The organism is Qipengyuania gaetbuli (assembly GCF_009827315.1).
Classification (GTDB): Bacteria; Pseudomonadota; Alphaproteobacteria; order Sphingomonadales; family Sphingomonadaceae; genus Qipengyuania; species Qipengyuania gaetbuli.
This window is the reverse complement of record NZ_WTYF01000004.1, coordinates 336,403-563,169: the sequence shown is the minus strand read 5'-3', so window position 1 is coordinate 563,169 and position 226,767 is coordinate 336,403. Positions and strand designations below refer to the sequence as shown.

Here is a 226,767-nt window from a genome sequence, read left to right as displayed (position 1 = left end):
TTCACCGTGTATGGTCCGTGGGGCCGCCCGGACATGGCGCTGTTCAAGTTCACCAAGGCGATGCTGAACGGCGATCCGATCGACGTGTACAATCACGGCGAGATGATGCGCGATTTCACTTATGTGGAAGACCTCGTGGAAGCGATCCGCCGCCTGATCGACACTCCGCCGGTGCGCCCCGAAAGCCGGGAAGACATCGCGGAAGGCGACAGCCTTTCCCCCGTCGCTCCGTGGCGGGTCGTCAACATCGGCAATTCGCAGCCGGTCCAGCTAGGCGATATGATCGCTTCGGTCGAGGACGCACTGGGTATCGAGGCGAAGCGGAATCTCATGCCGATGCAGCCGGGCGATGTCCCTGCGACATGGGCCGATGCGGAGCTCCTGAAATCGCTCACCGGCTATGTACCGCAAACCGATATCAGGGAAGGCGTCCGCCGCTTCACCGACTGGTATCGCGATTACTACCGGGTCTAGGCGATGACGGACCGGTCGGACTGGGAAGGGCGCGTCGGGCGCAGCTGGGCCGATGAATGGCGCCGGACCGACCGCAGCTTCGGCGTTCTGACGGACAGGCTGGTCGAGGTTGCTGACCGGGAGGCGTTCAGCCTTGCGCTTGATATCGGCTGCGGGGCCGGGGAAACCTCGCTCCGTCTTGCCGATGCCCGCCGAGAAGCGCGCGTGCTCGGCATCGATATCAGCGAAGACCTGCTGGCCATGGCGCGCGAGCGGGTCGGCGATCGTGCCAATGTCGAATTCCGGTTTGCAGATGCCTCGAAGTGGGCGGCGCGCGGGCAGGATCGGCCCGATCTCGTCCTGTCGCGCCACGGTGTGATGTTCTTCGGCCAGCCGAAAGCAGCCTTCGCGCAAATCCGGTCGCAGGCCGAAGAGGGATGCCGATTGGCCTTTTCGTGCTTCCGGGCACAATCCGAGAACGAATGGGCGATGAAACTCGCAGGCGTGGCGTCGGCAGAAGCATCGCCGCCTTCCGACCCCCGTGCGCCCGGTCCCTTCGCCTTTGGCGATGCGGAATACGTGGAGCAGCTTCTTTCGTCCGCGGGCTGGCGCGACGTGGATTTGGAAGCGGTCGATTATCCCATGATTGCGGGCGAGGGGGTCGATGCGGTCGAGGATGCGCTGTCCTACTTCCTCCGCATCGGCCCTGCCGCGGGAGCGATTGCAGCCCTTGATGGTGAACAGCGCGCTGCCGCGATCGAGCGCCTGCGCGAATTGCTGGCCGCGAATTTCGACGGTGAACGGGTGGCGCTTCCCGCCTCCAGCTGGATCGTGACCGCCCGCGCCTGAACTGATCGCAGGCTCTGCACAGTCTGAACGGGCATTCGCGCTTGTCGGCTGCGCGCCGATTGCCTAACTGCGCTCCCATGACGTCGACCAACGAAATCCGCCGCTCTTTCCTCGATTATTTCGCTGCCAACGGGCATGCGGAGATCCAGAGCGCGCCGCTCGTCCCCTTCAGCGATCCCACGCTGATGTTCGTGAACGCAGGGATGGTGCCGTTCAAGAACGCCTTCACGGGCCTCGAAACGCCGCCTGCTCCCCGTGCGACCACTGCGCAGAAGTGCGTGCGTGCCGGCGGCAAGCACAACGATCTCGACAATGTCGGCTACACGGCGCGGCACCACACCTTCTTCGAGATGCTCGGCAATTTCTCGTTCGGCGATTACTTCAAGGAACAGGCGATCGATCACGCCTGGACCCTGCTGACCAAGGAATGGGGGCTGGACAAGGACCGGCTGCTGGTCACCGTCTACCACACCGACGACGAAGCCTTCGACCTGTGGAAGAAGCGCACCGGCTTTGCCGACGACCGCATCATCCGCATCCCGACCAAGGACAATTTCTGGGCCATGGGCTCGGACGGTCCGTGCGGGCCGTGTTCGGAAATCTTCTATGATCACGGCGATAACATCTGGGGCGGCCCTCCCGGATCGCCGGAAGAGGACGGTGATCGTTTCGTCGAGATCTGGAACCTCGTTTTCATGCAGTTCACGCAGGAAAATGACGAAATCGTCGGCGACCTGCCCAAGCCCAGCATCGATACCGGCATGGGGATCGAGCGCGTGGCCGCCGTCATGCAGGGCGTGCACGACAATTACGAAACCGACACATTCAAGGCGCTGATCGGCGCGAGTGAAGCGCTCACCGGCGTGAAGGCTGAAGGCGACCAGCAGGCCAGCCACCGCGTGATCGCGGACCACCTGCGCTCCACCAGCTTCCTGCTGGCCGACGGCGTCCTGCCGTCCAACGAAGGGCGCGGCTATGTCCTGCGCCGTATCATGCGCCGCGCCATGCGCCACGCCCACCTGCTCGGCGCGAGCCAGCCACTGATGCACCGCCTCGTGCCCGAACTGGTGAGCGAGATGGGCGCGGCCTATCCCGAACTCGTCCGCGGTCAGGCGCTGATCCAGGAAGTGCTGGAGCGCGAGGAAACGCAGTTCCGCCGTACGCTCGACAAGGGGCTAAAGCTGCTCGACGAGGCGACGGGCGATATGGGCGAGGGTGGCACGCTCGACGGCGAGACTGCCTTCAAGCTCTACGACACCTATGGCTTCCCCTACGACCTCACCGAAGACGCGCTGCGCAATCGCGGTATCGGCGTCGACAAGGCCGGCTTCGATGCCGCCATGGCGAAGCAGAAGGCGGCTGCCCGTGCTGCCTGGAAGGGTTCGGGCGAAGCCGCGAGCGAGGAAGTCTGGTTCGACATCGCCGAGCGCGAAGGCTCGACGGAATTCACCGGCTACAGCTCCGACACGGGCGAGGCCGCGGTGGTCGCGCTGGTCAAGGATGGGCAGGAAGTCGCCAGCGCTGCTGCGGGCGATGAGCTGATCGTCCTCACCAACCAGACGCCGTTCTATGGCGAAAGCGGTGGCCAGACCGGCGATGCCGGCCGCATCTGGACGCCCGAAGGCCTCGAGATCACTGTCAGCACGACCAACAAGCCGCTCGGCCGCCTGCACGCGCATGTCGCGAAGGTGGAAAAGGGCAGCGTAAAGGTCGGCGATGCGGTGCATCTGGAAATCGATGCCGATCGCCGTGACCGCATTCGCGCGAACCATTCGGCGACGCACCTTGTCCATGCAGCGCTGCGCAACCGGCTCGGCGACCATGTGACGCAGAAGGGTTCGCTCGTGTCCGACGACCGTTTCCGCTTCGACTTCTCGCATCCCAAGCCGCTTGCGGACGAGGACATTGCGGCGATCGAGGCCGAGGTGAACGCTGAAATCCGCGCCAACGAAAGCGTCGGCACGCGCCTCATGTCGCCCGACGATGCGGTGGCGGCGGGCGCGCTCGCGCTGTTCGGCGAGAAATATGGCGACGAGGTTCGCGTCCTGTCGATGGGCCGCAAGGCCGACGGCGGCAAGAACTACTCGGTAGAACTGTGCGGCGGCACCCATGTTGAGGCAACGGGCGATATCGGCCTTTTCAAGATCGTGTCGGAAAGCGCGGTCAGTTCCGGCGTGCGCCGTATCGAGGCGCTGACCGGAGAAGCTGCGCGTCAGTGGCTGCTCGCCCGCGACGAGGCCGTGCGCGTCATTGCCGGTGCGCTCAAGACCTCGCCGGACGAGGCGGCCGCGCGCGTGTCGGCACTGGTAGAGGAGCGCAAGCGCCTCGAAAAGGAACTCGCCGAAGCCAAGCGCGCTCTCGCGCTGGGCGGCGGCAGTAGCGGCGATGCAGGGCCGGCCGACGAAGAGATCGGCGGCGTTGCATTTTCCGGCCAGGTGATCGAGGGCCTCAATCCCAAGGACCTGCGCCCGCTCCTCGACGAGGCGAAGAAGCGCCTCGGCTCGGGCGTCGCTGCAATCTGCGCTGTCAACGAGGGCAAGGGCGCCTTCGCGGTTGCCGTGACCGACGACCTCACCTCTCGCTTCAGTGCGGTCGATTTCGTTCGCGTTGGAGTCGAGGCGCTCGGCGGTAAGGGCGGTGGTGGCCGTCCGGACATGGCGCAGGGCGGTGGTCCGGACGGTTCGAAGGCCGAGGACGCGATTGCCGCGGTGCGAGAGGTGCTGGCCAAAGAAAACGCCTGACGGTTACCCCCAGGCGTTTTCTATCTCAGTCGGTTCAGGCGGCGGGCGTCTTCTTGGTGATGCCGCTGGAGCCCTGCTCGATATCATAGCCTTCCGTGTCCCCCGGTTTGCCGCGAAGCTGGTCGGGCGCCTGGTCCTTGAGGGGATCGGCCACGTTCTGCGGCTTGAATTTCTCGCTGTTCGGCGTGGGCTGGGTCGGGTCGGGGTTGCTCACAAGAATTATCTCCTTTCCCGATTAACGCACGGAAAAGGCAAAGGTTCTTGGAAAGTCAGCCTTCCGCCGTGCTCGACCTCAGCTTCGGCTTGTAGGTCAGCGCCCCATCCTCCTCGATCCGCGCGCGGAATTCGTCGCGCTTCTCGTGGATGGAAGCTATCACCGGCCCCATGGCGACGCCGATGTCTACAAGCACCGCCTCGGAAAGCTGCAGCGTCGCCTCCAGCGTTTCGGGCACGGCATGGCTGGCACCTGCACGGTAAAGCTCCGATGCATGGGCGATGTCTCGGGCACGCGCGACGATCAGCAGGTCCGGGTGCTCTGCACGAAGTTTCGCCACTAGGCGCTGGGCCAGCACAGGCTCGTCCATGGTGAGGACGACCGCCAGCGCATTGTCGACGCCCAACCTCCTGAGCGCATCCCCTCGGGCGGCATCGCCGAAGGTCGCCCGATAGCCCTTGCGCTTGGCGTTCTCGATCATATCGGCATCGGAATCGATCGCGACATAGGGCTTGTCATGTGCGTCAAGCATCTGGGCGATCAGGCGGCCGACGCGGCCTGCGCCCACGATAATGACGCGCGGTTCACCCTCGTCTTCGGGCGGCAGTTCGGGGGCGGGTTCGATACGGCGGGCAACCATGCGACCGAGTCTTGCCAGCAGGGGCGTGATGGTGAGGCCGATTGCCGTCACGATCTGCCAGAACTGCGCCGTGCCGGGCTGGATGAGCAGCGCGCTGCTCGCCGCCGCCAGCACGATCAGCGTCGTTTCCGAAGGACTTGCCATCAGGATGCCGGTTTCCGCGGCCGTGCTGCGCCGCGCACCCATCAGGCGAAGGAGGACGCCGGTCAGCAGCGCCTTGAATACAAGCACGCCTACGACCGCGACGGCGATGATGCCGAGGTTTTCCCAGATGGTCCTGAGGTCGATGCTCATGCCCACGGTGATGAGGAAGATACCCAGCGCGAGGCCCTTGAACGGCTCCATGATTGTTTCGACCTCGCCGTGGTATTCCGTCTCGGCGATCAGCAGGCCCGCAATCAGCGCGCCCACGATGGGCGACAGGCCCACGGCTGCGGTGGCAAGGCTCGATCCGATCACCACCAGCAGGGCGGCGGCGAGGAAGAGTTCGGGGCTCTTGGTCCGGGCAGCCTGCGCGAACAGGCGGGGCAGGAGGATGCGGCCCGCGATCATCATGACCCCGATGACCAGCGCGCCCTGCCACAGGGTCTGCAGCAGGCCTTCCCAGCCGTCCGCCTGCGCATTGGGCGCCATTGCGCCAAGGACGAAGATGATCGGCACGATCATGATGTCCTCGAACAGCAGCATCGACAGCGCCGCGCGGCCCACAGGGCTGGAGCTGCCGGAAATCGGTAGGACGATGGCGGTGGACGAGAATGCCAGGGCAAAGCCCAGCGCCAATGCGCCGGTCCAGTACTGGCCCATCATCGCCAGTACTGCCGCAATGCAGATGCCGCCGATCATCAGTTCCATCGCGCCGAGGCCGAAGACCAGCTTGCGCAATTGCCACAAGCGCTTGAACGACAGCTCGAGGCCTATGGCGAACAGTAGCAGGATGATCCCGAACTCGGCAAATGGCTCCAGCGCCTCCGGATCGGATATCGTGAAATGTTCGAGCAATGGTCGCTCGTAGACCAATTGACCGAGCCCATAGGGGCCGACAAGAATCCCGATCAGGATAAAGCCGATAACGGGCGTGATGCGGAAGCGGGTAAAGACCGGAATGACCAGCCCGGCAGCGCCGAGGATCACCAGTGCGTCGGAAATTGCGGGAGAAGCCAGTTCGCCGGATGCCATGGGGGTGTCTTATGGGCTGAAACCCGCTCTGTCATCCGGTTAAGGCGAGATGGATCGAAGCTGTCGTCAGGCAGTTCATGATTTGCTCACATGAGAGACGTAGATTTCCTCCAACCAGGTCGCATCGTGAAGAAATACCCCTTCAGAACGTCCCTATCGAGGACCGGCGCCGCGATGAGCCTCGCGCTCATGCTGGCTGCGTGCGGCGGTGGAGGAGGAGGGCCGCCCGTCTCGGCTCCGAGGCCTGCGCCGACGCCCGCGCCGACACCAACACCGACTCCAACTCCAACTCCAACCCCCACGCCGACGCCCACTCCGCCACCTGGCGGGTTTGTCACCGCAGAATACGAGCGGTCGGACGGTCCCGCGTTCCACGGAGCGATTACCGCGTGGGAAGCCGGAGCCACTGGCACGGGCTCGGTTATCGCGGTGATCGACACGGGCATCGACAGCGACAGCCCGGAATTTGCAGGACGCATACACCCCGCATCGCAAGATGTTGCCGGTGACCGCGGTATCGAGGCCGAGGACGATCACGGTACCAATGTCAGCCTCGTTGCAGCAGCCGCACGCAACAACCAAGGCATCGTGGGTATCGCCTTCCAGGCCGATGTCCTTGCACTGCGTGCCGACTCGCCGGGGACCTGCGCCACCGACACTCCGGATGATCCTTCGCTCGGCTGCAGTTTTGCGAACCGCGATATCGCGCGCGGGATCGACGTGGCCGTGAATGCCGGTGCGACCGTGATCAACCTCTCGCTTGGGGGAGGGGCGCCCGGGCAGGCGGTGCTCGATGCGGTGGCCCGTGCATCGGCAGCGGGCGTCGTGATCATTGTCGCCTCCGGCAATTCGGGCGACGGGAGCGACCCCGATTTCGACAGGTTCCAGCCGCTGCCCTTTGCCTCCGCCATTCGCGATGCTGGCGGGAACAACGTCATCATCGTCGGCTCGGTCGATGAGAGCGGGGCGTTTTCTACCTTCGCCAATCCCGCGGGCGCGCAAGCGGACTTCTTTCTGACGGCACGCGGCGAACGCATCTGCTGCGTTTACGAGGATGGCCGGATATTCGTCGGCACGGATACTGACGGCGATTACGTGGTGCTCTTCTCCGGTACGAGCTTCGCAGCACCCCAGGTTTCTGGCGCGGTAGCGCTGCTCAAGCAGGCCTTCCCGAACCTGACGGGGGCGGAGATCGTCGAACTTTTGCTCGATAGTGCAAGGGACGGGGGTGATCTCGGCACCGATACGACCTTCGGACGCGGCATCCTCGACATTGCGCGGGCTTTCCAGCCAGCAGGCGCACTGTCCATTGCCGGAACACGGCTGGCGGTCGCCAGCGGCCAGCCGGTTGCTCTCGGCTCGCCCGCCATGGGCGATGCACTGTCCGGAAATGGCGGGGTGACCACTGTCGCGACGGACAAATACGACCGCGCCTACTCCGTCGACCTCGGTCGCGGGATGCGTGACGGGTTCGAGGACGGCGACCGGCTTAGGGCAGCGCTCGCACCCGGTGGCCGACTCGTGTCGGCCGGCAACGAGCGGCTCGCAATGGGCTTTACGGTTGCGGACCGGTCCGCCGGGAACAGCGGGTTGGAGCCGGTTGCCGAGCTGCTCCTCAGCAGGAACGAGGCTGAGGCGGCACGGGTTCTGGCCGGACGCATTGCAGCGCGCATCTCGCCGAAGCTGCAACTGGGGTTTGCCATCAGGGAAGGCAGCGACGGCCTTGCTGCACAGCTTGAGGGCAGCGATGCTCCGGCGTTCCTGGTTGCGGGGTCGGGTTCTGCCTCTCCGCTACAGGCGCGCGATATGCGCACGATTGCAGCGCGCTATGAAATCGACCCCAGCACCGGCCTCAGCTTTGCCATGGAGAGCGGCGATGTGTCGGTATCCTCCGAAGGCCCGCTGCCGGAACCCGCGCGCGTGCTGTTCGATCGCAACCGCTATGTCCGTGTAGGTGGACAGCTGGACCGCTCCTTCGGCAATTTGCGCGGATCGATGGCGCTGGACTGGATCCGCGAGGACAGCACGGTCCTTGGCGGCTGGTTCGGTGGGACGCTGGGCGGCGAGGGGGCTGAAACGGTCCTGCTGACCGGCACGCTGGGCTACGATATCGCACCGCAGTGGACGCTTGCCGGCACACTGCGCCGCGGTTGGACCATGGTCGATACGGCCGGGCTTATCGGCGCGAACTCGCGTCTTGCGACCGGCAGCTGGTCGATCAATCTCGACCGGCAGGGCGTCTTCAGTGCGCAAGACCGCCTCGCTTTCCGCCTCTCGCAACCGCTGAGAGTTGAGAACGGCGGCCTCAACCTGCGCCTTCCGGTGGGGTACGATTACGCCACCGAAAGCGCCGTGTTCGGCGACCGCCTGCTGTCGCTCACGCCTTCATCGCGCGAGATAGTGGGCGAAGCGCGCTGGAGCGGCCCGATGGGCTGGGGCTGGGGCGGAGCGTCGCTGTTCTACCGCAAGGACCCGTTCCACCGCGCAGACGCGAGGCCCGATTACGGGGCTGCCATCAGCTACCGCGCCACGTTCTGAGGCGTCAGCCGCCGCCCGGATGCTTTGGACCGAGCGGTTCGCGGCGCGGGCGGGGTTTGCCAGGGTGCTTGCCGTCCTCGTCCCACTCGATGCGATAGAGATCGAACCGGCGGTCGGCGAGGTTGCGCACCGTGCCTTCCGCGCGTGCCCATGACAGGTCGGCGAGGTTGATGTCGCTGATCGTCAGCGTTTCCACATTCTCGCTGGCTTCTGCCGCGATGCCGTCGCGGGCGAAGGGGAAGTCGCATGGCGTCAGGATGCAGCTCTGCGCGTACTGGATGTCCATATTGGCGACGTTGGGCAGATTGCCGACATTGCCCGACAGCACGACAAAGCACTGGTTCTCGATCGCACGCGCCTGGCCGCAATAGCGTACGCGCAGATAGCCCTGCCGGCTGTCTGTGCAGAAGGGCACGAAGATGATCCGCGCGCCTTCGTCGGCGAGGCGTCGGCTGAGTTCCGGGAATTCGCTGTCATAGCAAATCTGCACGCCGATCGGGCCGCAGTCCGTCTGGATGACCTCGACCTTGTCGCCGCCCTTGATGTTCCACCAGTACCGCTCGTTCGGGGTGGGGTGGATCTTCTCCTGCGCATGGACCGAACCGTCGCGCAGGCAGACGTAAGCGACATTGTGGATGTCGCCGTCTTCCATGCGGGTGGGGTGGCTGCCGGCGATGATGTTGATGTTGTAGCGCATCGCCATGTCGGAGATGTCGCTGCGCAGGCGCGGGGTGTATTCCGACAGGCGCTCGATAGCCTCTACTGGCGACAATTCCTTCTCCTCGAAGCTCAGCAGCATAAGCGTGAACAGTTCGGGAAAGACGATGAAGTCCGCTTCGTAATCGCTTGCAACATCGATGAAATATTCGATGGCCCGCATGAATTCGGCGTAGTCCGCCACCGCGCGAGCCTGCAGCTGGCAGGTGGCCACGCGCACGGCTTCCACGCCGCGGGGCAGGCGTTTCTTCACCGGCTGGTCGCGTTCCACGTAAGGATTGCGCCAGACCATCATGACCGCATTGGCCATGCTCGCCTTGTCTTCGGGCAGATAGCCTTCGATGATACGCTCGGGCTCGAAACCATTGGCGAGTTGGAAGCGCAGGACCGGGTCGTGCAGTTTCCCCTCGACCACCTTGTCGAGGTAATCCTGCGGGCCTTCGACTCTGCGGCGATAGCGGCGGTAATTCGGCATCCGCCCGGCAAAGACGATGCCGGTCAGGTCCTTCTCTTCCGCCAGCGCGCGGCGCTCTTCATAGAGGCGGCGCCCGATGCGCACGCCGCGCACCTTGGGATCGACGCACATCTCGTAGCCGTAGAGCCAGTCGCCCGTCGGGTCGTGGCGACTGCCGTAGCCGTTGCCAGTAATCTCGTCCCAGTCATGGTCCTGGAATGCGAGCGCCTCTGCTACCTGCATGGTGGCGCAATAGCCCACCACCTCGTCGTCGAGCAGGGCAACGAAACAGCCTTCGCGGAAATTGTTGATCTGGCCACGGATTTCGCCGTGCGTATAGGCGGGCATGTCCTCGTAGACCCGTCGGACAAGGTCGGCGATGCCGCGAATGTCCTTGATCTTGGCGTTACGCACCTCGAGCCGGCGCTGGCCGAATTTCTCGGAGGACTTGCGACGTACAGGCGGGCGTTTTTTCCTGACCGGAGTGCTGTTTGGCATCAATTTTCCGCGTTGAAGAGCTGTTCGACCGATCCGCCATTGCCAGCAAGAATGGCAGCGACGCGGCGGCGTCCATGGTAATAAGGCAAGGCGGGATGATCGGTTCCATCGCGCTCGAGCGCTGCGGCCTGCTCGTCGGACAGAGTGCTTTCGCCCGCGACGTAGTCGGAATACCCTTCCACCTTCCAGGTCGGGAAGGTCTGGGATTTCAGGATCCCGAACCGGCGCCGGATCAGGCCATGCGTGAATTCGTGCGCGAGGACGCTGCCGAGAGAGCGCTTCGCTCCCAGCGCAGGGATGGTCCCCTCTACGGGATCGGTCGCGTTGACTACCACGGCATCGGTCAGAGGTCGCGTGATGGCGAGCGCGCCGGACGAAGTGGTGGCAAGCCAATGCCAGCGCCATCCGCCGTCGGTGACGAAGATCGGCCGCTGTTCGTTCGCGGAAGCGAGCGGCGTGCTCGCCATTCTTTCCTTGACCGTGGAGACGCTGTGCCGGACCATGGCCGGATCGAGCGCGCGCTCCGAACGGATTGTGCCAATCTCGGTTTCTGTAGAGTAGGGAAAGGCCAGCAACTGCGGTGCGAGCAGTGGCGAGGCCAGTAGGAGGAGTGCGGCGCCGCTCAGCAACGACGCCGCACTCTTAAGGCCGGGGCGCTTCTTCAGGCCCAGTTGGCCATTTCCTTCTCGAGGTTCTCGACGATCGCCTCGAAGAACTGCTCGGTGGTCATCCAGCTCTGGTCCGGACCGATCAGCAGCGCGAGGTCCTTGGTCATCTTGCCGCTTTCGACGGTCCTGATGCAGACTTCCTCCAGCGTTTCGGCAAAGCGAACCACGTCGGGCGTATTGTCGAACTTGCCGCGGTACATGAGACCGCGGGTCCACGCGAAGATGCTGGCGATGGGGTTGGTCGAGGTCGCCTTGCCCTGCTGGTGCTGGCGATAGTGACGGGTAACGGTGCCGTGCGCGGCCTCCGCTTCCACGGTCTTGCCGTCCGGCGTCATCAGGACCGAGGTCATCAGGCCGAGCGAACCGAAGCCCTGCGCTACGATGTCCGACTGCACGTCGCCGTCGTAGTTCTTGCAGGCCCAGACGAACTTTCCGCTCCACTTGAGTGCCGCGGCGACCATGTCGTCGATCAGGCGGTGCTCGTAGAAGATGCCGTGCTTGTCGAATTCGGCCTTGAACTCGGCGTCGAAGACTTCCTGGAACAGGTCCTTGAAGCGGCCATCGTACTTCTTGAGGATGGTGTTCTTGGTCGACAGGTACACCGGCCACTTGCGATCAAGACCGTAAGCGAAGCTGGCGCGGGCAAAATCACGGATGCTGTCGTCGAGGTTGTACATCGCCATGGCGACGCCGGGGCTTTGGAACTCGAACACGTCGAGATCGATGTTCTCGCCGTTCTCGCCCTCGAAGACGAGGCGCAGCTTGCCGGCACCCGGGATCAGCGTGTCGGTGGCGCGGTACTGGTCACCGAAAGCATGGCGGCCGACGACGATGGGATCGGTCCAGCCGGGCACGAGGCGCGGCACGTTGTCGATCACGATAGGTTCGCGGAAGACCACGCCGCCAAGGATGTTGCGGATGGTGCCGTTGGGCGAACGCCACATGCTCTTGAGGTTGAATTCCTCGACGCGGGCTTCGTCCGGAGTGATCGTGGCGCACTTTACGCCGACGCCGTGTTCCTTGATCGCATTGGCCGCATCGACCGTGATCTGGTCGTCGGTCTCGTCGCGCTTCTCTATCGAGAGGTCGTAATACTTCAGGTCGATGTCGAGATACGGAAGGATGAGCCGCTCGCGGATCCACTTCCAGATGATCTTCGTCATTTCGTCGCCGTCGAGTTCGACGACCGGGTTGGCTACCTTGATCTTGGCCATGGGTTTCCTGTCAGTTCGAATGGATTTGCGGGCGCTTTAGCAGAGGTGGACGCAAGGGCAAGCTCACTGCTCGCAGCGACGTCGCCCGGCATCCGGTGCAGATGCATGCGAGCCGGATGCACGTGACCCCCCACTCAAGGAATACGGATAGGTATATGCCCAGAATGCAAGCAGTTGCCAATAAGCCTACCGGGCGTTACCAGACAGCCGCTTCCGAAATTGGCGGCAGCAAGTTATATGCTGGACGACACGGCGCGAATTCGGCTGCCGGACCGATTTCCTGCAAGACATATACTTATGAACGAGAACTCGACCATTACGTATTCGGCGCCAACCTCTTCGCCAACCACCGCGGAGCGCAGGGGCATTCACCCGCGCACGCGTATCTTGCAGAAATACCAACTGATCGTGGTCGATTTCGGTGCGATGATCGCGAGCATCATTGCCGCGCTCTGGCTGAACGGTTTGAGCGTCGAGCATCCGACCTTCAATGTGGCGGCAGGCTCCATCCCGGTCCTCTGGATTTGTGCGGCCTATTTCAGTGCCTACAGCAACTCTGCGCTGGTGAGCTATACCAGGTCGGTTTCCGGGTTTGCCCGAGGCCTCATCGCAGCCGTCAGCATCTGCCTTCTATTCCTGTTCGCGGTCAAGGCGACGAACCAGATCTCGCGCCTGAGCCTTTCGATGGGTCTATTCGGAGGAGCGATCATCGCCACGCTGTTCCGCGTCTACCTAGTCCGCAGAAATCGCAGGCGTACCGGAACGTTCGTCGATCGAGTGATCGTTTTCGAAGATGATGTGGCAATTCACCAGTCGAAGAATTTCAGCCATGTACCCGTGACCCACATCGACATCGAGCAGGCCCTCACGAATCCTGCTCAGCTAGAAGCGATCAGCCAGATGGTGGTCGGCATGGACCGTGTTGTAGTTTCGTGTTCGCGCGAGCGAAGGAACGAGTGGAGCAAGTTGCTGCGAGGGCTGGATGTGCAGGGCGAGATATTCGATCGGGCTCTCAACGAGATCGGGATCGTGGGCACCGCTGACCTGGAGGGCAAGCGAACCTTCGTGGTAACACCCAATGCCCTCAATCTGCGCCAGCAGCTGGTGAAGCGTCTGTTCGATATCGTCGTGGCCAGCGTGGCGATTTTCCTCCTGTCGCCCATCCTGTTGGCTGCCGCTATCGCAATCTTGATCGAGGATGGCCGCCCGGTACTGTTCCTTCAGAGGCGAACTGGGCAGGGCAACCGATCATTCAATATCTTCAAGTTCCGCTCGATGTCGCATGCCCTTAGGGACGATGCTGCGACCATGGTCACCAGCCGGAACGATCCCCGCGTGACCCGGGTCGGCAATTTCATCCGCAAGACTTCGATCGATGAACTGCCGCAGCTCTTCAATGTGCTGTTAGGCCATATGAGCGTGGTTGGCCCGCGGCCCCACGCTATCGTCGGTCGCGTGCAGGAACGGCTCTACTGGGATATCGATCCGCGGTATTGGGAGCGTCACAAGATCAAGCCCGGCATGACCGGATTGGCACAGGTACGGGGATTTCGGGGGGCAACACACGAGGAACGGCACCTGACCGACCGAGTGGCGGCCGACCTCGAGTACCTGGCCGATTGGTCGATCCTCAAGGATATCAGGATACTGTTCGCGACGCTTCGTGTCGTGGTGCACGATTCCGCCTATTGAGCGGTGTCGGACCTATTCTTCGATGAAGCGTTGGTCAGGAGCCTGGCCGGGTTCCCGACTGCTACCTGAGCTGCCGGAACGTCGCGCAGTACGACAGCATTTGCGCCGACCGACGCCCCCTGTCCGATAGTGATGCCACCGATGAGCGCTGCACCTGCGCCGATGTAGGCGAAATCCTCGATGACAGGCGTTTCCGGCTCTGTCATCGACCGGTTCCCCAGGGTTACATTCTGCAGCATCGTCACGTTCCGGCCGATCCTGCAGTTCGTCCCGATCACGATGCCGAAGGGATGGGGGACGTAAAAGCCTCCGTCGATTGTGGCGCTGATGGCGATTTCGGACGAGAAAGCCATCTCGAGCATGAAAATGAGGATGCGCGCCAGCGGCTTCCCGATCAGAGGAACGCGTCGAAGCAGTCTTGCGAACCGGTGCCAGAAGACGAAATGGAAACCTGGTCTGAGCAGCAATTGCCTGACGAAGAATCCTGGGCCTGGCTGCGCACCGCACCGTTTGGCCCAGAAGGCGATGTCCATCCCGACGCTTCGGCGGAAGCCATCCTGCCCGGCGTTCTTGTCAGCCTCGGTCATTTCCTTATGCCTTCCCGCGCCACAAGGCGATCGCCTCTCGATATGCGCTCAGGTAATTTTCGACCAGCCTGTTCACGCTGAAAGTCTCGAGTATCCCGGTATCAACATTCTGGCGGGGAGGGCGCTGCGAAATCGCGGCAGACAGGATTTCGGCAAGGGCATCCGCATCCTGGCGCGGGTAGACCTGCGCTCCGGGATACATGGCCGCAACTTCCGGTGATCCGCCGGCATCGCTCACGACGGCAGGCAGTCGATGCGCCATCGCTTCGATAAGCGTACGCGGCATGGGTTCGGGCCAGATCGAGGGGATTACCATCATGTCGATCGAATCCAGAAAGGGATCGACCGGGACGAAGCCGAGCCATTCGATGGGTAAGTCCGAATAGGTACTCTTGAGACCACGAATGTATTCTTGGTCACCATTGCCGGCGATCGACAACTTCCAATCGCTCCTGCCCAGCGAGCGCAGAGCCCGCAGGAGCACTTCGATGCCCTTTTCCGGCTTGATCGCTCCTGCGAAGCCCAGATGGTAGGCTGGGTCCCCGGGTGCTGGGCTGGCGACCGGACGGTTATCGAGGATTCCGGGAACCGCGTTGTAGATCACCCGCGATGGCACGTCGCGGAAGACGCCGAGTTCGCGGTGCCGTTCCACCATGTACGAGCTATTGCCAACCACGAGGTCAACCTCGCTTGCACTCGCAACCTTGCGAGACGTCAGAATCCGGCAGGACAGGCAACGGGATGGACAATCTCTCAGGTCTTTGAACACGCTAGACCTGGAGCACATGATCCCGAAATCCCGAAGGGTATGGACGACCGGCAAGCCCTGACTCTTCGCCAGCGGGATCACCTGCGACCCGAAACCGGTCAGGTTATTCGTATGCACAACATCTGGAGATATTCTTTGAAAAATATCTGCAATCGTTGACTGGTTTACGAATTTCATTCCGTCATGAACGTGCCAGCGTAGTCGAGAGCCGCTACCCCGGCGGATGCCGTCATACGGCCAATAAATATTGCCATGAGCAAGCCGATGAATTTTTACGTCGTCCTTTACCTCGGAAATGTCATCGCCGTCGGTCAGGCATATTACAGTAATATTACATCCAGCCTCAGTAAGTCCCTTGGCAAGGACCTCGACACTTCTTTCTGCGCCACCAACGGTGGAGGGCGGATATAAGCTGTTGAGTAATACAATTTTCATTATTAAATGCGACCTGCGTCGTGCGATTTGCTCTATGCGAACGGGTCTTCCGCATCCAATGCGAAAAATCCGGGATCGTTTTGCCTCCAAATCGGGTTTGGTCAACTCCCGGTGCGGTTGACAAAATGCAGGTGTTTTGTAGACCTTTTGGTGAAGGCGGCACGGAGCGTGTCGTGAAAACAGGAGAATAAAAAATGAAGAAGGTGTTTCTCGCTGCTGCAGTAGCCTCGATGGCTTTCGGTGGCGCTGCTTCGGCTGCTGAGCCGCTCCGTGCCTCGCAGGCGGTTCCGGCTGCTGCCAAGGTTTCGGCCGAAGCTCCGGTGAGCCGCGCTTCGAAGCGTAGCGAACAGAAGTCGGAAATCGGCGGTTCGGCCGTGCTTATCGCCGTTCTGGCCGCTGCCGCTGTGATCGCCGGCATCGTTGTTGCCACCGACGGCGACGACAGCAACGGCTAAGAACTCGATCTGGGGCCAGCCGCTTCGGCGCCCTCGATCCAAGTTTATTAAGGGGCCATCGCCTTCGGGCGGTGGCCTCTTTTTGTTGTCTTCTAGTGAACGTCGGTGCCTTTCGATTTCACGGCGAATCTCGGCCGGAATGATCTTGGCCGGCAGCCGGAAATCTTCCCGGCTATCTAAATCTGCAGGTTTCCGAGGTCGGTTTTTGGTAAGTTGAGCGGTCAATCTAACGCTATATTTAAACGGTTTATCGCAAGTGCGAAAAAACCTAGTGAATGTTGCACTTCGGCCACTCTTTCGATGAGTGTCCCAATTAAATATAGGCCAACCCACTTCGAAGGGGGTCAGCCTTAAAATGCCAAGAAAACGTTCACGCAGGGCCACGATGCAACCGATGCATCTTGGGCTGAGCGGTTTGCTTTTTATCGGTTTCCTGTCCTTCGCCACTATTCTGGGTGGCGGCGGTGTTCCCTCCGTTGGCACGGAAGGGCTCGTCATCCTCGTCGCTCTGGCAGCGCTCGCCTTCCTGACCGTCAAGGCTGACGGTCTGGACGGCAGGCTACCGGCCACTGCCTGGATTGCTGTGGCGGCCCTGCCGTTCCTGATTGCGCTTCAGCTGATCCCGCTGCCAGCGGCGGTATGGACCGCACTGCCTATGCGCGGGTCGCTCGCATCGGCCCTTCAAAGCCTCGAAGGCGATCTCCCCTCCTGGCCGCTATCGATCGACCCTGCTTCCACTTGGTGGAGCTTGGTCAGCCTGGCGCCCCCGATTGCCGCATTCGTGATGGCGTACACCTTGCGGCGTGACCTGGTGCCGGCGGTGCTGCTGGCAATCGCATTGCTGGCGGTGGCCTCCGGATTGCTTGAAGCGTCGCAGGCGCTGGTGGGCGATGTATTCTTTATCCATCCAAGGTCGATAGATGCAGGACCAAGCGGGTTGTTCGCCAACCAGAACTCCCAGGCTACTTTCCTCGTCATCGGAATAGTCGCGCTGATAACGCTGGCCCTCATGGACAAGCGCGTGCGGAAATGGCGACCTGCGTTCGTAGCTGCCGGGCTGTTCCTCGTAGTTTGCGTCCTCATGACGGGTTCGCGCGCGGGCACTACTCTGCTGATCGTGCCTGCGTTGCTCATTGTTGCCGTCGCGTTCGCCCGTTCTTCCAACAAGAAAACCTGGGCAATCGGCTCGGCACTCGGCGCGGCGTCGGTTCCCCTGCTGGCGTTCGGATTGCTCCAGATCGAGCAGGTGAGGAAGCTTGCCGACCGGTTCTCGGACCTCAGCAGTGGCCGTGCGGAAGATATCTGGCCGGATTCACTTTACCTCGCCCAGGAAGCCTGGCCTTGGGGAATGGGTGTCGGCACTTTCCGCCACTCTTTCGAACTTGTCGAGCGTCTGGAAGTGGTGGACCAGACGACTGCGAACAGGGCTCACCAGGACTGGCTCGAATTCGTAATCGAAGCCGGATTGCCTGGCGCAATCCTGCTGGCAGCGGCAATCGCGGCGATAGTGTGGTCGGTGTGGAAGAAGCGCAAACGCCTTGGCCAGGCCGAGGTATTCTCAATCGTCGTCCTTATTGTCATTGCCCTACATTCGACTGTCGATTATCCACTCCGGGCTATAAGTCTTGCTGTGTTGGCCTCAACTGCTATGGCCTGGATACTTTCGGACGGGACGCACCTTGAAAAACGGAAATAAAAACCCTTTCGGCCGGGCAGGCCTCTTTTTGTGTTTGGCGAGCCTCGCTCTGGCAGGGTGTCAGACGACGCCTTCCCAGTCGCTCGCACGCGACGCTGCTGCCTATGACCTGATTTCCCAGGACGACGAGGTCGTGACCTATCGCGTCGGCCCATTTGACCGTCTCACGATCACCGTCTTCAACGAGCCCACCCTTTCGTTCGCCGACATTCCGGTCGATGCCGAAGGGCGGTTCGATTATCCACTTATCGGCACGGTCGATGCCGCAGGCCTGACGACCGAACAACTGACCGGCGAAATCAAGCAGCGGCTCGATGCGACCTATTATCGCGATGCGCGCGTCACTGTCTTCGTGACCAATTCGGCCAGCCGCTTCGTGGTGGTTGAAGGTAGCGTCGAGGAACCTGGCCGTTACGAACTGACCAATGGCCGGGCATCGCTGGTCGAGGTGATCGCGCTCGCGAAGAGCCCGACCCGCACTGCGAAGCTCGACCAGGTCATGGTTTTCCGCAACGAGAACGGAGAGCGCTATGGCGCCGTGTTCAATCTCGCGGACATCCGCAACGGCAAGGCCGATGATCCGATCCTGCGCGGTGGCGACGTTGTCGTTGTCGGCTTCTCTTTCCTGAAAGGCGCGTTCCGCGACTTCCTCACTACGGCACCGTTCTTCAATGTATTCACTCGCTTCTAGCTCCGCCATGGATCCGAGCCAGGAGGTCGTGATCCTCCCGCCGGGCGATCACGCCTATGGCGCCCCCGCTGCACGGACGCTCGATTTCAGGCGCCTGGTGGGCAGTCTGTGGCAGTATCGTCTCCTGATCGCAGGGATTGTGGCGGCGTTCCTCCTGTTGGGGATTGCCGTCACCTTCCTGATGACGCCCAAATACACGGCGTCCGCCACGATCCAGATCGATCAGGAAGAACAGCGCATCCTTGATGCCGAAGACCAGGCCGCGTCCGCCGCCTACCAGGATGCGGACCGTTTCCTTCAGACCAATGTGGACGTGCTCCGCAGCCGTCGCATGGCGGAACGCGTGGCTGAGGAAATGGGCCTTTTCGACAACGATGATTTTCTCGAACTGATGAATGTCGATCCGCCCGGCGAAGATGAAGCCAATCCCGAACTTGCCCGGCGTGACGAGGTGCTCGAAACGATCGAGGACAATCTCGGGATCAGCCTGCCGCAGGATTCGCGCGTTGTACGAGTGAGCTTCACCAGCCCCGATCCTGCGTTTTCCGCGCAGTTCGCCAATACCTTCGTAGCGAGCTACCTGCGCTACAACATCGAGCGTCGCCTCGATAAGACCGCCTACGCTCGCGATTTCCTTTCGCGCCAGCTCGAAGAAGCACGTGAGCGACTTCAGAACGCCGAGCGCGAAGCCAATGACTACGCGCGCAACACCGGCCTTGTTCGGCTACCGTCGACGACACCTGGTGGCGCCGACACTACGATCACCACGATCGACCTTGGTCGCTACAATGATGCGCTGGCGCAGGCCCGCACGGACCGGATTGCAGCGGAAAGTCGCTGGAATAGCGTGGCCAAGGCACCCGATTATGCAATCGCAGAGGCGTTGCAGAACAATGCAATGCAGGATCTCATCGCTGAACGCGCGCGGGTCCAGTCGCTGCTCGAGGCGGAACTCGCGGTCAAACAGCCGACCCATCCCACCGTTATTCCCCTGCAAAAGCAGCTCGACGAATACGATGCCCAGATCTCGCGTCTGGCTGCCGGCGTCCGCGCTTCTATTCGCGACGCCTATCGTATCGCTGCCCAGCGGGAATCCGAGCTTCAGGGCCGCGTGAATTCGCTCAAGGGCGACACCCAGGCCGAACGTGATCGCAGTGTGCAGCTCAACACGCTCACCCGTGAAGTCGAGACCAGCCGCGAGCTTTACGACGGTTTCCTCCAGCGCTTCCGCACGCTGAGTGCAGAAGCGAACATCACCAGCAACAATGTCCAGCAGATCGACATTGCCCAGCAGCCCATGGAACCGTCGTCGCCGAATCTGCTGCTGAACCTGCTGCTCTCCCTTATTGCGGGTGTGGGTGTTGCCGGCCTCGTCATTTTCCTGCGCGAGCAGATGGATGATCGCCTCCGCACGGCCGACGAACTGGAACAGAAGCTCGGCCTCAAGCTGCTCGGTATCACGCCGGCGCTGAAGGACGGGGAATCCCCGATCGAGGCGCTCGAGGACCGCAAGGCACCGCTGACGGAAAGCTTCTACTCGCTACGCACCGCGCTGCAGTTTGCCGTGCCGTCCGGCCTGCCTCCGCGTATGCTCGTAACCTCGACGAGGCAGGGCGAGGGCAAATCGTCCACTGCTTTCGGTATCGCGAAGACGATGGCAGATGGCGGAAAGCGCGTTCTGCTGATCGACTGCGACCTGCGTCGTCCTTCGGTTCACCGGGCAATCGGGACGGACAACGACACCGGCCTCGTCACTGTGCTTACGACCGATGCGCCGCTTTCGAGCGTGGTTCGCAAGACCGATATCGAGACCTTCGGCGCTGTTACCAGCGGTCCGCTTCCCATGAATCCGAGCGACCTCCTCGCTTCGCACGCCTTCGTCAATCTGCTGGCAACGATCGAAGACCAGTACGACCTCGTCGTCCTGGATGCGCCGCCGGTAATGGGGCTTGCCGATGCTCCGATCCTGTCGGCCATTCCAAACACTGCAACCGTGTTCGTGGTCGAGGCGGAAGACAGCCATCGCGGCGCCGCTCGCAATGCCCTGCGTCGCCTGAGCAGCGCCGGAGCCAATGTAGTCGGGGGCGTCTTCACGCAGTTCGATTTCGCAAAGGCGAAACGTCTCGGCCTGGGTGGCGGCACAGACTACTCGTACAGCTATTATGAGTATGGCAGCTAATCCAACCCTGAAGCTCGTCGGCAAGGCCAGCTTGCTCGCAGGCCTTGCCGCAGCTGCCGCTCTCACGGTTGCGGCCATGACCGACCGTGGGGGGATTTCGGTTACCCAGCAGTGGCCCTTCGCCATAGCGAACGCACGTGGCGAGGTTGCCTCCGCAATCGAGGATGGCGATGGCGTGGCCGCTCTCGAGGCGGCCGAGCGTCTTGTTCTCAACGCCCCGCTGCGGCGCTCCAACGTATCTCTCCTAGCCACCGCGCACCAGCTTGCGGGCAATGCCCAGGCGTCGGCCGATATCTTCAGGATTGCGAGTTCGCTCGGATGGCGCGATCTGCTGGCACAGGGGAACGCGGTCCAGCTGGCGCTTGCGAACGGCGAATACGATATCGCCGCAAGCCGGATGGAAGCGCTGGTCCGGGCAGAGCCCGGGAGCGCCGTCACCCGCCAATTGGTGGTCGTTATTGCTGATGTTCCGGAATCCCGTGCAGCGCTAGGCGCAGCCATGGCAGCCGGTGATGGCTGGGGCGACAATCTCATCATCGGGCTACACGAGCTTCCAGTGGAAGAGATCGCTGCGCGCCTGCCGATCCTGCGTGCAGCAAGTTCCAACGGTTTTCAGCCGACCGAATTATTCGCCCGGCGTGAAACCGACCGGATCTATGCCGACAATCCTGTCCTTGGTTGGGAAGTCTGGACCGCGCTGGCCGGACCGGGAGCGGTCGCTGAGACGGGGCTGTGGGATTCGGACTTTTCGACGATCAAGGAAAGCTCCTTTGGCGGCCGCGCCCCTTTTGAATGGCGGCGGGAGCGTCGTACCACGCAGACCCTCGGTATCGCAGAGCAAGACGGCCAAGTCAGGCTCGCTGTGACAGGTCGCAATTTCGCTGCCGAGAACCTTGCCAATCAGCACGTCCGGCTTGCCCCGGGTCGATATCTGTTAGGGTGGGACAGCAGTGCGGCGGTTTCCGGACGTCCCGACCTGCTGCTTTCGGCCGATTGCGCACTACCTACGCGCCCGATGGAACTCGGTCCTGCCATTTTCGAAGAAGGCTCATTCTACCGACTGCTTGTCGTGGGGCCGGAATGCATGCTCGCCCAGATACGAGTGTTCGCTCCAACCGGTGGCTCCGACAGCCGCTGGATTGCGAATCCGCGCGTGCTTCCGATAGATTGATGGCGAAGTGAATCAAGCACCGTACCATAGCACGTCGAATACTCTGCCGCTGATCGATCAGGTGGATGCTTCGGTCTCCAGCAAGGTGGGCTTCATCAGCATCGCCTTGGCGACCTTTTCCTTCTGGTTCGCCTGGGGGATCGGACCGGAATCCTTCACGGTTTCTGCGACCCAGATATTCATCGTCATCGCCTTTGGCGCCTGCGTGTTCCAGTGGATGGTCTTCGGCGACGCCATCCCGCATGTGACCCGCCAAGCGCTGCACCCGATCCTGTGGGTCAGCACGGCGATGATCCTCGTTGGCATGGCATCCATGGTCGTCGCGCCGGACCCGGTTCTCACCATCAGGTTCCTCAGCCGCTGGGTTTTCGGAGTTCTTTACCTAGTCTCGTTCGTGCAGTTCGTCACGCTGGACGCAGAGCGTCTGCGGAAGGTCGTTCGGGCATTTCTCTACGGCGGGGTCGCGACTGTGCCCGCACTCGTGATCGGTTATTTCTACCGTCCGCTGGGCGAGTTGGTTTTCTGGGATCTTTGGTCCTATCGAAGCAACGGCTTTCTCGAGCACCCGAACCAGCTGGCGATGGTTGCTCTCGTTGCTCTTGTCCTCGCGCAATTGCCCGGACTTTTGAACCGCAAACTGTGGCTCTTCGTGATGGCGGCGCTGGTATTCGTGCTGGTGACGGCAGGATCGAAAACGAACATCGCCCTTGCAATTCTCATCCTCCCGGTGATGTTCTTCTGGCTGCCGGCGCGTGAAGGCCGGGCGGTCGAGGCGCTTGGCGGCGCTATTGCGGGGCTCATTGCGGCCGTCACAGGGCTCGCTGCAATCGTCTTCGGCCTGAAGACCTACAACAACTACTTCTACCGCAAGCTTGAAGAGTTCATCACCAATCCGGACCGCGCCGACAGTACGCAATCGCGCGGCGGGATGTGGCAGGACTCCATCAATTGCATGCTGGAAAAACCGGTTTTCGGGATCGGGGGCGGGAATGCCAATGCGTGCATCAACTACACGCACGCGCACAATGTCTTCATCAACTACCTGCTGGAAACCGGGATCGTCGGCCTGCTACTGATCGTGGCTTTCTTCCTGCTCGTGATCTACTCGGTAATTCGTGTTTCCAAGAAGCTCGCGTATGGAATTCACGCGAGTGCCTATAACAGGCAGCTCTTCAGATCGGCCGGGCTCGTGCTGGTCGCAATCGTCCTGTTCATCATCAGCAATTCCTCAAGCGACTCGCTCGGGGGATCGACCATGCCGGTCCTGTGGATGCTTGCCGGCGTCGGATTGGCGATGAGCACCGTCATCGAGAGGAAAGGGGCGCGGCCGCGTGCGGCGCCAAGCTATGGCTATGCAGCCACGCCCTCTGCGGTCACGCTTGGTAAACCTCGAGCGATCCCTGCACCTGGGGCGGGCTTCGGAAAGCCGCTGTCCGGTAACACCTGACCTTTGCTCCGCTGGCGACCCTGACGGGGGCTGACGCGGGCGGCATTGCGAGAGACACCCGGTCGAGCCATATCCGGGATTGCTCATCTGCAACGACCGCTCCCGGGTCGACGATGCCGCCAACCATCCTATCGCCGCGATCGTCCGAAATATGCGTCCCGATCATGAGGCCCATTGAGGTCCCGACGTTCCTCACGCCGCCGCCGCTCGTCTCGCGGAATTGCCCTGCGAGATCGAGACCGATGCTGTCGTCATGCAGCGTGTAGGCATTGTCGGACTGCGAGGTGTTGTAGCCCGAGACGCGGTCTCCGTTGCGGATTGCCCGGCAGTTTACTGTGACCATGTGGGTCGCCGCACCGGCGAGGGCGTTTCCGGCCGAGAAGCCATCGCGCGTGTTGTTGCTGGTGTCGCAATCCGAAAACAGCGCCAGCCCATAAAGGGTTCTTCACGCGAACCCCGCCGCCGCCGGAGGGAACCGACCATGCACCACCATTGTAGCGGAACGTGCAGCCCTCGACGACCAGCGCCTTCATTCCCGCTGGCAATCCGCTTATCTCGTAGGCGAGGGCAGCGCCCGTATTCCCGCGGATGGCATCGAACCCGGATAGGGCGTCATTTCCCCCGAGATAGATGCTGACCGGTGATGCGAAGGACCAGACCGCCGTGCTCGGTCGAAGGAAATATGTATTGGCGGTCGTGACCGGCGCGCCGTCGTGACGATAGATATCGGCCTTGCCGTCCTGATAGGCCCAGCTTCCGGGAATGCGATTGCAGATCGCTGCACTCGCGACGCGGATGTATTCCGGGTGAAAGCCGTCCCGGTCTAGGCGCGACCGGTCCAGCACGCGATCGACGCTGCTTGTCGAGACCACGTGCGTGTTTGCGTATTGCGCATCGACAGGAGCGTTGCCCGTCTCGTCCCAGCTGCCTGTGACGACCCGTCCGCCGTGCGCGATAAAGGCGATATCGACAGTGGGCGAGGTGCTGGCGAAGCCCGGGCATGCCCCGCGCGAATAGGCACCGGCCTCGATCATGATCTTTGCCGGCAATCCGGCCTCGTTGGTAGTCCGGATTGCCTTGTTGATCGATCGGAAGGGCGCAGCCTTCTGTCCCGTTCCCGAGCTGTCGTTCCCGCTGGGAGAGACGTGCAGTACAGTGCCCGGCGAAGCGCGCGCATCGCTGAAGCGGTCGAATATCTCCGCAGCGGTTTCGTCGATCGCGGCGACATTATGCGCGCTGCCGAAAGCGATCGAACCAGCGGGTTGCCATTGCGCGACCTGCCATCCGGCCAGCCATTCCCCAGGCAGGCGCATGGGTTCGGAATGCAGGCCGGTAGGGGTGCCCAGCCGCGAGAGTGAGGCGGGATTGGCCCCGCCAATTGCTCCACTTGTCCTGATGGTCAGGCCTCCGCAATCAGATCGGTTGCGGTGGTCCCGGTCGCGCGGACGAAGGTTGCCCTGACTGCAATATAGCTCGCGTCGGGGAGGTTCCGGTAGGTGACATCCTGGTCACCATCGAGCCCCCTAAGGGTGACATCCCCGCCGGTCCCGACATAGATGCCCTTCGGAACGACCGGCAATGCGTCGTCGTCGCTGGGCGCGATAGGGAAAGGCGAGCGCGACGGGTGCCCGACGCTGTCGCGAAAGTCTTCGAATCTGTCCATTTGGCTGCTCCTTTTGCAGGGAGCTGAGCCAATAATCAGACGAAGTGGCTGTAGGAAAACGAAATAATGAGAAGCGCCTAGGCCTAGCCGTGATCGGCAAAGGCGCGCGATACGGTGTTCTTGAAGTTCTGCCGGAATGCCTCGATCGAGAAGCGTTCCGCATTCGCGCGGCAATCCTCTGCCGATATCGAAGAGCCATCCGCCACGAAGGTGTCGATGGCAGCCAGCAGCGATTCCAGCGTCTGGTCCTCGTACAGCACGCCGCTGGCGCCGGGCGAACCCAGCGGAACGACAGTCTCGGCTGTGCCACCCTTGCCAAGCGCGATCACCGGTGTCCCGCAGGCCTGTGCCTCGACCGGCGCGATGCCGAAATCTTCCAGGGCGGCGAAGACAAACGCGCGCGCTTTCTGCATCAGCCGCTGCAGCTCGGCGAAAGAGACGTGCCCGCGGACTTCGACATTGGGTCCGGCCAAGGCGCGCACGCGGTCGAGCTCGGGGCCGCCGCCAACCACGACGAGTTTCAGATCGGGGCGGCGATTGAAGGCTTCGACCACCATCGGGGCGCGCTTGTAGGGGACGAGGCGCGAGGCAAAGAGGAAGAAGTCTTCCTTCGGCTCTTCGCTAGGCACGAAGTCCGCGACATTGACGGGCGGATAAACGACTTCGGCTTCGCGCCGGTAGATTTTCCAGATCCGGCGGCGAATGAAATCGGAGTTGGCAACGAACTGGTCGACGAGATTGGGCGTGCGCGCATCCCATTTGCGGAACCGGTGCATCATCGAATGCGCGATCGCGCGCTTCACGCCGCCGAAGGTGCCCGAGATGTTGTCGATATACTCGTGGGTTAGGTCCCAGGCATAGCGGGCCGGGCTGTGGACATAGGCCACGTGAAGCTGGTTCGGGCCGGTTATGACTCCCTTCGCCAGTGCCGCACTGGACGAAACCACGAGATCGTAGGAGGACAGGTCGAACCGCTCGATCGCCTGAGTGCAAGGCAGGATGAGGCTGCGGTAATATTTGCTGACCCCAGGCAGCCGGTTGAGGCTGCTCGCATGGATAGTTTTGTCGCCGAGAATCTCGGTCCGTTGGGCGTCGGTGAGGAAATCGAACAGGCTGAAGATGTCCGCCTGCGGGTAAAGCAGGTTGAATTGCTCCACGACGCGCTCGGCGCCAGATATGACCGGGAACCAGTCATGGACGATCGCTACCTTGCCATCGTAGTCGGGGGACAATTCATTTACTCCAGATCTTCATGCCGGGCACGGCAGTGCTCGTCAGGTCGAGCCAATTAAATAAGACGGCAGGCTGAACGTACGATGCGAGCCTACCTGCAGTTATTGTGAATTGCCGTAGGTACGCTCGATCAATTGGTCCAGTTGATCTGCGGAACTATCCCAGTCGTATCTAGCCACGTTGCGATATCCGCGCTCCACCAGGTCCGCGTGCAGGTTCGCGTCGGAAGTGAGCGCGTTCATCGCCTGCGCGAGTTCGGACGCATCCTGCGGATCAAAGTAGAGCGCTGCATCTGCGCAAACTTCGGGGAGGGCAGACGCTCGCGCTGCGATGACGGGCACGCCGAGATGCATGGCTTCGATTGCCGGAATGCCGAAACCTTCGAGAAGTGACGGCATCACGAAGGCGCTCGCTCCCAGGAAGACCGCCTTGAGTTCGGCATCGCTTATCCGCGGGAGGCGATGCACATTGGGATTGCTCACCATCGACATTTCGGCCTGAAATATCTTCGGATTGCTGCCGCCGACGATGACGAGGTCGAAGGGCGGGTTTTCCAGGCCGGCGTAGGCTGCCAGGGCGGTGCCGAAATTCTTGTTGGGATTGGCGCTCCCTACACACAAGACATAGGGACGCCCATCGATGCCGTATCGCGCGCAGGTCCCAGGATCGGCCTCTACATCGTCGAGGTGACCGGCAGCGTTCGGAATAACCGTGATGCTGTCGACCGGGATATCGAAGGCCTTGGCGATCTCCTTGGCGGACCAGTGCGATACGGTGCAGATAGTGGCGCGCTTGACCAATTGCCCTTGCAGCGCGGTGTACCAATAGCGAAATTTGCGCGAATACCCTTTGGGCCCGAGCTGGTAATTGACGTCGTGCATCATGACGATCTGGCGCTTCACCCCGACAGGCGCGGTGCTGCAGAGATTGAGCAGCAGATCGTCAGTGCCGACCTGTCCGCGCAAGATGAGCTGTTCCCAGAAATGCCCGCCCGCTGCGGGAAGCGGCGAGGGGATCACTTCGACGGGCAAGGCATAATCGGAAAGCGGCTCGACCGGAGCGAGAGCGCGCATGGCCGGTCGGCGTTCCAGTACTCTGCGCCCCAGTTCGTAGGCGACGCGCTGCACACCGGTCATGCCTTGCCCGGTGAAACGGGCATTGAGATAGATCACTTGGAAAACTCTTGGTGAATGCTTGCGAAATCGTGGCGGACCTCTAGGCGGACAGGGGGCTTCGATCAAGGAACGCGGTTGTAATGTGGCGAGTGGGCGGAAGTATTGCGAGCATTCGCCTGACGGCGATCGCACTGCGCTTCGCGCTGACGATCTTCATCACGGCCAATCTCGGTCTTGAAGCGATGGGACAGTTCGGGCTCGTGCTCGGGCTCGGGGCACTGGCACCTGCGCTGTTCGGCTTCGGACTGAACTTCCACATGGCCCGCGCGATCGTGGGTTCCGAGGAAGAACGGCAGGTTGCGATCATCCGCAGCCGTATCGGCTTCACTCTGGCCGTCCTGCTTTTGGCAAGCATCGCAGGGCTGCCGTTTGCGATTTCAGAGGCAGGGATGCCTCTTGTCCTCGTCCTGTTGATCGCCGCGATCCTGTGGGGCGAGGCGCTGGGAATGGACATTTACATCGCGCTGACCGCGCTGCGCTTCAATGTGCTGGCAAACTTCAGTCTCGCGATGCGGAGCGCGTTCTGGATTCCGGTCGCTGTCGGTCTTGCCGGATTCTCGCCCGAATATGCCAACCTGCAAACCATTCTCGCCTGCTGGATTGCCGGGCAGGTCGCTAACATCGTAATCGTCTGGGCAGTACTTGGCAGCCGTCTGCAAAGCTCCGGCTCCAAGGGAGATGGCTGGTCGCGCGCGACCATCAAGGACGGCCTGCGCATCTGGCCGAGTGACCTCGCACTGGTCCTGATCGCCTTCGGAGACCGGTTCATCCTCTCGGGCACAGTGGACGAGCGCCAGTTGGGGATATTCGTGTTCTTCTGGAGCTTCGCCAATGTTGCCCAAACCCTTGTCCAAGCGGCGATCATCACTCCGTCATTACCGAAACTTATCCAGCTTCATCGGGAAGACGTCGTTGGCTGGAAGAACCAGATCCGGCAGCTGGCAGTAATCGTGATGCTCTCGGGGGCCGTCCTTGGCGCTGGTATCTATGCTTTTATCTTCCTGGTCCATTCATACTTCCCCCAGGCAAATTTCCCTTGGGCGCCGGTATTCGGCGCGACGATTATCGTTGCTACTATCGTACGGTTCGTCGGCGACTTCCTTTCGACCGTCCTCAATAGTGCAGGTGCAGCCAATGCCTATTCGCTGCTGAATGTGGGATTTGCAGTGGCCCTCATGGCTGCATTGATCCCTGCCTCGATGTGGGGCGGAATTCATGGCGCAGCGCTTGCCTTGTTGGCAGTGGCGGGGGTGTTCAATCTGTTGAAACTAAAAGCTGTCAGGGCAGTCTACCAGACTGCCATCGGTGGCAACAGGTAGACGTCACAGTTCGCTTTTCACGCCGGCGTATGTGTCGGCAATCCCGCGATCGAGAGGAATGGACGCCGTCCAGCCGAGTTCGTCCAGCCGCGACGTGTCGAGCCGCTTTCGAGGCGTGCCATCCGGCATGGTCGGATCGAAGCGCAATTGCCCGCGGAAGCCCACGATGGTGCAGACGAGATTTGCCAGTTCAGCAATCGAAAGTTCGTGTCCCGACCCGATATTGACCGGCTCCGCCCCGGAATAATGCCTGAGCAGGTAGACGCAGGCATCGGCCAAATCGTCTACGTGCAGGAATTCGCGTTTCGGTTTGCCTGACCCCAGAACTTCGAGGAAATCTGCTTCCGAAGTCTTGGCCTTGTGGGCCTTCCCTATCAGGGCGGGCAGAACATGGCTCGTCTGCGGATCGTAATTGTCGCCGGGGCCGTAAAGGTTGGTGGGCATCGCATTGATGAAATCGCAGCCGTATTCGCGGCGATAGCCCTGGCACAGTTTAACCCCGGCGATCTTTGCCAGCGCATACCATTGGTTGGTCGGTTCGAGCGGCCCTGAAAGCAAACTCTCTTCCGAAATCGGCTGCTCCGCTTCCCTCGGGTAGATGCATGACGATCCGAGATAGAGCAGCTTTTCGGTTGCAGCCTCGCGCGCAGCCTGGACCGTGTTGGCCGCGATCATCAGGTTGTCGTAGAGAAACTGGGCGGGATATGCGGAGTTTGCCAGGATACCTCCGACCTTGCCGGCAGCGACGATCACGACCTCAGGCCTGGATTCGTAGAAGAAGTCCCGCACCTGTGCCTGTTCACGCAAGTCTACCGAACGGTCAGCGACAACGACTTCGCAATTTTCGCCTTCGAGCCGACGGACGATCGCAGAACCCACCATCCCGAGATGGCCTGAGACGTAAACCCGCTTGCCTTCCAGTGGATAGGGCAGGCTATTCATTAGCCATTGCGGCCCGCAGCGCACCCAGGTCCGCCTCGACCATCTCGCGAGCGAGCTCGCGGGCCGTAGTCTTCGCTTTCCAGTCCAGAACGCGTTCGGCCTTGCTGGCATCGCCGATCAGCACATCGACCTCTGTCGGGCGGAAATATCGCGGATCGATTTCGACCAGCACCCTCCCGTCGAATTGTGCGATCCCTTTCTCAGCGAGACCCGTGCCGACGAATTCGATCGGAATGCCTGCATCCTCGAAGGCCCAGCGGACGAAATCGCGCACTTGCGTCGTTACGCCCGTCGCCAGGACATAATCATCCGGCTTATCCTGCTGCAGGATGCGCCACATTCCCTCTACATATTCGCGAGCATGGCCCCAGTCGCGCCGGGCATTGAGATTGCCGAGAAACAGCTTGTCCTGCTTGCCAAGCGCGATGGCCGCTGCTGCGCGCGTGATCTTGCGCGTGACGAAGGTTTCCCCGCGCAGCGGGCTTTCGTGATTGAAAGCAATGCCGTTCGATGCGTGAATGCCATAGGCTTCGCGGTAATTGACCGTGATCCAGTAGGCATAAAGTTTCGCAACGGCATAGGGGCTGCGCGGACGGAACGGTGTGCTTTCGTCTTGCGGCTTTTCCGAGGCCAGGCCGTAGAGTTCGCTGGTCGACGCCTGGAAGAACCGGCTTTTCTTCTCGAGCCCTAGGATGCGGATAGCCTCAAGCATGCGCAGCGTTCCCATCGCATCCGCGTTCGAGGAATATTCCGGCGTTTCGAAGCTGACCAGGACGTGGCTTTGCGCCGCGAGGTTGTAGATTTCGTCCGGCTGGACTTCCTGCATGATGCGGATGAGGTTCGTCGCATCGGTCATATCGCCGTAATGCAGGATCAGCTTGGGATCGGGCGCATGCGGGTCCTGGTAGATATCCTCGATGCGCCCGGTGTTGAAGGAGGACGAGCGCCGCTTGACGCCGTGCACCTCGTAGCCCGTGGCCAACAGGAGGCGGGCGAGATAAGCGCCATCCTGACCGGTAACACCGGTTATCAGAGCGCGTTTCGCCAAGCTGGGACCCTTTCGGTTTTCGCGATCCCGTTCCTCGGGCTTCCGCGATTACATATACGAGTGCCATGTGAAACGATTGCCTTCAAGGCAACCTTGCAGCGGCGGAATGTTGGAAATTTCCCCGAAATGGGTGGAATTCCCGCCGTGCGGGTTCCTCAGGGGCCCTATCGGGCGAGGTCAGTCATTTCCGGGAAGGAGTTCGATGGTGGGCGTACCAAGGTTCGAACTTGGGACCCCTACGATGTCAACATAGTGCTCTACCACTGAGCTATACGCCCACGCTATCGAACGAGCCGTTTTGGACGGCAGCGCGCCCATTAGCGAGGCCGCTCGGGCCGCGCAAGGGGCAAATCGGTGCAAATTACAAAAGCTGTGCGCTGACCTGTCCGCCAAGCACCCGTTCGACCTCGAAAACCAGGTCGCGAAGGTGGAACGGCTTTGAGAGAACCTTTGCGTGCGGCTGCTCGGCGCTTGCCTTGAGCGTAACGGCTGCGAAGCCGGTGATGAACATGACCTTCGTTGCAGGGCTGATCTCGTTGCAGCGCTGGGCGAGTTCGATCCCGTCCATTTCCGGCATGACTATGTCGGAGAGGAGGAGGTCGTAATCGCCCTTCTCGAGCAGCGGAACGGCCTTGGTGCCACGGTCGACAGAGTCGACGATGTACCCGGCATTGTCGAGCGCGCGCTCGAGGTAGGTGCGCATGGCATCGTCATCCTCGGCGAGCAGGATTCGCTTGTGGTTCGGCTCACTCATGCTGCGCTTCCTAACCCAAATCGCTTAACAAATCTTGTGCCGCATGAGCCGGTGTCCCTCAATGACGCAGCCGGTTTTGACTTGCCTAAGACAACGCGCCATTCCTGACGTTATGACGTCGAGCAACACGGGGCAGCCAGAAAGCGATTCGAACCGCCCGGTCGAACCGTTTACCCTGACGGTGGGCGAAGAGTTCCCGGTGCCGATCCTGTTGGCGGCTCCTCATGGTGGTCGTGCTTACCCGGACGGATTGCGGTACACTCTCCGCGATCCCGACTGCATAATCCGGCTTGAAGACAGGTTTGCCGACGAACTTGCGCGCCAGGTTGCGGAACTGACGGGGGCTGCGTTGCTCGTCGCACACACGCCTCGCGCGATTATCGATCTCAACCGCGCTCCCGACGATGTCGACTGGTCGATGATCATGGGAGTCAAACCACGCAAGAATGTGCATTCGCTCGCCAATCGCCGTGCACGCAGCGGGCTCGGCCTTGTTCCTCGCAGGCTGCCCGGGCTCGGGGAAATCTGGAAACAACCGCTCGAGCGAAGCGAACTCGATCACAGGATCGAGACGGTTCACCGGCCATACCATGCGGCGCTTGGCCGCACTCTGGAGAGGTTGCGGGACAGGTGGGGCGCGGCCGTACTCGTCGACCTTCATTCGATGCCGCCCCTGCCGCGCAGGCTGCATGGCGGTGCCCAGCCCGAATTCGTGATCGGGGACCGGTTCGGCACCAGCTGCGACGGCGCGCTGTCTGCGAGGGCGCTCAACTATTTCGCGTCGGCGGGGAGGGCGGCAACCCACAACCGGCCTTACTCCGGGGGATATGTCCTCGACCGCCATGGCGCGCCCCGGCGCGGAATTCATGCCTTGCAGCTCGAAGTCTGCCGGTCGACCTACCTCGATGCGCGTCTCGATCGGCCGAGCGCCAGGCTGCCTCGCGTGGCCCGCATTATCGCAGGGGTGGTCAATGCGCTTGCGGGAGAGGTTGCGGGCCTGAGTCCCGGAGACAGCTTCCGCCAGGCTGCCGAGTAGGCCGGCCAAACTACTTGTTCTTGTCGAGCAGCGGCCTGAAGTGGGTCCGCCAATCGACGCGGCCATCGCGGGTCACAACCGCAATTGCGGGCAACTCGGCCTCGATCAGTTCCACACGTTCGTCCCATCCGTCGTGCGAGCGGTTGCGGAAAATCCACCCGCCATGGCGCGGCCCCCAGCGGCGCATGAAGCCGGCGGCAGCAGCCGGGTCGTAACCTGCATTGACGAGTAGCCAGGGCATGAGGCGATCAGCATCGCGTTCCGTCATGCGCACTCTTCCGCCGCCATTGCCCCTCTCGGTAAGGTAAGGAATGTGGCCGAGGAGGTTGTGCGCCATTTCGTGCGCCAGCAATGCGGCGAACTCGGGTTCCGAATAGGATAGGCCGGGAAAATTCTCGCCGACAAGCACGCGCCCGCCGTCTGCACTGGCTCCGTCCTTCCCGCTCAGAAGCTCGAAGCGGCTGGCGCAAACGGTCTGCGAAGCGAGGGGCAAATTGATCACGCGGCCATCGGGTTTGCGCCATTCCAGGGTGACGGTCCCGTCCTTTGCGGATTTCTCGATCTGATCGGCGATCGCGCTGGCGCGCACCCAATCCTTGCGCTCGCCGGCCTCGATCTGTGCGATGTCGTTCCCGTCGATCGCCAGAAGTGTGTCGTTCTGCCCGATCCCTGCAAGAGCAGCAGGCGATCCGTCAGCAACCGACTGGACGCCGATGTCCCCGGCAAGCCCGAAAGTCGCGCGCACGGCATCGGGGCGCGAGTATGCCCTGGCGTCATGGACCAGCAGGCCGACGCTCGGCTTCACGGCATCGCAATAAGCGGCATTTGCCGCTGCCAGCCGGTAACCGGTGCGGAACAGCACATCTTCCTTCGACTGGAACACTTCCAGCGGGCTCTGCGCGGGTGAGGGGGCGAAGGCAGGCTCTGCAGATACTGCAGGCGCACAGGCACCAAGCCCGAACGAAAGGTGGCCGAGAACCACGAGGGTCACCGGCCACGCTATTTTCCGTTTCAGGTCGGGAAGCAACTTCCTGCCCTGTCGCCGGCTCAGGCGTTGGCGAGCGGCGTAGGCTTCCAGCCCTGCTCGGCCTGGCGTGCGAAGATGACGCGCATGTTGTCGAGCGAGAACATGTGTGCGTGCAGGAGCATCATCAGGCCGCTCTTGTTGAATTCCTCGAGCTTGTCGCCCGGAAGCTCCTGGAGCTTTTCTTGGTTGACCATCTTGAAGCCGCGATAAACGAACGGCTGGTCGTTGTTTTCGACCTGAATCGACACTTCGCCGTCCATGAGGAGGTCAGCGTCCTTGATCTGCTGCAGGAAGGCCTGCGTGCGCTGGGCAGCCGCTTCGAAGTTCTGGCAGAAATCGAGGATCTGCTTGGTCGCATCGGTCGATTCGCCATTTTCGAACAGCGGACGGCCTTCTTCGAATTCGCCGACAGCTTCGCTGGTCGGGTCGAAGCACAGCGAAAGCTGGTCGTTGTCCTTGGTGATGCGAGCCAGCATGAACGGATAGCGACGGATGTAGGCCGGGATGTAAACCGGATCCTTCACCTTGCCCTCTGCGTCGACGAAGGTGTTCACGCCTTCATTCAGGCCCATCAGGGCGAGCGGAAGCGGGTTGTCGCCGGTCGAAAATACGATCGGGAAGTGGCGTTGCGCCTGGACGAATTCATCGACGGTCAGCGGAATGGCGTGCGCCTTCGAAAGCCACGGAGCCGAGTCCAGCGTGCGCGACTTGTAATTCGCATGATCGCGGCTGTTCAGCGGCATGAGATCGTTGAAGAAAAGGGGCAGTTGAGGCTGCTGCGGCGCGCTCGCCATGGAAATTCTCCGAAAACAGGTTGATGATTTTGGGTATGGAACACAGGCCGCAACGGCCTGCATGCGCCCTCGGCGAGGGGCTTAGGCGGTCCCGCCTTCTTTCGCAAGCGGTACGAGTTTGCCGGGGTTGAGCAATCCGGACGGGTCCAGCGCCTGCTTGACCGCGCGCATGACCGACAGCGCGGCCGGGTCGCCCAGTCTGCCCAGCTCGTCGCGCTTCATCTGCCCGATGCCGTGCTCTGCGCTGATGGAACCGTCCCAGTCCGTGACAAGATCGTGAACGAAGGCACTGATCTTCTTACCTTCGACCGCTTCCCATTCGCCGCGAACGGCGCTGGCTGGTGCAAGGACATGAAAATGGACATTGCCGTCCCCGAGATGTCCGAAGGCGACAGCCCTTGTCCCCGGAAACTTCTGCTCGACAGCGGGCGAAGCGTGCTCGACGAAATCGGCCATCCGAGCCACGGGAACCGAGATGTCGTGTTGCATGGCAGGCCCGATCGCGCGCTCTGCCGGGGCGATGGAATCGCGGATAAGCCAGAAGGCCTCTGCCTGCGTTTCGTTTGCCGCGATCGTCGCATCGTCGATCAGGCCGCGTTCCATGGCATCGGCCAGAACATCTTCGGCGAGTTCGCGCAGCTGAGCTTCTTCGCCCGGTCTGCCCACCAGTTCGAACAGCGCGTTCCAGGAATGGGTGCCAGCCAGCGGCGCACGTGCATCGGGAAGGTGATCAAGGACAGCGCGCAGGCTATGGTCCGGCAGAACCTCGAAGCCTTCCAGCGTGTCACCAGTCGCTGCCTCGACATGGAGCAGGAGCTGCCTTGCATGCTGCAACGTAGGCAGGCCGACCCATGCGACGATCCTGCCCCCGGTTTGAGGGAGGAGCCGGAGGGTCGCGCCCGTAACGATGCCTAGCGTCCCTTCCGATCCGATCAGCAGCTGCTTGAGCTCGAAGCCGCGATTGTCCTTCTTGAGTGGGGTCAGCGTGTCGAGGATGGTGCCATCCGCAAGGACTGCCTCGAGACCAAGCACCTGGTTGCGCATCGTGCCGTGGCGCAGCACCTGCGTACCGCCTGCATTGGTGGAAATCAGCCCCCCGATGGTGGCCGAGCCTTTGCCTCCAAGCGTGAGCGGGAAGCGCAGTCCGTGTTTCTCCGCTTCCTCGTGGAGGGTCTGCAGGACGACACCGGCATCGCAGGTAATCTGGCCCTCTGAAGGATCGAAATGTCTGAACCGGTTCATCCGGCGAAGCGAGAGGACGACTGCATTCCCGCTCTCGTCAGGCGTAGCGCCGCCCGACATTCCGCTGTTGCCCCCTTGCGGGACGATCGGCACCCGGTGGCGGACACAAAGCTGCACGAATTCGGACACCTGGATCGTGCTGTCGGGCGAAGCGAGGCCGATCGCTCTACCGGTATAGCGACCGCGCCAGTCGGTCAGCCAGGGGCCCACCAGTTCGGGATCCCGGGTAAAGCCGCGCGGACCAAGCAATGCGGCCGCTTCCTCGACGAAGGCTTCGTATCTGTCGCTCATCGATGCGCCCATGCCACAAGCGGCGGGGAAAAAGCCACCACTTGCCTTCTGCGGCAATGGAATTAAGCCGATATTCAATTGGCGAGGGGCAGGGCGTGACCACACGCCGGAAATTCCGCTCGCGTGGTCACGAGGATTATCGACGCCCCGATGCCCAATCTCTTCACCCTGATTGCGCCCTTGGCGCTTGCCCTGTCGAATGGCGGGGACCGGGTCGTGGAGAATACGGGTGAGGCGCCGATTTGCGGCGGTCAGGCATGGTCGCAATCGCGGACTGCAGACCGCAGCATCAGTCCGCTGCCACTTTCGAGCGCTGCACCGGGCTGGTCGCCTCTGCTTGAAGCACCGCGCCCGGCAGGCGCCAACCAGGTCCGTATCGAGGGCAGGGTGATCCTGCGTATTTCACCGGCACCGGCCCCCATGCGCCAGAGCCTGATGGCCGAAACGACCCCAGCGTCGCGTCCACGTCTGGTTGAGCGCCCTTTCGCCAAGTGCGTCGAGGCAAAGCGCATAGGCGGCGTTGCCGAGCGCGGCGACCGGCTGATGCTGTTCCTGCGCGACCGCCGGACGCTGTCCGCCCAGCTGGAAAAGGGCTGTAGCCCGCGTGAATTCTACCAGGGTTTCTACATGGAACCGTCGGATGACGGCATGCTGTGCGTCGACCGGGATCGCCTGATGAGCCGGTCGGGCGCAAAATGTCAGGTCTCGCGTCTGCGCGAAATGGTCATCCAGACGGGCGACTGAGCGGGGTTTTCCTTGACTGGGAGACCTAAAACGGCGAAGGGCGGCGCCGAGAGAGGCTGCCTTTGGCGGCCCCTTTTGCCTATCCAAATCTCTGGGGCATTCACAAGCGCATGAACTTTGCCGATCTCGGCCTTTCACCCGACCTGCTCGCTGCGGTAGCCGACGCAGGCTATACCGAGCCGACGCCGATCCAGGCGCAGGCCATTCCGCCCGTGCTGATGATGAAGGACATCATCGGTATCGCGCAGACGGGAACCGGCAAGACCGCCAGCTTCGTGCTGCCAATGATCGACATCATGGCAAGCGGCCGCCGCCGCGCGCTGATGCCGCGTTCGCTGATCCTTGCGCCGACGCGCGAGCTGGCCGCGCAGGTCGCCGAGAATTTCGAGAAATACGGCAAGAACCACGATCTGAAGCTCGCGCTGCTGATCGGGGGCGTACAGATGGGTGACCAGGTCAAGGCACTGAACGAGGGCGTCGATGTCCTCATCGCGACCCCCGGCCGCCTGATGGACCTGTTCGAGCGCGGCAAGATCCTGCTCAACGGCTGCGAACTGCTGGTCATCGACGAAGCCGACCGCATGCTGGACATGGGCTTCATCCCCGACATCGAGTTCATTTGCGACAAGCTGCCGGAAAACCGCCAGACGATGCTCTTCTCGGCAACGATGCCGCCGCCGATCGAGAAGCTGGCGAAGAAGTTCCTCAAGTCCCCGAAGCGCATCGAAGTCAGCCGTGCTGCAACCACCAACAAGGACATCACTGCCTTCAAGGTGCCGGTGAAGTCCCGCCAGAAGCGCGAAACCCTGCGCTGGCTTTTGCGCCACGACCATGTCGAAACCGCGATCATTTTCGCCAATCGCAAGACCACGGTTCGCGAACTCAACAAGAGCCTGCAGAGCCATGGCTTTGCCAGCAGCGAAATCCATGGCGACATGGACCAGTCCAGCCGCCTGAAGGAACTGGACCGCTTCAAGAAGGGCGAGGTGAATATCCTCGTCGCCAGCGACGTTGCTGCGCGCGGCCTCGACATCAAGGGCGTGAGCCACGTCTTCAACTTCGACACGCCCTGGCACCCGGACGACTATGTCCACCGCATCGGTCGCACGGGCCGTGCAGGGGCAAAGGGGCGCGCCTTTACCTTCGTCGCTGAAGAAGACGGAGAAGCGATTGCCAATGTCGAGAAGCTGACGGGCAAGGAAATTCCCGTTTTCGGCAAGAAGGACGTCCGCGTCGAACTGGTCGAGCCTTCGAAAGAGGAAGACCGGCCGGGCCGCGAAGAGCGCAAGGCGCGAGAGGATCGTCCGGAACGGTCGGAACGCGCCGAACGGTCGGAACGCGCCGAGCGGTCGGAACGTCCCGCGCGCCCTAAGCCCGAGCGTAAGGCGGAAGGCAAGCCCGCCAAGGCCCGCAAGCCGCGTCGTGATGATGCGCGGGAAGACGACGGTGGCAAGCCCGGCGAATGGAATGGCCCGGTCCCCGGCTTCCTCGAGGTTTCTGCCGGTTGACTTAACGTCTCCCTAACTACAATCTTGTAGCAGGGATGGCGTGATGGAAATCTTTTACGAACCCTTGCGATCGACGCTGAATCTCCTGCTCTTGGCGGGGTTCTTCTTCGGCAGCCTCGCTCTCCTTGTGAAGCGCACCGGCCTGCTCGATGCGATGGTCCGCACGCGCAAGGAATTCACGACCAATCTCAGCCTCGCGCTGATCAATCTGGTCCTGCTTGCACCGCTTCTCGCCCTGCCGAGCGGTGCGATCCGCGAAGCTCTTGGAATGGGCGCACTATTCGCGCCTTTCTGGGAATCCCTGCCAGCCCCGCTCACGGTCCTTGCCGCGTTCCTGCTGTATGATTTCGTCGTCTATTGGCGCCACCGTTTCGAGCATTCGCCGCTGCTCTGGCGCATTCATGCAACGCACCATGCTGATACGGCGCTGTCGTGGCTGTCCGTCCAGCGCAAGCACCCGCTTAGCAAGCTGCTGAGCGTTTGCGTCGACATTTCGCTCCTGCTTCTTCTTGGTCTCCCGGAATGGTCGATCGGTCTTGCAGGTCTCGTCATCGCGTTCTGGGGCTTCTTCGTGCATTGCGATGTGCCGTGGACGCTGGGCATTTTCGGCAGGGTCTTGCTGTCGCCGGCAGCCCATCGCCTGCATCACATCCGTGACGAGGAACTGATGGGCACCAATTACGGCAACACGCTCACCCTCTGGGACAAGATGTTCGGATCCTATTGCGACCCGACGCCCTATCTCAATTGTGAGACCGGCATTGCGGAAGGTACGCGGAACTTGGGCGGGGAATTGCTACGCCCGTTCGAAAAGCGCTACTGGACGCGCCGCAAGGACCCGGCAGCAGAGGAAACCGAAGCCGCCGCCTAATCGGAAACCGGCTTCACGAAGCTGTCGAGTACGCGCTTTTCGCCTGCTTTCTCGAACTCGATCGTCAGCTTGTTGCCTTCCTGGTCGGTCACGAGGCCATAGCCGAACTTGTCGTGGAACACGCGCACACCGATCGCGATATCGGTACGCGGCTTGGCGGCGAAACTGGCCGCGCTTCGCCCGGGTTCGGCAAGCCGCTTGGGCGTCGTGTCATATCCCGTGGAAATCGCCCGCTGCCATCCGGGCCCCCGCGCCGTAGAGCGTTCGGGACGGCTGGACGATACGTGGGCGAAGGGGTCCTCATGCTCCGACCAGTTTGCGCGCCATAGCGAGGCGCCGCCGCTCATCGTGGTTTCGCTCTCGATATGCTCCTGCGGCAGTTCCTCGATGAACCTGCTCGGGATGGAACTGGTCCACTGACCATAAATGCGCCGGTTGGCCGCGTGATAGATCGTGCAGCGTCGCTTCGCACGGGTGATCGCGACATATGCGAGGCGGCGTTCCTCCTCGAGACTGGCGAGCCCACCTTCGTCGATAGCCCGCTGGCTGGGGAAGACGCCTTCTTCCCAGCCGGGCAGGAATACATGGTCGAATTCCAGCCCCTTGGCCGCGTGCATGGTCATGATGGTGACTTTCTCGCCATCGTCTGCCCGGTCATTGTCCATCACCAGCCCGACGTGCTCGAGGAAATCAGTCAGCGACTCGTAGTCTTCCATTGCGCGGGCGAGTTCGGTCAGGTTTTCGAGCCTGCCGGCACTTTCGGCGTTGGGGTCCTTCTGGAGCATTTCCTCGTAACCGCTTTCGGTCACTACGCGGCGCAAGAGTTCGGACGGCGTTACCCGCTCTGCCTCTTCGCGCCAGTGTACGAATTGGCCCAGGAGACCGACGAGAGTATTGCGGGCACGCGGCGGCAGCTCGTCGCTATCGGCAAGGTCCAACGACGCTGCCGCCAGTGGAGCCTGTATCCGCCGCGCATGTCGTCGCATCGCGTCGAGTGTCTTGGCGCCTAGGCCGCGCTTTGGCTGGTTGTAGATCCGCTCGAACGCGAGATCGTCTGCTGGCTGGGCGATGACGCGCAGGTAGGCGAGCATGTCGCGGATTTCCGCGCGCTCGTAGAAGCGGAAACCGCCGACGATCCGGTAGTTGACGCCGATCTGGATGAAGCGGTCTTCGAATTCGCGGGTCTGGTACTGGGCGCGCACAAGGATGGCGACCTCGTCCAGCGGTGCGCCTTCGGATTCTAGCCGTTCGATCGCTTCGCCGACACGCCGCGCTTCTTCGGGGCCATCCCATACGCCGACCACGCGCACTTTCTCGCCCGCAGGAAGCTCGGTCCAGAGCGTCTTGCCGAGCCTTTCGCTGTTGGCGTCGATCAGGCCCGATGCGGCGGCAAGGATTTGCGGGGTGGAGCGGTAGTTCTGTTCCAGCTTTACTACGGCGGCGCCCGGAAAATCTTTTTCGAAGCGCAGGATGTTCGCCACCTCGGCACCGCGCCAGGAATAGATCGACTGGTCGTCGTCTCCGACAACGCAAATATTTTTGCGTTCCTGCGCGAGCAGGCGGAGCCACAGGTACTGGACTTGGTTCGTGTCCTGATACTCGTCCACGAGGATGTATTTGAACCGCTGCTGGTATTGCGCCAGCACGTCGCGGTGCTGGCGGAAGATGTTGAGCATGTGCAGCAGCAAATCGCCGAAATCGCAGGCGTTCAGGGACTTAAGCCGTTCCTGATAAAGCTTGTAGAACTGCGCCCCGCGACCATTGGCATAGGCTTCGTTCTCGACCGCATCGAGATCGCCGGGGTTGAGGCCGCGGTTCTTCCACCGGTCGATAAGGCCGGCCAGCTGGCGGGCGGGCCAGCGCTTTTCGTCCAGTTCCTGTTCCTGGACGAGTTGCTTGAGGAGGCGCAGCTGGTCGTCCGTGTCGAGGATGGTGTAATTGCTTTCCAGTCCCGCCAGTTCGGCGTGGCGGCGAAGCATCTTGGCACCGATTGAATGGAACGTGCCGAGCCACGGCATCCCTTCCACCGCGTCTCCGATATGCCGCCCGACACGGTCCCGCATTTCGCGCGCAGCCTTGTTGGTGAAGGTGACGCAGAGGATTTCGCTGGGCCATGCACGCCGCGTTGCGATGAGATGAGCCAATCTTGCGGTGAGCGCCGCGGTCTTTCCTGTCCCGGCACCGGCCAGCATCAGCACAGGGCCTTCCGTCGTCAGCACGGCTTCGCGCTGCGGTGCATTCAACATGGCCGCATAGGGCGGAATTCCGGGGTTTTCTTCGCTTTTGGGAGGGACAGGCAAATCCGGCATGGTCATGGAACGGCTAGGGAACGAATAGCGGCAACACAAGCCTGCAAAGCCGGCTTCCGGAACATTCGCGGCCTGTTTCGCGTAGTCTGTGCAATGAGAAAATAGGAGAAGTGCTTTGAATAAGCTGATTTTCGCCGGAGCCGCCGCGCTTGCGCTCGCCGCTTCGCCTTCGGTCGCCCAGGATGTCGCAGTCGATGCAGAGGGCAATGTCTATGTCATGACCGATACCCAGCAGGTCATGTACGATGGCTGGCCCGAAGTCCGCCGCGTCGCCTACGACGCATGGCCCTATGGCGTGCAGGAATACTACTGGACGCTTACGCCCGAGCAGAACGCCGGCTGGTGGGTGCTCAACGATAGCCAGCGGGTGCGTATCTACGAGATGACCCCCGAACAGCGCGCGCAGGCATGGACCGCCGTTGCCGCGCAGATGAGCAATGCCAGCGACACGGCTGTCGCCGCGCGGACTTCTGCTTCGGCTGCGACCACTGGTCCGCGTTTCGTGCGCAGCGAAGTGATCCAGACAACGCCGGCCAGCGATCGTGCTGCCGATGGCGAGCTGCCGATCTGTGCCGACAAGGCGCAGGACAATTGCATCAACGCCTGGGAAGCCGGCAAGCGCGGTCCGGGTGTAAGCCGCCCGCTCGAATATTGGCCGGGCCGCCCGGCTAGCGAGATCGACGAGCCGCTCCCGGCCACCCGTCCGGAAAGCTGACACCATAACGATTGCTCCGGCCGGTTAACCGGCGGAGACGCTTGGAAGGGGCGGGGCCGCACATGCGGTTCCGTCCTTTTCTTTTGAGTGGTTCAGGCTTCCAGACGGAGGAGGGTAAGCTTGGCCTTGCCCACGACGCGCTCCGCCTCGATGGCGAGGGTGCGGATCTCGATATCCTCGCTCTTGTGCGTTTCGAGGGCGATCCAGCTTGCCGGACCGATCCATCCCAGCCGCAGCATCCGGTCGAGTGCGACCTGGCCTGCTCCCGTGTCGTAAGGCGGGTCGAGAAGGATGAGATCATGCGCCGCCTTTGCAGGGACCAGGCTCATCACCGAGCCTTGCTGGACGGTGGTACGGCTGCGTGCGCCAAGCGCCTCGATATTCGTACGGATGGCCTTTACCGCCTCGGCTTCCTGCTCCACGAACAGGCAATGTGCGGCACCGCGCGAAAGTGCCTCGATACCGAGCGCGCCCGATCCGGCGAACAGGTCGAGCACCGACAGGCCCTCGATGGTTCCGAGCCTGCTCGCAAGCATGTTAAACAGCGTCTCGCGGGTGCGGTCCGCAGTCGGGCGGGTCAGGTCACCCTTGGGTGCCACCAGCTTGCGTCCGCGCCATTCGCCGGCGATGACTCTCATTTGCCGCCCTTGCTGAGCTGGCGAGCGAAACGTTCTACGTCGGCCGGTCGGAATTCGACGGCCTGGCCACGCGGCAGGTCCGCCAGTTCGAACGGGCCATAGGAAATTCGCAATAGGCGGTTCACCTTGAGGCCGAGGTGCTCGAGCACGCGGCGGACTTCGCGGTTCTTGCCTTCGGTCAGCGTCATTTCGATCCAACGGTTCTTGCCCGAGCCCCGTTCGAGATCGGCCTCGATCCGGCCGTAGCGCACGCCGTCGATCTCCACGCCTTCGATCAGCTCGTCCAGCATCGCCTGCGTGACGTCGCCGAAGGCCCGGGCGCGATAGGTGCGCGGAACGCCCGAAGACGGCAGTTCCATCGCCCGCTTCAGCTCGCCGTCATTGGTGAGCAGCAGAAGCCCCTCGGTGTTGAAGTCGAGGCGGCCGACCGGCATCACGCGCCCGGCATTGCGGGGCAGCGCATTGCGCAGGGCGGCGTAAATCGTCGGGCGCCCCTTGGGGTCGCGTTCCGCCGTGATCAGGCCGGAAGGCTTGTGGAAGGCGAAGAGGCGCGTTTCCTCTGCCTGTTCGACCGGCTTGCCGTCGACGGTCACGCCGCGGAGCGAGCCGAGCTTCACGGCCGGCGTGTCGAGCACCTTGCCATCGAGCGCCACGCGCGCGTCGGCTATCATGCGCTCCACCTCGCGGCGGCTGGCCACACCCGCACGCGCGAGCAGCTTGGCGATGCGGTCGCCATCTTCAGGAAGTCGGTTGTCGGACATAGCCGCGCGGTTAGGCGCTCAGTTGGCGGCGCGCAAGGCTTCCTCGACCGTCTCGTGGTAGCGACGGATGCCGCTTTCCATCGTGCCGAGGGTCAATTCGGGCACCACGCCGGTCGCAAGACCCTGCTGGCCGAGTTCGGCGGCACGGAAATCCTCGCTCGCGAAGACGCCGCCATCGAGCAGTGCCCAGCTGCGTTCCCAATGGTCGCGCGCCTTGTCGGTGCTGGGATGTTCGGGGATCAGCATGAAGTCTTCGACCAGCGTAAGCTCGTGCGACTGCGGCATCATCACCATGAGATTGATGTAGTCGGGACTGGGAATGATGAGCGCGCCCGGCAACATCTGGTAGGCGAAAGTCACCACCCGGCGAAGCTGGGCCATGTCGGTTAGGTCGACCCCGTCCATCTCCTCCAGCCGTCCGACCGCGCTGCGGGCGTGGGGTCCGACCATGTCGCCCGATGTCACGCCGTCCTTGAAGAACGGGCCGATGGTCTGCGCGTGCAGGCGGGTGACGTGATAGCTTTCGAGGAAGGCATCCATGATGAGCTTCCAGTTGCCCTTCACCTCGTGGGTCTTGCGCCGGAAGAGCACATGCTCCCCCATGCCGAGCGCATCGAAATCCTCGCCCAGCTTGCGAGCATAAGAGAAATCCGCCGTTTCTTCCTTGGGGCAGAACCAGATCAGGCCGCCGGTTTCCAGCGAGGGGAGCTCGACCAGCCCCATCGAGCCCTTGTCGAGATCGGGGAAAGTGTCCGGGCGGGGCAGGGCGAGCAGGCGTCCGTCCACGCTGTAGGTCCAGGCGTGATATGGGCAGACGAGCTTCTTCGTGCATTGCACCTCATTGCCTTCGACCAGCCGCGTCCCGCGGTGCCGGCAGACGTTGAGGAAGACATGGGCGGTCCCTTGCGCATCGCGCGTGATCAGCAGCGCGCGGCCGGTCGCATCGTGAGGCACTGCCATCCCGGCATCGGGAACGAGCGCGCTGGGGCAGATGATTTGCGGCAAGCGATCGAAAATCGCGGCCTTCTCGCGCTGCCAGTAACCGGGGTCGGTATAGACGTGCGCCGGAACCGTGGTCTGGCCGATCGTATCGCGTTTCACATCGTTCGCGATATCCTCCGCCAGTCCCAGCATTCCCTCGGTCGGTCGACGACCTGTCGCCACTGTGGTCGGAACGCCCATCTGTTCTGTTCCTTTCTCTCTCCGGGCGCTAGTGTCGCAAAAAATAGCGCATTTAGGAAGGACGCTAGGGAATGGCCGAAGCGGTCGCGGACGCGAAGAAAAAGAAGATTTCCGCTTGGCGTGCCTTGGGGCTGGCGCTCTCGAACAGGAAAACGGGTTTCATGGTGCTGTTCGGCTTTGCCAGCGGCCTGCCCTTTGCCCTGTTCCTGGGCACCTTGTTCGCCTGGCTTACGGAAGCCGAAGTGGACCTCGAGACGATGGGCGTCTTCTCGCTTATCGGGCTTGCCTATGCCTTCCAGTTCCTCTGGTCGCCGATGATCGACAAGGTGAATATTCCCGTCCTGCGCAGGCTTGGTCGGCGCAAGCAATGGATCGTACCGGCACAGGTGCTGCTAGGGACGATCCTCGTCACCATGGCGCTGCTCGAACCCAAGACCCAGCTCGGATGGTTCAGCCTCCTTGCCGGTATCGGCGCATTTGCCAGCGCTACGCAGGACATCGCAATCAATGCCTGGCGTATCGATGTCGCCGACGAGGAAGCCACGATCGATATCCTCTCCACCGTCTACCAGATGGGCTACAGGCTATCATCGCTCGTCGGCGGGGCTTTCGGACTGATCATCGCCGCGCGCATCGGCTGGCCCGAAACCTACATGATGATGGGCGCAATCCTGCTGGCGGTCGGGTTTGTCGGCCTGTGGGCCCCGAACGCGGCCGAGGAAGCGGAAGACGTCGCTTCCGAAAGCGAGTTGCAGGTTCGCGCGCTGCGCAAGGCCGGCGAACTGTCGCCTGCCGTGCGCGGCCGGGCGCTGGCGCTCGTCGGACTGCTCTGGGCAGTCGCCATCGGCGCGGTGCTGGCCTTCATGATCATGTCGATGACCTATGCGCCGGAGGACCGGCCGAACCCCACGGAATTCACGCTGACTTACGGTCCGTGGATCATCGTGGCGACGATTATTCTCCCTGCGCTCATCGCCGGCTGGCTGGCATCGCAGAAGCGGCAGGGCAGGCATTTGCTGACCGAAGACGAGGACCCTGCGGCGGGCGGGGCCTATGCAATGGACCATCTCTATCGCGCGCTGGTGCTGCCTTTGGTGGAGTTCGTTGGCCGGATGGGCTGGTCGCTCGTGTTGATCCTCGCCGTGGTGCTTACCTATCGCATCTGCGACGCGATCTGGGGCACCTTCGCTTATCCGTTCTATCTCGGCGAACTCGAGTACACGAATGACGACGTCGCCTTCGCCTCGAAGTTCTTCGGCGTTGGTGCGATCATTCTCGGCCTTGCTTTGGGTGGCTTCATGCTGACAACGATAGGGCGCATGGCGACGCTGCTGATCGGCGGTGTCCTAGCCGCACTGACCAACCTGCTTTACGCCGACATGGCGGTGGGCGGTGCAAACATGCAGGCCTTCAGCGATGCGATCGGCTTCACTTACATGATCATGCAGATCCCCGAGATCGGCGATGCGGAGCTTGCCAAGCTGACCATCACCATCGGGTTCGAGAACCTTGCCATCGGTATCGCCGGGGCAGCCTATATCGCCTGGCTGTCCTCGATCGTCTCGAAGCAGTTCAGCGCGGTGCAATACGCGCTGCTGTCCTCGCTGACGCTGCTGGTGGGCACGCTTGGCCGCGGCGCGCTGGGCGAGATGATCGAGAACCAGGGCTATTACGACGTCTTCATCCTGACGACGTGGATAGGCCTCGCGGCAGCCGTGCTGGTATGCTTCGAATGGTACCGCGAGAGCCGCGGCAAGGCGGCTGCGGGTATCGTCGCGCCAGAAGTGGGGGAACGATTCCCGGCTGAGTGATCAGTCGGGCAATTCGTCGTTGAGGCGCAGGACCTCGCCAGCGAGGTAGAGCGAGCCTGCAATGAGCACGGGATGGCCGTCTGCCGGCAGGGCGGAGAGCGCATCCACGACATCGTCGGCCCTCTTCGCGTCCATGCCGAAAGCCTCGACACCGTGCGCCGCGTGCCCCGGGATCGGGACCACCGCAAGCGAGCGGATCCGGTCGCCCAGGGCATCTAGCAGTGAGCGCGGGTCCTTGTTGTCCAGCATGCCCAAAACGAGATGGAGCGGGCCGGAGAACGCATCCGCAATAGCAAGTCCGGCGCTGGAGTTGTGGCCGCCATCCAGCCAGACGTCCCGATCAGCTACGAGCGCGGTCAGCGGACCTGCACCCAGGCGCTGCATCCGTGCAGGCCATCTGGCCGTCTCGATGCCGGTCCTGATCGCTTCTTCACTGATCGCCAGCCTCGCTTGCGCGCGCAACATGCCATTGGCGAGGGCTGCGTTCCGTTCCTGATGCGCGCCGCCAAGGCCGGGTTCGGGATAGCCGGATGCATCGGGCGTGATGCTCCCCTTGCCGAAGGAGCGAACCATGTGGAGCGGCGCGCCGACGCTCTCGGCCACATCCCTGATTACCTGTTCGGCTTCCGGGAGATGGCTATCCTCCAGCGTGACCATCGGAACGCCGGGTTTGGCAATTCCTGCCTTCTCGAAGGCGATACGGGCGATCGGCAAGGTCGGAACGCCGTCCTCGGGCGCGAGAAGGAAGCGTTCGTGATCGACGCCCAGCGCAGCGATGCCGCAGGCGGCGAGAACGTCCGGTTCGAGCACATTTGTCGCATCGAAGCGTCCGCCGAGGCCGACTTCGACCACGCAGGCATCCGCCGCAACGCGTGCGAATTCCAGGAAGGCGGCTGCGATGGTGACTTCGAAGAAGCTGGGGTTGAGGTCTTCGCCCACATCCAGAACCTCCGCCAGCAGATCGGCGAGCCGCTCGTCCGAAATCAGCGTGCCCGCCACGCGGATGCGCTCGTTGTAGCGCACGAGATGCGGGCTGGTGGTGACGTGGACCCTGTACCCTTCCGCCTCCAGCATGGCGCGCAGGAAGGCGCAGGTCGAACCCTTGCCGTTGGTCCCGGCGACATGGAACACCGGCGGCAGCCTGCGGTGCGGATTACCAAGCCGGTCGAGCAGCGCGCGGATCGTGTCGAGGCCGAGGCGCCCGTCGGGCACGCTCAACAGTCCCAGCCGGTCGAGCTGGGCCTGGACCGCAGGGCTTTCGGAGCGGGCGAAATCCCGCATGGAAGGGGTCAGGCTGCCTCAGCCGAAGGGGCGAGGTAGTCGATCAGTGTCGCCAGCGTATCGCGCAGGTCGTGGCGGTGGACGACCATGTCGACCATGCCATGCTTGTGCAGGTACTCGGCGCGCTGGAAACCGTCGGGCAGCTGCTCGCGAATAGTGTCCTGGATCACGCGCTGGCCGGCAAAGCCGATCAGCGCGCCCGGTTCTGCCAAGTGCACATCGCCGAGCATGGCATAGCTTGCCGTCACGCCGCCCGTGGTCGGGTCGGTAAGGACGACTATGTAGGGCAGCCCCGCTTCCTTGAGGCGGCGGGTCATCACGGTCGCCTTGGGCATCTGCATCAGGCTGAGAATGCCCTCCTGCATGCGCGCACCGCCAGCAGCGGTCACGACGATGTAAGGGCAATGCCGCGTCAGCGCGCGTTCGGCGCCTTGGCAGAAGGCAGTACCCACGGCCATCCCCATCGATCCGCCCATGAAGCCGAAGTCCTGCACACCGACGACCGCGGGCTTGCCCTCGATCGCACCCGAACCGACAAGGAAGGCGTCCTTGTGCGGGCTCTTCCCGCGGGCCTTCTTCAGGCGGTCGGTATATTTCGACGTATCGCGGAACTTGAGCGGATCTTCCTTCACGTCAGGAATCGGCAGCGCCTCGAACCCTTCGTCGAGGATCTGTGCCAGCCGCTCATCAGCGCCTATGCGGCCATGGTGGTCGCAGCGCGGGCAGACGAAGGCGTTTTCCTGATATTCCTGCGCAAACACCATCTGCTGGCAGCTCGGGCATTTGACCCAGAGATCCTTGTCGGTGCTGCGCTTGGACAGCGAGGTGAGCGAATTGCGGACGCGCGTGAACCAGTTCATGCGCTGGCCCTTGCCGCCGAATGGACCGCCTTGGCAAGCCCTGCGGTGAGTTCGCGCAGCTTTGCCGGTGCCTGCGCCCCGTGTTCCGCGACGAGCTCGACCAGCGCGGAACCCACGACCACCCCGTCTGCCACGCGCGCGATCTCGCCGGCCTGTTCGGGCGTGCGGACGCCGAAACCGACGGCCACGGGGATGTCGGTCGACTGCTTGATTCGGCTCACATTGGCCTCGATCGATTCGATTGCGGCCTGCTGCATGCCGGTGATGCCGGCCACGGCGACATAGTAGAGGAAGCCCGAAGACCCTTCGAGGACCTGCGGCAGGCGCTTTGCATCGGTTGTCGGCGTTGCGAGGCGAATGGGGGAGATGCCCGCATCGCGAAGGTACGGACCCAAAGCATCGTCCTCTTCGGGCGGGATGTCGACACAGATCACGCCGTCGATACCCGCTTCTTTTGCTGCCTTGGCGAACCAGTCCGAACCGCGCCGGATCATCGGGTTCGCATAACCCATGAGCACGAGCGGAACCTCAGGATGCCGGTCGCGGAACTTGCGTGCGATCCACAGCACGTCGGCTGTGCTCGTTCCCGCATTGAGCGAGCGGATGTTCGCTGCCTGGATGGCCGGACCGTCTGCCATCGGATCAGTAAACGGCATGCCGAGTTCGATCACGTCCGCGCCGCCCTCGACCAGAGCGTCGAGATTGGCCGCAGTGTCGCCGTCGCCTGCCGTGATGAAGCAGACGAGAGCGGGATGGGGCTTGTTGAAGGCGTTGGCGAGGCGGGTCATTTTGCCTGCTCTCGCAAGTAGGAGGCGGTCATTCCCATACCGAAGATAATTGCGGCCGCGACTGCCAGACCGGGGTCAAATCCCTTTCCGCTGTAGAGATTGTAAGCGGAGGTCAGTGCCGCGAAGACGACTCCCGAGATTACACCCGCGTATATCGCTGGCTTCCTTGCCGTAGTCACATTTCCACTCCCAGCCGCTCGGCGACGGTGAATATGTCCTTGTCTCCCCGACCGCAGAGGTTGGCGAGGATCACGCTGTCCTTCGGCATTTCCTTCGCGCGCTTGGCGACCGCCGCGATGGCGTGGCTGGGTTCGAGCGCGGGAATGATGCCTTCCGTGCGGCAGAGCAGCTGGAACGCGTCGAGCGCCTCATCGTCGGTTATGGCGGTGTATTCCACGCGGCCCATGTCCTTGAGCCACGCATGTTCCGGCCCGATGCCCGGATAATCCAGCCCTGCGCTGATCGAGTGGCCTTCGGTAATCTGGCCGTCATCGTCCTGCAGTAGGTAGGTCTTGTTGCCGTGAAGCACGCCGGGAAAGCCGCCGAGCAGGCTGGCCGCGTGCTGGTCGCCGTCGAGGCCGTAGCCCGCCGCTTCCACGCCCAGCATCTTCACGTCCGGATCGTCGAGGAATGGGTGGAACAGGCCAAGCGCATTCGAACCGCCGCCGATCGCTGCCACCAGAAGGTCGGGCAGGCGGCCGATGCGGTCGAGCATCTGCGCGCGTGCTTCCTTGCCGATCACGCTCTGGAAGTCGCGGACGAGCTCGGGATAGGGGTGCGGGCCGGCGGCGGTCCCGATGATGTAGAAGGTGTCGTGGACGTTCGCGACCCAGTCGCGCAGCCCTTCGTTCATCGCATCCTTCAGCGTCCCCCGGCCGCTGGTGACGGGCACGACTTCTGCGCCCAGCAGCTTCATGCGGAAGACGTTGGGCGACTGCCGCCGCACGTCCTCTGCGCCCATGTAGACCACGCAGGGCAGGCCGAAGCGCGCGCAGACCGTGGCTGTCGCTACGCCGTGCTGGCCGGCGCCGGTTTCCGCGATGATGCGCGTCTTGCCCATGCGGATCGCGAGCAGGATCTGCCCGATGCAATTGTTGATCTTGTGCGCGCCCGTGTGGTTCAGCTCGTCGCGCTTGAACCAGACCTGCGCGCCGCCGAGCGCCTCTGTCAGCCGCTCTGCGAAATAGAGCGGGGAAGGGCGGCCCACGTAATGTTCGAGCAAATCGTCGAATTGGCGCTGGAATTCCGGATCGGCCTGCGCCGCCCGGTATTCGCGTTCGAGATCGAGGACGAGCGGCATCAGCGTTTCGGCGACATAGCGGCCGCCATAATCGCCGAAATGGCCGCGCTCGTCCGGCATGTTGCGGAAGGTATTTGCCTGGCTAACCATGCGGCCTCCATGACGATGCAAAAGGGCTATGTCGAGAGAGGGTTTGGTTTGCCCTCGACAAGCGCGTCTGGCTTCGCCATGCGCCGCCCCCATGGACACGACCAAGCCCGTTGAAATCACGCTGCCCGAAGACTGCACCGACATGCGCGAAGTGCGCGCAGGGGTAGACAGCACGGACCGCGAACTGATGGCCCTGCTCGACCGGCGGTTCGGCTACATGCGTGCAGCTGCGCGCATCAAGCAGGACCGTAATGTCGTGCGGGACGAGGCGCGCAAGGCGGAAGTGATCGCCAACGCCCGCCTTGATGCGGAAAAGCGCGACCTTCCCGCCGGAAAGATCGCGCAGATATGGGAAGAGCTGGTCGAAACCTCGATTGCCTACGAACTCGAGGAATGGGACCGCCTGCGCAGCTGAAGCCCAGGCCGCCTCCTCAGCGCTTGGCGTCGCGGATACCGTCCTGGGTCGCGCGGCGTTCGGCTTCCCATTCGGCTTCGGTCAGGCAGACTTTTTCCGAGAAGCGCGTGCCCATGTTGCCGACGTTCTTGCAGATCTTCTTCTGCTTCTTCTTCTCGGCCTTTGCGGCATCCTGCTTGGCTTCGGTCGTCGCGTGATCGCCGTGGTGCGAGTGATCCTGCGCGGCCAGCGGGGCCGAAAGCGCGAGGACGGAAAGTGCAGTCAGGGCGATACGCATGGGGAAGTCCTTAAAATACAGGGGATTCGTGTGGGGATAGCGATGGCGCCGGTTTTCCCGCAAACGTTCAGTCTTTCTTCGAACGGCGTTCCAGGCTCGACAAAACGCCGCGCAGCGTGCGCACCTCTAGGTGGTTCCAGCCCGGCTTGGTCAGCACGCCGCGAAGCGTGCGCCGCGTGGCGTCGGCGCGCGTCGCTGGGAGGAAGTAGCCCTTGGGCTCCAGCATGCCTTCGAGATGGCCGATCAGTCCTTCGAGCTCGTCCTGCGGGGCGGGGGGCAGGAGGTCTTCCTGCGTCGGCTGCACGAGGTTTTCGTGTTTCGACCACTCGTAGGCGCACAGGATCACCGCCTGCGCGAGATTGAGCGAGCCGAAGTCCGGATTGATCGGCACCGTCAGGATAGCGCGGGCAAGGGCCACGTCCTCGGTTGCCAGCCCAGAGCGTTCGGGGCCGAACAGGATCGCGCTGCGCCCAACTGCCCCGGCCATTTCGCGGGCAGCCTCTTCGGGGGTGTAGACCGGCTTCGTCACGCCGCGCTTGCGGACCGTCGTCGCATAGACATGCCCGCAATCGGCCACGGCTTCGGCCGTCGAGGCGAACACTTCCGCCATGTCGAGCACCACATCTGCGCCAGCTGCTGCCGGGCCTGCCGAAGGGTTGGGCCAGCCGTCGCGCGGTTCTACGAGGCGTAGTTCCACCAACCCGAAATTCAGCATGGCGCGGGCCGCCTTGCCGATATTCTCGCCCAGTTGCGGCCGAACGAGGACGATTACCGGCTTGTGCTGGTCAGCCTCGCTCATTGGCGGCGGCTTCCTGCACGGTGCTGGCGAATTCCTCGAAATCGCGGGCTTCGTTGAAATCGCGATAGACCGAGGCGAAACGGATATAGGCAACGCTGTCGAGCTGGCGCAGGCCGTCCATCACCATTTCGCCGATGCGCTGCGATGCAACTTCGGCCTCTCCGGCAGTTTCCACCTGGCGCTGGATGCCCGACACAAGCCGGTCGATCCGGTCCGCGGAAACGTCGCGCTTGCGGCAGGCGAGCGAAATGGACTGTTCCAGTTTGCTCCGGTCGAAAGCTTCGCGCCGGTCGCCGGATTTGACCACCGTGACTTCGCGCAGCTGGACGCGTTCGAACGTCGTGAAGCGTGCGCCGCAGCTCGAACACTGGCGGCGGCGCCGGATCGAGGTGGAATCCTCGGTCGGACGACTATCCTTTACCTGGCTGTCGTCATTGGCACAAAATGGACAGCGCATTTACGGCCTTAGTCGTTTGTAGAGAGCTATGCCGGCTCCGGCCACGAGGCCGATGGGCCAGGTCACCACGGGAAGGATTCCGCCGGCTACCGCGCCGATGGCCGCGCCGACGAGGACCGGCTTGGTCGACGGATGGTCGAGCCCCTGCTTGGCCATGCTCTTCACCTCTTCCGTGGCGTCGGGGATGAGGTCGTGATCCTGGTGTCCGGGTTCGCGGTCTTCCATCGGATGTCTCCTTAGCGCCCCGGATAGACCGGGAAGGCGGCGCAGAGTTCGGCGACCTTGCCGCGAACCTGCTCTTCCACCTGACCGTCACCTTCGGGGCCATTGCGGGAGAGGCCTTCTACCACTTCGCAGATGAGCTTGCCTACCTGCTCGAACTCGGCCGGCCCGAAGCCGCGCGTGGTGCCCGCAGGCGTGCCGAGGCGGATGCCGCTGGTCACGAAGGGGCTGCGCGTGTCGTAGGGGATGCCGTTCTTGTTGCAGGTCAGCCATGCCCGGTCGAGCCCGGCTTCGGCCGCCTTGCCCGTCACGTCCTTGGCGGTGAGGTCGACCAACATCGAATGGTTGTCCGTGCCGCCGGACACGACGCGCAGGCCGTTTGCCTCGATGCTCTTGGCCAGCGCGCGGGCGTTTTCGACCACGCGGTGCGCGTAATCCTTGAAGTCCGGACGAAGCGCTTCGCCGAATGCTACCGCCTTGGCCGCGACGACGTGCATGAGCGGGCCGCCCTGCATGCCGGGAAAGACAGCCATGTTGATCGGCTTGGTCAGTTCATCGTGATCCCACAGGATCACGCCTGAGCGCGGACCGCGCAGCGACTTGTGGGTCGTCGTGGTGACAACATGGGCATGCGGGAAGGGCGAGGGGTGGGCACCGCCAGCCACGAGGCCGGAGATGTGGCTCATGTCGACCATGAGATAGGCGCCGACCTCGTCAGCGACCTTGCGGAACGCGGCCCAGTCCCAGACGCGTGAATAGGCAGTGCCGCCCGCGATGATCAGCTTGGGCTTGTGCTCCTTCGCCGTGGCCATGACCTCGTCCATGTCGATCAGTTCGTCGTCCTTGCGAACGCCGTAGCTGACCGGGTTGAACCACTTGCCGCTCATGTTGACGGGCGAGCCATGGGTGAGGTGTCCGCCGGAATTGAGGTCGAGGCCCATGAAAGTGTCGCCCGGCTGCAGCAGCGCAAGGAACACGGCCTGGTTCATCTGGCTGCCCGAATTGGGCTGCACATTGGCAAACTCGCATCCAAACAATTGCTTGGCGCGCTCAATTGCCAGCGTTTCGACCACGTCGGCATAGTCGCAGCCGCCGTAATAGCGCTTGCCCGGATAGCCTTCGGCATACTTGTTGGTGAAGACCGAACCGGTCGCCTCCAGCACTGCGGAGGACGCGATGTTCTCGGACGCGATCAGCTCGATCTTGTCCTGCTGGCGCTTGAGTTCCTTGCGGATAGCCTCGTGGATTTCCGGATCGGCTTGGGCCAGCGTGTCGTGCCAGAAACGGTCCATCGGGTCGCGCGAGGTATCTTTTGCCTGGGTAGCCATGTCAGAATTCCGGGTTGGAGAGCTTGTCGACGCGGCGCTGGTGGCGGCCGCCTGCGAAGTCGGTTTCGAGGAAAGCGGTAAGGCACGCCTTGGCCATGTCGCTGCCGGTCAGACGCGCGCCCATGGCGATGCAATTGGCGTCGTTGTGCTCGCGGGCAAGGCTTGCCGAAAGCGGTTCCGAGACGAGGGCACAGCGGACGGCGGGATTGCGGTTGACCGAGATCGAGATGCCGATACCCGACCCGCACAGCGCCACGCCGCGCTCGGCGGTCCCGTCAGCCACCACGCCGGCGAGGCGATAGCCGAAATCGGGGTAATCGACGCTTTCGGTGGTGTCAGGACCGAGGTCGGCGACCTCGTGACCCTGTTCGATAAGCCAGTCGCGCAGTTCGGCCTTCAGGTCGATGGCGGCATGGTCGGAAGCAATGGCGATACGCATGGGGCGGCCATACGCACTTACGGAATGGCAATCCACCGTCTTGTGCCGTCATCCACGGCTGATCCTGCCCCTTGTCAGGCGAGGCGTTCCAGCGTGTCCCTGATTTGCTGGATCGAATAGGGCTTGGTGATCGTCGGTACGTCCATGAATTCGTCCGGATGGGCGCTTTCGCCGTAGCCGGTGGCGAAAATGAAGCGGATGCCGCGGCCCTTTAGCGCCTCGGCGAAACCGTAGCTCTTTTCCCCGCGCACGTTTACGTCGAGTATCGCGCAATCGAACGTACTGCCGGCCAAGTGGTCTTCCGCTTCGTCCAGCGCCGTGGCGAGAGAAACCTGTGCGCCTTCATCGAGCAACATGTCTTCGAGGCCGAAAGCGATGATCGGTTCGTCTTCCAGTATCAAAAGCCGGGCACCGTCGAGTTTCACAGTTTCGTCTCCAAGCGGCAATGCAGGCCGTCTTCGTGGTAGGTGAGGTCGGCGCAGTCGCCGCGATTGCCGAAGGCGCGGGAGATGAGTCGGGACCCGAAGCCGCGCCGGGTCGGGGCATCGATGGCAGGCCCGCCGCTTTCGCGCCAGTCGAAGATCAGGCGTGATCCGTCTTCCTCTGAGCGGCGGTCCCAGGTGATGTTGATGCAGCCCTTGTCGTCCGACAGAGCTCCGTACTTAAGGGCGTTGGTGGCCAGTTCATGGACTACCATGGCCAGGGCGACTGCAGATTGCGGGTCGAGCGTGACCTTGGGTCCGGTCAGCGAATACCGTTCCGACTGGGTTCCGGCGGTGGCCTCCAGCGAACGGCGGACGATCTTCTCGACGTCGGCTTTCTTCCAGTTGAACTCGGTGAGCAGATTGTGCGCGCTGGCGAGCGCAGCAAGGCGCGCGGCGAAGACATCGAGGCCATGGTCGCCCTGGTCCGTCTTGAACGACTGCTGGGCGAGGCCCTGCACGATGGCGAGCGTATTCTTCACGCGGTGATTGAGTTCGTTGATCAGCAGTTTCTGCCGCTCTTCCGCCTCCACCTCTTCGCTGACGTCGTATCCCTGGATCAGGATGCCAGTCACCTCGCCCGATTTTTCGCTGATGGGCTGGAAGATGAATTCGAGGTGTGATTCCTCCGCCTTGCCCGTTTCCGGGTCGACGAGGGTCACCAGTTCTCGATTGCCGAAATAGGGTTTGCCGGTGGCGCGGACCTCGTCGAGGATGCGCAGGAAGCCCTGTTCCACGACTTCGGGCAGGGCTTCTGCGATAGTGCGCCCGATCAGCTTGCGACCGCCGAGAAGGCGACGGTATGCAGCGTTTGCGAGCACGAAATTATGTTCGGGGCCTGACAGGACCGCGACAAATCCCGGGGCCTGCTCCAGCAGCATCCGCGCGCGTTCCAGCTCTTCCGAAGCGGTCCGGTAGCGCTCCTCGACCTTCTTCGCCCGTTCGACGACGCCGGCCTCGTCGATGGTCCGGCGCAGGGTCTCCAGTTCGGTAATGTTGACCGTATGCTGGAGAATGTATCGGACCTGTCCGTCGTCACCTTTTAGCGGCGTGTGGGTCGCGCTCCAGAAATGCGTGTCGAAACTGCCGTCGGGATTGGCGATATCGTAGCGGATATGCGCGATTTCGTCGGGTTCTCCGGTCCGGAGTACGCGTTCGAGGGATTCCGACAACTGGCGGTAGCTTTCGCCTTCGCTCGGGAATGCCTCGAATATGTTGCGACCCTCGATCGAATCCCGATCCCGCATGGTGACGCGCAGGTAGGCGTCGTTCATCCAGGCGATTTCGAGGTCGCGGTTCAACAGGACATAGGGGTTGGGCGAGCTGGCGAGGAGCTCCCGGAAGTCGATTTCTGATACGTGTTGCGGTATGCGCTTACCCCCGAAGGCGTTCCGGATCGTGCGTCCGGCGTATCGACCTCTTACCGCACGCAATCGTCACGGAAGCGCGTGGTTCCCGCAAAAACGGGAATGTTTTCGAGTGATTGGTCCAGGGGCGCCGACAGTCGGGGCTTATCAGTGAGATAGCCCCGACCGGACTGGAAATTACTGGTCGAGGAAGCTGCGCATCTTGCGGCTGCGGCTCGGGTGCTTGAGCTTGCGCAGTGCCTTCGCTTCGATCTGGCGGATACGCTCGCGCGTCACCGAGAACTGCTGGCCCACTTCCTCCAGCGTGTGATCGGTGTTCATGCCGATGCCGAAGCGCATGCGCAGCACGCGTTCTTCACGCGGCGTAAGCGAGGCAAGGACGCGGGTGACCGTTTCCTTGAGGTTCGCCTGGATTGCCGCGTCCACCGGGATGATCGCGTTCTTGTCCTCGATGAAATCGCCGAGGTGCGAATCTTCCTCGTCGCCGATCGGCGTTTCGAGGCTGATCGGTTCCTTGGCGATCTTCATCACCTTGCGCACCTTTTCGAGCGGCATGGAGAGCTTCTCCGCCATCTCTTCGGGCGTCGGTTCGCGGCCCTGGTCGTGCAGGAACTGGCGCGAACAGCGGACCAGCTTGTTGATCGTCTCGATCATGTGGACCGGGATACGGATCGTGCGGGCCTGGTCGGCGATCGAGCGGGTGATCGCCTGCCTGATCCACCACGTCGCATAGGTGCTGAACTTGTAGCCGCGGCGGTATTCGAACTTGTCGACCGCCTTCATCAGGCCGATGTTCCCTTCCTGGATCAGGTCGAGGAACTGCAGGCCGCGGTTGGTATACTTCTTCGCGATCGAGATCACGAGGCGCAGGTTCGCCTCGACCATTTCCTTCTTGGCGATACGCGCTTCACGCTCGCCCTTCTGGACCATGTTTACGATGCGGCGGAATTCGGGCAGCGCCATGCCGGTCTGGCTGGCGATGTCGGTGATCTCGGCGCGGATGCGGTCGATCGCGTCGGCTTCCTTCTCGGCGAAGGCGGCCCACTTCTTGTCCTTCTTGACCTTCTCTTCCATCCACGTGTCGTCGAGCTCGTTGCCGATATAGGCATCGAGGAAGTCCGAACGCTTGACCTTGTGGCGTTCCGCAAGGCGCAGCATCTGGCCGCCGAGGGCGGTCAGGCGGCGGTTGAAGGCATAGAGATTGTCGACCAGGAATTCGATCTTGGTCGCGTGGAACTGGACGCTCTCCACCTCGGCGGTGAGCTGTTCCGACAGCGCTTCGTACTTCTTTTCCTTGGCGGGCGGGAAATTTTCTCCGCGGCCCATGACCTCGACGCGTTCTGCCTGCAGCTTCTCGAACTTGCCGAAGAGATCGGTGATGCGTGCGAAACGCTCGATGGCATCCGGCTTCAGCGCGGCTTCCATCTGGGCGAGGGACATGGTGTTGTCTTCCTCGTCGTCGTCGTCGCGGCGCTTGGACGAACCTTCGCCGTCTTCGTCGTCATCGTCGCCGCTTTCGTCCTCGTCGTCATCCTCGTCGTCATCGCGGATGGTCGGGCCGGCGGTTTCTTCCGAGATCTCGCCGTCGTCGTCGTCGTCTTCGGCGTCGTCGTTCAGCTTGTCGGCCGGCGGTTCCTTGGACAGCATGGCGTCGAGATCGAGGATCTCGCGCAGCTGCATTTCCTCGTTGTTGAGGGCTTCGGACCACTGGATAATGGCGTGGAAGGTGATCGGGCTCTGGCACAGGCCCATGATCATCATATCGCGGCCCGCCTCGATACGCTTGGCAATCGCGATTTCGCCTTCGCGGCTGAGCAGTTCCACCGCGCCCATTTCGCGCAGGTACATGCGCACCGGATCGTCGGTGCGTTCGCCCGCGGCCAGCTTCTTCGGGCCGGCCGGCTTCTTGGCCGCTTCCTTCTCTTCACCGGAAGAGGGGGCAGGCGCGATTTCCTCAACCTCGTCGTCCTGTTCGGCATCTTCGTCGTTCTCGACGATCTGCACGCCCATTTCGGACAGCGCCGACTGGATGTCCTCGATCTGGTCGGAACTCATTTCGCCCTGCGGCAGCGCGTCGTTGAGTTCGTCGTAAGTGACGTAACCCTTTTTCTTCGCTTTCGAGAGCAGCTTCTTCACCGAAGCTTCGTTGAGGTCGATCAGCGGAGCGTCATCCTTGTCGCCCGACTTGGTCTTGGTGGCCATAAAGAGCAATCAGTCCGTACTATCGCCACTTGCAGGCCCGGTATCCTGCGCGGCTTCTGAATCTTTCGTAGCCGCCGAAGCGGCCTTGCGGCTTGCCATTTGCCCGAGTCGCGCCTCGAATTCCAGCTTTCGCTTCAACAGGCGCTGCTGCTCGGCGAAAGCCCCTTCGGGATCGCTCTCGAATCGTGCGGTCGCGGCAGCGAGCGCGGCTTCGAGTGCCGGCCTTTCGACCAGCAGTGACACGGCTTCGGCCAAGTCCTCGCGCGCATCACCTGGGTCGGTGCCTTCATCGAGAAAGGCGAATAATCGGGTTTCCGGTGGGGCAGGTAGGCCGTCTGGTAGCGATATGGGCGATCCGGCCAGCGAATCAAGCGTTTCGGCAGCGGCGAGCAGCGAATCTATCGCCGGTCCGACATTTCGGTCACTTTGGGCAACGCGGGCGAGGGCGGCCTCATGCCGCGCGATTTCGCCGGGATGCCGCAGCAGTCCGTGGATGACGGCGCTTGCCAGCCGGTCGCGCGAGCCACCTTCGATGGCCCGCTTGAGGCGCTGTTCCGCCTCGCGCGAAAGCTGGGGAGAAACGGCCGGGAACCCGCCCTTCTTCCATTCGCCGTGCGGCTTGAATTCGCGCTGGGGGCGCGGCGGGAAGGCGAAATCCGAAAAGCGCTGGGTCAACTCTCGCTTGTAGAGCGCCCTGATGTCGGGGTGCTGGATCGCCTCGACATGGTGCATCAGTCTTGCCTTCAGTCCGGCCTTTTCCTCGGGAGAGGTAAGCGGTGCGGCGGCTTTCTCAAATTCCCAGAGGGTGTCGAGCAGGCTGGCAGGCGCGGCAAGCAGTTCCTCGATCGCACCGACGCCGCGTTCCCGGATGAGGTCGTCGGGATCCATGCCTGCGGGCAGGCGCACGATGGACAGCGAGTGGCCGGGGCGCAGCATCGGGAGTGACCTTTCGATGGCGCGCATGGCGGCCCGCTGCCCGGCATTGTCGCCGTCGAAGCACAGAATGGGACGTTCGACCTGTCGCCAAAGCAGCTCGATCTGGTTTTCGGTCAGCGCGGTCCCGAGCGGTGCCACGGCTTCGCGGATGCCGGCATTGGCAAGTGCGATTGCGTCCATGTAGCCTTCGACGACGATCATGCGGCCCGATTGCCGCGCGGCCGGAGCGGCACGGTGGAGATTGTAGAGAGTGCGCCCCTTGTCGAAGAGCGGGGTGTCGGGCGAGTTCAGGTATTTCGGCGCGTTGGGATTGCTGTCGCCATCGAGGATGCGTCCGCCGAACGCGATAACGCGGCCGCGGGCATCGTGGATGGGGAGCATCAGGCGCCCGCGGAACCTGTCGTAAGACTCCTTGTCCTCGACCGTGATGCGCATCCCGGCCTCGATCAGCATCGGCTCTTCGAAGCGCGACAGGGCGGATTTCAGCGCCTGCCGGTCTTCCGGCGCATAGCCGAAGCCGAATTCGCGAACCGTGGCCTCCGAGAAGCCGCGACGCGAGAGGTATGAACATGCACGCGCACCGTCCGCGCCCCTGAGGTTGCCTTCGAACCATTCCTGCGCGGCAGCGGTCACGTCATGCAGGCTGGCGCGCTTTTCCGCGCGGCGGGCGGCCTGCGGGTCGGGGGCGGGCACTTCCATCCCGGCCTCGGCCGCCAGTTCCTTCACCGCATCCATGAACGGCATGCCGCGCTGGTCGGTCAGCCAGCGGATCGCATCGCCATGCGCTTCGCAGCCGAAGCAGTGGTAGAAGCCCTTCTCGTCATTGACGTAGAAGCTTGGCGTCTTCTCGTTGTGAAACGGGCAACAGGCCCTGAACTCGCGCCCCGCCTTGGTCAGCCGGACGGTGCGCCCGATTACTGCGGACAGGGTCGTCCGCATGCGCAATTCGTCCAGCCATTGGGGAGAGAGGGCCATGGCCTCTCCCTATCGGGTGAAGGGGCGGACCGCTAGTTGGCCTGCTTCGCGCTTGCCGCTTTTTTCTCGGCCGGGAAGGGGCCGCGCGCGACTGCCTGGTTACCTTCCACTTCCAGCAGGTAGGCATCGGCAGGACCGTCGGGCGCCAGCGTCGACTGCCACCAGAAGGTCAGCGTCGTGCCGGGCTTCCAGCCACTCCCGTCGACCACGCGCCAGATCAGCTGGCCGTCGTCGCTGGTGATCGAGATCGCATCCTCGCTGCCGAGCGTCGCCTGCGCCTGCGCCTTGGCATAGCCGACCGCTGCGTTGAAGCCGTGGGCCTTGGCCGTGGTGCGGAACAGGGTCGGCGGGCTTTCGACGACTTCAGGACCTTCGCTGGGAGCGGCTTCCGGCTCGTCTGAGGTCGCTTCGGCCAGCGTCACGCTGTGGACGTAGGTGTAGACGGTCCCTTCCGGCATCTTGCCCGGAATGCATTCCGTCGTGCCTTCGGGACAGGCGACGAAGCTGACCATCGTGCCGATCTGGCGATTTCCGGCACTCAGCACCGTTTCCACCTCCGGACCCTGCGGCCCAACGATTTTCGCGCCGAGCAGCGAGAGATCGAGATCGGCGCCAACGAGCGTGCGCGGCTGCGCAGGCGTCGGCGTGGGAGAAGGGGCCGGTTCCGGTTCGCTCGTCCCGCAGGCCGCCAGCGCGAATGGCGCGGCGAGGAGCGCGAGGCGTTTCACGAAAGCGCTTCCTTCACGAGGCCACTGGCCTTGGTCATGTCGAGCGTCGCGCCGTGGCGGGCCTTCAGCTCGCCCATCACGCGGCCCATGTCCTTCATGCCGTCGGCGCCGAGGTCGGCCTTGATCTGCGCAATCGCGGCGCGGGTTTCGTCCTCGCTCAGCTGCCTGGGCAGGAATTCCTCGATCACGGCCAGTTCGGCCTTTTCCTTGTCGGCCAGTTCCTGGCGGCCGCCGCCTTCGTACATCGCTATCGATTCGCGGCGCTGCTTGGCCATCTTCATCAGCACGTCGGTGACGAGGTCGTCGTCCTCCGGCTTCTTGTCCGAAGTGCGCAGCTCGATATCGCGATCCTTGATCTTCGCCCCGATCAGGCGCAGCGCGGCGGTGCGGTCCTTGTCCTTGGCCTTCATGGCGGTGACGGTTTCGGACTGGATCTTCTCGCGGAGCATGAGGCCTCTTCGCTCTAAATGTGTGGATGGTTCGGGCCCCATGTAAGGCAAGCTGCCACAAAGCCAAGTCTTGTGCTTGACGGGACTCGCTGACGTCCCTAGCGGCTGGGACTTAGCACACATCGCCGGAAACCCCTGACTCGGAGAGCCCAATGGCCCTGTCCGCATTCTCGCACGCGCAACCCAAAGGCGCGACGGGAGTCCTCGTCCTCGCGGACGGTACCTGTATCTGGGGCAAAGGCTTCGGTTCCACCGGTTCTGCGGTGGGCGAAGTCTGCTTCAACACCGCCATGACCGGCTACCAGGAGGTGATGACCGATCCCTCCTACGACAGCCAGATCGTCACTTTCACCTTCCCGCATATCGGAAATGTCGGTGCGAACGAGGAAGATCACGAGAGCCGCGGGCTCGGCGCGGTCGGCTGCATCGTGCGGCAGGAAGTGACCCCGCATTCGAATTTCCGCGCCCAGAACGAATTCGTCGACTGGATGCGCGAACACGGCAAGATCGGCCTGTCGGGTGTCGACACCCGCGCGCTGACCCGCCGCATCCGCCTGCTGGGCGCTCCCAATGCGGTCATCGCGCATAACCCGCGCGGCCAGTTCGACATGAAGGCGCTGAAGCAGCAGGCAGCCGAATGGTCGGGTCTCGAAGGGCTGGACCTCGTACCTGCCGTGACGCGCGCCGAACAGGAAGACTGGCGCGGCGGCCACTGGCAGCTGGGCTTCGGTTATACCGAGAGCAGTGCAGAGAGGCCCCATGTCGTGGCGATCGACTATGGCGCGAAAGACAATATCTTCCGCAACCTCGTGAAGGCCGGCGCGAAGGTGACCGTGGTCCCTGCGCGCACCACGCTGGAACAGGTGCTGTCGCTGAATCCCGACGGCGTGTTTCTGTCCAACGGCCCGGGCGATCCGGCGGCGACCGGCCAGTATGCCGTGCCGGTGATCAAGGGGCTGCTCGACGCGGATATCCCGCTGTTCGGCATCTGCCTCGGCCACCAGATGCTCGGCCTTGCCGCCGGAGCGAAGACCGCCAAGATGTTCCAGGGCCACCGCGGCGCCAACCACCCCGTCCAGCGTGTCGGGAGCGAGTGGGGAACAAGCGAAGGCCTCGTCGAGATCACCAGCATGAACCACGGGTTCGCGGTCGATGCCGATACGTTGCCCGACACGGTGGAGCAGACGCACGTCTCGCTGTTCGACGGCACCAATTGCGGAATCTCGATCAAGGGCAAGAAGGCCTTCGGCGTGCAATACCACCCCGAGGCAAGCCCCGGCCCGCAGGACAGTTTCTACCTCTTTGAAAAATTCGTGGGAATGCTCGCGTAATGCCCAAAAGAACCGACATCTCCTCGATCCTCGTCATTGGCGCCGGTCCGATCATTATCGGGCAGGCGTGCGAGTTCGATTATTCCGGCACGCAGGCGATCAAGGCGCTGAAGGAAGAGGGCTACCGGGTCATCCTGGTGAACTCCAACCCCGCCACGATCATGACCGACCCGGAAATGGCCGACGCCACCTATGTCGAGCCAATTACCCCGGAAATCGTCGCCAAGATTATCGAGAAGGAACGCCCCGACGCGGTGCTGCCGACGATGGGCGGGCAGACGGCCCTGAACTGCGCGCTCGACCTTGCGAACATGGGCGTGCTCGATAAGTACGGCGTCCAGATGATCGGCGCCAATGCCGACGCGATCGACAAGGCCGAGAACCGCCAGCGTTTCCGCGAAGCGATGGACAAGATCGGCCTCGAAAGCGCGCGCAGCGGAGTCGCGAACACGGTGGACCAGGCCTATGCGGTGCTGGAGCGCACCGGCTTGCCCGCAATCATCCGTCCCAGCTTCACGCTTGGCGGCACAGGCGGCGGTATCGCCTACAACAAGGCCGAGTTCGAGCGCATCGTGCGCGAAGGCCTCGACGCATCGCCGACCACCGAAGTCCTGATCGAGGAATCGCTCCTCGGCTGGAAGGAATTCGAGATGGAGGTGGTGCGCGACCGCAAGGACAACGCGATCATCATCTGCTCGATCGAGAACGTCGATCCGATGGGCGTCCACACGGGCGATTCCATCACTGTCGCGCCGGCGCTGACGCTGACCGACAAGGAGTACCAGATCATGCGCACCGCCAGCATCGAGGTGCTGCGCGAAATCGGCGTGGAAACAGGCGGTTCGAACGTACAGTTCGCAGTCAATCCGAAGGATGGCCGCCTGATCGTGATCGAGATGAACCCGCGCGTCTCGCGCTCGTCCGCGCTCGCATCGAAGGCCACCGGCTTCCCGATCGCTCGCGTCGCGGCGAAGCTGGCCGTGGGCTACACGCTCGACGAAATCCAGAACGAGATTACCGGTGCTACGCCGGCCAGTTTCGAGCCGACCATCGACTACGTGGTGACCAAGATCCCGCGCTTCGCCTTCGAAAAGTTCAAGGGTTCGAAGAACGAACTGTCCACCGCGATGAAGTCGGTGGGCGAGGTCATGGCCATCGGCCGGTGCTTCCAGGAAAGCATGCAGAAAGCTCTTCGCGGCCTTGAAACGGGCCTCGACGGGTTCAACCGTGTGCAGGAGCTCGAAGGCGTCAGCCGCGAGACGATCACCGCGGCGCTCAGCCAGCGTACGCCTGACCGCATCCTCAAGATCGCGCAGGCCTTTCGCGAGGATTTCACGGTCGAGGAAGTCGCCCAGGTCACCGGTTTCGACCCGTGGTTCCTACGCCAGATCGAAGCCATCATCTACGAAGAGAAGATGCTCGGCCACAACGGCCTGCCGCGCGATGCGGCGGAAATGCGCCGCCTGAAAGCCATGGGCTTTTCCGACAAGCGCCTCGCCACGCTGGCGGTCCGCTCGGTCGGTGTAGCGGGCGGTCTTGCCGAAACGCAGGCCAAGCGTTCGGGCCTGCTGCACGACGCGCTGCGCGCCATGGCCGGCGCGACCAGTGAACAGGAAGTGCGCAAGCTGCGCCACAAGCTGGGCGTCTATCCGGTCTTCAAGCGCATCGACAGCTGCGCCGCCGAGTTCGAGGCGATCACGCCCTACATGTATTCGACCTACGAAGCGCCCAGCTTCGGCGAGCCCGAGGACGAGGCTGATCCGTCCGACCGCAAGAAGATCGTCATCCTCGGCGGCGGCCCGAACCGCATCGGGCAGGGCATCGAGTTCGACTATTGCTGCGTCCACGCCTGCTTCGCGCTGGCCGAGGCCGGCTACGAAACGATCATGATCAACTGCAACCCGGAGACGGTTTCGACGGACTACGACACTTCGGACCGACTCTATTTCGAGCCGCTGACCGAAGAAGATGTGCTGGAAATCCTGCGCGTCGAAATGTCGAAGGGCGACCTGGTCGGCGTCATCGTCCAGTTCGGCGGGCAGACCCCGCTCAAGCTTGCAGCTGCGCTGGAGCGCGAAGGCATCCCGATCCTCGGCACTTCGCCCGATGCGATCGACCTTGCCGAAGACCGCGAACGCTTTGCCAAGCTGGTTAACAAGCTCGACCTCAAGCAGCCGGAAAACGGCATCGCCAAAAGCCGTGACGAGGCAGCAGCCGTTGCTGCGCGGATCGGCTATCCGGTGCTGCTGCGCCCTAGCTACGTGTTGGGCGGGCGTGCGATGGAGATCGTCGACAGCCTGGCGCAGCTCGACGACTACATCAACACCGCGGTGAACGTGTCGGGCGACAGCCCGGTGCTGGTCGACCAGTACCTGCGCGACGCGGTCGAGTGCGACGTCGACGTCATCTCCGATGGCGAGGAAGTCCGCATCGCCGGTGTCATGCAACACATCGAGGAAGCCGGCGTCCACTCGGGCGACAGCGCCTGCACCCTGCCGCCCTACAGCCTGCCGCAGGACATCATCGACGAGATGGAACGCCAGGCGACCGAGCTTGCCCGTGCGCTCGACGTGCGCGGCCTGATGAACGTGCAGTTCGCGGTGAAGGAGGGTGAGGTCTACCTGATCGAGGTCAACCCGCGTGCCAGCCGCACCGTGCCCTTCGTGGCCAAGGCCATCGGGCGACCCGTCGCCAAGATCGCAGCGCGCGTCATGGCGGGTGAAAAGCTCTCGCACTTCGAGCCGTTCAACCTGAAGCCGAACCACATGGCGGTGAAGGAAGCCGTGTTCCCGTTCAGTCGCTTCCCCGGCTCTGACCCCGTGCTTTCGCCCGAAATGAAGAGCACCGGCGAAGTCATGGGTATCGACCGCGATTTCCCCGCCGCTTTCCTCAAGTCGCAGCTGGGTGCGGGAATGAAGCTGCCGCAGGGCGGTACGCTGTTCGTGTCGGTCAAGGACAGCGACAAGGAAGTGATCCTGCCTGCAGTCGAAACACTGCTGGCCAAGGGCTTCCGCGTCATCGCCACCGGCGGCACGCAGCGCTTCCTGTCAGGCAAGGGCTTGGCGGTCGAACTGGTCAACAAGGTTGCCGAAGGTCGCCCGCACATCGTCGATGCCATCATCGACGGCGAAGTGCACCTGATCTTCAACACGACCGAGGGCTGGCAGTCGCTGCTTGACAGCCAGTCGATCCGTGTGGCCGCCCTCGAAAAGAAGCTGCCGTACTACACGACTGCTGCCGCCAGCCTCGCTGCCGCACGCGCGATTGCCGAGGTTTCTACCGAGCAGCTTGAAGTGCGTTCATTGCAAGACTATTATAGCTGACCAGAACACACGGCGTATCTCCCACACATCCGAGCGACCGAGGCTCCGCTAACCTTGCGGACCGGGCTCGAATTGTCCCGGGAGATTGCGCGAGCAGGAAGGAATTGGGGTTCGATGGACAAGGTGCCGATGCTGGCCGAGGGCTATGAAAAGCTCACTGCCGACCTGAAGGTGCTGCGGGCGGAGCGTCCGAAGATCGTCGATGCGATCGAGGAAGCACGCGCGCATGGCGACCTTTCGGAAAACGCCGAATACCACGCCGCCAAAGAACGCCAGGGCCAGGTAGAGGCCATGATCGGCGATCTGGAAGACAAGATCAGCCGTGCGCAGATCATCGATCCGACCACGCTTTCGGGCGACAAGGTTGTCTTCGGTGCGACAGTCACGCTGCTCGACGAAAACGACAAGCCGGTGAAGTACCAGATCGTCGGCCAGACCGAAGCGGACGCTTCGAAGGGCCGGATTTCCTATACTTCGCCGATCGCCCGCGCGCTCATTGGCAAGCAGGTCGATGACGAGGTCGAAGTGACCGTCCCTTCGGGCGACAAGTTCTACCTCGTCGAGAAGATCGAATTCATCTGATCGTGGCGCGGGGCCATCGGTCTGCGCGTCAGTCGACGGTCTTTTCCATCGCCCAGTTGTGGATCGGCACGCCGTCGATTTCGAACTCGCGCTTTTCGGTGGCGATGTAACCGGCTTCCTCGAACGAGGGGCGGGCGAGGTCGCTCGCCTCGGTATAAAGCCGCTTGATCCCGTGGTGCCGCGCATAGAGCGAGGCTGTCGCCAGCAGGTTTAGCGCCAGCCCCTTGCGCGTGTGCGCGGGGTGGTTGTAGAGGTGGTCGAGATGGCCGTCCGGCTCGAGCAGAGCATAGGCGACCGGCTCGTCGTCTTCGCCGGCAGCGACGAAGATGGTGGCGCCATTGGCGACCCGTTCACGGTAGAGCGCGGCGCCCGGGTGCTGGGCGAGCCACGCTTCTACCTGGTCATTCGAATAGGCTTCCGGCCCGATCCCGCGGATCGCCGCCCGGCATACGTCCGCCAGCTCCTCGGCATCGGAATCCTGATAGGGGCGGATCGAGTAGGCCAAGGCCGTTGTCAGGCTTCGGGATCGAGCAGCTTGTGCAGGTGGACGATGACGTATTTCATTTCCGCATCGTCGACCGTGCGCTGGGCATTGCCGCGCCAGGCGCTTTCGGCATCGTCATAGCTGGAATAGACGCCGGCGACGTGGATGCTTTCCGGGTCGGCAAAGGTCATGCTGCGCGGGTCGGTCACGCGGCCGCCCATCACCAGATAGAGCGTCTGCTTGCTCTCTTTTTCTTCCATGGTCCGTTCTTTTTTCCGAATTGGGGAGGAGATTTGCCCTGCCCATAGCGAAAGCGGCGCGACAGGCAAACCCGTCGCGCCGCTCTAGAGCCTAGCTATTACGTATGAGTTAGCGGCTGATGCGCGCCTTCAGGTCTCGCACCGTTCGCGAGGACTTGCGGCTTGCCTTGCGGCTGCCCGAGGCGATGGCATCGCCGATGGTGTCGAGGCGATAACCGGCATCGCGCTTCAGGCGGCGGGCCTGCGTGCCTGCCGCGTCGGAATAATCCTCGATCTTGTCGCCGGCACCTTCCATCATCGAAAGGCCATAGGCGATCGCGGCTTCGGTGGCGTAGGCTGCCAGTGAGCCGCCGCGGCGCCCCAGCGCGCGCCCCCGACGCGTCATGGCGCCGATAGCGAGGCCGACTGCGACGGCACCTGCAACGGTGGCGATCGGGTGCTTCTTAGCAAAGTCGACCGCGCTGTCCGCGACATCCTTGGCCTGATCGGCGAAGGAGCGCTCGCTATTTCGACGTTCACCTGCAGCGATGCGGGCGCGGAGCTGTTCGCGCTTTTCGGCATCGCTGAGCTGGCTATCGGCGCTGATGGGAGTGACGTTGTTGGTGGCCTTGTCTGCCATGGGGTTTCTCCGAAATCTGGTGTGCATCGAACCAACGGTTCAGCCGGCGGGGCCGTTCCGTCTATTCGTCGTCTTCGAGGGACTCTTCGTCCTCTTCTTCCTCGCCAAGCCCGAGCAAGGACAGCAGCGGGTTGCGCGCGAACCATACGATGACGGCAGCAAGCAGGGCGGCGAGGGCGCCCTTGTTGTTTTCAGCGACATCGACCGCTTCTTCGTAGACGTCGATCGCCCCTTCGCGGACGCGGTCGAAGGCGCGTTCTCCCAGCGACTTCTGGTTGAAGCCGACCTTCAGGTTCTCGATATCGGCTTCCACCAGCGCGCGGGCGGAATTACGCAGGTGGCGGTCGGCCAGCATTCGGGACTTGCGATCACTCATCGCTGCCATCCGAAAATGCATCGCGGATTTCGTCGATGCGGGTCTTCAGCAGGCTGAGGAACAGCAGCCCCAGCCCGATCAGTGCGGCGGTCACGATCGCGGTGGCAATCCAGGGCCCGACCAACGGTACAAGCGCGATTACTAGACCCACCGTCATGGCGATCAGTGCGAGGTGCAAAACGCCAAAGGCGCCAAGCCCGAAAGCAATGGCGCCCTTGAAACGGTTTGCGGCAAAGGCCGCACGGCTTTTCTGGTAGGCCATTTCGGCCTCGGCATAGGTCCTGCCGTCTTCCAGCAGGGCCATGATGTCATCCGTCAGCGACGGACCGTGCGGTTCCTGGTCGTCGTCCTCGGGCTCGTAACTGTCGGGCAGGTCGACCGGCCCGTTGTACGGCGCTTCATCGCGCTCTTGTTCTTCCAGCATCGAGCCCCCTGTTGTCACTGATCAGCGACGGAAGAGGCGAGAAAGCATGAAACCGGCGGCGGCTGCAATACCGATGGCCAGTCCCGGGCTCTTGCGGACGAATTCGCGGCCGTCCTCGACGAGGTCGTCGACGCTCTTGTCGTCGAGCTTGCCGGCGTAGTCGTCGAGCGACTTGGAGGCGGTGCGGGCGTATTCGCCGTACTTCGAGCCAAGCTTCTCATCGACCTGGTAGGCATTGTCGCTGATCGTGCGGCTGAGAGCGCGCAGACCTTCGCTGGTCTTCACCTTGCCTTCGGTGGCGAGTTCCTTGCCCTTGACGCGGGCTTCGGTGCCGTAGGTCTTGGCTTCGGCGACCCAGTCTTCGCCCTTGCCCTTGGCCTGGCCGCGGTAGGCGGCGGCTCGTTCCTTGCCTTCGGCGCGAAGTGCGGCGGCACCGGCCTTGGCTTCTTCGAGAGCGGCGTTGAACCGGCTCTTGGCTTCGGCGCGATGCGCGGTGCCGGTGTTGGTGTCGTTGTTATCGGTGGCGGTGTTGGTCACGGGCGCCTTCTCCTTTGCTGCACCCTTCTTGGCTACCGTTTTCACGGGCTTCTTCCGGGTGGTTGATTTCTGCGGTGCGGTAGTGGTTCGCTTCTTCGAACCGGTCGTCTTCTTGTCTGCGGCCATCAGCCTGTCCTTCCCGTCAAATACCTATTCATTCCGGGCATCAGGCAAGACCCGGCTTTCCTTTTTGCAACGCGGCTTGCACCGACATGTTCCGGCGCATAGAGCGCTGCCCGCAGACCCAATCTAGTGGTGTCCTACGCTATTACAACACCCTGCCGAGGAGTTCGTTCCAAATGACCGCGATCATCGACATCCACGCCCGCGAAATTCTCGACAGCCGTGGCAATCCGACTGTCGAAGTCGATGTGCTCCTCGAAGACGGCAGCTTCGGCCGCGCAGCAGTGCCTTCGGGCGCCTCGACGGGCGCGCACGAGGCGGTCGAACTGCGCGATGGCGACAAGTCCCGCTATCTCGGCAAGGGCGTGCTGAAGGCCGTCGATGCGACCAATGGCGAAATCCGCGACCTGCTGATCGGCAATTTCGATGCCGAGGACCAGCGCGACATCGACCTCGCCATGATCGCGCTCGACGATACGGCGAACAAGGGCCGCCTCGGCGCCAACGCGATCCTTGGTACCAGCATGGCGGTTGCCAAGGCGTCGGCAAATGCCCGCGGCCTGCCGCTCTATTCCTACATCGGCGGCGTTTCGGCCCATGTCCTGCCGGTGCCGATGATGAACATCATCAATGGCGGTGAGCATGCAGACAACCCGATCGACATCCAGGAATTCATGGTCATGCCGGTGGGTGCGGACAGCCTTGCCGAGGCCGTGCGCTGGGGTGCCGAGATTTTCCACACGCTGAAGAAGAACCTGTCGCAGAAGGGGCTCGCGACGGCAGTCGGCGACGAGGGCGGTTTCGCGCCCGATCTCGCCAGCACGCGCGATGCGCTAGACTTCATCATGGGTTCGATCGAGCAGGCAGGCTTCACGCCCGGTGACGATGTCGTGCTGGCGCTGGACTGCGCCTCGACCGAATTCTTCAAGGACGGCAAGTACTTGATCTCGGGTGAAAACCTGTCGCTTTCGGGCGAAGAGATGGCCGCCTATCTCGCCAAGCTGTGTGCCGACTATCCGATCCGTTCGATCGAAGACGGCATGGGTGAAGACGATTTCGTGGGCTGGAAGGCGCTGACCGACCTGATCGGCGACAAGGTCCAGCTGGTCGGCGACGATCTCTTCGTCACCAACCCCCGCCGGCTTGTCGATGGCATCGAGCAGGGCCTTGCGAATTCGCTGCTGGTGAAGGTCAACCAGATCGGCACGCTGACCGAGACACTCGATGCCGTGAGCATTGCGAACCGTGCCGGCTACACGGCGGTCATGTCGCACCGTTCGGGCGAGACCGAAGACGCGACCATCGCGGATCTCGCCGTTGCGACCAATTGCGGGCAGATCAAGACCGGCTCTCTCGCGCGTTCGGATCGGCTCGCCAAGTACAACCAGCTCATCCGTATCGAGGAAGAACTGGGCGACAGTGCAGTCTATGCAGGGCGCGGCTGCTTCGGCTGACCGGATCGTTGCGGCGCGCTGGCGCTGCGCAAGTCCTCTATCGCGTGATCGACGCGCCTCGCCGCCTGCTGGCAGCCGAGTGCGTCGAGCCGCACCAGGCAATCTTCCAGTCGCGCTATAACATCGGCGATCTTGTCTTGGCGTTCGGCGCGGCTCATTCTGTCCGCAACCGATAACGCGCTGCGATTGCCATGTTCTTTTCCGGTGGCTAGCTTTCTCTACCTAGGGGAGAGGAAGGAATTGCATGGCAGAATTCCCGGTCCATCCGGATGAGGTGACGGCGCCATGGCTGTCCGCGATGCTCGGTTCGGAGATAACCCGTGTATCGTGGAAGCACATCGGCACCGGACAGGTTGGCGACAGCGCCCGCTTCACGCTGGAGGGCCCCGAAGTCGATGCTTCGGTCCCGGCAACACTGGCGGGCAAATTCCCCGCGGCCGATGCCACGAGCCGCGAAACCGCCGCGATGTTCGGGCTCTATCGCAAGGAAGTATTGTTCTACTGCGACGTCGCGCCGCAGTTGGATGTCCGCGTGCCGCAAGTGCACTTTGCCGCCACATGCGAGGAAGGCCATCGGTTCTGCCTGATTTTCGAGGATCTCGGTCCGGCGCGGCAAGGAGACCAGATCGCCGGTTGCACGCTTGACGATGCGCGCGCGGCAATCCGGCAGGCCGCTGCAATCCACGCACCCAGCTGGGGCAAGACTTCGATAATCGAGGCCGAATGGATTGTCCCTTCTCCAGCCGTCGCCGAGCGCGTGGCGCTGATGTACCCGCATGCACAGGCCATCTTCCGCGAGCGGTACAAGGACACCCTGGAGCCCGAGTTCATGACTGTGTGCGAGGAGTTCGCCGAGGATTACGGCTCGCAGATACACCAGCAGCATCGGCACCAGTGCCTGATCCACGGCGACTTCCGCCTCGACAACATGCTGTTCGACATTCGGGGCGGAGCGGAACCTGTCGCCATTCTCGACTGGCAGACCGTGGCACCGGGGATGGCCATGACGGACATCGGCTATTTTCTCGGCTGCGGGATCGGCGAGCTCGGGCTCGCGCATGAGGATGAATTGCTCGATCTCTATCTTGCGGAAATGGAGAGGCGCGGGGTGTCGCTGACCCGCGCAGGCATCCACGCCGATTACCGCAGGGGTATCCTGCACGGCCTTTCGACCGCCGTTTTCAGCGCCGCTTTCGTCGAGCGGACCGACCGCGGGGACGCAAATTTCCTGTCGATGGCTCGCGGGGCCTGTGCGCTGGCCCTCAAGCATGACAGTATCGGCGCCATGAAGGAGGCACACTGATGGTCCTTTCACGCGGAGACGAATATCCGGTTCACCAGACACCGGAGCCGATCGCCTATTCCGGCACAGACCGGAATTTCTACGACCGCTATTTCTTCAACGGCTATGCGCCCGACGGCAGCGGCTTCTTCGCCTGCGCCTTCGGCATCTATCCGCACCTCGATATCGTGGATGCACATTTCAGCTTTATCCGCGGCGACACGCAGTATTGTGTTCACGCCAGTGCCGAAATGAAGATGGAACGGATGGCGCTGCGCTGCGGACCCATCTCGATCGAGGTGATCGAGCCACTCCATGCGCTGAAGGTCACGGTCGAGGAAACCGACGGCATCTCCGCGGAGTTCACCTTCACCGGCCGCGCCTTCCCGATCGAGGAGCCGCGCTTCATCTGCCGCCTCGGCCCGCGTGCCTTCATGGACTACACGCGCATGACCCAAAACGGTCATTGCCGGGGCTGGATATCTCTCGATGGAGAAAATCACGCGATTGCCGAGGGTACTGCCGGAACGCGCGACCGCAGCTGGGGCATCCGTCCGGTTGGCCAGCGTGACCCGCAGCCTATCCCCGGGCACGACCTGTCAGGGTTCTTCTGGCAATGGACGCCGATCAATTTCGGTGACGGCAGCCTGTTCTTCCACGTCAACAACGACGAGATGGGCGACGCCTGGAACACGCGCGCTGCCTGGGCGCCCGACGGGGCCGATGCGCAGGACATTGCGGAGGGGCACGGCAGCATGCGCACGCGCCTTACGGCGGGTACACGGTGGCCATCAGGCGGGACCCTGTCGCTCGCGCTGAAGGGTGCGCCGGAGCAGGTCAGCTTCGAACCGCTGGTCCGGTTCCAGATGCGCGGCCTCGGCTACACTCATCCGGTATGGGGACACGGCATGCATCACGGGCCGCTGCGCGTGGAGCGGGAGGATATCGACCTCGCTGCCCTCGATCCGCTTTCGCCGGAAAACCTCCACGTCCAGATACCGGTACGCGTGACCGGCAATGATGGGCGTGAGGGGATCGGTGTATTCGAACAACTGATCCTGGGGCCTTTCGCGCCCTTGGGTCTAGGTGGCTTCCTCGACGGGGCGGACTAGGCTCCGAAGCGGGACTGGAGGTCTAGCAGGGCGAGCGCAGCCTTTGCCGCTTCGCCGCCCTTGTCCTTCTGCTCCGGATCGGCGCGGACGATAGCCTGTTCCTCGTTCTCGACAGTCAGGATGCCATTTCCGATGGCGATCCCGTCCATGGTCAGCGCCATGATGCCGCGCGCGCTTTCGCCGGCGACGATCTCGAAGTGATAGGTTTCGCCGCGAATGACGACGCCGATGGCAACGAAGCCGTCGTAGCGGCCGCTTTCCGCAGCCATGGCAATTGCACCGGGAACTTCGAGAGCGCCGGGCACGGTCAGTACATCGACGCTATGGCCTTCGGCTTCCAGTGCGGCGCGGGCGCCGGCAACCAGCATGTCGTTGAAGTGGTCGTAGAAGCGCGCTTCGACGATGAGGAAGTTTGCCATGGTGGTTACTCCGGAATGGGAAGGTGATCGACGATGTTGAGGCCGTAGCCTTCGATCGCGACGACATTGGGCTGTGAATTGCTGAGCAGGATCATGTCCTCGACGCCCAAGTCGGCAAGGATCTGCGAACCGATACCCACGTTACGCTGGGCCTCGCTCTCGCCGTAGCCGGTGGCCGGGCGGCCGGTGATGATGACGATCACGCCCGAACCATGTTCACCCACCGCCTGCATTGCGCGCTGGAGCGTGCGCTTGCGCGGGCCGGGCTTGCCCAGCACATCGTCGAAGATGGAAATCGGATGGACGCGGGTGAGTGTGGGTTTGCCTTCCTTCACTTCGCCCTTCTGCAGGACATAGCTTTCACTGCCGTCGACCTTGTTGCGATAGGTCATCATCCGCCAGGTCCCACCATAGTCGGACTCGAAGCTGTCTTCAGTGATCCGCTCGACCAGGTGGTCGTGCCGCATACGGTATTCGATCAGGTCGCGGATGGTGCCGATCTTCATGTCGTGCTTGCGCGCGAAAACCACGAGGTCGTCGAGGCGCGACATCGTCCCGTCCTCGTTCATGATCTCGCAGATGACGCCCGAGGGATTGAGGCCCGCAAGGCGCGAGATATCGACTGCTGCCTCGGTATGGCCGGCGCGGACCAGCACGCCGCCGTCGCGCGCGGCGAGGGGGAAGACGTGTCCCGGGGTGACTATGTCCTCGGGTCCCTTGGTGCTGTCGATGGCGACCGACACCGTGCGCGAACGGTCAGCGGCGCTGATGCCAGTGGTGACGCCTTCCTTGGCCTCGATCGATGTGGTGAAGGCCGTCTGCATGCTCTCGCGGTTGTCGCGGCTCATTGGCTGGAGGCCAAGCGCATCGACCCGCTTGCGGTCGAGTGCGAGGCAGATCAGGCCCCGGCCGTGGGTGGCCATGAAGTTGATGGCGTTGGGGGTTGCCATCTGGGCAGGAATGATGAGGTCGCCTTCGTTTTCGCGATCCTCGTCATCGACCAGGATGAACATCCGGCCGTTGCGGGCCTCGTCGATGATCTCTTCGGCGCCGACGATCACCGGCGTCTCGTCATTCGCTTCGAGGAAAGCCTCTAACTTGCCGAGCGTGTCGGCGGTGGGGTTCCAGCTCTCCTCTGCGCAGTCGCGCAGGGTATTGGCGTGGAGCCCGGCAGCGCGAGCAAGCCCGGCGCGGGTCATGAGACCTTGCGAGACGAGCGTGCGAACTTTTTCGATTGTGTTCATACTTGCCCCGCTATCACATCACAATGTGATAACCAAGCGGGATATCACATCACCGCATGGCGCAAGTTCCCCGGCAAGGGGTATCATCCTCAAATTGTGGGGAAATGGTGGACGCACTAGGGCTCGAACCTAGGACCCGCTGATTAAGAGTCAGCTGCTCTACCAACTGAGCTATGCGTCCACTCTCGCGATCTTGCCGCGTTCCGACCCGGTGGTGCGGGTGGCCCCCGACTCGGGGGAGGCGCTCATATAGCGGGTGCTTCGCGGATTAAAAGGCCTAAAACGCACTCACGACAAAAGGCCGCGGCGGGGGGCGTTCCGGTTCCACCGATTGACCATCATCAGCACGCCGATGCACATCATGTTGGTCATCATCGAACTGCCGCCATGGCTCACGAAAGGCAGCGGAATCCCGACCACGGGCGCGAAGCCCATCACCATCATGAGATTGATGGCGACGAAGAAGAAGATCGTGGCGGTCATGCCCGCGGCAAGCAATTTGCCCATTCTGTCGCTACTGTCCCGGGCAACCTTGAAACCCCAGCCGAGAATGAGCGCAAAGCAGCCGATCACGAAAAGGCCGCCCATGAGGCCCCATTCTTCGGCCATGGTGGCGAATACGAAATCGGTATGCGGTTCGGGCAGGTAATTGAGGTGGCTTTGCGACCCTTCGTTGAAGCCCTTTCCGGTGAGGCCGCCCGAACCGATGGCGATCTTGGATTGGGTGATCTGGTACCCTTCACCCAGCGGGTCGCTTTCCGGATCGAGGAAGGTCCTCACGCGGTCCTGCTGATAGGGCTTCAGCGCGAAGTAGAACGCGAACGGGATGGCGGCCAGGCCCGCAGCACCCGCCATCAGGAACCAGCGCAGCGGCAGCCCGGCGAAAAACATCACGAGTCCGCCACCAAAACCGATAGCGAGCGAGGTCCCTAGGTCGGGCTGCAGGAGCACGAAGGCCATGGGGAACATGATAAGCGCGCCTGCCGGTATCAACGCGCGCCACGTCGGGACCATGCCCACCGGGAGGGTGTCGTAGAAGCGGGCGAGTGCCACGACCACGGCCGGCTTCATGAGCTCCGATGGCTGGATGCGGATCGGTCCGACCTCGAGCCAGCGCTGGCTTCCCCCCCCGAGCGTACCCATGATCTCAACCGCCATCAGTAGCAGCAGGATCACGATATAGGCGGGGTAGGCGAAGAAGGTGACGAGGTCCTTTGAGAACCGCGAGATCACGATTGCCATGGTCAGGAAGATGGCAAAGCGGATCAGGTGCGATTCCGCATAACGCGAAAAGTCGCCTGCTGCTGCCGAGGTCAGCACCAGCGCGCCGAAGGCGATGAGGCCGACCAGCGGGAACAGCATCATCCACGGCTGACGCGCGACGGGGGCGGGGACGATACTCGTCATTGTGCCGGGCCCGTTGCGGGCGCAGCCGCTGGTGCCGCCGCAGGACTGGGCGACGGTGAGGGCACCACGCTTGGCGGCGGGCTCCGTTCGCTTTCAGACGTGTCCACACGGGGCTGGACGGATTCGTTGGCGATCGTTTCGGGCTGGCGCGCTGCGACGCGGGCCTCGGCCTCGACCTGGTCGAAGATTTCCTCGTCACGGGCGGGGACCGGCTCGACCGCCTCGCCCGCAGCCATGGCATAGGCGCGGTATTTCGCATCGAGACGCTGCTGCGCCGTGCCACCCCACTGGCTTTCCAGCGCGCGCAGGGCGTCCATGCCCTTCGCCGGATCGAACAGGAAGGTCATCACGTCGCGGGCGATCGGGTAGGCGGCACCCGAACCGCCGCCGTGCTCGATCACGACAGCGCCGGCGTATTTCGGCTTGTCGAAGGGAGCGAAGAAAATGAAAAGGCCGTGGTCGCGGTACTTCCAGGGGCCGCTCTTGCCGTCCGACAGGTTGAGGCCGACGACCTGCGCAGTACCCGTCTTGCCGGCCATGAGGATGTCATCGAAGGGCAGGCGACCGCGCCCTGCGGTGCCGGGGCCGTTGACCACGTCGCTCATCGCCTGGCGCACGTATTTCACGTGCTCGTCAGGAAAATCGACCTGCCCGAAGCCCTTGACCGGCGTGGTCGAGACGAGCCTCGGTTCAACATGGCGACCCGTGGCGATGCGCGCGCTCATTACCGCCAGCTGCAACGGGTTCGACAGCATGTACCCCTGGCCGATGGTGGCGTTCACGGTATCGAAGGCTGCCCATTCGCGCCCGTATTTCTTCATTTTCCAGGCAGGGTCCGGCACGGTGCCATAGAACTGGCTGGTCACGGGTAGCTCGAATTCCTGCCCCATGCCGCAGCGCTTCGCCATTGCGGCGATCGGGTCCATGCCGATGCGCTGGGCGAAGTGGTAATAATAGACGTCGCAGGACTGGTAGATGCCCTTGGCCATGTTGACCGTGCCGTGGCCGCCACGCTTCCAGCAGCGGAACACGCGATTGCCGACCCTGAGGCCGCCGCCGCAGAACACGGTCTCGTCCGGGTCGAGGCCTTCCTTGAGGAACGCCATCGAGACCATCGGCTTGACGGTTGAACCGGGGGGATAGAGCCCCTTCAGCACCTTGTTACGCAGTGGCACGCGTTCATCATCGCGCAGCATCGAATATTCGACGCGGCCGATGCCGGCGGAAAAACTGTTCGGATCGAAGCTGGGCATGGAGGCCATGCAGAGCAGGTCGCCCGTCTCGCAATCCATCACGACGACGGAGCCGCTTTCAAGCCCGATCCGGCGCGCGGCATAGTCCTGCAGCGGGCCGTCGATCGTCAGGCGGATGGGATCGCCCTGTACGTCCTCGCGCGTCTCGAGATCGCGCACGATGCGGCCCGATGCGGTGACTTCTACGCGGCGGGCGCCGGGCTGGCCGCGCAACTCCTGTTCGAACTGCTTTTCCATCCCGTCCTTGCCGATCTTGTAGCCGGGCGTGATCAGGATGGGGTCGGGGTTTTCCTCGTATTCCTCGGCCGAGGCGGGGCCGACATAGCCGATGAGGTGCCCGACGCTGGGGCCGGTAGGATAGAAGCGGGAGAAGCCTCGCTGCGGGACCACGCCCGGCAGGTCCGGCAGGCGCACGCTGATCGCGGCGAACTGGTCGTAGTCGAGACCGGTCGCGACCTCCACTGGCTGGAAGCCGCGCGCATCGTCGATCCGCTTGGTGATGTCGGCGACGGTGGTCGCTTCGAGGTCGAGGATATCGGCCAGCGCATCGATGGTCTTCTGCGCATCCTTCATCCGGTCGGGGATGACGTCCACGCGGAAGTCGGCACGGTTGGATGCGAGCGGCGCGCCATTGCGGTCGAGGATCCAGCCGCGCCGCGGCGGGATGAGCGAGAGGTTGACCCGGTTGCTTTCCGATTCCAGCACCCAGCGCTCGTTCTCGGCAATGGCGATATAGGCCATACGGCCGGCCAGAATGGTGCCGAGCCCGCCCATTCCGGCTGCGACGACAAAGGTGCGCCGGTCAAAGGCATTGTCGAGCGTGGTCTGGCTGACGAGGTCTTTCGGACGCCCTGAAATCCCGCGTCGCTTCGAAAACAGGCCCATCAGACGCGCTTCCAGCGCCGCAGCCGCAGGCGGTCGAGCCGGGCGATGAAGCGGGCGATGATCGGGAAGACGAGGATCGAGAACACGAGCTGCGGCACCAGGGCAACGAAGGACGGCAGGGTCGGCGTGGCACCCGAAAGCATCCACCCGCCCAGGATATAGGCGGCGACCAATATACCTGCCGTGAACCAGTCCTGCCAGAATGCGCGCCAGGGCAGCCGCATCTCGACGAATTCGATCGCGAGCAGCGTGGCCGACCAGAACAGGATCGCGAACCCGAAGGGCTGGCCGCTGAACAGGTCGTCGAACAGGCCGAGCGGGAAACCGGCCCAGACGGGCAGGAGCCCCGGCCTTACCAGACGCCAGCCCAGCAGCATGAGGAACCCGAGCGGCGGGACCATCGGCAATGCTGCGGCAATCGGGAATATTGGCAGGAGCGATCCCAGCAGGATCGACAGCCAGGGTACTATGTTGGCGACCAGCGGCGAATGCGAACGGTTGATGCGGCTGCCGTAAGCGTCGCTGCGGGCGCGCGGTTCCATCCGCTCCATCAGTCGCCGAGCTCCTCTTCGATGGGAGTGGTCGCTCCCTTTGCGCCATCGGGCTCGAAGATCGGTTCGATGGCTACGAAGTCGGTCGCCGCGGGATCCGAAACGATGCGGGCAAGGCCGCCATCGTCGGTCAGCTCGGTGACGATCGCGACGGCGATGCCGGGCGGATAGTAACCGCCTGCGCCGGAGGTCACGAACATGTCGCCCGGCTTCAGGGGATTGATGCCGAGGTTGATAAGCTTGATCCGCAGCAGGCTGTCGCCGCGCCCTTCGGCAAAGGCTACGACTTCATCGCCGGCACGGCGCACGGGCAGCACGCTTTCGCTGTCGGTCAGCAGCAGGACGCGAGAGGAATCACGCCCGGTCTCAAGGATGCGCCCGACCACGCCGCGCGGGGAGCGCACAGGCATGCCCACGCGCACACCGTCACGCTCGCCGGCCCCGAGATATGCGAAGCGTCGCGTGCTGGCCGACGTCGAGCCGATCAGACGCGCCACGGCAACGGGCTTGCGCTCCTGGTCCTGCAGGTCGAGCAGGCCTTTGAGGCGCACGTTTTCCTGCCTGACCGCTTCCGCTTCCTTCAGCCGGATGCGGGCAAGCTCCATCTCGCGCTTTAGTTCGGTGTTCTTGGAGCCTGCACGGTAATAGCCGCGGATCGAATCCCACAGCGACTTGCTGCTGGTACGGACGGTGGCGACGGTTTCCGTTGCAGGAGTGGCGGCGTCCTGTGCCGCACTGCGTGGGCCGCCGAAGAAGGTGGGCTGGAAGAACGACAGCGCAAGCAGCACCGCACCGATAAGCGCGCCGACCCCGGCGATGATGTAGCCGGTAAAAAGATTGTATTGCGCCCGCCGCGAATAGCCCGAGCGCCGTGTCCCGCCCGGCGCCATATCCTAAGCCTTCCTCAAGCGGTCATCAGCACGCCGCGGTAGATCGGGTCTTCCATGGCGCGGCCGGTGCCGATTGCGACGCAGGAGAGCGGGTCTTCGGCGATGGTCACCGGCAGGCCGGTTTCGTCACGAAGATATTCGTCGAGCCCCTGGATCAGTGCGCCGCCACCGGTCAGCACGATCCCTTGGTCGACGATGTCGGCAGCCAGTTCGGGCGCGGTGTTTTCCAGCGCGATACGCACGCCTTCGACGATGGCGCCGATCGGTTCGCTCAGGGCTTCGGCGATGTGGCCCTGGTTGATCGTGATTTCCTTCGGCACGCCGTTGACGAGGTCGCGGCCCTTGATGGTGATCTGTTCGCCGATACCGTCTTCCGGAGCGCGGGCGATGCCGTAGTCCTTCTTGATGCGCTCGGCCGTCGCGTCACCGATCAGCAAATTGTGGTGTCGTCGCACGTAGCTGACGATGGCTTCGTCCATCTTGTCGCCGCCGGTGCGGACCGAGGTGGTGTAGGCCAGGCCGCGGAGCGACAGGACGGCGACTTCGGTGGTGCCGCCGCCGATGTCCACGACCATGCTGCCGACCGGCTCGGTAACGGGCATGTCGGCGCCGATTGCGGCAGCCATGGGCTCGAGGATCAGGTAGACCTGCGAGGCACCGGCATTCGATGCCGCGTCGCGGATCGCGCGGCGTTCGACCGAGGTGGAGCCCGAAGGAACGCAGATGGTGATTTCCGGATAGCGCATCAGGCTCTTGCGGCCGTTCACCTTCCGGATGAAGTGCTTGATCATTTCCTCGGCCACGTCGAGGTCGGCGATCACGCCGTCACGCAGCGGGCGGATGGCCTCGATAGAGTCGGGCGTCTTGCCCATCATCATCTTCGCATCGTCGCCAACGGCCTTCACGCGCTTCATGCCGTTGATCGTCTCGAGTGCGACCACGCTCGGCTCGTTCAGGACGATGCCCTGATCCTGGACATAGACCAGCGTATTGGCGGTCCCGAGGTCGATCGCCATGTTCTGCACGCCGAATTTGAAGATGTTGTTCCAGAAGCCCATTTTGACGCGATTTTCCGTTAGAATTTGACGAGGCGAGGGGCGGTCAAAGCCGCTCGCACCTGTTCCGGGGGGAAATGGTGCGCGCTCCTTAGCGAGATTATGCGACGAATGCCAAAAATTTCAGTGGTCCGGACGGGGATTACCCACACGTGCCGTCTCGGATTTCCGGCGATTCGTCGTTAGAGTCGTTTTTCCATGCCGACTATCCGCCGCCTGCCCGACAATCTGGTCAACCGCATCGCTGCCGGCGAGGTGGTGGAGCGGCCGTCTTCTGCGCTCAAGGAACTGGTCGAGAACGCCATCGATGCGGGCGCGACGCGCATCGCGGTCAAGCTGGTGGAAGGCGGCCTCACCAGCCTCGAAGTGACGGACGACGGGTGCGGAATGACGCCCGATGAAATGGCGCTCGCCCTCGAACGTCATGCTACATCGAAGCTGCCGGACGAGGCGATCGAGCAGGTGTCGACCCTCGGCTTCAGGGGAGAGGCCTTGCCGAGCATCGCCAGCGTCGCGCGCTTCACGCTCGAGAGCCGGCCGCAGGGCGCCGAACAGGGCTGGAAACGCGTGGTCGACCACGGCGAACTGGTCGCAGAAGGACCGGCTGCCCTTCCGCCGGGCACGCGCGTCAGGGTCGAAAACCTGTTCGCGAAGATACCCGCCCGCAGGAAATTCCTGCGTACACCGCGCAGCGAATATGCAGCGTGCCTCGACGTGGTGAAGCGGCTCGCCATGGCTCGGCCCGATGTGGCGATCACGCTCGATCACGGCGAGCGGCGCATTCTCGGCCTGCAAGGCGGGGAAGGGCTGGCCAACCGCGTTGCGCAGGTCGTTGCGCGCGAGCTGAAGGACAATGGGGTCGCGATCGATCTGGACCGCGGGACGATGCGGCTGACCGGAATTGCCGGCCTGCCGACCTACAATCGCGGCATTGCCGATCACCAGTACCTGTTCGTGAATGGCCGTCCGGTGAAGGACCGCCTGCTGACCGGCGCTGTGCGCGGTGCCTATGCCGATATGCTGGCGCGCGATCGCCATGCGGTGCTGGCGCTGTTCCTCGACATGCCGGCGGAAGAGGTCGACGTGAACGTGCACCCGGCCAAGACGGAGGTTCGTTTCCGCGATGCGCAGGGCGTCCGCGGGTTCATCGTTTCGGGACTGCGGCAGGCGCTAGCCACGGGTGACAAGCGCAGCGCGCAGACGCCCGATGCCGCCGCCATGGCACGCTGGCAGGCCGAGCCGGTCCGGCCGGAGCCTTCGCCTGCACTCCGGTCGATCTTCGAAGGGCGCGACTGGTCCGCGCCGCAGCAGCGCGTGTCCGAACCATCGGCCAAGTGGCGCGCGGCGGATGCGGACACGACGGCCGCTCCGCTCGGGCGTGCGGAAGAGGCCGCACCGGTTGCTGAGGAAGCGCGCGAGTACCCGCTCGGCATCGCGCGCGGGCAGGTCGCCAACACCTATATCGTGGCCGAGGCGCAGGACGGGTTGGTGCTGGTGGACCAGCACGCGGCGCACGAACGCCTGGTCCTTGAACGACTGAAAGCGGCGGGGGCGGAGGAGGCCGTCAAGCGCAGCCAGGCCCTGCTCATCCCCGAAGTGGTCGAGATGGAGGAAACCTCCTGCGACCGGCTCGAGGAAGCGGCGGACACGCTGGCTCAGCACGGGCTGGTGATCGAACGCTTTGGCCCCTCGGCCATGCTGGTGCGGAGCCTTCCGCACGCGATCGCGCGGACCGATCCGGAAAAGCTGCTGCGCGACATCGACGACGATCTGGCCTTGAACGGCGAGGCGCTGTTACTCGGCGAAAAGCTCGATCTCGTGCTCGCCACCATGGCCTGCCACGGCTCGGTCAGGGCCGGACGCACCCTCCGCGTGGACGAGATGAATGCGTTGCTGCGCGAGATGGAACGCACACCGCGTTCGGGCCAATGCAACCATGGGCGGCCCACGTGGGTTAAGCTCTCGATGGAAGACGTCGAAAAGCTTTTCGGGAGACATTGATGCGCTGGATTGCCCTTGGAATGGTGGCCCTGCTTGCTGCCTGCGGACCCTCGCCGCGAGAGAAGGCCGAGGCCGACAAGAAGGCCGTTGCCGAAGTGAAGGCGAACCAGGAACCGCCGCCCGAAATTCTCGTGCCGGAGCCGATTACCTTCGCCGACGTCGAGAAGGCCGACCTCTTCGGAGCTGGGTGCAATTTCCTCCCGCGTTCGCTCGACAAGGGCGGGATCGCTCTCGTTATCGCGCAGGCGGACGAGGCCTATTTCAAGCGGGACGGGGAAATCGTCCGTCTGGCATCGGACGCTGGCAGCAAGGAACTGCCTTATCTCGCCCACGCCAAATACGACGGGCTGACGCATTCCATCTCGCTCGAACTGGACGAGGAAGCGGGCAAGCAGTCGGGAGACGAGACGATCGATTATCCCTCGACGCTGTCCATCCGCGACGCACAGGGACGCCCGGTCTTCACCGAGAACGGCACCACCCAGTGCGGCGCCTGACCTAGTCGGTGCCGCCCGGGTCGCGGGTGGCAATCAGGCCGTTCGAGACCATTTCCAGAACGAGTTCGTCATGCTGGTTGTAGGTCCGGATGTGGCTCTTGAAGATGCCCATTTCCGGCCGCGAGGCGCTGCGGCGCTTCTCGATGACTTCTGTCTCGCAGCGCAGCGTGTCGCCCGGATAGACCGGCTTCTTCCAGCGCAGCTGGTCGACGCCCGGTGAGCCGAGGCCGGCCGAACGTTCGGATTTCATGTTCTCGACCATCATCGCCATGGTCATGCTGCAGGTATGCCAGCCACTGGCCGAAAGCCGCCCGAAATGGGTGGCGGCTGCCGCATCGTCGTCGAGGTGGAAGGGCTGGGGATCGTACTTCCCCGCAAACTCCATCACCTCTTCGCGCGTGACCTCGTAATGCCCGAAGCTGCGGGCATCTCCGACTGCGATGTCTTCGTAATACTTCATCGCCGCGTGCTGTGGATCAGACGACGGGGCGAAGCAACATCCAAAGCGCCATGGCGATCATGGCGAGGTTCTCCGTCAGCGAAACGAAGCCCAGAGGTACGTTGCTGCTGCCGCCCACGCATGCGCATTTGATGTCCCGCTTTTGGATGTAGACCGCGTGGAAAACGCTCACGGCCCCGATCGTACCGATGGTCAGGGCGACAGGGATCGACAGCCAGTTAAGTGCATGGGCCGCCATCAATGCGCCGGCACCGAACTCGAGGAACGGGTAGGCGTAGGAATAGGGCACCCACCGTCGCGCTAGCAGGTCGTAGCCCAAGAACATGGAGGAGAATTTCTCCACGTCCTGCAGCTTCAGCATGGCGAGAATGACCATGGCAAAGGCCACGAACCATTCGGCCGCGCGGACGGTGAAGGGGGTCGTGTAGACGAACTGGCTCACCGCCAGGGCGAGGGCGCCTGCGGCCGCAAATACTGCGAGGACCGGAATGTAACTGGTTGTTCCGGCTTCCGGCAGGGCCTTGCCGAAATGGGCGCGAAGGTCGGTGTAGCCGCCGATACGCTTGCCATCGATGAAGGTCTGAGGCGTGGTCGCCACCCCGTACTTCGCCTTGAATGCATCCGTTTCCACGCGGGTGGTGAGGTGGTGATCAACCACCTCATACCCCTGCTTTTCCAGCAGCCACCTGGACTTGATACCATAGGGACAGACATGCTTGTCCATCACCATGCGATAGAGTTCGGCCTTCTTGCTCATGGCCGCGAGATATACCCCAGGGGGGTATAATTCAAGTCACGCTCTGAATTTTGGCAGGCCGCTGCTTGCATCGACTTCGGGGATGATCCGGTAGCGCGCAAGGATGAGGCTGAAGAGGCCGAAAAGCATGAGGCCGAGCGCAGTCAAATTGAATACGAAACCCTGGCCCGCCAGGCTCGCGACCGCATCGCCGAGCGTCTTGATCTGTTCGGTCCCCGCGGAGGTGAAACCCGCCTTGATCAGTGACCAGCCGATAACGACGTAAACCACGGCGCGGGCAAAAAAGCCTCCCGCACCGATCTGGCGCGTATAGCTCGGCGCACCGCCTGCGATGCGGTGCATGAAATCGCCGGTCCAGCCCTTCTTCGCCTGGTGGAAGGCGGCGACGAGCAAGGCCACGCCCAGCAGGCCGAGCACGATACCACCGAACTCGAAGGAGATGACGCCGGACGCTGCTTCCTGCGCGCCGTCGCCTGAGCCGCCGGTCCCGCTGGTGGCGAACTTGAAGGCGGAATAGGCAAGGGCGAGGTGGGCCACGCCGCTACCGGCATGGCCGATGCGCTTGCCCCATCCCTTGGTGTCGGACCCGTTGTTCTCGATATCGAACAGGAGCGAGCAGAACCGGAAGGCCGCATAGGCGATCAGGCCGACGACCATGACCCAGAGCACCAGCGTGCCTGCAGGAAATTCCTGGATGGCGCGGAAGATGCCGTTGGTGCCTTCCGCAATCTTCCCGGCGCTGGTGAGCGCTATAAGTCCGAGAACGAAATAGAGGATCGCGCGGCTGAAAAAGCCTACGCGCACCAGCCAGCTGAACTTCTCGGACTTGTCGACCATGCACTTGCTCCTGTTTGCATGGCCTAACGGTAGCAGGGCGCAAGCGTTCCTAGTCGGCAGCCTTCAGCGCGGGGGCGACCGGCGTCAGGTCACCATCCATTGCGCTATCCTGAGGCAAGCCGAGCAGGGCGCGAAGGAGCGGGTTTACCGACACGTTCTGGAAGGTGGGGAGCTTCATTCCCTGCCGAAAAGACGGGCCGTTGGCGATGAACAGTGCAGCCATTTCCGGTGCGTGATTGTCGTAGCCGTGATTGCCGCCGACCCGCTCGCCATCGCGGCGCTGGGGGAAAATCTGCCACCCGGTTTCGGCAAGGCAGAGATAGGCGGGAATGCGCTCAGAGGCGCCGTATTGCAGGCGCGCAGGAATTTCGCCCTTGCGCCAGCACTCCATGTGCTCGTGGTCCCTGAGCAAGGCGTTTTCCAGCACTGCTTCCTTGCCCGGGATGGCATTGAAGGTGGCATAGGGGCCGGTCTCGACGAGGATGTAAACCTCGCGCGCGATCAGCGGGTCGAGTTCGACCGTGCGGCTGTTGCGCGTTTCCGCCATGCCATGATCGGACACGATGACGAGATTGGCGCTCTGGCCGAGCGAGCGCAGGCCAGCGACGAGAGCGGTGATATCCTCGTCGACATTGGCAATGGCTTCATTGACGATTTCGCCATCGGGACCGCCGGCATGGCCTGCCGTGTCGACCTCGTCGAAATAGAGGAACAGGAGTTCGGGGCGGATATCCGCAGGGCGACGCAGCCAGTCGATGATCGTGTTCACGCGCTGTGTCGGGGACACGTTCTGGTCGAACGCGGTCCAGTCCTGGGGGCGAACGCCGCCTTCGATCCGTCCGTATCCGCCGGGGATCGGCGTGCCGCCCCACGCCACGGCTGAACCGGGCCAGAACATGGCAGCCGTGCGGATGCCGGCGTTTTCGGCAGTCACCCAAACCGGCTCGCGCCCGTTCCAGTAAAACGGATCGGTCGTCGCCATGGTGAACTTCTCATCCGCGCGGCTCGGGTCGGTGAAGCCATTGGCGACGATGCCGTTGCGATCAGGGACGAAGCCGGTGACGGTCGTCCAGTGGTTGGGGAACGTCTTGCTCGGGAAGGACGGGCGCATGGCGGCCGTAACGCCGCCTGCTGCCAGCGCGGACAGGGTCGGTGTCAGTCCGCGGTCGAGATAGTCGGGCCGGAACCCGTCAATGGAGACGAGGATGGTAACCGGCTCGCGAATCTCTGCCTGCGCGGCGGGCGCGCTCTGCACTTCGCCTGCAACTGGTGCGCAAGCGGAAAGAACACCTGCCGCGGCAAGGGCGAGTAGTTTCGCAAACCCGTTATTCATCCCGCAATCCCGTTCGTCAGACGTTGAACTTGAACAGCATCACATCGCCGTCCTTGACGAGGTATTCCTTGCCTTCCTGGCGCAGCTTGCCCGCTTCCTTGGCGCCGTTTTCACCGCCGAGGGCCACGTAGTCTTCATAGGCGATGGTTTCGGCGCGGATGAAGCCGCGTTCGAAATCGGTGTGGATCTCGCCAGCAGCCTGCGGGGCCTTGGCGCCATCGGGGAAGGTCCAGGCGCGCGCTTCCTTGGGGCCTGCGGTGAAGAATGTCTTGAGACCAAGCAGCTTGTAACCTGCGCGGATCACGCGGCTGAGGCCGCTTTCCTCAAGGCCGAGTTCGGCAAGGTATTCGGCGCGGTCTTCGGCCGGCATTGCGACCAGCTCGCTTTCGATGGCGGCGGAAACGACGACCGCTTCCGCGCCTTCGGCCTTGGCCTTTTCGAAGACGAGGTCGGACAGGGCATTGCCGGTCGCCGCGTCTTCTTCGGCTACGTTGCAGACATAGAGTACCGGCTTCGCGGTCAGCAGCTGCGCCTGTTCGAGCACGCGCGCTTCCTCGATATCCTTCGGTTCGGTCAGGCGGGCGGGCTTGCCGTCGCGCAGCAGGGCGAGCGCCTGCCCCAGCACGCTGACGATGAGCTTGGCTTCCTTGTCTCCCGCGGTGGCGCGCTTTTCCGCATTGGGCACGCGCTTTTCGAGGCTTTCGAGGTCGGAAAGCATGAGTTCCGTCTCGACCACTTCGGCATCGGCAATGGGGTCGACCTTGTTGGCGACGTGCTGGATGTCGTCATCCTCGAAGCAGCGAAGGACGTGGACGATCGCGTCCACCTCGCGAATGTTGCCGAGGAACTGGTTGCCGAGGCCTTCGCCCTTGCTCGCGCCCTTCACCAAGCCGGCGATATCGACGAAGGCGAGCTGGGTCGGAATGATCTTTGCCGAACCCGCAATGGCCGCGATCTTGTCGAGCCGTTCATCCGGCACGGCAACCTGGCCGACGTTCGGCTCGATCGTGCAGAAAGGATAGTTCGCGGCTTGTGCGGCCTGCGTCTCGGTCAGTGCATTGAAAAGGGTGGACTTGCCGACATTGGGCAGGCCGACGATCCCGCAACGGAAACCCATCGAAAACTCCGGAAATAGTGATATGCCGTGGCCCTTAGACGGGCAGGGCAATCATTGCCAGCTTCACGAACGCTTTAACCTTGTCTGGTAGGCATCGGGCATGATCAGGAAGACTTCACTTCTCGCGGGCGTCGCGCTCGCCCTTTCGCTGGCGGCCTGTTCGCCCGACCCTGAATCGAGTTTCGCACGGGGCCAGGAGGCGTTTGCAGAGCATGATTTCCGTGCAGCGCGCGTGGCGCTGATCGCGGGACTGCGCGAAAAGCCGGGAAATCTGGAAATGCGGGCCCTTCTGGCTCGCACGCAGATCGCGCTGGGTGACGGGGAGGGCGCCGCCGCCACGCTGGAGCGCCTTCCTGCAGGCGAGAAGGGGGCGCCCGAATTCGCCACCCTGATGGGCGAGGCAGAAGTGCTACGCGGACGCTATGCCGAAGCGACAGCTGCCGTGGAGGGTATCGAAACCGCCGGTGCGGACTGCGTGCGTGCGCTCGCCCTGCTGGCACAAGGCAAGGTTGAGGATGCAGCCAAGGCGTTTGCCGTAGGCGAAGGTCGCGATCCCGCTGATCCGCGCCTGCTGGCCTCGTCGGCCCGTTTCGAGCTCGCCCGGGGCGATATCGAACGTGCGCGAATGCTTGCGGACCGAGCTGCCCAAGTCGACGCCGCATCCATCGAGGCGCGGCTTGCCCAGGCGCTGGTCGCGCGCGTTCGCGACCGCTTGCCGGCGTCGCTCGCCTATTACGATGCGGCGCTGAAAGAGCATCCGGCGAACTTCGAGGCGCGTCTCGGCAAGGCCGACCTGCTCTTGGTCATGGAGAAATACGACGACGCCCGCCCGCTCGTCTCCGGCCTCTTCGAGGAAGCGCCGGAGAACCGCGACATCGCGCTTCTGCGCGCCAAGCTGGCTGCGCGGGACGGAGAATGGAAGCAAGTGCGCGACATTCTGCAGGCCTTTGAGGCCGATATGCGCGACATTCCGCAGATGCGCCTCGTTTATGGCGAGGCCTTGCTGGAGCTCGGCAACGGGGCGCAGGCCCTTACGTTGCTGCAACCCATGCTCCGCGCCAATCCCGGCGCCCGCGACCTTCGCGCGCTGATCGCCCGGACCCAGCTTGCAGTCGGCGACGCGCAAGGTGCGCTCGACACGATCGAGTTGCTGGCGATGCGCCCCGATGCACAGCCGGAAGAGCTGGCGGTGGCCGCCAAGGCTGCAAAGGCGGCCGGAAGCAACAAGGCAACGGAATTCGAGAAGCGTTCGCGCCAGGCGACACCCGAATGGGTCGGCGGCGAACTTGCCAAGGCCGACCGCGCTCTACGCAACCGTCAGTGGGAAAGCGCCGAGCGCAGTTATGAGGCGATCATGGCCAAGGGCGCGTCCAAGAACGCGCTGGTGTTGAACAATCTTGCCTATGCGAAGTCTCATCTCGGCAAGAAGGACGAGGCGCTCAAGATGGCCTTGCAGGCGGTCGAACTCGACCCGCAGAATGCCTCGATCCTCGACACGGCGGGTTGGCTGCTGGTGCAGAACGGTTCGCGCGACCGCGGTGTCGCCATGCTGGAAAAAGCTGCGAAGCTCGATCCCGACAATGCCGCGATCGCCAATCGCCTCGCGCGGGCCAAGAAATCCTGAGCAAAGGCGCCCAGGGCGTCAGACAGAAAAGCGGCGCACAATCGATTGATTGCGCGCCGCCCAGCCCCCCTGAAGGGTAAATCTGATCAGGCGTAAGCCGGTTCTTCCATCGGACGCGCCGAGCGGCGGCGACGGGTGCCGGCGAAGATCATCAGCGCAGCAAGGCCGAAGAGGATCATCATGTTCGGCTCCGGAACATCGCTGCCCGAGCTGGTGCTGGTGATCTGGCGGCCCGAGGCCGAACCGATATCGCCGGCGCCGGTGATCGACTGGTAACGCACGAAGAAGTCATCGAGGGTCAGGCTGCTGAGCGCGCTGCCGAAGTTCAGCGAAAGCGTGCCGGTGCCGGTGTCGCCGTTGAAGACGCCGCCGCTGCCGCCGCCCGAGCAGGACTGCGAATTGCTGCCCTGAAAACAGACATCGACCGAACCGACCTGGTTCGGATAGGTGCCGCCGACGATGGCATTATCGTACGTGCCGGTGCTCGACGCGCTGGAGATCGCCGGGTCGGTGTCGAAGGCGAAGCCCGAAACGCGCGAGGTAACGCCCGAGTCGGTCGTGTTTGTCAGCGAATATGCGAAGTTGTAGACGTTGCCGACAATCGAGCTGAGCGTAAGCGTCAGCTTCGCGCCGAGACCGTCGACCGTCACATTGCCGTCGACGAAGCCGTCGAAGTCGATCGTGTAGCTGTCGCCGACATTGCTGTCATCGAGCAGGATCGGTTCGGCAACAGCCGGGGTGGCTGCAAGCAGGCCAAGGCCTGCGGCGACCGAAACGAATGCGTGACGCATATTCATGATACCTGCCCCTAAAAGGTGAATAGCCATTTATCCAAGTTCGTTCGCCATTACACGTTTCGGGGCCCAAGCGAATGCCGGAATCGAAACTGTCTCAACTAGGCACAGGATTTACCGCGAGCCTTATTCCCGGTCTTGCTGGCGCAGTGCGATCTCGCTCATGAAGCGGGCATCGTCCCCGCGGGCAAGCCATTCCGCCTCTGCCGAGATCGCGCCCAGCATGTCGGCCAAGTCGTCCATTTCCGCCTTGGCGTAATTCCCGAGCACGTGGCCGGTCACCCGTTCCTTGCTGCCGGGATGGCCGATGCCGATGCGCACGCGGCGAAATTCGGGGCCGAGGTGCTGGTTGATCGAGCGCAGGCCATTGTGGCCTGCCAATCCGCCGCCGCGCCGCACCTTGATCTTGAACGGAGCAAGGTCGAGTTCGTCATGGAAGACGGTCAGGTCCTCGACTCCCAGCTTGTAGAAGCGCAGCGCTTCGCCGACCGCGCGGCCGCTCTCGTTCATGAAGGTCGCTGGCTTCAGCAGGAGCACCTTCTCGTTGCCGATGCGGCCTTCCTGCACCCAGCCGGAGAACTTCTTCTGCACAGGCCCGAAGCCGTGCATGTCGGCAATGACGTCACACGCCATGAAACCGACATTGTGCCGGTGCATCGCATATTGCGGTCCGGGATTTCCGAGGCCTGTCCAGATCTGCATGGCGGCAGGCCATAAAGCCTGCGTCGCCAAGGGCAAGGTGTCGCGTCAGTCGTGGACTGCGCGCACCAGCGGACCGAGCACCGGCGAGCCCCCCAGCCACTCGAGCTGCGTTTTCGCGCAAACCTCGTTGATGGCCGCCTGCGGGATGCTGCCGCCACTTACCGGAACGCGGACCGGGCGGGTGCCTGAGGGCATCGCGAGGATTCGGGCCATGGCATGCGGGATGTCCATCGGATCGGCGCTGCGACCCGAGCCGTCCTCCTCGCCCATCCGCGCAACGACCTGCGGATAGCCCGAGGTGTGGCGTTCTCCCGCCCGTGCCTTCAGTTCGCCCGAATAGACGTTGCGGTTGACCCAGACCTTTGTCGGATAGCCGCCGGGTTCGATCACCGTGACCTCGATATTGTGCGGCACCAGCTCGTAGGCGAGCTGTTCGAACATCGCCTCCACCGCGAACTTGGTGGCGGAGTAATGGCCGGAGAAGGGCACCATCACCCGGCCGAGCTGGCTGGATATCGCGAAGATATGGCCGCTCTTCTTGGCCCTCATCCCGGGCAGCACGGCGCGGGTTAGGCGATGATAGCCGAAGACGTTGGTATCGAAAGCCAGCATGGTCGCTTCCATGTCCTGCACTTCGACCGGGCCGGTGATGCCCACGCCCGCATTGTTTACAAGGACGTCCATCGGTCCGCCGGCAATCTCTTCAGCCTTGGCGACGGCATCGCGCACCATGTCATCGTCCAGCACGTCGAGTTCGAGGACGTGCAGGTCGAGGTTCTTCTCGGCCGCCAGCTTTTCAAGTTCTGCGCCTTCAGGGCGGGGCAGGTTGCGCATGGTGGCAAACACCTTTGCGCCGAGTTCGGCGAAATGGATCGCGCTCAGCTTGCCGAAGCCGCTCGAACAGCCGGTGATGAGGATGGCCTTGCCCGACAGGTCTGGCGGGCTTGGGAGTGTCTCGCCCTTCGCCTTGGTGGCAGCGGCAGCAAATGCGCCCGTTGCGGCGGCTCCGGCGAGCAGGGTGCGGCGGTCGATGGCAGGCATGTGCGTCTCCTCTCTGGCAGGAGGTCGATAGCGCATGAAGCCGGAATCGAAAACGCCGACCTCTTTCGAGGCCGGCGCTTCGTGTTTCGCTGGAAAAGCGTCAGGAGGGGCTTATTCGCCACCTTCTGCTGCTTCTTCCTCTTCGCCTGCGTCATCGCCGGCATCCTGCTCGGTGGCCGGAACGTCGGCAGCGGCGGCTTCTTCGCCTTCGCTTTCGCTACGCTTGAGCGCCGAGGGAGCGACCAGCGTCGCGATGGTGAAGTCGCGGTCGGTGATGGCGCTTTCGGCGCCGGCCGGCAGGGTGACTTCGCTGATGTGGATCGAATCGCCGACATCCTTGCCGGTGACGTCGATTTCGATTTCGCTCGGGATCTTGTCCGCGTCGCAGATCAGGTCCAGCTCGTGACGGACGATGTTCAGAACACCGCCCTTCTTCAGGCCGGGGCTCTTCTCTTCGTTGGCGAAAACAACCGGAACGTTGACTTCGACCTTCGCGCCCTTTGTCAGGCGGAGGAAGTCGACGTGCTCGGGACGGTCATTGACCGGGTGAAGCGACACGTCCTTGGGAAGGGTCTTCAGCTTCTTGCCGCCCAGTTCGATCTCGACGATCGAGTTCATGAAGTGGCCGGTGTTGAGCTGGCGCACCAGTTCCTTGGCCTCGACGTGGATCAGGGTGGGTTCTTCCTTGCCGCCGTAGATTACGGCGGGGACCCGGCCTTCGCGGCGCAGTTGACGGGAGGCTCCCTTGCCAGCCCGTTCGCGCGCCTCGGCCGGAAGGGTCAGAGCATCGCTCATGTCGCTTACCTTTCGAATGCGTTTGAGTAGTTCGGTCCGCCACGCCTCCAGGGATGACCATGACGCCGAAGGGCGCGCGTATAGCGGCATCGGGCGCAAAAGCAAGCGCGAAGGGTTACTGGATGCGGCGCACCGAATATCCGCGCGCTTCGAGCAGGGCGGGCATCCCGTCCGGGCCGAGCAGGTGGCCGGCCCCCACGGCTATGAGCGGCCTGGGCGCTGCCGTGAGCAAGTTTTCGATCTGCGCGGCCCAGGTCCGGTTTCGCTCGACCAGCAGGACTTCGCGCAGTTCCGGATCGGCGAGCATGCCTTCGCCGGTAATTTCCTCCAGCCTGTCCAGGTCGCCCCTCGACCAGATCAACGCAAGGTCGGGACGCTCGGATGGGGCACGGTCAACTTCCTCGAGAACCGATACCAGCAAGTCGCGCTGGTCTTCCTCGGGTAGGCCGTCGAAGATGGCCAGCTGCGGTCCGGCGCCTTCGAGTTCGAATATCTCGCGGCTCGCGAAATCGCCCAGCAGGACCTTGTCGGCCCCGTATTCGGCGGGATGGATGCGCCCGAACTGTGCCAGCGCAAGCGCCGCTGCCCAGGTTTCCAGCCCGTCGAGCGCGTTTGCAGCCATGTCGTTGCGCTTGAGTAGGTTGCGCAGCCGCTCGCGCTCGACCGGACCCAGCCGATCTTTGACGGGTGGCAAATGGCGGCGGTCGGTTGCCAGCGCCTGGAACTGCGCCTCAAGGGCGGACCGGTCGTCGAGGCCCGATACCTCGACGACCAGCAGGTCCGCATCTTCTTCGATCCGGTCGAACCGATCCGATCGCCAGTCGAGGTCTTCAGGCAGGGCATGGACCGTGCCGAACAGCCAGCCTTCCAGCGCGCCGGTCTCGTCGGTAATTTCCCACAGGGCCGGATAGGCTTCGCCAGCTTCGGCGACGTCCTGCGGCTCCTGCTGGCACGCGGCCAGCAGGAGCATCAGCGTCAGGACGAAATGCCTGGTGCTCACCTTACCCGGCTCACCTCGATGCCGCGCCCGGACAGGTAATCCTGGACGCTTTTCTGGCCGGCAAGGTGACCAGCGCCCACGGCGATGAAGACTGCGCCGGGCGTGTCGAGACGCTCATCGATCCACTGTGCCCAGCGTTCGTTGCGCTTGTAGAGCAGGGCATCGGCGAGCGTGGGGTCGGACAGGCCCATGTTCATGATTTTCGCCAAATCGTCGGCATCGCCTTCCATCCATTCCGCGACCATCTGGTCCATCATGTTGACGATGGCCATGGGATCGCGCGCAGACGACATCAGGAATTCGACCTGCGCATCGGCAGGCAGCGTATCGAAGATGTCGATCTGGCTCTGCAGCGTCTCCAGCGCGGCGCGGGTGCGATCGGGCCCCGCTTCGGTGTCGATGACCTTCTCCACGCCGCTTTCGGGGTTGTAGCCTTGCTGCAAGAGCGGAAGCACTGCCAGCGTCATCCCTGCAAACCACGGTTCGAACCGGTCGAACGCACCCGGCGGAAGGCCGAGCTTGCCCAAGGCGGCTTCGTAAACGGCGCGGTCCTCGTCACTGAGCGTATCGCGCAGGGACTGGTCCTGCGGCAACATGGCCTTGGCAGCGATGGCCATCTGGCTCGACGGATCCTCCATCTCGCCGGCAGTGATTTCGGTGACCAGCGTGTCGGAGCTGTTCAGCGCATTGGCGATGTCCGGGCGCAGCCAGTTCACATCGTCGGGCAGGGCATGGACGGTGCCGAAGAGATAGATCGTCGTATCCTCGTCGGCGACTTTCCACATGGCCGGACCATTGGGTTCGACCTTGGCTGCAACTGCGGGTTCGGCCTTTGTCGTGGCGCAGGCCGGAAGGGCAAGTAGCGCCAGGGCCGAGGAGGCAGCAAGGGCGGCATTGCGAAGTTTCATCGTAGTAATTCCTTGGCGAATCGGTGTTGCTGCATTCCGGCTCAGTCTGCACGGCGGATTTGCCAGACCACGCCCCAGACGGAAATGACGATCAGGTAGACAATCATCGGGTCCTGCGGCGGGAGGAGTCCTGCGCGGGTGAGTATCCACCAGGTCGGTGCGATGAAGCCGTAGGCATAGATTGCGGCGACGGCGCCCTTGCCCGAAGCGGCACGTTCGAACTCGTCTGCATTGCGGAACCAGTGGTAGGCGAGCAACGGCAGCAAGAGGACATAAGCGCCGACCACGAAGAGGGCAGGGCCTAGCGGGATCGGTCCGTTGCTGAATACGCCGCCTTCTCCAGTCTGCAGTTCGGTCAGGGCAAGGACGAGCCCGATCACGCCGCCCAGCACGCCCGAGGCAATCAGCGCCCAGTTCGCGCGCCTGGTCTTGGGCGACATCGGTTCGCCGAAGCGCATGTCCGGGCGCAGGCGGTAGACGAGGTATGCACACAGGGCGCAGGCGGCCACACCGCCGGCGAGAAGTCCAGCTGCCTTCATGCTCAGGTGGCCATGCTTGATCGCCGCTCCCGATACGCCCACCACGAAGCCGAGCGCGAAGATCGCGGCGATCCCCAGCAGGATAAGAAGCAGCACGCCGCCGATTTTGGCGAGAAAACCGCCGTTGGCGGGCATGTCGATATCATTCGTGTCCGTCATCGAAGATCTCCTCGATTGGAAGGTTGAAAAGGCGCGAGATACGAAAGGCGAGGGGCAAGGACGGGTCGTGCTTGCCTGTCTCGATGGCGTTTACGGCTTGGCGCGAGACGTCGAGCCGGGCGGCCAGTTCGGCCTGGCTCCAGTCGTTCATCGCGCGAAGCACCTTGAGGCGGTTGTTCATGCGGTCTCCTTGTCCGGTTACGCCGTGCCGCGCAGGCGGGCCCACGCATTGGCGATGAAGAAGGAAGCGATGATCACCATTTCGCTGGCGTCGCTGGCGTCGATATCTTGCCCGTTCTCGATGCCCATCAGTCCGTCGATGAACCCCTCGGTGAAAGGCAGGAAGATGAGTACCGCGGCCGTGATTATGAACGCGGTGCTGGTGCCGGCCCGCCATATGGCTGCCACATATTCGTCGGCATTGCGCGTCACGAACATGGTGATGATAGCGACGAACAGGGTCATGATGGCCACGAAGTTCACTGTCTCGGGCAGGGTCACCAGTTCCGTCGATCGTACGACCAGTGCGATGAAGGCCGTCAATGCGAGCAGGGTCGCAATATTGTGGCGACGAACCGCTTTTTCGCGTTTCGTCAGTGGTTTGGCGGTCATGTCCGTCAGTCCCTGTTTAGTAGATCGGTGATCCGCCGGGGCGCCGTTGTCGCGTGACGCCCCGGCGAAAGCGGGTCAGCCCTGCACATCGAGTTCGATGGCGGCGAAACGCTGGCTGCGGGCAGCGTCGATGACGTAGGCCACCTTGGGCGCGGCATCGGCCTTGGCGGCGAGGCGGCAGGCGGTTTCCTGGCGGCGGAGTTCGGCATCGTAGCCGTCGACGCGGCACATCCGGCGAATGGCCTGGTCCATGCGCTTGTCGAGCTTGTCCTGACCAGCCTTGGTGGAAAGATCGAGGTCGGTGATGTTCACGGTTGCGAACGGTGCGTCCTGGGCCATGGCGGCCGAGGGAATGGCGAACAGAGCGGCGGCGATAACGAGGGTCTTTTTCATGTCAGGTCTCCAGCTTGGATGTTGGGTCCAGTGGTTAGGTCAACCTTCCTTTGTGTCAGGTTGTGGTGACTATATGTCCTGATTCGCTGACAATGTCAACACTACCTGACATCATGTCGTGACTACCTGTCTTCAGCGGGTGATTTGCAGGCGGCCATTGACCCTTTTTCGCGCTTCCTCCATTGCGCCGCGCCATGGACCGTAATCCGCGCAAATCCTTCCAGGACATGATCCTCTCGCTCCACGATTTCTGGAGCGCGCATGGCTGCCTCATCCTCCAGCCCTATGACATGCGCATGGGGGCAGGGACCTTCCACACGGCGACCACGCTGCGTGCGCTGGGTCCGGAACCGTGGAATGCGGCTTTCGTGCAGCCCTGCCGCCGTCCGACCGACGGCCGCTATGGCGAGAATCCGAACCGGCTGCAGCACTATTACCAGTACCAAGTGATCCTGAAGCCGAGTCCGCCTGACATCCAGGACCTCTACTTGAAGAGCCTCGAGGTGATCGGCATCGATCCGCTCAAGCACGATATCCGCTTCGTGGAAGACGACTGGGAAAGCCCGACGCTGGGTGCGTGGGGCCTGGGCTGGGAAGTCTGGTGCGACGGGATGGAAGTCACCCAGTTCACCTATTTCCAGCAGATGGGCGGCTTCGACTGCAAGCCGGTTGCGGGCGAGCTGACCTACGGTCTCGAACGCCTCGCCATGTACATCCAGGGCGTGGACAACGTCTACGATCTCGACTTCAACGGGCAGGGCGTCACTTATGGCGACGTCTTCCTCGAGAACGAGAAGCAGATGTCGAAGTGGAACTTCGAGGTCGCGGAGACGGATGCGCTGTTCGACCTGTTCAACAAGGCCGAGGCCGAGTGCAAGAACGCGCTCGCTCATAATGTTCCCATCGCCGCCTACGAGCAGGCGGTGGAGGCCAGCCACATCTTCAACCTCCTTCAGGCGCGCGGCGTGATCAGCGTGCAGGAACGCGCCAGCTATATGGGCCGCGTCCGCGACCTCGCGCGCGGAGCCTGCGAAGCGCATATGGAAAAGGAAGCGCCCGTGTGGGCCGAGAAATATCCGGAGTGGTCGAAATGAGCGACTTCCTCCTAGAGCTGCGCAGCGAAGAAATTCCCGCCCGCATGCAGACGGGTGCGCGCGACGAACTTGAAAAGCTGTTCCGCCGCGAAATGGAAGCCGCCGGCGTCACGGTCGGCGATATCACCGTATGGTCGACTCCCCGCCGCCTCGCGCTGATCGCACGCGGCCTACCTGAAGCCACCGAGGCGGTGAGCGAAGAAGCCAAGGGACCGCCCGAAGGTGCACCCGACCAGGCGATCGAAGGCTTCTGCCGCAAAAACGGCGTGACCCGCGACCAGCTGGAACTGCGCGACGTTAAGGGACGCAACACCTATTTTGCGGTGATCGAGAAGCCGGGCAAGGCGACCAAGGACCTGCTCGCCGAAGCGATCCCCGGGATTGTCCGCGATTTCAGCTGGCCCAAGTCGATGCGCTGGGGCGCTGCCTCCATCAGCACAGAAAGCTTGCGCTGGGTTCGCCCGCTCTCGGGCATCGTGGCGCTGCTGGGTGAAGATGTGATCGATTGCGAGGTGCATGGTGTCAAGAGTGGCCGGGAAACTGCCGGCCATCGCTTCCATGGCATCAGGAAATCCGATTCGAAGCCGCGCAATTTCGGGCTGCCGGTCGAGTTTTTCAAAGACAAGAACCCAACGGTTTTGAACAGTAACGGCATGATCGAAATCGGTACTCCCGACGACTATCAGCGAAAGCTCTTTGATGCTCATGTGATTGTCGACCACAGGCTTCGCGAGGAAGAAATCAGGATTGGCGCAATGGCCGCCGCGAAGGGTGCAGGTCTCAAGCTGGTAGAGGACGAAGGGCTGGTGGTCGAGAACGCCGGCCTCACCGAATGGCCGGTCCCGCTGCTCGGGCGGTTCGAAGAGGATTTCCTTGAGGTTCCGCCCGAGACGATCCAGCTGACCGCACGGGTAAACCAGAAGTATTTCGTCTGCGAGGACGAGGCGGGCAATCTCGCCAACGCCTTCATCTGCACCGCCAATATCGAGGCGGAAGACGGTGGCGCGCGCGTGGTCGACGGCAACCGCAAGGTCCTCGCCGCCCGCCTGTCCGACGCGCGCTTCTTCTGGGACGTCGACCGCAAGAAGACGCTCGAGCAGCACGCCGAAGGCCTCAAGCGCATCACCTTCCACGAGAAGCTGGGCACCGTCGCCGACAAGGTCGAGCGCGTGGCGAAGCTGGCGCGCTGGCTAGTCGAGGAAGGCGTGGTCAAGGGCGCAGATGCGGACATGGCCGAACAGGCCGCGCGCCTCGCCAAGGCCGACCTCGTCACCGAAATGGTGGGCGAATTTCCCGAACTGCAGGGCCTGATGGGCGGCTATTACGCCCGCGCCGAAGGCCTGCCCGATGCCGTCGCCGACGCTATCCGTGATCACTACAAGCCGGTAGGTCAGGGCGATGATGTGCCCACTGCGCCGGTAACGGTGGCGGTGAGCCTGGCGGACAAGCTGGATACGCTGCGCAGCTTCTTCTCCATCGACGAGAAGCCGACCGGCTCGAAAGATCCATTCGCGCTCCGCCGTGCTGCCCTTGGTGTCATCCGCATCGTGCAGGACAACGACCTTCGCTTCGGGGTCGCACAGGGCGATCTGCTCGAATTCTTCGCCGACCGCCTCAAGGTCCAGCAGCGTGAGGCGGGCGTCCGCCACGACCTCATCGACGCGGTCTTCGCGCTCGGCGGCGAGGAAGATCTCGTCCGCCTGCTCGCCCGGGTGAAGGCGCTCCAGTCCTTCATGGACACCGAAGACGGCGCCAACCTGCTCGCCGGCTACAAGCGCGCCGCCAATATCCTCAAGAAGGAAGACTGGCACGGCGCGGAAGGCGAAATCGCACGCACGGGCGAGGAAGACCCGCTGGCGCTGGTCGACGATCCGGACATGAAGGCGGTGATCGATGCAAAGATGGCCCTCCGCCATGCGAAAGAGCTTTCCTACGAGCCGGAACCTGCCGAAAAGGCGCTTATAGATGCCTTGGCGACTTCTGAACCGGCGGCATCGCAAGCCATTGAAGCGGAAGACTTCTCCGGCGCCATGGCGGCTCTCGCCAGCCTTCGTGCACCGATCGACCGCTTCTTCGACGAAGTGACGGTAAACGCGGATGAAGAAAACAAGCGGGCACATCGCCTCGACCTGCTTGCAGCCTTCCGTGCTGCAGTGCACAAAGTCGCCGACTTCAGCCGGATCGAAGGCTGACCCGATTTTTGCGCATGGACCGTGTTCCATGTGTTCCAAGCTGTAGGAACTGCCCTGATGAGTAACGACACGGTCTTCACCTTCGGCGGCAATGCACCGCATACGAATGCAAGGCAGAAGGACAAGACCGTCACCGGCGGCAAGGGCGCGAACCTGGCCGAAATGGCGAGCATCGGCCTGCCGGTCCCGCCTGGCTTCACCATCGCGACCGAGGAATGCCTAAAGTACCTCGCCGAAGGCGGCGACTTCTCGGACAGGCTCCGCGCCGACGTGGCAGAAGCGCTGGCCCATATCGAACGCACCGTAGGCAAGGGCTTCGGCGATGCGTCGGACCCACTGCTTGTCTCGGTCCGTTCGGGCGCGGCCGTGTCGATGCCGGGCATGATGGACACCGTCCTCAACCTCGGTCTCAACGACGAGACGGTGAAGGGGCTTGCCTCCGCCTCGGGCGATGAACGCTTTGCCTGGGACAGCTATCGCCGCTTCGTCCAGATGTACTCCGATGTCGTCCTCGGCCTCGACCATGGCCTGTTCGAGGAAGCGCTCGAAATCGCCAAGGAAGATGCAGGCTATTACGCCGATACCGAAATGACCGCCGACGACTGGAAGTCGCTGGTCGCCGAGTACATGCGCATCGTCGACGAGGAGCATGACGCCCCGTTCCCGCAGGACCCGACCGAGCAGCTCTGGGGCGCGATCCGCGCTGTGTTCGACAGCTGGGACAGCGAACGCGCCAAGGTCTATCGCCGCCTCAACGACATTCCGCACGACATGGGCACCGCCGTGAACGTGCAGGCGATGGTGTTCGGCAACATGGGCGATACCAGCGCCACGGGCGTCGCCTTCACCCGCGATCCCTCGACCGGAGAGCGTGCCTATTACGGCGAATGGCTGGTCAATGCGCAGGGCGAGGACGTGGTCGCCGGCATCCGCACGCCGCAGTATCTCACCAAGGCCGCGCGCGAAGCCGCCGGTGCCAAGCCGCTGAGCATGGAAGAGGCGATGCCCGAAGCCTATGCCGAGCTCGCCCGCCTGTTCGATCTGCTGGAGCGGCATTACCGCGACATGCAGGACATCGAGTTCACCGTGCAGCAGGGCAAGCTCTGGCTGCTCCAGACCCGCAACGGCAAGCGCACCGCCAAGGCCGCGCTCAAGCTGGCGGTCGACATGGTGGGTGAAGGCCTTATCGACGAGAAAACCGCGATCCTGCGGGTCGACCCGATGGCGCTCGATCAGCTGCTGCACCCGACGCTCGATCCCAATGCACCGCGCGATGTGCTGACCACGGGCCTGCCTGCCTCGCCTGGCGCGGCGAGCGGCAAGATCGTGCTCGATGCCGACACGGCGGAAGTGTGGGCCAACCGCGGCGAGAAGGTGATCCTCGTACGGGTCGAGACCAGCCCGGAAGACATCCACGGCATGCACGCTGCGACGGGCATCCTGACCGCCCGCGGCGGCATGACCAGCCACGCAGCCGTGGTCGCACGTGGCATGGGGCGCCCGTGCGTTTCCGGCGCATCGCAGGTCGCCATTGCCCGCGAAGGCCGCATGCTCACCATCGGCAATCGCGAGCTGAAGGAAGGCGACACGATCACCATCGACGGCGCCAACGGCCAGGTCATGGCGGGCGAAGTCGCCACGATCGAACCGGAACTGGCCGGTGACTTCGGTGTGCTGATGGAATGGGCCGACAGGCACCGCCGGATGCGCGTGCGCACCAATGCGGAAACCGAGACCGAATGCCGCATGGCACGCCAGTTCGGTGCGGAAGGCATCGGCCTGTGTCGGACAGAGCACATGTTTTTCGACGCGGATCGCATCAGCCTCGTGCGTCAGATGATCCTCGCCGAAAACGAGGCTGGCCGGCGGGCCGCGCTCGACCAGTTGCTGCCCGAACAGCGCGCCGACTTCGTCAAGATCTTCGAGGTCATGGCAGGCCTGCCGTGCACCATCCGCCTGCTCGACCCGCCGCTGCACGAATTCCTGCCGCATGGCGATGCCGAGTTCGAGGAACTGGCCAGGGCCACCGGCAAAAGCGTCGACCAGCTGCGCCGCCGCGCGGGCGAACTGCACGAATTCAACCCCATGCTTGGTCATCGCGGGTGCCGCCTCGGGATAACCTATCCCGAGATCTACGAGATGCAGGCGCGGGCCATCTTCGAAGCCGCGTGCGAAGTCGCCAAGGCGAGCGGCGAAGCTCCGGTGCCGGAGATCATGATCCCGCTGGTCGCGACGAAGCGCGAGCTGGAACTGCTCAAGGACGTCGTCGATCGCGCTGCGAAATCGGTGTTCGCGGCTTCGGGCTGCACGGTCGACTATCTCGTCGGCACGATGATCGAACTGCCGCGCGCCGCGCTGATGGCGGGCGAGATCGCGGAAGTCGGCGAGTTCTTCAGTTTCGGCACGAACGACCTGACCCAAACGACGCTAGGCGTAAGCCGCGACGATGCGGGCCGCTTCCTCACGACCTATGTCGACAAGGGCATCTTCGCCCGCGATCCTTTCGTCAGCCTCGATGTCGAGGGTGTCGGGCAACTGGTCGAACTGGCGGCAGAGCGGGGCAGGGCGACGCGCGAAGGGCTCAAGCTCGGCATCTGCGGCGAACATGGCGGGGACCCGGCCAGCATCGCTTTCTGCGAAGAGACCGGCCTCGATTACGTCAGCGCCTCGCCCTACCGCGTGCCGATTGCCCGGCTCGCAGCGGCGCAGGCCAGCTTGCGTAAGGCGCCTGCCTAGTCCTTCCAGCCCGTCAGGGTCAGGATTTCGAAGGCCTCGGTCACGCGGCCCTGCTTTCCGGCACCTTCCAGGAATGCAGTCCGGGCCCGCTCGAGGGCTGTGCGGGAGAGCGGCGGAGCCTGTGTCGAAAGGTTCGAGGTGAGGCCTTGGTCCCGCAAGTCGGAGACGAGGCGGTCGAGCGAGGAGAAAGCCACCTCGAGCGTACGGCTGTCGACCACCTGCCGCCGGAACAGCGCCCGCTGTAGCAGGGCCGATGCCGCGGCATTGTCGACCAGCGGATGCATCCGCGGTGCTGGCCTGTCGGGCTCTGCTGCGATCATGGCGCGGCGCAGGTTTGGAAGGGACCCGGCCCCGATCAGGCTGGCGATCAGGATGCCGTCCCTTGCCAGCGCGGCGCGCAGATGCAGAAGGGCTCCCGGAAGGTCGTTCACCCGTTCGAGCGAGGCAAGGCTGACGATGAGGTCATAGCTGCCGGAGGGAAGAGGGGCTTCCTCGTCCAGCTGCCGCACATCGGTCTCTTCGACCTTGGCACCATTGCCGCGCAGGGACAGCGCCAGCGTTCCCGTCCAGTCGCCGATCACAAGGACGCGTGTAGGCGACAGGCGCATGAATTCGAGCCGTTCGAGCACGTCTTCCACCATGTCGTCCATGATGTAGCGTGCCGCATCGCGCTGCGACTGGCGCACCAGCGCTCGACGTAGTCCGGCCATGCGGCGAGGACGCGAGAAAATGCGGGGAGGGAACCGTGTTTCCATTGCGCAGGCCCCTGCCGCCCTTGCCAGCGCGATGCAAGCACGTCATCTCGGCAAGAATGGGGAAAGCGCGACATTTCAGGAGGATAATGCGCGATGGTGCAGCGCCGATCGTCGACCTCGTCTACCCGCCACGTTGCCCGGCCTGCGGCGAGGGAATCGGCGAACAAGGGGGGCTATGCGCCGCCTGCTGGGAAGACATCGCCATCCTGACCGATCCCTCCTGTGCCGCGTGCCAGCGGCCGTTCGGTCCGTCAGGAGTGACGGAAGGCGGACTCTGCCTGCCCTGCATGGCGAAGCCGCCCTTGCATGACGGCATCGCTGCCGGAACTCTCTACACGGAAACCTCCCGCAAGCTGGTGCTCGCATTCAAGCACGGCGGGCGGATCGCCATGGCGCCGATGCTGGCCCGGCTCATTGCGGCGCGGGTTCCGCCCGGATCGCCCGAGAGGGTTATCGTGCCGGTGCCGCTACACCGGTGGCGGTTGTGGCGGCGCGGTTTCAACCAGGCCGCCCTGCTGGCGCGCGAGCTGGAGAAGCTCGGTTGCGGCACCCTTTCTGTGGACCTGCTGCAGCGCCACAAGGCTACCGAGAGCCTCGGCGGTAAGGGGCGTAAGGAGCGCGAGAAGGTTCTATCGGGAGCGATTGCCCTGTCGGGAAAGGAGGGCTGGCAGGTGCAAGGACGCGATGTGCTTCTGGTCGATGACGTTCTCACCAGTGGCGCGACGTCTTCGACTTGTGTGAAAGTCCTCAAGAAAGCCGGCGCGCGGTCGGTCAGCATCGCCTGCTTCTCGCGGGTACTCGACGAAGCGCTCGACCATGCTGCCTAAACGAAACGCCCGGGACCTTGCGATCCCGGGCGCCACGTGACGAAATACACCGGACCGGCCTTGCGGCCAAGATGCAGCCCCCCAGCATGCATCGGGTCCTATCCCTCATCGTTACCGGATGCGCCGCGCAAATACCCCCGCGCGGCCGCGTATCCGGGACCCCCAAAACCCGAGCATTCTGCGAAAGCCCGCGATCCGGTTGACAGGCCTCACATTGCCTGCAGGAAGGAACATTCCTCAAACGGGTCGATCATTGAATAGCGTTCTGCCGAGAGTGTCGATTTTGAAACCCGCTTGTGGTTATCCTGCAACAAGCTGTCGTATTTTTACAAAACGGAACACGAAACATGGCCGAAGTCTCCATCCAGCGCGAAACGGGGCAGGCATTCATGCCCAAGTTCGATGCCAACGGCCTGCTCAGCGCAGTGGTGGTGAACGTTGCGACTCGCGAAATACTGATGGTCGCTTTCATGGACGAGGAAGCCATTGCGGCGACGCAAAGCACCGGGCTTGCCCACTTCCATTCGCGTTCGCGCGGCAAGCTCTGGCAGAAGGGCGAAAGTTCCGGAAACGTGCTGAAGGTGCGCGAAATCCTCGTCGACTGCGACCAGGACGCGCTGATCCTCGTGTGCGAACCTGCGGGGCCGACTTGCCACACGGGTGCGACCAGCTGTTTCTATCGCAGGCTGGAAGACGGTGTTCTCCAACCCGTCAAGACTTGACGCTTACGTAAACGTTGCGGTAGAGGGGGCTCATGGCTCAACCGCTTCAAAACACGCCGTCGAATGACGAAACCGACCGTCGCCATGCCGGCGCCCATCTGGAGCGTCCGGACAAGCTCGAGCGGGAACAGTTTTCGATTTCCGATCTCACCAGCGAGTTCGAGTGCACCGCGCGCGCCTTGCGTTTCTACGAAGACGAAGGGCTGATCGCCCCCTCGCGCGTCGGTCTTACCCGCATCTACTCAAAGCGTGACCGCGCGCGCTTGGCCTGGATCATGCGGGCGAAGAACGTGGGCTTCTCGCTCACCGAGATCCGCGAGATGATCGACCTCTACGACCTCGACGACGGCCGCGCCGAACAGCGCCGCGTGACGCTGGAAAAGTGCCGCAAGCACGTCGCCAAACTGAAGGCCCAGCGCGCCGACATCGACAGCTCGATCAAGGAACTGACCGAGTTCATCACGCTTGTCGAAGAGCAGCTGGACTGAATTCGCTTTCCTCCCCGGCGAGAAGCCAAAGCCAAAGATAACCTCTCTCCAAGGACCCAACATGCCCGTTTACACCGCACCCACCCGCGACACGCGCTTCATCATCAACGAAGTGCTCGACCTCGCCAGCTACGGAAACCTTCCGGGTTTCGAAATGGCGACCGACGATGTCACCGATGCCGTGATCAACGAAGGCGGCAAGTTCTGTGCGGAAGTCCTCGCTCCGCTCAATCGCATCGGTGACGAGCATGGCTGCGTGCGCAACGAAGACGGTTCGGTCACGACGCCTCCGGGCTTCAAGGAAGCTTTCGACCAGTTCCGTGAAGCGGGCTGGGGTACGCTGGCCCATTCGGAGGAATTCGGCGGCCAGGGCATGCCGCATGTTCTTGGCTTCGTGATGGAAGAGTTCATCTCCAGTGCCAACCAAGCTTTCGGCATGTATCCGGGTCTCACCAATGGTGCGATTTCTGCGCTGGTTGCCAAGGGTTCGGACGAGCAGAAGGCGATTTACCTGCCCAAGATGGTATCGGGTGAATGGACCGGCACGATGAACCTAACCGAGCCGCACTGCGGCACCGACCTTGGCATGATCCGTACCAAGGCTGTTCCGAACGGTGACGGTTCCTATTCGATCACCGGTACGAAGATCTTCATCTCGGCCGGCGAACACGACATGTCGGAGAACATCATCCACCTCGTGCTGGCCAAGACGCCGGGCGCCCCGGACAGCACCAAGGGCATCTCGCTCTTCGTCGTGCCGAAGTTCCTCGTCAACGACGACGGTTCGGTCGGTGAACGCAATGGCGTGATGTGCGGCTCGATCGAGCACAAGATGGGCATTCACGGCAACTCGACCTGCGTGCTCAACTATGACGGTGCGACGGGCTGGATGGTCGGCGAAGAGAACAAGGGCCTCGCCGCCATGTTCATCATGATGAACGCCGCGCGCCTCGGCGTCGGCATCCAGGGCCTCAGCCAGGCAGAGGTCGCCTACCAGAACGCCGTCGCCTACGCGCTCGACCGTCGTCAGGGCCGTGCCCTGTCCGGTCCGGCAGAGCCCGAGGCGCAGGCCGACCCGATCTTCGTCCATCCCGACGTTCGCCGGATGCTCATGGATGCGAAGGCCTTCACCGAAGGGATGCGCGCGCTCGCCCTGTGGGGCGGCCTGCTGGTCGACCTGACGCACAAGGCGCAGACCGAGGAAGAACGCGAGCAGGCCGATCTCCTGCTTGGCCTGATGACCCCGGTCATCAAGGGCTACGGCACCGACAAGGGCTATGAAGTCGCCACCAACATGCAGCAGGTCTTCGGCGGCCACGGCTACATCGAGGAATGGGGCATGAGCCAGTTCGTGCGCGATGCCCGTATCGCCCAGATCTACGAAGGCACCAACGGCGTGCAGGCGATGGACCTTTGCGGCCGCAAGCTGGCCCAGAAGGGCGGCGCAGCAGTCCAGGCCTTTTTCAAGCATGTCGGTGAGGAAATCGCCGCCGCCAAGGAAATCGATGAACTCAAGGACATGGCCGAGCAGCTGGAAAAGGCCCTCGGCCAGCAGCAGGCCGCGACCATGTGGTTCATGCAGAACGCGATGCAGAACCCGAACCATCTCGGCGCGGGCGCACATCATTACATGCACATCATGGGTATCGTGACGCTGGGCCTGATGTGGCTGAAGATGTCCAAGGTCGCGCACGCCAAGCTGGACACTGCCGGCGACGACAAGGCGTTCTACGAACAGAAGCTGGCCACCGCGCGCTATTACATGGACCGCTACCTACCGGATGCTGGCGCATTGCGTCGCAAGCTGGAAGCGGGTTCGGACAGCCTGATGGCACTGGGCGAAGAGGCATTCGCTACTGCCGCCTGATCGGGTCTTACCCCAAAAGCAAAGGGCGCCCCCCGCGAGGGAGGCGCCCTTTCTTTTTGTCCTTCCGGCTTACTCGGCAGCCGCGTCGGCGCTGTCCGATCCGAGCTTGGCATTCTTCACATATCGGTCGAACCAGTCGATCATTTCGGCCAGCGTGTGGAGGATATTCTCTCGCCCGCGATAGCCGTGGCTTTCATGCGGCAGCATGACGAGGCGAGCAGTGCCGCCCGTGCCCTTGATCGCAGCGAACATGCGTTCCGACTGTTCCGGGAAGGTGCCGGAATTGTTGTCCTTCTCGCCGTGGATCAGCAGCATCGGCTCGTTGATCTTGTTCGCCGCCATGAAGGGCGAAAGCTTGTAATAGGTTTCCTGCGCATCCCAGAACACGCGGCGTTCCGACTGGAAGCCAAACGGGGTGAGCGTGCGGTTGTAGGCACCCGAGCGGGCAATGCCTGCGCGGAAGATGTCGCTCTGGGCCAGCAAGTGCGCAGTCATGAATGCGCCGTAGCTGTGGCCACCCACGCCGACACGGTAGCCGTCACCGAAGCCGAGCCGGACCGTTTCGTCCACGGCAGCCTGGGCCGATGCTACGATCTGTTCGATGAAGGTGTCGTTCACCGTCTCCGGGTCGCTGCCCACGACCGGCATCGCCGCGCGGTCCATGATGGCATAGCCCTGCATGAGGAAGAACAGGTGCGAATAGCTGCCGACGCGGGTGAAGCGGTAATTGGAATCGCGCACCTGGCCTGCGGTGGAGGCGTCGTTGAATTCCTGCGGATAGGCCCAGACGACCACCGGCAGCTTGTCACCTTCCTTGTAGTTCGGCGGAAGATAGAGCGTCGCGGTCAGGTCCACGCCATCGTCGCGCTTGTAGGTGATGAGTTTGCGTTCGACGCCGCTCAGTTCGGGGTGCGGATCGGGGAAGTCTGTCAGGAAACGCGCCTCACCTCCGCTGTGGAGGCGAATATTGCCGGGATCGGACGGACTTTCGTAATAGGTGATGAAGCGGCTGCCGTCGTCGGCGATGACATCGAGCACGCTTTCGTAGCTTTCGCCCGAATTGCGCCAGAGCTCGGCGGTCTCGAGCGTGGCCAGATCCCAGCGCCGCAGGAAGGGGCGATTGCCCTCGGGGCTGGCACCCTGTCCCGACAAGAGGAGCGCGCCATTGTCGACGATGGCAACACCGTAACCTGCGTCGTTACGCTTGGTCAGCGGGCTACCCGGATCGTTGTAGGCATCCTGCACATTGCGCAGGTTGAGGACGCGCGGTTCGGCCGTGCCGGTCACATCGACCAGCGTCTGGCGCACTTCGCGCGTGTCGCGGTCGTATTCGACGAGGATCATGTCGTCGGTGTCCTCGAGGCCGAGGCTGCCGACATAGCGGTCTTCCATCGTCGCGATGCGACGGCCTTCTCCGGTGAAGGGGGCGCCAAGCACGAAAACGGCGTCGCGTTGGTCGGTCTTGACCCGTGGATCGCCCCCGTCGAGCGCTTCCGCCCAGATAACCAGCGCATCTTCATTGGGATGCCAGCCGATCGAGCGGCGTCCGGTCTCCACGCCCTGCACGGGCAAATTGTCGATCAGCGGACGTTCGCGGATCAGGCTGACCAGCTTGCTATCCATCGTGTAGATGGCCGTTTTCATCGGGAAGCTGCTGTAGGGAACCTGGTAGGAGAACGGCTTCTCGATCCACGTCGCCATCAGGTACTTGCCGTCGGGCGAGGGTGCCGCACCGAGGTAGATTTTCGGTTCGAGCAGTTTCTTCGATTTGCCGGTAGTCGGATCGATGATGACGGGCTGGCTGGTGGTCAGCCATTCAAACAGCGCCTCGTCATAAGGATTTTCGAGCATGTCCTGATAGGTTCGGGTTTGCGCTTCCTCGCCGCCCGCCGCATCCTGGATCGCGGGACCGCTGGGCGTGAGCGATTCCACCGGCATGGGGCCACGCTTTTCGGGAATGGTCAGCGCAAGGACGCGGCCATCGGCAAGGAAGCGCGGCTCGGCGAAAATGGCATTGAGACCGCGATCGAGCAGCGTAGAGACCTTGGCGCTCTTCACGTCCATGACGTGTAGCGACATACCGTCCGCATAAGTGTTGCTGAAGACGACCTTGTCGCCGTCCTTCGACCAGCCCACTTCGGAAATATCCGCTTCGGGCGGCAGGGCGACCTTGCGCGTTTCGCCCGTGGCGATGTCCTGGATGGAGAGGCCCACGACATTTCGCGGGTTGTGCACGTCATTGATCGAGACATCGAGCCTGAGGCCGGCAAGGCGCTCCATCGGCTTGGCGATTTCCGACACCGGGGGAAGTGCTTCGCGCTCCATCAGCAGCATGGTCGTGCCGTCGGGCGAGATGGATACCGAGGGCGAGGGGGCCCGTGTAACGATATCGGCGATGGCCGGCGGCGGGGTGTCGTAAGTCGATTGCGCGGCGAGCGGCGTGGCAGCGGTTGCGATCGCAATCGCGACCAGGCTGGAAAAGCGATACATGTCAGTCCCCCAAAAGATTTGGCGGGACCAGCCTAAAGCCTTGTCTCGAAACGCCAATGCAATTGGCAGGGACGGGGGCGCCTTTCGTCGAAAAGCGCCCCTGCCTCAAATTACTCGGTCGGGAGGAAATCGGGTACCGAAAGGTAGCGCTCGCCCGTGTCGTAATTGAAGCCCAGAACGCGGCTGCCCGCAGGAAGATCGGGGAGTTTCTGCGCAATGGCGGCGAGCGTGGCGCCGCTCGAAATGCCGACAAGCAAGCCCTCGGTCACAGCGCAGCGACGCGCCCATTCCTTGGCGTCTTCCGGGTCGACCTGGATGGCACCGTCGATCGACTGGGTGTGCAGGTTCTCGGGAATGAAACCAGCGCCGATACCCTGGATCGGGTGAGGTCCGGGCTGTCCGCCATTGATGACGGGCGATAGCGTCGGTTCGACTGCAAAGGCCTTCATTGCGGGCCAGCTTTCCTTCAGCACCTCGGCGCAGCCCGTCAGGTGTCCGCCGGTGCCGACGCCGGTAATCATCACATCGACCGGCGTATCGGCGAAGTCGGCGAGGATTTCCTTCGCGGTCGTGCGCTTGTGGACTTCGAAATTGGAAGGGTTGTCGAACTGGCTCGGCATCCAGGCGCCTTCGGTCTGCTCGACCAGCTCCTGTGCGCGGGCAATCGCGCCCTTCATGCCGCCTTCCTTGGGTGTGAGATCGAACTTTGCCCCATAGGCGAGCATCAGGCGGCGACGCTCGATGCTCATGCTCTCGGGCATAACCAGCACGAGGGTATAGCCCTTGACCGCTGCGGCAATGGCGAGGCCGATACCCGTGTTTCCGCTGGTCGGCTCGATGATCGTGCCGCCCGGCTTGAGCCGGCCGGATTTCTCGGCATCCTCGATCATGGCGAGGCCGATGCGGTCCTTTATCGAACCGCCCGGATTGGCGCGTTCGTTCTTCACCCAGACTTCGTGGTCGGGGAAAAGGCGCGCGAGGCGGATGTGGGGCGTGCCGCCGATGGTTTCGAGGACGGACTGGGCTTTCATGGGGTCTGCTCCTGCAGCTTTCCGGTGGGGGTATCTTCCTGCAATTCCTCGGGCGGGTCAAAGGTCCGCGTCGTTCGCAGGACGGGGAAAATTTTCGACCAAAGCGCGACCGTCAGGATCGCGCCGCCGCCGCCGCCGACCACAGCCGCGACCGGCCCGATGGCATAGGCGAGGCTGCCCGAGAAGAAATCGCCGAATTCGTTGGAAGCGCTGATCGTCAGCAGGCTGACCGAAGAGACGCGGCCGCGCTTGTCGTCAGGCGTATGGAGCTGGATCAGTGACTGCCGGATATAGACGCTGAACATGTCCGCCGCGCCGACGATGAACAGCATGGCAAGGCTGAGCGGCATGGACGTGGACAGGCCGAAAACGATCGTCGCTGCGCCGAAAATGGCGACGGCCCACAGCATCTTGGGTCCGACATTGTTCTGCAGGGGACGGAAAGAGAACCACAGCGCAGTCAGCGCCGCACCCACGGCGGGGGCCATGGCAAGCTGGGCGAGGCCGGTTTCGCCGACCTCGAGGATGTCGCGCGCGTACACCGGGAAAAGCGCCGTGGCGCCGGCCAGGAATACCGCGAAGAGGTCCAGCGTGATGGCGCCGAGCACCATCTTGTTGCGTACGACGTAGCGCAGGCCTTCTACCATCTGGTGGATCGGCCGCTTGTTCGCCTCGCGCGGTGGCTGGGGCACCTTGCCGATGAGCGACAGCGCGGTCATCGAGACCAGGAACAGGACCCCTGCCGCGGCATAAGGCGAGAAGGGCTCGATGGCGTAGAAATAACCGCCCAGTGCGGGCCCAACGATCATGCCGACCTGCCAGGATATGCTCGACAGGGCTATGGCATTGGGAAGGATCGCCTTGGGCACGAGGTTGGGTGCAAGGGCGGAAAGCGCAGGGCCGGAGAACGCGCGCGCTATGCCGAGCAGCACCGCAATACCGAAGATCCAGGCCAGCGAAAGCTTATCGCTCGCCGTCAGCCAAGCGAGCAGTACCGCGCACACGAATTGGAGTGCTACCGTCAGGCGAGCGAGGTTGCGCCGGTCGAAATGGTCTGCCGCCCAACCGGAAAACGGGGTCAGGATAAACAGGGGGACGAATTGGAGCAAGCCGATCAGGGCCAGCTGGCCAGACGCCTCTGCCACGCCCATCCCGCCGTCACGTGCAATATTGTAGGTCTGCCACCCGATGATCAGCATCATCGCGTACTGGGCCAGCGTCATCGAAAGGCGCGAAATCCAGTAGGCGCGGAAATTCGCGATGCGCAGCGGCGATGTGTCGGGGGAAGGGGGCGTGTCGGTCTCTCTCACGCCCAACGCATGGCAGGCGCCCCTTCGCTTGTGAAGAGACGCCTGCTTGCGCGTTCAGAAATGAATGTTGGGCAGCCTAGCGCAGGCGGCGCAGGCGCGGGTTCGGCTGCAGCGTGTCGATCAGCGACAGGAAGTCGTCGACGCGAATGATGCGCTCGAACTGGAAACCGGCGCGATTGTCGCGGCTCCAGATGCAATAGGCTTCGATGCGGCCGATGACGGGCAGGCGAACCACGACGCGGTCGCCGCGCGCAACGTCCTGCGCATCGTCGATCATGAACCCGTTGGCCGAGATATTCGCAATATGCATGCGCATATCACCACGGCTGTGGTGTTCGGCGATAACCGGGTGGTCGACCGGATGGCGCGCCAGGCGGCGCTGGTCGGTGACGCTGAGTTGTGCTCCGGCACTCATGCGAGACGATCCCTTGCTTGTGACAAACTCTATCCCTGCAACTTGCCCGCAAAAGGCAAATATCCGGTTAACCGAACTTGCAGAGTGAGAATGTTCTCAGCGGCGCAGGATCGCGTGCTTCTTCTTGCCCAGCGAAAGCTTGACCTCGCCGCCTTCGGAAATCTCCACCAGATGGCCGGGATCGCTGACCGTTTCGCCGTCAAGCTTGACCGCGCCTTCGGCCAGCTTGCGCTTGGCTTCGCCGTTCGAGGCGGTGAAACCCAATGCCGTCAGGGCCGCGCCGATGCGCACGCCTTCCTCGCCCACCGACAGGGTCGGAAGATCCTCGCCAGCGCCGCGACCGGCAAAGGTTTCGGCTGCGGTTTTTTCCGCCAGCGCAGCAGCTTCTGTCCCGCGGACAAGCTTGGTCACCTCGTTGGCCAGAACGGTCTTGGCGCTGTTGATCTCGGCCCCTTCCAGCGCCTCGAGGCGAGCGACCTCGTCCAGCGGAAGGTCGGTGAACAGGCGCAGGAAACGGCCCACGTCGCGGTCGTCGACATTACGCCAGTACTGCCAGAAATCGTAGCTCGGCAGCTGCTCCTCGTTGAGCCAGACGGCGCCTGCGGCGGTCTTGCCCATCTTGGACCCGTCGGCGGTGGTCAGCAGCGGGGTGGTCAGGCCGAACAGGTCGCTGCCGTCCATCCGGCGAGCCAGTTCCATGCCGTTGACGATATTACCCCACTGGTCGCTGCCGCCCATCTGCAAACGGCAGCCGTAACGCTGTGCCAGCTCGCGGAAGTCGTAGGCCTGCAGGATCATGTAATTGAATTCGAGGAAGGTCAGCGGCTGTTCGCGCTCGAGCCGCAGCTTGACCGAATCGAAGGTCATCATACGGTTGATCGTGAAATGCGGCCCGACATCGCGCAGCAATTCGATATAGCCGAGCTGGCTCAGCCATTCGTCATTGTTCACCATGACCGCATCGGTCGGCCCGTCTCCGAAGGTCAGCAGGCGTTCGAACACTTTGCGGATACCGGCGATGTTCGCGTCGATATCTTCGTTGGTGAGCATCTTGCGGCTTTCGTCCTTGCCGGACGGATCGCCCACCTTCGTCGTGCCGCCGCCCATCACCACGATGGGCTTGTGTCCAGCCTGCTGGAGGCGGCGCAGCATCATGATCTGCACTAGGCTGCCGACATGCAGGCTTGGCGCGGTGGCATCGAAGCCGATATAGCCGGGCACCACCTGGCTGGCGGCGAGGGCGTCGAGTCCCTCCACATCGGTGACCTGGTGGATGTAGCCGCGCTCTTCGAGCACGCGCAGGAGTTCGGATTGGTGACTGCTCATGACAGGCCGCCCGCTAGCAGGAACGAGGCCCCGTGCAAACGCATGAACTGATCGCGCATCCTGCCTTTCCACCCCTGGAGGTGTCGGGCGTGCAGGCACGGATCATCGGCCGGGATGCCGATTGGCTGAGACTTCGCTGGCGCGTGGAGGGTTCTTCGCGCCTCGTCGTGCCACAGTTCGCGGGCAGGGGCAGGGCCGATGACCTCTGGAAAACCACCTGTTTCGAATTGTTTATCAATCCCTTGGGAGGCGAAACTTACTCGGAATGGAATCTCTCGCCGTCCGAGCGATGGAACGCTTACGACTTTTCCGGCTACCGAGACGGCCTGTCCGAACGACCCGTTCCTCGGGAGCCCGCGTGCACCATGCGGCTCGGCAGCAGTTTCGCGATTTTCGATGCTGCGCTCCCCAACTCTGCCTTGCCTGATGCCCAGAGCGCGATGGGCCTGACCTGCGTGATCGAGGAAGTAGGCGGCATTAAGAGCTTCTGGGCGATGGATCATGGGAAAGATCAGCCGGATTTCCACGATGCGTCTTGCTTCAAGGCGGAGCTTGGGCCACCCAACGCGGCATGAAATTCGGTATCGATCGCCTGCTCACACAGGCCGAGCTTCGCGCCCCCCTTGAAGGTAAGCGTGTCTCGCTTGTCGCGCATCCGGCGTCGGTCACGGCGCAGCTCGACCATTCGCTCGAAGCACTGGTTGCGCGCGGTATCAATGTCACCTCCGCTTTTGGCCCGCAGCACGGGCTGAAAGGCGACAAGCAGGACAACATGGTCGAAACCGCGGACGAAACCGATCCGCGCCACGGCATCCCCGTATTCAGCCTATATGGCGAGGTGCGCCGTCCGACCGGCCAGATGATGAGCACAGCGGACGTCTTCCTGTTCGATCTGCAGGACCTCGGCTGCCGTATCTACACCTTCGTGACGACTTTGCTCTACCTGCTCGAGGAAGCGGCAAAGGGTGGCAAGGAAGTCTGGGTTCTCGACCGCCCCAATCCCGCTGGGGGACCAGTCGAGGGCACGCTGCTGGTTCCGGGGCAGGAGAGTTTCGTCGGCGCGGCGCCGATGACGATGCGCCACGGCATGACCATGGGCGAGATGGGCCGCTGGTTCGTCAACCATTTCAAGCTCGACGTAGACTATCGCGTGATCGAGATGGAAGGCTGGAAGCCCGGAAAGGCCCCTGGCTACGGATGGCCGGAAGACCGTGTCTGGATCAACCCCAGCCCCAATGCCGCCAACGTCAACATGGCCCGCGCCTATGCCGGCACTGTCATGCTGGAAGGCACCACGCTGAGCGAGGGCAGGGGTACCACCCGCCCGCTGGAGGTCCTGTTCGGCGCACCCGATATCGATGCACCCGCGGTCCTTGCGGAAATGCGCCGGCAGGCCCCGAGCTGGTTGCGCGGCTGCGCCTTGCGCGAATGCTGGTTCGAGCCGACCTTCCACAAGCACGCAGGAAAGCTCTGTAATGGGTTGATGATCCACGCAGAAGGTCCGTTCTACGACCATCATGAATTCAAGCCATGGCGGCTTCAGGCACTTGCCTTCAAGGCTATCCGCACGCTCTATCCGGACTACGAGATCTGGCGTGACTTCCCCTATGAATACGAGTTCGACCGCCTTGCGATCGACGTGATCAACGGCGGGCCGTCACTTCGCGAATGGGTGGACGATAGCGAGGCCGAGGCGGGCGATCTCGACGAAATCGCTTCCCGCGACGAAGCTGCATGGCGGGACACCATCGCGCCGCACCTCATTTATAGCTGACTGGTTACTCGCCTGCGGGACGAAGGAGAAACTCGTCATTAGCTTCTGGTAGCGGACGCAGGTCGTTCACATCGCCATGCATTTGCATGACGGCACAGCCATCGACCCGCTTGTCGACGGCCGTGATCATATTGCCGTCCTCATCGGTCGCAGGCCCTCGCTGCAAGGCAGGAAGCCCGCCGGTTTCGCGAACTTCGCGAATAACCCCGCTGCACCGGGCCGATTGAGGCTCGCGCAGATTGAGGATTTGGCCTTCGGGTTCCACGACGCGCGGCAGAGATTGCGCGCTAAGCACCAGTCCGGCTAACGGCAGGCAGGTAAGAGCAAGGTAGTGCATCGGCCTTCCTTTCGCCGCGCAGGATACCGCAAACGAAAAACCTTGGCAAACCTGCGGCTTAGCCCTGCTTGCGGCTCAACTCGCGCATGGCATCGTCAAGACCGTCCAGCGTCAGTGGATACATCCGGTCGTTGACCAGCTGCTTCATGATCTTGGTCGATTGGGAATAACCCCACTGCTTTTCCGGCACCGGGTTCAGCCAGACCGTGGCGGGATAGGTGTTGGTGACCCGCTGCATCCAGACCGCGCCTGCCTCGTCGTTCATGTGCTCGACGCTGCCGCCCGGGTGGGTGATTTCATACGGGCTCATCGCAGCATCGCCGACGAAGACGATCTTGTAGTCGTGGCCGTATTTGTGGAGCACGTCCCAGGTCTTGGTACGCTCCTGCCAGCGACGCTTGTTGTCCTTCCACACACCTTCGTAGAGGCAGTTGTGGAAGTAGAAGAACTCGAGGTTCTTGAACTCGCTCGTCGCGGCGCTGAACAGCTCCTCGGTTACCTTGATGAAGGGGTCCATCGAACCGCCCACGTCTAGGAACAGCAGGAGTTTGACCGCATTGTGCCGTTCGGGCCGCATATGGATGTCGAGCCAGCCCTGCTTTGCCGTACCTTCGATCGTAGCGTCGAGATCGAGCTCGTCCGCCGCTCCTTCGCGGGCGAAACGGCGCAGGCGGCGCAGCGCCATCTTGATGTTGCGGGTGCCCAGTTCCTTGGTGTTGTCGAGGTTCTTGAACTCGCGCTTGTCCCAGACCTTCAGAGCGCGCTTGTGCTTGCTCTCGCCGCCGATCCGCACGCCTTCGGGATTGTAGCCCGAATTGCCGAACGGGCTGGTGCCGCCGGTGCCGATCCACTTGTTGCCGCCCTGATGGCGCTTTTCCTGTTCCTCGAGCCGCTTCTTCAGCGTCTCCATGATCTCGTCCCAGTCGCCCAGCGACTTGATCTTCGCCATCTCTTCCTCGGAGAGGAATTTCTCGGCAACGGCCTTCAGCCAGTCTTCCGGGATGTCGACCGGGTTCTGGCCGTAATCGGACATGATCCCCTTGAAGACGCGGCTGAACACTTGGTCGAAGCGGTCGATCAGGCCTTCGTCCTTCACGAAGGTGGCGCGGGAGAGGTAATAGAACGCCTCGGGCGTCTGCTCGATCACGTCCTTGTCGAGCGCCTCCAGCAGGGTGAGGTGTTCCTTGAAGCTGGCGGGAATGCCCGCGGCCCGAAGCTCGTCGACGAAATTGAAGAACATGCGAGCTTCCTAGCCTGCATCGGCGAGGCGGTGAAAGAGGGAAATCGTGGAAAGCCCTTAACCGGACAATAACCACTTCCGTTTAGATGATCCGCCCAACAGGGACAAAGGGATCGTCAAACATGGAACTCACCGCGATTGATGCTGCGAAGGCGTCGAGCCTCGAATCAATTCCGGAAGCCTGCGGCAAGGTTACGGTCGGTTGCACCGACGTTGCCGGTATCGTGCAGGCTGTGATCGACAGTTCGGGCATCCTGCGCGCAGAGCATGCGGAACTGCAGGGCACCGTCCATGAACTCGAAAAGGACCAGCGCAAAGTCGCCGAGGCGTCCGACGAAGCCCGCCTCCTCTCCGCCCGCGCCATCGAGCGCCTTGGGCAGGGCACCAAGCAGATCCAGTCCTCCCTCAGCCAGATTACCAGCCTGCTCGACCTCGTGGAGACGCTGGCTACGCACGTTACCGGCTTCGCTGCGGCGATGGACCAAGTGAAGCGCTGTTCGCAGGATATCGAGCAGATTGCGGAGACGACCAACATCCTCGCCCTCAACGCCACTATCGAAGCGATGCGTGCGGGCGATGCCGGCCGTACCTTCGCCGTGGTCGCCAACGAGGTGAAGTCGCTCGCCGGTGAAACCCGCAAGGCGACCGACGAGATTTCCGACGTGATCGAAACGCTGGGTGCGGAAGCGGCCACCGTGATCGAACGTATCGAGGCTGGCGCAAGGGCATCAAACGAAGCCAAGACCTCGGTCGCCAGCATCGATTCCACCATTTCCGGCGTGTCGCAGCTGGTCGAGGAAGTCGACCAGCAGAACGATCAGATCGCCCGTGCAACCGGCATGATGACCGAGCATGTCGACCGTGTTTCGTCCGTTATCGAAAGTTTCGACCGCGCCGCCAGCGAGAACGAGCAGCGCCTTGCCACCGCGCATGACCGCATCGAGGAACTGGAGCTGACTGCCAGCGACATGTTCGACAAGCTGGTCAAGGCGGGCCTCTCGCCGGAAGACAGCGCGATGGTCGAACGGGCGCAAGAACACGCCAAGAAGATAGTTGCCCGCGCCGAAGAAGCCATCGCCAATGGCGAACTGACGGCCGAACAGCTGTTCGACCAGAATTATCGTCCGCAGCCGGGTACAAATCCGCAGCTCTACCGCACCGGCCTTAGCGACTGGGCGGATGCCAACTGGCGCCCGATCAACGATGCCGTCGTGGGCGAGGGCGGCCATGTGATCATGTGTTCGCAGGCCGACATGAATGGCTTCCTGCCGACCCACGTCACCGCACATTCGCGCAAGCCCATCGGCGAACTGGCGCACGACACCAAGTATTGCCGCAACGGCCGCATCATCCTCGAAGGCGTGGACCTCGTCGCGAAATCGACCAAGGATCCCTACACCATGGCCGTCTACCGCCAGGAAGGCGATGGTCGGAACTACGTTGTGGTCCGCAATGTTTATGTGCCGGTCTACATCAACGGCCGCCGCTGGGGCGATTTCGAGCTGGCCTACAGCTTCGGCTGATCAATCTCGCCCCCAAGGAAAAAGGGCGCGTTCCGCAAGCGGAGCGCGCCCTTTTCTCGTTCGGTCCTGCCAGTATCAGGGCTGGCGGCGGGCCATGAATGCAAGGCGTTCGAACATCATCACGTCCTGCTCGTTCTTGAGCAGGGCACCATGCAGCGGCGGAATGGCGCTGTTGGGGTTGCTGTCCTGCAGCACTTCCAGCGGCATGTCCTCGTTCAGCAGCAACTTCAGCCAGTCGAGCAGCTCGCTCGTCGAAGGCTTCTTCTTCAGGCCCGGCACGTCGCGCAGTTCGTAGAAGATATCCATCGCCTTGCTGACCAGGTTCTTCTGGATGCCGGGATAGTGGACTTCGATGATGTCGCGCATCGTCTCGCGGTCGGGGAACTTGATGTAATGGAAGAAGCAGCGGCGCAGGAATGCGTCCGGCAATTCCTTTTCGTTGTTCGAGGTGATGACGACGATCGGACGTTCCTTCGCCTCGATCCGCGTGTGCGTTTCGTAGACGTCGAAGCTCATGCGATCGAGTTCCTGCAGCAGGTCGTTCGGAAACTCGATGTCGGCCTTGTCGATTTCGTCGATCAGAAGGACGGGCAGTTCGGGCGAGGTAAACGCCTCCCACAGCTTGCCCTTCTTGATGTAGTTCGAGATGTCATGGACCCGCTCGTCGCCGAGCTGGCCGTCGCGGAGGCGTGCCACCGCGTCATATTCGTAGAGGCCCTGCTGCGCCTTGGTCGTCGACTTGACGTTCCACTCGATCAGCGGCGCATCGAGCGCCTTGGAGATTTCATGGGCGAGCACGGTCTTGCCCGTGCCCGGTTCGCCCTTGACCAGCAGCGGACGGCGCAGCGTGACCGCGGCATTGACGGCGACCTTCAGATCGTCGGTCGCGATATACGAACTGGTGCCTTCGAAACGGGTCTGGTCTGACATCGGTTTTCCCTTGCAACTTTACGTGTGCGTTAGGGGTAAGCGCCGGACCGTGCAAGAGCGGTCCGGCACTCCGGTGCTTACGCCCGGTCGAGCGCGGCGATTTCCCGGTCGAGCTTGCGGGCTGTATGGAGGTTCAGCCAGCCCACGAAGACGAAGAAGGCGGCCGTCGCGACAAACTTGAACCAGACGCCTTCCAGCGCGGCAGCCCACCCCTGAACCTCGGCCACATTGGCCGTGACGCCGAGGTAAAAGCCGACGAGGCCGGGGACGAAGGGCGCGAGATACCATGTCGGAACTCCGCGCAGCAGGTCGCGCTGCCGGACGAGCTGGCTGCGCAAGTGGTCCTTGCAGCTTGCTTCGGGGGAACGTGCCTGCGCGCTGCCGTCGCGATGGAGCTTGCTCACCACGAAGATCGCGGCGGCAACGGTCATGGCGACGGTAGCGGAAAGCGCCCATTCTCCTTCGCCGGCGAAGAACACCGCAAGGGCGCCGAATACCACGACAACCAGTGCACCGGCGGCATATTCCAGCAGGTTTCGGCGACGGATGCTCTTTTCGAACCGAGTGCTGCGTGCCCGGCACGCGCCCGGTTCGCTGAAATTCGCGTCGGAGTTTTCACGGGTCCAGAAGTTGAACGGGGCTTGGGTCATCGGATTATCTCCTGGTGATCGGGGGGGCCGAACTGGTCGGCAAGGGCAGTCTTGAGGCGATGGATGCGGGTGGCGACTGTGCCCGAAGCGAGGCCGGTGACTTCGGAGATATCGCGGGCGCTTTCGCCTTCGAGCCACAGCAGCATGACCTGCGCATCCAGCGTCGGCAGCTGGCGGATCATCTCCTGGGCACGGGCAACCGCGTGGCCTTCCGCGGCAGCACGTTCACCGCTGCCCAGACTCGGCAATTCATCCGTTTCCTCCAGTGACACGGTAGGCCTGCGTCGGCTTTCGCGAAGGCGGTGTTCGGCAGCCACGTTGTGAGCCACGCGGTACACCCAGGTCTTGAGCGCACATTGTCCTTCGAACCGGGCGAAACTGCGGAAGAGCTCGCAGTGGATGTCCTGTTCCAGGTCGCGTGCCTTGTCGCCATCGCGCTCCATCGCGCGGGCGAGGCGGGCGATTGCCGGGGCGAATTGCGCCCCTGCCTCGCGATAGTATGCGTGTTGCTTTTCCTCGGTCATGTATCCTTAGTCCGCCCCCGCGCGTATTTCTTACACGCCCACCGAAAAAAAAGCGCCAGTTGAAGGAGCACCGATGCCGACCGAGAACCTGACCATCGCCACGCAGGCAGGGCATGAATTGACCGGCTCGCTCGAGCTTCCCACCGGCCTCGTGCGCGGTGCGGCGCTGTTTGCGCACTGCTTCACTTGCACCAAGCAGAGCAAAGCAGCGGTGGCCGTCGCCCGCGCGCTGGCGAGCGAAGGGATTGCTACGCTTCGGTTCGATTTCACCGGCCTCGGCGGTAGCGGCGGGGACTTCGGGCGCGCGGGTTTTGCGGCTGACGTTTCCGACTTGGTCGAGGCGGCAGACCAGCTTATCGAGCGCTTCGCGCGGCCGATCTTGTTAGTCGGGCACAGCCTCGGCGGGGCGGCCGTTCTGGCGGCAGCGGACGAGATCGGCTTTGACCGGATTGCCGCGATTGCGACCATCGGTGCCCCGTCCGACGTTCCCCATGTCCTGGGCAATATCGACGGCGACATCGATGCGATCCGCGAGCAGGGGGAAGGAGCGGTGCGCATCGGCGGACGCGAGTTTACTCTGGGGCGCGAATTCATCGAAAAGGTGGAGAATGTGGACCTGCTTGCCGAGGTCGCCCGGCTGCGAAAGCCGCTGCTCTTCCTCCATTCGCCCACCGATGCGGTCGTCGGGATCGAGCATGCGAGCGCGCTCTTCCAAGCCGCCAAACATCCAAAGAGCTTCGTAAGTCTGGAAGGCGCAAACCACCTATTGCTGGACGAGGAGGATGCCCGCTTTGCCGCCAGCGTCATCGCTGCCTGGGCCCATCGATACATGCCCTTGTCCGCCGATTGGCCCATGCCGGAAGAAGGGATCGTTGCCTGCACCGGCCACGGCAAGTTCGGTACCGAGGTCCACACCGTCTCGCACCAGTTCATCGCCGACGAACCCAAGAGTTATGGCGGGGACGACGGCGGGCCGACGCCTTACGACCTGCTCAATGCCGCGCTGGGCACATGCACGGCCATGACGATGAAGATGTACGCCGACCGCAAGGGCTGGCCGCTGGAAGGCGTTCGAGTTCATGTGACGCACGAACGCGATCACATGAAGACCTGTTCGCATGCGGAGGCCATGGAGGAAGGCACGCAGTTGCAGGCACTCAACCGCAGCATCACGATACGCGGAGACGATCTGAACGATGAGCAGCGTTCGAAGCTGATGGAAATCGCCGACAAGTGCCCGGTGCACCGCACGCTGGAGGGCGAGCTGCACATTCATACACGGGCTGGCGAATAGGCGGCCTAGCTGGCTAGTCCGAGCGCGGTAATCCCGAGGAAGAAAGCGAGCATCGCGAACGTTGCCGCTTTCCATACACCGCTGGCGACGGACATTCCTCGCTCCCAGGTGTGATGCCAGATCAGGCCTGTCGTGAGCAATGCCCAGGCCAGCACCACGAGCGGCGATAGGCCGAGCAAGCCCAGTCCGAGAAAAACGACCACCGGTTGCGTGATGACCTGGAGCAGGAGAGCTCCGGCAAACCAGACGATGGGAATCGGCCGGTAATGCGTGTCCGAAGCATACCAGTCGGGCAGGGCAGTGTCGGCCCGGGCGATGCGCCGGTCGCCAGCCATGATGTCGCCCTCTTCGGGCTCGTCGAAATCTTCGATGTCCTCGCCCTGAGGATCAGGCATCGATCATTTCACGGTCGAATTCGCCGGCATTGTTCTGGATGAAATTAAACCGGTGTTCCGGGTTGCGGCCCATGAGCTGGTCGACCAGTTCCTTTACCACGGCGCGCTGTTCGAATTCCTGCGGAAGGGTGATGCGGATCAGGCTGCGGCTTTCGGGATCCATGGTGGTTTCCCGAAGCTGTTGCGGGTTCATCTCGCCTAGGCCCTTGAAGCGGCCGACCTCGACCTTCTTGCCCTTGAAGACCGTCTCTTCCAGCTCCTTGCGGTGCGCGTCGTCGCGGGCGTAGCGGCTCTCCTTGCCGGACGTCAGGCGATAGAGCGGGGGCTGGGCGAGGTAGAGGTGCCCGTTCCGGACCACTTCCGGCATTTCCTGGAAGAAGAAGGTCATCAAAAGCGTCGCGATATGCGCGCCGTCCACGTCCGCGTCGGTCATGATGATGATGCGGTCGTAACGCAGGTTTTCGGGATCGCAGTCCTTGCGCGTCCCGCAACCCATGGCGAGCACGAGGTCCGCGATTTCGCTGTTCGCGCGGATCTTGTCGGCGGTGGCCGATGCAACGTTCAGGATCTTGCCGCGGATGGGCAGGATTGCCTGTGTCTTGCGGTTGCGCGCCTGCTTGGCGCTGCCGCCTGCGCTGTCGCCTTCGACGATGAACAGTTCCGTGTCACCATCGCCTTCGCCCGAACAATCGGTGAGCTTGCCCGGCAGTCGCAGCTTCTTCGCGTTGGTCGCGGTCTTGCGCTTGATCTCGCGCTCGGCCTTGCGGCGCAGGCGCTCGTCCATGCGCTCCATGACCTGTCCAAGCAGCGCCTTGCCCCGGTCCATATTGTCCGAGAGGAAGTGGTCGAAGTGGTCGCGGACCGCGTTTTCGACGTAGCGCGCGGCTTCGGGGCTGGTCAGGCGGTCCTTGGTCTGGCTCTGGAACTGCGGGTCGCGGATGAAGACGCTGAGCATGATCTCGGCCCCGTTCATCACGTCGTCCGCGCTGATGTCCTTTGCCTTCTTCACGCCGGTCAGTTCGCCGAATGCACGCAGGCCCTTGGTCAGCGCCGCGCGCAGGCCCTGTTCGTGCGTACCGCCATCGGGCGTCGGCACAGTGTTACAGTACCAGCTGAACGAACCGTCGGAGAACAGCGGCCATGCGATTGCCCATTCCACGCGGCCCTGATCGTCGGGGAAATCCTGGCTGCCCGCGAAAGGCTGGGTGGTGACGCATTCGCGCCCCCCGATCTGTTCGGCGAGATGGTCGGCCAGGCCGCCGGGGAACTTGAAGACTGCCTCTGCAGGAACGTCGTCGCTTGCCAGGCTATCCGCGCAGCGCCAGCGGATTTCCACGCCGGCGAAGAGATAGGCCTTGGAGCGCGCCAGCTTGAACAACCGTTTGGGATTGAACTTGCGGTCGCCGAAAATCTCGGTGTCGGGGATGAAGGTGACAGTGGTGCCGCGCCGATTGGGTGTGGAACCGAGTTCCTCGATCTTGCCGACCGGATGCCCCTTGGAGAATTCCTGCGCGTAAAGCTGTTTGTCGCGGGCCACCTCGACCCGCGTCAGGCTCGACAATGCGTTCACGACGGAGACGCCGACCCCGTGAAGGCCGCCGCTGGTGGCGTAGGCCTTGCCCGAGAACTTGCCGCCCGAGTGCAGCGTCGTGAGGATAACCTCGAGGGTGGACTTGCCCGGATATTTCGGATGCTCCCCAACCGGAATCCCGCGTCCGTTGTCGCTGATCGTGACCCGGTTGCCTTCGTCGAGCCGCATCTCGATGCGCGTGGCATGGCCCGCGACGGCTTCGTCCATGGCGTTGTCGAGCACTTCGGCCACGAGGTGGTGAAGGGCGCGGTCATCCGTGCCGCCGATATACATGCCCGGGCGGCGGCGCACCGGTTCGAGGCCTTCCAAGACCTCGATGGAGGATGCGTCATAGTCGCCGCTCGAAGTGGGCGTATTCTCGAAAAGATCGTCGGACATGGTGGTGGCTATATCGCGCGCGAATCCGCCCGCACAAGCGCCCCGCGTACGTTATCCGCCTGTCAGAAGCCTGTCGGTGCTGCCGATACCGTCGTGAAGCTGCCACCCTGGACCTTGCGGACTTCCATCGCCCGTTCGACCACGCCGTTGCGCCTGAAACGGAAGGGACCGTCCATGCCGTCGAAGCCGCCGTCCTGGAGCAGCACGTTGACGGGGAAGGGCTGTCCCACCTTCCACTCGCGCGCTGCGCGCAGGGTTAGCAGAACGCCGTCATAGCCCAGTGTCGCGATCCGGTAAGGCTGACCTCCGAACCGCGCCTGGTACGAGGTGACGAAATCGGGATAGCGCTTGTCCGTGACTGCCGAGAACAGGGCGCCCGACAGGGCCGGGGAGTCCAGCAACGCACTCTCACCCGCCCAGCGTTCGGTGCCCAGAAGACGGACCGATGATCCTGCCACGGCTTCCGCGCCCCGGATCGAGGGGGTGCCGCCATCAGCGATCAGCACCGTATCGAAGCCGCCCTTGGCCTTCAGGCGGCCGCCGGCGCTGACCACCGAGGTATTCGAACGCGCATATCGCTCGGTTGCGACAAGCGTTCCGCCATAGCTTGCAAGGGCGCTTTGCATGGCCGCTTCGGCCCGGCGTCCGTAGTCACTGTCGGGCGCGAGCACGGCGAAATTGCGCGCACCGATCGAGCGCGCGTATTCGACGCCCCGGTCCACCGATTGTTCGGGAATGTGGCCCATGACGAAAACGCCGGGGGCCGCGACCGAAGTGTCGTTGGAAAAGCTGATGATCGGCACGCCGGAATTGGCGACCACACCGCGGACCACGGCTGCATTGCTGCCGAGCAGCGGGCCAAGGATCAGCTTGTTTCCATCCGCCAGCGCTTGCCGCGCGGCTGCCTGTGCGCCGCGGGAGGTGTCGTAAGTCGTGATCCGGAGGTTGTCGGCATTGGTGTCGAGGATCGCCATCGTCGTTGCGTTGGCGATGGACTGGCCGACCTCTCCGTTCTCTCCCGACAGCGGCACCAGCAATGCGACGCGGTGGCGTTTGGAATCTTGGGGCAGGGCAGTCGCGCTCGGCTCGGGCGTCGGCGTGTGGGTGGTCGGCTGGCCGCTTTTGGGAATGATCGAGCAGCCTCCGAGCAGCACGGCACCCGTCGCCATGATGAGGTTTCGCCGGTTAATAAATGCCAATGCCATGCTTGCCGCGTCCCTTGTCGGTGTTCATGAAGGGGTGTGAGCGATCCCGCCCCCCAGACTTCCGACCAGAGCCTTACACCGGGGCTCTACCTTGTTGCCACCCCCATCGGGAATTTGGGCGACATCACCGTGCGGGCCGTGGACATACTGTCACGCTGCGACGGCGTCGCCTGCGAGGACACCCGCGTCACCGGCAAGCTGTTGAAGCACCTCGGTATCTCGAAGCCGCTGTGGCGCTACGACGACCATAGCGAACACCGCGACCGCTCGCGCCTGCTGGACTCGATGCGCAGTCGCGCCGTGGCACTCGTCAGTGATGCCGGAACGCCGATGGTGAGCGATCCGGGCTACAGGCTAGTCAACGATTGCCGCGAGCAAGGTATTCCCGTGACCAGCATCCCGGGTCCATGTGCAGCCGTGGTGGGATTGACGCTGTCAGGCCTGCCCAACGACAGGTTCCTGTTCGCCGGTTTCCTACCTACGAAGGATAAGGCACGCCGCGAGATGCTGGCCGAAATGGCAGCCATCGATGCAACGCTGATCCTCTACGAAACCGCGCCGCGCCTGCTCAAGTCGCTCGCCGCGATCGAGGATATGATGCCGAAGCGCGAAATCGCCGTCGCGCGCGAGTTGACCAAGCTCCACGAGGAGTGCCGTCGCGGCTTCTCCGCCGGACTGATGGCCTATTACGACGCCAATCCCCCCAAGGGCGAGATCGTCCTGCTGATCGGACCCCCGGAAGCGCAGCAAGCCAATGAAGCAGATGCCGACGACATGCTGATCGAGGCGCTGGCCACGATGAAGCCCTCTCAAGCGGCAGGTCATGTGGCAAAGGCGACGGGGCTCGACCGCAAGGCGCTTTACGCAAGGGCGATGGACCTCAAGCCGGGATGAAACGGCAGATTGCCGAGAAAAGCGGTCGCGATGCAGAGACGAGGGCGGGCCTGTGGCTGAGGGCTAAGGGCTGGCGCATCCTCGACACGCGCGTGAAGACGCCTGCCGGCGAAATCGACTTGGTGGCGAAACGCGGCGCGACGATTGCCTTCGTCGAAGTGAAATGGCGTGCGCGCCGCGATGACCTCGACCTCGCCATCGACGAACGGCGCCTTGCCCGTGTTGCGGCGGCAGTCGAAGCGGTCGCCCATCGCTATGCCACGCAAGGTGAGGATATCCGCATCGACGTCATCCTCCTTGCGCCCGGCGCATTCCCTCGCCACATCGCCAATGCCTGGCAACCCTGAAGGATAATCCATGCCCTTACGCGTAGCCGTCCAGATGGACCCACTCGAAAGCATCAATATCGCGGGCGACAGCAGCTTTGCCCTGATGCTGGCTGCGCAGGAGCGCGGACACGAGGTCTGGCATTACGACGTCACTACGCTGGCTTATGAAAGCGACGGCACGCCTGCGGGGCGCATCACGGCCCATGCCGCGCCGGTGACGGTCCAGCGCGTGGCTGGCGACCATTTCAAGGCAGGTGAACGGCGCCGTATCGACCTTGCGCGGGACATCGACGTGGTACTGATGCGGCAGGATCCGCCGTTCCACCTTGGCTATATCAGCTCGGCCCTGCTGCTCGACCGGCTTAAAGGCACGACGCTGGTCGTCAACGACCCGCGCGAAGTCGTGAACGCGCCCGAAAAGATGTTCGTGCTCGATTACGCCCGCTTCATGCCGCCGACGCTGGTTGCGCGAAAGCTGGAGGACATTCGCGAGTTCCAGAAGAAGCACGGCTCGGTCGTAGTTAAGCCGCTGCATGGCAATGGCGGAAAGGCGATCTTCCGGATCGATGCGGATGGCACCAACCTTTCCGCTCTGAGCGAGGTGTTCAACCAGACCTGGCCCGAACCGCATATGGTCCAGCCCTTCCTTCCCGAGGTGGCCGAAGGCGACAAGCGTATCGTCCTAATCGACGGAGAATTCACAGGCGCAATCAATCGCTTCCCTGGCGAAGGTGAGTTCCGTTCGAACCTTGCGCAGGGCGGTTATGCCGAAGCGACGACATTGACCGAGCGCGAGGAAGAGATTTGCGCGGCCATGGGCCCCGAACTCAAGCGGCGCGGGCTCGTGTTCGTCGGCATCGACGTCATCGGCGGCAGGTACCTGACCGAAATCAACGTCACCTCGCCCACGGGGATCGTGGCCATCGACAAGTTCAACGGCACCGATACGCCGGCCCTCATATGGGACGCGATCGAGCGCCGCCACGCGGCAATGTAATCAGTCGCGGTCGCGCGGATGGGCGTTGCGATAGGTGTCGAGCAGGCTGGCCGCATCGACTTTCGTATAGATTTGCGTTGACCCCAAGCTCGCATGGCCGAGCAATTCCTGCAGGCTGCGTAAATCCGCACCTGCGCCAAGCAGATGGGTGGCAAAACTGTGCCGCAAGGCGTGGGGCGTGGCCGTGTCGGGCAAGCCGAGCGCGCGGCGGGCCCGCGCAGTCGCTTTCTGGACCACTCCTTGCGATAGCGGACCGCCCTTCGCGCCGCGGAAGACCGGATCTTCGCGCCGGGTCGGCCACGGATTAAGGTGGCAATATTCCTCCACCGCCTCGCGCACGATCGGCAGGATCGGCACCACGCGTTGTTTCGAGCCCTTGCCGGTTACGGTCAGGCGCTCTCCGAGCGGCAGGTCTACCCCGGTCAGGGAAAGCGCCTCCGAAATGCGCAAGCCCGCTCCGTAAAGTAGTAGCAAGACCGCCCGGTCGCGTGCGCCGATCCATTCTTCAGCAGCCAGCGCATCAACGGTTTCGGCCAACCCTTGCGCGTCATCGGGCGACACCGGGCGGGGCAGGCCCTTCTTCAAGCGCGGCCCGCGAAGTCGCGGGGGCTGCGTGACGTCATGCCCGGCTTGTGCCTTGGCAAAGGCGATGAAGCCCTTCAGCGCGGACAGCTCCCGCGCCGCCGATGCGTTCGCCAGCCCGTCGCTGCGCCGCGACGCTAGGTGTGCCCTGACTTCCTGCGCCGACAAGGCCGCCACATCCTCGAAAGTTTCGAGGTTCAGGTGCACCATCAGTCTCCGGGCGGCAGCTGTATAGGCACGAACCGTGTGTGCCGAGCGTCGCTGGGCGAGGGAAAGGTGGCTCTGCCACGCCTCGAGGCATTCGGGGCTGCTCACCCCTCGACCAGTTCCGCAGGAACAAGCTCGCCGAGCAGGGCATCGAGCAGCGGCATTCCGGCCTCGGTGACGCCAATCCGCTCGTCCTCCGACCATGCGAGGCCTAGGCCGCGATAGAGCGCCAGCTTGGCGTCATCGACGAGCTCTTCCTTCGCGACGTCGAAGCGGCGGGACATTTCGGCAAGGTCGACGCCTTCGTTGAGGCGCAAACCCATCATCAGGGCTTCGGAGGCCTGTTCTCGCAAGGTCAGTGTGCGCGCTTCTACGATGCCGTCACCCTGCGCCTCCGCCGCGGCGAGGTAATTTTCCGGTTTCTTGTGCCGCGTAGTCGCTACACCGCCACGCCTTCCGTGCGCACCGGGACCGATCCCGCAATAGTCCTGGTATCGCCAATATGTGAGGTTGTGCCGGCTTTCCTGGCCCGGCCGTGCGTGATTGCTTATCTCGTATGCCGGAAGGCCAGCAGCAGTAGTCATCTCGCGGGTCAGGGCGAACAGGTCGGCTGCGGGGTCGTCTTCCAGCGGCGTGAACATGCCCCGCCGCACGTCGGTGGCGAAGCGCGTCGTGGGCTCGATCGTCAGCTGGTAGAGCGAGAGATGGTCGGTCCCGAGTGCCAGCGCCTGCGCCAGTTCTTGTTCCCAGTCACCCATCGACTGGCCGGGCCGGGCATAGATGAGATCGATAGAAACCCGCTGGAAATGGCTCTGCGCAGTCTCCAGCGCGTCGAGCGCTTCCTGCGCGCCGTGCAGCCTGCCCAGAAAACGGAGCGTTTCGTCGCGCAATGACTGAACGCCCAGCGATACGCGGTTCACTCCGGCGCTCGCCAAAGAGGCGAAATTCGCCGCTTCGACGGACGACGGATTGCCTTCCAGCGTGATCTCGATCCCGTCCTCAAAGCCCCACAAATGCTCCGCTTCCTCGAGCAGGCGTCCCACCAGTGCAGGAGGCATCAGGGATGGAGTTCCCCCGCCAAAAAAGATACTTGCGAGCCGTTCCTGCGATCCGACCTCACCTCCTTCGCGGCACATGTCGGCGAGCAGTGCCGCTTCCCACGCGGCCATGTCTGTCCGTTCGCGCACATGGCTGTTGAAGTCGCAATAGGGGCACTTTGCGAGGCAGAAGGGCCAGTGGATGTAGAGGGCTTTGGCCAAGTTTGCCTTCATTGATCTTTAAGGTGCGCGCTGTTTAATCGCGGGCAATGGACGGGTCGAAACTTCTTGCTGCCGTACTGGCATCTCTCGGAATGCTCTGTGCCACGGGTGCGAGCGTTGCTGCAAGCGCGCGCAGTGCCTCGGGACTGCCCCAAGCGCGATATGACAACCGGATGAGCGACCGCCAGGCGTCGCACATCCTTGCGCTCCACAACCGCGAGCGCGAGGCTCTGGGTCTGCCGAAGCTCAAATGGAACCGCGCGCTGGAACGCGAGGCCAAGCATTGGGGGCACGAGCTTGCCAGGATGGGCAGGCTCCAGCACGCCGACAATGCCGTGCGTAACGGCACGGGCGAGAACCTGTGGATGGGTACTGCCGGACAATGGCCGGTCGAAACCATGGTCAACATGTTCATCGACGAAAAGCGCCACTACCGGCACGGCAACTTCCCCGAAATCTCGCGCACCGGCAAATGGGCGGACGTTGCCCACTACACGCAGGTTATCTGGCGTGACACGCAGGAAGTCGGTTGTTCGGTCGTGAACGACCACGGATGGGACGTGCTGGTGTGCCGGTACTGGCCCGCTGGCAATGTCTGGGGCCGTAAAGCCTACTAGGCGTATTGTTCGGCGACGAGCTTGGCAAAGGCATCGGCGCGGTGGCTGATGCGGTGCTTCTCTTCCGGATCGATCTCCGCGAAAGTCTGCTCCATGCCCTGCGGCACGAACACGGGGTCGTAGCCGAAGCCCAACGTGCCGCGCGGAGGCCAAGTGAAGGTGCCTGGCGCAGTGCCTTCGTAAACCGCCATCTCGCCATCGGGCCATGCGATCGCCAGCACGCAGTGAAATGCGCAGGAACGGTCCACACCGTTGCCCTTCTGCTGGAGCATCCCTTCGACCTTGCCCATCGCCATGTACCAGTCGCGGCCCGGATCGCCTTCAAACCACTGCCGTTCGGCCCAGTCGGCGGTGTAGACACCAGGGCGGCCGTCCAGAGCCTCGACTGACAACCCGCTATCGTCGGCAAGCGCAGGAAGGCCCGAAGCCTCTGCTGCAGCACGCGCCTTCAACAAGGCGTTCTGGACGAAGGTCGTGCCGGTTTCGGCCGGTTCGGGCAGGCCCAGCGATCCCGCCGAGATGCACTTCACGCCATAGGGCGCGAGAAGGGAGGAAATCTCCTTCAGCTTGCCCGCATTATGCGTGGCAATCACGAGGCTTCCTGAACCGAGCCGGCGGGTCACTTGCGGGTCGCCTCGTCCTGGGCACGAAAGACTTGGGCGCAGCCCATCTGGGCCAAGCGCAGAAGGCGCAGGAACGCTTCCTCATCATACGGTGCACCTTCGGCAGTCGCTTGTGCCTCGGCGATTTTGCCGCCTTCGATCAGCACGAAGTTCGCATCGGCATCGGCCGAACTGTCTTCGGGGTAATCGAGGTCGAGCACCGGCGTGCCGTTGTAGATGCCGCAGGAAATCGCGGCGACCTTGGCGCTGATCGGGTCCTCGACGATGTCGCCGCTTTTCATCAGGCCGTCCACGGCCAGGCGCAGCGCAACCCATGCACCGGAAATCGACGCCGTGCGCGTGCCGCCATCGGCCTGGATTACGTCGCAATCGAGCGTGATCTGGCGTTCACCGAGCTTTCGCAGGTCCACGACAGCGCGCAAACTGCGCCCGATAAGACGCTGGATTTCCTGCGTTCTTCCGCTCTGCTTGCCCTTGGCCGCCTCACGCTGGCCGCGAGTGTGGGTAGCACGCGGGAGCATCGAGTATTCGCCCGTGACCCAGCCTTCGCCCTTGCCACGCATCCAAGGCGGCACGTTGCGTTCCACGCTGGCGGTGCACAGCACCTTCGTTTCACCGAAACTGATGAGGCAACTGCCTTCTGCGTGCTTGGTGTAGCCGGTTTCGATGGTGATGGCGCGCATCTCGTCGGGCGCGCGTCCGGAAGGTCGCATCTGTGTCTCCAATGCAGTCGAATCTCGTGCACGGCTTTGGCGCAAGCCCCTTGAGGCCGCAAGGGGAGCGGCTAGATAGGGGGGTATGAACGGCCCTCCGCTCACCGACCTGTCCGACCGCGCCCGCGAAATCTTCCGCCTCGTGGTCGAAGGCTATCTCGACACCGGCACGCCGGTCGGGTCGAAGGCGCTTGCGGGCGAGGGCGGGGTGAACCTTTCTCCGGCCTCGATCCGCTCGGTGCTGGCGGAGCTCGAACATCGCGGCCTGCTCGCGGCCCCGCACACCAGCGCGGGACGGATGCCGACCGAAAGCGGCCTGCGCCTGTTCGTGGACGCGATGATGCAGGTGGCCGAGCCGACACGGGAAGAACGTGCCGCGATCGAGCAGCGCCTTGGCGAACCCGGCCCGATCGAACGCGCGCTGGAGGAAACCAGCGCTCTCCTGTCCGATCTTTCCGGGGCAGCAGGCATGGTCATGGTCCCCCGCCGCGAACCGCGCCTGTCGCAAATATCGCTCACACCGCTCAATGCGAACCGCGTGCTGGCTGTGCTGGTGGGCGAGGACGGGCATGTGGAGAACCGTATTCTCGCGGTGCCGTCCGGCGCGCTCGGCGTTTCGCTGGAGCAAGCGAGCAATTACCTAACTGCCCGCAGCGCAGGCCGCACGCTGGCCGAGGCAGCACGAATGGTGGAGCAGGAGATCGCGAGCGGCCACAGCGCGCTCGACGAGGCGAGCCGCGATCTCGTTGCGCGCGGACTTGCCACCTGGACACAGGACACCGCCGACAGGCCCGTCCTGATTGTGCGGGGACAGGCGAACCTGCTCGACGAGACTGCCCTGTCCGACATCGAGCGGGTGCGCTCGCTCCTCGACGACCTCGAAAACAAGCAATCGGTGGCGGCCCTGCTGGAAAATGCGCGCGAAGCCGAAGCCTTGCGAATTTTCATCGGCAGCGAGAACCGCCTGTTCTCGCTTTCCGGTTCCTCCGTTATCGCCGCGCCCTACCGCGACCGCGACGGAAAGGTGGTCGGCGTGCTGGGCGTGATCGGCCCGACTCGGTTGAATTACGCGCGCGTCGTCCCCATGGTGGATTTCACGGCCCGATCATTGGGCAAGAGAATTGGCTGACAGGGTTATTCAGTGAGCAACGGAAACAACAACGAACCGCAAGACAGTGCGGTCGACGAAGAAGTGGCGCGCGAGATGGAAGGCGTGCCGGAACACCTGCGCGACAATGGCGAGGACGATGAAGACGGAGCGGACTCGCTCGAAGATGCGCTCGCCAGCCTGCGCAGTGACCTGGAAGCTGCCAAGCAGGACGCGCTGTATGCCCGCGCCGAAACGCAGAACGTTCGCCGCCGCATGGAAAAGGACATCCAGGACGCACGCAACTATGCCGCGACCGGTTTCGCCCGCGATATCCTGAGCGTGGCAGACAATCTCGGGCGTGCACTCGATGCCATTCCGGCGGAACAGCGCGAGGACGAGAAGCTCAAAGGCTTCATCGCCGGTATCGAGGCGACCCGCCGCGAGCTGGACAAGGTGTTCACGCAGAACGGCATCACCCGCGTCGCTGCGATGGGCATGCCGCTCGACCCGAACGAGCACCAGGCGATGATGGAAATCCCGACCGACGAGGTCGAGCCGGGCACCATCGTCCAGGAAATGCAGGCAGGTTACAAGATCAAGGATCGCCTGCTGCGCCCGGCCATGGTCGGCGTCGCCAAGAAGCCCGACTGATTTTGCCTGACGAGGGGTTGAACATGAGGACCGCTCTCAAATCGATGGCGGTCCTTGCCGCCCTGTATGCATCTCCCGCACTGGCCGACGACGCGGCGGTACTGGCGCTGGCCGACAGCTGGCACAAGCAGCGCCTTGCCGATTTCGGGCAGGTCGTGGAGGCCGACGGTTCTACCTCGCAAGGCGCGCAGCTCTGGTCGGTCACGCCGGAAGCCAACATGGCCCGTGCCGATTATGCCGAGGAGATGCTTGCCCGCCTGGACGCGATCGAGGTGGCGACCTTGTCGGCACAGGGGCGGATCGATGCGGCGGTTTTCCGTCACCTGCTCGAAACCGAAATCGGCGATGCCCGCTTCCGCGAGTGGGAAATGCCCTTCGACAGCGACAACAACTTCTGGAGCTATCTGGCCCAGCGCTTCCCGCTGCAAAGCGAGGAGGAATACCGGCGCTATATCGAGCGCATGCGCGATATCCCGCGCTATTTCGCCGAACAGAAAGCCAATGCCCGCGCGGGGCTGGCGCGCGGGTTCAGCGTGCCGCGCGTGACGCTTGAAGGTCGCGATCGCAGCCTTGCCGCCTATGTCGTCGACGACCCGGAAAAGAGCCCTTTCTGGGGTGCGTTTGCGATCATGTCGCCGCTCACGGTTTCGTCGTTCGAGCAAGGCGGGCTGCGGCAGGAAGCGCGAGAGGTCATCGAGCAGGTGGTCACACCCGCCTACCGCGACTTCCTCGAATTCTATCGCGAAGAATATCTGCCGCAAACGCGCACTAGCCTCGGGGCGCGCGAGATGCCCGAAGGACAGGCCTATTACGCGCAGCAGATTAAGGAATACACGACGCTGGACCTGACTGCCGAAGAGATCCACCGGATCGGCTTGTCGGAAGTCGCCCGGATCACTGCGGAAATGGAGAAGGCGAAGGCGGAGGCCGGCTTTACCGGCACGCTGCCCGAATTCGTGCAATTCCTCCGCACCGATCCGCAATTCGTCGCGGGGTCGGCAGATGAGCTGATGGGCGTTGCGGCCTATGCGGCAAAACGCGTGGACGACCGCCTGGACGAATATTTCGGTTTCCTGCCGCGCTACCGGAACGGCCTGCGACCCGTCGATCCTGCCATCGCGCCGTTCTATACCGCAGGTCGCGGTGGGCTCGACTACTGCCAGATCAATACCTACGACCTGCCTTCGCGGCCGGTCTACAATATCCCGGCCCTCACGCTGCACGAATGCGCGCCCGGCCATTCGTTCCAGGCCGCCATCGCACTCGAACGCGAAGAAGCGCCTCCCTTCCGCCGACAGGTCTATTTCTCGGGCTTCGGCGAGGGCTGGGGTCTTTACACCGAATATCTCGGCAACGAGATGGGCATCTACCGCACGCCCTACGAACGGTTCGGCCAGCTGAGCTACGAGATGTGGCGCGCGGTGCGCCTCGTCATCGACACCGGCATCCACCACTATGGCTGGACCCGCGACCAGGCGATGGAATATCTGGCCTCGCGCACCGCGCTTTCTCAGCATGAGGTCGGGACCGAGGTCGATCGCTACATTAGTTGGCCGGGCCAGGCGCTGGCCTACAAGCTCGGTGAAATGACCATCCGCCGCGTGCGCGCGAAAGCCGAAAGCGAGCTTGGGTCCGCATTCGACATCCGCAAGTTCCACGATGTGGTGCTTTCGCTCGGTTCCGTCCCGCTTCCGGTGCTGGAAGAGCGGATCGACGCATTCATCGCCGATGGCGGGCAGGGGCTGCCCGGCGTGAACTACGACTGAGGCTGTCTCAGCGGCAGCGGGTCATGTCGTTGAGATAAGGTTCCAGCGCATGGCGGCGGTCGTCGGCCCACAGGCCCATCGGCCGGTCGTTCTGTAGCGGACTGGTCGAATAGGCCGTCGCGCGCTTCAGGAAGGCGCGACCGTCGGCCGGGCAGAAGCCTTGTGCATGAGCCAGATTGAGGAAATCGGTGACCGAGCGGTAACGGGCTTCCCGTGCCTGCTCCTCGGCCCGCTCTTCGGCGGCGCGTTCACGGCGACGTTCCTCGCTGCGTTCCGAGGTCCGGCGCAGGTTGTCTTCGCTCTCGGCGCGGGCGACCTCCTGCTTGTAGGCCTTGGAATCGCGCGCAAGATAGGCGGAAAGAGGCGGGCTGGGCTCACCCGTGTGCGCAGAAGCATTGCGCTGGATTTTCTCGACACCCGTTTCCGGATCCAGCCCCGCTCCAAGAGCTGCGGCACCGATGGCTGCAACCGCTTCGGGCAAGGGAACGCCCTTGTCGAAGGTTGGCACGATCGCGGCAGGTTCTGCGAGCAACAGTGTGACGAGCATGGTCGCGTCAAATCTGTCCTCGACCACGTCCCTGAGGCCGCAGGGGTAAAGGATCGTCACGCCGTCGCTGATCGCGATCTGGCGCTGGTTTTCGCCGCAGGTGAGCGCCTGCACCTCGATGTTCGGCTGCGCACGGCGGGCTTCGGCGAAGGCTTGTTCCACGAGGACTGCGGCATCCGGTCCGTCCTGGGCAGGGGCAGTGAGGGGCTGCAGTCCTAGTGTGCAGACTGCTGCGACCGAAAACAGGTACCGTTTGTCCAAGAATGCCTCCCACCTTGCCGGACCCGGGCACTCTTGCGCCTGTGACCTTGCACCCCAATGAACGCGCGGCTCTTCTCGGGCGTCAGAGCGCGTAAATGACAAGGTACCGCGCCACCAGCAACAGGAGCAGTATCAGGCTCCAGCGAGGTGAGCGTACGAAAATCACCGCCGCCATCAGCCCGACCAGTACCAGCGTCATGCCAGCGGCGAGCGGCGTCAGCAGGCCGTCGCGGATGCTCTCGATAGAAAGCAGGTAAAGCCATTGCACCCCGACCAGGGCGATCAGGATGACCATGACGACCCCTTTCACCCTCTGGTAGTGGGTATCGAGATCAGCAAAGCGGTCGGGTTCGCTCGGAAAGACCAGGCGTGCGGCAAGATAATAGGACGAGGCGAACATCATCACCGCAAGGAGCGACAATGCACTGACCGTCATGAGGTCGCGTACGCGCCATGCGAAGATCCAGAAGCTCAGCAGGTCCAGCATGACGAAGACCGCAAGGGCCGGGGTCAGCCATCCGATCTTGAAGCTCTGCCCGCCGGCGTCGCTGGCGAACTTGAGCTCCAGAGCGCGGCCCATTCCGGCCAGCAACTCGATCAGCGAAAGGCCCAGCAACAAGGCGTAGAGCAGAAAGACGAATTCGAACTCGGTCATGCGCCTGCCCCGGGAAAATTCACGAGCATTTCGTAAGGCGCCGCATCGCCAACTCCGGCGACCTTGATCCCATTCCGCAGCCAGAAAGCGTGCTTCACGATTTCGGCCTGCTGTTCGATTCCATAGCGTTCCAGCTTCCACCCCGGCTTGAGGCTGTAGTCATAGCGGGCCCAAGGCATCCGCCGGGTGACGAGATACCACTGGCCGAGTGTCTGCACCTGCCAGACATGCACCATCTCGTGGATGAAGAGCCCCTGGCGCAGCACGTTGGCCTGCGAGAAATCGTCGCAGTAATTTTCTGAGTGCGGATGGAAATGTAGGTGCCCCCGCGGCGCCATGGTGACGCGGCGGGGCTGGAAGGGAAACCACTTGCGCCGGCGCACGGTCACGCGGGCATAGTCTATGGCATCCCCGAACACGCTGCGGGCAAGCGCGACTTCGCCCGGGGTGAGCGCCCGCTGCCCGCCGATCTCGCAAGTTGCGGGAGCGGCGGTGTGGCTTTCAACCCCGAGCGTGTCGCGCAAGTCGTTCAGCGATCGTCCCCGGCTTCCTGGATCGGAACGTTGAAGGTCGCGGCCTTGCCGCCTGCCACGGTCAGGGTCATCGCGGTTTCGCTGCCAGCGACGAGATCGGGCGAAAGGTCGAACACCATGACGTGCAGGCCGCCGGGTTCGAACTTGAGCGTTTCGCCAGGCTGCACGGCCTGCGGTCCCGTCTCGCTCATTTCCATCTTGCCGTCCCATTCCATCGTGCCGTGCACTTCGGTCTTGCCGGCACCGGCGACTTCGGCCTTGCGCACGGCCACGCCGCGCTCGCCACTGTTCTTCAGGTCGAAATAGATCGCGGCCGGATTGCCGGCGACAGCAGGCAGGACCATGCGCGCATTGGCGATTTCGAGGCCGGCGGCATCATCGGTTGCGGCGGGCGCTTCGGTCTCTGCACCACCGCAGGCGGCGAGGCCCAGGCTGGTCCCGGCGAGCATCATGGCGGCGAAAACGGGTTTCATCATCGGTAATTTTCCCTCCTGTCTGAGACCGAAAAAACTAGCGGGCGACCTCCCTTGTGCCAAGCGAAACCGCACCTATATCGCCTGAGTAACACACCACCCGAACGAGCCGCCGACCGGTTCCGCCCTTCGTGGGGATCCAATCGCGCGGTGTCCAACAATGTGAAACTTATGGGGAAACCATGGCTAAAGTAATCGGTATCGACCTCGGCACCACCAACAGCTGCGTTGCCGTGATGGACGGCGGAAAGCCCAAGGTCATCGAGAATTCCGAAGGCGCGCGTACCACGCCCTCGATCGTCGCCTTCACCAAGGATGGCGAGCGCCTGATCGGCCAGCCTGCCAAGCGCCAGGCGGTCACCAATCCCGACAACACGGTTTTCGCGGTCAAGCGCCTGATCGGCCGCCGCTTCGACGACCCGGTGACCAAGAAGGACACCGAGCTGGTCCCCTATGACATCGTCAAGGGCAAGAACGGCGACGCATGGGTCAAGGCCGGCGGCGAAGATTACAGCCCCTCGCAGATCTCGGCGTTCATCCTCCAAAAGATGAAGGAAACCGCCGAAAGCTATCTCGGCGAAACCGTGACGCAGGCGGTTATCACCGTTCCCGCATACTTCAACGACGCGCAGCGCCAGGCGACCAAGGACGCCGGCCAGATCGCGGGTCTCGAAGTGCTGCGCATCATCAACGAGCCGACCGCGGCCGCGCTGGCCTATGGCCTCGAGAAGGACGATGGCAAGACGATTGCCGTCTACGACCTTGGCGGCGGCACCTTCGACGTCTCGATCCTCGAGATCGGTGACGGCGTGTTCGAAGTGAAGTCGACCAATGGCGACACCTTCCTCGGCGGCGAAGACTTCGACAGCGCGATCGTCGAATGGCTGGCCGACCAGTTCAAGAAGAAGGAAAACATGGACCTGAAGAGCGACAAGCTCGCTCTGCAGCGCCTCAAGGAAGCGGCGGAAAAGGCCAAGATCGAGCTGAGCTCGGCCCAGACCACCGAAGTCAACCTGCCCTTCATCACCGCGCGCATGGAAGGTGGCTCGTCGACCCCGCTGCACCTGGTGGAAACGATCAGCCGTTCGGACCTCGAAAAGATGGTCGGCGACCTTATCCAGCGCACGCTCGAACCGTGCAAGAAGGCGCTGGCCGATGCCGGCGTCACCAAGGACGAGATCGACGAAGTCATCATGGTCGGCGGCATGACCCGCATGCCCAAGGTGCGCGAAGTGGTCGAAGGCTTCTTCGGTTCCAAGCCGCACACCGGCGTGAACCCCGATGAAGTCGTGGCCATGGGTGCCGCCATCCAGGCCGGCGTCCTTCAGGGCGACGTCAAGGACGTGCTGCTGCTCGACGTGACCCCGCTGTCGCTCGGTATCGAGACGCTGGGCGGCGTGTTCACCCGCATGATCGATCGCAACACGACGATCCCGACCAAGAAGACGCAAACCTACTCCACCGCTGAAGACAACCAGCAGGCCGTGACGATCCGCGTGTTCCAGGGCGAGCGTGAAATGGCCGCGGACAACAAGCTGCTCGGCCAGTTCGACCTGGTCGGCATCCCGCCCGCACCGCGCGGCGTGCCGCAAGTCGAGGTCACTTTCGACATCGACGCCAACGGCATCGTCAACGTGTCGGCCAAGGACAAGGGCACCGGCAAGGAACAGCAAATCCGCATCCAGGCCTCCGGTGGTCTCACCGATGCCGACATCGAGCAGATGGTGCAGGACGCGGAAAAGTTTGCCGACGAGGACAAGAAGCGCCGCGAAGGTGCCGAGGCCCGCAACCAGGCCGACAGCCTCGTCCACGCGACCGAAAAGCAGCTCGAAGAGCATGGCGACAAGATCGACGCTTCGCTGAAGAGCGAAGTCGAAGAAAAGGTCGCAGCGCTGAAGACCGCGCTCGAAGGCGATGATGCAGCAGACATCAATGCCAAGGCGCAGGAGCTTTCGCAGTCGGCCATGAAGATGGGTCAGTCGATTTACGAGCAGGAGCAGGCCAAGGCTTCTTCCGAAGCTCCGGCCGGCGACGGCGGCGATGCAGGCAGCGACGAAGAAGTCGTCGATGCAGAATTCTCCGAAGTCGACGAAGACGCGAAGAACTGAGACTGTTGATGAAAACCTCGTCGCCGCCGGTGCCTTTTGGTCCCGGTGGCGGCTAGGCATTTGAACCATGTCAGCGACCGATATCGACTATTACGAGCAGCTCGGGGTGAGCCGCGATGCCGACGGGGCGACGATCAAGTCCGCCTATCGCAAGCTCGCGATGAAATACCATCCCGACCGTAACCAAGGCTGCAAGGAGAACGAGGCCAAATTCAAGGCCGTCTCCGAGGCCTATGACTGCCTGAAGGACCCGCAGAAGCGCGCGGCCTACGACCGCTTCGGCCATGCCGCCTTCACGCAAGGCATGAACGGCGGTGGCGGCGGCCATCCGGGGGCCGATTTCGGCGACATCGGCGATATCTTCGAGACCATTTTCGGCAGCGCCTTCGGTGGCGGTGGTCGTGCCCAGGCACGCCGCGGCGCCGACCTGCGCTACGACATGGAAGTTACGCTGGAAGAAGCCTTCCACGGCAAGTCTTCCGAAATCGAGATCGAAGTCAGCCAGACCTGCGACACCTGCCAGGGTTCGGGCGCTACGCCGGGAACGCAGAAGCGCACCTGCAATCTGTGCGCCGGGCAAGGCAAGGTCCGCGCAAAGCAGGGCTTCTTTGTCGTCGAACGGCCCTGTCCGAACTGTCACGGTGCCGGCGAGATCATCACCAGCCCCTGCCGCGATTGCCGCGGGGAAGGGCAGGTCGACCGCCCGCAGAAACTGCAGATCGACATTCCGCCCGGCGTCGATACCGGCACGCGTATCCGTCTGTCAGGCAAGGGCGAAGCCGGTCCGCGCGGTGCGGCACCCGGCGACCTCTACATCTTCGTCCATGTGAAGCAGCACCCGATCTTCGTGCGCGAGGGCACCACGCTGGCGACCCGCGTGCCGATCAGCTTCACCAAGGCAGCCCTTGGCGGTTCGATCGAGATCCCCGGCCTCGACGGCGAGGAACTCACGCTGGAAATCCCGGCGGGCATCCAGTCGGGCAAGCAACTGCGCCAGCGCGGTGCAGGCATGCCGGTCCTCCAGGGACGCGGGCGCGGCGACATGGTCGTGGAGATCGCGGTAGAGACGCCGACGAAGCTGACCAAGGAACAGCGCGCGCTGCTCGAACAGTTCCGCGAACTGGAAACCGGCGACGAATGCCCCGAAAGCCGCAGCTTCTTCGACAAGCTCAAGGACGCTTTCGGCGGTTGATCCGCGCAGGCTCGACAGGTTGATTGCTCCCCTCTAGCGTCGCTGCGAAAGGGGAGACTTCATGAACAGCAAAGCCATCATTCTGGCAGGGGCAGCCGTGCTGCTTGCCTCGCCCGTCCATGCCCAGCGCGATTTCAGCCAGGTGGAAATCAAGGCGCAGGAACTCGCGCCCGGCATCGCAGTGTTGTTCGGCGCAGGCGGCAATATCGGGGTCAGCCATGGCGAGGACGGCACGATCCTGATCGACGACCAGTTCGCCCCACTCAGCGAGAAGATCGAAGCGGCAGTCGCCGGGCTCGGTGCCTCGCCCACGGCCTTCGTTATCAACACCCACTGGCATTTCGACCACACCGGCGGGAACGAGAATTTCGGCGAGAAGGGCGCGCTGATTTTCGCGCATCATAACGTGCGCGCGCGCATGATTGAGGGAAGCTCCGGCCGGTTCGAAGTGCCGCCCGCGCCCGCCGCGGCGCTACCCGTCGTGACGTACGAACAGGGTGTCCGCATGCACCGCAACGGCGACACGATCGACGTGATGTTCGTCGGCGGCGGCCACACAGATGGCGACAGCATCGTGTTCTGGAAGGAAGACAACATCGTCCACATGGGCGATCTCTATTTCAACAGCCCGGGCTATCCCTTCATCGACCTGGAATCGGGCGGCAGTGTGCTCCATGCCATGACCTCGCTCGACACGGTCATTCGGGCGATCGACGACAAGACGCAGGTCATTCCGGGCCACGGCCCGATGAGCGACAAAGCGGGCCTCGTCGCCTATCGCGGGATGATCGGCGAAGCGGTCGGGCTGGTTCGTGAGTTGAAGGATGGCGGTGCCAGCGTCGAAGAAGCGGTCGCCGCAAAGCCGCTTGCCAGTTTTAACCGGGGCGAGGGTTTCATCGGCCCCGATGCCTTCGTGACCGCGATCTACCAGAGCCTCGAGGCGGAATAGGTCAGACCACCCGTTCCAGCACCTCGGCGCGAACTTCGTCGAGCAGGCTGCGTGCACAGCGCCCGGAGGCATATTCCTCGTCCAGGATGGCGAGGAACGCCTTGCGCTTGAAGGCGCGCAGTAACGGCTCATCATGCTCGTGCTCCATGGTGGAGCAGACGAGGTCGATCATCCGTTCCGCTCCGTGGAGGCGTCCCCACAGGTAATCGTTCTCGCGATAGGAACGGCTGAAGAACGCACCGAAATTGTAGAATTCGATGCCGCGCAGGGTGGCGGAGGTACCACCGTCACGGATGCTGCGCGCATCGTCGGGGCTGATGCGGTCGACCTTGACCGGATCGAATTCGGTCAGCCCTTCGTTGCGCAGCAGCGGCAAGGTGGCGACGTCGTAGAACGGGAAGCCGAGATAGGCGAACAGCATCCGCCGCTTGAGGTTTGCCGGCATCAGCTCGAGCGCATCGGCCAGCATGACCTCTGCCTCGTCGTCCGTTTCGATGAGGTGGCGCTTGGCATCCAGCGTGTCGAGCAACCGCCCCGGATCGGCGAGGACATGCTGCGCCACGTCCCCGAAATCGTCGCCCAGCGAGGCAACGCCTTCCTTTTCGAAATAGAGCGCGAGGATCGCGTAGATCGCGTCGCGGCCTTTCTCCAGCGCATCGTCCGGGATGTCGGGATCGGCCTCCCAATCGCGGGCTAGCCGGCGCGCCAGCAGACGCAGGCGGCGGATGCGAAAACCGATGTCGTGTTCGCGGAAGAAGCCGATCGCCTCGGGCGTTGCGCCGGAAGTGCCTTCGGATAGCTTCACCAGTCCGCGACGGCCTAGCTCTTCCCGCAGGACTTCCTCCACTGCCAAGGGGTCGGGCAGGTGGAGCGAAGGAGCGGCCTCGTAGGCGAGGCGTGCAAGCCGCGTCACGATGCCGCTGAACTTGGCCTGCGCATAGGAGTGGAAGGCGTATCCCGCCTGTTGCGCGGCTGCCTGCTGGGCCTTCTGTCGCCATGCCTTGAGGCGCTTTGGCGTGGGACGGTCGAGAAACAGCGTGCGTCCGAACAGGCGCTCGACGGTCGCATCGACTTCCGGACGTAGCGCGGCGACGATACGGCCAAGGCGCTCCGCCTCACGGCTCTGTTCCTGCAGCTGTTCGAGGTTGTCGCGGATGGGTTGCTCGCGCGGGATCGTGGAAAGCGAGCCGAAGATGGCGGAGAAAAACCCGACATCGCGCGCCAGCCTTTCATCACGCGGATTGAGGCCCTCGGGGCGCGGATCGACATAGACGAAGCGGCGATCGACCTCGCGCTGGGCAGGGCGGCCACGCAGCGCCGTTATGGCACCGGCAAAGGGCTTGTTCACCAGCACCGACCCGTCGATCAGCGAGACGTTCTGCGTACCGCCCCGCATAACGTGTATTGGCATGATGCGATCGAGAAATTCTGCCTTTCCCGGCCAATGCCGCCCGGTCTCGGCTGCAAGAAGGTCAATCTCCTTTATTTTTAGCGGCGGAAACGCGCCTGGAAAGCTCGCCGTCGCCCGCGCCGCAAACACAAGTTCCAGCGGATTTGCTAGATCGCGCCCACCCTCAACCGGCGTGTTTGACCTCATGTAAATAGGCAGGCGGTGTTCGGTATCCTCAACCACGGGTGGGCTGTTGAGCCGCAGCAGTTCGCGGTAGCCATGGAAGTCCGTCGTCGTGACGAAGAGGTCGAGCGGATGGCCAGGCGGAAGGAGCGGGGCCTCGTGCGGCGCGGCCGCCATGGCTGTGAACGCGCGCTCCAGCAGCTTGGAGAAACCGAGACCCGAAAAGGGCGGCTCAAACCAACGCCCGCGGATGAGGTGCGATACCTTGCGCCGAACCTCGGCGCGCGTTTCGGGAGCGACCTGATCCGCCAATTCGGTGCCCGGCCGGCTAAGGATGAAGCTGGCGACCGGTTGCGCCCAGATTTTGCCGCCGCGCCAGCGCAGCTTGGCGTCGGGATCGGTGAGAATGTCGACATCGGCGACTTCCAGCCACAGGTCGGTAAGCGGCTCCAGGCTCTGCCCCGAATGGATAGCCTGCGCGAGGAATACCGCATTGATGCCGCCCGCACTGGCCCCGCTCATGATGTCGGGCACGACGCGCAGCCGCAGGGCGTGCTTGTCCTCGATCGCGGCGAGGAGTTCGGTGTAGACCCCGTCCACTCCGCTGCGCGGCGCTACGCCGGAATGGTAGTCGCGGCTGGCGCGGGCGAGGTGCCACAGCTCCCGCGTGACGCCGTGCATATAGACCGCCAGGCTGACCCCGCCGTAGCAGACGAGTGCGATCCTCAGTTCCTTCTGCCGCATCGCCATCCTTGTGCACATCATCGCATGGATTGGCAATTGCGTTCCTCAAATGTTCCGGCTAGCTCTTGTGGATGGCTAAACCCAAGAAACGCTATGTCTGTCAGGCCTGTGGCGATGTTTCGCACCGCTGGCAGGGCCAGTGCGCCGATTGCGCGGAATGGAACACGCTGGTCGAAGATGCGCCCGCGACGGTGTTCTCGCTGAAGCACGATCTGTCGAGCGGCGGTCGCGCGGTGAAATTCGTGGACCTCGACAAGCCGGGCGAAATGCCCGTTCGCCAGAAGACCGGCCTTGCCGAATTCGACCGCGCCCTTGGCGGCGGCCTCGTACCGGGCAGCGCAATTCTGATGAGCGGTGATCCCGGAATCGGCAAATCGACGCTGTTGCTGCAGGCCGCGGCAAAGGTCGCTCGCGAAGGGCACGGCGTCGTCTATGTGAGCGGCGAAGAAGCGGCCGGACAGGTGCGGATGCGCGCATCGCGGCTCGGCCTGTCCGATGCGCCGGTCAAGCTGGCCGCCGCCACCGGTGTGCGCGACATCCTCACCACGCTCGGCACGATGGCTCCGCCCAAGTTCCTCGTGATCGATTCCATCCAGACGATGCATTCCGACACGATCGAGGGTGCACCCGGCACGGTCAGCCAGGTGCGCGGCTGCGCGTTCGAACTGATCCGCTACGCCAAGGAAAACGGCGTGGCTCTGGTCCTCGTCGGGCACGTGACCAAGGATGGCAGTATCGCCGGACCGCGCGTGCTCGAACACATGGTCGACGTGGTGATGAGCTTCGAAGGCGAACGCTCGCACCAGTACCGCATCCTGCGCGCGCTCAAGAACCGTTTCGGCGCGGTCGACGAAATCGGCGTCTTCTCCATGGCCAGCGAAGGGCTGGAAGAGGTCGAGAATCCCTCGATGCTGTTCCTGTCGGGACGCGACCAGCCCATGGCCGGCAGCGCGGTGTTTCCGGCGATGGAGGGAACGCGGCCGGTGCTGGTCGAAATCCAGGCCCTGATCGTGCGACTGCAATCGGGTGCGACGCCGCGCCGCGCGGTAGTCGGATGGGATAATGGCCGTCTTGCCATGTTGCTGGCCGTGCTGGAATCGCGCTGCGGGCTGAACTTCAGCTCGGCGGAAGTCTATCTCAATGTTGCAGGCGGTTATCGCCTTTCGGACCCTGCCGCCGACCTTGCGGTTGCCGCCGCGCTCGTGAGCGCGCTGGCGGACAAGCCGCTACCCGATCGCAGCGTCTGGCTGGGCGAGGTAAGTCTTGCAGGCGAAGTGCGGCCCGTCGCGCATGGCAATGTGCGCTTGCGCGAAGCTGCCAAGCTCGGCTTCGGGCGTGGTTTCGGTCCGTCCGATGCAAAGACCGGCTCGGCAGAACTCGATTACTCGGGCTTGGGACAACTCTCCAACCTCGTTGACCGGATTATAGGGACGCAATAAGCACTAACCCCGGGTCTATGACGGGTTTTGACTTCATCGTTCTCCTGATCGTGGGAGTGGCCGCAGCGGGCGGCTTCATGCGTGGTTTCATGCAGGAAGTTCTGTCGCTCGCCGCATGGGTCCTTGCAGCCTTTGCGATCCGATTCCTGCACACGCCGCTGACGCTCGCCATGCAGGACTTTCTGGGGCAGGGAATTGCGACCTCGGTCCTCGCCTTCGCGCTGCTGCTGCTGATCCCCTATGCCGCGATGAAGGTTATCGCCAACAACGTCGGCAAGGCATCGCGCGGTTCCGTCCTCGGCCCGATCGATCGCGTGCTCGGCTTCGGTTTCGGCGCGTTGAAGGGTGTGGTCATAGTGGTCATCGCCTTCTCGCTGCTGGTGCTCGGCTATGACAGCGTGTGGGATTATCGCGGCCGTCCGGCATGGATCACGACTGCGCGCAGCTATGAACTGGTCGACGGCGGCTCGCGTACGCTCGTCGAAGTGCTCGCCGAACGCCGCGCCCGCCTGCTGGGCGAAGAACGGGCCACGGAAGAGTGAGCGCCGCACCGGGCGGCGCACTCTATTCTCCCGCCTTCCTGTCTCTCGCGGTCGAGCTGGCGCAATATCCCTACGATCCCGACGCACCGCTGCAGGGTGAAAGCCACTCGCGCACTTGCGGCAGCACGCTTTCGCTTTCCGCCGATCCGGCATTCGTTACTCCCGGCCTCAGGGTCACGGCGTGTGCAGTAGGGCAGGCAGCGAGTGCGATATTCGCGCGCCATTGCGGCGACGCAGGTCGCGACCGGTTGTTGGCCATGCCCTCCGATGTAGAGGACTGGCTTTCGGGCGACGGGCCGCTGCCGGATTGGCCCGACCTGGAAATGCTGGCACCTGCCAAAGAGTATCCCGGTCGCCATGGCGCGATCCTGCTGCCGTGGAGAGCGGCCGTGGACGCGCTAGGCAAGGCTGGCGACGCCCGCTAAACCGCGCTTCGCTCGAGAGAACTGGAAGGGGAGCGCAAGCATGTCCGCAGGTGAGGGGGCTCTGCAAAGGGAGCCGACCGAAAAGGAAATCCGCCTCGTTATCGCCGCCAGCAGTGCCGGCACGATTTTCGAATGGTACGATTTCTTCATCTACGGAACACTGGCCGGCCTGATCGGCGCTGCCTTCTTCCCGAGCGACAACGAGACCCTGCAGGTCCTGCTCGTCTGGGCAGGTTTCGCCGTCGGTTTCGGTTTCCGCCCGCTTGGCGCGATCCTGTTCGGCTTCCTCGGCGACAGGCTCGGGCGCAAATACACATTCCTCGTCACCGTTACGCTGATGGGCATCGCGACCGCGGGCGTGGGCCTGATCCCCAGCGCCGCGAGCATCGGGATTGCCGCCCCGATCATTGTCATTGGGCTGCGCATCCTGCAGGGGTTGGCGCTGGGCGGTGAATATGGCGGCGCGGCTATCTACGTTGCCGAGCATGCCCCGCCGGAAAAGCGCGGTTTCTACACCAGCTTCATCCAGGCAAGCGTGGTCGGCGGCTTCGTCCTCTCGATCATCGTGGTCCTCGCCTGCCGGGCGCTGATCCCGGCGGAAGATTTCGCGGCATGGGGCTGGCGCATTCCCTTCCTGCTCTCGATCATCCTGCTCGGCATCTCTTTGTGGATGCGCTTGAAACTGTCCGAAAGCCCGGTGTTCCAGGCCATGAAGGAAGCGGGCGAAACTTCGGCCAACCCGTTCAAGGAAAGCATGACCTATCCGGGCAATCCGAAGCGCATCTTCGTCGCGCTGTTCGGCATCACCGGCATCCTGACGACGATCTGGTACACCGCGTTCTTCTCGGGCCTGTCGTTCCTGCGCGGCCCGATGCGGGTCGAGGAAGGCATCGTCGAATGGATGCTGCTGATCGCTGGCACTATCTCGATGGCGTTCTACATCATGGTCGGGAAATGGTCCGACCGCGTGGGGCGCAAGAAGCCGATCATCATCGGCGCGATTGCCTCGCTCGTGCTGCTATTCCCCGTGTTTTGGGGGATGGGAGCGCTTGCGAACCCGGGCCTGTCGGCCAGCGCCAAGGCGGCGCCTGTCACGGTCAGCGGCCTTGAGTGCGACTACGATCCCTTTGCCGAGGTACAGGCCAGCGCCTGCGGCCGCGTGCTGCAGGATCTGACCGCGCTGGGCGTGCCCTATACGATCGACACCGGCGCGCCGGCGACGGGCGAAGCGGCTGCCGAAATTGGCGTCGGCGAAACGCGCCACAGCTATGCCGCGCTGGGCGATGCCGACCGGCGCGCGACCATCCAGGGTTGGCTTGAAAAGAGCGGCTACAGTTTCGAACGGCAGTCCCCGCCAATGTCGAGCATTCTCGGCACCATCGGCCTGCTGCTGGTTTGCGGCATGCTGTCGGCACTGACTTATGGCTCGGTGGCCGCGCTGCTGTGCGAGATGTTCCCCGCGCGTATCCGCTACAGCTCCATGTCCATCCCCTACCACATCGGTGCAGGCTATCTCGGAGGGTTCCTGCCGCTGATTGCCGGCTACATCGTGGCCATGACCGGCGACGTCTATTCGGGCCTGTGGTACACCATCGCCATCGTCGCTTTCGGCCTGGTTGTCGCCTGGTGGGGCATTCCCGACGGACCGCCCAAGGACTTCGAAGAGGCCAATGGCTGAGCTTCCGCCGCCCACACTCAGGCTCGATATCGATCGCGAGGCGCTGGCGCACAACTGGCGCACGCTCGACCGGTTGAGCGGGTCTGCGCGTGCCGGGGCGGCAGTGAAAGCCAATTGTTACGGGCTGGGCGTGGAGCACTGCGTGCCGGTCCTGCGCGATGCCGGTTGCCGCGATTTCTTCGTCGCCCACTGGTCCGAAGTTCCTGCGGTCATAACGCACGTGCCGCCCGAACAGGTCGCCGTGCTCCACGGTCCCCAAAGCGACGCCGATGCGGCCTTTGCGCGCCAGACAGGCGTGAGACCGGTGATCGATTCCCTCCGGCAGGCAAGGCTGTGGAGCGAGAGTGGCGGCGGTGGGTGCCATCTCATGGTGGACACGGGCATCAACCGGCTCGGCATCAGCGCTGCTGAGGCTGCAGACCCGGTGATCCGTTCGCTGCAGGTCGAGGTCATCATGAGCCATCTCGCGTGCGCGGACGAAGACAGCCCGATGAACGCGGCCCAGCGCGACCGCTTCGACGCAGCAGCGAAGCTGATCCCGCACAAGGCCAAAAGCCTTGCGAACAGCGCAGGCATTGCCCTTGGGCCCGACTATCATTTCGACCTGACCCGCCCGGGCCTTTCACTTTACGGAGGAGTCCCGCGCGAGGAACTTGCCGGTCAGATCAGGCAGGTCGTCACACCGCGCGCAGCGATCATCCAGTCCCGGACGATCGAGGCGGGCGATACGGTCGGCTACAACGCCACCTTCACCGCGCAGGCGCGGATGCGCACCGGTGTAGTCTCGCTCGGCTATGCCGACGGCATCCTGCGCGCATGGGGCGGCGCGGCCTTCGCCCACGCGGGACGCAGCCTCCCCATCCTCGGCAAGGTGTCGATGGACATGATCGTGATCGACCTCGGCGCAGCTCCCGAAATCGGGGAGGGCGACTGGGTCGAACTGCCCTATTACCTTCCCGATGCTGCGCAGCAAACCGCTGTTTCCCAATACGAACTGCTGACCATTCTGGGACACCGCTTCGCACGGTGAATCTCTCGTGTTGCGCTGCACATTGTGCGGCTGCTAAGCGGGGCTGCACTGCACAATAGATTGGGGGAAGCAATCCATGGCAAAGCGGACCGCCGAAGGCGAACCGATCACGATCAAGAAGTACGCCAACCGTCGACTCTACAACACCGACACGTCCAGCTACATCACGCTCGACGACCTGGCAAAGATGGTCCGCGAGAATGTCGACTTCCAGGTGCTCGACGCCAAGAGCGGCGACGACATCACCCATACGATCCTGACCCAGATCATCGTGGAAGAGGAAAGCCACGGTTCGCAGCAGATGCTGCCCGTCAGCTTCCTGCGCGACCTAATCTCAATGTACGGCAATTCGATGCAGTCGATGATGCCGAGCTATCTCGAAGCCAGCATGGCGAATTTCCGTAAGAACCGGGAACAGCTGCAAGCCGCCTTCGCCAAGGGGATCGAGGCCAATCCGCTCGCCAAGATGGCGGAAGCCAACTTCAAGATGATGCAGAACGCAGCCGAGGCGCTGATCCCGGGTGCGCGCAAATCGCCGCCGAAGCCGGACCAGGCCGACGAACTGGCCGAGATGCGCAAGCAGATGGCCGCCATGCAGAAGAAGCTGGACGAACTCGGCAAATAATTGCATCGGCCCGCGCGCCGACACCCACCCAGATACAGGAATTGCCCCGTGGCCCAGATCCGCCATGCCTTGAACACCAAGCGCGCCGACGACTTCGCCGCCTGGTACCAGGAAGTCATCTCCGCCGCCGAAATGGCCGAGGAATCGGGGGTGCGCGGCTGCATGGTCATCCGCCCGTGGGGCTACGGCATCTGGGAACGCATGCAGCGCCTGCTGGATGACCGGATCAAGGCGACGGGCCATTCCAACGCCTATTTCCCGATCTTCATCCCGCTGTCGAATTTCGAGCGCGAGGCAGAGCATGTCGAAGGCTTCGCCAAGGAAATGGCGGTCGTCACGCACCACCGCCTGATCGCGGGACCGGAAGGCGGGCTGATCCCCGATCCCGAAGCGAAGCTGGAAGAGCCGCTGGTCGTCCGCCCGACTTCGGAAACGATCATCGGCGATGCCATGGCGCGCTGGGTGCAGAGCTGGCGCGACCTGCCGCTGAAGCTCAACCAGTGGGCGAACGTCGTGCGCTGGGAAATGCGCACCCGCATGTTCCTGCGCACCAGCGAATTCCTCTGGCAGGAAGGCCATACCGCCCATGCCGACGAGGCAGAGGCGCGCGAACACACGCTGACCATGCTGGAAGTCTACCGCGCCTTTGCGGAAGAGGATCTGTCGCTACCCGTCATTGCCGGCGAAAAGCCCGAGAACGAGCGTTTCCCGGGTGCGGTCGAGACCTGGTCGATCGAGGCCATGATGCAGGACGGCAAGGCCCTGCAGGCGGGCACCAGCCACTATCTCGGCACGAATTTCGCCCATGCCAGCGGCATCAAGTACCAGAACAAGGAAGGCGGCGAGAGCCTGTGCCACACCACCAGCTGGGGCGTTTCGACCCGCATGGTGGGCGGCGTCATCATGACGCATGGCGACGATGACGGGCTGCGCCTGCCGCCCAAGATTGCTCCGCAGCAGGTCGTGATCCTGCCGATGCTGCGCGACAAGCCCGAAGACGATGCGCTGGTCGAATATTGCGAAGCGCTGCGCGCAACGCTCGCCGCCCAGTTTGCCGTCGGCGAGCCGATCCGCGTGCTGCTCGACACGCGCCCCGGCAAGGCTGCCGCCAAGCGCTGGGACTGGGTGCGCAAGGGCGCTCCGATCATCGTCGAGGTCGGCGGCCGCGACATGGAAAACGGCGTCGTCAGCCTGCTGCGCCGCGACCGACTGTGGGACGAGGCGACCGGCAAGCCCGATTTCCAGACCCCGACGCGCGAGGAAGCAGGGCGAACCATCCCTGCCATCCTTGCCGATATGCAGGACGCGATCTTCTCCGAAGCGCAGGAGCGCCGCGAGGCGAACATCACGCGCGGCGTGACCGATTTCGCCGAGGTGGAAAAATTCTTCGCCGCGTCCCGTTATCCGGGCTGGGTCGAGGTCCAGTGGTCGAAGCCCACCGGCGCAGATCTGGAGCAGGTCGTCGAACGCCTCAAGGCGCTCAAGTTGACCATGCGCAACGTGCCGCTCGGTTCGGGGCCCGCAGACGGCGCATGCATCTTCACCGGCAAGCCGGCTATCGAACGCGTGCTGCTGGCGAAGGCATACTAGCTTGATCTGAGCGCGCTTCTGCGGAAGACAGGCGGCATGAAAAAGCTCGCCCTTCTAGCCGCACTCGTCGCCACCCCTCTAGCTGCACAGGACGCCGATCCCGCTGCCGATGTTTCCGAAGCGCGCCTGCGCGCCGATATCGACACGCTGGTCGCTTTCGGCACGCGCCACACCCTGTCCGAACAGGACAATCCTAAGCGCGGCATCGGCGCTGCCGTGGATTGGGGCCTTGCCGAATTCCGCCGGATCGGTGCTGCTTGCGGTGATTGCCTCGAAGTCGTGGCACCCGAAACCGTGGTCGAGGGCCGCCGCATCCCGCAGCCCACGCGCCTGCGCAATGCCGTCGCCATCCAGCGAGGGACCGAACGGCCGAACGAGGTCGTCATCGTCCAGGCGCATATCGACAGCCGCGGCTCCGACCCGCTCGACTGGAAGGTTGATGCACCGGGCGCGAACGACGATGGTTCAGGCACGGTCCTCGTCCTGGAGGCGGCGCGGCAGCTATCGCAGCGCAGCTACCCCGTGACCATCGTCTACGCGCTGCTTTCGGGCGAAGAGCAGGGCCTCTACGGCGGACGCCTGATGGCGGATTATGCTGCAGAGCAGGGCTGGGATGTGAAGGCCGTGCTCAACAACGACATCGTCGGCGGTTCCTGCGGCAGCGACGGCTATTGCGACGACGAGCACGTCCGCGTGTTCTCCGAAGGCCCGCGTGCCGACCTGACCGAAGAACTGCGCGCTGCCCAGCGGCGCGAAGGCGGCGAGAACGATACGCCGAGCCGCAACCTCTCCCGCTGGCTCGACGGACTGGCCGACAAGGCCGAAGGCGTCCTCGACGTGCGCCAGATCTGGCGGACCGACCGCATGGGTCGGGGCGGGGACCAGATCCCCTTCCTCGAAAAGGGCTATCCCGCCGTGCGCATCACCGTCGCGGTCGAGGATTACGAACACCAGCACCAGGACCTGCGCACTGAGGATGGCACGGTCTATGGCGACACCCCCGACGAGATGGATTTCCCCTATCTCGCCAAGGTAACGCAGTTCAACATCCGTGCGCTCGACAAGCTGGCGAGCACGCCCAAGCCGCCGGTCGTGACTGCCAATGCCGCGGTCCGCACCGACACGCTGATCGAATGGCAGGGCGTGGAAGGCGCCAGCTACTACCTCGTCGGCAAGCGCCGGACAGACGAGCCCGCATGGCGCGAAGACCAGGTGGCCATCATGGCTTTCGAAACCCCTGTCGGGGAGGCCACGCCCATGGAAGAGCGCAAGCTCAGCCATATCGAACCAGTTCGCGGCGACGACTGGATCTTCGGTGTCGCCGCCTGCTCTTCGGGCGGTGCCTGCAGCCCCTTCGCCAGCGCGGTCCCCGCCGGACAATTCGCACCAATTGCTGCGGCAGAGGGTGAAACCGAGTAAACGCGTCCCCATATGGCGCGCATGAAAAAACAGAACAGGACGGGGCTCCCGCAGGGGCTGCCCTCAAAGACACAGATACTCGAATTCATCCAGGGTTCGCCGACACCGGCGGGCAAGCGCGAAATCGCCAAGGCATTCGGCCTCAAGGGGCAGGAAAAGATCGCGCTCAAAAAGCGTCTCAAGGACATGGCCGAAGAAGGCCTGATCGACGGCAAGCGCACCGCCTATCACCGCATGGGCGGCGTGCCGAAGGTCACCGTGCTCAAGGTCGTCGAGATCGAGGATGGCGCGCCCGTCGCCGTGCCCGAGAACTGGGAGACCGACGGCGGCCAGAAACCGCCGCGCCTCGTGGTCAAGGAAAGCAAGAAACTTGCCGCATTGAAGCGCGGCGACCGCTTCCTTGCCCGCACCGAAGAGACCGACCGCGGGTGGATCGCCCATCCGATGAAGAAGCTCCCGGCCCGCACCGAAGGGCTCATGGGCGTCGTCGAGATGGACGGCGGCGGCAAGCCGTGGCTCGCTCCGGTCGACAAGCGCGTGCGCGAAAGCGCGCCCATCGGTGACCTCGGCGAAGCGAAGGAAGGCGAGCTCGTCCTTGCCGAGCGCATGGGCAAGAGCCCTCGCGCCAAGGTCAAGGTGATTGAGGTCATCGGCGACCCGCTGGCGCCCAAGAGCTTCAGCCTCATCGCCATCGCCAAGCACGGCATCCCGCACATCTTCCCCGATGGCGCTATGGAGGAGGCGAACGCCGTCTCCGACCTGCCGCTGAGCGTGGACCAGCGCGAAGACCTGCGCGACGTGCCGATCGTCGCCATCGACCCCGCCGACGCGCGCGACCACGACGATGCCATCTGGGCTGAACCCGACGACAAGGGCGGCTACCGCGCCATCGTCGCCATTGCCGATGTCAGCTTCTACGTCCGCCCCGGCGGCGCGCTCGACCGCGAGGCGAGGAAGCGCGGCAACTCGGTCTATTTCCCCGACCGCGTCGTCCCGATGCTACCCGAAATCCTCAGCGCCAATGTGTGCTCGCTCGTCGAAGGCGAGGACCGTGCGGCGATGGCCTGCCACATGCACATCGACAAGGACGGCAAGGTCACCGACTGGCGCTTCACCCGCGCCATCGTCCGCATTTCGGGCAACATCGCCTATGAGGACGCGCAGAAGGCCATCGACGATGGCAGCGCCGACGATGTGCTCAAGCACCTGTGGGGCGCGTGGAAGCTGCTCCACCGGGCGCGCGTGGCGCGCGACCCGCTCGACCTCGAACTGCCCGAACGGCAGGTGCGCCTCAACGATGCCGGCCAGATCGAGGAAATCGCCGTGCGCGAACGCCTCGATGCGCACCGCGTGGTGGAAGACTTCATGATCGCCGCCAATGTCGCCGCAGCCAAGGCGCTGGAAGCGAAGAAGGCGCCCGTCGTCTACCGCATTCACGAAACCCCGAGCCGCGAGAAGCTGACCGCGTTCAAGGATTATCTCGCCACGCAGGGCCGCAATTTCGCGCTGGGCCAGGTGATCACGCCGGGCCTGTTCAACCGCATGCTCAAGGACATTGCCGATCCGGCCGAAAAGGCGCTGATCATGGAGGCTGTCCTGCGCAGCCAGACGCAGGCCTATTACGGTCCGGCCAATGCGGGCCACTTCGGCCTGGCGCTGGGCAGCTATGCGCATTTCACATCGCCTATCCGCCGCTATGCGGACCTGCTCGTCCACCGCGCGCTGGTCGATGCCTACAAGCTCGAACAGCCGCGGCCGAAGAACCATGACATCCCGGAAAGCTCCGGCCTGTCGGACCGTGACAGGACCGCGCTCAGCCAGATCACCGATGCCATCAGCCAGACCGAGCGCCGTGCGATGGAGGCGGAGCGCGATACCATCGACCGCTATGTCGCTGCTTGGCTGTCGGGCCGCGTGGGCGAAGTGTTCGACACCCGCATTACCGGCGTGCAGGGCTTCGGCTTCTTCGCCACGATCGAGAAACTGGGCGGCGACGGGCTGGTCCCCGTTTCAACGCTCGGCCGCGAATATTTCAGCTATGACGAAGCGGCGCAGAAGCTGACCGGCGAAAGCTCGGGTACGACCTATGCCGTGGGCGACAGGCTGAAGCTCAAGCTGGCTGAGGCGAACGCGCTGACCGGTGCGCTCAAATTTGAGGTGCCCGACAGCGACGGTGCGCCGATCGAACGGCGCGGCGAACGCCCTGCGCCCAAGAAGAAGCCGTTCGTGAAAGGGCAGGGCGCCCCCCGCCAGAAGCATTCGCAGGGCCAGCGCGGGCGGCCCAAGAACATCCGCCACCAGGGGCGCGGCAAGAAGCGCTAACCCAGCGCGTCGATCTGTTCGCGAGTCAGCGATCCGGGCACGATGTAGAGCGGGCAGGGCAGCTCGCTCGCCCGGGCGGAGAAATGCTGCACCAGCGGATCCTTGCCGCCGGCCTTGGCCGTGCCGAGGACGAGTGCGGCAACTTCGCCGTGTTCTTCGAGGTACTTGTTGATAACATCGGCAGGCGCACCGGGCCGCACGGCGATGACCGGCATCTTGCCCATTTCCGCGAAGATGTTGCCGGCGGCATTGTTGGCCATGACCTCGGCACGTTCGCGCGCTTCCTGCTCGATCGTCGCCTGCACGCCTCCGAAAGCGTTGAAGGTCTGCTGCGGCACGAGGGCGAGGATATGCACCGATCCGCCCGTCTGCTGCGCCCGCAGCGAGGCAAAGCGCAGCGCCCGCTGTGCTTCCTCCGTCTCGTCCATCACCACCAGATAAACGCGCATGCCCCGGCTCCCCTCTCGCACGCGTGGGTTATCCGCTAATTCGTATTCTGCGCAAGGACCTTGCGATACGGCTGCGATTTGGTCAGAGGTCGCAGCAACAGTATTTCCAGCGAGGACGTAACGTCAGCACATGCCCACGCCGATCAAGATGCCCGCCCTTTCGCCCACCATGGAAGAAGGCACGCTCGCCAAGTGGCTGGTGAAGCCGGGCGACAAGGTCGAAGCGGGCGACATCATGGCCGAGATCGAGACCGACAAGGCAACGATGGAATTCGAAGCCGTTGACGAAGGCACGATCGCCTCGATCATGGTCGATGAAGGCACCGAAGGCGTTAAGGTCGGCACGGTCATCGCCATGCTCGCCGAAGAAGGAGAGGATGTCGATGCTGCAGCATCCGCCGCTCCTGCTGGTGATCCCCCCAAGGAAGAACCCAAGGCCGCAGAAGCTCCCGCCGCGGCACCCGCACCCGCTCCGGCACCTGCCGCGGCTGCACCCAAAGCTGCTGGCGACCGCATCCTTGCCTCGCCGCTCGCCAAGCGCATTGCCGAACAGAAGGGCATCGACCTTGCAGGCGTGAAGGGCAGCGGCCCCAATGGCCGTATCGTCAAGGCGGACGTCGAGGGTGCGAGCCCCGGCGCGGCCCCGGCCAAGGCGGATGCGGCGGCTCCCGCACCTGCTCCGGCAAAACCCGCGACGATGGGCGGCGATCTCGATGCGCCTTACGAAGCGCAGAAGCTCAACAATGTCCGCAAGGTCATTGCGCGCCGCCTGACCGAGGCGAAGCAGACCATCCCGCACATCTACCTCACCGTGGACGTGCGTCTCGATGCGCTGCTTAAGCTGCGGGCTGAACTCAACAAGAGCCTCGAGGCGGACGGCGTGAAGCTGTCGGTCAACGACCTGCTCATCAAGGCTCTCGCCCGCGCGATGCAGCGCGTGCCCAAGTGCAACGTCAGCTTCCAGGGCGACGAACTGTTCCAGTACACCCGGGAAGATATCTCGGTCGCCGTGGCCGCGCCTTCGGGCCTGATCACGCCGATCATCCGGGATGCGGGCCGCAAGGGCCTCGCGCAGATCAGCACAGAGATGAAGGAACTGGCGGGCAAGGCCAAGGACGGCAAGCTGCAGCCGCATGAATTCCAGGGCGGCACCGCCTCGCTCTCCAACCTCGGCATGTTCGGCACCAAGCAGTTCGACGCGGTGATCAATCCGCCGCAGGCGATGATCCTCGCGGTCGGTGCGGGCGAGCAGCGCCCTTGGGTGATCGACGGCGCGCTGGGCGTCGCCACCGTGATGAGCGCGACCGGCAGCTTCGACCACCGCGCCATCGACGGCGCGGACGGCGCGCAGCTGATGGAGGCATTCAAGCAGCTGTGCGAAAACCCGATGGGGCTGCTGGTTTGACAGCTACCGGTCAAATCCGGGCATTTGTCATGATTGCGATCTTGGTTTCGCTTGTCCTTGCATACGCGGGAGGATTCCTTTCGCTGATCGATGGCTCAGCAACCGTTTCTGACCTTTTCGTTGGTCCATTATTTTTGGTGCCGTTTATCACCGTGTTCGTTTCAATCGGTGGCCTTGTCGCTGGTCTCCCGACACTGATAGTTCTTCGAAAATCAAATACGGCGCACTCACGGAGCGTCATGTTGATTGTCGGAACTATCGTGGGAACCCTGACTTCGGTCCTGATGCTCGTTGGTTGGTTAGGTCTGGCCGTTTTGCCGCTTGCCCTTCTTTACGGTGTCCTCGGAGGAGTTCTTTCCGCTCTTCTGTGGTTCGAGATGGTTGAGTCCAAGCGCCGCAATGCCTAACCGCTCCCCCCTCATCCGCGTCACGGCCATGCCGACCGACCTCAACCCCTATGGCGGGGTGTTCGGCGGCTGGCTGATGAGCCAGATGGCGCTTGGCGCAGGCTCGCTCGCGAGCCGCGAGGGTAAGGGCAAGGCGGTGGTCGTCTCGGCTACCGATTTCGCCTTCCCCGGCGCGATGCAGGTGGGCGACGAACTCTCGGTCTATTGCGAGATCGTGGCGACCGGAAACACCTCGCTCACCATCAGTGCCGAAGCCATCGCCCGCGAACGGAACGGCGAGGCCGAGACCAAGGTGGCGCAGGGCACGTTCAAATTCGTACTGCTCGACGAGAACAACCGTCCCCGCGCGGTGGCGGAGCGGTGGGCATGAGCGCTGTCCTACACACCGCGCCGCGTGGCATGAATGGCCGCATGACCGCACGCCATTCCCACCCGAATACCTATTCCGTTTCCCCTCGCGCGTCCGGGCGGCTTTTTAGTGCCAGGACCGTGTTCCAAGTGTTCCATCCTGTCGGACCAACCGAAGGCTAAATCCAAATGGCTACCAATTACGACGTCATCGTTCTCGGCTCCGGACCCGGCGGCTATGTCGCGGCGATCCGCTGCGCGCAGCTGGGCCTGAAGACCGCCATCGTCGAACGCGAACTGCTCGGCGGCATCTGCCTCAACTGGGGCTGCATCCCGACCAAGGCGCTGCTGCGTTCGGCCGAGATCAAGCACTACATGGAACACGCCGCATCCTATGGCCTGAAGGTGGCGGGCAAGATCGAAGCCGACCTCGAAGCGGTGGTGAAGCGCAGCCGCGGCGTCGCCAAGCAGCTGAACCAGGGCGTCACGCACCTGATGAAGAAGAACAAGATCACGGTGCACATGGGAACGGGCACTCTGACCGGCCCGACCAGCCTCACCGTGAAGGGCGAGAAGGGCGAGGAAAAGCTCACCGCCAAGCACGTGATTGTCGCCACCGGCGCCCGCGCCCGTGACCTTTCGTTCGCGCCTGCCGACGGCAAGCGCGTGTGGACCTATCGCCATGCGATGACGCCGGCCGAAATGCCCAAGAAGCTGCTTGTGATCGGGTCAGGCGCGATCGGGATCGAGTTTGCCAGCTTCTACAACGACATGGGGGTCGATGTGACCGTGGTCGAAATGCTCGACCGGATCGTGCCGGTGGAGGACAAGGACGTCTCCGCCTTCCTCGAGAAGAGCCTGACCAAGCAGGGCATGACCATCATGACCGGCGCGGGCGTCGAGGACATCAAGGTCTCCGACAAGGGCGTGAAGGCCAAGATCAAGGCCAAGGACGGCAAGGTCTCCGAGACCGAGTTCAGCCACTGCATCGTCGCCATCGGCATTGTGCCGAACACGGAGAACGTCGGCCTCGAAAAGCTGGTCGAAATGGACCGCGGCTTCATCCAGATCGATCCCTATGGCCGTACCAAGTCCAAGGGCCTGTGGGCCATCGGCGACTGCACGCCGGGTCCGTGGCTTGCGCACAAGGCGAGCCATGAAGGCGTCACCACTGCAGAGGCGATCGCCAAGGAATTGGGCAACAAGGACGTCCATCCGCACCCGCTCGACCGTGGCAACATCCCCGGCTGCACCTACTGCCACCCGCAGATCGCCAGCGTCGGCCTGACCGAAGAAAAAGCCAAGGAAGCGGGCTACAATGTCAAGGCGGGCACCTTCCCCTTCATCGGCAATGGCAAGGCCATTGCGCTGGGCGAGGCGGAAGGCTTCGTGAAGACCGTGTTCGATGCGAAGACAGGCGAACTGCTCGGCGCGCACATGGTCGGCGCGGAAGTGACCGAGATGATCCAGGGCTTCGTCGTCGGCAAGACGCTGGAGACTACGGAAGCGGAGCTGATGAACACCGTCTTCCCGCACCCGACCATAAGCGAAAGTATGCACGAGAGCGTGCTTGCGAGCTACGGCAGGGCGCTGCATATCTGAGCTGCGCCGCAATTAGGGGGATGGCGAGATAACCGGTTTCCTGATCCTCGCCTTCCTGATCCTCGTTGCGGGGGTTGTTGCCGTGCCGCTGGCGAGCCGGTTCGGGCTCGGTTCGGTGCTCGGCTACCTCCTTGCCGGCATGGCGATCAGTCCCGTGCTGGGCGCGCTGAATGTCGATGTCGAGGCGCTTCAGGTCTTCGCCGAATTCGGGGTGGTGATGATGCTGTTCATCATCGGCCTCGAGATGGAGCCGAAGCGGCTCTGGGCGATGCGCGGCAAGCTGCTGGGGCTGGGCGGCGGGCAGGTTGTGCTGACTACGCTCGCCATCATGGGAATTGCCCTGATCGATGCCCAGCCATGGCAGACTGCACTGGCGATCGGCATGGTGCTGGCGCTCTCCTCGACCGCAATCATCGTCCAGACGCTGACCGAGAAGAACCTGTTGCGCAGCGAAGGCGGGGAAGCCAGCTTCTCGGTCCTGCTGGTGCAGGACGTCGCGGTGATTCCGATCCTGGCGCTGCTGCCCGTTTTGGCCATGCCGGAACTCTACGCCAGTGGTACCGGCCATGGCGAAGGAGGACATGGTGGACTTGACCTGACGGCGAACATGTCGGTGTGGCTCGCCGCCCTGTCGCGCATCGCGGCGGTGGCAGCGGTCGTCGGCATCGGCATTTACGCGATCCGCCCGCTTTTCCGTTACATCGCAGCGGCGAACCTGCGCGAACTGTTCACGGCCGCCGCTCTCGTGGTTGTCATCGGGATTGCCCTTCTCATGTCGCTCGTCGGCCTGTCGCCCGCGCTTGGTGCCTTTGTCGCAGGCGTAGTCCTCGCCACGAGCGAATACCGGCACGAACTCGAAAGCGACATCAATCCCTTCAAGGGGCTGCTACTTGGCCTGTTCTTCATCACGGTGGGAGCGGGCATCGACTTCGTGCTCGCCCAGCAAGTCTGGCAAGACGTAGTCTTCTGGGCGGCCGTCACCATCGCGGCGAAACTGGCCGTGCTGTTTGTGGTGGGGAGGCTTTATGGTCTGAGGAGGCAGGCGCTCTGGCTGTTCTGTCTCAGTCTTCCGCAAGCGGGCGAGTTTGCCTTTGTGCTGATCGCCTTCGCGGTCGCCAATGCGGTCTTCGCCCCTGAATTCGCGGACCTGTTGCTGCTCATCGTGGCGCTCACCATGCTGGTCACGCCGCTGCTGTTCATCCTCTACGACAAGCTCATCGCGCATGCCTACTGCACGGGCGACGAATTGGAACCGGATACGATCGACGAAGAGAACCCCGTGATTATCGCGGGCAGGGGCAGGGTAGGCGGCATCGTCGACCGCATGCTGCAAGCGGCGGGTCATTCCACCACCGTCATCGACTATGACAGCCACCAGCTCGAAATCGTTCGCAAGTTCGGCTTCCGCACCTATTTCGGCGATGCGACAAGGCCAGACCTGCTGCACTCCGCCGGCATCGATAAGGCGCGGCTTCTGGTCGTCGCGATGGATGAGCGTGAGCAGATCGACAAGCTCGTGAAGTACGCGACCAAGCACTATCCCAAACTGCACGTCATCGCGCGCGCGATCGACCGCAATCATGTCTACGAGCTGTGGGCCTATGGTTGCCGCGACATCATTCGCGAAACCTACGACAGCAGCCTGCGCATGGGCCGCTCGGCCTTCGAGGCGCTCGGCATGGACCGCCAGCAGGCACAGGCGGCGACCGATGCCTTCGAAGAAATGGACCGTAGGTTCATGCCCGAGGTGGCCAGTCTCTACCGGCTGGACATCCCGTATCACGAGAACGAGCCGCTGATGCAGCGGGTCAAGGAACTGCGCAGCGAATGGGATCCGATCCTCACCGCGCAGATGGACGAAATCCTCAAGAGGGGCAAATGACCGACAAGGAAGAGCGCGGCACCCACCTGTACGTCCCCGATAGGCGCAACGAGAACGTCTGGATCGATATCAACGGCGACCATTACCGACGGCCAGATGCGAAGATCAGCGTGTTCGACAGCGGTTTCATGCTCGGTGACGGCGTCTGGGAGGGCATCCGGATGCACGCCGGACGCTTCGCTTTCCTCGACCGCCATTTCGACCGGTTGTGGCGGGGCGCGAAGGCAATCCTTATGGACCTTGGCGTCACGCGTGAAGAGCTGGAAAAACGGCTCTACGCCGTCTGCGATGCGAATGGCATGACCGAAGATGGCGTGCATGTCCGCCTGATGTGCACGCGCGGTATCCGCTCGACACCTTACCAGGACCCGCGTGTGGTCGTGACGCCCGCGACCATCGTGATCATTCCGGAATGGAAGGAGCCCGCACCCGAAACCTCAACGCGAATGCTACGCCTCGCCACGGTCCATGTCCGCCGCGGATATCCCGACGTGCAGGACCCGATGCTCAATTCGCACAGCAAGCTCAATTGCATCACGGCGTGTATCCAGGCAGCGCAAGCGGGTGCCGACGAGGGGCTGATGCTTGACCCGCACGGTTTCGTCGCGACCTGCAATTCCACCCACTTCTTCATCGTGAAGGACGGGGAGATCTGGACCTCCAGCGGCGACTACTGCCTCGACGGCATCACGCGGGGCATGGTCATTGAAGTCGCACGCGAGGCAGGCATTACCGTACGCGAGCGTAACTTCTCGCTGACGCATGTCTACGGCGCGGACGAAGCTTTCACGACCGGCACGTTCGCCGGCGTTGCCCCGGTGGGACAGATCGATGGCAGGGTGCTTGGTACCCGGCGCGGGCCGATGGTCGAACGCCTCCAGAAGCTGTATCTCGCGCGGCTGGCTGCGGACACGAAGGGCAGGGCCAGCCCGTGACCATCCGCATCGCCATGTGGTCGGGACCGCGCAACATTTCGACTGCGATGATGCGCAGCTTCGGGGCTCGACCGGACACCTTCGTGAGTGACGAGCCTTTCTATGGTGCCTATCTGAAGGAAACCGGCGATCCCCAACCCATGGCCGATGCGGTAATCGCCGATATGGACTGCGACTGGAACTCCGTCGCCGAAGCGATGCGGGGCGAATGTCCTGACGGCAGTCCGATCTGGTATCAGAAACATATGCCTCACCACATGGAAGGCCCGGTCGACATCCGGGATTTTCCCGAGACCAGGCACGCCTTCCTCATCCGGGATCCTCGCCGCGTCGCGGCAAGCTACGCCAACAAGCGGAGCTCTATCCGGCCAGAGCATCTCGGGGTCACGCGGCAACGATTGTATTTCGAGATGGAATCCGACCGGTTGGGTTACGCACCGCCGGTGGTCGACACCAGTGACATCCTCCACAACCCCGGAGGCCTTCTTGCGAAGCTGTGTGAAAGGCTCGGTATTGAATGGGACCCAACAATGTTGTCCTGGACAAAAGGACCGCATCCCGAAGACGGGATCTGGGGCACTCACTGGTATGACAAGGTAAATGCCTCGACCGGGTTTGGCTCCCCCCCGGGTGGCCTACCCGATCTCGCGCCCGAATTCGAAGAAGTGGCCGAAGCTTGCCGGGCAGATTACGAGGCCTTGGCGACCTATCGCATAACCGCCTGAACTTACAGCATTTTTATGCGCTCCACGTGCAAAGGAGCTCCGCCGTGGAATACTATATGGGTGACGATGCACGCGAGCAGTTCAGGGACCATTCGCGCCCCTATTCCCTGAAGGCGTTTTCCTTCAGCCAGGTGATCGGCGTGAAGAGGTACGAGAGGATCGAACGCTCCTCGCCCAGCAGGCTGACATTGGCCACCATGCCGGGTCCGATGTCGAGCGGCTCGCCGTCCTGGTCTTTCAGCACCTCTGTCGTCCTGACCTCGACGGTATAGAAGCTTTCGCCCGTCTCCTCGTTTACGACGGCATCGGGCGAAATCGACGTTACGGTCCCGGCCATCTTGCCGAAGATCGCCGGATTGTAGGCGGTGATTTCGACGAACGCTCTTTGGCCGAGACCGACGTTGGCAATGTCCTGCGGGCGCACCATGGCCTCGATATAGAGAGCATCGTCGGTCGGCACGATCTCGACGATCGGCTCGCCCGAACCTACGCTTCCCCCGACAGTGGTGACGAACACGCGGTTCACCCGCCCGGTCATGGGAGCGCGGATCACCGTACGGTCGACCCTGTCCTCGAGGCCGGGGAGAGTCATCTTTTGCACCGACAGGTCGGCCTGCGCTTGCGAGAGTTCCATGCCCGCCCGGCTGCGCCAATCGCTGACCTGCTGCGCCAACGCCGCCTGAGCTTCGGCAATGCTGGACTGGGAGCGGGCGAGGGAGGCCCTTGCCGCAGCTACCTCGCTGGCAGCGATCTGGGCCGCGTTCTCGGCCTGAATGAGCTCAATCTCCGGCACGATCCTCTGGGCCGCAAGGGGCCGCAGCATTTCCAGCTCTCGGTTTGCCGTGACGAGATTGGATTCGCGTGCAGCGAGGATCGATTGCGCTTCCGCAACCGAACGCTGGGCTTGGACGACACGCGCCTGTCCCGCCGACCGCAGGCTGCTCAACTCCGCCGACCGGGCCGAATGAAGCGAGCGCTCGATAGTAACCTGGCTGTCCGGCAAATTGCCGTATTCTGGTGCCCCGCCGCTAACCTCGGCACGAAGCCTCGCAATACGCGCCTCCAAGGCGTCGACACTGGCTTCCGAACTGCCAAGCGCAGAGCCGGTAATCGCAGGGTTCAGGCGAACGAGGACCTGGCCGCGCCTGACGTCCTGTCCTGCGGTCACAAGGATCTCTTCCACCACGCCGCCTTCGAGGTTCGAGGCGACCTGCAGCTTTGAACTCGGAACGACGCGGCCTGACGCCCGTACTGTCCTTTCGACGGTTGCAAAGGCTGCCCAGACAACCGCGATCAATGTAAAGGCGGCAATCGACCACAGGATCAGGTTCGACGATTTCTTCGCCTTGAGCTCCTGCTCTTCGAATTCCTCTTCCTCGCCAAGGAGGCTGCTCGTTATCTTGGAGAAGGCGTTCATCGTGCCGCTATCCTTGTAACCTTGCGCGTGATGTCTTCAGGGGTGCCGTCCATCGCCACCCTTCCGCGCGACATGAGGATGACCCGGTCCACCAGGCCGAGGAGGGAGGGGCGGTGGGTGATCAGGATCAGCGTCCGTCCCTGGAATTCGTGGCGCAGATTGTTCATCAGCAGTGCCTCTGTCTCGGTATCGACTGCCGATGTCGGCTCGTCGAACACGAGGATGGGCGGCTGCCCCACGAGTGCCCGCGCCATGGCGATGGCCTGCCGCTGCCCGCCGGAAAGCCCCGAACCGCGGTCTGCCAGCCTGAGGTCGTATCCGTTCGGCATGCGTGAGATGAAGTCGTGAGCATGGCTGAGCTTGGCAGCCCTGATCATTTCCTCGTCATCGGCATCAGGGCGGCCGAGCATGATGTTCTCGCGGATGGTGCCGGTAAGCAGGGCATTGTCCTGCAGCAGCGCGCCTACTTTCGCACGCAGCGACTTGGGCGTTAGCTGCCGGATATCGGTGCCGTCGATCATGACCAGGCCGCTCGTGGGAGGGTAAAGCCCGATCAACAGCCGTGCGACGGTCGATTTGCCCGACCCGATCGGGCCGATCAGGGCTACGTGCTCGCCCGGTCGGATGTTGAAGTTGACACCCGTCAGGGCCATTTCAGCTGCGCCGGGATAGCGGAAATCGACGTCTCGGAACTCTATCCCGCCTTCCAGTTTTGCAGGAGCAAGACCGAGGCCTTCGGGCCCTTCGGCGGGCATTTCCATCATCGCATCGATGCGGCGATAAGCGGTGCGCGCTGCATGGATCCGCGTCAGCAGCACGGAAATCGCCCCGAGGGGTGCGACAGCGCGTCCGGCAAGGATCGAACAGGCGATCAGGCCGCCCATCGTCAGCGACTGGTCGGCAATCGCAAAGACGCCGAAAATCACCATGCCGGTATAGGCCATTGTTTGCGCACTGCCAGCGACCGTAGTGGCGAGGTTGGCGGTCAGGCGCTGGCGCAGCGATACGCCGGCATGGCCTTTCATCGCCTCTTCCCAGCGCTTGCTGAGCATGTCGCCGGCATTCGACGATTTGACCGTTTCCAGGCTGCCGATGGTTTCGACCAGCACGGCCTGTTTCCCCAGCGCTTCATCGAGAGCCTGCGACGAAAGCCGCCGCATGGCCGGCTGCGTTGCGAGGGCAGCAAGGATGACCACCGGGATCATCACCAAGGGCACCATGACCAGCCAACCGCCGATCATGGCGATCACCAGCAGTGTAATGATCGTGAAGGGAACGTCGACCATCGCGGTGATGGTGGCGGAGGCGAAGAAGTCGCGCAGAGTTTCGATTTCGCGGACGAGGCCCGCAAGCCCGCCAGTGGTGTGCCGGCTGAGATCCAGTCGCAGTGCGAGGATACGCTCGAAAATGGCGCGGCCGATATCACGGTCCACTCGGGCACCGGCAATGTCCACGAAATAGGACCGCAGGAGCTTCAGGACGAAATCGAAGATCAGGACGATACCGAGCCCAATGGCGAGGCCGATCAGGCTTTCGGTCGCATTGTTCGGGACGATGCGATCATAGACCGTCATCGTGAACAGGGCGGTGACGAGGGCGAAGCAATTGATCAGGAAGGCTGCGACAAGGACCCGCATGTAGAGCGGGCGACTTTTTTTCAGCGGACCCGATAGCCATGGCGCTATGCGCGGCTTCGGCCCATCCGATTCATGTTCCAAGTCTGCCAAGTCCAATCCTCCCCCCAATGAAAGGTCCGGCACCGCTGCCGCGATGGCAGCGATGCCGGTCCCGGACAGTGCCTCCTCAGGCGATGGCGATGGTCATGCCATCTCCCACCACGAGCGGGTCGTCCCCGATCGGTGCCACCATGAAGAGCCCGCTGTTCACTGCCTCGGACAATGCCGCCTGGAAGGCCGCGCTGTCACCGTCGCCGGCAACGAACAGGCCGTTCACCGTGCCGCTCTCGTTGTACTCGGCGAGAGCGTTGTGGATGTCCGCGCCAGAGTGATCGCTGTCACCTTGCGGGGACTTCCAGCTGTTCTCGCTCGTCTTGATGCGCGAACCGGCTACGTAATCGTCGAAGGCCTCGCCAAGTTCGGAGACCTTGGGCGTGCCGTCGGCGAAGCTCTGCATCCAGTCGATGGCATCATCGAGGTAATGCTTTGCCGTGCCTTCCGAACCGTCGCCCAGGCTGTTTCCGGCAAGGAAGTTCAGCCAGGTCGCCACAACGTCACGGCCCATCTTGGAGATGACGTCGTTCCCGCTCTTGGTCGATGCGTCGACCAAGTCCTGGGCATCCTTGAGTGAGATGAAGAACACATCTTCACCAGTGCCCAGCCCATCGCCGTTGTAGTCGCCGACGAGCAGGCCTTGCTTGTCCGCGCCGTCGATTACGCCATCACCATTGCTGTCCACCGCGTAAAGCAGGTCCTGGTTACCCTCTGTCGACGGATCGCCATCGGGGAAGCCTTCGCCATCATGCGCCTGGTTGTCGGCAATGCCGTCCCAGAAAGTGAGGCCATTGTTCGGGCCCTGCCAGAAGCCCGGGGTGCGGACGCCGGACCCGGGATCGTTGAGCCCGAAGTAATGCGCCGCATCGCTGTCGGACACACCTTCTGCGGTCGTGACCGTAACGGTGTTGATGTGCTGCCCGGCCTCGAACGGCATGGTGTAATAGACATTGATCGTCTCGCCCGGAGCGAGTTCGACAGTGTCCAGCACCCCGTCGGCATTGACGTCGTTCAGCGCCCAGTCCTCGTTGGCATCGCGCGAACCGTTGCCGTCGAGATCGACCCACGCATCGATCGAGGGATCAGCGTAGTTGAGCTCTCCGGCGAAGACGGAACCTCCCGGTGACGACAGGATATCGCTGAAGTCGAGCGCCGTCAGAGTGACGTTGCCGATATTGGCTACCGATACGAGGAAGTAGATCGGCGTATTCGCAGTTGTCGCCTGCGGCCCTGTCGGACTGTCGTGATCGTCGAGCACCGGATCGAAGGCGTTGCCGCTGATCGAGACGAGTTTTTCGACGTCGATTGCAGGCTCCCAGCACACGTCGACACTTGCGTCGTCCGAGGATTCTTCAGCCGCATCTCCCGAGGCTACCGAGACAGCATTGGCGATCGCGGTATTCACGATAGGTGTGTTCGCGTCGACGTCGGCCTGGGTCACCACATACTGCGCGGTGTAGGTCCAGGTCTCGCCCACATCGAGCTCGCCGTCGGCATCGGTATCGCCGCTGACATAGGTCGGCGAGAAGTCGTCGGTGTCATCGCCCGGCGTTGCCGCATCGTCGACCACCACCACGTTGTCGAGCGAGACATTACCCTCGTTCGTCACCGTGTAGGTGTAGGTGATCGTATCCCCGGCATCGGTGCATTCCGGATCGCTCGATTCCGCGTCTTTGACGATCTTGATCGCCGGATCGTCGCACAGTTCGACGCTTGCATCGTCAGAGGATTCCTCTGCCGCATCGCCGCTCGCAACCGAGTCGCCATTGGCGGTCGCCGTGTTCACGATCGGGCCGCCGCCGTCGACGTCGGCCTGGGTCACCACATACTGCGCGGTGTAGGTCCAGGTCTCGCCCACATCGAGCTCGCCGTCGGCATCGGTATCGCCGCTGACATAGGTCGGCGAGAAGTCGTCGGTGTCATCGCCCGGCGTTGCCGCATCGTCGACCACCACCACGTTGTCGAGCGAGACATTACCCTCGTTCGTCACCGTGTAGGTGTAGGTGATCGTATCCCCGGCATCGGTGCATTCCGGATCGCTCGATTCCGCGTCTTTGACGATCTTGATCGCCGGATCGTCCACGATGGGCACAGCTTCCACGTCAGTGTCCGGACCGGTTTCCGCAGTGTCGCCAGTTGCGATGTTATCGATGTCTCCATCGCCAAACCCGTTGGAATCGATATCTTCCTGCGTGACCGTGTAGCTGGCGGTATACTGCCACGTTTCATTGACATCGAGCAGGTTGTCCTGGTCGAGGTCGCCGATATTGTAGCCGAAGCCATCGTCGACGGGTGTCGCATCGACCGATGCGTAACCTTCGACCTGATCTTCCATGGTCACGCCGGAAAGCGCGTAGTTGCCTTCGTTCGAAATGGTCAGGAGGTAATTGATCACGTCACCGGGGCTATCGACTTGGCCCGTTCCTCCGAAGTCGTCGCCATCTTCGATGGACGTGACCGATTTCACCACGTCGATCGCCGCTACGCGGACGAGCGGGGCATCCTCGCTGTCACTGTCGGAAACCTGGCCGCGGGCCGAGTCACCCGTGACGCCGGCAGTATTGTCGATGTCACCGTCGGCGCCATCGGCACTGTCGTTGCCGTTGCTGTCCAGTTCGTCCTGTGTGACGGTATGACTTGCAGTGTAGGACCAGACTTCTCCGACCTCGAGGATGTTATCGTTGTCACCAACGATGTCGTCACCCCGCACGAGCGAACCGACATCGATATTGGGATCGGTCAGTACTACGTTGGTGAGATCCAGCTCGCCATCATTGGTGACGGTGAACTGGTAGATGATCTTGTCACCAGCGCTGTTGGCTCCGCCAAGGCCGTTCAAACCGACGCCGCCCTCGATTTCCGGAATTTCCTTGTCCAGATCGATGCTGGGGGTCAGCGGCTTGTTACCGATCGGATCGACCTGCAGGATGTCCCCGGCATCGGCGTTGGAAGAAATCAGCACGGTTTCGAAATCGCCCGTGGTCCTGACATAGCCGTCAGGCACCACTTCCCGGACCTGGATGGTGTAGCTTGAATCGAAAAGCGGGATGCTCCCGAAGGAGTATGATCCGTCCGGATTGGTGAAGGTAAAGCGTTCGCCCGGGTCGAGGACGCCGTTGCCATCGGTGGCCTCGACAATCCCGTCGAGGTCATTGTCGATGAATATCTTCACGCCGCCGAGACCGCCTTCGCCATCGTCGCGAACGCCGTCGCCATCGGTATCCTCGAACTTCGTGCCCTGGAGGATCACCGCATTCTGCAGGTTCCATTCTTCGAACCCGCCCTGGACGGTCCAAGTCGCTCCCGCTTCGCCCATCTTCACATACAGGTAGACGTAAGTCGTGGCCGGATCGGCATTGCCGAAGGCTTCTACAGGGACCAGCACGGAATAGTCGTCGTTGCCGGAGCCGGACGAATTGGCCTCGCTCAACAGGACCGACACGTCCTGGCCGGCATCCATGTCGTAAATCTTGTTCTGCGCTTGCAGGACCGCGAGGTCCTCGATCGTGCCGTCTTGCGATGCGTAGAGCTGGAAGGAATCGAGCGAGATCTGTGTATCGGGGCTCGAATTGCTTTCGTTCAGATCGACGCGGAATTCGAAGTACGCTTCCTCAATGCCATCACCATCCGCATCGTAGTACGTGATGGGAATAGAGCCGAGGAGGATCGTCTCAGTCTTGGACTGGTCGATCTCGTCGTTGCTGGGATGTAGCGGGTTCTTGTCATCGGAGTTGAACCCTTCCTCCACACTTCCGGGATCATTGTCGTCCTGAATAGCAAGGAAGGTGTTATAATTGCCGGTACCGGCGCCAACATTGGCAGCATCGAGAAAGACAGCGCCATTGATCACCGCAGAGGAATTGGCAGTTGTCAGGTCGACATCGAGTTTCCCATCGCCGGTTTTGTCAGTGATGGGCGGAAGGCCAACCGTGTCGTCGTCCAGTTCCTTGTCCCAGATGCCGTCGCCGTTTTCGTCTACTCGAATAGGCATTTCGCTTCTCCCGGTGCCTGAATGTTCAAGAAGCTGACCCAGGCGGTTTATACCGCTCTGATTTGATGCAATTTTCTCGCATCGCAGCTTGTTGAAGGCAGAAGAAACAGCCCTCGACGCGCCCGAACTTTTCGTTCGGTTCGCTGCATCGCAAGGCGGCCCAGAGTTTGTTGTTATGCCCGGTTGCAGGAGATGAAACGACTCGATCCAACAGGGTTAACGAAAAGTTAACCACGCATGCTACCAAGTCAACCGCTTTGTTTTGGCGAGCGTTTTTTGACGCTTCTATACATTTCAGCGCCGTCGCTGCCACAAAGGTAGCCAGAAGCGAAATGTGGCGGACAGGGTGGGATTCGAACCCACGGTGGGCGTGAACCCACGGCGGTTTTCAAGACCGCTGCATTCAACCACTCTGCCACCTGTCCGCAGCGAAAGAGGCGCTAGCGGCAAGGAATGCACTTGTCATCCCGGAACTCGTGACAGTTCTCAGGGATAATGCTTCACATGACATCTGCCGTTCACTTGGTTACTGCGAAGCTATGCTCATGACCTTACGCCCGATTTTGTCCTTCGCGACCGCGCTATTGCTTTGCATCCCGGTGGCACCTGCCAGCGCACAGTCGATGCCTTTCGATGCCTATCTGCAATTGCTGATCGCCCGGGCGAGGGCGGAAGGTGTGAGCGAGGCAACACTGCAGCGCATGACGGAAGGGCTGGAGCCCAGCCAGCGGGTCATCCAGCTGGACCGGTCACAGCCGGGGTCATCCACCGGTACGGGGTACCCGCCGCTCGCACCGTATATCGCAACGCATGTCGACGACGCGCGCATCTCCGGCGGACGACGAGCCTATTCGGCTGCAAGGGGAGAGCTTGCAGCAATCGAGCGGGAATACGGTGTTCCCGGCGAAATACTGACGGCCATCTGGGGTCATGAAACTGCCTATGGCGCGGTCAAGGGCGGCTTCGACCTCGCTCAGGCGCTCGCTACGCTGGCATGGGAAGGGCGCAGGCGCGAATTGTTCGCCGACGAATTCGTCGCCCTTATGAAGGTAGCCGACAAGGGTTACCCCCGCAGCCAACTCAAGGGCAGCTGGGCCGGAGCCTTCGGCAACCCGCAATTTCTGCCGAGCGTATATCTGCGGCTCGCGACCGACGGGAATGGCGATGGCCGTGCCGACATCATGAATAGTCGTGCCGACACGCTGGCGTCGATCGCCAACTATTTCCGCGATGCCGGGTGGCGCAGCGGTCAACCGTGGGGTGTGCGCGCCTACGTTCCAAGCGGGTTCGACATCGACCGCTACCGCACCAGGATCGATGCGCCGGTCTGCTCGCGCGTTCATGAACGCCATAGCCAGTACAAAACGGTCGAGGAATGGCGCGAGCTGGGCGTGCAGCCCCAGCGTCCGCTTGCTGCCGGCACGCAAGCCACCATCTTCCAACCCGATGGCCCCGGCACCCCGGCGTGGCTGCTCACCTCGAATTACCGCGTGATATTGGAGTACAATTGCTCGAACTATTACGCGATGAGCGTCGGCTTGCTGGCAGACGAAATCACGCGATAAGGAACAGTGCCGATGGCGAAATCGGGCGCGTTCGCCCGCCTTGCCTTGGCGCTGCCCGTGTCGCTGCCTCAGCCGTGGACAGCCCGTTGATCCTCTCGCAATGGCTGCCACGCGTGGTTATAGGTAATCCCACCTCGACACCCCTGTAGTTTCGCCGGAATGCCGGCGCGGAGCCGGCTTGCGTAAAATTTCCCGATTTGCCCTGATCCCCTCTTTTGCCCTGCTGTTTGCAGGGCAAGCGAGCGCGCAGGATCGCCAGCCTGCTGGGCCGCCAAACGCGAATGATGCCCCGATCGCATTCCTGCTCGACCTCACCAGTGGGCAAGTCCTTTTCGCTCGCGAAGCGGATCGGCGTTTCATGCCTGCATCAATCACGAAAGTGATGACGACCTTTCTGGCGTTCGAGTGGATGGAAGAAGGCAAGATTCTCCCCCAGCAGGTGGTTACGGTCAGGCCCGAGTTGTGGCGAAAGTGGCGAGGCGTCGGCTCGACCATGTTCCTGGCCAGCGGCGCGCGCGTGACCATGGATGACCTCGTACACGGAGTGACGACGGTTTCCGCAAATGACGGTGCCGCCGTCTTGGCCGAAGGCGCCGCCGGATCGGTGGATGCATGGGTCGCCGCGATGAACGCGAAAGCCTCCGAAATCGGGATGAGAGACAGCCATTTCGGCACTCCGAATGGATGGATGGATGATGGCAGGACGTTCGTCACCGCGCGCGACCTGTCCACTCTGGCAGCGGCCTTGATCCGCAAGCATCCCACAAAATACCGCCATTTCGTCGGGCAGACCGAGTTCACCTACAACGAGATCACCCAGCCAAATCACGATCCCATCAGCGGCAAGGTCCCGGGTGCGGACGGTATCAAGACCGGTTTCACCAACCAGGCGGGATACGGCTTCCTGGGATCGGCGCAGCGCAACGGCCGCAGGCTGGTCATGGTCGTCGCCGGAGCGCCACGCGCGCGGGTACGGGACCGGGCTTCGCGCGCCCTGCTCGAATGGGGGTTCCGCACATTCGACCAGCAGCAGTTCTTCGCGCCCGGGACTGTTCTCGGAGAGGCTGATGTCCAAGGCGGAGACAGCGGTTCGGTCCGCCTTGTCGCGCGGCGAGGCGTCTTCCTGAGCATGCCGAAGAACCACCAAGGCAAGGTCTCGATGACAATTCGGTACGACGGGCCGCTGCGCGCACCCGTTGCTACAAGCGAGAAGATTGCCGAATTGCTCGTGCAGGTTGAAGGCCTGCCCGAATACTCCGTACCGCTGGTGGCGGAAGAGGCGGTCGAGGAAGCTGGCTTCTTCGACCGGGTCATCAACGGCGTACGCGGGTGGCTCAGATGACGAGCGGCCGGTTCATCGTTTTCGAAGGCGGGGAGGGGATGGGCAAGTCTACCCAAGCTCGTCTGCTTGTCGAAGCTCTGGAAAAGCATGGTCTTACGGTCCGATTGACACGTGAACCGGGCGGCACTCCCGGGGCCGAAGCGATACGCTCCCTCTTGCTCGATCCCCCCGGCGACGGGTGGGGGCCGGAAGCCGAGGCCCTGCTGTTTGCTGCCGCTCGGGCCGATCACGTGGCCCGGCTTATTCGCCCAGCGCTCGAACGGGGCGAGTGGGTCGTTTGCGATCGGTTCCTCGATTCCAGCAGGGCCTACCAGGGTAGGGCAGGGGGAGTAGGCGATGAGGCCGTGCTGGGCCTGCATGCGATCGGTAGCGGCGGCCTTTTGCCAGACCTAACTCTCGTCCTCGCCGCAGAAACGTCCCAAGTGGCGCAACGCTTGCGCAAACGCGATGGCGACGAGGCGGATGCGATCGGAGGGCGCAGCGAGGCCTATCATAGTGAGGTGAATGCCGCCTTCGCGAGATTCGCTGACGAGGAACCCGCGCGTTTCCGCATGATCAACGGTGACGGCTCGATCGACGAAGTTCGCGAGCGGGTATGGCAAGCCGTCGCCCCGCTGTTCGAGGCAGGGAATTAATGACGTTGCTCGGCCATGATCGCGCCTGGAGCGAATGGCGCAGCGCGATGGGAGGCGAGCGAATGCATCATGCCTGGCTCCTCGCGGGCCGGAAGGGTCTGGGAAAGGCGAGTTTCGCACAGGCGGCAGCTCGCGAACTGGTCGGGGCCGGCCCGGACACAGGTGACCACCCCGATATTCTTACGCTTACCTATGGTCCGAAGAACAAGGAAGAGGCCAAGAAGCGCGACGACGGGAAGCCTTTCGAACTGGCGCGCGGCATCAAGGTGGAGCAGGTGCGCGAAGTGCAACGTCGTCTCACCACCAGGCCGACGATGGGAAGCCGACGCGCGGTAATCATCGACCCGTCGGACGACATGGAGGTGGGCGCCTCGAACGCGCTGCTCAAGAGCCTAGAAGAACCGCCGGCGGGGACTTTCTTCCTGCTGATCGCGCATAATCCGGCGCGGCTTCTTCCGACCATTCGCTCCCGTTGCCGGACCTTGAGGTTTCCTTCGCTGGCCAAGGAGGAGATGGACCGCCTCTTGCGCGAACTATCTCCCGATACGGACATCGCGACACGGGATGCGGCAATCGCGGCGGCAGCCGGGTCGCCGGGTAATGCGCTGTCGTTCGTGGCCCTCGGCCTCGGCCAAGCGGGCCAATTGATGCGCCGGATAGTGGAAACGGGCGACCGTGACTTTTCGCTACGCGGCCAGCTCGCAAGCGAAATCGGGATGAAGCAGGATATTCCGAGGCTGCAGGCAATCCTCGACCTTGCGCGCGCCATCCTCGCCGAACGCATCGAGCAAGCTGGACCTGATCCACGCATCTTGGTGGAAAAGCACGCCGAGCTCGTGAGGCTGTCGGCAGAGCAGCCCACGTACAATTTCGATCCCGGATTGCTCGCGATGGAAATCGGAACCTTGCTCGTCTCTGCTGGTGAGGCTAGCGAGCGCGCAAATGGCTGACCCTTTCTACATTACCACCGCAATCCACTATCCCAACGGCAAGCCGCATATCGGCCATGCCTACGAAACGATTGCTGCCGACGTCATCGCTCGTTTCCACCGTCTGATGGGGCGCGACGTACGCTTCCAGACCGGGACCGACGAGCATGGTCTGAAAATGGCCCAGAAAGCCCGCGACCTCGGGAAGACACCGCGCGAGCTTGCGGACGAAATGTCCGGGGCTTTCCGCGAGCTCTTCGACAGGCTCGACATCACCTATGATCGCTTCATCCGCACCACGGACGAGGATCATCACAAGGCAAGCCGCGCGATCTGGGAAGCGATGGAGGCGAAGGGTGACCTGTACCTCGACCGCTACGAAGGATGGTACTCGGTCCGTGACGAGGCCTATTACGACGAAAAGGAACTTGTCGAGGGGGAAGGGGGTGAAAAGCTCTCGCCCCAAGGCACTCCGGTCGAATGGACCGAGGAAGAAACCTGGTTTTTCCGGCTGTCCAACTACGCAAAGCCGCTCCTCGAACTCCTCAACACTCCGGGATTTCTCGAGCCGGCAAGTCGCCGCAACGAGATGATCGCCTTCGTCGAAGGAGGCCTGAAAGACCTGTCGGTTTCGCGCACCAGCTTCGATTGGGGCGTGAAAGTGCCGGGGCATGAAAATCATGTCATGTATGTGTGGGTCGATGCCCTGACGAACTACATCACCGGCCTCGGTTATCCGGATGGCGGCGAGCTCTGGCAGAAGTACTGGCCGGCCAGCCTGCACTTGATCGGCAAGGACATCGTCCGGTTCCACACCATCTATTGGCCCGCCTTCCTCATAAGCGCCGGCATCCCGGTCCCGCAGAAGGTTTTCGGGCACGGGTTCCTGCTCAATCGCGGCGTCAAGGAATCCAAGTCCGCGGGGAATGTCACCGATCCCAACGATCTGGTCGATCTGTTCGGAGTGGATTCCCTCCGGTATTTCCTGATGGCCGAAGTCATCTTCGGCAAGGATGGAAGCTATTCGGCCGAAGCCCTTGTAAACAAGGTGAATGCGGAACTGGCAAACAGCTTCGGCAACCTCGCCCAGCGCACGCTTTCGATGATCTCGAAGAACATGGACGGCAAGCTCGAGGCTTTCGAGACCAATGACGATGACAAGGCGCTTCTTTCAACTGTCCGCAATGCTTGCGCCGAGGTCCTGCCCCAGGAATTCGACGCGCTGAATTTCAGCGTGGGCATCGAAGCGTGGCTCAAGGCAGTCTTCGCTTGTAATGCCTATGTCGACGAACAGGCGCCATGGGGTCTGAAGAAGACCGATCCGGAACGCATGAAGGCGGTCCTTCAGACGCTTTTTCTCGCCATTCGCGACCTGGCGATCGCGATCCAGCCTGTCGTTCCGACCAAGGCGGCCGCGGTACTCGACCAGCTCGGTGTCCCGGGCGAACGGCGTACCTATGCCGACCTTGCGGATTACAGATGGTTCGATGAACTGGTCTCGGCCGGACATATTGTCGACAAGCCCACGCCCGTGTTCCCGCGCCTCGAACTGCCCGAACCCGAGGCCGCTTGATGCTTGTCGATAGCCATTGCCATCTCGAGTACAAGGGCTTGGTGGAAGAGCGCGACGAAGTACTCACGCGAGCCCGCGAAGCAGGCGTGGGCGCTTTCCTCAATATCTCCACCAAGCAGGCGGAATGGCCGCAAGTCGTGGGCACGGCCAACGCACAGCCGGATGTCTGGGCCAGCGTCGGGATCCACCCTCACAATGCGGATGATCACCCCGGGCTGACGCGGGACGAACTGCTGGAGGCCACCCACGATCCCAGGGTGATCGGCATCGGCGAGACGGGGCTCGACTATTACTACAACCACTCTGATCGCGATGCGCAGCGCGAGCTTTTCCGCCTGCATATCGGCGTGGCGCGTGAAGTGCAGCTTCCGGTGATCATCCACACGCGCAATGCGGAAGAAGACACCCTCGCCATCTTGTCGGAAGAGATGGGGAAGGGGGCGTTCCCCGCTCTGATCCATTGCTTTACCGCCTCGCCTGAATTCGGGCAGCGGGTGCTGGAGCTCGGCCTGTCGATCTCCATATCGGGCATCGTGACCTTCAAGAACGCCAAAGAACTGCAGGAATTCGCACGGGAAATTCCTCAGGACAGGCTGCTCGTTGAAACCGACAGCCCGTTCCTTGCCCCTGTTCCTCATCGCGGCAAGACTTGCGAACCGGGCTACGTCGGCGACACCGCGCGCTTCCTCGCCGATCTTCGCGGCGAAAGCTTCGATGAGCTATCGCGCGTGACGACCGACAATTTCTACCGCCTCTTTTCCAAGGCAGCCGCGTGAAAGTCATCATGCTCGGATCAGGAACGTCCACCGGCGTTCCACGTATCGGGAATGACTGGGGCGAATGCGATCCATCGGAGCCACGCAACCGCCGTAGCCGTGTATCGATCATAGTCGAGAACGACGCCCGGCAGCGTATCCTCGTAGACACCTCGACCGATCTGAGGGCCCAACTGCTGGCCAATGGAATAGAGAAAGTCGATGCGGTCTTCTGGACGCACGACCACGCAGATCATTGCCACGGCATCGATGACTTGCGCGTCATGCGCTATGATCGAAGCAATCCATTGCCCGGTTTCGCCAATACCAGGACATGCAAGAACCTGCTGCGACGTTTCGACTATATTTTCGACGGCCAGCACGGTTATCCGACCTTGATGAGCCTCAAAGAAGTGTCGCAAGTTCAACTGGTTGCTGGATTTTCTTTCGATTATGTCGAGATGCCGCACGGGCCGGTGACAAGCACCGGTTTCCGGTTTGAGGCCGACGGGAAGTCCATCGTTTACGCGACGGATTTCAGCGAGATCACTAAAGACATGATCGATTGCTTCAAAGGCACCGACATTCTGGTGGTCGATTGCCTGCGCCGCCGGCCGCATCCAACGCATGCCCACCTGGACATGGCAATCGACCTGGCTCGGCGATGCAAAGCGAAAACTGCCGTACTGACGCATCTCGACAAGACTATGGATTACGCCTCGCTGGTGGACGAAGTCCCGAGCGGCATCGTAGTCGGGTATGACGGATTGGAGTTGCGCGCATGAGCATCGGAGCATGGATGTGGGCGGCGGTGATGGCTGCTTTGGCCATAGTATACCTGAGAGGGATGCGGTCCGACGGGCTCACCGGCAACAAGATGCTCAAGATTGCCTTGGTATGGGTGGCAATCATCCTGGGGGCATATGTGATCGTCAGCTGGCTGACCGGAATGTCATAACCGCCTTACAGATTATTTAACATAATATATATTATCCATCCTGACGTTGAAACAAGCCGTATCGTAGGCTTCCCCCCTCCCGAAGCCTCACGTAAACCAGCATCATGGCAAACGAGATCAATCGACTCCTGCGGATAATGGCGCGGCTGCGCGACAAGGAACGAGGTTGCGAATGGGACACAGCGCAAACGTTCCAGACGATCGCACCCTACACCATAGAGGAAGCCTACGAGGTAGCTGACGCTATCGAGCGCGAAGATATGGAAGAATTGCGCGGTGAACTCGGAGATCTCCTGTTCCAGGTCGTCTTCCACGCACAGATGGCGAAGGAAGCCGGTCATTTCGGCTTCGAAGAAGTTGCCAAGACAATTTCAGACAAGATGGAAGCACGCCACCCACACATTTTCGGCTCCGAAGGTGGCGTGATGGAGGAATCTCGCTGGGAAGACCTCAAGGCCGCTGAACGCCAGGCTGACGGGTCAACCAGCGCGATGGATGGCGTTGCGTCGGCACTACCTGCCTTGCTGCGAGCGCAGAAACTCCAGAAACGTGCCGCACGTCACGGCTTCGATTGGCCCGATACCGAAGGCCCGCGAGCAAAGGTCGTCGAAGAGATCGAGGAGCTCGACACTGCCACTCCTGACCAGCGCGCTGAAGAAGCAGGCGATTTCCTTTTCGCGGCCGTCAATCTGGTCCGCGCATACGGAATAGATGCAGAAGAAGCGTTGCGGGCAGCAAACCGAAAATTCGAAAGACGTTTCCGCGAGATGGAGGAGCTAGCCGGAGGCGACTTCGAGCAACGCAATCTCGAGCAGCAGGAAGAGCTCTGGCAGGAGGTCAAGCGGCGCGAGAAAGCGCGGTTATAGCGACTGGAACTGGCCCAGTTCTTTGGGATTGAGCGTGACGGTGAACCGTCGCAATGATTGCCCGTCGCTTTCGCCTGCGTCGGCTTCCTCAAGTACATCCCCGTGCGCATGAAGCCAGGCGATCCGCTTGCCGTCGCTGGATGGCAAGACGAATTCGCGGACCGTCGCCCGCGAAGTCAGCATTTGGCCAACTCGGTCGAGAAAACCATCGACGCCCGCTCCGGTTAGTGCGGAAAGCGCGATTATGCCCTCGTCATCCTCGGCAACCTTGGCCAGTTCCTCCGCCTGGACGGCATCCAGCAGATCCCACTTGTTCCAGACCTCCAGGATGGGGACTTTCGGGTCCTCCCCTTCCCCGTCAATCACCCCAAGCTCCCCCAGGACCTCGAGTACCTGGAGCTTCTGCGCTTCTGACGATGGATTGGAAATGTCACGGACGTGGCAGATCAGGTCTGCGGCGGTTACTTCCTCAAGCGTCGCGCGGAAGGCGGCGACAAGCTGCGTCGGCAAGTCCGAAATGAAACCGACCGTATCGGACAGGATGGCCTTTTCGACACCGGGCAAGGAAATGGCCCGCATCGTCGGGTCGAGTGTTGCGAAAAGCAGGTCCTCGGCCATGACATCCGCACCGGTCAAGCGATTGAATAGAGTGGATTTTCCCGCGTTCGTATAGCCGACGAGGGCAACGACCGGCCAAGGTGCCCGCTCTCGCCTTTCGCGATGGAGACCTCGGGTTTTTCGGACCTGTTCCAGTTCCTTGCGCAGGCGCGCCATGCGCTGGCGGATCATGCGCCGGTCAGCCTCGATCTGGGTTTCACCCGGACCACCGAGGAAACCGAAACCACCGCGCTGCCGCTCCAGGTGGGTCCAACTGCGCACCAGCCTGCTCTGCTGATAATCCAGATGGGCCAATTCGACCTGCAAGCGCCCTTCCGCGGTCGCAGCACGCTCGCCGAAAATTTCAAGGATCAAGCCGGTGCGGTCAATGACCTTCCGCGCCAGCTTGTCCTCGAGATTGCGCTGCTGGATCGGGCTGAGAGAACCGTCCACCACAACAAGCTCGGCATCGTTTTGCTCGCACGCGATGCGGATGTTTTCCACCTGCCCCGCACCGAACAGCAGATTAGGTTTCACATCGCGAACCGGCAGCACGAAACTGTCGGCAATGACGATACCGATCGCCAGCGCAAGTCCCTCCGCTTCCTGAAGCCGGCTATCGGCATCAAGGTCATAGCGAATGCCCCGGATATCTGGGCAAACGACAAGGGCCCGCGCACCGCGCGAGACCTCGCCCATCAAATTGTCATCGAAACTCAGTGTTCGTCCTCGTCCCAGTCTTCGCTAAGGTCGACCGGCGTCGCCGGCTGGATCGTCGACACCGCGTGCTTGTAGGCAAGCTGCACATAGCCATCGCGTTCGAGCAGCATGCAGAAAAGGTCGTAAGCCGCGATCTTGCCCTGGAGCATGACGCCGTTCACGAGGAACATCGTCACCTGCGCTTCGGCTTCTCGGACACGGCTCAGGAACACATCCTGCAATAAGCGCTGCTTGGCGCCCGAACCTTGGCTGGCAAACTGTTCAGCATCGATCGGCTGCCCCGGCATGATCGTGCTGACAGCATGCTTGTAGACGAGTTGCGACTGTCCATCACGGCGCAGCAGGATCGAGAAATTATCGAACCACGTCACGATGCCCTGCAGCTTCACACCCTTTACCAGGAATACGGTTACAGGCGTCTTGTTTTTCCGCAAGAGGTTGAGAAACGCGTCCTGCAAGCTTGGCGCCTTGCCCTTGTGCTGCGCTTCATCCTGCTTGGGTCGCGGGCGCGCGGAAAGCGTGCGTTCGCTGGCCATTGTCCTGCTCCTTTTCTTGGCGAACGCTTTCGCGATCACAATCTGGGCGCAACCACCGCGCCCGAATTCCGGAGTTGCCACCGGAACTTGCGCAATATGTGGCATTTCATCGCGCAATCGCAATGAAATTTATTGCACACGTCCAAAAATGAAGGTGTCGCGGCCTACTTGCGCTCGCCGTTCTTGCGCTCTGCCATGCCGAGGAGCTTCAGCTTGCGATGGAGCGCCGAGCGTTCCATCCCGATGAAGCTGGCCGTTTTCGAGATGTTTCCCGAGAAGCGACGGATCTGGATGGCGAGATATTCCCGCTCAAAGCTTTCCCGCGCTTCACGCAAGGGGGCACCCATCAGCTGCGCCATACCGCCGGTGCCGCCAAGCTTGCCGCCGGTCACTTCCTCCGAAAGCATGTCGGCTTCGACCGTGTCCAATTGTTCGCGCGGGGTCAGGATGATCGTCCGCTCCACCACATTGCGAAGCTGGCGCACGTTGCCTGGCCAGTCATATGCCTGCAGGGCGGCCATCGCTTCTTCGCTGATTTCCGGCGGACGGATGCCTTGTTCGATCGCGTAACGGGCGAAGAAATGCTCGGCCAGGGCGGGAATGTCATCGCGTCGTTCGGCGAGCGAGGGGACCTCGACCGGAACAACGTTCAGGCGATAGAAGAGGTCTTCGCGAAACCGCTTTTCCTCCATCTCTGCCTTGAGGTCGCGCGCAGTGGAGGACACCACACGGACATCCACCCCGATCTGCCGTGTCCCGCCCACGCGGACGAAGCTCTGCTCGGTGAGGACCCGCAGGATACGAGCCTGCGTCGACAGGGGCATGTCGGCGACCTCGTCGAGATAGAGCGTGCCGCCGTCAGCAGTTTCCAGGAGGCCGGGTCGCACCAGCTTGCCTTCGGCTTCTTCGCCGAATAGCTCTTCCTCGAAGCGCTCCGGCGTGATCCGCGCGGAATTCACGATCACGAACGGCTTGTCGGCACGTGTCGACCAGCTGTGGAGCAGGCGCGCTGCCACTTCCTTGCCCGAGCCGGCCGGGCCGCTGATGAGCACGCGGCTCCCGGTGCTGGCCACGCGCTTGAGGGTGGCACGAACAGCATTGATTGCGGCCGAGTTGCCGGTGAACTCGCCGCCCTCGCCCATGCCTTCGCGCAGCCGCGAGTTTTCCCGGCGAAGCCGCTCCGTTTCGGTGGCGCGTTCTACCAAGTGAAGGAGGCGCTCTGCCTCGAACGGCTTCTCGATGAAGTCCATCGCGCCGCGGCTGACCGCCGAGACGGCCGTGTCGATGTTGCCGTGACCCGAGAAGATGATGACCGGCAGTTCGGGCTCGCGCGCCTTGATCGCGTCGAGCACTTCGAGCCCGTCCATCTGGCTGCCGTGGAGCCAGACGTCGAGCAGGACAAGGCTGGGCCGCTTGGCATCGACCGCCTCAAGCGCGGAGGAGCTATCGGCTGCGGTGCGGCATTCATAGCCCTCGTCGCTCAAGACGCCTGCGACCAGGTCGCGAATATCGCGCTCGTCGTCGACTATCAGGATGTCGAGTGCCATTGAATTACCCTTCTGCTTTCTCGGTACTGTTCCGGTCGTCGCCCTTGGCGGCAATCCGGTGGGGATCACGCGCAAACCTCAGCGTGACCCGCGTCCCTCCCCCATCGATGGAGGAGAAGTTCATTTCACCGCCGTGTTCCTCGACGATCTTGTTAACGATTGCGAGACCCAGGCCCGTGCCTTTCTCGCGCGTAGTTACATAGGGTTCGAGGATCCGCTCGCGGTCCTGCGGCAGGCCGATTCCGTTGTCGGTCACTGCGATCGTTATTGAGTCATCGTTCTCCGCCACCTCGACCTCGATACGGCCGCGATAATCGGCATCGGCATTTGCAGCACGGGCCTCGATCGCCTCGGCGGCGTTCTTCAGGATATTGGTGACGGCCTGCCCCAGCTGGTGACGGTCTGCCTCAAGGCGCAAGGGCCCTTCGATTTCGGTCGCAAGTACATAATTGACCTGCGGATTGGCGACCTCCTGCAGGAACATCGACTGGCGGATGATGTCGAGCGCGTCTTCCTGTCGGAACATCGGCTTGGGCAGCCGCGCGAAGCTCGAGAACTCGTCGACCATGGTCCGCAATTCGCCGACCTGGCGCACGATCGTGTTGGTCAGTTCGTCGAACAATTCGCCATCTTGCTCGATCTGCTTGCGGTAACGCCGCTTGAGGCGTTCCGTGGCAAGCTGGATCGGCGTAAGCGGGTTCTTGATTTCGTGCGCGATACGACGCGCGACATCCGACCAAGCAGCCTGGCGCTGGTCGAGCAATTGGCGGGTAATGTCCTCGAAGGTGATCACGTGGCCGTCGCCCTCCGGCACCAGCCTGACTGCGAGGGTCATCAGTTCGCCATGGCGCGAATGGCTGATCACGCCCCGGTCCAATCCCGCCTCGACCAGGACCGCAATTTGCGGGATCATGGCGTCAAGGGTTTCGGGGTGTTCACTCCCCTCCCCGCCTTCGAGCAGCATGTTCTGCGCCGGCGCATTCATCAGCAGCACACGGCGTTTGCCATCGATGGTGATGACACCGGCGCTTACGGACTCCAGCACTGCCTCGATGAAGCTGCGCCGTTCCTCGAGTTCCTCGTTTGCGCCGACTAGAGCGTCGGTCTGCTTTTCGAGCTGGGCAGTCATGCGGTTGAACGCGCGGTTGAGCAGGCCGATTTCGTCTGCGCCGGTCCGCCCTTCGACACGCAGCGAGAAGTTACCAGCACCCACCTTGCGAGCCGCCGCCACGAGGTCGGTCAGCGGCTCGACCTGGCGGTCGGCAAATCGCAAGGCGAACCAGACGGCGAGCCCCACCAGCGCAAGGCTGACGAAATAGAGCGCCAGATTGAACCGCAACTGCAACGCCCGGGCACGCTTGGTCAGTTCCTCGTAGGCGGTGGAAATAGATCGCGCGCTTTCCCAGCTACGGAAACTCGCCGCCTCGGCATTTCGCGCCGTGTAGAGATAGATGCCGGCCGTCCGGTCGATCGGGGCGATCGCCTCGATACGTTCAGGGCTACCCCGGATGATCACCGGCTCTCCGCCGCGCAGGGCGCGCTGGCTTTCCTCTGTAAACCCGACCGGATCGCTGCCCTGGTTGATGCCATAGACCACGGCCACGCGGGCGGTTCCGTCGGGCATCACCTGCATGATTGCGCTCTCGATGACGTCGCGCGGATCGGCCTGGTACTTATAGACCAGTTGGAAGTCGGGATCGGTGATCTCGACCTGCTGGAGGATGGCGCGCATATCCATAGCCATCGAGATCGTTTCCTGCCCGAGGTCGAGCTGGTTGTCCTCGTAATATCGCTCGGCAAGGACGTTGGCGTTCTCCATCAGCCCGCGCGAATTGTCCGAGAACCAGAAATCGACGCCCGACTGGAACAGGACGGCGGCGAATGCCGAGACCAGCAGCGTCGGCACAGCCGCTATCATCGAGAAGAAAAACACCAAGCGCACGTGGAGGCGCGCGGTGCTCCCTGCCGCCCTGCGTAGCGCCAGCCTTCGTCCGGCGAGGACAAGCAACGCCATGGCCGGTATCAGCGTGCCGATCAGGAGCACCGCAACCTGCCTGCTCGGCAGCAATTCACCTGTCGGCGGGGCCGTGGTGAATGCGGCCCATGTCGTCACAACCATTATGACGAATGCGGCGAGCGCGATGATTTCGACCAGCGTGAAGAGGTTGGCGCGGCGGGAGGCCACAATGAAGCGGCGCCACCAGCGCGGCGGAGGTTTCTTCGAGGTGCCGGCAAGCGTCGCCATCGTGGCTAAGTTACGACACCTCTGTTGCACTTTTGCAAGGGCAAAAACGACGAAATGCCCATCAACGCCGCCTTACGAAGCGCTCCAGTTCGATTTGGAGGTCGCTCAGGCGCTTTCGCAGCGTGTTGCGGTTGATCCCCAGCAGTTGGGCCGCCCTGAGCTGATTGCCTTCGGTTTCCCGCAGCGCATGCTCGAACAGCGGCTTTTCGAAAGCCGCGAGAGCGCCGTGGTAGAGTGCGCCGGCAGGCTGGGGATTGCTAGACAGCCATTCCTCCAATGCCTCCTCGATCCCGTCTCTTGCAGAAGGAATATTCGCATCGACAGCGGATGGAAGAGCATCGACGACGGTCTGCCGATCAATCAGGTCGTCGCGCGCGAGCAGGGCAAGGCGGAAAACCACATTGCGTAACTCGCGGACATTGCCTTTCCAGAGTTGGTTCTCGAGGATGGCAACTGCATCATCGGCTATCCGGTGCGCCGGAAGTCCTTCGGCGACCGCTTGGGACAGGAAATGCCGCACCAGCGCGCCAATATCCTCCTTGCGTTCCCGCAGTGGCGGGAGGTGGATCGGGACGACGTTCAATCGATAGTACAGATCCTCGCGGAAGCGGCCTTGCGCGATCATCGGCACTAGGTCTCGGTTGGTCGCCGCGATAATGCGCACGTCGACGCCGATTTCCTGTCGGCCGCCCACACGCCGGATCCGGCCGGACTGAAGAGCTCTCAGCAGACGAGTTTGCGCTTCTGCCGGCATGTCCCCGATCTCGTCGAGGAACAGGGTGCCGCCATTTGCCTGCTCGAACTTGCCGATCTGCTGCGAAACCGCCCCCGTAAAGGCGCCGCGTTCATGCCCGAACAGTTCGCTTTCCAGCAGGTCATGCGGGATCGCCGCCATGTTCACCGCGACGAACGGTCCGGTCCGGCGCGCGCCGAGCTGGTGGATCGCTTCGGCTACCAGTTCCTTGCCCGTACCACTTTCGCCGGTCACGAGGACAGACAGGTCGTTGCGCAGGACCCGGGTGATCATCCGGTAGACGTCCTGCATGGCACGGCTGCGGCCGATCAGGGGCAGCGCGCCCTCGCCTTCCCCGCGATCGTCTGCTTCCGCCTTGGGGGACCGGCTGACGGCCTGCCGTACCGCCTGTGTCAATTCGTCGAGGTCGAACGGCTTCGGGAAATACTCGAAAGCCTGGCTGTCGCTTGCGCGAACCGCGGTATCAAGCGTGTTCTGCGCCGACAAGACGATAACCGGCATGTCCGGCGCCGCATCCCGCACAGCATCGATGGTTGCCAGTCCGTCGCCGTCCTCCAGCATGACGTCGGTCAGCATGATATCGAACGCATGGCCGGCAAGCAGTGCGTCACGCCGTTCGATGCTGCTGCACGTCGTGACGTCATGCCCTTCGTCACGCAGTGCCTCGGTGATCACGGTAGCTATCGCGCGATCGTCTTCAACCAAGAGGACGCGGGTGGTCATCGGTCAGCTTTCCTTCGCCGCGACGGGCAGGTTTATCCTGAAAATGGTGTATCCGGCGCGCTCGTCACGCTCGTGCGAAATCCGCCCACCCATGTCACGCAAGAGCTTGCGGACCAGTGCGAGGCCGAGGCCCTGTCCGTGTGGCTTGCCTGACACAAAAGGCTCGAAAACGTGATCACGCAGTTCGGCAGGAATGCCGGGGCCGGGATCGATCACGGATATTTCGATGGGCAGCCTGACCGACTTGCCGAAACGGATCGCGGAAAAGACCAGGCCGCTGACGAACCGGGTGCGCACCACAATGCGCGGCGCGTCTATCCCCGCGCAGGCGTCACAGGCATTGGCCATGAGGTTGATCAGGACCTGCTCGAGCGCGCCCTGATCCGCCTCCACTGCGGGAAGCGAGGGATCGAACTCCTCGACCAATTCGCCGGCATCGCTGCGTCCCGCGCGAACGGTGGCCATGGCCGAACGGATGGCTTCATGCAGATTGCAGGGGCCGGTTTGTGCGGGGCGGCTGCTTCCTAGTTGCTGCATCCGGTCGATTAGTTGCGCGATCCGGTCGACCTCGGTTTCGATCATCGTTGCAAGAGGTCGATCTTTCTCAGCTGCCCGGCGTGACAGGAGCTGGCTTGCGCCGCGGATGGCAGAGAGCGGGTTCTTGATCTCGTGCGCAAGGACCGCAGGCGCGCGCAATTCCGTCCGTTCCCGGTCTTCCTCTTCATTCCCGCCCTGCCCGGCATCGGAAATCGTGATGACTTTCCACCCCGTATGGCCATGCATCGGAGAGCAGCTGAGATTGACGATGTGATCGTTTCCGGCGGCCGTCAGGGTCAGGCCCCGCGCGATCAGCTGGCTTTCGGTGGTCAGGACCGCCTCGGCCACACGTTCCGGCCGGATCGCCATGATCTCGAACAGTCTTTCGTCGAGAATCCGTCGCACACTGCGTCCAAGGAGCTCCTCCGCCGCCGGGTTGGCCTCGCGGACCCGCCCGTCGGGATCGACCAGCAACACCGCAAAGACCATTCCGGCGATCTGGTCGGACGCCGACGGCGCTTCGATCATGCAGCGCGCCGCTTAAGGAACGGCTCGAAAAACCGCTCGAGTTCATCAAGTACAACAGGAGCTTGATCAATAAAATTCACCCGGTTCCTGAACTCGGCCGAGCCGTGCATCCCCTTGGTGTACCAGCCAAGGTGCTTGCGAGCGATTTTGACCCCGACATCCTCGCCGTAGAGCTCGAGCATGTCCCGATAGTGTTCGACGATCACGTCGTATTGTTCGTCGAAACTGGGGCTGGCGAGCAATTCGCCCGTCTTCCACCAGTGCATGACCTGGGCGAGAAGCCAGGGCTTTCCGTAGGCGCCGCGTCCGATCATGACGCCGTCAGCACCGGACTGTTCGAGCGCCTTGGCGGCGTCATCGACCGTGCCGATATCGCCGTTGACGATGACGGGGATCGAAACCGCATCCTTGACCTTGCGAACGAAAGCCCAGTCGGCGCTACCCTTGTACATCTGGTTGCGGGTGCGGCCATGGACCGTCACCATTTTCACGCCCAGGTCTTCGGCGATACGGGCAAGTTCGGGGGCGTTGAGGTCGGAATGATCCCAGCCCATCCGCATCTTGACCGTGACCGGTACGTTCACCGCCTTCACGGTAGCTTCCATGAGCTTGGTAGCCAGCGGGACTTCGCGCATCAGCGCCGAACCGGCAAGCTGGCCTACCACCTTGCGGACCGGACAACCGAAGTTGATGTCGATTATTTCCGCGCCGTTGCCTTCCTGAAGCTTGGCGGCTTCTGCCATGCTCGACGGATCGCAGCCCACGAGCTGCATCGAGACGGGCTCTTCGATCGGATCCCAGGCAGCCTTCTGCACGGACTGGCGCGTTTCACGAATGGCCGCCTCGCTGGCGATCATTTCGGTGACGTTGAGGCCCGACCCGTAGCGCCGGACCATCTTGCGGAACGGCAGGTCGGTCACGCCCGTCATGGGCGCTAGCACGACCGGCGTATCAATCACGATATTGCCGACAGAGATCGGCTTCGGGGGTGCCGGAGGAAGGGGGTGAGCGCTCATTTTCGCGTGTGCCTAATAATTGGGCAGTCACATAGTGCGTTGCAGCGAAAACGGCAAGCCGCTAGCGCGCGGGGGCAATGTCCCGTGTCGCCCCCCTTCCCCCGTTCGCCGCCATCGTCGTGGCCGCCGGTCAAGGCCTGCGCGCCGGGCAGCGGCTCCCCAAGCAATTCGCGACCTGGCGTGGCAAGCCGGTAGTGAGGCACTCGGTCGAAACTCTGCTGAACGCCGGCGCGACAGCGGTGGTCGTCGCGATCCCGAAGGGCGGTGAGGACATAGCGAAAGCAGCTCTGAGCGGCTTGGACGTCCAGTTCGTCACGGGCGGCGAGACCAGGCAGGCTTCTGTATTGAACGCACTCGAGACGTTCAACGGTTCCGAACGCGTCCTGATCCATGATGCTGCGCGCCCCGTGTTGCCAGTCGAAGTTATCGAGCGACTCCTGTTGTCGCTCGAAGCCAACCCCGGAGCGATTCCGGCGCTTCCGGTCGTCGACAGCCTCGCCGTTGACGAGGGCGGCGTAATGGCCGGTACGGCGGATCGCGAGACACTGCGCCGGATCCAGACACCGCAAGCCTTCCGGTATGACGATATACTTGCCGCGCATCGCGCTTGGCCCGGCCCGAAGGACGCTGGCGACGATGCGCAGGTATTGCGTGCGGCGGGTGGGACTGTCGGCCTGGTGGAGGGAAGCGAAGCCCTCAAGAAGCTCACTTTCGCGGAGGATTTCGTGACCGAATTACCCTTGGTCCGCATGGGAAGCGGGTTCGATGTGCATCGCCTCGTCGCCCGCGAGGAATTGTGGCTCGGTGGCATCCGCATCGAACACGAAAAGGGACTTTCGGGACACAGCGATGCCGACGTCGCGCTCCATGCGATTACCGATGCGATCCTGGGCGCGGTTGCGATGGGCGACATCGGCGACCATTTCCCCCCTTCCGACCCCAAGTGGCGCGGTGCGAGCAGCGACCGCTTCCTGCAGCATGCAGCCGGACTTGCCGCAGAGGCCGGTTACCGGATCGGCAACATCGACCTGACGATCATCTGCGAAGCGCCCAAGATCGGTCCCCACCGCGAGGCTATGCGCTGCCGGATTGCGGAACTTCTCGGCGTTGACATCGCTGCAATATCGGTGAAGGCGACGACGACCGAACGGCTGGGCTTCACCGGCAGGGGCGAAGGCATCGCCGCCCAGGCCGTCGCCACCGTCATTCGCGACTGATACTGCGAGGAGAGCATGGCGCTCGAAACCCTACTACCCACGGATATCGATGATCTCGCCAAGCGGGTCATAGAAGAAAACACGGCTGCCGGGCGTAAGGTGGTGGTCGCAGAAAGCTGCACTGGCGGCCTCGTCGCCGCAGCCCTGACCGAGATCGCCGGCTCATCCGCCGTGCTCGATCGCGGCTTTGTTACCTATTCGAACGAATCGAAGATGGAACTGCTCGGCGTACCGCTCGACATTATCGAGACGTTCGGGGCTGTTTCGATCGCGTGTGTCTGGGCCATGGCCAAGGGCGCCCTCGCGCGAAGCGATGCGGATGTCGCAGTGGCCATCAGCGGTGTTGCAGGCCCGGGTGGCGGCACGCAGCTCAAGCCGGTTGGGACCGTCGTCTTCGCCAAGGTCGTTCGCGGCCAGGAAGGCGAGCCCGAAGGCGAGCTGAAAAGCTTCGAGCCTACTTCGCGCGCAGGCGTGCGGCGCGAAGCGACGTTGTGCGCGCTGGAACTGCTGTTGCCCTAGAGGTTGGCTGCGGCGTTCTCGCGGCCGTAGAGTTCGTCCGCCCGCTTTTCGAAAGCTTCGACCATCTTGCGAAACGCGCGGTCGAAGTACTGGCCGGCCAACGCTTCGAACATGGCGTTGCGGAAAGTGAAATCGACACAGAAATCGATCTCGCATCCACCATCGGGAAGGCAGGTAAAGGTCCACTTGTTGTCGAGGTCCTTCAGCGGACCGTCAACGTAGAACACCTCGATGAATTCGGGGCGGCGTTTCACCACGCGCGAGGTGAACTTCTCGCGGATCGCCTTGAAGCCGACCAACATGTCGGCAACCATTTCCGTTTCGCTGTCGCTCCGTATGCGGGTGGCGACCACCCAGGGCAGGAACTTGGAATAGCTACCCACATCGGCGACCAGATCGAACATCTGTTCGCAGCTGTAGGGAAGGCGTCGGGTCTCCCGGATGCCCGGCATCAGCCGTTCGCCCTCGCCCGCTCCTTTGCGAGACGCTCTTCACGGGCAGCCTTCATCTGCGCGAAGTCGTCCCCTGCATGGTAGCTCGAGCGTGTCAGCGGGCTGGAAGCGACCTGCAGGAAGCCTTTCGCGCGCGCGATCGAACCATAGGCCGCAAACGCCTTCGGCGTAACGAAATCCTCGACCTTGGCATGGCGCGGGGTCGGCTGGAGATACTGGCCCATGGTGATGAAATCGACATCGGCACTGCGCATGTCGTCCATGACCTGGTGCACTTCGAGACGCTGTTCGCCGAGGCCGAGCATGATGCCTGACTTGGTGAAGATTATCGGGTCGTGGCTCTTCACCTCTTCCAGCAAGCGGAGCGACGCGTAGTAGCGCGCACCCGGCCGGATCGTCGGGTAAAGCCGCGGCACGGTTTCGAGATTGTGGTTGTAGACGTCCGGTCCCGCCTCGCAGATAGCCTCAACTGCCGCGCGCATTTTGCCGCGGAAATCGGGCGTCAGGATTTCGATGGTCGTGTTCGGCGTTTCACGGCGCAGTGCCTTGATCACCTTGACGAACTGGCCCGCCCCGCCGTCAGGAAGATCGTCCCGGTCGACGCTCGTGATGACGATGTGTTCGAGACCCATCTGGCCCGCTGCGATGGCGACGTTTTCCGGCTCCATCGGATCGACCATGCGCGGCATGCCGGTCTTGACGTTGCAGAAAGCGCAGGCGCGCGTGCAGACGTCTCCCAGGATCATGACCGTGGCGTGCTTCTTGTCCCAGCACTCACCGATGTTCGGGCAAGCCGCTTCCTCGCAAACCGTATTAAGCTTGAGGTCGCGCATGAGCTTTCGCGTTTCCTGATAGCCCTTGCTGACCGGGGCCTTGACGCGAATCCAGTCGGGCTTACGCTGCTTGCGAGGAGCTTCGCCCTCGGGCGCGGGAGCGGAGGAGAGATCGTTCATTGCGCGGCCCACTTAGGGAAAGGGGCTGACAACCGCAATGGCCATGCTTGCCGTTGCGGAAAGGCTGGACTAAGCGCGCCGCATGGAAGCGATGGGTATTCAGGCACTGACCTCTCCGGTCATTCTGTTTTTCGTCCTCGGCTTGTTGGCTGCGTTTGCACGCTCCAACCTCGAAATCCCCGAAGCAATCGCCAAAGGCATGTCGCTCTACCTGATGGCGGCGATCGGCCTGAAGGGTGGGATCGAAGTCGCCGAATCCGGCCTCGACGGTACTGTGCTCGCCGCACTTGCTGCCGGGATTGCCGCAGGATTCGTGATGCCAGTCTACGCCTTCTGGCTGCTGAAAGGCTTCGGGCGCCTCGACCGGCTGAACGCAGGTGCCGTTGCGGCCCATTACGGATCGATCAGCGTCGTCACCTTCGTGACCGCGGTGGAGATTTACACGATCCAGGGCATCCCGCCCGAAGGGTACATGGTGGCCGTGATGGCTTCCATGGAAAGCCCGGCGATCCTTGCCGGCCTTCTCCTTGCCCGCGGGATCGGATCGGACAGCGGTCAGACCAAGAAGGAACTCGCGCACGAGGTCCTGCTCAATCCATCGGTCGTCCTGCTGCTCGGCGCATTCTTCATTGGCATGGTAGCGGGCCCGCTGGGGTTCGACCCGGTGCGTCCGTTCTTCGACGGCCTGTTCAAGGGCATCCTTTGCCTCTTCCTACTCGACATGGGCCTGATTGCTGCACGGCGCATAATGGATTCGCGTGCGCTCACCTGGCGGTTGGTCGTCATCGCTATCTTCCTTCCGCTGTTGAATGGCGCCCTGGGGACTACGCTGGGTGTCGGAATAGGCCTAGATCCCGGCTCCGCGGCTGCGCTCGGCGTGCTGTGCGCAAGCGCCAGCTATATCGCGGTGCCGGCGGCCATGCGGCTCGCCCTGCCCGAAGCCGATCCCGGCATCTACCTGACCATGTCGCTCAGCATTACCTTTCCCTTCAACGTCCTCGTAAACATCGGCCTGATCGGCGCCCTTGCAGGTATGCTGACCGGTTCCGGAGCACCTCTCCCATGATCGAAACCGTCATCCGCAAGCGCATCGAAATCCTCGCGGACCAGGCGCAGGTAAAGCGCGTGACCTCGATCATCGACGAGGTCGGTATAACCGGATGGACAGTCCTGCCCGTCACGTCCGGCAAGGGACGCGAGGGACGCTGGCGCGAGGAACGCGTCATGGGGACCGACAAGAACCTCGTCGTGACCATTGCCTCGCAGGAAAATGCCAATGCACTGGCCGAAGCGCTTGCCCCCATCCTCACCTCGCACGGTTTCCTGCTTACCATGTGGGATGTGGAAGTGATCCGCGGGGAGCGGTTCTGATGCCCGAGTTTACCGAACTCCTGCGCGGCTATCACCGCTTCCGCGCGGACGGCTACCCCGAACAGCGCGAACGATACGACCGGCTGGTGGCCGAGGGGCAGAGCCCCAAGCTGATGATCATCGGCTGCTCGGATAGCCGCGTCGATCCGGCGCAGATTTTCGATGTCGATCCTGGCGAGATTTTCGTTGTACGTAATGTCGCTGCACTGGTCCCGCCCTTCGAAATCTCGCCGGGCCAGCACGGCGTATCGGCTGCGTTGGAGTTCGCCATCCAGTTCCTCCACGTGCGACAGATCGTCGTGATGGGGCACGGGATGTGCGGCGGCTGCAAGGCAGCTCTAACGCGCGACCTCCACGGCACCGCTCCCGGGGATGGCGGCTTCATCGCGAACTGGGTCCGGATGCTGGACGAGGCCCGCGACGAGGTTGCGGCGAAATACGGGACGGAAGGTCGCGAAGCCGAAAGGGCGATGGAGATGGCGGCAGTCGGCGTGAGCCTCGCCAATCTGCGCACCTTCCCTTGCGTTCGCGAAAAGGAAGCCGACGGCACACTGAAGCTGCGCGGCGCGTTCTTCTCCATTGCGGAAGGCGTGCTTTACGTCCGCGACGAAGAGAGCGGCCAGTTCCAACCGGCCAAGTGACTTGCGCACCTCGGGCAAGGCGACCATGTGACGCTGCATGCCTGAAAAAGAACTCAAGAACATCGCGCTGCTGATCGACGCGGACAACACCTCCCCAAAGGGGATCGATCCCGTCCTCACCGTCATGGCCGAACTCGGTCAGGTTAACATCAAGCGGGCCTATGGCAATTTCGCCAAGAACAACCTCGCCAACTGGGATACGATCACCCACAAATACGGCATCCGTCCGCAGCAGCAGTTCGACCTGACTGCCGGCAAGAACGCCACCGACATGGCCATGACGATCGATGCGATCGACCTCCTGTACCAGGGCAAGGTGGACGGTTTCGGTATCATGAGCTCCGACAGCGATTTCACGCCGCTGGTCACGCGCCTTAGGCAGGATGGCCTGATCGTCTACGGCTTCGGAAGCACGAACAAGACGCCCGGTGCCTTCAAGAGCGCCTGCACGCGCTTCATCGATATCGACGCCCTCATCAAGGGCGCTTCGGACGAGCCCGATACGACCAAGACAAAGGCGAGCAAGGCCAGGTCCAATGTGGACGAAGAACTCGTCGAATTGCTCGGGACCGCCTGGAAGGCAGCCCGCCGCGACGACGAAGGTTTCGCGCAGATGGGAGAGGTTGGCCAGATTGCCGGGAACCGCTCGAGCTTCGATGTGCGCAACTACGGCTTCAAGCGCTTGTCCGACCTGTTCGAGGCGATGGAGCAGTTCAAGGTTGAGCGGCGCGACAACACCGTCTGGGTAAAACGCCTTCGCTAGACATGAAAAACGGCGCGGATCCGATAGACCCGCGCCGCCTTTTGTCATTGGCGCTGAAGCGTCAGGCTTAGATGCCGGCTTCTTCCGCAGCATAGGTCGCCCAGAGACGGGCGATGGCAGCGCGCTTGCCTTCCACGGCATTGAACGTTGCGACGGCTTCGGCAGCCTTGCCCTGCTCAAGCTGTGCAATACCGAGACGCGTGCGAGCTAGGCCGGCATCGACGCCCGGCATGCCGAGAGCCTTGGTATAGAGCACTTCAGCCGCAGCATAATCGCCGTAGCTGAGTGCGAGGTCGCCGCCGGTGACGATCGACTTCACATCGGTCGACGCCTTTGCCTTGCTCAGCAGGCCTGCGAGATCGGCACGGTCGGTCTTCGCGCGTTCGGCTGCCATGCCCCGAACTTCGGCGACGTAGGTGTCGGTCTTCTTGAGCGTGCCCTGCGCATAGCCTTCGTCGATGACGGCAACGACTTCACCCGGCAGGCGGCGATAATCGGCGCTGTCGATGTAGTCGGCATACATGCGCTCATCGCGCATTGCCTTGGCCGAACGGGCCAGACGGACGAGATCGAGGATCTCGGGGTTCTGCCAACCGCCGCCATACGCGGTGATGGCGATCACTTCGCCCCAGTTCTGGGTCGAGGGGAAGTGCTTGACGAAGAGCAGGCCGAACTGGCCCAGCTCCTCTGCCATCTGGTTGTTATAGGCCATCTGCAGGCCGCGACGGACCCACTGTTCGTTGACCGGATTGCCCGCAGCTTCTTCGGCAGCAATTGCTTCGGCCAGGTACTTCAGGCCGGCAGCGTGGTTGTCTTCGGCGAAAAAGGATTCGGCGATAAGGCCCTGCGGCTCGCCCTCGGTATAGCCGAATTCGACAGCCTTCATGAGGTAGGTGCGGGTCTTCGCGTATTCCTTCTCGTTATAGGCAAGCTGACCTGCGAGCAGATTGTACTGGCCCTGGTTTTCAGCCGGAACCTGCCCGCTTGCAAGCATGAGCTCCACGCCTTCGAGCTGCTGGGCGCGGTTCTGGTTCTTCGTGCCGACGTTGTAGATGAGGTTGCCGGCAACCATCCGCTCGTCATTCGACTGGATGAGCGCCTTCATCGCCGGAAGCTGCGCATTGATGGTCGCGTAGTCTGGAGCAGGCGCATTCACGGCATCGGCCAGCGGCTGGTAGGCAGCGATGAACTCCTTGGAGTAGCTCTTCGCTGCAGGCTTTTCCTCTTTCTTCTTCTTCTGTGCGAAAGCCGGCTGCTCGAGGGCGAAAACGCCTGCAGTGCCGGTCGCGGCAAGAACGAGGGCCAGAGCCAGCGCCGACGACGGACGCGAGGCCTTGGAAATACGGGTGAAGATCATCATGTAACTCCCAAGAGTGGATAGGGGGAATGAGCGCGGTGGGCGCCGGAATTCTCTCAACGGTGCGGCACTTGGCCTTTTAACGCTCTCATTGCAAATCTTGTAGGGTTTTGGCGCTGAATGGTCATTGAATGATGCACGTTCCCGCCGTTCAGGTCCGATATGGGCAATCGGGCTATCCATATGTGGAAAAAGCCCGCCAACACCCCTGTCAGACACGCCCGAAAGTGGCGCGGGAACGGCATTTCGCCTAGGGTTCTGACTGCAATCCAAATCCCGATCACAGATCACGGAATACCATAGTCTTGTCCGACGAAACCGACCTGATTGACCCACCGGCCCCCGGCGCCGAATACGCTCGCATCGACATCGTCGACGAGATGAAGACCAGCTACCTCGATTACGCGATGAGCGTGATCGTCAGCCGCGCGCTGCCCGATGTGCGGGACGGCCTGAAGCCGGTTCATCGCCGTATCCTCTTCGCTAGCCAAGAAGGCGGCTTCGTTGCCGGCCGCCCCTATCGCAAGAGCGCGAAGATCGTCGGCGACGTCATGGGTAACTACCACCCGCATGGCGACGCCGCGATCTACGATGCGCTTGCCCGCATGACCCAAGACTGGTCGCTGCGCGTTCCTCTGGTCGACGGCCAAGGGAACTTCGGTTCGATGGACCCGGATCCGCCGGCCTCGATGCGTTACACCGAGGCGCGGCTTGCCCGTGTCGCAAATTCGCTGCTCGACGACCTCGACAAGGACACGGTCGATTTCGTCGACAACTACGACGGTTCGCGCCAGGAACCGACGGTCCTTCCGGCACGCTTCCCCAACCTCCTGGTCAATGGCGCAGGTGGCATCGCGGTCGGCATGGCCACGAATATCCCGCCGCACAATCTGGGCGAAGTGATCGACGGCTGTCTCGCCTTCATCGAAAATCCCGCTATCACCAGCGAGGAACTGTTCGAGATCATTCCGGGCCCGGATTTCCCGACTGCCCCGCTCATCCTTGGAAAGTCTGGTGCCCGTGCGGCCTACACCACCGGTCGCGGCTCGATCCTAATGCGTGCGCGTCACGATGTGGAAACCGGCAAGAACGACCGACGGTCGATCGTTCTCACCTCCATTCCCTACCAGGTCGGCAAGAGCGCACTTGTCGAAAAGATTGCCGAAGCCGCCAAGGACAAGCGGATCGAGGGCATCTCGGACATCCGCGACGAATCGAGCCGCGAAGGCGTGCGCGTCGTCGTCGACCTGAAGCGCGATGCCTCTCCCGAAGTCGTGCTCAACCAGATCTGGCGCTACACGCCCGCGCAGGCGAGCTTCCCGGCCAACATGCTGGCTATCCGCGGCGGCCGTCCCGAAGTGCTTACGCTGCGCGAATTCGTGCAGGCCTTCATCGCCTTCCGCGAAGAGGTCATCACCCGTCGCACCAAGTTCGAACTGAACAAGGCGCGCGAGCGTGCCCACATCTTGCTCGGCCTCGTGGTGGCCGTGTCGAACCTCGACGAGGTCGTCGCGATGATCCGCGGGTCGTCCAATCCGGCCGATGCGCGCGCCAAGCTGCTCACGAAGGAATGGCCGATCGGTGACATCGCGCAGTATATCCAGCTCGTCGAAGCGATCGAGCCGAGCGCCGAACAGGAAGGCGGCTCGTATCGTCTCTCGGAGCGCCAGGTTAAGGCCATCCTCGACCTGCGCCTCCACCGCCTCACCGCGCTGGGCCGCGACGAGATCGGTGACGAGCTCAAGGAACTGAGCCTCGCGATCGAAGAGTATCTCTCGATCCTCGCCGACCGCGTGAAGCTTTACGGCGTGATGCGCGAGGAGCTCGAGGAAATTCGCGCTACCTACGCCACGCCGCGTATCACCGAAATCGCGCCCGCTTGGGACGGTCTCGAAGACGAAGACCTTATCGAGCGCGAAGACATGGTCGTGACTGTCACCCACGGCGGTTACATAAAGCGCACCCCGCTCCAGGCCTTCAGGGCACAGGCGCGCGGCGGCAAGGGCCGCTCGGGCATGGCGACCAAGGACGAGGATGCCGTCGTCGAAATGTTCGTCACTTCGACGCACAATCCGGTGCTCTTCTTCACGAACACCGGCCGAGTGTACCGGATGAAGGTGTGGAAGCTGCCCGAAGGCGGGCCGACCACCAAGGGACGGCCGATGGTCAACCTGCTTCCCTTGGGTGACGAGGAGCGCGTGACCAACGTGCTGCCACTGCCCGAAGACGAGAGCGAGTGGGCGAACCTCAACATCGTCTTTGCGACCGAGCAAGGCATGGTGCGCCGCAATTCGATGGACGCGTTCACCAACGTGCCCACCAACGGCAAATACGCGATGGGCTTTGTCGAAGGCAGCGGAGACCGCCTGATCGGCGTCGAACTGCTGACCGAGGAGCAGGAGATTTTCCTCGCTTCCGATTCCGGCAAGGCGATCCGCTTCTCGGCTACCGACGCCCGCGAAACCAAGAGCCGTACCGGCATCGGCGTGCGCGGCATGAAGCTCAAGGAAGGCCAGAAGGTCGTCTCGATGGCCGTGCTGGACGCAGGGGAACGCGACACCGAGGTCCGTGACGCTTACCTGCGCGCGGCGAACTGGAAGAATAACGAGAACGAAGCGACGCTCGGCGCCGGAAAGGTTGCCGAGATGGCAGAGGCGGAAGAATTCATCCTTACACTCACCGCCAACGGCTATGGCAAGATCTCGTCAGCCTACGAATACCGCACGATCGGTCGCGGCGGGATGGGCCTGACCAATATCGGCGAGCCCGCCAGCAATCCGGACCGGAACGGGCCGGTCGTTGCCAGCTTCCCGGTCAAGCACGGTTCGCAGCTCATGCTGGTGACCGACCAGGCCAAGCTGATACGCCTTCCGATCCAATTTCGCCACATGGTGGAAGGCGGGTTCGACAACCATGAGGGGTTCTCGATCTCGGGCCGCGGATCCTCGGGTGTGCGCATTTTCAACGTCGCGAAGGGCGAGCAGATCGTCGGCGCGGCTCTGATCGACGAGACGGAAGAGCCGGAAAACGAGGCGGAAGAAGCTGTCGCGGAAGAAATGGCCGACCGCACCGCGCAGACGACCGAACCGTACACGACGGCCCATTCGGACAAGAACATCGAAGGTGAACCGGGCGGCTAAAGCGCTGTGAAGTCGCGATCAGGCGTGGTGCTTGCGAATGCTCTGCACCACGCCGATCGCGATGAGGAACTGACCGCCGTAATACAGTGGCCAAATCAGCCAGCTTCCGACCTCGGCGGGGATATGTCCCGCTTCCCTTGCAAAGATCAGCAAATCGCTGACAACGAACAGCACCGCCCCCGTCCCGACGCGGTAGCGAGGAAAACGGCTCGTCCAAGCCGCAGCTGCCATGGCTCCGACGAGGAACGAATAACCGGTCGCCGCCTGCCAGTTCGGCAGGGGATAGGTCATCAATCCAGCAATTGCCGGTGTCGCTGCCAGAAGGGCTATGCCGGTAAGCGCCTGGCTAGCGGTCGTAGCCGGGCGGCGGTTGCGCAAATAGAGGGCTATCGCGATCAGGTGCCCGACCGCGAAGAGCGCGCCCCCGACGAGAAAACTGAACTCGAGCACCACGTCACCGAGCGCGCCGAAGGTCATGACAAGCGCGATCAGCGCACCATCGAACCCCTTGCCGCGGTGAGCTGCGTAGAGGGCGAGAAACCCCACGCCAGCTCCCTTCCAAGCCATCAGCCAGATCCCGCCGATGGGGTCGTCCATGACGAAAAAGTAGCTGACTGCTGCGGCCAGGCTGGCCAGCAGGTACGGCCGGTGCTCGGACAATGCGCGTTTTGGCATGAAATTCCCCTCGTTGGCGCTCGGTAATCCTTGATAGAGGGGGCATGCAAGCCCTAGGTGCGCCACCGCAATGACTCACGACGTACATATCATCGGCGGCGGCCTCGCGGGAAGCGAAGCGGCATGGCAACTGGCGAAGCGCGGCTTAAAGGTTCGCCTGTCCGAAATGCGCGGCAGCGGCGAGATGACGCCTGCCCACCAGACCGATGGCCTCGCCGAATTGGTCTGCTCCAACAGCTTCCGGTCGGACGATAGCGACCGCAATGCCGTCGGCCTGCTGCACCACGAAATGCGCGGGCTCGACAGCCTTGTCATGCGTGCGGGCGAAGTGGCCCGCGTCCCTGCCGGAAGCGCAATGGCGGTCGACCGCGACGTGTTCTCAGCCGAAGTGCAGCGCACGCTCGAAGAGCACCCCAACGTGACCGTCGTGCGCGAACGCGTGGATACCCTGCCCTCCGCCGGTGCCACCATTGTCGCGACGGGCCCGCTGACTGCGCAATCGCTTGCCGAAAGCATCGTTGGGGCAACGGGCCAAGACCGCCTCGCTTTCTTCGATGCCATCGCCCCGATAGTCCACCGGGACAGCATCGACATGTCGAAATGCTGGATCCAGAGCCGCTGGAACAAGCGCACCGAGGCCTCGAATGAGGACGGAGACTACATCAACTGCCCCATGACCAAGGAGCAGTATCTCGCCTTCCACCAGGGCCTGCTCGATGGCGAGAAGACCGAATTCCGCGAATGGGAAGCGGATACCCCCTACTTCGACGGGTGCATGCCGATCGAGGTCATGGCCGCGCGCGGGGTCGACACGCTCCGCTTCGGTCCCATGAAGCCAGTAGGGCTCGACAACCCGCACGACACGACCCCGGAATTCCCGCAGGGGCGCTGGCCCTATGCCGTGGTCCAGCTGCGACAGGACAATAAGCTCGGCACCTTGTGGAACATGGTCGGCTTCCAGACGAAGCTGAAATATGGCGCACAGATCGAGCTGTTCCGGACAATTCCGGGCCTCGAGAATGCTGAGTTCGCACGGCTCGGCGGTCTCCACCGGAACACCTTCATCAACTCGCCACTCGTCCTCGATCGCCAGTTGCGGCTGCGCGGCGGGGAACACATCCGGTTCGCCGGCCAGATAACCGGCTGCGAAGGCTACGTGGAGAGTTCCGCAGTCGGCCTGATGGCTGGGATGATGGCTGCGGCCGAACTGGCCGGGCGCGACTGGACGCCTCCGCCAAGGACAACCGCTCTTGGTGCGCTGCTCAGCCACATCACCGGCGATGCGGAAGCAGAGACGTTCCAACCCATGAACGTCAATTTCGGCCTCTTCCCCCCGCTTCACGACGTGAAGAAGAAAGCGCGCAAGGAAGCCTACACGTCGCGAGCCAAGCAAGAGTTCGGGGAGTGGATTGCGGGCGCCGAAGCGGTCACCGCCTGATCAGCACGCGCACTTTCGCTTTTTGGCGGGCTTGGCCCGTGTGGTAGCGAATTCCCTCGGGGAAAGTTCGTTGTCGCCATCGGCGTCGGCGCCCTCGAATTTGTCGACGGTGGCGACTGCCCATTCCTCGAAGGTGAGCAGATTGTTGCCGTCCTTGTCGAGCTTGCGGAACCCGTCGCTGCGGGTGGAGAGCATCTCGGTCCGGCTGATGCGCCAGTCGCGGTCACGGTCGTAGCGGAAGAAGCGCTGCTCTTCCTTGGTCAGCTCGGTTGCTTCGGGCGGCGCTGGGCCAACCATGTCCTTCGGGTCGCCGGATGGGAGCGCGTCAGGTGATGCTGTCGACGGCAGTTCGGCAAGCGAAGGCGGCGGGGCGGCGGACTCGACCTCGGCGCGGCCCTGGTACCACCTCGGCGCGGCCCTGGTACCAGAACAGCCCGACCCCCATGGCGATGAGGACGATGATCCCGCCGGTGACAATGCCCCTCATGCTACCCCCTGTATTTCGACAACCCTTTGTTTAGCGGCCAAAAATACCGATGCGCAAGGCCAGAAGCGGTGCCCCCCTGCCCTCCATCGGAGAGATGCCGCCTGCGGCAAGGGCCCGGCTCCCCAACGCCGCCAGGATTGCAAAGGGGCGCAGGCGGCGGGGAAGCCTCTTGGAGCGGAGCTTCATGCCATTAGCCAGACCGGCAACGACCTCGCGTTCTTCCGCATCGGATAGGTGGGACAAGAGATCGGCGAGAAACCATGCCTGGGCTGCGGACGATATCCCCGCGGAGCTCTCCTTGGCTAAAGGACCGCTCGCAAGCGCTGTCCAGGACGCCCCCCTGCCTTCGACGAATTGCATTGCGGCATTGCGTTCGAGCCTCTCGGCCAGCAAAATCCCTTCCCACGCGTCCACTAACGTTTCGAGGCCGTCGGAATGAGCGCCCCATGCCGTGTTCAACGCAGCGACAAGCGGCTCGCCGCTGGGACGGTCTTCAGGCTGCCTGCCAAGGACATCGCGCCACCATGCAAGGCGCAATTGGCCGATCATCGGTTCGCTGCTGCCTGCGACGATCTCTGCCAACCGACGGTCGAGCTCGAACATGGCATGATACGCCAACCGGTCATCCGGATGGGCATAGGCCAATGCGATCCGGTATTCCGGGCGCAGGTGGTTATCGTTCAGGAGTTCCTTGCCATCCATACTGGCGGCCATGACGAAGCCGCGCGCGTGGTGCAAGCCTGCCGGACAGGCCTAGAGCTGCGGGTAGGAACGCTTGGTCAGGCGAACGGGCATTGTGCCCATGTCGACGAACACGAGGTTCACATTGATTCCGCCGGAGGCCACCAGGTCGACATAGTCGCGTCCGAACGTGTCGGTGCCATGGGTAATCGCGAGCGTCGCATTGCCGAACTGCTGGGCGCTGAGCAGATTGTTCGTGAACTCGGTCTGCAATTCGGTGTCGTTGGGGATCGGCCAGACCGTCACGCTCCGGGCTGTCTCGTCCAGCGCGGAAGAGAGCGAGTTCTGGAAGAACAGGTAGATGCCCATGTTGAGCGCGCCCAGAAGCATCGTCACGGTAAGCGGCAAGGCGAGCGCGAACTCGACAGCCGCGCTCCCGTTGGCGTTTCGAAAAAGGCTCTTCAGGCGCGTCATGATCATTTCGTCCTCAGCGTGACCGAGCCGACGTGGGTCTGGGTCGTCGCGAAATCTGCGATACCGTCGATGTTGAGCATCGGCGTGTAGGTGTCGCGAACAGTGATCGTCATAAAGTCCGTCTGGACCGCAGTCGGGTTCACGCAAATCGGGGCAGCGATCGTCGGCTTGACACCGTCACACTCGATCCACGTGTCGATCGTGATGCTGCCAACCGGCATGCCGCTGGCATCGGAAATAGCCTGCCGCACCTCGATGGCGGTCGGGAGGTCCTCCATAGTGCCCATTACGTATTCCGCGCCAAGCTGCGCCGTCTGCTGCATCTCGATCTTGTGCCGGTAGCCCATGGCGAAATCGATCCCGCCGAGCGCAAACATCAGCACCAGCGGCATCACCAGAGCGATCTCGATAGTCGCGTTGCCTCCGCGGTCGCGCAGCGCTTTTGAAAGAAGCGCGATCATTGACGAAGCCTCAGATATTCCGAACCGGAGAACGAGGCGACGCCGCGGCCTGCCGGGCAGTTGTTGCGCACGGTTGTGTTGCCGGTGAAGGTGATATAGGTCGCGATGATCTGCAGGCAGTCCGTGGACATGCTGCTGTTACCGCTGAATGTGACCGCGTTCGTCGGTGCGTAGATCGTCCCGTCGAACACCGAACCGTTGTCGCCGGTGATCAGCATGCGGTTGGTATTCGAAGGCACGGTGCGGCTGTCCTGCACCATGATGATGCCGGCGTAAGTCCCGGTGCTGGGCGCGGTCAGCTGGATGTTCGAAGTACCCTGCGCGCTGAAAGTACCGATCTTGCTGGCATTGAACGGAGACGCGGTATTCGTGAAGACGAGCGTCACGCCATTGCCGATGACCGAGGCGTTACCTCCGACGGACAGGCCCTTTTCTCCAAGATAATAGGTGCCGGGAAGCAGCGTAACGGTCGCGTTAGACTGGACCTGGATACCGCGGTAGCATCCTGGCGAAAGCTCGTTGGGCGAACCCGAGACCAGCGGCCAGTTGTTGCACACCACGTTCGGGTCGGAGAATAGTCCGTCATAAGGATCAACGGCGGGTGCTGCACCATTGTTGATCGCCGTATCGGCGCTAACTCCACCCGAGGCATTCACCGTACCGACCGCCGAAAGCGCGCCGGCCCGGATGGTGTTGTTGCCCGATGCCGTAGCATCGAAATTCGAGTTCGACGCCATCCCGCAGTTCATGTCGACACGCGCCGAACCGGAAATGATCAGGCCAATGGACGACCTGTCGAGCGCGATCATGCAGTTGGGAACTTCAGAGCTGCTCTCGGCAACGGCCTCGACACTGATCGTCGGAGGAGTGGCGAGGAACAGGCTCGAGAACGGGAGCGGCTGGCTGACGCTGAGCACGACACGCACCATGCTGTTGTTGCCGGTGAATGGCCCCGCGGTGGGAGGCGTTTCGATCGCTTCGATAGTGTAGGTGTGCTGCGTGTTAGAGCTCAGCACCTTCGTCACGACGGCGTTCACGTCCTCGCCATTCTTCTTAGCGAGTGCACCTGCGATTGCGCCGGCATCGGCAGCACTGTGAAGATCACGACGCCAGCTCAGCCACTGGGCTGCGTCCACGGCGAGGCCCATCGTGCCGACGATCGGCACGAGCGAAGCCGCGACGAGAATGAGCATGTTTCCGCGCTTGTCGTCGCGGACCTGCTTCAGAAATTGCAGCGCACTGCGGAGCATTGCGAACCTCGTGTCCATTTATTCGAGGTTCCATTCATAGCCCCCCGCGATTGGGGCGAGGTAAAGCAACAGCCCTAAAAGGAAGTTAAAATGCGCCCCTGTTGAGGACCGCAACCCTCTTGCTCCCATGAGTCGGCTTTTCGCCTCCAAGGTTAACGCCCCCTTTCGTCCAGTTTCGGGAGCGACCTTAAGCTGTGCGGCAAGGCAATTATCGTGCGATTCGATGCACGTAATGAAAAAGCCGCCGCAGCACTCGCTACGGCGGCTTTTCAATTCGAAAGAACGCCGGCGTCCTAGTCCCGGTAGCAAACCTTCTTCACAGCCGAGACGATGCCCGCCGTGTCGATCAGGGCCAGCTTTTCGAGGTTCGCGGCGTAGGGCAGCGGAACGTCCTCGTTGCATACCCGCGTTACCGGGGCATCGAGGTGGTCGAAGCCTTCTTCCATGCAGATGGCGACGACTTCCGATGCGATCGAGCATGTCGGCCAGCCTTCTTCCGCGATGACCAGACGGTTGGTCTTGGCAAGGCTTTCAAGGATGGCTTCCTTGTCGAGCGGGCGCAGCGTGCGCAGGTCGATCACTTCAGCATCGATGCCTTCGCCGGCCAGCTGCTCGGCCGCTTCCAGCGCAAGGCCCACCGCGATCGAGTATGCAACGATCGTGACGTCCGAACCTTCGCGCATGATCCGCGCCTTGCCGATCGGCAGCACGTGGTCGTCCAGTTCGGGCAGTTCGAAACTGCGGCCGTAGACGAGCTCGTTCTCGAGGAAGACCACCGGGTCCTCGCAGCGGATGGCAGCTTTCATCAGGCCCTTGGCGTCTGCGGCGTCATAGGGCGCGATGACGATCAGGCCCGGAACGCTGGCATACCAGGGGCCGTAGTTCTGGCTGTGCTGTGCACCAACTCGGCTGGCCGCTCCATTGGGACCACGGAAGACCACGGGGCAACGCATTTGGCCACCGGACATGTAATTGGTCTTGGCTGCCGAATTGATGATGTGGTCGATCGCCTGCATGGCGAAGTTGAAGGTCATGAACTCGACGATCGGACGAAGGCCGCCCATCGCCGCGCCCGTACCGATGCCGGCAAAGCCGTATTCGGTGATCGGCGTATCGATTACGCGCTTCGGGCCGAATTCGTCGAGCAGGCCCTGCGTAACCTTATAGGCACCCTGGTACTGGGCAACTTCCTCGCCCATCACGAACACGCGCTCGTCGCGGCGCATTTCCTCGGCCATGGCATCGCGCAGGGCTTCGCGGACCGTGACGGTTGCCATGTTGGTGCCGTGCGGGATTTCCGGATCCTTCACGCCCGATTTCTTGGTCGGCTTGGTGATCTCCGCTTCCGACGGCTCGCGGCCTACGTCCTTGCCCTCGCCAGGAACGTCGGCGACGGGGGCCGCATCCGCAACCGCAGAGGCATCCTCGCCCTCGCCCGCAAGCATGGCGATGACAGTCCCGACCTTCACGCCTTCGGTGCCCTCGGCCACGAGAATCTTGCCCAAGGTGCCTTCGTCAACAGCTTCGAATTCCATCGTCGCCTTGTCGGTTTCGATTTCGGCAATGATGTCACCGATGGCGATCTCGTCGCCTTCCTGCTTGAGCCACTTGGCTAGCGTGCCTTCTTCCATCGTGGGCGAAAGCGCCGGCATCTTCAGTTCGATGGCCATGGATCAATACTCCTCGACCAGAACGTCGGTGTAGAGCTCGGATGCCTCCGGCTCGGGCGAATTTTCGGCGAAATCGGCTGCTTCGCTAACGATCTTGCGGATGTCCTTGTCGATGGCCTTCAGATCGTCTTCGCTGGTGCCTTGCTCCACGAGGATCTTCTTCATGCCCTCAATCGGGTCCTTGTGATCTTTCATGTCCTGCACTTCTTCGCGCGAGCGATACTTTGCCGGATCGGACATGGAGTGACCGCGATAGCGGTAGGTCTCGCATTCCATCAGGACGGGGCCACCGCCCTCGCGCACGTGCTTGAAGGCGATCTCTGCAGCCTGCCTGACTTCCAGCACGTCCATGCCGTTGACCTTCATGCCCGGGATGCGGAACGCGGTGCCGCGGCGGTAGAACTCTGTCTCGGCCGAGCTGCGGCTGACGGCAGTGCCCATCGCGTACTGGTTGTTTTCGATCACGAAGACGATCGGGAGCTTCCAGAGCGACGCCATATTGAAGGTTTCGTAGACCTGACCCTGGTTGGCTGCGCCGTCGCCGAAATAGGCGAGGCACAGGCCGCCGTCCTCGTTGTACTGGTGAGCGAGCGCCAGTCCGCCGCCGAGCGCAACCTGCGCGCCCACGATGCCGTGGCCGCCGTAGAACTTATGCTCGGTCGAGAACATGTGCATCGACCCGCCCTTGCCTTTGGAGATGCCAGCTTCGCGGCCGGTCAGCTCGGCCATGATGACCTTGGGATCGATGCCGTAAGCAAGCATGTGGCCATGATCGCGATAACCGGTGATAACGCTGTCGAGCTTTTCGGTCAGGGCCGATTGCAGGCCCACCGCAACGGCTTCCTGCCCGATATAGAGGTGGCAGAACCCGCCGATGAGGCCGAGGCCGTAGAGCTGGCCGGCGCGTTCTTCGAAGCGTCGGATCAGCAGCATCTGCTCGTAAAAATGCAGCATCTGGTCGCTGCTGGCGTCGAAACGCTTCTTCTTGTCGAGTTCTTCCTGCAGCGAATGCAGGACGAAATCGAGGTTTTCTGCCGGGCTACCTGCGGCTTTGCTCTTCGGGGCCTTTGCCAAACTACAGCATCCTTCTCTTCCGGGGAGGAATATGCCTGAGCCTATAGGCATAGCCACGCGCGCCGCGCAACGCCCTGCTCGGCACGCATACGAAAACCTTACGGAATAGCGGGGTTTTGCGCCCGATCAGTCGTCGAGCTTGATCACGACCTCGTCCGGATGGACGACGTTGAGCTGGCTGCGAAGCAGTTCGCCCACCATGTCGGGATCGGCATGTTCGGGGTGCAGCAGCGCCACCTTGTTTTCCAGCGCCGCACGTTCCTTCTGGAGTGCAGCCAGCTGGGCTTCGCGCTGGTCCAGCAGGCGGAGATTCTCGCTCCATGCCAGCAGACCGCTCGGGCCGGCGATACCGATCGCGCCCATCACAAGCAATGCGCCGAGCGCCGCGCTTTGCGACGCCTTCTGCTTCTGCCTGATGGTGAGTCTCGGCTTGCCCCTCATATTGCTACAGAATCACAGTTAACCTTTGCGCGCAAGGGGTTTCGCGCGGCAAATCAGTAAGAACGCGGCAGGCCGAGAACATGTTCGGCCACATAGCTGAGGATCAGGTTCGTGCTGATCGGGGCGACGGTGTAGAGCCGCGCTTCGCGGAACTTGCGCTCGACATCATACTCCTCCGCAAAACCAAAGCCGCCAAGGGTCTGCACGCACATGTCGGCTGCGGCCCAACTGGCTTCGCTGGCGAGCATCTTTGCCATGTTCGCTTCGGCGCCGGCATTGCCGCCCTGGTCGTAAACCTGCGCTGCGTGATGGACCATCAGTTCCGCCGCCCGCATCTGGGCGTAGCAACGGGCAATCGGGAACTGCACGCCTTGGTTCTGCCCGATCGGACGGCTGAAGACCTGACGCTCCTTCGCGTAATCGCTGGCCTTCTCGATGAACCACTTGGCATCGCCGATGCATTCGGCAGCGATCAGGATGCGTTCTGCGTTCATGCCTGAAAGGATGTAACGGAAGCCCTGCCCTTCATCGCCGATCAGCGCGGAGGCAGGAATGCGCATGTCATCGAAGAACACTTCCGTGGTGGAGTGGTTCATCATCGTGCGGATCGGCTTGATGGTCATACCGTTGCCCACCACCTTGCGCATGTCGACGAGGAACAGCGACAGCCCCTCGGTCTTCTTGGCCACTTCCTCGCGCGGTGTCGTTCGGGCGAGCAGAACCATGAGGTCGGAATGCTCCGCCCGGCTCGTCCAGATCTTCTGTCCGTTGACCACATAGTCATCCCCGTCCCGTCGCGCGAATGTACGCAGCGAAAGCGTATCCGTCCCACTGGTCGGTTCCGACACGCCGAACGCCTGAAGGCGCAGCTCGCCGGTAGCGATGGCAGGCAGGTAGGCCGTTTTCTGATCCTCACTGCCGTAACGCAGCAGCGTGTTCATCACGTACATCTGCGCGTGTGCAGCGGCTCCGTTACAGCCTAACGCCTGGATTTCCTCCATGATGACGGAAGCCGCGTCGAGACGCAGGCCGCTGCCGCCATATTCCTCGGGGATCAGCGCCGCGAGGAAACCAGCCTGCGTGATGGCGTCCACGAACTCGCCGGGATAGGCCCGTTCGCGATCCTTCTCGCGCCAGTACTCGCCCGGAAAGTCGGAGCAGACTGCGCGAACGGCGCGGCGGATGTCGTCGAGGTCTTCACTAGCCATGCCCCTCCATGGACTCACCGCAGCAGCAAGGCAATCCGTCGGAACGAACCCTGACAGGCACGCCAATTTCTTGACAGCCACGCAGCTATTGCGTATTTGGTTTCCATTGAAACTATCTAGTGGACAGAGGAAGCACATGCCCGATCTTTTCGAAAACCCCATCGGCCTCGACGGCTTCGAATTCGTCGAATTCTGCGCGCCCGAAAAAGGCGTGATTGAGCCGGTTTTCGAAGCCATGGGCTTCACCCTCGTCGCCAAGCATCGCTCGAAGGATGTCGATCTCTGGCGTCAGGGCCAGATCAATCTCATCCTCAACTACGAACCGAAGAGCGCTGCATGGTTCTTTGCGCGCGAACACGGCCCCTCTGCTTGTGGCATGGGCTTCCGCGTTCGCGACGCCCGTAAGGCCTACGCCGAACTGCTCGAACGCGGCGCCGAGCCTGTCGCTGTGCAGACCGGCCCGATGGAACTCCACATCCCGGCCATCCGCGGCATCGGCGGCGCAATCGTCTACCTCATCGACCGCTATGAAGACGGCGAAGGCAACGGCCTGTCGATCTACGACATCGACTTCGAATACCTTCCGGGCGTCGAGAAGCACCCCGTCGGTGCCGGTTTCAACTTGATCGATCACCTCACCCACAACGTCTACAACGGCCGCATGAAGTACTGGGCGGATTATTACGAGACGCTCTTCAACTTCCGCGAAATCCGCTTCTTCGACATCAAGGGCGAGTATACCGGCCTGACCTCGAAGGCGCTGACCGCACCCGACGGGAAGATCCGCATCCCGCTCAACGAGGAAGGCGAAGGCGGCAAGGGCCAGATCGAGGAGTTCCTGCGCGAGTTCAACGGCGAAGGCATCCAGCACATCGCGCTGATCTGCGACGACCTGCTCGGGTGCTGGGACAACCTCAAGAAGCTGGGCGTTCCCTTCATGACCGCCCCGCCCGAAACCTATTACGAGATGCTGTCCGAGCGCCTGCCCGGCCACGGCGAAGACGAAGCTGAACTCAAGGCTCGCGGCATCCTGCTCGACGGCACGACCGAGGGCGGCCAGCCCCGCCTTCTCCTGCAGATCTTCGCAGAAGCGCAGGTCGGCCCCGTGTTCTTCGAATTCATCCAGCGCAAGGGTGACGAAGGTTTCGGCGAAGGCAACTTCAAGGCCCTGTTCGAAAGCATGGAACGCGACCAGATCCGTCGCGGCGTTCTCGAAGTGGAACCTGCAGAATGAGCGCGATCAAGCCATCCGGAATCCACCACGCAGCCTATCGCTGCAAGGATGCGAAAGAGACCGTCGAATGGTACGCCAAGGTGCTGGGCATGGAATACACCACTGCCTTTGCCGAGGACCACGTTCCCTCGACCGGCGCCTACGACCCTTACATGCACGTCTTCCTCGATGCAGGTAACGGCAACGTGCTCGCCTTCTTCGAACTGCCCAACCAGCCCGACATGGGCCGCGACGAGAATACGCCGCAGTGGGTCCAGCACCTCGCCTTCCGCGTCGGTTCGGAGGAAGAGTTGATGGCTGCCAAGGACCATGTGGAAAGCCTCGGCATCGACGTCCTTGGTCCGACCCACCACGGTATCTTCAAGTCGATCTATTTCTTCGACCCGAACGGCCATCGCGTGGAGCTTGCTGCCGATATCGGCACCGACGAGCAATATGCGGAACTCAAGCGGGTTGCCCCGCTGATGCTGGAAGAATGGAGCCAGACCAAGAAGGCCCCGCGCCATGCGGACTGGCTCCACGAGATTGCCCGCAAGGAACACGGGCTGAACTAAGCCTAAGCGGCGAAAACCATGTAATTTCGCCATTTCGGAACCCTGAGCGGGGCATACCGTTGCCCCGCAAAGGGAGTCCTTCGGGTGAATTACATTTCCACGCTGCGCGATGAGCTGCAGGACATGGGTACCGGCTTCGTCGAGGCCCTGCCCAGCATGGCCATCGCGCTGTTCGTCATTCTGCTCACCTGGATCGTCGCCCGTTTCGCCGCCAAGATTGCGGACACACTGGTCGGCAGAACCGAAATCAGGGCCAGCCTCAAGAACCTCATCGACACGCTGGTGAGGCTGGCGATCTGGGTGACGGGCCTGTTCATTGCAGCCGTCATCGTCATTCCCAGCCTCACCCCGGCAAGCCTCCTCGCTGGATTGGGTATCGGCGCCGTCGCCATCGGTTTCGCCTTCCAGGACATCTTCGAGAACTTCCTCGCCGGGGTGCTCATCATGGTTCGCGAGAAAATGCGGATCGGCGACGTGATCGAGTGCGAAGGCATTACCGGCAAGGTAGAACACATCACCTTGCGCGAGACGCATGTTCGCAAGCTTTCGGGCGAACTGACCGTCGTGCCCAACTCGATCCTGTTCAAGAACCCGGTCGAAATCCTGACCGATGTCGACCAGCGCCGGCACCAAGTCGTGATCGGCGTTTCCTATGACACCAATCTCGATCACGCGGCCGACGTAATAAGGCGTGCAGTCGAAGGGGTGGACGACGTGCTTGCCAGCAAGGGCGTCGATATCTTTGCGCAGGAATTCAATTCCAGCTCGGTCGACTTCCTCGTGCGCTGGTGGGCCGGGTCGACGCCTCGGTCTGGCTGGGAGAGCAAGGACAAGGTGATCCGCGCGATCAAGTCCGCGCTGGACGAAGCGCATATCGAGATCCCGTTTCCCTACATTACGCACACCTTCAAGGAGACGGTGCCCGTAAGCCAGTTGGGTGACACGGCGAAGCGGACCCCCTAAGCTTCCTCTGAAGCCGCCCGGCGCAAATGCATCGCTCAAATGGCGGCTAGCCACGGGAGAGGCTCATGCAGATACTTCGTACGCCCGCCGAACGCTTTACAGGCATTCCTGATTACCCCTTCGCGGAGAACTGGATCGAGATCGACCTCGGCAACGGGATGTCGGCCCTTCAGCATTATCTCGACGAAGGCCCCAAGGACGCGCCGCCGGTCTTGCTGTTCCACGGGGAGCCGAGCTGGTCGTATCTCTATCGCAAGATGATCCCCCTCTTGGTCGACGCAGGTTTCAGGGTGCTTGCCCCCGACCTCATCGGTTTCGGCAAAAGCGACAAGCCCGACGATCCGGCCTTCTACACCTATGCCCGGCACACCGCATGGCTGAAGCAATGGCGCGATGCCGTAGTGCCTCAACCTGCGGGCCTGTTCTGCCAAGACTGGGGGAGCCTCCTCGGGTTGCGCATAGTTGGACAGGAGCCTGAGCGCTTTACCTTCGTTGTCGCCAGCAATGCGACACTGCCCACGGGCGGCAAGGTTTCGGACGGATTCCTCGCTTGGCGCGCCTTCGCCAAGAGCTCGCCTGATTTCGTGATCGGCGACATTCTCCAGCGAGCCACCCAGACCGAGCTCAGCGATGCCGAGGTAGCAGCTTACAATGCGCCATTCCCTGACGAGCCGAGCAAGGCAGGGGCGCGAGCGTTTCCGCAGCTGGTACCGGTCGAAGACGGCATGGATGGCATCGAAGACAATCTGGTCGCGTGGAAGGGACTCGAAGCCTTCGATCGGCCGTTCCTCACGCTCTTCGGAGAGGATGACCCGGTCTTGGGCATGGCCGCGCCGCTGCTTTCCGAGCGCATTGCCGGGGCAAAGGGGCAGCCGCACGCAATGCTTAGCAAGTGTGGCCATTTCAGCCAGGAAGACCGCCCGCGCGAACTGGCCGATGGCATCATCGCCATGGCGCGCAAAGCCGGGGTTCTCGGTTAGACGGGAATGGTGCGCCCGACAGGATTCGAACCTGTGGCCCCCAGATTAGGAATCTGGTGCTCTATCCGACTGAGCTACGGGCGCGCCGGCGCTTCGTATAGCGGCTCAACTTGCCGTGGCAATCAATTGAGTTCGTCGGGCGGCGCGATGGGAAAAAGGATGGGCGCAACCGCAATACCCTCGGCTGCGAGTTCCTTGGCCTCTTCCTTGGTGGCCTTGCCGTGGATCGGCGTTTCGTCGGCCTCGCCGTAGTGCTGCGAGCGGGCCTCCTCGGCGAACTTGTCACCTACCCACCTGCTCTTTTCGAGCGCCTTGGCCTGCGCCTTGGCTAAAGCCTCGAAGGCCTTGCGCACTTCCGGCGGCATCGGGGCATTGGAAAGCTGGGCCTCCTTTGCACCGGTATTCTGCTTCGGCGCGGAATTCGACTTCGCAGGGACCGCCGGCGCCATCGGTGCCTTGCCGACATTGGTCGAGCCGCATTCGGGGCAATCGACCAGTCCGACCTCGCTCTGCCGCTCGTAATCGGCGGACGAGCCGAACCAACCTTCGAAGCGGTGGCCGTTGTCGCAGTGGAGGTCGTAAACGATCATGGCGCCTAAATGGCGATTTCGCGGCGGTTGGCAAGGCTGGGAACCTGCGCCCGCACATCGGCGATGCGTGATAAGTCGATTTCCGCGAATCCGACCCCGCTCACCTCGCCCCCCATGTCGAGCAGGACCTCGCCCCATGGATCGACGACAAGGCTGTGCCCGTAGGTTATGCGACCGTCTTCGTGCTGGCCGACCTGGGCGGCAGCGATAACATAGGCGGATGCCTCGATCGCCCTCGCCCTTTGCATTATGTGCCAGTGCGCCCTTCCCGTCGGCACAGTGAACGCGGCAGGGATGGCAATGGCGTCGCAGCCAAGCTTGCCCAGAGCTTCGAACAGGCCGGGAAAGCGCAAATCATAGCACACCGCAAGGCCGAGCCTGCCAAGCGGCGTATCGACGGCAACGACCTTGTCGCCCGCCTGGTATGCGTTGGACTCGCGCCAGCTTTCGCCGGTCGCAAGATCGACATCGAACATGTGCATCTTGTCGTAACGGGCCGCGATTTCGCCAGCTCCGTCGATCACGAAGCTCCGGTTGGCCCATTTCCCGCCATCAGCGAGGACGGCAAGCGACCCGATGCAAGTCCAGATACTGGCACGTGCACTTGCTTCCCTTACGGCGGCGAGGACAGGGTTTGCCTCTTCGCTTACGACATGAGCGGCAGCGCGCTGGCGATCCCGGTCGAGCAGACCCGACATCTCGGGCGTGAACAACATCTGCGCCCCGCCCGCGGCTGCCTCTCCGATCGCCTCGACTAGGCGCGCTGCATTGGCCTGCGGATCGATCCCGGTCGTCGCCTGGAAGAGCGCGATCCGCGTCATTCAACCGGCCAGGAGAGCATCAAGCTTGCCGGCGCGTTCCAGCGCCGCGAGATCGTCCGAACCGCCAACGTAGACATCGCCGATGAAGATTTGCGGCACCGTGCGCGCTTGCGGCGCACGCTCCATCATTTCATCGCGCTTGGGACCGCCCATCGTGATGTCGTGTTCCTCATACACCGCGCCCTTGTCGTCGAGCAGCTTCTTCGCGCGGTAGCAGTAGCCGCAGCCGAACTTGGTGTAGATGTCGATATGGGGCTGGCTCATGGTCGATCCCGTGCTGTTCTTTCCATTGCTGTCTAGCCGTGCAGCGGGATGCTTGAAAGCCCCCGACGGGCGACTATCTTGAATGTGCCGGCTGATGTTCAGCGGGCTCGGGAGTGCCGATTGCGGGCTCCCCAATGTCAAATTGCTCAGAAGAGGATTTGTTTCGATGAACCGTTTCGACACTACCCCCTATCGCCGTTCTACCGTCGGCTTCGACCGCCTGTTCGACCTGATGGAACGCCAGGCACGCAATGCGGGCGGCGACAACTACCCCCCGTTCAATATCGAGCGCCGCGGTGACGATGAATATCGCATCACGCTGGCGGTCGCGGGCTTCCGCCCCGAAGACCTCGATATCACGGCCCAGCAGAACCTGCTGGTGATCCAGGGCCGCAAGCGCGACGACCAGCCCGAAGGCGAAATGCTGCATGTCGGCATCGCCAATCGCGGGTTCGAGCGCCGCTTCGACCTGGCGGATTATGTCCGCGTAGAAAACGCAGACCTCAGGGACGGCATGCTGGTCATCGACCTGCTGCGCGAAGTTCCCGAGGCGATGAAGCCGAAGAAGATCTCGATCGGCGGACAGAAACCCCTGGAAATCGTCAAGGGCGACGACAGCGAAGCTGCCTGACAAGGCCCTGAAACTAAAGAGGGCGGCGCCCTAAGGCACCGCCCTCGCGACGACTAGCGCCGCCAAGCCCCAAATTCGACCGTCCGGGTCGCAGAAGACGATCGGGTTCGAGGCAAGCCCACCACCGGCTGGCGCAGTGTAGTTTCGTAAATTCAGTGACCTATCACCACTGATCCGGGGTCGGTCTGCATTAAATGCAACAAAAGATAAAGAGCGCGGAATCCCTAGGGACTCCGCGCTCTGTCGCGCTGGTACAAAACCGGCAAATCGGCCTTAGCGAAAACAATCGTTTACGCCTGTGGGCGACGTGAAAAAAAATTTACACGAGGCGTGCCTGTTCAAGCGCCGCACCGATGAAACCCGCGAAAAGCGGGTGCGGATCGAACGGCTTGGACTTCAGTTCCGGGTGGAATTGCACCCCGACGAACCAGGGGTGGTCCGGACGCTCCACGATTTCGGGGAGCAGGCCGTCGGGCGACATGCCCGAGAAGATCAGGCCCTGCTTTTCGAGCGGCTCGATATAGGCGCCGTTCACCTCGTAGCGGTGGCGGTGGCGTTCCGAAATCTCGGTCGCGCCGCCGTAGATCGAGGAGACATGGCTGTTGGCTGCCAGCTTGGCGTCATAGGCGCCCAGGCGCATCGTACCGCCAAGGTCGCCGCCAGCCTCGCGGGTCTGCAGGCCTTCCTGCGTCATCCATTCGGTGATGATGCCCACTACCGGTTCTTCCGTCGCCCCGAATTCGGTCGAGCTCGCCTTGCTGTAGCCTGCCGCGCGAGCGCCTTCGATGCAGGCCATCTGCATGCCGAGGCAGATACCGAAGAACGGCACCTTGCGTTCGCGCGCGAAGCGTACGGCAGCGATCTTGCCCTCGCTCCCGCGTTCACCGAAACCGCCGGGCACAAGGATGCCGTGCATCGGTTCGAGCTGGGCCGCGATGTCGCTGTCGCCCTGCTCGAACACCTCGGCGTCGATCCACTTGATGTTGACCTTGACCCGGTGGGCCATGCCCCCGTGAACCAGCGCCTCGTTGAGCGACTTGTAGGCGTCCTGCAGGCCGACGTATTTGCCGACCACGCCGATGGTAACTTCGCCTTCGGGGTTCGAATGGCGGTCGACCACGTCGTACCAGCGCGACAGGTCCGGTTCCGGCGCATCGGTGATGCCGAACCCGCGCAGGACCTCGGTGTCGAGGCCTTCTGCGTGGTATTGCAGCGGGACCGAGTAGATCGAGGGCGCATCGAGCGCGGGGATGACCGCTTCCTTGCGCACGTTGCAGAAGTTGGCGATCTTCTGGCGCTCGCTATCCGGGATCGGGTGCTCTGCGCGGCAGAGCAGCACGTCCGGCTTGATCCCTAGACTGGCAAGTTCGCGGACCGAATGCTGGGTCGGCTTGGTCTTCAGCTCGCCTGCCGCAGCGATGTAGGGCACCAGAGTGACGTGGACGCTCAGCGTCTGCATCGGCTCCAGTTCGTTCCGCAGCTGGCGGATGGCTTCCATGAACGGAAGCCCCTCGATATCGCCGACGGTCCCGCCGATTTCGCACAGGATGAAATCGTGATCGCCCTGGTCGGCGAGCGCAAATTCCTTGATCGCGTCGGTTACGTGCGGGACGACCTGCACGGTCGCACCAAGATAGTCGCCGCGACGCTCCTTGGCGATGATCTGCTGGTAGACCCGGCCCGACGTCACGTTGTCACCCTGGTGCGCCGAGACGCCGGTAAAGCGTTCGTAGTGTCCAAGGTCGAGGTCCGTTTCAGCGCCGTCGTCGGTAACGTAGACCTCGCCATGCTGATACGGGCTCATCGTGCCGGGATCGACATTCAGATAGGGATCGAACTTGCGGATGCGGACCTTGTACCCGCGCGCCTGGAGAAGCGCTGCGAGGCTCGCAGCCATGAGACCTTTACCGAGCGAGGAGACCACGCCGCCGGTGATGAAAATATACCGCGCCATGGGAGTCGGGCCTTAAGCGTGGGGGGTGAGTCGGCGCAAGGATAAAGACGCGCCAAAGCGCGCGTCGTCCACAGACGCCTGAGGAAGGGCGAAGATTTGAGGCTTATTCGGCGAGCGGATCGGCAGCCGGAGCAGGCTCTGCCGGAGCCGGAGCTGCTGCAGGTGCCGCACCCGGACCGCCCAGCGGGTCGACCGGCTCGGCCGGAGTGACCGAACGATCCAGCGTCGATTCGACACCGCCCGTTCCCACTCCCTCGACAGCCATCGCAGCCAGCGCAATCGACAGGATCACGAAAGCCACCGCCAGCCACTTGGTCGAACGGGTGAGGAAATCGGCCGCGCCGCGGGCGCTGAGCATGCCGGAGGGGCTGCCGCCGATGCCAAGACCGCCGCCTTCGCTGCGCTGCATGAGAATGACGCCGACGAGGGCAGCGGCGACGATCGCCTGGACGACAGTGAGGAAGAGGAACATCGGTTGCTAGCTCTATCGAATAAACTGGTGGGCCGCATCTAGGCGTCAGACGGCGCTACGGCAAGGTGTGCGAAAATCAGGCTTCTTCGGCTTCCGAAGCGGCCACAACGATACCCAGGAAGCTTTCGGCCGACAGGCTCGCCCCGCCGACCAGCGCACCACCGACTTCGGGAGTCGACAGGATTTCCCGGGCATTGTCTGCGTTCACGGAGCCGCCGTAGAGAATACGGACCTGCGAGGAATGCTCTTCGCCATAGGTTTCGTCGAGCAGCTTGCGGATTGCCGCGTGCATCGCCTCGATGTCTTCCACGGTTGCTGTGCGACCTGTTCCGATCGCCCAGAGCGGTTCATAGGCGACCGTCAGGCGTTCGGCAGCGTCCTCGATCTTGGGGAGGCTTGCGCGAAGCTGGCCGAGCACGAACTCCTCGGCCTTCCCGGCATCGCGAAGCTCAAGGCTTTCGCCGCAGCACAGGATGATACGCAGGCCCGCTTCGAGCGCGCTTTCGATCTTGGCGTTGATGAGGTCGTTCGATTCGCCATGGGCGCCGCGGCGCTCGCTATGGCCGAGAATGACGAACTTTGCCCCAGCGTCCGCCAGCATGGATGCCGAGATGTCGCCGGTGTGCGCACCTTCTGCGCCGGGATGGCAGTCCTGCGCACCGATTCCGATCTGTTCGGCTTCGCGGTGGACGGCGTGAATAAGCGTGTACGGCGGGGCTACGGCCACTTCCGCCTTCATGTAGCGCTGTGCAGCGCGATCGATCGCGCGCGCTTCGCTGAGCATTGCGCGCGTACCGTTCATCTTCCAGTTGCCAACGATATAAGGCCGTTCGGCCATGGTTATTTCCTGTCACGTAATGTCGTATCCGGCGGGCGCTATATAGGGTGGTAGCGGACAATCGCCAGAGTGGGCTTGTTTATGCGTCAAAAGCGGACGGGACCTGTTGCGACGAGGTCGCAGGGCGGATAAAGCGCGCTGCTCGAACCGGTGTCGCACCGCTTCCCGTCCGGAAGCGGGCGCCCCCAAAGCACTGAAGAGGCCCGACCGCAAGTCATGCTCACCTTTTTCCGGAATTTCTTCAAGACGAAGGTCGGCCTTGCCATCGCCCTCGCATTTCTCGGCCTGATCGGCTTCGCTTTCGCCAGCATGGACGTGTCCAGCACCGGCGCATTCGGCGGCGTTGCAGGCGGCGACCGTGTCGCAGTGGTCGGTAGCGAGAAGATCTCGACCGCCGAACTAAGCGACGGCGCGGCCGAGGCATTGCGCCAGGCGCGCCAGGGCAACCCCGACGCGACCATCCAGACGCTGCTGGCAGACAACGGGCTCGACGAAATCCTCGACGGCCTGATCGACCGCTTCGTCCTGGTTGCTTGGGGCGAGGAAAACGGACTTCGGGCAGGTCGCAACCTCGTCAACAGCGAAATCCGCCAGATTCCCGGCGCCCGTGGCCCCAGCGGCGATTTCGAGGAAGCAGCCTATCAGGCCTTCCTCCAGACCCAGAGCCTGACCGACGCGCAGCTGCGCAGCCAGATCCGCACGTCGCTGTTCTTCCGCCAGTCGATCATCCCGGCTGCCTACGGCGCGAAGGTCCCCGATTCCATTGCCCGGACCTATGCCCGCACGTTCAAGGAGCGCCGCCGCGGTTCGGTCGCCGTGATTTCGGCCGCTGCCTTCGCTCCGACCGGTGCGCCCACCGACGCCCAGCTCCAGAAGTTCTACGCTGACAACCAGTCGCGCTTCGTCCGCCCCGAGCGGCGCACGCTGCGCTATGCGACCTTCGGCAGCGAGGCCCTGGGCGAAAGCATCGAGCCCGATGACGCCCAGATCGCGGCCTACTTCAAGGAAAACGCGGAAAACTACGCGGCCCGCGAAACCCGTGATTTCACGCAGGTCATCGTCGCCACCCGGCAGGGCGCCGAAGCCATCGCCAACCGCGTCCGCGGCGGCCAGAGCTTCGCCGCAGCGGCCGCAGAAGCTGGCTTCCGTACGGCCGAACTGTCGGACCAGGAACGCGACAATGTTCGCGAACAGGCCAGCGCCGCTGTCGCCGATGCCTATTTCTCAGCATCCGAGGGCGGCCTGACCGCACCTGCGCGCAGCCCGCTCGGCTGGCACATCGCCCGTGTCGACGACGTGACACAGGTTCCCGCAAAGACCGTTGCGAGCGTTCGCGGCGAAATCGCCGACGTGCTTCGCGAACGCAACCGCCAGCGCGGTATCGCCGAACTGGCTACTACGATCGAGGACCGCCTCGCCGATGGTGCTTCGCTTACCGCAGTGGCGGAAGAGCTCGACCTCGAGGTCGTGGCAACGCAGCCTCTCACCGCTTCTGGCTTCGTTTACGGAACCGCCCAACGTGCGCCCGAACTGGTGGCATCGACGCTCGATTTCGCATTCCAGATCGAAGAAGGCGAACCCGAGATCGCTGCCCTGCCCGACGGCCAGAACTTCCTGCTTTACGAAGTCTCGTCGATCACCCCCTCCTCGGTCGCCCCGCTCGCCGAAATCCGGGAGAACGTGATCGCCGAATGGCGCCGCTCGCGCGGTAACGAAGGTGCAAGGGCTGCGGCAGATCGCGTCCTCAAGCGTGTCCAGGGAGGACAGAGTCTCGCTGCAGCAATGGCAGCAGAGAAGGTTGCCCTCCCCGCGCCTGAAGCCGTGAACCTCAGCCGCGAGGAACTCGCACGCCTCGGCAATACCAGCGTGCCTGCGCCGATCGCGCTGATGTTCGCTATGGCCGAAGGCTCGACGAAGAAGCTCAAGGGGAATGGCGACCAGGGTTGGTTCGTCGTGTCGCTCGAAGACATCTCGCTCGGCCAGCTCGAAGAAAACGACCCGCTGGTGCAGCAGGCACTGCTCCAGATCGCACAGGGCTGGACCGCGGAATATTCGCAGCAGATGCTGGCCGCCATGCGCGCCGAAGTCGGCGTCGAGCGCAATCCCGATGCAATTGCCGCGGTTCGCCGCCAGTTGCTCGGCGAGACGAACTGAGGTTCGCCTTGGGACCATCGCTAGAAGGGTCCGACCGGGCACGTAGGGCTCTTGCAGCAGGGCAACCTGCCCTCGTCTGGCGCAAGATCGTCTCCGACACGGTAACCCCGGTCGGGGCCGGCCTGCGCCTGATCGAGGAAGGGCGCGGAGATTTCCTGCTGGAATCGGTCGAGGGCGGCGAGGTCCGGGGACGCTACAGCCTGATCGGCCTCGACCCCGATCTCGTGTTCCGCGCAGACGGCAACACGGCGGCTATCAACCGCCGCTGGCAGTATTCTCGCGATGCGTTTGAAGGCTGCGAGGACGATACGCTCGCCGCCTTGCGCAACCTCCTTGCCGAATGCCGGATCGACGTGCCCGAAGAATTGCCGCCCGCACTGGCCTGCCTCGTGGGCTATTTCGGCTACGAGACCATCGGGCTGGTCGAGAAGCTTCCGGCTGCAGGCGAAAGCGCGATCGATGTGCCGGACATGCTGTTCGTGCGTCCGACCCTGCTGCTCGTGTTCGACAATCTGACGGAGCAGCTCTTCTGCATCGCGCCGATATGGCCTTCGGACACCAGCATCGACGCCGCGCTGGCGGCAGCGGCGGATCGGATCGATAGCGCGCTGGCCCGCCTTTCGTCGGCGGTACCGGTCCAGACGGAGACGCCCGGCGCGCTTTCGTCATGCGACCCGCAGCCCACCATGCCGCGCGAACAATTCGCAAGCATGGTTGATGCGGCCAAGGAGTACATTGCCGCGGGCGATATCTTCCAGGTCGTACTCTCGCAGCGCTTCACGACGCCGTTCGAGCTGCCGCCGATCGCTCTCTACCGCGCCCTGCGGCGGGTGAACCCCTCGCCTTTCCTCTATTTCCTCGACCTTCCGGGTTTTGCCATCGTCGGATCGAGCCCCGAAATCCTCGTCCGCGTGCGCGACGAGCAGGTCACTATCCGCCCCATTGCCGGTACAAGCCCACGCGGCGCGACACCTGCAGCGGATCGCGAAGCAGAGGCATCGCTGCTGGCAGACCCGAAAGAACGGGCCGAACACCTCATGCTGCTCGACCTAGGGCGCAACGACGTGGGCCGTGTCGCGCAAAGCGGCACGGTAGAGGTGACCGACAGCTTCACCGTCGAACGCTACAGTCACGTGATGCACATCGTCAGCAACGTGGTCGGCAAGCTCGATACCGAATGCGATGCGCTCGACGCGCTGTTCGCGGGCTTTCCCGCCGGAACGGTCAGCGGCGCACCCAAGATCAGGGCCTGCCAGATCATCGCCGAACTCGAACCGGCCAAGCGCGGTCCCTATGCCGGCGGTGTCGGCTATTTTGCGCCCGATGGATCGCTCGATAGTTGTATCGTCTTGCGCACTGCCGTCCTAAAGGATGGCCTCATGCATGTGCAGGCAGGTGCGGGAATCGTCGCAGACAGCGATCCCGCCTACGAGCAACGCGAATGCGAGGCCAAGGCTGGCGCTCTGTTCGCGGCTGCCAAGGAAGCCGTCCGCATTGCCCAGGAACCCGGTTACGGACAATGAAGTACTTTTCGGTCGCAATTACCCTCCTCCTTCTTAGTGCATGCGAACCGCCGCAGGCCGGCGAACCGGTCACACGCACGCGCATCGACGGCCAGGCCGGAGCCACGCCGACGGCTGCAGCCAGCGATGCCCCGTCGGTGGCAAGCCAGGTAGAAAGTGCCTGCCGCTCGATCATCTTCGAGAATACCTCGCTGACCCACTGTCTTGCCGTGCCTTCCCGTCACCGGGTCGCAATGGTCCTCGGGCCGGAGGGGCAAGGTCCTTTCCGCAGCCTGACGGCCTTCTCCGGCACCCGCGATCCCGCGACCGTGGCCTTCGCCATGAATGCCGGGATGTATGACGATGAAGGGCAGCCGATCGGCTATTTCGTCAGCGGTTCGGAGCGGCTGAAGACGCTCAACACCGCCGACGGTGAGGGCAACTTCCACATGAAGCCGAACGGCGTCTTCTTCGGCACGGGTGACAAGTGGGAAATCCGCACCACTGACGACTTCCTCGCCAATGTCGCCGATCGCCCCGAATTCGGCACCCAGTCGGGACCGATGCTGGTCGTCGGCGGGAAGCTTCACCCGGAAATCACGCAGGATGGGCATGCGCGCTCGATCCGGAACGGCGTCGGCGTGGACGATCGCGGCAGGGCGCATTTCGTCATCTCGAACGCGCCGATTTCGTTCGGCAAGCTAGCCCGCTTCTTCCGCGACGAATTGAGCGTGAAGAACGCGCTTTATCTCGACGGGAGCGTGTCGGGCCTGTGGAACCCCGCGACAGATCGCCTCGATACGGGCGCACCCATCGGTCCTATCGTGCTGGTGGAACGGAAGGTTGCAGACGATGAGTAACGAACGCCGCACCCTCTACCCCGAGATCGAACCCTACGAGACCGGGATGCTCGATGTCGGCGAAGGCCATTCGCTCTATTACGAACGGGTCGGAACGCCGGGTGCGAAACCGGCCGTATTCCTGCACGGCGGCCCGGGCGGCGGGATGAGCCCCGACCACCGTCGCCAATGGGATCCCGAACTCTACGACGTGCTGCTCTTCGACCAGCGCGGCTGCGGCAAGTCGCTGCCCTTCGCCGAAATCGAGCATAACGACACTTGGCGTATCGTTGCCGATATCGAGCGTCTCCGTGAAATGTGTGGCCATGACACATGGCAGGTCTTCGGTGGCAGCTGGGGCGCAACGCTCGCCCTCGCCTATGCCCAGACCCATCCCGAACGCACCAGCGAGATCGTCCTGCGCGGTGTGTTCCTGGCCCGCCAGAAGGAGAAGCACTGGCTCTACAGCTACGGCGCCAGCGAGATCATGGCCGAGCAATGGGACGACTTTACCGGGCTAATCCCCGAGGCCGAGCGGGGCGACCTGGTGCAAGCCTATTACGACCGGCTCACCAGCGCCGACGAAGCGACCCGCCTTGCAGCCGCGCGGGAATGGTCGCTGTGGGAAGGCAATGTCGCCACCCTGCTGCCGGACGAAAAACTACTCGACAGTTTTGCCGACCCGGCCAAGGCTGTGCCGTTTGCACGCATCTGTGCCCGTTTCTTCCTCGAGGATTTCTTCCTCGAAGAGGCGCAGCTCATCAGGAACGTCGACCGGATCAAGCATATCCCCGGCATCATCGTGCAGGGCCGTCATGACATCTGCACTCCGCCGACGAGCGCATGGGAACTGAAGAAAGCCTGGCCCGAAGCCGAATTGTGGATCGTCCACGATGCTGGTCACAGCGCGGGTGAACCCGGGATCGTCGACGGCTTGGTACGGGCGACCGACAAGCTTGCGGGCAAGCAGGCGTGACGCGGCAAGTTGTTTTGCTTGCTTGAACTGAAGTCCCTGCCCCGCCATTGACGCCTGACATGACCGACAATCGGACCATCCTCGTCGTCGACAATTACGACAGCTTCACCTTCAACCTCGTCCATTACCTGATGGAACTGGGGGCGAAGGTCGAAGTGGTGCGCAACGACGCGATTTCCGCTGCCGAAGCCATGGAGCGCGATGCCGCCGGATACCTTATTTCGCCCGGGCCATGCACGCCGTCGGAAGCTGGCATCAGCCTCGATCTCGTGCAGGCCTGTGCGGCAAGCGCCAAACCGCTGCTCGGCGTTTGCCTCGGGCACCAATCCATCGGCCAACATTTCGGCGGCAAGGTCGTGCGCGGCGGCCTCATGCACGGCAAGACCAGCGCGGTGACGCATGACGGAAGCGGGCTGTTCAAGGGCCTGCCCTCGCCCTTCACCGCGACGCGCTATCACTCGCTGGTGGTAGAGGAGATTCCGAACGTCCTTGTCGTCAACGCCGAGAGCGAGACGCCGGGCCTCGACGGCAGCAGCGTGATGGGTTTCCGCCATCACGAACTGCCGATCCACGGGGTCCAGTTTCACCCCGAAAGTATCGCGACCGAACACGGGCACGCGCTGCTCGCCAATTTCCTCGCGATCTGCGGGATCGACGCAAAGGTGCCGGCATGAAACAATTGCCGACCGCAGACGTCCATCTGGATGCAGATCAGGCAGAAGAGATCTTCGGCTGGATCCTCGACGGGGAGACCGGCGAGGATGAAATCGCCCGTTTCCTCGTCGACATGTCGGCGCGCAGCGAAACGTCCGAGGAAATCGCCGGAGCTGCCCGAGCTCTTCGTGCCCGCCTGATCCCGATCGATGCGCCCGAAGGCACGGTCGATTGCTGCGGCACCGGCGGGGACGGGCATCACACGCTCAACGTCTCGACCGCGGTCAGCCTGGTCGTTGCGGCAAGCGGGGTGCCTGTCGCCAAGCATGGCAACCGCGCCGCAAGCTCCAAATCCGGTGCGGCCGATACGCTCGAAGCGCTCGGGCTGGACATGGAAGCTGCGGGAAAAACCGCGGAGAAAACCCTGAATGAACTCGGGATTTGCTTCCTGTTCGCGAAGAACCACCACCCCGCAATGGGTCGCATCCAACCCATCCGCCAGCGCCTCGGCGTTCGCACCATCTTCAATCTCATGGGCCCGCTTTCCAATCCGGCTGGCGTCACCCGCCAACTGATCGGCATCGCGCGGCCGGCCTATGTACCGATCTATGCCAAGGCGAAAGCCATGCTCGGTACCGAACGTACGTTCATCGCCTCGGGCGACGAGGGCCTCGACGAACTGTCCCTTGCCGGCGGCAACGAGCTGGCAGACGTACGCGGCAATGATTTCGAGATGCGGCGCGTGACCGCGGTCCAGGCGAACCTGCCTTATGCGCCGGTGGAGGCGATCCGCGGCGGCGATCCGGCACACAACGCCAAGGCGCTGGAGGCCCTGCTGCTCGGCGCACCGGGGCCCTACCGCGATGCGGTGCTCTTCAATGCTGCAGCTACATTCCTGGTGGCCGGGAAGAGCGACCACTGGACAGAAGCTGCCGAACTGGGGGCTGAAGCCATCGACAGCGGAAAGGCGCGCCAGCTGCTCCATGACTGGATCGGGATGGCGAAGTAAGAGGCATGAACAAACTCGAGGAAATCTGCGCGACCAAGCGCGAGGAAGTAGCCCAGCGCAAGCGGGTGCATTCGCTCGATGCGCTGGATGCGATGGCAGCGGAGCAGAGCGCACCGCGAGGTTTTCACGCCGCTTTGCGCAAGGCAGAGGAAACCGGATTCGGGCTGATTGCCGAGATCAAGAAGGCCTCTCCGTCCAAGGGACTGATCAGGGCCGATTTCGACCCTGCGGCCCATGCCCGCTCCTATCAGGCAGGCGGAGCGAGCTGCCTTTCGGTCCTGACCGACGCGCCGTATTTCCAGGGTCACGAGGAATTCCTCATTGCTGCAAGAGGTGCCTGCGACCTTCCCGTCCTGCGCAAGGACTTCATGGTCGATCCGTGGCAGGTGGCCGAAGCCCGCGCGATCGGCGCAGACGCCATTCTCATCATCGTCGCCGCTCTCGATGACAGCACGATGCACGAAATCGAAGACGCGGCGCTGGAGCGCGGCATGGACGTACTGGTTGAAGTGCATGACGAAGAGGAACTGGAACGCTCCAAGGCGCTAAAGTCAGAACTCGTCGGGATAAACAACCGTAACCTCAAGACCTTCGAGACCGATCTCGCCACCACCGAGCGACTTGCGCCGCTGGCAAAGGATGGGTCGCTGATCGTCGGGGAAAGCGGCATTTTCACGCACGACGACTGTCTCCGCCTGTCCCGTTCGGGAGTGCGCAGCTTCCTAGTGGGCGAAAGCCTGATGCGGCAAGCGGATGTCGAGACGGCTACGAAGGCCCTGCTGGTCGGAACCGGCGCAGAGGCAGCGTGACCAGGCTGACGCATCTCGACGAGAAGGGTGCCGCCCGCATGGTCGACGTCTCCGCGAAGCCGATGACGCGCCGCACGGCCACTGCAGAGGGCCGGATTACGATGAAACCAGAGGCGCTCGCCGCCATTGCGGACGGAAGCCTCGGCAAGGGAGATGCACTCGCGACTGCAAGGATCGCCGGGATCATGGCGGCCAAGCGCACTGACGAGCTCATCCCGCTCTGCCACCCGCTCGGGCTGGAGACGGTCACGGTCGATTTCCATCTCGCCGATGACCATGTCGCGGTAACCGCCAAGGCAGGGCTGAGTGGCAAGACCGGCGTGGAGATGGAAGCACTCACCGCCGCCAGCGTTGCCTTGCTGACGCTCTACGACATGGCAAAGGCAGTCGACCGATCGATGGTCATCTCCGGTGTGCGCCTGGTCGAAAAGACCGGGGGCAAGTCCGGCGACTGGAAAGCCGAGGACTGAAACGGGAACGCCTGTTCCTCCATTTCGGCGCGAAAAACCGCAGAATTGCTTGACTCGCGAAAATTGGTTGCCTAATTGTTCCACATTCGTTCGCATGATGTGAACAGGAACGAGGGAGTGACCGATGCTGACCGCAAAGCAGCATGAATTGATCCGCTTCATCCAGCAGCGTCTCGGGGAAACGGGCATTTCGCCTTCTTTCGAAGAGATGAAGG

Annotated in this window: 214 protein-coding genes and 4 tRNA genes (2 of these 218 cut by a window edge); 96 read left to right on the top strand and 122 right to left on the bottom strand. The window is 62.8% G+C overall.

From position 1 onward, the window contains the following. The 3 genes from GRI42_RS05035 to alaS all read left to right on the top strand — a co-directional run. A protein-coding gene (locus GRI42_RS05035) for an NAD-dependent epimerase/dehydratase family protein (RefSeq protein WP_160607247.1) crosses the window boundary here: on the top strand, positions 1–474 show its 3' portion. 549 nt of this gene lie to the left of the window's left edge; the window shows 474 of its 1,023 coding nt (coding positions 550–1,023); its start codon lies off the left edge, out of view; it ends in the stop codon at positions 472–474. A gap of 3 nt (positions 475–477) precedes the next feature. Next, positions 478–1,302 (top strand): class I SAM-dependent methyltransferase, encoded by an 825-nt coding sequence (locus GRI42_RS05030; protein WP_160607246.1) that lies wholly within the window; start codon positions 478–480, stop codon positions 1,300–1,302. Between the two features lie 77 nt (positions 1,303–1,379). After that, the gene (gene alaS / locus GRI42_RS05025; RefSeq protein ID WP_160607245.1) at positions 1,380–4,043 is read left to right on the top strand and encodes an alanine--tRNA ligase; all 2,664 of its coding nucleotides are present in this window, start codon (positions 1,380–1,382) and stop codon (positions 4,041–4,043) included. A gap of 34 nt (positions 4,044–4,077) precedes the next feature. Here alaS and GRI42_RS05020 read toward each other — a convergent pair whose 3' ends face one another. Together GRI42_RS05020 and GRI42_RS05015 are read right to left on the bottom strand one after the other, a co-directional pair. Continuing rightward, the gene (locus GRI42_RS05020; protein WP_160607244.1) at positions 4,078–4,257 is read right to left on the bottom strand and encodes a hypothetical protein; all 180 of its coding nucleotides are present in this window, start codon (positions 4,255–4,257) and stop codon (positions 4,078–4,080) included. A gap of 55 nt (positions 4,258–4,312) precedes the next feature. Next, complete coding sequence (locus GRI42_RS05015; RefSeq protein WP_160607243.1) at positions 4,313–6,073, bottom strand: cation:proton antiporter domain-containing protein; 1,761 nt, start codon at positions 6,071–6,073, stop codon at positions 4,313–4,315. A gap of 174 nt (positions 6,074–6,247) precedes the next feature. Here GRI42_RS05015 and GRI42_RS05010 point away from each other — a divergent pair, with 174 nt between their 5' ends. Beyond that, entirely contained in the window at positions 6,248–8,611 is a 2,364-nt protein-coding gene (locus GRI42_RS05010) for a S8 family peptidase (protein ID WP_160607242.1), read from the top strand. Positions 8,612–8,615: 4 nt separating this feature from the next. On the opposite strand, the gene GRI42_RS05005 is transcribed toward GRI42_RS05010, so the two are convergent. From GRI42_RS05005 to GRI42_RS04995, 3 genes are read right to left on the bottom strand one after another with little or no spacing between them, the layout of a single operon-like run. Beyond that, positions 8,616–10,280 (bottom strand): carbon-nitrogen hydrolase family protein, encoded by a 1,665-nt coding sequence (locus GRI42_RS05005; protein ID WP_160607241.1) that lies wholly within the window; start codon positions 10,278–10,280, stop codon positions 8,616–8,618. Continuing rightward, on the bottom strand, positions 10,280–10,909 hold the full coding sequence (locus GRI42_RS05000) for a hypothetical protein (protein WP_160607240.1): 630 nt from the start codon (positions 10,907–10,909) through the stop codon (positions 10,280–10,282). The genes GRI42_RS05005 and GRI42_RS05000 overlap by 1 nt, the downstream gene beginning before the upstream one ends. A gap of 32 nt (positions 10,910–10,941) precedes the next feature. Then, positions 10,942–12,162 (bottom strand): NADP-dependent isocitrate dehydrogenase, encoded by a 1,221-nt coding sequence (locus GRI42_RS04995; protein ID WP_160607239.1) that lies wholly within the window; start codon positions 12,160–12,162, stop codon positions 10,942–10,944. 297 nt (positions 12,163–12,459) lie between these two features. Between GRI42_RS04995 and GRI42_RS04990 the strand changes: the two genes are divergently transcribed. Then, positions 12,460–13,854 (top strand): sugar transferase, encoded by a 1,395-nt coding sequence (locus GRI42_RS04990; protein ID WP_160607238.1) that lies wholly within the window; start codon positions 12,460–12,462, stop codon positions 13,852–13,854. Here the strand turns inward: GRI42_RS04990 and GRI42_RS04985 are convergent. Continuing rightward, positions 13,848–14,441 carry a serine O-acetyltransferase gene (locus tag GRI42_RS04985; protein WP_160607237.1) on the bottom strand — a complete coding sequence of 198 codons (594 nt, stop codon included), beginning with the start codon at positions 14,439–14,441 and terminating at the stop codon, positions 13,848–13,850. The two genes, GRI42_RS04990 and GRI42_RS04985, sit on opposite strands and share 7 nt — an antisense overlap. A gap of 4 nt (positions 14,442–14,445) precedes the next feature. Continuing rightward, positions 14,446–15,645, bottom strand: a complete 1,200-nt coding sequence (locus tag GRI42_RS04980) for a glycosyltransferase family 4 protein (RefSeq protein WP_160607236.1) — start codon at positions 15,643–15,645, stop codon at positions 14,446–14,448. Positions 15,646–15,839: 194 nt separating this feature from the next. Between GRI42_RS04980 and GRI42_RS04975 the strand changes: the two genes are divergently transcribed. The 6 genes from GRI42_RS04975 to GRI42_RS14125 all read left to right on the top strand — a co-directional run bounded on the left by GRI42_RS04975 (position 15,840) and on the right by GRI42_RS14125 (position 23,284). Further along, entirely contained in the window at positions 15,840–16,100 is a 261-nt protein-coding gene (locus tag GRI42_RS04975) for a hypothetical protein (RefSeq protein ID WP_234033846.1), read from the top strand. A gap of 385 nt (positions 16,101–16,485) precedes the next feature. Next, positions 16,486–17,796, top strand: a complete 1,311-nt coding sequence (locus GRI42_RS04970) for an O-antigen ligase family protein (protein ID WP_160607235.1) — start codon at positions 16,486–16,488, stop codon at positions 17,794–17,796. 34 nt (positions 17,797–17,830) lie between these two features. Further along, positions 17,831–18,487: a polysaccharide biosynthesis/export family protein gene (locus GRI42_RS04965; protein ID WP_160607234.1), complete on the top strand. Its 657-nt coding sequence runs from the start codon at positions 17,831–17,833 to the stop codon at positions 18,485–18,487. A 7-nt stretch (positions 18,488–18,494) separates the two neighbouring features. Further along, positions 18,495–20,666: a GumC family protein gene (locus tag GRI42_RS04960; RefSeq protein WP_160607233.1), complete on the top strand. Its 2,172-nt coding sequence runs from the start codon at positions 18,495–18,497 to the stop codon at positions 20,664–20,666. Further along, positions 20,656–21,837, top strand: coding sequence for a hypothetical protein (locus GRI42_RS04955; RefSeq protein WP_160607232.1), 1,182 nt, complete (start codon positions 20,656–20,658; stop codon positions 21,835–21,837). Before GRI42_RS04960 ends, GRI42_RS04955 begins: the two co-directional genes overlap by 11 nt. 7 nt (positions 21,838–21,844) lie before the next feature. Further along, entirely contained in the window at positions 21,845–23,284 is a 1,440-nt protein-coding gene (locus tag GRI42_RS14125) for an O-antigen ligase family protein (protein WP_160607231.1), read from the top strand. Positions 23,285–23,535: 251 nt separating this feature from the next. Here the strand turns inward: GRI42_RS14125 and GRI42_RS04945 are convergent, their stop codons facing one another. The 4 genes from GRI42_RS04945 to GRI42_RS04930 form a co-directional block, all read right to left on the bottom strand. Then, a complete protein-coding gene (locus tag GRI42_RS04945) occupies positions 23,536–24,597 on the bottom strand; it encodes a hypothetical protein (RefSeq protein WP_160607230.1) in 1,062 nt (353 codons plus the stop codon). An 86-nt stretch (positions 24,598–24,683) separates the two neighbouring features. Continuing rightward, complete coding sequence (locus GRI42_RS04940) at positions 24,684–24,947, bottom strand: spike base protein, RCAP_Rcc01079 family (protein ID WP_160607229.1); 264 nt, start codon at positions 24,945–24,947, stop codon at positions 24,684–24,686. Between the two features lie 83 nt (positions 24,948–25,030). After that, a complete protein-coding gene (locus tag GRI42_RS04935) occupies positions 25,031–26,179 on the bottom strand; it encodes a glycosyltransferase (RefSeq protein WP_160607228.1) in 1,149 nt (382 codons plus the stop codon). Positions 26,180–26,281: 102 nt separating this feature from the next. Continuing rightward, a complete protein-coding gene (locus GRI42_RS04930) occupies positions 26,282–27,421 on the bottom strand; it encodes a glycosyltransferase family 4 protein (protein WP_160607227.1) in 1,140 nt (379 codons plus the stop codon). A 14-nt stretch (positions 27,422–27,435) separates the two neighbouring features. On the opposite strand from GRI42_RS04930, the gene GRI42_RS04925 reads away from it, so the two are divergent. Then, positions 27,436–28,674, top strand: a complete 1,239-nt coding sequence (locus GRI42_RS04925; RefSeq protein ID WP_160607226.1) for a lipopolysaccharide biosynthesis protein — start codon at positions 27,436–27,438, stop codon at positions 28,672–28,674. A gap of 3 nt (positions 28,675–28,677) precedes the next feature. On the opposite strand, the gene GRI42_RS04920 is transcribed toward GRI42_RS04925, so the two are convergent. The 4 genes from GRI42_RS04920 to cpdR all read right to left on the bottom strand — a co-directional run bounded on the left by GRI42_RS04920 (position 28,678) and on the right by cpdR (position 31,418). Beyond that, on the bottom strand, positions 28,678–29,616 hold the full coding sequence (locus GRI42_RS04920; protein WP_160607225.1) for a GDP-L-fucose synthase family protein: 939 nt from the start codon (positions 29,614–29,616) through the stop codon (positions 28,678–28,680). Continuing rightward, positions 29,609–30,664, bottom strand: coding sequence for a GDP-mannose 4,6-dehydratase (gmd, locus tag GRI42_RS04915; RefSeq protein WP_160607224.1), 1,056 nt, complete (start codon positions 30,662–30,664; stop codon positions 29,609–29,611). The genes GRI42_RS04920 and gmd overlap by 8 nt, the downstream gene beginning before the upstream one ends. Positions 30,665–30,867: 203 nt before the next feature. Continuing rightward, positions 30,868–30,942 (bottom strand) — tRNA-Val (locus GRI42_RS04910). Between the two features lie 83 nt (positions 30,943–31,025). Further along, the gene (gene cpdR / locus GRI42_RS04905; protein WP_160607223.1) at positions 31,026–31,418 is read right to left on the bottom strand and encodes a cell cycle two-component system response regulator CpdR; all 393 of its coding nucleotides are present in this window, start codon (positions 31,416–31,418) and stop codon (positions 31,026–31,028) included. 112 nt (positions 31,419–31,530) lie between these two features. Here cpdR and GRI42_RS04900 point away from each other — a divergent pair, with 112 nt between their 5' ends. Next, positions 31,531–32,454 (top strand): N-formylglutamate amidohydrolase, encoded by a 924-nt coding sequence (locus tag GRI42_RS04900; RefSeq protein WP_160607222.1) that lies wholly within the window; start codon positions 31,531–31,533, stop codon positions 32,452–32,454. A 10-nt stretch (positions 32,455–32,464) separates the two neighbouring features. On the opposite strand, the gene GRI42_RS04895 is transcribed toward GRI42_RS04900, so the two are convergent. From GRI42_RS04895 to GRI42_RS04885, 3 genes are all read right to left on the bottom strand, one after another. Next, entirely contained in the window at positions 32,465–33,445 is a 981-nt protein-coding gene (locus tag GRI42_RS04895; protein ID WP_160607221.1) for a M48 family metalloprotease, read from the bottom strand. Positions 33,446–33,501: 56 nt separating this feature from the next. Further along, positions 33,502–34,275 (bottom strand): SapC family protein, encoded by a 774-nt coding sequence (locus GRI42_RS04890; RefSeq protein ID WP_160607220.1) that lies wholly within the window; start codon positions 34,273–34,275, stop codon positions 33,502–33,504. Between the two features lie 81 nt (positions 34,276–34,356). Further along, positions 34,357–35,808: an FAD-binding oxidoreductase gene (locus GRI42_RS04885; protein ID WP_234033844.1), complete on the bottom strand. Its 1,452-nt coding sequence runs from the start codon at positions 35,806–35,808 to the stop codon at positions 34,357–34,359. 123 nt (positions 35,809–35,931) lie between these two features. Here GRI42_RS04885 and GRI42_RS04880 point away from each other — a divergent pair, with 123 nt between their 5' ends. The 3 genes from GRI42_RS04880 to GRI42_RS04870 all read left to right on the top strand — a co-directional run bounded on the left by GRI42_RS04880 (position 35,932) and on the right by GRI42_RS04870 (position 38,931). Next, on the top strand, positions 35,932–36,552 hold the full coding sequence (locus GRI42_RS04880; RefSeq protein WP_234033843.1) for a hypothetical protein: 621 nt from the start codon (positions 35,932–35,934) through the stop codon (positions 36,550–36,552). A 110-nt stretch (positions 36,553–36,662) separates the two neighbouring features. Beyond that, a complete protein-coding gene (locus GRI42_RS04875) occupies positions 36,663–38,060 on the top strand; it encodes a DEAD/DEAH box helicase (RefSeq protein ID WP_160607217.1) in 1,398 nt (465 codons plus the stop codon). A gap of 43 nt (positions 38,061–38,103) precedes the next feature. Continuing rightward, positions 38,104–38,931: a sterol desaturase family protein gene (locus GRI42_RS04870; RefSeq protein WP_160607216.1), complete on the top strand. Its 828-nt coding sequence runs from the start codon at positions 38,104–38,106 to the stop codon at positions 38,929–38,931. On the opposite strand, the gene GRI42_RS04865 is transcribed toward GRI42_RS04870, so the two are convergent. Next, complete coding sequence (locus GRI42_RS04865; protein WP_234033841.1) at positions 38,928–41,177, bottom strand: ATP-dependent helicase; 2,250 nt, start codon at positions 41,175–41,177, stop codon at positions 38,928–38,930. The genes GRI42_RS04870 and GRI42_RS04865 overlap by 4 nt on opposite strands. Before the next feature lie 178 nt (positions 41,178–41,355). On the opposite strand from GRI42_RS04865, the gene GRI42_RS13925 reads away from it, so the two are divergent. Further along, the gene (locus GRI42_RS13925; RefSeq protein WP_234033839.1) at positions 41,356–41,955 is read left to right on the top strand and encodes a hypothetical protein; all 600 of its coding nucleotides are present in this window, start codon (positions 41,356–41,358) and stop codon (positions 41,953–41,955) included. Between the two features lie 92 nt (positions 41,956–42,047). Here the strand turns inward: GRI42_RS13925 and rsmD are convergent, their stop codons facing one another. From rsmD to GRI42_RS04845, 3 genes are read right to left on the bottom strand one after another with little or no spacing between them, the layout of a single operon-like run. After that, a complete protein-coding gene (gene rsmD, locus GRI42_RS04855; protein WP_160607215.1) occupies positions 42,048–42,593 on the bottom strand; it encodes a 16S rRNA (guanine(966)-N(2))-methyltransferase RsmD in 546 nt (181 codons plus the stop codon). Then, complete coding sequence (locus tag GRI42_RS04850; protein ID WP_160607214.1) at positions 42,590–43,354, bottom strand: pseudouridine synthase; 765 nt, start codon at positions 43,352–43,354, stop codon at positions 42,590–42,592. The genes rsmD and GRI42_RS04850 overlap by 4 nt, the downstream gene beginning before the upstream one ends. An 18-nt stretch (positions 43,355–43,372) precedes the next feature. Continuing rightward, positions 43,373–44,536 (bottom strand): aromatic ring-hydroxylating oxygenase subunit alpha, encoded by a 1,164-nt coding sequence (locus GRI42_RS04845; protein ID WP_160607213.1) that lies wholly within the window; start codon positions 44,534–44,536, stop codon positions 43,373–43,375. Between the two features lie 71 nt (positions 44,537–44,607). Here GRI42_RS04845 and GRI42_RS04840 point away from each other — a divergent pair, with 71 nt between their 5' ends. Then, positions 44,608–46,347, top strand: coding sequence for an AmpG family muropeptide MFS transporter (locus tag GRI42_RS04840; protein WP_160607212.1), 1,740 nt, complete (start codon positions 44,608–44,610; stop codon positions 46,345–46,347). Here the strand turns inward: GRI42_RS04840 and GRI42_RS04835 are convergent, their stop codons facing one another. The 4 genes from GRI42_RS04835 to trpB form a co-directional block, all read right to left on the bottom strand. After that, positions 46,348–47,628, bottom strand: a complete 1,281-nt coding sequence (locus GRI42_RS04835; protein WP_160607211.1) for a bifunctional folylpolyglutamate synthase/dihydrofolate synthase — start codon at positions 47,626–47,628, stop codon at positions 46,348–46,350. It lies immediately after the preceding gene. 8 nt (positions 47,629–47,636) lie between these two features. Continuing rightward, positions 47,637–48,488, bottom strand: coding sequence for an acetyl-CoA carboxylase, carboxyltransferase subunit beta (accD, locus tag GRI42_RS04830; RefSeq protein ID WP_160607210.1), 852 nt, complete (start codon positions 48,486–48,488; stop codon positions 47,637–47,639). Then, a complete protein-coding gene (gene trpA / locus GRI42_RS04825; RefSeq protein WP_160607209.1) occupies positions 48,485–49,276 on the bottom strand; it encodes a tryptophan synthase subunit alpha in 792 nt (263 codons plus the stop codon). Before trpA ends, accD begins: the two co-directional genes overlap by 4 nt. 175 nt (positions 49,277–49,451) lie before the next feature. Then, the gene (gene trpB / locus GRI42_RS04820) at positions 49,452–50,666 is read right to left on the bottom strand and encodes a tryptophan synthase subunit beta (RefSeq protein WP_160607208.1); all 1,215 of its coding nucleotides are present in this window, start codon (positions 50,664–50,666) and stop codon (positions 49,452–49,454) included. A gap of 91 nt (positions 50,667–50,757) precedes the next feature. Between trpB and GRI42_RS04815 the strand changes: the two genes are divergently transcribed. Then, entirely contained in the window at positions 50,758–51,081 is a 324-nt protein-coding gene (locus GRI42_RS04815; RefSeq protein ID WP_160607207.1) for a chorismate mutase, read from the top strand. Between the two features lie 16 nt (positions 51,082–51,097). Here the strand turns inward: GRI42_RS04815 and GRI42_RS04810 are convergent, their stop codons facing one another. The 12 genes from GRI42_RS04810 to GRI42_RS04755 form a co-directional block, all read right to left on the bottom strand. Next, entirely contained in the window at positions 51,098–51,358 is a 261-nt protein-coding gene (locus GRI42_RS04810; protein WP_160607206.1) for a hypothetical protein, read from the bottom strand. Positions 51,359–51,425: 67 nt separating this feature from the next. Then, positions 51,426–52,157, bottom strand: a complete 732-nt coding sequence (locus GRI42_RS04805) for an RNA methyltransferase (protein WP_160607205.1) — start codon at positions 52,155–52,157, stop codon at positions 51,426–51,428. After that, complete coding sequence (gene nrdR / locus GRI42_RS04800) at positions 52,144–52,614, bottom strand: transcriptional regulator NrdR (RefSeq protein WP_160607204.1); 471 nt, start codon at positions 52,612–52,614, stop codon at positions 52,144–52,146. Before nrdR ends, GRI42_RS04805 begins: the two co-directional genes overlap by 14 nt. Further along, positions 52,615–52,839, bottom strand: a complete 225-nt coding sequence (locus GRI42_RS04795; protein ID WP_160607203.1) for a hypothetical protein — start codon at positions 52,837–52,839, stop codon at positions 52,615–52,617. Positions 52,840–52,850: 11 nt separating this feature from the next. After that, a complete protein-coding gene (glyA, locus tag GRI42_RS04790; protein WP_160607202.1) occupies positions 52,851–54,164 on the bottom strand; it encodes a serine hydroxymethyltransferase in 1,314 nt (437 codons plus the stop codon). 1 nt (position 54,165) lies between these two features. Then, positions 54,166–54,603: a ribose 5-phosphate isomerase B gene (rpiB, locus tag GRI42_RS04785; RefSeq protein ID WP_160607201.1), complete on the bottom strand. Its 438-nt coding sequence runs from the start codon at positions 54,601–54,603 to the stop codon at positions 54,166–54,168. A gap of 74 nt (positions 54,604–54,677) precedes the next feature. Beyond that, positions 54,678–55,028, bottom strand: coding sequence for a response regulator (locus tag GRI42_RS04780; protein ID WP_160607200.1), 351 nt, complete (start codon positions 55,026–55,028; stop codon positions 54,678–54,680). Beyond that, a complete protein-coding gene (locus tag GRI42_RS04775) occupies positions 55,025–56,434 on the bottom strand; it encodes a sensor histidine kinase (RefSeq protein ID WP_407692163.1) in 1,410 nt (469 codons plus the stop codon). The genes GRI42_RS04780 and GRI42_RS04775 overlap by 4 nt, the downstream gene beginning before the upstream one ends. A gap of 195 nt (positions 56,435–56,629) precedes the next feature. Beyond that, complete coding sequence (gene rpoD / locus GRI42_RS04770) at positions 56,630–58,654, bottom strand: RNA polymerase sigma factor RpoD (protein WP_160607199.1); 2,025 nt, start codon at positions 58,652–58,654, stop codon at positions 56,630–56,632. 9 nt (positions 58,655–58,663) lie between these two features. Further along, positions 58,664–60,565, bottom strand: a complete 1,902-nt coding sequence (dnaG, locus tag GRI42_RS04765; RefSeq protein WP_160607198.1) for a DNA primase — start codon at positions 60,563–60,565, stop codon at positions 58,664–58,666. Between the two features lie 32 nt (positions 60,566–60,597). Next, positions 60,598–61,293, bottom strand: a complete 696-nt coding sequence (locus GRI42_RS04760) for a hypothetical protein (protein ID WP_160607197.1) — start codon at positions 61,291–61,293, stop codon at positions 60,598–60,600. Then, a complete protein-coding gene (locus tag GRI42_RS04755; protein WP_160607196.1) occupies positions 61,290–61,742 on the bottom strand; it encodes a GatB/YqeY domain-containing protein in 453 nt (150 codons plus the stop codon). The genes GRI42_RS04760 and GRI42_RS04755 overlap by 4 nt, the downstream gene beginning before the upstream one ends. A gap of 152 nt (positions 61,743–61,894) precedes the next feature. On the opposite strand from GRI42_RS04755, the gene carA reads away from it, so the two are divergent. The 3 genes from carA (at position 61,895) to greA (ending at position 66,978) form a co-directional block, all read left to right on the top strand. After that, positions 61,895–63,073, top strand: a complete 1,179-nt coding sequence (gene carA / locus GRI42_RS04750; protein WP_160607195.1) for a glutamine-hydrolyzing carbamoyl-phosphate synthase small subunit — start codon at positions 61,895–61,897, stop codon at positions 63,071–63,073. Next, complete coding sequence (gene carB, locus GRI42_RS04745; RefSeq protein ID WP_160607194.1) at positions 63,073–66,396, top strand: carbamoyl-phosphate synthase large subunit; 3,324 nt, start codon at positions 63,073–63,075, stop codon at positions 66,394–66,396. Before carA ends, carB begins: the two co-directional genes overlap by 1 nt. Before the next feature lie 114 nt (positions 66,397–66,510). Continuing rightward, entirely contained in the window at positions 66,511–66,978 is a 468-nt protein-coding gene (gene greA / locus GRI42_RS04740) for a transcription elongation factor GreA (RefSeq protein WP_160607193.1), read from the top strand. Positions 66,979–67,006: 28 nt separating this feature from the next. On the opposite strand, the gene GRI42_RS04735 is transcribed toward greA, so the two are convergent. The 6 genes from GRI42_RS04735 to GRI42_RS04710 form a co-directional block, all read right to left on the bottom strand. Next, positions 67,007–67,483, bottom strand: a complete 477-nt coding sequence (locus GRI42_RS04735; RefSeq protein WP_160607192.1) for a GNAT family N-acetyltransferase — start codon at positions 67,481–67,483, stop codon at positions 67,007–67,009. Positions 67,484–67,491: 8 nt separating this feature from the next. Then, positions 67,492–67,722, bottom strand: a complete 231-nt coding sequence (locus tag GRI42_RS04730) for a DUF4170 domain-containing protein (protein WP_160607191.1) — start codon at positions 67,720–67,722, stop codon at positions 67,492–67,494. Positions 67,723–67,831: 109 nt separating this feature from the next. Next, positions 67,832–68,341 carry a hypothetical protein gene (locus GRI42_RS04725; protein ID WP_160607190.1) on the bottom strand — a complete coding sequence of 170 codons (510 nt, stop codon included), beginning with the start codon at positions 68,339–68,341 and terminating at the stop codon, positions 67,832–67,834. A 61-nt stretch (positions 68,342–68,402) separates the two neighbouring features. Further along, positions 68,403–68,717, bottom strand: a complete 315-nt coding sequence (locus GRI42_RS04720) for a hypothetical protein (protein WP_160607189.1) — start codon at positions 68,715–68,717, stop codon at positions 68,403–68,405. Beyond that, complete coding sequence (locus tag GRI42_RS04715) at positions 68,710–69,141, bottom strand: phage holin family protein (RefSeq protein WP_160607188.1); 432 nt, start codon at positions 69,139–69,141, stop codon at positions 68,710–68,712. The genes GRI42_RS04720 and GRI42_RS04715 overlap by 8 nt, the downstream gene beginning before the upstream one ends. Positions 69,142–69,162: 21 nt before the next feature. Then, positions 69,163–69,804, bottom strand: a complete 642-nt coding sequence (locus tag GRI42_RS04710) for a hypothetical protein (RefSeq protein WP_199800427.1) — start codon at positions 69,802–69,804, stop codon at positions 69,163–69,165. Positions 69,805–69,977: 173 nt separating this feature from the next. Between GRI42_RS04710 and eno the strand changes: the two genes are divergently transcribed. From eno to GRI42_RS04695, 3 genes are all read left to right on the top strand, one after another. Next, entirely contained in the window at positions 69,978–71,255 is a 1,278-nt protein-coding gene (eno, locus tag GRI42_RS04705) for a phosphopyruvate hydratase (RefSeq protein ID WP_160607187.1), read from the top strand. A gap of 244 nt (positions 71,256–71,499) precedes the next feature. Next, complete coding sequence (locus GRI42_RS04700) at positions 71,500–72,558, top strand: phosphotransferase (RefSeq protein WP_160607186.1); 1,059 nt, start codon at positions 71,500–71,502, stop codon at positions 72,556–72,558. Continuing rightward, a complete protein-coding gene (locus tag GRI42_RS04695; RefSeq protein ID WP_160607185.1) occupies positions 72,558–73,649 on the top strand; it encodes a hypothetical protein in 1,092 nt (363 codons plus the stop codon). Before GRI42_RS04700 ends, GRI42_RS04695 begins: the two co-directional genes overlap by 1 nt. Here GRI42_RS04695 and ribH read toward each other — a convergent pair. The 8 genes from ribH to GRI42_RS04655 form a co-directional block, all read right to left on the bottom strand. Beyond that, positions 73,646–74,068, bottom strand: coding sequence for a 6,7-dimethyl-8-ribityllumazine synthase (gene ribH / locus GRI42_RS04690; RefSeq protein WP_160607184.1), 423 nt, complete (start codon positions 74,066–74,068; stop codon positions 73,646–73,648). The genes GRI42_RS04695 and ribH overlap by 4 nt on opposite strands. 5 nt (positions 74,069–74,073) lie before the next feature. Then, a complete protein-coding gene (gene ribB, locus GRI42_RS04685) occupies positions 74,074–75,312 on the bottom strand; it encodes a 3,4-dihydroxy-2-butanone-4-phosphate synthase (RefSeq protein ID WP_160607183.1) in 1,239 nt (412 codons plus the stop codon). A 105-nt stretch (positions 75,313–75,417) separates the two neighbouring features. After that, positions 75,418–75,493, bottom strand: a tRNA-Lys gene (locus tag GRI42_RS04680). 107 nt (positions 75,494–75,600) lie between these two features. Beyond that, positions 75,601–76,719 carry a rod shape-determining protein RodA gene (rodA, locus tag GRI42_RS04675; RefSeq protein WP_160607182.1) on the bottom strand — a complete coding sequence of 373 codons (1,119 nt, stop codon included), beginning with the start codon at positions 76,717–76,719 and terminating at the stop codon, positions 75,601–75,603. Then, a complete protein-coding gene (mrdA, locus tag GRI42_RS04670) occupies positions 76,716–78,857 on the bottom strand; it encodes a penicillin-binding protein 2 (RefSeq protein WP_160607181.1) in 2,142 nt (713 codons plus the stop codon). Before mrdA ends, rodA begins: the two co-directional genes overlap by 4 nt. Beyond that, positions 78,857–79,408 carry a rod shape-determining protein MreD gene (locus GRI42_RS04665; protein ID WP_160607180.1) on the bottom strand — a complete coding sequence of 184 codons (552 nt, stop codon included), beginning with the start codon at positions 79,406–79,408 and terminating at the stop codon, positions 78,857–78,859. Before GRI42_RS04665 ends, mrdA begins: the two co-directional genes overlap by 1 nt. After that, positions 79,408–80,298: a rod shape-determining protein MreC gene (mreC, locus tag GRI42_RS04660; RefSeq protein WP_160607179.1), complete on the bottom strand. Its 891-nt coding sequence runs from the start codon at positions 80,296–80,298 to the stop codon at positions 79,408–79,410. Before mreC ends, GRI42_RS04665 begins: the two co-directional genes overlap by 1 nt. Positions 80,299–80,312: 14 nt before the next feature. Beyond that, positions 80,313–81,356, bottom strand: coding sequence for a rod shape-determining protein (locus GRI42_RS04655; RefSeq protein WP_160607178.1), 1,044 nt, complete (start codon positions 81,354–81,356; stop codon positions 80,313–80,315). Between the two features lie 195 nt (positions 81,357–81,551). Between GRI42_RS04655 and mutL the strand changes: the two genes are divergently transcribed. Together mutL and GRI42_RS04645 are read left to right on the top strand one after the other, a co-directional pair. Beyond that, entirely contained in the window at positions 81,552–83,354 is a 1,803-nt protein-coding gene (mutL, locus tag GRI42_RS04650) for a DNA mismatch repair endonuclease MutL (RefSeq protein ID WP_160607177.1), read from the top strand. Continuing rightward, a complete protein-coding gene (locus tag GRI42_RS04645; protein WP_160607176.1) occupies positions 83,354–83,851 on the top strand; it encodes a hypothetical protein in 498 nt (165 codons plus the stop codon). Before mutL ends, GRI42_RS04645 begins: the two co-directional genes overlap by 1 nt. A gap of 1 nt (position 83,852) precedes the next feature. On the opposite strand, the gene GRI42_RS04640 is transcribed toward GRI42_RS04645, so the two are convergent. From GRI42_RS04640 to ychF, 5 genes are read right to left on the bottom strand one after another with little or no spacing between them, the layout of a single operon-like run. Then, the gene (locus GRI42_RS04640) at positions 83,853–84,311 is read right to left on the bottom strand and encodes a MaoC family dehydratase (protein WP_160607175.1); all 459 of its coding nucleotides are present in this window, start codon (positions 84,309–84,311) and stop codon (positions 83,853–83,855) included. Between the two features lie 16 nt (positions 84,312–84,327). After that, on the bottom strand, positions 84,328–85,068 hold the full coding sequence (locus GRI42_RS04635; protein ID WP_160607174.1) for a MauE/DoxX family redox-associated membrane protein: 741 nt from the start codon (positions 85,066–85,068) through the stop codon (positions 84,328–84,330). 36 nt (positions 85,069–85,104) lie between these two features. Beyond that, positions 85,105–85,905 (bottom strand): DUF1206 domain-containing protein, encoded by an 801-nt coding sequence (locus GRI42_RS04630; RefSeq protein ID WP_160607173.1) that lies wholly within the window; start codon positions 85,903–85,905, stop codon positions 85,105–85,107. A gap of 49 nt (positions 85,906–85,954) precedes the next feature. After that, positions 85,955–87,238, bottom strand: coding sequence for an alkaline phosphatase family protein (locus tag GRI42_RS04625; RefSeq protein ID WP_160607172.1), 1,284 nt, complete (start codon positions 87,236–87,238; stop codon positions 85,955–85,957). Between the two features lie 16 nt (positions 87,239–87,254). Then, positions 87,255–88,355 carry a redox-regulated ATPase YchF gene (gene ychF, locus GRI42_RS04620; protein WP_160607171.1) on the bottom strand — a complete coding sequence of 367 codons (1,101 nt, stop codon included), beginning with the start codon at positions 88,353–88,355 and terminating at the stop codon, positions 87,255–87,257. Between the two features lie 100 nt (positions 88,356–88,455). On the opposite strand from ychF, the gene GRI42_RS04615 reads away from it, so the two are divergent. After that, positions 88,456–89,979 (top strand): tetratricopeptide repeat protein, encoded by a 1,524-nt coding sequence (locus GRI42_RS04615; protein WP_160607170.1) that lies wholly within the window; start codon positions 88,456–88,458, stop codon positions 89,977–89,979. An 86-nt stretch (positions 89,980–90,065) separates the two neighbouring features. On the opposite strand, the gene GRI42_RS04610 is transcribed toward GRI42_RS04615, so the two are convergent. The 10 genes from GRI42_RS04610 to GRI42_RS04565 all read right to left on the bottom strand — a co-directional run bounded on the left by GRI42_RS04610 (position 90,066) and on the right by GRI42_RS04565 (position 96,922). After that, the gene (locus GRI42_RS04610; protein WP_234033835.1) at positions 90,066–90,776 is read right to left on the bottom strand and encodes a cistern family PEP-CTERM protein; all 711 of its coding nucleotides are present in this window, start codon (positions 90,774–90,776) and stop codon (positions 90,066–90,068) included. A gap of 123 nt (positions 90,777–90,899) precedes the next feature. Continuing rightward, the gene (gene pth, locus GRI42_RS04605; RefSeq protein WP_160607169.1) at positions 90,900–91,475 is read right to left on the bottom strand and encodes an aminoacyl-tRNA hydrolase; all 576 of its coding nucleotides are present in this window, start codon (positions 91,473–91,475) and stop codon (positions 90,900–90,902) included. A gap of 45 nt (positions 91,476–91,520) precedes the next feature. Continuing rightward, the gene (locus GRI42_RS04600) at positions 91,521–92,516 is read right to left on the bottom strand and encodes an SDR family oxidoreductase (protein WP_160607168.1); all 996 of its coding nucleotides are present in this window, start codon (positions 92,514–92,516) and stop codon (positions 91,521–91,523) included. Positions 92,517–92,627: 111 nt separating this feature from the next. Next, on the bottom strand, positions 92,628–93,311 hold the full coding sequence (locus GRI42_RS04595; RefSeq protein WP_160607167.1) for a 50S ribosomal protein L25/general stress protein Ctc: 684 nt from the start codon (positions 93,309–93,311) through the stop codon (positions 92,628–92,630). Positions 93,312–93,426: 115 nt separating this feature from the next. Beyond that, positions 93,427–94,311, bottom strand: coding sequence for a TraB/GumN family protein (locus tag GRI42_RS04590; RefSeq protein ID WP_160607166.1), 885 nt, complete (start codon positions 94,309–94,311; stop codon positions 93,427–93,429). Further along, positions 94,308–95,219: a TraB/GumN family protein gene (locus GRI42_RS04585; protein ID WP_160607165.1), complete on the bottom strand. Its 912-nt coding sequence runs from the start codon at positions 95,217–95,219 to the stop codon at positions 94,308–94,310. The genes GRI42_RS04590 and GRI42_RS04585 overlap by 4 nt, the downstream gene beginning before the upstream one ends. Positions 95,220–95,260: 41 nt before the next feature. Further along, positions 95,261–95,917 (bottom strand): hypothetical protein, encoded by a 657-nt coding sequence (locus tag GRI42_RS04580; protein ID WP_160607164.1) that lies wholly within the window; start codon positions 95,915–95,917, stop codon positions 95,261–95,263. After that, the gene (locus GRI42_RS04575) at positions 95,901–96,098 is read right to left on the bottom strand and encodes a helix-turn-helix transcriptional regulator (RefSeq protein ID WP_160607163.1); all 198 of its coding nucleotides are present in this window, start codon (positions 96,096–96,098) and stop codon (positions 95,901–95,903) included. The genes GRI42_RS04580 and GRI42_RS04575 overlap by 17 nt, the downstream gene beginning before the upstream one ends. 17 nt (positions 96,099–96,115) lie before the next feature. Beyond that, on the bottom strand, positions 96,116–96,529 hold the full coding sequence (locus tag GRI42_RS04570; RefSeq protein WP_160607162.1) for a hypothetical protein: 414 nt from the start codon (positions 96,527–96,529) through the stop codon (positions 96,116–96,118). 75 nt (positions 96,530–96,604) lie between these two features. Then, entirely contained in the window at positions 96,605–96,922 is a 318-nt protein-coding gene (locus GRI42_RS04565; RefSeq protein WP_160607161.1) for a UrcA family protein, read from the bottom strand. A gap of 194 nt (positions 96,923–97,116) precedes the next feature. On the opposite strand from GRI42_RS04565, the gene GRI42_RS04560 reads away from it, so the two are divergent. From GRI42_RS04560 to ppdK, 3 genes are read left to right on the top strand one after another with little or no spacing between them, the layout of a single operon-like run. Further along, positions 97,117–98,016 (top strand): glycine--tRNA ligase subunit alpha, encoded by a 900-nt coding sequence (locus GRI42_RS04560; protein ID WP_160607160.1) that lies wholly within the window; start codon positions 97,117–97,119, stop codon positions 98,014–98,016. Beyond that, positions 98,013–100,208: a glycine--tRNA ligase subunit beta gene (gene glyS / locus GRI42_RS04555; RefSeq protein ID WP_160607159.1), complete on the top strand. Its 2,196-nt coding sequence runs from the start codon at positions 98,013–98,015 to the stop codon at positions 100,206–100,208. The genes GRI42_RS04560 and glyS overlap by 4 nt, the downstream gene beginning before the upstream one ends. Before the next feature lie 57 nt (positions 100,209–100,265). Further along, the gene (ppdK, locus tag GRI42_RS04550) at positions 100,266–102,944 is read left to right on the top strand and encodes a pyruvate, phosphate dikinase (protein ID WP_160607158.1); all 2,679 of its coding nucleotides are present in this window, start codon (positions 100,266–100,268) and stop codon (positions 102,942–102,944) included. Here ppdK and GRI42_RS04545 read toward each other — a convergent pair. Continuing rightward, positions 102,941–103,699, bottom strand: a complete 759-nt coding sequence (locus GRI42_RS04545) for a methyltransferase domain-containing protein (RefSeq protein WP_160607157.1) — start codon at positions 103,697–103,699, stop codon at positions 102,941–102,943. The genes ppdK and GRI42_RS04545 overlap by 4 nt on opposite strands. Positions 103,700–103,785: 86 nt before the next feature. On the opposite strand from GRI42_RS04545, the gene GRI42_RS04540 reads away from it, so the two are divergent. The 4 genes from GRI42_RS04540 (at position 103,786) to GRI42_RS04525 (ending at position 107,603) form a co-directional block, all read left to right on the top strand. Further along, on the top strand, positions 103,786–104,526 hold the full coding sequence (locus GRI42_RS04540) for a ComF family protein (RefSeq protein WP_234033833.1): 741 nt from the start codon (positions 103,786–103,788) through the stop codon (positions 104,524–104,526). A 347-nt stretch (positions 104,527–104,873) separates the two neighbouring features. Further along, entirely contained in the window at positions 104,874–105,248 is a 375-nt protein-coding gene (gene hisI, locus GRI42_RS04535; protein ID WP_160607155.1) for a phosphoribosyl-AMP cyclohydrolase, read from the top strand. Positions 105,249–105,280: 32 nt separating this feature from the next. Next, on the top strand, positions 105,281–105,736 hold the full coding sequence (locus tag GRI42_RS04530; RefSeq protein WP_160607154.1) for a MerR family transcriptional regulator: 456 nt from the start codon (positions 105,281–105,283) through the stop codon (positions 105,734–105,736). Positions 105,737–105,797: 61 nt separating this feature from the next. Further along, positions 105,798–107,603, top strand: coding sequence for an acyl-CoA dehydrogenase C-terminal domain-containing protein (locus GRI42_RS04525; protein WP_160607153.1), 1,806 nt, complete (start codon positions 105,798–105,800; stop codon positions 107,601–107,603). A gap of 69 nt (positions 107,604–107,672) precedes the next feature. Here the strand turns inward: GRI42_RS04525 and GRI42_RS04520 are convergent, their stop codons facing one another. From GRI42_RS04520 to tyrS, 5 genes are all read right to left on the bottom strand, one after another. Then, positions 107,673–110,093, bottom strand: a complete 2,421-nt coding sequence (locus GRI42_RS04520; RefSeq protein ID WP_160607152.1) for a S9 family peptidase — start codon at positions 110,091–110,093, stop codon at positions 107,673–107,675. A 110-nt stretch (positions 110,094–110,203) separates the two neighbouring features. Beyond that, on the bottom strand, positions 110,204–111,124 hold the full coding sequence (gene cysK / locus GRI42_RS04515; RefSeq protein WP_160607151.1) for a cysteine synthase A: 921 nt from the start codon (positions 111,122–111,124) through the stop codon (positions 110,204–110,206). Beyond that, positions 111,121–112,434, bottom strand: coding sequence for an MFS transporter (locus GRI42_RS04510; RefSeq protein WP_160607150.1), 1,314 nt, complete (start codon positions 112,432–112,434; stop codon positions 111,121–111,123). Before GRI42_RS04510 ends, cysK begins: the two co-directional genes overlap by 4 nt. 76 nt (positions 112,435–112,510) lie before the next feature. Beyond that, positions 112,511–112,849 carry a PilZ domain-containing protein gene (locus tag GRI42_RS04505; protein WP_160607149.1) on the bottom strand — a complete coding sequence of 113 codons (339 nt, stop codon included), beginning with the start codon at positions 112,847–112,849 and terminating at the stop codon, positions 112,511–112,513. A gap of 96 nt (positions 112,850–112,945) precedes the next feature. Continuing rightward, entirely contained in the window at positions 112,946–114,175 is a 1,230-nt protein-coding gene (tyrS, locus tag GRI42_RS04500; protein WP_160607148.1) for a tyrosine--tRNA ligase, read from the bottom strand. Between the two features lie 32 nt (positions 114,176–114,207). Here tyrS and GRI42_RS04495 point away from each other — a divergent pair, with 32 nt between their 5' ends. Together GRI42_RS04495 and GRI42_RS04490 are read left to right on the top strand one after the other, a co-directional pair. Further along, the gene (locus tag GRI42_RS04495; protein ID WP_160607147.1) at positions 114,208–114,750 is read left to right on the top strand and encodes a DOMON-like domain-containing protein; all 543 of its coding nucleotides are present in this window, start codon (positions 114,208–114,210) and stop codon (positions 114,748–114,750) included. After that, entirely contained in the window at positions 114,747–115,949 is a 1,203-nt protein-coding gene (locus GRI42_RS04490) for an exo-beta-N-acetylmuramidase NamZ family protein (protein WP_160607146.1), read from the top strand. Before GRI42_RS04495 ends, GRI42_RS04490 begins: the two co-directional genes overlap by 4 nt. A 4-nt stretch (positions 115,950–115,953) precedes the next feature. On the opposite strand, the gene GRI42_RS04485 is transcribed toward GRI42_RS04490, so the two are convergent. Next, entirely contained in the window at positions 115,954–116,286 is a 333-nt protein-coding gene (locus GRI42_RS04485; protein ID WP_160607145.1) for a hypothetical protein, read from the bottom strand. 58 nt (positions 116,287–116,344) lie between these two features. Further along, positions 116,345–117,526 carry a vWA domain-containing protein gene (locus GRI42_RS04480; protein WP_160607144.1) on the bottom strand — a complete coding sequence of 394 codons (1,182 nt, stop codon included), beginning with the start codon at positions 117,524–117,526 and terminating at the stop codon, positions 116,345–116,347. A 122-nt stretch (positions 117,527–117,648) separates the two neighbouring features. Between GRI42_RS04480 and GRI42_RS04475 the strand changes: the two genes are divergently transcribed. Continuing rightward, positions 117,649–119,049: a methyl-accepting chemotaxis protein gene (locus tag GRI42_RS04475; RefSeq protein ID WP_160607143.1), complete on the top strand. Its 1,401-nt coding sequence runs from the start codon at positions 117,649–117,651 to the stop codon at positions 119,047–119,049. Between the two features lie 75 nt (positions 119,050–119,124). On the opposite strand, the gene GRI42_RS04470 is transcribed toward GRI42_RS04475, so the two are convergent. The 3 genes from GRI42_RS04470 to GRI42_RS04460 all read right to left on the bottom strand — a co-directional run bounded on the left by GRI42_RS04470 (position 119,125) and on the right by GRI42_RS04460 (position 121,153). Next, positions 119,125–119,979 carry an AAA family ATPase gene (locus GRI42_RS04470; protein WP_160607142.1) on the bottom strand — a complete coding sequence of 285 codons (855 nt, stop codon included), beginning with the start codon at positions 119,977–119,979 and terminating at the stop codon, positions 119,125–119,127. Positions 119,980–120,056: 77 nt separating this feature from the next. Continuing rightward, positions 120,057–120,629, bottom strand: coding sequence for a hypothetical protein (locus GRI42_RS04465; RefSeq protein ID WP_160607141.1), 573 nt, complete (start codon positions 120,627–120,629; stop codon positions 120,057–120,059). Then, positions 120,626–121,153, bottom strand: coding sequence for an RNA polymerase sigma factor (locus GRI42_RS04460; RefSeq protein ID WP_160607140.1), 528 nt, complete (start codon positions 121,151–121,153; stop codon positions 120,626–120,628). Before GRI42_RS04460 ends, GRI42_RS04465 begins: the two co-directional genes overlap by 4 nt. A gap of 73 nt (positions 121,154–121,226) precedes the next feature. Here GRI42_RS04460 and GRI42_RS04455 point away from each other — a divergent pair, with 73 nt between their 5' ends. Next, positions 121,227–122,447: a bifunctional alpha/beta hydrolase/OsmC family protein gene (locus GRI42_RS04455; protein ID WP_160607139.1), complete on the top strand. Its 1,221-nt coding sequence runs from the start codon at positions 121,227–121,229 to the stop codon at positions 122,445–122,447. A gap of 5 nt (positions 122,448–122,452) precedes the next feature. Here the strand turns inward: GRI42_RS04455 and GRI42_RS04450 are convergent, their stop codons facing one another. From GRI42_RS04450 to GRI42_RS04440, 3 genes are all read right to left on the bottom strand, one after another. After that, positions 122,453–122,842: a hypothetical protein gene (locus tag GRI42_RS04450; RefSeq protein WP_160607138.1), complete on the bottom strand. Its 390-nt coding sequence runs from the start codon at positions 122,840–122,842 to the stop codon at positions 122,453–122,455. After that, entirely contained in the window at positions 122,835–124,811 is a 1,977-nt protein-coding gene (gene parE / locus GRI42_RS04445) for a DNA topoisomerase IV subunit B (RefSeq protein WP_160607137.1), read from the bottom strand. The genes GRI42_RS04450 and parE overlap by 8 nt, the downstream gene beginning before the upstream one ends. Positions 124,812–124,873: 62 nt before the next feature. Further along, the gene (locus tag GRI42_RS04440) at positions 124,874–125,980 is read right to left on the bottom strand and encodes a penicillin-binding protein activator (RefSeq protein WP_234033832.1); all 1,107 of its coding nucleotides are present in this window, start codon (positions 125,978–125,980) and stop codon (positions 124,874–124,876) included. A gap of 72 nt (positions 125,981–126,052) precedes the next feature. Between GRI42_RS04440 and rsmI the strand changes: the two genes are divergently transcribed. Genes rsmI through gshB form a run of 3 tightly spaced genes read left to right on the top strand, consistent with a single transcriptional unit; the run spans position 126,053 to position 128,236 of the window. Then, positions 126,053–126,910: a 16S rRNA (cytidine(1402)-2'-O)-methyltransferase gene (rsmI, locus tag GRI42_RS04435; protein WP_160607135.1), complete on the top strand. Its 858-nt coding sequence runs from the start codon at positions 126,053–126,055 to the stop codon at positions 126,908–126,910. After that, positions 126,907–127,257 (top strand): YraN family protein, encoded by a 351-nt coding sequence (locus GRI42_RS04430; RefSeq protein ID WP_160607134.1) that lies wholly within the window; start codon positions 126,907–126,909, stop codon positions 127,255–127,257. The genes rsmI and GRI42_RS04430 overlap by 4 nt, the downstream gene beginning before the upstream one ends. Positions 127,258–127,267: 10 nt before the next feature. After that, complete coding sequence (gene gshB / locus GRI42_RS04425; protein ID WP_160607133.1) at positions 127,268–128,236, top strand: glutathione synthase; 969 nt, start codon at positions 127,268–127,270, stop codon at positions 128,234–128,236. On the opposite strand, the gene GRI42_RS04420 is transcribed toward gshB, so the two are convergent. Further along, positions 128,237–129,133, bottom strand: a complete 897-nt coding sequence (locus GRI42_RS04420) for a tyrosine recombinase XerC (protein WP_325065299.1) — start codon at positions 129,131–129,133, stop codon at positions 128,237–128,239. Continuing rightward, positions 129,130–130,284 (bottom strand): radical SAM family heme chaperone HemW, encoded by a 1,155-nt coding sequence (gene hemW, locus GRI42_RS04415; protein WP_160609077.1) that lies wholly within the window; start codon positions 130,282–130,284, stop codon positions 129,130–129,132. Before hemW ends, GRI42_RS04420 begins: the two co-directional genes overlap by 4 nt. 173 nt (positions 130,285–130,457) lie before the next feature. On the opposite strand from hemW, the gene GRI42_RS04410 reads away from it, so the two are divergent. Next, positions 130,458–130,901 carry a CAP domain-containing protein gene (locus tag GRI42_RS04410; RefSeq protein WP_234033830.1) on the top strand — a complete coding sequence of 148 codons (444 nt, stop codon included), beginning with the start codon at positions 130,458–130,460 and terminating at the stop codon, positions 130,899–130,901. On the opposite strand, the gene rdgB is transcribed toward GRI42_RS04410, so the two are convergent. Both rdgB and rph read right to left on the bottom strand, forming a co-directional pair. Continuing rightward, positions 130,898–131,524 carry an RdgB/HAM1 family non-canonical purine NTP pyrophosphatase gene (rdgB, locus tag GRI42_RS04405; RefSeq protein WP_160607130.1) on the bottom strand — a complete coding sequence of 209 codons (627 nt, stop codon included), beginning with the start codon at positions 131,522–131,524 and terminating at the stop codon, positions 130,898–130,900. The genes GRI42_RS04410 and rdgB overlap by 4 nt on opposite strands. Beyond that, positions 131,521–132,237 (bottom strand): ribonuclease PH, encoded by a 717-nt coding sequence (gene rph, locus GRI42_RS04400; RefSeq protein WP_160609076.1) that lies wholly within the window; start codon positions 132,235–132,237, stop codon positions 131,521–131,523. Before rph ends, rdgB begins: the two co-directional genes overlap by 4 nt. 85 nt (positions 132,238–132,322) lie before the next feature. Between rph and hrcA the strand changes: the two genes are divergently transcribed. The 3 genes from hrcA to GRI42_RS04385 are packed head-to-tail and all read left to right on the top strand — an operon-like array spanning position 132,323 to position 135,744. Further along, complete coding sequence (hrcA, locus tag GRI42_RS04395; RefSeq protein WP_160607129.1) at positions 132,323–133,366, top strand: heat-inducible transcriptional repressor HrcA; 1,044 nt, start codon at positions 132,323–132,325, stop codon at positions 133,364–133,366. A 12-nt stretch (positions 133,367–133,378) separates the two neighbouring features. After that, on the top strand, positions 133,379–133,978 hold the full coding sequence (grpE, locus tag GRI42_RS04390) for a nucleotide exchange factor GrpE (RefSeq protein WP_160607128.1): 600 nt from the start codon (positions 133,379–133,381) through the stop codon (positions 133,976–133,978). A 23-nt stretch (positions 133,979–134,001) separates the two neighbouring features. Next, positions 134,002–135,744: a DUF885 domain-containing protein gene (locus tag GRI42_RS04385; protein ID WP_160607127.1), complete on the top strand. Its 1,743-nt coding sequence runs from the start codon at positions 134,002–134,004 to the stop codon at positions 135,742–135,744. 7 nt (positions 135,745–135,751) lie between these two features. Here GRI42_RS04385 and GRI42_RS04380 read toward each other — a convergent pair whose 3' ends face one another. The 4 genes from GRI42_RS04380 to GRI42_RS04365 form a co-directional block, all read right to left on the bottom strand. Continuing rightward, positions 135,752–136,552: a hypothetical protein gene (locus GRI42_RS04380; protein ID WP_160607126.1), complete on the bottom strand. Its 801-nt coding sequence runs from the start codon at positions 136,550–136,552 to the stop codon at positions 135,752–135,754. A gap of 82 nt (positions 136,553–136,634) precedes the next feature. Continuing rightward, complete coding sequence (locus tag GRI42_RS04375; protein WP_160607125.1) at positions 136,635–137,207, bottom strand: hypothetical protein; 573 nt, start codon at positions 137,205–137,207, stop codon at positions 136,635–136,637. Then, positions 137,204–137,677 (bottom strand): vgr related protein, encoded by a 474-nt coding sequence (locus tag GRI42_RS04370; protein WP_160609075.1) that lies wholly within the window; start codon positions 137,675–137,677, stop codon positions 137,204–137,206. Before GRI42_RS04370 ends, GRI42_RS04375 begins: the two co-directional genes overlap by 4 nt. Before the next feature lie 59 nt (positions 137,678–137,736). Next, positions 137,737–138,216 carry a copper chaperone PCu(A)C gene (locus GRI42_RS04365; protein ID WP_234033828.1) on the bottom strand — a complete coding sequence of 160 codons (480 nt, stop codon included), beginning with the start codon at positions 138,214–138,216 and terminating at the stop codon, positions 137,737–137,739. Positions 138,217–138,395: 179 nt separating this feature from the next. On the opposite strand from GRI42_RS04365, the gene dnaK reads away from it, so the two are divergent. The 3 genes from dnaK (at position 138,396) to GRI42_RS04350 (ending at position 142,462) form a co-directional block, all read left to right on the top strand. Further along, the gene (dnaK, locus tag GRI42_RS04360; protein WP_160607124.1) at positions 138,396–140,321 is read left to right on the top strand and encodes a molecular chaperone DnaK; all 1,926 of its coding nucleotides are present in this window, start codon (positions 138,396–138,398) and stop codon (positions 140,319–140,321) included. A 67-nt stretch (positions 140,322–140,388) separates the two neighbouring features. Further along, the gene (gene dnaJ / locus GRI42_RS04355) at positions 140,389–141,513 is read left to right on the top strand and encodes a molecular chaperone DnaJ (RefSeq protein ID WP_160607123.1); all 1,125 of its coding nucleotides are present in this window, start codon (positions 140,389–140,391) and stop codon (positions 141,511–141,513) included. Between the two features lie 61 nt (positions 141,514–141,574). Next, the gene (locus GRI42_RS04350; RefSeq protein WP_160607122.1) at positions 141,575–142,462 is read left to right on the top strand and encodes an MBL fold metallo-hydrolase; all 888 of its coding nucleotides are present in this window, start codon (positions 141,575–141,577) and stop codon (positions 142,460–142,462) included. A 1-nt stretch (position 142,463) separates the two neighbouring features. On the opposite strand, the gene GRI42_RS04345 is transcribed toward GRI42_RS04350, so the two are convergent. After that, positions 142,464–144,779, bottom strand: a complete 2,316-nt coding sequence (locus tag GRI42_RS04345) for a patatin-like protein (protein ID WP_160607121.1) — start codon at positions 144,777–144,779, stop codon at positions 142,464–142,466. 71 nt (positions 144,780–144,850) lie between these two features. On the opposite strand from GRI42_RS04345, the gene radA reads away from it, so the two are divergent. From radA to rnr, 9 genes are all read left to right on the top strand, one after another. After that, positions 144,851–146,218 (top strand): DNA repair protein RadA, encoded by a 1,368-nt coding sequence (radA, locus tag GRI42_RS04340; protein ID WP_160607120.1) that lies wholly within the window; start codon positions 144,851–144,853, stop codon positions 146,216–146,218. Between the two features lie 17 nt (positions 146,219–146,235). Continuing rightward, a complete protein-coding gene (locus GRI42_RS04335; RefSeq protein WP_160607119.1) occupies positions 146,236–146,760 on the top strand; it encodes a CvpA family protein in 525 nt (174 codons plus the stop codon). Beyond that, positions 146,757–147,185: an iron-sulfur cluster assembly scaffold protein gene (locus tag GRI42_RS04330; RefSeq protein ID WP_160607118.1), complete on the top strand. Its 429-nt coding sequence runs from the start codon at positions 146,757–146,759 to the stop codon at positions 147,183–147,185. The genes GRI42_RS04335 and GRI42_RS04330 overlap by 4 nt, the downstream gene beginning before the upstream one ends. A gap of 40 nt (positions 147,186–147,225) precedes the next feature. Further along, the gene (locus GRI42_RS04325; protein WP_160607117.1) at positions 147,226–148,863 is read left to right on the top strand and encodes an MFS transporter; all 1,638 of its coding nucleotides are present in this window, start codon (positions 147,226–147,228) and stop codon (positions 148,861–148,863) included. Beyond that, positions 148,856–149,893 carry an alanine racemase gene (gene alr / locus GRI42_RS04320; protein WP_160607116.1) on the top strand — a complete coding sequence of 346 codons (1,038 nt, stop codon included), beginning with the start codon at positions 148,856–148,858 and terminating at the stop codon, positions 149,891–149,893. The genes GRI42_RS04325 and alr overlap by 8 nt, the downstream gene beginning before the upstream one ends. Before the next feature lie 76 nt (positions 149,894–149,969). Then, entirely contained in the window at positions 149,970–150,518 is a 549-nt protein-coding gene (gene phaR / locus GRI42_RS04315) for a polyhydroxyalkanoate synthesis repressor PhaR (protein ID WP_160607115.1), read from the top strand. Between the two features lie 48 nt (positions 150,519–150,566). Further along, a complete protein-coding gene (gene proS / locus GRI42_RS04310; protein ID WP_160607114.1) occupies positions 150,567–152,108 on the top strand; it encodes a proline--tRNA ligase in 1,542 nt (513 codons plus the stop codon). Positions 152,109–152,144: 36 nt separating this feature from the next. After that, complete coding sequence (locus GRI42_RS04305; RefSeq protein WP_160607113.1) at positions 152,145–153,527, top strand: M20/M25/M40 family metallo-hydrolase; 1,383 nt, start codon at positions 152,145–152,147, stop codon at positions 153,525–153,527. A gap of 12 nt (positions 153,528–153,539) precedes the next feature. Next, positions 153,540–155,849 (top strand): ribonuclease R, encoded by a 2,310-nt coding sequence (gene rnr, locus GRI42_RS04300; RefSeq protein ID WP_160607112.1) that lies wholly within the window; start codon positions 153,540–153,542, stop codon positions 155,847–155,849. Here rnr and GRI42_RS04295 read toward each other — a convergent pair. Continuing rightward, positions 155,846–156,298, bottom strand: coding sequence for a universal stress protein (locus tag GRI42_RS04295; RefSeq protein WP_160607111.1), 453 nt, complete (start codon positions 156,296–156,298; stop codon positions 155,846–155,848). The two genes, rnr and GRI42_RS04295, sit on opposite strands and share 4 nt — an antisense overlap. Before the next feature lie 130 nt (positions 156,299–156,428). Between GRI42_RS04295 and GRI42_RS04290 the strand changes: the two genes are divergently transcribed. The 7 genes from GRI42_RS04290 to GRI42_RS04260 all read left to right on the top strand — a co-directional run bounded on the left by GRI42_RS04290 (position 156,429) and on the right by GRI42_RS04260 (position 163,602). Next, positions 156,429–157,703 (top strand): pyruvate dehydrogenase complex dihydrolipoamide acetyltransferase, encoded by a 1,275-nt coding sequence (locus GRI42_RS04290; RefSeq protein ID WP_160607110.1) that lies wholly within the window; start codon positions 156,429–156,431, stop codon positions 157,701–157,703. A gap of 29 nt (positions 157,704–157,732) precedes the next feature. Next, positions 157,733–158,110 (top strand): hypothetical protein, encoded by a 378-nt coding sequence (locus GRI42_RS04285; protein ID WP_160607109.1) that lies wholly within the window; start codon positions 157,733–157,735, stop codon positions 158,108–158,110. Next, positions 158,103–158,480, top strand: a complete 378-nt coding sequence (locus tag GRI42_RS04280; RefSeq protein WP_160607108.1) for an acyl-CoA thioesterase — start codon at positions 158,103–158,105, stop codon at positions 158,478–158,480. Before GRI42_RS04285 ends, GRI42_RS04280 begins: the two co-directional genes overlap by 8 nt. A gap of 167 nt (positions 158,481–158,647) precedes the next feature. Then, entirely contained in the window at positions 158,648–160,060 is a 1,413-nt protein-coding gene (gene lpdA, locus GRI42_RS04275) for a dihydrolipoyl dehydrogenase (RefSeq protein WP_160607107.1), read from the top strand. Positions 160,061–160,142: 82 nt separating this feature from the next. Continuing rightward, positions 160,143–161,942, top strand: coding sequence for a cation:proton antiporter domain-containing protein (locus GRI42_RS04270; protein ID WP_407692152.1), 1,800 nt, complete (start codon positions 160,143–160,145; stop codon positions 161,940–161,942). Further along, positions 161,939–162,877: an aminotransferase class IV gene (locus GRI42_RS04265; protein ID WP_160607106.1), complete on the top strand. Its 939-nt coding sequence runs from the start codon at positions 161,939–161,941 to the stop codon at positions 162,875–162,877. The genes GRI42_RS04270 and GRI42_RS04265 overlap by 4 nt, the downstream gene beginning before the upstream one ends. Beyond that, positions 162,874–163,602 carry a sulfotransferase-like domain-containing protein gene (locus tag GRI42_RS04260; RefSeq protein WP_325065298.1) on the top strand — a complete coding sequence of 243 codons (729 nt, stop codon included), beginning with the start codon at positions 162,874–162,876 and terminating at the stop codon, positions 163,600–163,602. The genes GRI42_RS04265 and GRI42_RS04260 overlap by 4 nt, the downstream gene beginning before the upstream one ends. 100 nt (positions 163,603–163,702) lie before the next feature. On the opposite strand, the gene GRI42_RS04255 is transcribed toward GRI42_RS04260, so the two are convergent. The 4 genes from GRI42_RS04255 to GRI42_RS04240 all read right to left on the bottom strand — a co-directional run bounded on the left by GRI42_RS04255 (position 163,703) and on the right by GRI42_RS04240 (position 171,165). After that, a complete protein-coding gene (locus GRI42_RS04255) occupies positions 163,703–165,019 on the bottom strand; it encodes an HlyD family type I secretion periplasmic adaptor subunit (protein WP_160607105.1) in 1,317 nt (438 codons plus the stop codon). Beyond that, a complete protein-coding gene (locus tag GRI42_RS04250; RefSeq protein ID WP_407692151.1) occupies positions 165,016–166,779 on the bottom strand; it encodes a type I secretion system permease/ATPase in 1,764 nt (587 codons plus the stop codon). Before GRI42_RS04250 ends, GRI42_RS04255 begins: the two co-directional genes overlap by 4 nt. Positions 166,780–166,822: 43 nt before the next feature. Further along, positions 166,823–170,740: a DUF7507 domain-containing protein gene (locus GRI42_RS04245; protein ID WP_160607104.1), complete on the bottom strand. Its 3,918-nt coding sequence runs from the start codon at positions 170,738–170,740 to the stop codon at positions 166,823–166,825. Between the two features lie 335 nt (positions 170,741–171,075). Next, positions 171,076–171,165, bottom strand: a tRNA-Ser gene (locus GRI42_RS04240). A gap of 120 nt (positions 171,166–171,285) precedes the next feature. Here GRI42_RS04240 and GRI42_RS04235 point away from each other — a divergent pair. The 9 genes from GRI42_RS04235 (at position 171,286) to mazG (ending at position 179,363) form a co-directional block, all read left to right on the top strand. After that, on the top strand, positions 171,286–172,305 hold the full coding sequence (locus tag GRI42_RS04235; protein WP_160609070.1) for a lytic murein transglycosylase: 1,020 nt from the start codon (positions 171,286–171,288) through the stop codon (positions 172,303–172,305). Between the two features lie 178 nt (positions 172,306–172,483). Further along, positions 172,484–173,647 carry a D-alanyl-D-alanine carboxypeptidase family protein gene (locus GRI42_RS04230; RefSeq protein WP_407692150.1) on the top strand — a complete coding sequence of 388 codons (1,164 nt, stop codon included), beginning with the start codon at positions 172,484–172,486 and terminating at the stop codon, positions 173,645–173,647. Continuing rightward, positions 173,644–174,282, top strand: coding sequence for a dTMP kinase (gene tmk / locus GRI42_RS04225; RefSeq protein ID WP_160607103.1), 639 nt, complete (start codon positions 173,644–173,646; stop codon positions 174,280–174,282). The genes GRI42_RS04230 and tmk overlap by 4 nt, the downstream gene beginning before the upstream one ends. After that, the gene (locus tag GRI42_RS04220; RefSeq protein ID WP_234033825.1) at positions 174,243–175,232 is read left to right on the top strand and encodes a DNA polymerase III subunit delta'; all 990 of its coding nucleotides are present in this window, start codon (positions 174,243–174,245) and stop codon (positions 175,230–175,232) included. The genes tmk and GRI42_RS04220 overlap by 40 nt, the downstream gene beginning before the upstream one ends. Beyond that, a complete protein-coding gene (gene metG, locus GRI42_RS04215; protein ID WP_160607102.1) occupies positions 175,225–176,784 on the top strand; it encodes a methionine--tRNA ligase in 1,560 nt (519 codons plus the stop codon). Before GRI42_RS04220 ends, metG begins: the two co-directional genes overlap by 8 nt. Beyond that, positions 176,784–177,560 carry a TatD family hydrolase gene (locus GRI42_RS04210; RefSeq protein WP_160607101.1) on the top strand — a complete coding sequence of 259 codons (777 nt, stop codon included), beginning with the start codon at positions 176,784–176,786 and terminating at the stop codon, positions 177,558–177,560. Before metG ends, GRI42_RS04210 begins: the two co-directional genes overlap by 1 nt. Then, entirely contained in the window at positions 177,557–178,324 is a 768-nt protein-coding gene (locus GRI42_RS04205) for an MBL fold metallo-hydrolase (RefSeq protein ID WP_160607100.1), read from the top strand. The genes GRI42_RS04210 and GRI42_RS04205 overlap by 4 nt, the downstream gene beginning before the upstream one ends. Further along, positions 178,321–178,497 carry a hypothetical protein gene (locus GRI42_RS04200; protein ID WP_160607099.1) on the top strand — a complete coding sequence of 59 codons (177 nt, stop codon included), beginning with the start codon at positions 178,321–178,323 and terminating at the stop codon, positions 178,495–178,497. The genes GRI42_RS04205 and GRI42_RS04200 overlap by 4 nt, the downstream gene beginning before the upstream one ends. 104 nt (positions 178,498–178,601) lie before the next feature. Beyond that, positions 178,602–179,363, top strand: coding sequence for a nucleoside triphosphate pyrophosphohydrolase (gene mazG / locus GRI42_RS04195; RefSeq protein ID WP_160607098.1), 762 nt, complete (start codon positions 178,602–178,604; stop codon positions 179,361–179,363). Here mazG and hflX read toward each other — a convergent pair. From hflX to dusB, 7 genes are all read right to left on the bottom strand, one after another. Next, on the bottom strand, positions 179,358–180,659 hold the full coding sequence (hflX, locus tag GRI42_RS04190; RefSeq protein WP_160607097.1) for a GTPase HflX: 1,302 nt from the start codon (positions 180,657–180,659) through the stop codon (positions 179,358–179,360). The two genes, mazG and hflX, sit on opposite strands and share 6 nt — an antisense overlap. A 17-nt stretch (positions 180,660–180,676) precedes the next feature. Continuing rightward, positions 180,677–181,216, bottom strand: a complete 540-nt coding sequence (hfq, locus tag GRI42_RS04185) for an RNA chaperone Hfq (RefSeq protein ID WP_160607096.1) — start codon at positions 181,214–181,216, stop codon at positions 180,677–180,679. Between the two features lie 164 nt (positions 181,217–181,380). After that, positions 181,381–182,763, bottom strand: a complete 1,383-nt coding sequence (gene ntrX / locus GRI42_RS04180) for a nitrogen assimilation response regulator NtrX (protein WP_160607095.1) — start codon at positions 182,761–182,763, stop codon at positions 181,381–181,383. Between the two features lie 4 nt (positions 182,764–182,767). After that, positions 182,768–185,008 carry a sensor histidine kinase gene (locus GRI42_RS04175; RefSeq protein WP_160607094.1) on the bottom strand — a complete coding sequence of 747 codons (2,241 nt, stop codon included), beginning with the start codon at positions 185,006–185,008 and terminating at the stop codon, positions 182,768–182,770. Positions 185,009–185,069: 61 nt separating this feature from the next. Next, a complete protein-coding gene (gene ntrC, locus GRI42_RS04170; protein ID WP_160607093.1) occupies positions 185,070–186,485 on the bottom strand; it encodes a nitrogen regulation protein NR(I) in 1,416 nt (471 codons plus the stop codon). A 3-nt stretch (positions 186,486–186,488) separates the two neighbouring features. Continuing rightward, the gene (locus tag GRI42_RS04165) at positions 186,489–187,550 is read right to left on the bottom strand and encodes a two-component system sensor histidine kinase NtrB (protein WP_160607092.1); all 1,062 of its coding nucleotides are present in this window, start codon (positions 187,548–187,550) and stop codon (positions 186,489–186,491) included. Beyond that, positions 187,547–188,566: a tRNA dihydrouridine synthase DusB gene (dusB, locus tag GRI42_RS04160; protein ID WP_160607091.1), complete on the bottom strand. Its 1,020-nt coding sequence runs from the start codon at positions 188,564–188,566 to the stop codon at positions 187,547–187,549. The genes GRI42_RS04165 and dusB overlap by 4 nt, the downstream gene beginning before the upstream one ends. Before the next feature lie 77 nt (positions 188,567–188,643). Between dusB and GRI42_RS04155 the strand changes: the two genes are divergently transcribed. Then, entirely contained in the window at positions 188,644–189,783 is a 1,140-nt protein-coding gene (locus GRI42_RS04155) for a bifunctional 2-C-methyl-D-erythritol 4-phosphate cytidylyltransferase/2-C-methyl-D-erythritol 2,4-cyclodiphosphate synthase (RefSeq protein ID WP_160607090.1), read from the top strand. Positions 189,784–189,798: 15 nt separating this feature from the next. Beyond that, positions 189,799–190,302 carry a CinA family protein gene (locus GRI42_RS04150; RefSeq protein WP_160607089.1) on the top strand — a complete coding sequence of 168 codons (504 nt, stop codon included), beginning with the start codon at positions 189,799–189,801 and terminating at the stop codon, positions 190,300–190,302. Here GRI42_RS04150 and GRI42_RS04145 read toward each other — a convergent pair. Continuing rightward, positions 190,299–190,754 (bottom strand): type II toxin-antitoxin system RatA family toxin, encoded by a 456-nt coding sequence (locus tag GRI42_RS04145; protein ID WP_160607088.1) that lies wholly within the window; start codon positions 190,752–190,754, stop codon positions 190,299–190,301. The two genes, GRI42_RS04150 and GRI42_RS04145, sit on opposite strands and share 4 nt — an antisense overlap. Further along, complete coding sequence (gene lipA / locus GRI42_RS04140) at positions 190,754–191,707, bottom strand: lipoyl synthase (RefSeq protein ID WP_160607087.1); 954 nt, start codon at positions 191,705–191,707, stop codon at positions 190,754–190,756. Before lipA ends, GRI42_RS04145 begins: the two co-directional genes overlap by 1 nt. A gap of 82 nt (positions 191,708–191,789) precedes the next feature. Here lipA and GRI42_RS04135 point away from each other — a divergent pair, with 82 nt between their 5' ends. Genes GRI42_RS04135 through GRI42_RS04120 form a run of 4 tightly spaced genes read left to right on the top strand, consistent with a single transcriptional unit; the run spans position 191,790 to position 194,482 of the window. After that, complete coding sequence (locus tag GRI42_RS04135; protein WP_234033824.1) at positions 191,790–192,773, top strand: sodium-dependent bicarbonate transport family permease; 984 nt, start codon at positions 191,790–191,792, stop codon at positions 192,771–192,773. Beyond that, positions 192,770–193,078: a P-II family nitrogen regulator gene (locus GRI42_RS04130; RefSeq protein WP_160607086.1), complete on the top strand. Its 309-nt coding sequence runs from the start codon at positions 192,770–192,772 to the stop codon at positions 193,076–193,078. Before GRI42_RS04135 ends, GRI42_RS04130 begins: the two co-directional genes overlap by 4 nt. Further along, positions 193,078–193,719 carry a carbonic anhydrase gene (locus GRI42_RS04125; protein ID WP_160607085.1) on the top strand — a complete coding sequence of 214 codons (642 nt, stop codon included), beginning with the start codon at positions 193,078–193,080 and terminating at the stop codon, positions 193,717–193,719. The genes GRI42_RS04130 and GRI42_RS04125 overlap by 1 nt, the downstream gene beginning before the upstream one ends. Positions 193,720–193,756: 37 nt before the next feature. After that, a complete protein-coding gene (locus GRI42_RS04120) occupies positions 193,757–194,482 on the top strand; it encodes an NYN domain-containing protein (RefSeq protein ID WP_160607084.1) in 726 nt (241 codons plus the stop codon). A gap of 67 nt (positions 194,483–194,549) precedes the next feature. Here the strand turns inward: GRI42_RS04120 and GRI42_RS04115 are convergent, their stop codons facing one another. Further along, complete coding sequence (locus tag GRI42_RS04115; protein WP_160607083.1) at positions 194,550–195,842, bottom strand: hypothetical protein; 1,293 nt, start codon at positions 195,840–195,842, stop codon at positions 194,550–194,552. A 302-nt stretch (positions 195,843–196,144) separates the two neighbouring features. Here GRI42_RS04115 and gyrA point away from each other — a divergent pair, with 302 nt between their 5' ends. Continuing rightward, positions 196,145–198,979, top strand: a complete 2,835-nt coding sequence (gene gyrA, locus GRI42_RS04110; protein WP_160607082.1) for a DNA gyrase subunit A — start codon at positions 196,145–196,147, stop codon at positions 198,977–198,979. Positions 198,980–198,997: 18 nt separating this feature from the next. Here the strand turns inward: gyrA and GRI42_RS04105 are convergent, their stop codons facing one another. Next, positions 198,998–199,654, bottom strand: a complete 657-nt coding sequence (locus GRI42_RS04105; protein WP_160607081.1) for a lysoplasmalogenase — start codon at positions 199,652–199,654, stop codon at positions 198,998–199,000. A gap of 70 nt (positions 199,655–199,724) precedes the next feature. Here GRI42_RS04105 and trmFO point away from each other — a divergent pair, with 70 nt between their 5' ends. Beyond that, positions 199,725–201,092 (top strand): methylenetetrahydrofolate--tRNA-(uracil(54)-C(5))-methyltransferase (FADH(2)-oxidizing) TrmFO, encoded by a 1,368-nt coding sequence (gene trmFO / locus GRI42_RS04100; RefSeq protein ID WP_160607080.1) that lies wholly within the window; start codon positions 199,725–199,727, stop codon positions 201,090–201,092. On the opposite strand, the gene GRI42_RS14120 is transcribed toward trmFO, so the two are convergent. The 9 genes from GRI42_RS14120 to GRI42_RS04055 all read right to left on the bottom strand — a co-directional run bounded on the left by GRI42_RS14120 (position 201,093) and on the right by GRI42_RS04055 (position 208,838). Beyond that, the gene (locus GRI42_RS14120; RefSeq protein ID WP_325065297.1) at positions 201,093–201,389 is read right to left on the bottom strand and encodes an EF-hand domain-containing protein; all 297 of its coding nucleotides are present in this window, start codon (positions 201,387–201,389) and stop codon (positions 201,093–201,095) included. It lies immediately after the preceding gene. Positions 201,390–201,609: 220 nt separating this feature from the next. Beyond that, on the bottom strand, positions 201,610–202,281 hold the full coding sequence (locus tag GRI42_RS04090; RefSeq protein ID WP_160607079.1) for a squalene/phytoene synthase family protein: 672 nt from the start codon (positions 202,279–202,281) through the stop codon (positions 201,610–201,612). A 51-nt stretch (positions 202,282–202,332) separates the two neighbouring features. Continuing rightward, positions 202,333–202,734 (bottom strand): TadE/TadG family type IV pilus assembly protein, encoded by a 402-nt coding sequence (locus tag GRI42_RS04085; RefSeq protein WP_160607078.1) that lies wholly within the window; start codon positions 202,732–202,734, stop codon positions 202,333–202,335. Positions 202,735–202,736: 2 nt separating this feature from the next. After that, positions 202,737–203,195, bottom strand: a complete 459-nt coding sequence (locus GRI42_RS04080) for a TadE/TadG family type IV pilus assembly protein (RefSeq protein ID WP_160607077.1) — start codon at positions 203,193–203,195, stop codon at positions 202,737–202,739. Further along, on the bottom strand, positions 203,192–204,463 hold the full coding sequence (locus GRI42_RS04075; protein ID WP_160607076.1) for a pilus assembly protein TadG-related protein: 1,272 nt from the start codon (positions 204,461–204,463) through the stop codon (positions 203,192–203,194). Before GRI42_RS04075 ends, GRI42_RS04080 begins: the two co-directional genes overlap by 4 nt. Positions 204,464–204,738: 275 nt before the next feature. Then, the gene (locus GRI42_RS04070; protein WP_160607075.1) at positions 204,739–206,115 is read right to left on the bottom strand and encodes a pyruvate dehydrogenase complex E1 component subunit beta; all 1,377 of its coding nucleotides are present in this window, start codon (positions 206,113–206,115) and stop codon (positions 204,739–204,741) included. A gap of 3 nt (positions 206,116–206,118) precedes the next feature. Next, a complete protein-coding gene (gene pdhA, locus GRI42_RS04065; RefSeq protein ID WP_160607074.1) occupies positions 206,119–207,189 on the bottom strand; it encodes a pyruvate dehydrogenase (acetyl-transferring) E1 component subunit alpha in 1,071 nt (356 codons plus the stop codon). 126 nt (positions 207,190–207,315) lie between these two features. Beyond that, positions 207,316–207,630, bottom strand: a complete 315-nt coding sequence (locus tag GRI42_RS04060) for an FtsB family cell division protein (protein WP_160607073.1) — start codon at positions 207,628–207,630, stop codon at positions 207,316–207,318. A 53-nt stretch (positions 207,631–207,683) separates the two neighbouring features. Next, positions 207,684–208,838, bottom strand: a complete 1,155-nt coding sequence (locus GRI42_RS04055) for an acyl-CoA dehydrogenase family protein (protein ID WP_160607072.1) — start codon at positions 208,836–208,838, stop codon at positions 207,684–207,686. Positions 208,839–208,974: 136 nt separating this feature from the next. On the opposite strand from GRI42_RS04055, the gene hppD reads away from it, so the two are divergent. The 4 genes from hppD (at position 208,975) to GRI42_RS04035 (ending at position 212,569) form a co-directional block, all read left to right on the top strand. After that, the gene (hppD, locus tag GRI42_RS04050; protein WP_160607071.1) at positions 208,975–210,072 is read left to right on the top strand and encodes a 4-hydroxyphenylpyruvate dioxygenase; all 1,098 of its coding nucleotides are present in this window, start codon (positions 208,975–208,977) and stop codon (positions 210,070–210,072) included. After that, the gene (locus GRI42_RS04045) at positions 210,069–210,626 is read left to right on the top strand and encodes a VOC family protein (RefSeq protein ID WP_160607070.1); all 558 of its coding nucleotides are present in this window, start codon (positions 210,069–210,071) and stop codon (positions 210,624–210,626) included. Before hppD ends, GRI42_RS04045 begins: the two co-directional genes overlap by 4 nt. An 84-nt stretch (positions 210,627–210,710) precedes the next feature. Beyond that, entirely contained in the window at positions 210,711–211,589 is an 879-nt protein-coding gene (locus tag GRI42_RS04040) for a mechanosensitive ion channel family protein (RefSeq protein WP_160607069.1), read from the top strand. 65 nt (positions 211,590–211,654) lie between these two features. Further along, positions 211,655–212,569, top strand: coding sequence for a haloalkane dehalogenase (locus GRI42_RS04035; RefSeq protein ID WP_160607068.1), 915 nt, complete (start codon positions 211,655–211,657; stop codon positions 212,567–212,569). A 7-nt stretch (positions 212,570–212,576) separates the two neighbouring features. Here GRI42_RS04035 and GRI42_RS04030 read toward each other — a convergent pair. The 4 genes from GRI42_RS04030 to grxC all read right to left on the bottom strand — a co-directional run bounded on the left by GRI42_RS04030 (position 212,577) and on the right by grxC (position 214,244). Continuing rightward, positions 212,577–212,653, bottom strand: a tRNA-Arg gene (locus GRI42_RS04030). Positions 212,654–212,691: 38 nt separating this feature from the next. Then, positions 212,692–213,159 (bottom strand): DUF1178 family protein, encoded by a 468-nt coding sequence (locus GRI42_RS04025; protein ID WP_160607067.1) that lies wholly within the window; start codon positions 213,157–213,159, stop codon positions 212,692–212,694. 5 nt (positions 213,160–213,164) lie between these two features. Next, a complete protein-coding gene (locus GRI42_RS04020) occupies positions 213,165–213,980 on the bottom strand; it encodes a carbon-nitrogen hydrolase family protein (RefSeq protein WP_160607066.1) in 816 nt (271 codons plus the stop codon). Next, entirely contained in the window at positions 213,981–214,244 is a 264-nt protein-coding gene (gene grxC, locus GRI42_RS04015; RefSeq protein ID WP_160607065.1) for a glutaredoxin 3, read from the bottom strand. A gap of 166 nt (positions 214,245–214,410) precedes the next feature. Between grxC and GRI42_RS04010 the strand changes: the two genes are divergently transcribed. Then, a complete protein-coding gene (locus GRI42_RS04010) occupies positions 214,411–214,875 on the top strand; it encodes an Hsp20 family protein (RefSeq protein WP_160607064.1) in 465 nt (154 codons plus the stop codon). A gap of 319 nt (positions 214,876–215,194) precedes the next feature. On the opposite strand, the gene GRI42_RS04005 is transcribed toward GRI42_RS04010, so the two are convergent. The 3 genes from GRI42_RS04005 to tpiA form a co-directional block, all read right to left on the bottom strand. After that, entirely contained in the window at positions 215,195–216,829 is a 1,635-nt protein-coding gene (locus GRI42_RS04005) for a CTP synthase (RefSeq protein ID WP_160607063.1), read from the bottom strand. 103 nt (positions 216,830–216,932) lie between these two features. Next, positions 216,933–217,301: a preprotein translocase subunit SecG gene (gene secG, locus GRI42_RS04000; protein WP_160607062.1), complete on the bottom strand. Its 369-nt coding sequence runs from the start codon at positions 217,299–217,301 to the stop codon at positions 216,933–216,935. Between the two features lie 76 nt (positions 217,302–217,377). Next, positions 217,378–218,139 carry a triose-phosphate isomerase gene (gene tpiA / locus GRI42_RS03995; protein WP_160607061.1) on the bottom strand — a complete coding sequence of 254 codons (762 nt, stop codon included), beginning with the start codon at positions 218,137–218,139 and terminating at the stop codon, positions 217,378–217,380. A gap of 216 nt (positions 218,140–218,355) precedes the next feature. Here tpiA and GRI42_RS03990 point away from each other — a divergent pair, with 216 nt between their 5' ends. From GRI42_RS03990 to lexA, 9 genes are all read left to right on the top strand, one after another. Beyond that, positions 218,356–220,293, top strand: coding sequence for a peptidylprolyl isomerase (locus tag GRI42_RS03990; RefSeq protein WP_160607060.1), 1,938 nt, complete (start codon positions 218,356–218,358; stop codon positions 220,291–220,293). 8 nt (positions 220,294–220,301) lie between these two features. Continuing rightward, on the top strand, positions 220,302–221,816 hold the full coding sequence (gene trpE, locus GRI42_RS03985; RefSeq protein ID WP_160607059.1) for an anthranilate synthase component I: 1,515 nt from the start codon (positions 220,302–220,304) through the stop codon (positions 221,814–221,816). Further along, positions 221,813–222,655 (top strand): phosphodiester glycosidase family protein, encoded by an 843-nt coding sequence (locus GRI42_RS03980; protein WP_160607058.1) that lies wholly within the window; start codon positions 221,813–221,815, stop codon positions 222,653–222,655. Before trpE ends, GRI42_RS03980 begins: the two co-directional genes overlap by 4 nt. Continuing rightward, the gene (gene pip / locus GRI42_RS03975; RefSeq protein ID WP_160607057.1) at positions 222,648–223,610 is read left to right on the top strand and encodes a prolyl aminopeptidase; all 963 of its coding nucleotides are present in this window, start codon (positions 222,648–222,650) and stop codon (positions 223,608–223,610) included. The genes GRI42_RS03980 and pip overlap by 8 nt, the downstream gene beginning before the upstream one ends. A gap of 59 nt (positions 223,611–223,669) precedes the next feature. Continuing rightward, on the top strand, positions 223,670–224,284 hold the full coding sequence (locus GRI42_RS03970) for an anthranilate synthase component II (protein ID WP_160607056.1): 615 nt from the start codon (positions 223,670–223,672) through the stop codon (positions 224,282–224,284). Continuing rightward, positions 224,281–225,273 (top strand): anthranilate phosphoribosyltransferase, encoded by a 993-nt coding sequence (trpD, locus tag GRI42_RS03965; RefSeq protein WP_160607055.1) that lies wholly within the window; start codon positions 224,281–224,283, stop codon positions 225,271–225,273. The genes GRI42_RS03970 and trpD overlap by 4 nt, the downstream gene beginning before the upstream one ends. Positions 225,274–225,278: 5 nt before the next feature. Then, a complete protein-coding gene (trpC, locus tag GRI42_RS03960; RefSeq protein ID WP_160607054.1) occupies positions 225,279–226,082 on the top strand; it encodes an indole-3-glycerol phosphate synthase TrpC in 804 nt (267 codons plus the stop codon). After that, on the top strand, positions 226,079–226,552 hold the full coding sequence (moaC, locus tag GRI42_RS03955; protein ID WP_160607053.1) for a cyclic pyranopterin monophosphate synthase MoaC: 474 nt from the start codon (positions 226,079–226,081) through the stop codon (positions 226,550–226,552). Before trpC ends, moaC begins: the two co-directional genes overlap by 4 nt. A gap of 124 nt (positions 226,553–226,676) precedes the next feature. Beyond that, positions 226,677–226,767 carry the 5' end (the start) of a transcriptional repressor LexA gene (lexA, locus tag GRI42_RS03950; RefSeq protein ID WP_160607052.1) on the top strand. 611 nt of this gene lie beyond the right edge of the window, so only the first 91 of its 702 coding nucleotides appear in the window; it begins with the start codon at positions 226,677–226,679; the stop codon falls past the right edge of the window.

What these genes read in the sequence shown, in the direction of transcription:
- GRI42_RS05030 (WP_160607246.1), top strand. Translation starts at nt 478, where the DNA reads ATGACGGACCGGTCGGACTGGGAAGGGCGCGTCGGGCGCAGCTGGGCC.
- alaS (WP_160607245.1), top strand. Translation starts at nt 1,380, where the DNA reads ATGACGTCGACCAACGAAATCCGCCGCTCTTTCCTCGATTATTTCGCT.
- GRI42_RS05015 (WP_160607243.1), bottom strand. Translation starts at nt 6,073, where the DNA reads ATGGCATCCGGCGAACTGGCTTCTCCCGCAATTTCCGACGCACTGGTG.
- GRI42_RS05010 (WP_160607242.1), top strand. Translation starts at nt 6,248, where the DNA reads ATGAGCCTCGCGCTCATGCTGGCTGCGTGCGGCGGTGGAGGAGGAGGG.
- GRI42_RS05005 (WP_160607241.1), bottom strand. Translation starts at nt 10,280, where the DNA reads ATGCCAAACAGCACTCCGGTCAGGAAAAAACGCCCGCCTGTACGTCGC.
- GRI42_RS04995 (WP_160607239.1), bottom strand. Translation starts at nt 12,162, where the DNA reads ATGGCCAAGATCAAGGTAGCCAACCCGGTCGTCGAACTCGACGGCGAC.
- GRI42_RS04990 (WP_160607238.1), top strand. Translation starts at nt 12,460, where the DNA reads ATGAACGAGAACTCGACCATTACGTATTCGGCGCCAACCTCTTCGCCA.
- GRI42_RS04985 (WP_160607237.1), bottom strand. Translation starts at nt 14,441, where the DNA reads ATGACCGAGGCTGACAAGAACGCCGGGCAGGATGGCTTCCGCCGAAGC.
- GRI42_RS04980 (WP_160607236.1), bottom strand. Translation starts at nt 15,645, where the DNA reads ATGAAAATTGTATTACTCAACAGCTTATATCCGCCCTCCACCGTTGGT.
- GRI42_RS04975 (WP_234033846.1), top strand. Translation starts at nt 15,840, where the DNA reads ATGAAGAAGGTGTTTCTCGCTGCTGCAGTAGCCTCGATGGCTTTCGGT.
- GRI42_RS04970 (WP_160607235.1), top strand. Translation starts at nt 16,486, where the DNA reads ATGCAACCGATGCATCTTGGGCTGAGCGGTTTGCTTTTTATCGGTTTC.
- GRI42_RS04960 (WP_160607233.1), top strand. Translation starts at nt 18,495, where the DNA reads ATGGATCCGAGCCAGGAGGTCGTGATCCTCCCGCCGGGCGATCACGCC.
- GRI42_RS04955 (WP_160607232.1), top strand. Translation starts at nt 20,656, where the DNA reads ATGGCAGCTAATCCAACCCTGAAGCTCGTCGGCAAGGCCAGCTTGCTC.
- GRI42_RS04945 (WP_160607230.1), bottom strand. Translation starts at nt 24,597, where the DNA reads ATGCGCCTGCCTGGGGAATGGCTGGCCGGATGGCAGGTCGCGCAATGG.
- GRI42_RS04940 (WP_160607229.1), bottom strand. Translation starts at nt 24,947, where the DNA reads ATGGACAGATTCGAAGACTTTCGCGACAGCGTCGGGCACCCGTCGCGC.
- GRI42_RS04925 (WP_160607226.1), top strand. Translation starts at nt 27,436, where the DNA reads ATGTGGCGAGTGGGCGGAAGTATTGCGAGCATTCGCCTGACGGCGATC.
- GRI42_RS04920 (WP_160607225.1), bottom strand. Translation starts at nt 29,616, where the DNA reads ATGAATAGCCTGCCCTATCCACTGGAAGGCAAGCGGGTTTACGTCTCA.
- cpdR (WP_160607223.1), bottom strand. Translation starts at nt 31,418, where the DNA reads ATGAGTGAGCCGAACCACAAGCGAATCCTGCTCGCCGAGGATGACGAT.
- GRI42_RS04900 (WP_160607222.1), top strand. Translation starts at nt 31,531, where the DNA reads ATGACGTCGAGCAACACGGGGCAGCCAGAAAGCGATTCGAACCGCCCG.
- GRI42_RS04890 (WP_160607220.1), bottom strand. Translation starts at nt 34,275, where the DNA reads ATGGCGAGCGCGCCGCAGCAGCCTCAACTGCCCCTTTTCTTCAACGAT.
- GRI42_RS04885 (WP_234033844.1), bottom strand. Translation starts at nt 35,808, where the DNA reads ATGAGCGACAGATACGAAGCCTTCGTCGAGGAAGCGGCCGCATTGCTT.
- GRI42_RS04875 (WP_160607217.1), top strand. Translation starts at nt 36,663, where the DNA reads ATGAACTTTGCCGATCTCGGCCTTTCACCCGACCTGCTCGCTGCGGTA.
- GRI42_RS04870 (WP_160607216.1), top strand. Translation starts at nt 38,104, where the DNA reads ATGGAAATCTTTTACGAACCCTTGCGATCGACGCTGAATCTCCTGCTC.
- GRI42_RS04865 (WP_234033841.1), bottom strand. Translation starts at nt 41,177, where the DNA reads ATGTTGAATGCACCGCAGCGCGAAGCCGTGCTGACGACGGAAGGCCCT.
- rsmD (WP_160607215.1), bottom strand. Translation starts at nt 42,593, where the DNA reads ATGAGAGTCATCGCCGGCGAATGGCGCGGACGCAAGCTGGTGGCACCC.
- GRI42_RS04850 (WP_160607214.1), bottom strand. Translation starts at nt 43,354, where the DNA reads ATGTCCGACAACCGACTTCCTGAAGATGGCGACCGCATCGCCAAGCTG.
- GRI42_RS04845 (WP_160607213.1), bottom strand. Translation starts at nt 44,536, where the DNA reads ATGGGCGTTCCGACCACAGTGGCGACAGGTCGTCGACCGACCGAGGGA.
- GRI42_RS04840 (WP_160607212.1), top strand. Translation starts at nt 44,608, where the DNA reads ATGGCCGAAGCGGTCGCGGACGCGAAGAAAAAGAAGATTTCCGCTTGG.
- GRI42_RS04835 (WP_160607211.1), bottom strand. Translation starts at nt 47,628, where the DNA reads ATGCGGGATTTCGCCCGCTCCGAAAGCCCTGCGGTCCAGGCCCAGCTC.
- accD (WP_160607210.1), bottom strand. Translation starts at nt 48,488, where the DNA reads ATGAACTGGTTCACGCGCGTCCGCAATTCGCTCACCTCGCTGTCCAAG.
- trpA (WP_160607209.1), bottom strand. Translation starts at nt 49,276, where the DNA reads ATGACCCGCCTCGCCAACGCCTTCAACAAGCCCCATCCCGCTCTCGTC.
- trpB (WP_160607208.1), bottom strand. Translation starts at nt 50,666, where the DNA reads ATGGTTAGCCAGGCAAATACCTTCCGCAACATGCCGGACGAGCGCGGC.
- GRI42_RS04815 (WP_160607207.1), top strand. Translation starts at nt 50,758, where the DNA reads ATGGACACGACCAAGCCCGTTGAAATCACGCTGCCCGAAGACTGCACC.
- GRI42_RS04810 (WP_160607206.1), bottom strand. Translation starts at nt 51,358, where the DNA reads ATGCGTATCGCCCTGACTGCACTTTCCGTCCTCGCGCTTTCGGCCCCG.
- GRI42_RS04805 (WP_160607205.1), bottom strand. Translation starts at nt 52,157, where the DNA reads ATGAGCGAGGCTGACCAGCACAAGCCGGTAATCGTCCTCGTTCGGCCG.
- nrdR (WP_160607204.1), bottom strand. Translation starts at nt 52,614, where the DNA reads ATGCGCTGTCCATTTTGTGCCAATGACGACAGCCAGGTAAAGGATAGT.
- GRI42_RS04795 (WP_160607203.1), bottom strand. Translation starts at nt 52,839, where the DNA reads ATGGAAGACCGCGAACCCGGACACCAGGATCACGACCTCATCCCCGAC.
- glyA (WP_160607202.1), bottom strand. Translation starts at nt 54,164, where the DNA reads ATGGCTACCCAGGCAAAAGATACCTCGCGCGACCCGATGGACCGTTTC.
- rpiB (WP_160607201.1), bottom strand. Translation starts at nt 54,603, where the DNA reads ATGCGTATCGCCATTGCTTCCGACCATGCCGCCATCGACCTGAAGGCC.
- rpoD (WP_160607199.1), bottom strand. Translation starts at nt 58,654, where the DNA reads ATGGCCACCAAGACCAAGTCGGGCGACAAGGATGACGCTCCGCTGATC.
- dnaG (WP_160607198.1), bottom strand. Translation starts at nt 60,565, where the DNA reads ATGGCCCTCTCTCCCCAATGGCTGGACGAATTGCGCATGCGGACGACC.
- GRI42_RS04755 (WP_160607196.1), bottom strand. Translation starts at nt 61,742, where the DNA reads ATGCTCCGCGAGAAGATCCAGTCCGAAACCGTCACCGCCATGAAGGCC.
- carA (WP_160607195.1), top strand. Translation starts at nt 61,895, where the DNA reads ATGGCCCTGTCCGCATTCTCGCACGCGCAACCCAAAGGCGCGACGGGA.
- carB (WP_160607194.1), top strand. Translation starts at nt 63,073, where the DNA reads ATGCCCAAAAGAACCGACATCTCCTCGATCCTCGTCATTGGCGCCGGT.
- greA (WP_160607193.1), top strand. Translation starts at nt 66,511, where the DNA reads ATGGACAAGGTGCCGATGCTGGCCGAGGGCTATGAAAAGCTCACTGCC.
- GRI42_RS04730 (WP_160607191.1), bottom strand. Translation starts at nt 67,722, where the DNA reads ATGGAAGAAAAAGAGAGCAAGCAGACGCTCTATCTGGTGATGGGCGGC.
- GRI42_RS04725 (WP_160607190.1), bottom strand. Translation starts at nt 68,341, where the DNA reads ATGGCAGACAAGGCCACCAACAACGTCACTCCCATCAGCGCCGATAGC.
- GRI42_RS04720 (WP_160607189.1), bottom strand. Translation starts at nt 68,717, where the DNA reads ATGAGTGATCGCAAGTCCCGAATGCTGGCCGACCGCCACCTGCGTAAT.
- GRI42_RS04715 (WP_160607188.1), bottom strand. Translation starts at nt 69,141, where the DNA reads ATGCTGGAAGAACAAGAGCGCGATGAAGCGCCGTACAACGGGCCGGTC.
- GRI42_RS04710 (WP_199800427.1), bottom strand. Translation starts at nt 69,804, where the DNA reads ATGGCCGCAGACAAGAAGACGACCGGTTCGAAGAAGCGAACCACTACC.
- eno (WP_160607187.1), top strand. Translation starts at nt 69,978, where the DNA reads ATGACCGCGATCATCGACATCCACGCCCGCGAAATTCTCGACAGCCGT.
- GRI42_RS04700 (WP_160607186.1), top strand. Translation starts at nt 71,500, where the DNA reads ATGGCAGAATTCCCGGTCCATCCGGATGAGGTGACGGCGCCATGGCTG.
- GRI42_RS04695 (WP_160607185.1), top strand. Translation starts at nt 72,558, where the DNA reads ATGGTCCTTTCACGCGGAGACGAATATCCGGTTCACCAGACACCGGAG.
- ribH (WP_160607184.1), bottom strand. Translation starts at nt 74,068, where the DNA reads ATGGCAAACTTCCTCATCGTCGAAGCGCGCTTCTACGACCACTTCAAC.
- ribB (WP_160607183.1), bottom strand. Translation starts at nt 75,312, where the DNA reads ATGAACACAATCGAAAAAGTTCGCACGCTCGTCTCGCAAGGTCTCATG.
- rodA (WP_160607182.1), bottom strand. Translation starts at nt 76,719, where the DNA reads ATGACGAGTATCGTCCCCGCCCCCGTCGCGCGTCAGCCGTGGATGATG.
- mrdA (WP_160607181.1), bottom strand. Translation starts at nt 78,857, where the DNA reads ATGGGCCTGTTTTCGAAGCGACGCGGGATTTCAGGGCGTCCGAAAGAC.
- GRI42_RS04665 (WP_160607180.1), bottom strand. Translation starts at nt 79,408, where the DNA reads ATGGAGCGGATGGAACCGCGCGCCCGCAGCGACGCTTACGGCAGCCGC.
- mreC (WP_160607179.1), bottom strand. Translation starts at nt 80,298, where the DNA reads ATGGCGCCGGGCGGGACACGGCGCTCGGGCTATTCGCGGCGGGCGCAA.
- GRI42_RS04655 (WP_160607178.1), bottom strand. Translation starts at nt 81,356, where the DNA reads ATGGGCTTCTGGAACAACATCTTCAAATTCGGCGTGCAGAACATGGCG.
- mutL (WP_160607177.1), top strand. Translation starts at nt 81,552, where the DNA reads ATGCCGACTATCCGCCGCCTGCCCGACAATCTGGTCAACCGCATCGCT.
- GRI42_RS04645 (WP_160607176.1), top strand. Translation starts at nt 83,354, where the DNA reads ATGCGCTGGATTGCCCTTGGAATGGTGGCCCTGCTTGCTGCCTGCGGA.
- GRI42_RS04640 (WP_160607175.1), bottom strand. Translation starts at nt 84,311, where the DNA reads ATGAAGTATTACGAAGACATCGCAGTCGGAGATGCCCGCAGCTTCGGG.
- GRI42_RS04635 (WP_160607174.1), bottom strand. Translation starts at nt 85,068, where the DNA reads ATGAGCAAGAAGGCCGAACTCTATCGCATGGTGATGGACAAGCATGTC.
- GRI42_RS04630 (WP_160607173.1), bottom strand. Translation starts at nt 85,905, where the DNA reads ATGGTCGACAAGTCCGAGAAGTTCAGCTGGCTGGTGCGCGTAGGCTTT.
- GRI42_RS04625 (WP_160607172.1), bottom strand. Translation starts at nt 87,238, where the DNA reads ATGAATAACGGGTTTGCGAAACTACTCGCCCTTGCCGCGGCAGGTGTT.
- ychF (WP_160607171.1), bottom strand. Translation starts at nt 88,355, where the DNA reads ATGGGTTTCCGTTGCGGGATCGTCGGCCTGCCCAATGTCGGCAAGTCC.
- GRI42_RS04615 (WP_160607170.1), top strand. Translation starts at nt 88,456, where the DNA reads ATGATCAGGAAGACTTCACTTCTCGCGGGCGTCGCGCTCGCCCTTTCG.
- GRI42_RS04610 (WP_234033835.1), bottom strand. Translation starts at nt 90,776, where the DNA reads ATGAATATGCGTCACGCATTCGTTTCGGTCGCCGCAGGCCTTGGCCTG.
- pth (WP_160607169.1), bottom strand. Translation starts at nt 91,475, where the DNA reads ATGCAGATCTGGACAGGCCTCGGAAATCCCGGACCGCAATATGCGATG.
- GRI42_RS04600 (WP_160607168.1), bottom strand. Translation starts at nt 92,516, where the DNA reads ATGCCTGCCATCGACCGCCGCACCCTGCTCGCCGGAGCCGCCGCAACG.
- GRI42_RS04595 (WP_160607167.1), bottom strand. Translation starts at nt 93,311, where the DNA reads ATGAGCGATGCTCTGACCCTTCCGGCCGAGGCGCGCGAACGGGCTGGC.
- GRI42_RS04585 (WP_160607165.1), bottom strand. Translation starts at nt 95,219, where the DNA reads ATGAAACTTCGCAATGCCGCCCTTGCTGCCTCCTCGGCCCTGGCGCTA.
- GRI42_RS04580 (WP_160607164.1), bottom strand. Translation starts at nt 95,917, where the DNA reads ATGACGGACACGAATGATATCGACATGCCCGCCAACGGCGGTTTTCTC.
- GRI42_RS04575 (WP_160607163.1), bottom strand. Translation starts at nt 96,098, where the DNA reads ATGAACAACCGCCTCAAGGTGCTTCGCGCGATGAACGACTGGAGCCAG.
- GRI42_RS04570 (WP_160607162.1), bottom strand. Translation starts at nt 96,529, where the DNA reads ATGACCGCCAAACCACTGACGAAACGCGAAAAAGCGGTTCGTCGCCAC.
- GRI42_RS04565 (WP_160607161.1), bottom strand. Translation starts at nt 96,922, where the DNA reads ATGAAAAAGACCCTCGTTATCGCCGCCGCTCTGTTCGCCATTCCCTCG.
- GRI42_RS04560 (WP_160607160.1), top strand. Translation starts at nt 97,117, where the DNA reads ATGGACCGTAATCCGCGCAAATCCTTCCAGGACATGATCCTCTCGCTC.
- glyS (WP_160607159.1), top strand. Translation starts at nt 98,013, where the DNA reads ATGAGCGACTTCCTCCTAGAGCTGCGCAGCGAAGAAATTCCCGCCCGC.
- ppdK (WP_160607158.1), top strand. Translation starts at nt 100,266, where the DNA reads ATGAGTAACGACACGGTCTTCACCTTCGGCGGCAATGCACCGCATACG.
- GRI42_RS04545 (WP_160607157.1), bottom strand. Translation starts at nt 103,699, where the DNA reads ATGGAAACACGGTTCCCTCCCCGCATTTTCTCGCGTCCTCGCCGCATG.
- GRI42_RS04540 (WP_234033833.1), top strand. Translation starts at nt 103,786, where the DNA reads ATGCGCGATGGTGCAGCGCCGATCGTCGACCTCGTCTACCCGCCACGT.
- hisI (WP_160607155.1), top strand. Translation starts at nt 104,874, where the DNA reads ATGGCCGAAGTCTCCATCCAGCGCGAAACGGGGCAGGCATTCATGCCC.
- GRI42_RS04530 (WP_160607154.1), top strand. Translation starts at nt 105,281, where the DNA reads ATGGCTCAACCGCTTCAAAACACGCCGTCGAATGACGAAACCGACCGT.
- GRI42_RS04525 (WP_160607153.1), top strand. Translation starts at nt 105,798, where the DNA reads ATGCCCGTTTACACCGCACCCACCCGCGACACGCGCTTCATCATCAAC.
- GRI42_RS04520 (WP_160607152.1), bottom strand. Translation starts at nt 110,093, where the DNA reads ATGTATCGCTTTTCCAGCCTGGTCGCGATTGCGATCGCAACCGCTGCC.
- cysK (WP_160607151.1), bottom strand. Translation starts at nt 111,124, where the DNA reads ATGAAAGCCCAGTCCGTCCTCGAAACCATCGGCGGCACGCCCCACATC.
- GRI42_RS04505 (WP_160607149.1), bottom strand. Translation starts at nt 112,849, where the DNA reads ATGAGTGCCGGAGCACAACTCAGCGTCACCGACCAGCGCCGCCTGGCG.
- tyrS (WP_160607148.1), bottom strand. Translation starts at nt 114,175, where the DNA reads ATGAGCAGTCACCAATCCGAACTCCTGCGCGTGCTCGAAGAGCGCGGC.
- GRI42_RS04490 (WP_160607146.1), top strand. Translation starts at nt 114,747, where the DNA reads ATGAAATTCGGTATCGATCGCCTGCTCACACAGGCCGAGCTTCGCGCC.
- GRI42_RS04485 (WP_160607145.1), bottom strand. Translation starts at nt 116,286, where the DNA reads ATGCACTACCTTGCTCTTACCTGCCTGCCGTTAGCCGGACTGGTGCTT.
- GRI42_RS04480 (WP_160607144.1), bottom strand. Translation starts at nt 117,526, where the DNA reads ATGTTCTTCAATTTCGTCGACGAGCTTCGGGCCGCGGGCATTCCCGCC.
- GRI42_RS04475 (WP_160607143.1), top strand. Translation starts at nt 117,649, where the DNA reads ATGGAACTCACCGCGATTGATGCTGCGAAGGCGTCGAGCCTCGAATCA.
- GRI42_RS04470 (WP_160607142.1), bottom strand. Translation starts at nt 119,979, where the DNA reads ATGTCAGACCAGACCCGTTTCGAAGGCACCAGTTCGTATATCGCGACC.
- GRI42_RS04465 (WP_160607141.1), bottom strand. Translation starts at nt 120,629, where the DNA reads ATGACCCAAGCCCCGTTCAACTTCTGGACCCGTGAAAACTCCGACGCG.
- GRI42_RS04460 (WP_160607140.1), bottom strand. Translation starts at nt 121,153, where the DNA reads ATGACCGAGGAAAAGCAACACGCATACTATCGCGAGGCAGGGGCGCAA.
- GRI42_RS04455 (WP_160607139.1), top strand. Translation starts at nt 121,227, where the DNA reads ATGCCGACCGAGAACCTGACCATCGCCACGCAGGCAGGGCATGAATTG.
- GRI42_RS04450 (WP_160607138.1), bottom strand. Translation starts at nt 122,842, where the DNA reads ATGCCTGATCCTCAGGGCGAGGACATCGAAGATTTCGACGAGCCCGAA.
- parE (WP_160607137.1), bottom strand. Translation starts at nt 124,811, where the DNA reads ATGTCCGACGATCTTTTCGAGAATACGCCCACTTCGAGCGGCGACTAT.
- GRI42_RS04440 (WP_234033832.1), bottom strand. Translation starts at nt 125,980, where the DNA reads ATGGCGACGGGTGCCGTGCTGCTCGGAGGCTGCTCGATCATTCCCAAA.
- GRI42_RS04430 (WP_160607134.1), top strand. Translation starts at nt 126,907, where the DNA reads ATGAAACGGCAGATTGCCGAGAAAAGCGGTCGCGATGCAGAGACGAGG.
- gshB (WP_160607133.1), top strand. Translation starts at nt 127,268, where the DNA reads ATGCCCTTACGCGTAGCCGTCCAGATGGACCCACTCGAAAGCATCAAT.
- GRI42_RS04410 (WP_234033830.1), top strand. Translation starts at nt 130,458, where the DNA reads ATGAGCGACCGCCAGGCGTCGCACATCCTTGCGCTCCACAACCGCGAG.
- rph (WP_160609076.1), bottom strand. Translation starts at nt 132,237, where the DNA reads ATGCGACCTTCCGGACGCGCGCCCGACGAGATGCGCGCCATCACCATC.
- hrcA (WP_160607129.1), top strand. Translation starts at nt 132,323, where the DNA reads ATGAACGGCCCTCCGCTCACCGACCTGTCCGACCGCGCCCGCGAAATC.
- GRI42_RS04385 (WP_160607127.1), top strand. Translation starts at nt 134,002, where the DNA reads ATGAGGACCGCTCTCAAATCGATGGCGGTCCTTGCCGCCCTGTATGCA.
- GRI42_RS04375 (WP_160607125.1), bottom strand. Translation starts at nt 137,207, where the DNA reads ATGACCGAGTTCGAATTCGTCTTTCTGCTCTACGCCTTGTTGCTGGGC.
- GRI42_RS04365 (WP_234033828.1), bottom strand. Translation starts at nt 138,216, where the DNA reads ATGATGAAACCCGTTTTCGCCGCCATGATGCTCGCCGGGACCAGCCTG.
- dnaK (WP_160607124.1), top strand. Translation starts at nt 138,396, where the DNA reads ATGGCTAAAGTAATCGGTATCGACCTCGGCACCACCAACAGCTGCGTT.
- dnaJ (WP_160607123.1), top strand. Translation starts at nt 140,389, where the DNA reads ATGTCAGCGACCGATATCGACTATTACGAGCAGCTCGGGGTGAGCCGC.
- GRI42_RS04350 (WP_160607122.1), top strand. Translation starts at nt 141,575, where the DNA reads ATGAACAGCAAAGCCATCATTCTGGCAGGGGCAGCCGTGCTGCTTGCC.
- GRI42_RS04345 (WP_160607121.1), bottom strand. Translation starts at nt 144,779, where the DNA reads ATGCGGCAGAAGGAACTGAGGATCGCACTCGTCTGCTACGGCGGGGTC.
- radA (WP_160607120.1), top strand. Translation starts at nt 144,851, where the DNA reads ATGGCTAAACCCAAGAAACGCTATGTCTGTCAGGCCTGTGGCGATGTT.
- GRI42_RS04335 (WP_160607119.1), top strand. Translation starts at nt 146,236, where the DNA reads ATGACGGGTTTTGACTTCATCGTTCTCCTGATCGTGGGAGTGGCCGCA.
- GRI42_RS04325 (WP_160607117.1), top strand. Translation starts at nt 147,226, where the DNA reads ATGTCCGCAGGTGAGGGGGCTCTGCAAAGGGAGCCGACCGAAAAGGAA.
- alr (WP_160607116.1), top strand. Translation starts at nt 148,856, where the DNA reads ATGGCTGAGCTTCCGCCGCCCACACTCAGGCTCGATATCGATCGCGAG.
- phaR (WP_160607115.1), top strand. Translation starts at nt 149,970, where the DNA reads ATGGCAAAGCGGACCGCCGAAGGCGAACCGATCACGATCAAGAAGTAC.
- GRI42_RS04305 (WP_160607113.1), top strand. Translation starts at nt 152,145, where the DNA reads ATGAAAAAGCTCGCCCTTCTAGCCGCACTCGTCGCCACCCCTCTAGCT.
- rnr (WP_160607112.1), top strand. Translation starts at nt 153,540, where the DNA reads ATGGCGCGCATGAAAAAACAGAACAGGACGGGGCTCCCGCAGGGGCTG.
- GRI42_RS04295 (WP_160607111.1), bottom strand. Translation starts at nt 156,298, where the DNA reads ATGCGCGTTTATCTGGTGGTGATGGACGAGACGGAGGAAGCACAGCGG.
- GRI42_RS04290 (WP_160607110.1), top strand. Translation starts at nt 156,429, where the DNA reads ATGCCCACGCCGATCAAGATGCCCGCCCTTTCGCCCACCATGGAAGAA.
- GRI42_RS04285 (WP_160607109.1), top strand. Translation starts at nt 157,733, where the DNA reads ATGATTGCGATCTTGGTTTCGCTTGTCCTTGCATACGCGGGAGGATTC.
- GRI42_RS04280 (WP_160607108.1), top strand. Translation starts at nt 158,103, where the DNA reads ATGCCTAACCGCTCCCCCCTCATCCGCGTCACGGCCATGCCGACCGAC.
- lpdA (WP_160607107.1), top strand. Translation starts at nt 158,648, where the DNA reads ATGGCTACCAATTACGACGTCATCGTTCTCGGCTCCGGACCCGGCGGC.
- GRI42_RS04265 (WP_160607106.1), top strand. Translation starts at nt 161,939, where the DNA reads ATGACCGACAAGGAAGAGCGCGGCACCCACCTGTACGTCCCCGATAGG.
- GRI42_RS04255 (WP_160607105.1), bottom strand. Translation starts at nt 165,019, where the DNA reads ATGAACGCCTTCTCCAAGATAACGAGCAGCCTCCTTGGCGAGGAAGAG.
- GRI42_RS04245 (WP_160607104.1), bottom strand. Translation starts at nt 170,740, where the DNA reads ATGCCTATTCGAGTAGACGAAAACGGCGACGGCATCTGGGACAAGGAA.
- GRI42_RS04235 (WP_160609070.1), top strand. Translation starts at nt 171,286, where the DNA reads ATGACCTTACGCCCGATTTTGTCCTTCGCGACCGCGCTATTGCTTTGC.
- tmk (WP_160607103.1), top strand. Translation starts at nt 173,644, where the DNA reads ATGACGAGCGGCCGGTTCATCGTTTTCGAAGGCGGGGAGGGGATGGGC.
- GRI42_RS04220 (WP_234033825.1), top strand. Translation starts at nt 174,243, where the DNA reads ATGGCAAGCCGTCGCCCCGCTGTTCGAGGCAGGGAATTAATGACGTTG.
- metG (WP_160607102.1), top strand. Translation starts at nt 175,225, where the DNA reads ATGGCTGACCCTTTCTACATTACCACCGCAATCCACTATCCCAACGGC.
- GRI42_RS04210 (WP_160607101.1), top strand. Translation starts at nt 176,784, where the DNA reads ATGCTTGTCGATAGCCATTGCCATCTCGAGTACAAGGGCTTGGTGGAA.
- GRI42_RS04200 (WP_160607099.1), top strand. Translation starts at nt 178,321, where the DNA reads ATGAGCATCGGAGCATGGATGTGGGCGGCGGTGATGGCTGCTTTGGCC.
- mazG (WP_160607098.1), top strand. Translation starts at nt 178,602, where the DNA reads ATGGCAAACGAGATCAATCGACTCCTGCGGATAATGGCGCGGCTGCGC.
- hflX (WP_160607097.1), bottom strand. Translation starts at nt 180,659, where the DNA reads ATGGGCGAGGTCTCGCGCGGTGCGCGGGCCCTTGTCGTTTGCCCAGAT.
- hfq (WP_160607096.1), bottom strand. Translation starts at nt 181,216, where the DNA reads ATGGCCAGCGAACGCACGCTTTCCGCGCGCCCGCGACCCAAGCAGGAT.
- ntrX (WP_160607095.1), bottom strand. Translation starts at nt 182,763, where the DNA reads ATGGCACTCGACATCCTGATAGTCGACGACGAGCGCGATATTCGCGAC.
- GRI42_RS04175 (WP_160607094.1), bottom strand. Translation starts at nt 185,008, where the DNA reads ATGGCGACGCTTGCCGGCACCTCGAAGAAACCTCCGCCGCGCTGGTGG.
- ntrC (WP_160607093.1), bottom strand. Translation starts at nt 186,485, where the DNA reads ATGACCACCCGCGTCCTCTTGGTTGAAGACGATCGCGCGATAGCTACC.
- GRI42_RS04165 (WP_160607092.1), bottom strand. Translation starts at nt 187,550, where the DNA reads ATGATCGAAGCGCCGTCGGCGTCCGACCAGATCGCCGGAATGGTCTTT.
- dusB (WP_160607091.1), bottom strand. Translation starts at nt 188,566, where the DNA reads ATGAGCGCTCACCCCCTTCCTCCGGCACCCCCGAAGCCGATCTCTGTC.
- GRI42_RS04155 (WP_160607090.1), top strand. Translation starts at nt 188,644, where the DNA reads ATGTCCCGTGTCGCCCCCCTTCCCCCGTTCGCCGCCATCGTCGTGGCC.
- GRI42_RS04150 (WP_160607089.1), top strand. Translation starts at nt 189,799, where the DNA reads ATGGCGCTCGAAACCCTACTACCCACGGATATCGATGATCTCGCCAAG.
- GRI42_RS04145 (WP_160607088.1), bottom strand. Translation starts at nt 190,754, where the DNA reads ATGCCGGGCATCCGGGAGACCCGACGCCTTCCCTACAGCTGCGAACAG.
- lipA (WP_160607087.1), bottom strand. Translation starts at nt 191,707, where the DNA reads ATGAACGATCTCTCCTCCGCTCCCGCGCCCGAGGGCGAAGCTCCTCGC.
- GRI42_RS04135 (WP_234033824.1), top strand. Translation starts at nt 191,790, where the DNA reads ATGGAAGCGATGGGTATTCAGGCACTGACCTCTCCGGTCATTCTGTTT.
- GRI42_RS04130 (WP_160607086.1), top strand. Translation starts at nt 192,770, where the DNA reads ATGATCGAAACCGTCATCCGCAAGCGCATCGAAATCCTCGCGGACCAG.
- GRI42_RS04125 (WP_160607085.1), top strand. Translation starts at nt 193,078, where the DNA reads ATGCCCGAGTTTACCGAACTCCTGCGCGGCTATCACCGCTTCCGCGCG.
- GRI42_RS04120 (WP_160607084.1), top strand. Translation starts at nt 193,757, where the DNA reads ATGCCTGAAAAAGAACTCAAGAACATCGCGCTGCTGATCGACGCGGAC.
- GRI42_RS04115 (WP_160607083.1), bottom strand. Translation starts at nt 195,842, where the DNA reads ATGATGATCTTCACCCGTATTTCCAAGGCCTCGCGTCCGTCGTCGGCG.
- GRI42_RS04105 (WP_160607081.1), bottom strand. Translation starts at nt 199,654, where the DNA reads ATGCCAAAACGCGCATTGTCCGAGCACCGGCCGTACCTGCTGGCCAGC.
- trmFO (WP_160607080.1), top strand. Translation starts at nt 199,725, where the DNA reads ATGACTCACGACGTACATATCATCGGCGGCGGCCTCGCGGGAAGCGAA.
- GRI42_RS14120 (WP_325065297.1), bottom strand. Translation starts at nt 201,389, where the DNA reads ATGGTTGGCCCAGCGCCGCCCGAAGCAACCGAGCTGACCAAGGAAGAG.
- GRI42_RS04090 (WP_160607079.1), bottom strand. Translation starts at nt 202,281, where the DNA reads ATGGATGGCAAGGAACTCCTGAACGATAACCACCTGCGCCCGGAATAC.
- GRI42_RS04085 (WP_160607078.1), bottom strand. Translation starts at nt 202,734, where the DNA reads ATGACGCGCCTGAAGAGCCTTTTTCGAAACGCCAACGGGAGCGCGGCT.
- GRI42_RS04080 (WP_160607077.1), bottom strand. Translation starts at nt 203,195, where the DNA reads ATGATCGCGCTTCTTTCAAAAGCGCTGCGCGACCGCGGAGGCAACGCG.
- GRI42_RS04075 (WP_160607076.1), bottom strand. Translation starts at nt 204,463, where the DNA reads ATGGACACGAGGTTCGCAATGCTCCGCAGTGCGCTGCAATTTCTGAAG.
- GRI42_RS04070 (WP_160607075.1), bottom strand. Translation starts at nt 206,115, where the DNA reads ATGGCCATCGAACTGAAGATGCCGGCGCTTTCGCCCACGATGGAAGAA.
- GRI42_RS04060 (WP_160607073.1), bottom strand. Translation starts at nt 207,630, where the DNA reads ATGAGGGGCAAGCCGAGACTCACCATCAGGCAGAAGCAGAAGGCGTCG.
- GRI42_RS04055 (WP_160607072.1), bottom strand. Translation starts at nt 208,838, where the DNA reads ATGGCTAGTGAAGACCTCGACGACATCCGCCGCGCCGTTCGCGCAGTC.
- hppD (WP_160607071.1), top strand. Translation starts at nt 208,975, where the DNA reads ATGCCCGATCTTTTCGAAAACCCCATCGGCCTCGACGGCTTCGAATTC.
- GRI42_RS04045 (WP_160607070.1), top strand. Translation starts at nt 210,069, where the DNA reads ATGAGCGCGATCAAGCCATCCGGAATCCACCACGCAGCCTATCGCTGC.
- GRI42_RS04035 (WP_160607068.1), top strand. Translation starts at nt 211,655, where the DNA reads ATGCAGATACTTCGTACGCCCGCCGAACGCTTTACAGGCATTCCTGAT.
- GRI42_RS04025 (WP_160607067.1), bottom strand. Translation starts at nt 213,159, where the DNA reads ATGATCGTTTACGACCTCCACTGCGACAACGGCCACCGCTTCGAAGGT.
- GRI42_RS04020 (WP_160607066.1), bottom strand. Translation starts at nt 213,980, where the DNA reads ATGACGCGGATCGCGCTCTTCCAGGCGACGACCGGGATCGATCCGCAG.
- grxC (WP_160607065.1), bottom strand. Translation starts at nt 214,244, where the DNA reads ATGAGCCAGCCCCATATCGACATCTACACCAAGTTCGGCTGCGGCTAC.
- GRI42_RS04010 (WP_160607064.1), top strand. Translation starts at nt 214,411, where the DNA reads ATGAACCGTTTCGACACTACCCCCTATCGCCGTTCTACCGTCGGCTTC.
- GRI42_RS04005 (WP_160607063.1), bottom strand. Translation starts at nt 216,829, where the DNA reads ATGGCGCGGTATATTTTCATCACCGGCGGCGTGGTCTCCTCGCTCGGT.
- secG (WP_160607062.1), bottom strand. Translation starts at nt 217,301, where the DNA reads ATGTTCCTCTTCCTCACTGTCGTCCAGGCGATCGTCGCCGCTGCCCTC.
- tpiA (WP_160607061.1), bottom strand. Translation starts at nt 218,139, where the DNA reads ATGGCCGAACGGCCTTATATCGTTGGCAACTGGAAGATGAACGGTACG.
- GRI42_RS03990 (WP_160607060.1), top strand. Translation starts at nt 218,356, where the DNA reads ATGCTCACCTTTTTCCGGAATTTCTTCAAGACGAAGGTCGGCCTTGCC.
- GRI42_RS03980 (WP_160607058.1), top strand. Translation starts at nt 221,813, where the DNA reads ATGAAGTACTTTTCGGTCGCAATTACCCTCCTCCTTCTTAGTGCATGC.
- pip (WP_160607057.1), top strand. Translation starts at nt 222,648, where the DNA reads ATGAGTAACGAACGCCGCACCCTCTACCCCGAGATCGAACCCTACGAG.
- GRI42_RS03970 (WP_160607056.1), top strand. Translation starts at nt 223,670, where the DNA reads ATGACCGACAATCGGACCATCCTCGTCGTCGACAATTACGACAGCTTC.
- trpD (WP_160607055.1), top strand. Translation starts at nt 224,281, where the DNA reads ATGAAACAATTGCCGACCGCAGACGTCCATCTGGATGCAGATCAGGCA.
- trpC (WP_160607054.1), top strand. Translation starts at nt 225,279, where the DNA reads ATGAACAAACTCGAGGAAATCTGCGCGACCAAGCGCGAGGAAGTAGCC.